The sequence below is a fragment of the Psychrobacter sp. CX5 genome (genome assembly GCF_057621535.2).
The window spans coordinates 2,191,516-2,422,201 of sequence record NZ_CM177735.1 but is presented as its reverse complement, the minus strand read 5'-3'; the positions used below and the strand labels follow the sequence as shown (position 1 = coordinate 2,422,201).

Here is a 230,686-nt window from a genome sequence, read left to right as displayed (position 1 = left end):
CAGATAATATCAAATCTAACCATTAAGCTATCGAGAAATTCAAAGACTTCTTATAGTAGGTTCAATGAGTCAGACAAAGATACGTTATTTTATATAAGATACGTTATTTTATATAAGATACGTTATTTTATATAAGATACGTTATTTTATATAAGATACGTTATTTTATAGAAAAGCTATCCATAAAAGTTAAGGCAACCGAGATCAAGTATGCCACTAGCAGACTTAACGAGGTGAACGCCGTGGCTTTTTCGTCTAACTATGACCATACAAAACTACTAAACTAATAAAAGGACAATCAGATGCAATATAAAGCACCCATTCGTGACATGCAGTTTGTATTACATGAGCTTTTGGACAGTACCACCCATTATAAAAGCTTAACGGAGTACCAAGAAGTCGAGAGCGATATCATTGACAGCTACATTGAAGCAGCGGCAAGCTTTGCTGAAAATGAACTGGCCCCTTTGAACCGCACTGGTGATGAAGAAGGCTGTCACTTTGATAATGGTGTTGTGACCACTCCACAAGGGTTTAAAGAAGCTTACAAACAATACTGCGAGCTTGGCTTTCCAGCACTAGCAGCGGATGAAGAGTTTGGCGGACAAGCGATGCCATTTTCACTCAGTACCGTGGTAAATGAGATCGTTGGTACTGCTAACTGGTCATTTTCAATGTACCCAGGCTTGTCTCATGGCGCTATTGCCACCCTTGAACATCATGGCACTGATGAACAAAAAGCGACTTATTTAGAAAAAATGGTGACTGGTGAATGGTCTGGTACCATGTGTTTAACAGAAGCACATGCAGGGTCTGACCTAGGTATCATTCGGACTAAAGCTGAGCCAAATGAGGATGGCTCATATAGCATTACTGGTCAGAAAATCTTCATCTCAGCGGGTGAACACGATATGACAGATAACATTATCCATATCGTATTGGCTCGCCTACCAGGAGCCCCTGCAGGTACTAAAGGTATCTCATTATTTATCGTACCGAAATTTAATATCAATGAAGATGGCAGCTTAGGCGACCGTAACACCGTCACTTGTGGATCTATCGAACACAAAATGGGTATCAAAGCGTCAGCCACGTGTGTCATGAACTTCGATGGGGCTAAAGGATTCTTAATTGGGCCTGAAAACCGTGGTCTTAACTGTATGTTCACCTTTATGAATGTTGCTCGTATCGGTACTGCGGTACAAGGTGTAACGGCGGCAGAGCTTGCCTTCCAAGGCTCTCTTGAATATGCCAAAGAGCGTTTGGCAATGCGGTCATTATCCGGTGCTAAAGCGCCAGATAAAGTGGCTGACCCTATCATCGTTCATCCCGCCGTACGCAATATGCTATTAACCGAAAAAGCGTTTGCTGAAGGTGGCCGTGCACTCGTGTACTACCTCTCAATGTTTGCCGATACCGTCTCAAAAGGCTCTGGTGAAGAACAAAAATATGCAGACCAAATGCTGTCATTGTTGACACCTATCGCAAAAGCCTTCTTAACAGAAACGGGTTATGAAGCGGCTAATCTAGGTGTACAAGTTTATGGTGGACATGGTTTCATTCGTGAATGGGGTATGGAACAAAACGTTCGTGACACGCGTATTGCCTGCTTATACGAAGGTACGACTGAAATTCAAGCTTTAGACTTATTAGGTCGTAAAGTATTAGGTTCACAAGGTAAAATGCTTGCTAACTTTACTAAGGTAATTCACAAATTCTGCGAAGAACATGCTGATGATGACGCTATGGGCGAGTTTGTACGTCCTCTAGCGAAATTAAATAAAGAATGGGCTGATTTAACGGCTCGTATCGGTATGCAAGCCACGCAAAACCCTGACTCAGTGGGCGCCGCTGCTGTCGATTATTTATATTTTAGTGGGTATGTGACCTTGGCTTATTTATGGGCACGTATGGCAGCGGTTTCTAAGCAAGCATTGGCAGGTGATAATACTGAAACAGAATTCTACGATGCCAAAATCAAAACAGCTCAATTCTACTTCAGTAAATTATTACCGCGTACTCGTACCTACTTAGCCCGTATTGATTCAGGTGCTGAGCCATATATGAGTATGACTGTCGAGCAGTTTGCTTTTTAATGACCCCGCTAATCGTTACCCCTGTCTAGCTAGCTTTATAAGTGCTACTATTATCAGTAGCACTTATATTTTAAAAAAGTTTATCTTAACCTTAACGACTAATTTAACCATCCTTTTGAAATAAAGTTATTCAAAATAAAGTTATTCAAAATAAAGTCATTTAGAATAAACAACCAAACACCCTCTTTTATAACTTAAGGACTAATTATGGCAGTTTATAATCCACCTTTAGACGAAATGCGCTTCATGCTAAATGACGTATTTGATGTAGAGAAGTTTTGGCAAGCCAATGAAAATCTTGCCCATGTTGATATGGATACTGTCAACATGGTATTAGAAGAGATGGCTAAGCTTTCTAAAAATGTCCTACTTCCGCTTAACCGCTCGGGAGATGAAGAAGGCGCTACCTATCAAGGTGACGGTGTTGTGACAACGCCTGCCGGCTTTAAAGACGCCTTTAAGCAGTATGCTGAAGCAGGCTGGATTGGTTTAGGCGGTGATCCAGAATACGGTGGTCAGGGTTTTCCTAAAATGGTCACTATGTTGACTGAAGAAATGGTCTTTACCACCAACCAAGCCTTTGCGTTATACCCTAACCTTAGCGTGGGTGCTTCTCTGTGTCTGTTGGCGTCAGCGTCAGAGGAGCAAAAGCAGACTTATCTTGAAAAAATCTATACTGGTCAGTGGGCAGGTACCATGTGTCTCACTGAACCCCATGCAGGAACTGATTTAGGTATCATTAAAACCAAAGCAGTGCCTAATGAGGATGGTAGCTACGCTATCTCTGGTACCAAAATATTCATTACGGGTGGTGAGCATGATCTGACTGAAAATATCATCCACTTGGTACTTGCTAAAACCCCTAATGCGCCAGAAGGCTCTAAAGGCATTTCATTATTTATCGTGCCTAAATTTATCGTCAATGATGATGGCAGCATCGGTGAACGCAATACCTTAGCAGCCGGCTCAATAGAACACAAAATGGGTATCAAAGGCTCAGCCACCTGTGTAATGAACTTTGATAACGCTAAAGGCTGGATGGTTGGTGAAGAAAACACAGGTCTGGCCTCTATGTTTGTGATGATGAACTACGAGCGAGTCACCATGGGCTTACAAGGCCTAGGGGGAACTGAACTGGCGTATCAAAATGCTGCTGCGTATGCCATAGATCGTGCGCAAGGTCGTAGTGATACACAGATCCAAAGTCCAGAACAACCAGCTGATAAAATCATCCATCATGCCGATGTACGCCGTATGCTGCTGAATGCACGCGCTAATGCTGAAGCGTCTCGTTGCTTTGCAATGTACGTAGCCAAGCAACTGGATGAGTCAAAATTCAGTGTAGACGCTGAAAATGCCAAAGCAGCGGCTGCTCGTGTTGCGTTATTAACTCCGATTGCTAAAGCGTTCTTAACCGATAAAGCGTTAGAGGCGACTATTGACAGTCAGCAAGTATTTGGAGGCCATGGTTATATCCGTGAATGGGGAATGGAGCAGATCGTTCGTGATACTCGTATAGCCCAAATCTATGAAGGTGCAAACGGTATTCAGGCGCTTGATTTGTTAGGTCGTAAGATCGCACGTAATCAAGGCAAATATTTAGAGAACTTCCTAGCTGAAATCCGTGACTTCGTGGCTAACATGAAAGCGGAGCATAAGATCAAACAAGCCACATTAGATGCTGCTAGCACCATTGAAGAGCTAACGACCACTGTATTGACTAATATTTCTACTCGTAAGAGTGAAATCAATGGCTGTGCAGTAGATTATCTACATGCAATGGGCTATCTGTGCTACTCATTCATGTTTGCTATGATGGTAGAAGCAGCTCATGATAAAGAAGGTGAGTTTTATGCTAATAAGCTAAAACTAGCGGATTACTTCGTAGGCCGTATCTTGCCACGTATTAAAGCCCATGCTGAAATGGTCAAAACAGGTAGTGACCCTATCATGGAGTTTGATATCAGTTATTTTGAGCAAACTATTAGTTAATAATTTATGACGGATATTGTAATTGACCTATCCACTTTAGGCTCGCTTAAGCACACTGAACCTACAATTCGTAGCGTTTGATTTGGAGTAGAGACTTGCCTTTCACGATAGGTGAATGTCTAGATTGGTTATTACCTTATTTAACATTATAATTAAAATTGTGTTAAAGATATGCCAGACAATATTGTCTGGCATTTTTTATTACTTCATTTTATCAATTTAATTATTGGTCTATAGTCAAAGAACTCTAAAATGGTCACAAGGCAACCGAGTGCAAGTACTACTGGAGTAGACTTAACGAGGTTAAAACCGTAACCTTTTAGTAGTTCGCTCACTATACTTTTTGCATGATTTATTAGAGGCTGTTGCAGAAATATTTTTTTATTCCGTAAACTTAAAAAAAATTTATATTTTAGTAAAACTTAGGATATATTTGCAATTTTTAAAAAATTAGACACAATATAAATACGGTCATATACCTTTATCTTATTAGGGTAAAAGGGTTTAAAATTATGACTACATCATCTTATAAATAAATGTTGTAAGTTATCATTAAAGTTATTGTATTTAGAACCAGTTTCAGATAAATTCTCAATATTCAAACTCTGAAGGGCTATAACGTGGCAGATTTACGAGATATTTTGGGCAAAATAAATGCACTTAGCGAAAGCCCTGAACCTTATTTACTAAAAAGACTGATTGATACCTTACGTGTATCAGAGACAGAGTATAAAAAAAATCCAGACTTTACTAATGAGCAAATACGGTCTTTAAATGCAATACTAAGAAATCATCCTGAATACGCCAATGGCTTGGCCGTGTTCGTTTTAAATTTGCTTAATCAATTTCACCGTATGTCGTTGTATACGGACACCGGCATATTCTCAGACCAAACCTTTTCAAGCAGCTTAATGCGCTTAATTGGTCATAGATTTGTGCCCCTTTTACCCGAAGAAGACTCTATTGTAGAGCTAGTCAACTATTTGTTTGACGGCAAACACGATGAATACTGGCTAGCTAGTATCGACAAAAGCTTATGGGATGAGTTGGTAGACTTAATTAAGGTCGATCCTGCTCACTCAAACTTAGTAGCTACGGCAAAAAATAATATTTTAAATGCGATGGTTATTTTATCTTATCGCATTAGCGGTATTGGTCTGCATCCTGACTTAATGAGAGGATATCCGCAGATGCTGGATTACTCAGCTGCCTTTGTCGCTCAAAATCAGGAGGCCGTTTTATTTGCCAATAATTACCGCGAGGCACATCAGTTAGATGATCATAAAGACATCACCCCTAGCCAAGATATAAATCTTGGTCCCCTATTGGTGATGTTAGAGCAGTGTGACAATATCGTAAATACGGTACGCAAACGCATTTATAAAACAGGTATTTCAATTCGTCTTACCAATATGTTATTGCGTTTAGAACAAAGTATAAAACGCATGCGTATCTTGAGTGAGCTGCTCGCTGACAATCATAAAAATCGTGACAAAGCATTAATCGAGTTAACCCAAGCGATTATTATCAGTGTTAAAAGACGCTATAGTATTGGTTATCTTATCAATAACAACACCAAGCTTTTGTCGCGTAAAGTGACAGAGAACTCTGGTAGGGTTGGTGAACATTATATTAGTACTGATAAGTCCGGCTATTTAAAAATGTTAAAAATGGCTGCCATAGGTGGATTCGTTATTGCCTTTATGGCAACTACAAAAATTTTGTTTTCTGACTTCGACCTAGCTCCAATGAGTCGAGCCTTTGTAAACAGCATGATATACGGTTTAGGCTTCGTATTTATTCATATTATCCATGGTACCGTTGCCACTAAGCAGCCCGCCATGACTGCTGCAGCTATTGCATCCACAATATCCGATATTTCAGGAAAGAAATCTCATCAATTAACAAAGTTATCTGAACTCATTGTTGATATTATTAGAACTCAATTTATTGCCATCATTGGTAACGTTTTTATTGCGATGCCATTGGCTTTTATTATCTCTATTATATGGATGAATTATAGTGGTACACCTATGATTACCACTGATAAAGCAGATCATCTGTTACATGACCTTGATCCATTCCATTCACTTGCGCTCTTCCATGCGGCTATTGCAGGTGTCTACCTATTCCTATCAGGTTTAATAACGGGTTATTATGATAACTTAGCCCTTTTTAATAAAATTGGCGAACGTATCGCGCGTCACAAGTATTTGTTAAAGATTTTTCCAGCCTATTGGCTAGAACGTTTTGGCGCATTTATTGATAAAAACCTAGGCGCAATAATGGGTAATTTCTTATTTGGTGTTTTCCTAGGCAGTACCGCAACTATTGGCTATATATTTGGTTTACCATTGGACATTCGCCATATTGCCTTCGCGTCTGCAAATTTTGCCCATGGTATTTTTAATATGTCCGCGGATGATTTTAGCGTTACTATCGTATTGATATCTCTTCTTGGGGTAGCTTCGATTGGTGTTATTAACTTATTGGTCAGTTTCTTCCTTGCCATGTTTGTTGCGTTACGATCTAAAGGTGTTAAATTCCCAGAATGGAAAACGATTGCTAAGCTGTTGTTTACCCATTTAATGACACAACCTAAAGACTTCTTCCTCCCCCGTTCTAAACCTATGAAATACGCTAAGATTGATAGTCAAGGGTACTTGATTTATGAAGATATCAATAAAGTGCCTAAAAACAAATTTTTCCCAAAGTACTTTGCAGTTCGTCGTTTAAATACGCTAACTGTTATTCCTGAAGGTGTCACTGTTGCTGCTAATAAAGAAGACGGATCGTCTAAACATTTAGATCGTCGAAGTTTAACAGGCTCTCAAATTGTTATTTATAGCAAAAAAACAGGACAAAACAACTTGGTTATATTGAGTGAACTACAGTTTAAACCACTACGCGTTATTAAACCTTCTAATGAAGCTGATACTGAAACTGGTAAACCCGATAAGGTTGAAGCTTCTGAAAATAATGCTAAGACTGATAGCCAAAACAAAACTAAAAATGCAAAAACGCCGTTACCTAAGCCTGAAAAGCCGCCTAAATTACCTGAGTAGGTTTATTTAGACTTATTGATACCTACTCTAAAAAAATAACTTATGAATCAAGGTGGCTTGGTGTTGAGGAATAATACCTAATAAATTTATCCTTTATAATCTTTATACCTTTTAATCATTCTGCAAAAAAACCAGCCAATAAAATATTGGCTGGTTTTATTATGCTGGTTTTGTTATGGGAGAATGATACTTTATCAAAAACCTTTATAAGGTATAGATATTTATAAATTCTAGTTGTTAGTACAATGATCTGATGAGGTAAATATCTCACCATCTGATAGTCGGTAGGCGACCATACAGTTACCCCACACGCATCCACCGTCCAGCGCTCTGGCATAAGGCAAATCAATTTCTGCCTTTAGTGCTGCCCAGTGACCAAATAGTATTTTGCGTTTTCTAGGGACGTGCCACTCAAACCAAGGTAGAAAGCCATCTGGCATCTCATCCGACAAACTTGATTTAAAGTTAAACTCAAGACTACCATCTTCTTTACACAGTCGCATACGGGTAAAATAATTGGTAATGGCTCGAATACGTGTAAAGCCATGCAAGTCATCTGACCATGTATCCGCCTCGCCATTGTAAAGCTTCGGCAACACTCTATCTAATTGATGCAGACTACTGCGTAGCTGAACTTCGACTTCCTGAGCATAGCCTTGCGCTTGTTTGATGCTCCAATGTGGTGGAATACCGGCATGAACCATCACTGTATCGTCACTTGGGTAAACCATTAAAGGCTGTCGACGGAGCCAATTTAATAACTCATCGCAGTCTTCTGCCTCAAAGATTGACTCAGTATTGTCTTTCTTCTTAAGCGGGGCAAAGCCTCGCCAAACGGCGATTAAATTTATATCATGATTACCAAGTACGGTCTCTGCAGCGCCTTGCTCACATAAAGATTTGACATGACGCAATGTGGATAATGAGTCTTCACCTCGCGCGACAATATCTCCGACAAACCATAGTTTGTCTTGCTTAGGATCAAAATCAATTATCTTTAATAAATCCTGATATGCAGCATAACATCCTTGCAAGTCTCCGATCACATATTCGGCTCGGTAATTCATATAGTTACTCAATCAGTTATCCAAATTTTATTTAATTTATTGTTGTTGATTGGCAATGACTAAATTACTTAAATCCACGAACTCTTTTACTGATAAGGTTTCCGGTCGTGCATTGCCATCTATACCAATAGTTGCCAAGTCGTCATCTGTCAATGTCGGCATCAATGTTGACTGCTTAAAAATAGCTCGTAGGGTCTTACGACGATGGTTAAACGTTTCGCGGACGACTAAGGCAAACAGTTTTTCATCTTCCGCTTTAACGGGCTTTACTTGATGAGGGCGTAAGCGAAATACGGCACTCGTCACCTTCGGTGGAGGGTTAAACGCACCTCTGGGCACGGTTAACAGGTATTCAGTGTCACAGAAATACTGCATGATAACAGACAAACGTCCGTATATTTTACTGCCGACATCAGCGGTGATGCGCTGTACCACTTCTTTTTGCAACATAAAATGCATATCTTCAATGATATCAGCATATTCCAGCAAGGTGAACAGTAAGGGCGTCGAAATATTGTAGGGTAAATTACCGACAATACGCAATTTTTTTCCATGACTACCTGCTTCATTGCCAGCATGGGCAGTACTAACCACCTTTTCAGATTCTGCGTCTTCAGATTCTGGGTGGTTGTATAAAGTCGCATAATCAAACTGCATCGCGTTGGCATTGACAATGGTAAAGTTCGGATGGCTGTTAGCACCGATACGAATGCGTAAGCTACTCGCTAAGTCTCGATCCAGCTCAATCACGGTCATGGCGTCCACTTGTTTGAGCATTGGCTCTGTCAAGGCGCCCATACCCGGACCAATCTCGACCAAATTGTCATCTCGATTGAGTCCGATTGAATCCACAATTTGGCTAATGATACTCTCATCGTGCAAAAAGTTTTGTCCGAACCTTTTTCTTGGCTGATGTTTCGCTCGTTTTATGGCGTCATTTAAGGGGTGCTTGCTAGAGTTTGATTGTGTCATAAGTGGATATATATCGCTGAGTGAAAAAGTTTATAATAATAGCAAATCTATAAAATAACCTATCCTTGTTAAACTCGGTCAGGCTCACTGAACCTACTATTTGTAGCGTTTGTATTCGCCTTCCTTGATAGGTTAATTTCTAGATTTGGTATAACAAATTAGTTTATCATAATTAGGGGTTAGACTTAGCCTTTAAGTCTTCTGTTTATTTGAGCCGCCATATAGATCTATTTTTAGAGAACTTCTCTACTTTTAGAGCAAAGAGCTACTTTTAGAGTGAAGAGCTACTTTTAGAGTGAAGAGCGACTTATAGAAGCCACCATTTCATCTGCCATTGTTAACGCTTGCCACAGACTGCTACTACTTGCTTTAGCACTTGTGAGGTTGTTATCTGTATTATTGATGATGGATTGTCCAGCAAGATCTAAAGCAGTACCATGATCTACTGAGGTTCTAATATAAGGTAGTCCCAAAGTTAGATTGACTGTATCCCCAAACCCATGCGACTTAAGAACCGGTAACCCCTGATCATGAAACATGGCAATGACGACATCGCAGTCTTGCAAATGTCGGGGCGTAAATAAAGTATCCGCTGGCATGGCAGATGAGATATTAACGCCCTGATCTTTGAATGTTTTTAAAACCGGATTGATAATATCAATCTCCTCATGCCCCAAATGCCCACCTTCACCCGCGTGCGGGTTTAACCCGCAAACCAGTATACGCGGATTATCCAAACCAAATTTGGCCTGCATATCATCTAATACGATTTGTACTGTTTGACGCACATTGTCTGAGGTAATGGCATCAGCGACCTCTCTTAGCGGTAAATGGGTAGTCACCAGTGCCACTTTCATTGCCGTATTGGCTAGCATCATTACTACTTTGTCACAGCCACTTTGTTGCATAAAAAATTCAGTATGGCCGGTAAACATGGTGCCGTCTGCTAAGGTCAATCCTGCCTCTATCAGTACTGACTTTTGTAGCGGTCCGGTAATGATCGCCGAAGCGCAACCAGCGTAAGCCAGTTTATGCGCCAACTCCAACTGAGTAATGACCATACCCGCATTCTCAACATTCAGCTCGCCTGCCACTACTGGACTTGGACAGTCTACCTGTATGAGGTAAAACTGTGGACTTTTTGGAAAAGGGTCACTATCCACTATTTGTTTGTTGAATTGACTATTTGATTGACTGTTTAATTGTTTATTTAAGCTGCAATCATTTAGCGACTGCCCTTCGAGAGTCATTAACTCATCGGCTGTCGCGATACGATGCCAAAGATCAGCATGATGCTCATGGAAGTCTGAACCATATAGGCTATTTGCCCGTTGTATGAGAGCCTCTTCATTCGCTAACACTACCACCGGTCGATTGAGTGTCGTCAGCGAGCCCTGTATAGCCAGTTGTAATATAATATCCATACCTATTCCAGCCGGCTCACCGGTAGTGACTAAAAAGGGCGCATTTGAAGACGCATTTAAGGGCAAGTTCAAAGAGGACTTTAAAGATTTCTCACCCTTATTATTCATTAAGATTTGCGGGTTTGGTGTCTGCTGCATCACTAAACTTATCCTTTTAAAGTTAATAATTTTTATTTTTTAGTCCACGATGTCATCTGTGCAATATGATAAACTTCTTAATACTATAATCTCAATGACGTTATAACGAATATCCGACAACTACCCTAGTTTCTTACTCAATCTCGAAATCAACCTATCGAGAAAGACAAGCACCAACAAACACAAACTAAAGTCATTAAATAGTAGGTCAAATGCGTCTGACAAAGAAAGGTTGTTTTGTAGAAATAGATTGCTTTGTAGAAAAGGTATTAATCCAATCGTTTTGACATCATTCTCTATAGGCTAATTGTCTATAGGTTATTTGGCCTATAAGCTTTAAAAACTATAAGCTATTTGAAAAATATAATCGCCACCTTATAAACGTGCCACCTTATATAGATCGGCCACTCACCTTAAATATTTTGACATCCGATAAAGATACTAAAATTATGGCAGAAAGTAAGAAAAAAACTGAAAAAAATACCAATAATGATGCCGGCTTAACCGACTTATTAAGTCAGCAACCGCCGCATAATATTGATATTGAAAAAGCCTTAATTGCCTCTTTAATGAGTATTGAGGAGTCGTATGAAAAAGTCTCAGATATCGTCTCTAAAGACGACTTCTATGCAGGTCGCCACCAACATATATTTGCCGCTATCTCACACCTTGCCACGGTCGGTGAACCCTATGATACCGTTATGGTACATGATTGGCTAAGTGCTCAAAAGCTACTTAAACAGGCAGGCGGTGAAAGTTATTTGGCTGATATTTTAACTCAAAGTCCAGGTACTTTATTTAATTTAACCGCATATGCACAGCGAGTGCGTGAGCTGTCCACACTTCGCCAATTAATTACTACCGGTAATGAGATGCTAGCCCTCGCTTATGATCCCAGAGAGCGAGGTATCAGTGATATCTTGGATACTGTCGAGTCAAAAATATTTGCCATTAATGAACAGCATAACAAACGAGCTGCGCAGCGTGGGCCAGTCGAGGTCAATGACGTCTTAGCCAATGTGATCGAACAAATCGATGAGCTTAAAAACAATCCCGATGGCATGATCGGTCTACAAACGCCCTTTACAGAGCTCAATAATAAGACACAGGGACTACAATCAGGTGATCTTATTATTGTCGCTGCTCGTCCCTCAATGGGTAAGACTACCTTTGCTATGAATTTAGCAGAAGGGGTACTATTTCATGAAAATCTGCCTGTGGTAGTATTTTCAATGGAAATGCCAGCCGAATCTATCGTAATGCGTTTGCTGTCATCATGGGGTCAAATCAACCAAACCAGTTTAAGATCGGGTCAAATGAACGAAGATGAATGGGCACGTATGATGAATGCGGTCACCCATTTGCAAGAAAAGCACTTATACATTGATGACAGTACGGCCCTACCCCCCTCTGAGTTACGCTCACGCTGTCGCCGTATTGCCAAAAATCATGATGGTCAGCTGGGTATGGTCGTCGTCGATTATCTACAACTGATGAAAGTACCTAGCTTAAGTGGCAACCGCGTTGAAGAAATTTCAGAGATTTCCCGTAGTTTAAAAGCCTTAGCCCGTGAATTAAACTGCCCAGTGGTGGCACTCTCTCAGCTGAACCGAAGTCTAGAAAATCGACCGAATAAACGCCCTATTATGTCTGACTTACGTGAATCAGGCGCTATTGAACAAGATGCGGATTTGATCACCTTTATCTATCGTGATGAGGTTTATAATGAAAACTCAGATCTTAAAGGTGTGGCGGAAATTATTATAGGTAAACAACGTAATGGGCCTATTGGTACAGTACGACTTGCCTTTGAAGGTCAGTATACCCGTTTTATTAACTTAACTCCTGATCACTTTATGGCGGATGCCAGCTTTGAGAATGACGAATAGCCTGTTAAAGACCTGTATTTAAATAAAAAAACATAGAAACCTATTTTTATATACAGTCTGACCTTTAAATATGACTATCATAGTCAGTAACACATACTAAGCTACTTAATTCGTCCTTAAGTGGCTTATTTTTATTATAGGGCTTCATTATAGGGTTTTAAGATAGCCTTTTATTATACGGTTCGCGGTTTAAGGTGTTATACCACATTCAGCATTATCGTGCTTTATTACATAAGCCTCTATATCGAATCTTAAGGCCACGACTTTTGTTATTAAAATATAAAACCCTGTTCTCAACTTATTAAAACTCATTGTAGGCTGGTGCTTTTAGCCCAGTAAATCAAAACCTTTAATCAAAAATGCTGGGCTAAAGCCACAGCCTACGTTAAGAGTTGAGAATGGGATATAAAGTAAGTCATTAAGTTAATAAGAGTGAAATACCATTATGTTCCAATTTTTAAACGATTATAGCGAAACGTCTCATCCTGATATCATTGCCGCACTACAAGACTCTCACTTAAAACAGCATAAAGGCTATGGCTTTGATGACTATTCGGAGAAAGTTCGCCGCGACATTCAGACGCAACTTGGCGATGACGATATAGCGATACACTTTGGCATTACAGGTACTCAAGCCAATTTGGTGTGTATCGATGCCTTACTGTCCCCCATTGATGGGATTGTCGCTTGTGATACTGGGCATATCGCGGTAAATGAAGCAGGAGCGATCGAAGCCACGGGGCACAAAGTCATCGTTGCGCCTTCTCAAGATGGCAAACTCACCGTTGAGGCATTAGATAAAGTCAGAATACGCCATACATTTGCGCCCCATGTGGTGAGAGCCAAAGCCGTCTATATCTCAAACGCCACTGAGCTGGGGACAGTGTATAGCTATGATGAGTTAAAAAGTCTATCTGACTATTGCCGTAAGCATGATATGTATTTATTTATGGATGGAGCACGTTTGGGTGCTGCCATTGCCAGCAGCCAGAGTAACGCTGACAACCCTAATACTAACAATGCTATGACCCTAGCGGACTTTGCCGAGCTGACAGATATATTTTGGTTGGGCGGTACAAAAATGGGGGCTATGTTTGGTGAGGTGCTTATTATCCCCAATAAGAAAATTGCGACTGATTTTAATATCTATTTGAAGCGTCATGGCGGACTAATGGCAAAAGGTTATTTGTTAGCACTACAATTTGATGTACTTTTGAAAGATAATAAATATCTAGAGCTATGTCATCATGCCAATACTATGGCAAAGAAACTAGCTAGCGGTCTACAGGACTGCGGCTTTGAGCTATTTGTGCCTACCGAAAGCAATCAAGTGTTCGCGGTACTGCCACAGTCAGTGATAGAGACCTTGAAGTCAGAGTTTGAATTTTATGAATGGGAACCGCTTGAAAACGATCGTAGTATTGTTCGACTGGTGACTTCTTGGGCGACCCCAGAGACTCAAGTGGATCGCTTTATAGAACTTGCTAAACAAAATTGACCTAATGCGACACCTTTACTTAATACCTAACTGTCTTTTATTGATTAGAATGAGATGACCTTTAATGAATTATGCTGGGCTAAGGTCACAGCCTACGTGAAGCGCATAGAATGATGAATGATGAATGATGAATAATTAATGACGAATGACAAATGAGCTAAAATTCATTAATCTAACCCCCTAAAAACCCAACTAGGACCACTACTATGACTCAGCCTCAAGAGCTTGTTATATATCGTGTTGAAAATAATGTCGCCACCATTACCTTGAATGATCCAAAAAGCCTTAACGCCTTTAGCACTCAAATGAAAAATAGTGTACTAAAAGCATTAGAAGATGCTGAAGACAACGACGAGGTGCGCGTTATTATATTGCAAGGCGCAGGCGGCAACTTCTCAAGTGGTGGCGATATCAAAGAAATGCTGTCAGATGGAGTCACCAAAGAAGCAGTCTCTAATAAACTAAAAAGCATGGTAGAGGGTGCGGGTGAAGTCAGTCTTATGCTGCGAAAAATTCACAAGCCTATCATCGCCAAGCTCGAAGGCGCGGTTGCTGGTGCGGGTATGAACTTAGCCTTAACCTGCGACTTTCGCATTGCCGCTGACAACGCTAAGTTTGTACAGGCATTTGTGCACATTGGCTTAGTGCCTGATGCTGGCGGCGTTTATCTATTAAATACCTTGATTGGTCCGGCTAAGACCACGGAGCTGATTATGCTGGGTGATAAAATTAGCGCACAGGATATGGCGAACTTACATCTAGTAAATAAAGTGGTTCCTAGCGAGGAATTAGAAGAAGCTGTCATGACCCTTGCCAATCGCCTTGCCTCCCTACCTTCTGAAGCGTTAGCAACCATGAAAAATATGCTCAATGTGCATGCATATACCGGCCTTAATGAAGCCCTTGATATGGAAGTCCATCAGCAAGCGCGCATGGCTAAAACAGATGACTTTATTGAAGGGGTTACCGCCTTTATTGAAAAGCGTAAGCCCATTTATAATAAATAGTGGCAATTAAATGAATTGACTATTAAATGAATGGGTTGTGAAATATATTACCCCGTTCTCAACTTATTAAAACTCATTGTAGGCTGGTGCTTTTAGCCCAGCAAATCAAAACCTTTAATCAAAAATGCTAGGTCAAAGCCACAGCCTACGTTAAGCGTTGAGAATGGAATATATATTGATTGTGAAAAAAACTGACATGATGACATCATTCAATAGTCGTAAGAATGCGATGTCAGCCGCTAGCCTTGACTGTAGCGGTATCCTTCTAAGCTTGGTGGCGTTACAGAGGTTAGGTTTGGGGAGGCGACGCGAAGCAAGCGACTACCCAAACCCTAGCCCCTGTGCCGTCAAGCTTGGAAGATACAAGCGTAAGGCGAGAATAGCTCTATAATAATAAAACTATAGCTAAACCTGAATTGTAGGTGTAATGGACAAAATTCAGGCTGACACCCCCTTTAAAGCTATATACTATAAGTATTTGCAAGGATTGAAAGCCATGAATCAAAAAACTGCCCTTTTTGTGGTGAAAAACACACTAAAAAGAATGGTTATAAATCAGGGAAACAGCAGTACAAATGCCTTGTCTGTAATCGGCAGTTTTTAGGTGGCAAAAGGCTCAATAATACAACTTTGTGGCAAGAATATACTCAAGGTAAACAGACTTATAAACAACTTGCTCATAAGTATGGCTGTAGCATAAAGACCATACAAAGGCGACTAGATACTATTGAAATAAAGTCACTTAATAAGCTACCTTCTCGTGCCAACATAGTGATGGACACTACTTACTTTGGTAGAACGTTTGGCTTAATGGTATTTATGGACTATACAAGCAAAGCTGTATTGCATCACCGCATTATTCATTATGAGACCAACGCGCTGTATAAGCTAGGAATAGAGGATATAAAATCACAAGGTATTGATATAACAAGTATTACTTGCGATGGAAGACGAGGTCTTAACGCTTTATTTAAAGATATACCCATGCAAATGTGCCAGTTTCATCAGCTACAGATCATCACTCGATACTTAACTCGCCGACCTCAAAATATCGCTAGTATTGCACTCAGACAACTCGCTTTAAACATAAAGGATTATGATAAGACAACGTTCATTCAAGACTTGGATTGCTGGTATTTGACTCATGAGGGCTACTTAAATGAGCGTAGTATCAATACAGATACTGGTAAGACTTGGTACACCCATAAGCGTCTTAGAAGTGCCTATAGAAGCTTGCGAGTAAATAGTGAATGGTTATTCACTTATAGAGAATTAGATGACTTAAACATTCCAAATACGACCAATTCTCTAGAAGGTTTGTTTAGTGAGTTAAAACGCCAATTAAGCAGTCATAATGGACTTAATAAACAACGTAAGCTTAAGTTTATTAACAACTTTTTAATGACATACTCTGCGGGTTAGCCTGAATTTTGTCCATTAGAGACTAACCGCTCGTTTTTAGCCTGAATTTTGTCCATTACACCGAATTGTAAAAGACATCTAGAAATCCGTGGGTTACGCTTCGCTACACCGCACGATACCGCTCAAAAAAAGCCCCGCATCATTCGATACGGGGCTTTTTGCAGAATAAAACTAGTCGGCTACAAGGTCAAATTATGACAGTTGTGCCACGTTAATTTTGTCCGCTTCATCAGAGTAGGTTTCCATTCTATCGAAATTCATGTAGCGATATACTTCATCGCCCATGCTGTTTAGCATGCCAGCGTATTGCTGATATTCTTCGTTAGTAGGCAGTTTACCAAGTACAGCAGCCACCGCAGCAAGCTCTGCTGACGCAAGGTAAACGTTTGCACCTTGACCGAGACGGTTCGGGAAGTTACGGGTAGAGGTCGATACCGCAGTTGACTTAGGTGCGATACGCGCCTGGTTACCCATACAGAGTGAACAGCCTGGCATCTCAGTACGTGCGCCCGCTTGTGCGTAGACGTTGTAATAGCCTTCTTCCATCAATTGGCGTGCATCCATCTTAGTCGGTGGTGCAATCCATAGACGGGTTTTTAGACTACCTGATGGTACTTCTTGAAGCAACTTACCAGCGGCACGGAAGTGACCAATGTTCGTCATACATGAGCCGATGAATACTTCGTCAATCTTGTCGCCTGCTACGTCAGATAAGGTTTTGGCATCATCTGGATCGTTTGGACAGCACAGTACAGGCTCTTTGATTTGACTCATATCAATAGTCATATCAATGGCATATTCAGCATCAGCGTCAGCACGCATTAAGCTTGGGTTTTTGAGCCACTCTTGCATGGCTTCGATACGACGGCTCAGGGTACGGGCATCGCCATAGCCTTCAGCGATCATCCACTTAAGTAGTGTAATATTTGAGTTTAGATACTCAGTGACTGATTCTTCAGATAAGGTGATGGTACAGCCTGCGGCACTACGCTCAGCTGAGGCATCTGATAGCTCAAACGCTTGCTCAACGGTTAAGTCTTCTAAGCCTTCAATCTCAAGAATACGACCGTTGAATTCGTTAATCTTACCTTTCTTATCAACGGTTAAGTAGCCTTCTTTGATTGCTTGTAATGGAATAGCATGAACGAGGTCACGAAGTGTGATACCTGGCTGACGCTCACCAACGAAACGAACACGTACTGATTCAGGCATATCTAGTGGCATGACACCAGTCGCGGCAGCGAAAGCCACCAAACCAGAGCCTGCTGGGAATGAGATACCCATTGGGAAACGTGTATGCGAGTCACCACCAGTACCAACGGTATCAGGAAGAAGCATACGGTTTAGCCATGAATGGATAATACCATCACCTGGACGTAAGCTGACACCACCACGGTTCATGATAAAGTCAGGAAGCGTGTGCTGAGTTTCAACGTCAACAGGCTTTGGATAAGCGGCCGTGTGACAGAAAGACTGCATGACTAAATCAGCTTGGAATCCAAGGCAAGCTAAGTCTTTAAGCTCATCACGGGTCATAGGACCAGTGGTATCTTGTGAGCCGACAGTGGTCATCTTAGGCTCGCAGTACATACCTGGGCGAACGCCTTCCATACCACAAGCTTTACCGACCATTTTCTGAGCTAAAGTAAAGCCTTTATCAGAGCCGGCTGGTTGTTCTGGTTTTGCAAATACGTCTGAATGCTCAAGACCTAAGTAGTCACGAGCACGGTTAGTTAACGCACGACCAACGATCAATGGAATACGACCACCGGCACGAACTTCGTCTAGCAGGGTGTTTGAGTTAAGCTTGAAGGTTGATAAGACTTCGTCAGAATCATGCTTAGTGATTTTACCTTCATAGGGATAAACATCAAAGATATCGCCCATGTTGATGTTATCAACTTGCACATTTTCAATTGGCAAGGCGCCTGAGTCTTCCATAGTGTTATAGAAGATAGGGGCAATTTTGCCGCCTAGTACTAGGCCGCCAGCTCTTTTGTTTGGTACGTTAGGGATATCATCGCCCATTAACCAAAGTACAGAGTTAGTGGCTGACTTACGGCTTGAACCCGTACCAACCACATCACCGACATACGCTAATGGATAGCCTTTTTCTTTTAGCTCATCAATGAGCGTCATTGGACCACGGACACCCTCTTCGTCGGCTTGAATGCCGTCACGAGAGTTTTTGTGCATGGCTAATGAATGCAGTGGGATATCAGGACGGCTCCATGCGTCTTGTGCAGGTGACAAGTCGTCTGTGTTGGTCTCGCCCGTTACTTTGAAGGCAGTATACGTGGTCTTTTGTGGGACTTCTGGACGGTTTAAGAACCATTCCGCATCCGCCCAAGACTGGATAATTTCTTTTGCTTTCTCGTTACCCGCTTCAGCTTTGTCCGTCACGTCGTTAAACGCATCGAATACCAAAAGAGTTTTCTTCAAAGCAGTGGCTGCATTTTCAGCGACTTCTTCATCGTCTAATGCTTCAACAAGAGGCAGTACGTTATAGCCACCTTGCATGGTACCTAGAATATCAACTGCTTTCTTTTTATCAATCAAAGGAGACGTTGCTTCACCCTTTACGATAGCCGCTAAGAAGGCAGCTTTAACATAGGCTGCTTGGTCAACACCTGCTGGAACACGGTTGATCAACAAGTCCAATAAGAACTCTTCTTCACCCGCTGGTGGGTTTTTTAACAGCTCAACAAGATCAGCAGTCTGATGCTCAGACAGTGGTAAAGGTACTGTACCTAACTGGGCACGTTCTTCGACATGTTTACGATATGCGTCTAACACAATAAGCGTCCTCTTTGATTATTATTTGCAAGTTGGGGGGCTGCCACATAGTTTGACAAAGCTGACAAGCATTGGCGTTTAAGTATTGTCAAATATTGGCAAAAACCAGTTTTATATAATACGCACCGGTTTCATAAAATATGCCATTCACGCTCGCTGGCAATATTTGCAGCGGCTTTATTTGTAGCGACTTTGCCAAATGCTCTTTTAAAAGCGTCTATTGTCTAAAATGGTGGTGGCTTCCGTTACCTTGCAGGTGGGTTTAACTATCGCCACTAATATAGCCTAAAATGGCAAAAAAGTTAATCACCAAACTAAAATGACTGGGTCATTAAAAGCCATATTCATCATTTATTTTAAAAATGAGGTTTGAAATGAATAACTTTGTGATAGTTTTAATGGGTTGATTAGGATTTACGCAAGCATACTTGATATCACTATTAAAAAGTCGTTTTAGTCAATCTAGATTGAATGTAGTCAAAGTTTAGTAATGCGTAAGTTCAATCTCAATTTGTTAATCCTGCTTTTTACGTATTCAAGCTTTAAACGTTTCCTTTTTCTAGAATTGCTTCTGTCTATAATGGCTTCTGCCTATAATAGCCTCTTTCTTTGATATCTTCTCTAAAGCCAATATACTACGTCGTTAATGCAGCAAATCGCTCAAACCAAAATGCTCAATACAATACAAACCAGTCTATTTAAGGAAACCGTACTATGTCAGACAACAACTATGAAAATGGTCTAAAAGTCAGAACGGAGGTTATGGGAGACGCCCATGTCAAACGCTCGCTCAATGCTGCCACTCCGTTTACCCAGCCTTTACAGGACTGGATTATCGAACATGCTTGGGGCAGCACGTGGCAAGATGAGCACATCCTACCGCGTAAATATCGCTCATTAATCACCCTTGCCTTTTTGATCGCGCAAAAAAGTCCCAACGAATTGCAAGGTCATGTTAGAGGTGCAATTAACAATGGGGCGACAGTAGAAGAGATTCGAGAAGTCCTGATGCACAGCCTACCTTATTGTGGTGCTCCAGCGACGCAAGAAGCATTTCGTGCCGCCATTGCCGCTTTGACGGATATGGGAATTGATCTGGATAAAGAATAAGACGCATAATGAATCATATAAAATAAGGCTAATATGTAATTAGTCGCTCTAAAAAGGCATACAGAAACGCCAATCTCAACTTAAAGTATAAGTTGTAGCTTTTGCAATGTTTAGCTCCCTTCCTTTTTCAAAGGAAGGGTTGGGGATGGATTTTCAGTAAAAATCCCCCTTTGAAAAAGGAGGACTTGCCACCCCTTATAGTATCTTTCAATAGATTGCATAATAAAGGTAAAATTTATGAAGGATAAAGGTTAAAGAAAATAATAGTTTGATTAATTTAGTCAGACACTTGACAAACACTAGATACACTCAGAGTCATTCAACACAGTTGATACGTTGAAGTATCCGATTTAAACCTCATATCTGATATAATAACCCATCATTCCTAATATTTACTCCTATTATTAATTCGACTAAGAAAGCCCTTACGAGCGACGGTTAGATACATGACAGCCCCTCGCAAGGGTTGGGACAGAAGCTGATTATGACGACAACCGTAGAAACTTTCGTACCACAGGCCAAACCTAAGCCCAAAAAAGCAGTGCAAGGTGAGAAACTTCGTGGCTATGACAAAGTGGCACGCATCCCAATTAAGGTCATACCAACCGTTGAAGCGCCGAAAAAGCCTGACTGGATTCGGGTTAAAATGTCCTCGCCTGCAGAAGTTGACCGTATCAAAAAGACCCTTCGCAAACAAAAGCTATACACCGTTTGCGAAGAGGCGGCCTGCCCTAACCTACCTCAGTGCTTTGGCGATGGTACGGCAACCTTTATGATTATGGGCGATATCTGTACCCGTCGTTGCCCATTTTGTGATGTGGCACACGGTCGTCCTAATGAGCTAGATAAAGACGAGCCACGCCATACCGCCGAAACCATCTTAGGCTTAGGTCTTAAGTATGCGGTTATCACCTCGGTTGACCGAGATGACTTAAAAGATGGCGGCGCTCAGCATTTCGTCGATGTGATTAACGAATCAAAAGCGTTAAGTCCAAACTGTCTCATTGAAATCCTCGTCCCCGACTTCCGTGGACGTATGGAGGTCGCACTCGACTTATTGACCGAAACGCCGCCAGATGTATTCAACCACAACATCGAAACGGTGCCCCGTCTGTATAAGGCATTCCGCCCAGGATCTGACTATCAGCACTCACTAGATTTGCTAAAACAATACAAAGCCCGTCGCCCAGATATTGCGACCAAATGCGGCTTTATGGTGGGACTGGGTGAAACCGAAGAAGAGGTTTACACCTTACTAGATGACCTAAAAGCTCACGATGTTGACATGATTACCATTGGCCAATATTTACAGCCTAGTAAAAACCACGCCCCTGTCGACCGCTATGTGCATCCTGATGAATTCCAACGCTACATGGACTACGGCAAAAAGATTGGCTTCTTTAGTATTTGGGCCGGTCCTATGGTTCGCTCAAGCTATTTTGCCGACCGTCAGTTCTATGGCGAGGACTGCCCTGCCCCAATACGCAGCAAAAAAGCATTAGAGGCAGAAGGTAAACTTGGCTGCTAGCGCTAAAATGAAGTTTTAACTATTAACTAGCATATATGTGGAGCTGATCCAGCTTTACGCTACTATCTACTTGAGTGAGCAAGGCAGGTGGCTAACGTATGTACTGTCTCCTGCTTCGCGAGTCAGTACATCCTAAGCCCCTGCAACTTGCTCACCCAAGCAGTATATCCGCTTCAATCTGGGCTAAACCGCTTTTAGCTCAACGTTCATAGTCAAATTTGCACGATTTGCTGATAAGCACTAATTAAAGTTAAAGAGGTCTAATACTTAAGTATTAGATCTCTTTGTCTTTAACCGCAACTTTAATCACAACAACGACAATTTATAATTTTTAGCGTTGTACTCACCTTCCTCAATAAGCCTCGATAGGTTGCTTTTTAGCATTAATATTAAAACAAACCGAGCGTTAAATCGTCGTCACCATCACCGGCTTTTGCTTGTCCTTATTGGCCATACTATTCATCACAAAAATACCGACCACAATTACCCCGCCGATAATATCCGTCATTAATTCAGGATAAATGAGCAGTATAGCGCCAACGGCCAGTATCAGTCGGGTAATGGAATTCATTGGGCCTTTAAAGTAGCCTTCAACAGCGGCACTCAGACCTATAACACCTGTTACCGAAGTAAAGACCACGGTCACGATCTCAATGATTGGCGGTAAAGGAAACTCTTTAGCAGTAACCGCCAGACCAGCAGGGTCAATCATTAACATCGTCGGATTATAAATAAACATAAATGGCACGATAAATCCTGCCAATGCCAGTCTTAACGACTGAAAGCCTGTCTTCATCGGATCGCCACCGGCAATACCAGCCCCTGCAAAAGCTGCCAAACATACAGGCGGGGTAATATTCGCAAAGATACCAAAGTAAAAGACAAACATATGCGCCGCTAAAATAGGAATATCAAACCCTGCTAAAGCGGGGGCCGCCATCGTAGCCGTGATAATATAGGCAGGAATAGAAGGCAGTCCCATACCCAGTACCATTGACGCAAGCATCGTCAAAATAAGGGTTAGAAATAACGAACCCGCCCCTAGAGTCACAATAGATGACGTCATCACAGAGCCAAAGCTGGTTAAACTAACCACGCCTATTATTATCCCAACAACCGCACAAGCCGCCATCACCGCTAATGATTGACGTGTACCATCCTCCAACGCGCCTAGGACATCCTTAAAGCTCATACGGGTCTCAGCTCTCAGCATACTCATTACTACCGTAAAACCGATCGTATAGGCTGCCGCAAAGCCTACTGGAACAGACTTACCCAATAAGAAGACTAGAAATACAATGGGCAATAGCATGTGACCTCGCGCTTTCATCACATCTTTTATGCGAGGTAAGCTCTCTTTGGCAATGCCTTTTAAGTCGCGACGACCCGCTCTAAAATGGACCTGTGCAATAACTCCTAAGTAATACAATACCGCAGGCAGTAAGGCGGCTAAAGCGATAGTGCTATATTTAACCCCTGTTGTTTCTGCCATAATAAAGGCGCTAGCTCCCATAATCGGAGGTAACACCTGCCCGCCCACTGAAGCACTCGCCTCGACTGCCCCCGCAAAGTTTTTGTGATAGCCAACTTTTTTCATCAAAGGAATAGTAAAAGCACCAGTACCCACTACATTCGCCACAGCAGCCCCATTGATACTGCCCATAAAACCACTAGAAATCACCGCTACTTTGGCCGGACCGCCTTGTTTATGTCCTGCTATTGCCAGTGCCAAATCGTTAAATAACTGCCCCATTCCCGATCGAGATAAAAAGGCACCAAATAAGATAAATAGGAAGATAAAGGTGACAGACGCGCCAATAGCCGTTGAGTATAGACCTTCTGTTTTCAAGTATAGTTGACCGAAAATGTCCCCTATATCGTAAGCCCGGGTCAATAATCGATCAGGCATAAAGTCCAAATGGCTAAAGAAGGGGTATGCCAAGAATACCAGCGCGAATAACGGTAAAATAAACCCAGTAATACGGCGTGTACCCTCTAAGACACATAGCACCGTAATGATTGCAAAGATAATATCTAACGAGTTGGGTATGCCGCCGCGTATCGTCACAATGTCTTGATACTCTGCCATCAAATAAACGACTCCAGATAAGGACAACAGAAACAACACCCAGTCGTACCAAGCAATTCTCACTCTAGAAGATTTCTTAGTGGCAGGATAAATCACAAAAATCAGAGCAAAGCCAACGCCAACGTGGATAGCACGCTGCAATAAGGCTGGCATGGGGTTAAAAGTGATAAATAAATGAAACAATGCGTAGGCTATCGCAATAGCACTAATTATCCATCCCGCTTTGTGATGGTTTAATTTTCGGGTGATCGATTCACGATCAAACTTCTCAAGTATCTCTTGCTGTTTCTCAGCTGAAGGCGCATCTGACTCTATAATTTGAGAATGAGTATCTGATTGAGAGAGCTTAGTGTCCAACGTTTCAGATGATATCTTTTGATCGGCGTTGGGCATATTCATTGCATGACTCCTGTCGTAGTAGCGTCCATAAACTTTGCGTGCCAGCAAAGATATAAATATTGGTATAGTCGCTTACCCATTGATGAATGGGTAAGGTTTTATGTTCGATAATTATTTCAGCATTGATATTGCGTGAAATCATCCAATTCAAATAAGGCAGTTGTATATTGACTTTATAATGAACGTAGTCTGGGTAAAGCTCATTTTTTTCACCTATCGTGCCAGTTGAAGGCGTGCCAGCCCCAAAAGTTTGCAAGTAGGTATCCGTCAAAAGTAACTGATCGTTTTTTACTTGATATGATTCAATCCATGATTGCTTTTCAACGGAGTGCATCCACTTTAAGTCAAAATGGTCGCGTATGACACACTGTGCTTGATCAAATTGCACCGTTACCACAGTATACGGTGTATAAAATAAGGCTTTCACACCTAACACTATTGCTATAACAATAGCTGCAATTATAATGCCAAAAAAAAGACCAGATAAGCGAGACTGCTTACCCAGATCTTTTATCTTTACCAAACAGTGACTATATCTCACTATTGACTATTTTTTACTATTTAGCAGCGGCTTGCTCATCATAGTATTTTTTCGCACCTGGATGAATCGGCGCAACCATACCAGATTGTGCTGTCTCTAAACTAATATCAGCGGCTGCTTGGTGAGCAGTTTTTAGTTTATCTAAGCTCTCAAAAAATGTTTTGGTTAACTTGTAAACGTCATCTTCTGATAAGTCTGAGCTTACCACAAAGGCATTCATAATAGCGGCGGTAGGTATGGCCTCTTCATTACCGTAAGTACCTGCTGGTATTTCCTTAGCCGTAAAGTAAGTTTCATTTTTAGCAATTTCTGCCACTTTAGCAGGGTCAATACTGACTAATTGAAGGTCAAAACCTTGCTCCAGCTCCATCAGTGAAGAGTTCGGTAATCCGCTCGTTAAAAATGCAGCATCTAATTTACCAGACTTTAAGGCATCAGCAGCTTCTGCATATCCTAAATAATCTACTTTAACGTCTTCATAAGTCATTCCAAAACCTTGAAGTAGATTACGGGCGTTGACCTCGACTCCAGAGTTTTGCGCACCAACAGCAATACGCTTCCCTTTTAAGTCTTCGAAATTTTTGATGCCTGATTTCTTAGAGGTCACAATCTGCACATAGTTGGGGTAAAGCGCAGCGATTTGCTGAACTTTAGTGATTGGCGCGGAAAAGTTATTACGACCTAATACAGCATCATTAACCACATCGCTCATTGCAAATGCCATTTCAACTTTGCCCTGATCGATTAGGTTCATGTTTTCAACAGAAGCACCAGTAGTTTGGGTTTTTGAGTTCACACCATAAGTTGAGTTATAGGCTTCCGTTAATGACGTCCCGATAATATTGTAGGGACCTGAAGCGCCCCCTGTTGCTAGCGTCGCAAATTTAGTTTCAAGCTTATCACTTGAGGCAGCGGCTGTTGTATCGCCACCTTCAGTTGATGCTGTATCGTTTTTATCTGTGCAGGCTGTCATACCTAGGCATGACAGTAGAATGATTGATGCTAGAAGTGATTTTTTGGTAGTGCCAGTTTTAGTAAATGAAGAAGTGAATGACATAGCTATATCCTTATAAGTTTGATAATAATTCCATTTAAATGGATCCATGAATGATTATATCGTAACTGTGCAAAGGCACAATTTAATGAATGAAAGATCTTAAATGCATTCTTTAAGTATTCAATTGAAAGACTTAACATGTATTATAGTCACATTTATAACATAAAACTTAACATCCTGATACAACTTAAACCGCTAGTAACTAAATATTTCTCATTTTTACAATGTTATGACTCTCTATTAATATTGAATTTCACTGAATTTATGACTGAATTAGACTATGCGTTAACGATAGGTATTATTTTTCAAAATCACGCTAGTATTCTATATAATGGAGATAATACTAAGAGTGCTAAATGGACTTAAAAATAAATAAATTGGACTCTTAAAATATCATTTTATATCTAAGATTCTAATTCATAATCTTATTCTAAAGGACGCATCATGGCTAAGACTTTGCTTTCATCTGACCACATTCATACGTTACATCATACCTTGTATGAGCCTGAACAAGAGGCTAAAGCAACCTTGCTCATTTTACATGGCATGTGTGAACACAGAGGTCGGTATGATAAATTTGCACAATTTCTTGCTGATCGAGGTATCGCGGTATTAACCTATGATCAATTAGGTCATGGTCATAGTATTCGAAATGCGGATGAACTTGGCTATTTTGCACCGTCACATCCAGTTCAGACTGTTCTGAAAGACGTGATCATCATGGCAAATAGTTTAAAGCGACAGTACCCAGATCTGCCGCATTTTATTATGGGTCATTCGATGGGTTCATTTATAGTCCGTAATGTATTACAGGTACACAGTAGTGAGTTTGCAGGCGCTATTCTCATGGGCACTAGTGACTATAATCCGTTACTTAAAGTCGTTTTACCCCTGTCTAAAGTGCTCAATAAAGTTCAACCTAAGCGTCCTAACCCTGCCTTCTCAAAGGTAATGAACAGGCTTTTAAATAGTCAACTAAAAAGCAAATCCATCAATTCTGAATATGCATGGTTATGTTCCAATCCAGAGGCAGTGGCTGACTATGAAAAAGATCCGCTTTGTGGCTTTGACTTTACCAATAATGGCTTCTGGACTTTATTTAGCTTAATGGATACCGGGCTCTCAAAAGACTGGGCTGATACCATAGACCACGACTTCCCTATGTTATTCATTAGTGGTGAAAACGACCCTGTTGGAGATATGGGCAAAGGCATACGTAAGCTGAATAAGCGACTAAATAAACAGGGTTTTCATCATGTCGAGCAGCAGCTTTACCCCTTAATGCGCCATGAGCCACTACATGAAGTTGACAATCAACAAGTCTATCAAGATATTGTAAACTGGATTGAAAATCGACTTAAATAGCCACTTTTGATTTATAAGACTGACTTTAATAGGATTAACGTTAATAGTGTCATTTATAATAGTGTCATTTAGTGGTTTTTCAATCTTGTTATTGGTTATTGGGCGAGTTAGATTCTAAATTGAAAATTTTAATTATTAAAAACTAACACGTTAATTTGCTAAATAAGTAGAAATTAGCGACAATATGTACCGCGAAAGCCTGACACTATCTTGCGTTTATATTCACTTTCATTAACTTATTTCGGGTAAAAATATGTCATTAGAACAAATTATTGAACAAGCTTTTGAGAAACGTGCGGAATACAGCCCAACCACCATGCCCCAAGATGTTAAAGACGCTGTCAACAGTGTCCTAGACCAGTTGGATAATGGCACTTTACGTGTGGCTGAAAAGAAGGATGGAGAATGGGTTGTCAATCAGTGGGCTAAAAAAGCAGTCTTGTTATCGTTCCGTTTAAATGACAATTACCCTATGCAAACTGGTGATCACCTGCAGTTTTATGACAAAGTCCCGACTAAGTTTGCCGATTGGACTGAACAACAGTTTGCAGAAGCTGGTGTTCGCGTTGTACCGCCCGCAGTAGCCCGTCGTGGCTCTTTTATTGCTAAAGGCGTTGTATTAATGCCAAGCTATACCAATATCGGTGCCTATGTTGACGAAGGTGCGATGGTTGACACTTGGGCAACAGTTGGCTCCTGTGCTCAAATCGGTAAAAACGTGCATCTATCAGGTGGTGTTGGTATTGGCGGTGTTTTAGAGCCATTGCAAGCTAACCCAACTATTATCGAAGACAATTGCTTTATTGGCGCGCGTTCTGAGATCGTCGAAGGCGTTATTGTTGAAGAAGGGTCAGTGATTTCAATGGGAGTTTATATTGGTCAATCTACTAAGATTTATGACCGTGAAACGGGTGAGATCATGTATGGCCGTGTACCAGCTGGTTCAGTCGTTGTTTCTGGTAGTCTGCCATCAAAAGACGGTTCACATAGCTTATATTGTGCAGTAATTGTTAAGAAAGTTGATGCCCAAACCCGTTCTAAAACCAGTATAAATGAGTTATTGCGTCTGGCCTAATCAGGGCTGATTCAACGGTTTAATAAGTCGTAAAGCCGCTTTTATAATTTGGCTTAAGTTAATGAGCTAAATTGAAGGGCTAGACTAATAACATTTAAATAAGGTGCTTAGAAAATCTCTAAGCACCTTATTCGTTATATTTATTTACTCTATTAATCTTTATTCTTAATTAACTCTATTTATTCCTACTATTTAATACCCATTTAAAAATTAACCTATCGAAACAGACGAGTGCAAACACGACAAAGAGTACGTTTAATGAGTCTGACCAAGTCTAAAAAAGATAGGTTGTTTTATAGAAAACGTATCTGAGAAAATGTATCAGTATCGCATCCCTTTAAAGGCATATCCTTATGACTGACAATGAGCCTATGAGTGAAAAAACGGTATTCCCAAACCTACGCAATACAGCCATTCCAGTAACTGATCCAGAGTCAGGTCTGCGTATGACAGAGATATTCTACTCTTTGCAAGGAGAAGCACTAACCTCAGGATTGCCGACGGTGTTCGTCCGCTTAACAGGTTGTCCTCTGCGCTGTGTCTATTGTGATACTACGTATTCCTTCACGGGTGGGGAGAGATTATCCCTTGATGCCATTGTAGAGGATATTGCTCAGTATCCATGTAAGCGGGTATGTATAACCGGTGGTGAGCCTTTAGCTCAGCCTAATTGCATCGCCTTAATACAGCGATTGCTTAACGATGATTATGAAATTTCACTCGAGACGGCTGGCGCATTATCTATCGCTAAAGTGCCAAATGAAGTCAGTACGGTGATGGATATCAAAACGCCCAGTAGTGGTGAGGCCGATAAAAATTTATGGTTCAATTTGAACTATCTGACGCAGCATGATCAACTTAAATTTGTGATTATGAACCGCAGTGACTATGAGTGGGCGAAAGAGAAATTAGCTCAATACGAGCTTGATAAAAAGGTCGGTACGGTCTGGTTCTCACCGATGTTCAATGTTTATGATTCTGCTAGTGATGATGATATTACTGTTGGCGATAGTGATGGCTATAAGAATACTAGTCCTCAAGTCGAGGTTCCGAATTTAGCTCGTGAGTTAGCAGAATGGATCTTAGCAGATGCGTTACCGGTGCGGTTGCAATTACAACTACACAAGATCATTTGGGCTGATGCGAAAGGTAAATGATGCGATAGGTTAATAAGGTAATTTAAAATGCTATTCTTTATCCAGTGACTGATCTGTATTAAATAAAGTCATAATATAATGAATATGCTTATCGACTACCGCTTTAGAAAAGGGGTCAGTGCCTGACAATCGCTTATATTGAGGAGCAAAGGTAAAAATAGAGGTAACCGCCCCAATAAATAAATAACGTATATGCAAGCTGTCCCCTTTGGGTATCAAGCCTAACCTTTGAGCTTGCTTTAATATATCGAGCTCTGTATCCGAGTAAGGACTGATATATTCGTCAGTAAACCAATTTAACAAAGCTAAATCTCCTCGATTTGCTTGAATCATAAACCGATGAAACTCAGGGAACTCGGCGCTAAATTCTACATAATGTTTGAGAAGTTCACGAACCACCTCATATTGATCAACCTCCCCTAACTCCTTAAGTCGTATTTTTGACTGTTCTGTATAGGTATCGAATATGGCTTTGGCAGCAGCCTTCCATAACTCCTCTTTAGAACCAAAATGATGAGTAATTAAAGTATGATTAACCCCTGCCTGACTGGCTATCGATCTCGTTGACACCCCTTCAAAACCTGCAGTAGAAAATTCAGAAATTGCTGCTTTAAGAATCTTACACTTGGTTTGTTTTGAACGTTTTTGTTCGGATCGTTTTTCGACTTTTATGGTCATCTTTTTTCAGTCCTGACTTTCTACCCATACTCAATGTTGGTTGCTAAATCTTGTGTTAATGAATCACAACTTATGATTATAGCAATAACTAACGGTGTAATCTTTACTCTTAACGTGCCTTGTGACTAAAAACTCTTAGGTCACTCTTAGCACAAAAAATCCCAAGCAGGTTGCTTGGGATTTTTAAACTTCTTGGGACTGATTAGGTAACTTATTAAAATTACTATTTTAAGTTACTGATTGCAAGTTACTGTTTATAAATAACAATCATAGGCAAACTTAGTTTTACTGATTAATAATATCGACGCCTTTAGGAGGTGTGAATTTGAACTGGCTACTTGGAATGCTGGTATTCATTTTAACATTGTTAAATTTGATCGACGTTACCTGCCCTAAAGAATCGTTCAACACCATCATCACCGGCTTTCCCCCATTGAAGCTTACTGATAAGCTTTTAAAGTTACCAGCACTACTTTTAGGATATAAGACATAGTAGTTTTTGCTCGCATTCGGTTGAGTAATTTTAAAGTTTTGAGCAATTTTACTTGGATCACCAGATAACAATAAGGCTGGCGTATCCCCTAACTGCTGACTGGCACTTTGTTTAGTAACTTGTTCTAAATCCTTATCATATACCCATAATGCACTACCATCGGTTACTATTAATTGCTCAAATGGAGAGGTAATATTCCAGCGGAAGTTATTTGGACGCTGCAAGCTCATATTTCCTGAGAATGTCCCATTTTTTGCACTTAATCTACTTTGATTACCATTTGCCCCTTTGGTAGTTTGGGTAAAATTAGCAGTCATACTTTTCGTTGCACTAAGTAATGTATTGAGACGTTTAGCAGCGGTTAGATTATCTGCAGCGCTAGCCGCCTGAGCAGCTTGTGATATCGCCATCATCGGCATACCCAATATAAGCGATGCAGACAATGCTGTGCCCATCACTGTTTTTAAGATAGGCGTTACTTTATTATTTGATTTTGAATGATTCGATTTTGTCGGGGTTTGCATAGTATTTTTTAAATTATTTAGCATAATTGGATTTTCCTTAAAGTATGACTTACCTCAAGATAGAGGTAATAGAGTAAAAATAAATTCTTTAAATAGGGTCTGTTAATCATTCAAATGTGGAACTGGCGGAGGCTATTTTTTAGGCAATATGCTGGGAAATTTTTGACGCTTAGTCATTCTAAGTTAGAGAATTTCGCAATATATTGACAAAAAATAGCGCCGCCCCGCAGGGCTGATGCTAAAATTGACCCAAACATTGTTATAAACCTAGCTAAGGTCTAGACATTATCGTCGGTTTACGCCTAGTTTAGAACAATTTTAGCTATCAGCAGTCCTAATATTTGAATATTCAACAGACCCTTAGCGTTTAACTTGCTAACTAGTGTGCCACTTCTTTTATTACGTGACTAGACGATTATTGCAAAAAAAACTTCTGGCTTGTTACACAGTTATACACTCCGCTTTAAAATTCACCTTTTATGTCATAAACGGATTTTTGAGACATTAATCTGTGATAAATAGCCATAAAGTTTGGCTAGTATTATTTTGTAATAAGTTTAAATCAACCTATTTGCAATCATGATAATGTCAAAAAGCCCTGATATTTCTATCAGGGCTTTTAAAACAATCAACGTGTTTTAGGACGGGACATTTAAATAGTTACCTAAATAAAATTACCTAAATAAAGTCACCGAGTTTCATTTTAAAAAACTAAACCTGTTAGTTATTAGGCTTCTTGAACAGAAACATAACGACGGTTAAATTTACCTTTTGTGTCGAACTTAACCACACCATCCGTTAAAGCGAATAAAGTATGATCACGGCCCATACCTACGCCAGTACCAGCGTGAAATTCAGTACCACGTTGACGGACAATGATATTACCAGCCACAACATCTTGACCACCAAATACTTTTACACCAAGCATTTTTGGGTTAGAGTCACGACCGTTACGAGTTGAACCAGCGGCTTTTTTATGTGCCATGAGAAATCTCCTTACTGAGACTAATTTATAAAACTTTATATTAACCAGAATATTACGAATAACTCATCATAAATCACTTATCAAGTGCTGTAAAATAATATCTGTTACTATTATCTATTAAAAATGGTATCCGAATATCTGTAAAGGTGACAACCAGCTATTAAGCATTAATCGCTTTAATTTTAAGTAATGTATACCACTGACGGTGGCCTTGCTCTTTATGATAATGCTTACGACGTTTATGCTTAACGATACGGATTTTTTTACCACGTCCGTGCTCTACCACTTCAGCTTCAACACTTGCGCCTTCAACAACGGGTTGACCGATTTTATAATTATCGCCATCAACAACCATTAAAACATCATCAATTTTAATCGTTTCGCCTTGCTCAGCTTTAAGAAGCTCTACTTTTAGTAGCTCATCAACGCTTACACGGTGTTGTTTACCACCACTTTTAATAACTGCGTACATCTTATGACTCCGTTTAACCCGTGTGCCGTGGTCCTTAAATTTGCAAAGTTAACCCAGTTTTAAAAAGGTTACTTCACATTTTAATGACACTTCAGCTTTTGCCTGATCAACGGTCACGACAGGGAAAGTTACAGAAAAATAGCCATCAAACAATTGAATACTGTTAATAGAGAAAATCACCTCTATTGTAATAGCATTTAACTCATTGTCATTAGCTTTGAATATGAAGACGGAATTCTACGCATTTATTCAATAAATTGCAAGGGATGATTGCAAATTAAGGCTATGTTATTATTCAGCTTACAGTTCATTTAAAAAAGTCAGTTCATATAAAGGTTGACTTAGTTGGCTGCCCTGTTCAATACTCATCATTGGCCTTACAAAACCTTATCTGGTAAATAACCTTTATCTGTTAAATCCAATTAGGTTGCACTCATGAGTTTAATCCTTAAATAAGCATACCTAATTTTATAAAGCTTTATAATCTGCCATAACATACAGCTTTTCAATTATTTTAATTTTAGTTGATAATAATATGACCTCATTAAATACCGATATGTCCTCAAATCGTAGTACCAGTAATAATACTACTAGCACTAATGATATAAATTACAAAGACCATAGCAGTCATAATACCAATAGCTCCTCCCCTACTGCTACACTAACCTATTCCGATATACAACAAATTATTGCCAATGACTTTGAGATTATGGATAAGCAGGTTTTTGGTAGCTTAAACTCAAAAGTTCAGTTGGTCATGAATGTGTCTCAACATGTTATTAACGCTGGCGGCAAACGTATGCGACCTCTCATTACCTTGCTTTGTTCACGCTTATGTGTGGATGAGCAGTCGCAGAATGCGATGCATTTAGCAGCGATTACAGAGATGCTACACACTGCGACATTAGTGCATGATGATGTGATAGACGAGTCAGGTCTACGGCGTGGACGTCCTACTGCTAATGCAACGTGGGACAATCCAACGGCCGTGTTGGTAGGTGACTATCTGATAGCGCGCGCTTTTAACTTATTGGTAGGCTTTCAAAGCTTACCCTTATTGAAGCTGTTCTCTGACGGTACCTGTGATATTGCTGAAGGTGAGGTATTGCAGTTACAACATCAGCACAACCCTGAGGCCACTGAAGATGATTATATGCGTATCATTGATGGCAAAACCTCTCGCTTGTTTATGATGGCAACTTGTGGGGTCGCCATTTTACAAGATCGTCCTGAGTTTATGCAGCCCTTTAGCGACTTTGGTCAACACTTTGGTAATGCCTTTCAAATTATTGACGATGTTCTTGACTACAGTGGTGATAGTGAGGTGATGGGTAAGAATCTTGGGGACGATCTTGCTGAAGGAAAGCCAACTTTACCTACCATTATTGCTCTACAGTTATATAAAGAAAAAGATGAGGCAAAATATAACACTTTAAGAATTGCCGTACAGACAGGCAAAGTAGAGAATCCTGATGAACTCATCAAGCTGGTTCAAGAGTCTGGAGCATTAGAGTATTGTCGTGAACGTGCTTTAGAAGAGACACGTTTGGCTCAACATGCCTTAAAACAATTACCTGAAAATATTTATAGTCAAGGTCTGTGGCAACTAACTGAGCTTGCCAGCTCCCGTTTGGCCTAACCGTTTAGTTTGTAGATAGTTTAGTATTAAAAAAGAGATACAGAAATAAAAAAGAGACACATAAAATGTGTCTCTTTTTATTTAAGCCCTATTTCTATCTAACGACTGTCACCTAACGTTTCTTAAAAAGTATCGAGGCGATGAAAGCATCAATAAGAAAGTTATATTTCTAATTGTTATATTTTACACTTGTAATATATAATAGCTTTAAATTCTTCTATTAAAAGTTCTTCTATCAATATTTAAAAATAGAATATGAAATTATTTTTTAAATATTGAATTTTACAATTATAAAACAAGCAATAACTATTACATTGCTAAAGTACTCATATTTGTATTACCTTTTCGATAAAATTACCTCTCTGTTTCGGACTTATTGAGAGTATCATTAGTAGCGTTTGTAGTCGTCTCCCTGTCCGCACTCGCCTTTATTGATAAGTTAAATTATTGATAGGTTAATTTTAAGATTTGGTATATGGTTAATCTTTCTAATCAGCAATCCGCATCCTACTTATTACGCTGTTAATTAATGCTTGTGATGACCCATAAATAAGGTTTTTTCATGAAACACACTCCTCTTTTTATCGCTGTTAGTTTGGCTGTATCAAGCCTATTTATAGCAGGCTGTGATAACAGAAATAATGACTCGCAACAAGCCTCAGAGCAGCAGAAAATGCCGCCAGCTGTCGTGAATGTTATGCCAGTCACCTTTCAATCTGTGCCTTTAGTGCAAGAGTTTTCAGGGCGTACAGCAGCGTATGAAGTTGCTGATATAAGACCTCAAATTACGGGTGTCATCGAGGAGATCAGATATAAACAAGGCAGTATGGTGCAAAAAGGACAGCCTCTTTACAAAATAAGCCCAGAAAATTACCAGTCTAATGAGTATGCCAACCAAGCAGCGGTTAAACAAGCCATTGCAAATGTTGAGACTGCTAAAGCCAGTTATAACAATGCCGTTGCTAACATTAAATCTCGTGAGGCTGAGTATGAGCAAGCGATAGCGGATCTAAATCGTATCCGTCCTCTATTAGACTTAAATGCCATCTCTGAGCAACAAGTTCAGCAAGCGGATACCCGTGTCAAAACAGCCGCTGCTGCTCTGGCAAGCTCCCAAGCAGCCGCCCAACAGGCTCAAGCTAATATAGGTAGTGCACAAGCTGCAGTCGACACAGCGCGCGCTCAGTTAACCAGTAGTGAGTTAGATATCAGTCGTACCATAGTGAGGGCACCTATTGATGGCATGACAGAACGCTCTAATGTCACCGCTGGCGCACTGGTTAATGCCAATCAAGCCGAGCCTTTGGTGACTATTTCTAAGATAAATCCCATTTATGTTGATATTAGCCAGTCGTCATCAGATCTGCTAAAGCTTAAACAGCAGCAAGCAAAGGGTGAGCTTCAGCCCGGCTCAAGTAAGGTTCAGTTGGTATTAGAAGATGGTAGCACTTACCCTGTTATTGGTCAGTTGTCATTAGCAGAGGCAAAAGTTGACGAATCAACTGGTTCTGTGACGTTACGTGCGATATTCAAAAATGACAACCAAACCCTATTGCCTGGGATGTATGTGCAGGCACGCTTAATACAAGGGGTTGTCAATAACGCCGTCTTGCTGCCACAAAGTGCAATGATTCGTACGCCAAAAGGTGACACTCAAGTATATATTGTCAATGAAGACAATAAAATTGAAACCCGAAATGTTACGGTAAATGGCACTTATCAAGGCAATTGGATCGTCACTGATGGCTTACTGTCAGGCGAGAATGTGGTCATTATCGGTGGCTCTAAAGTTAAGCCTGAACAAGAAGTTGTCAGTAAACCCTATCAACCGACATTGAGTAACGGTGCTAACAATGCCGCAAAAGGTTCTAATGCCGGTCCAGCTCAAGGCCCTATAGCACCTAGATCAGCGATGCCAAAAGGACAAGGTCCTGTTGCACCTCCTAAAGCGTCACAATCAGCTGAAACTCAAAACGCAAACTAACTCAAAAATAGGCAGACTAGGAAATAATCATGTCACGATTTTTTATTAACCGCCCTATTTTTGCTTGGGTGATTGCAATTTTAATCATGCTAGTCGGTGTGATTTCGGTTATTAACTTACCCATCGAGCAATATCCACGTATTGCACCCCCAACTATTAATGTCAGTGCCAACTATCCGGGCGCCAATGCCCAAACCGTTGAAGACACAGTCGTTCAAGTTATTGAACAGCGTATGAAAGGGCTTGACGGACTGATGTATATGTCCTCAACAAGCTCTTCAAATGGCAGTGGTTCGGTAACCTTAACGTTTGAGAATGGTACAGATCCTGATACCGCCCAAGTTCAAGTTCAAAACAAGCTGCAATCGGCGATGAGTTCACTACCTGAGCCCGTTCAGCGGCAAGGGGTTAATGTCAACAAATCTTCCAGTAGTTTTTTGATGGTACAGGCCTTTATTTCTGAAGATGGCAGTATGGATCGGGTAGATATCGCGGACTATGTCGCCTCCAACATTGTTGATCAAATTAGCCGTGTAGAAGGTGTGGGTGAGGTGCGCTTATTTGGGTCTTCTTATGCCATGCGCATTTGGCTCGATCCGGCGCGTCTACGTAGCTATAACCTTGTGCCTAGCGATGTGGTCAATGCCATTCGTGCGCAAAATACTCAGGTATCAGCAGGACAGCTAGGTCAGGCGCCCGCAAACAGTGAAGAACAGGTGATCAGTGCCACGGTTACTGTTCAAAGTTATCTACAAACGCCTGAAGAGTTTAGTAATATCTTACTGAAAACGGACAGTTCTGGTGCTCAGGTTCGAGTTGGCGATGTGGCAAAAGTAGAGCTTGGTAGTGAAAATTATAGTACCAATGCGCTATATAATGGTAAAGAATCAGCCGGTCTTGGTATTTCACTGGCGCCAGGGTCTAACGCTCTTGAGACCAGAACCCTAGTTGGTGAGCGTATGGCGCAACTGGAAGCGAACTTCCCACCTGGATTGACAACGGTCGTCCCTTATGACACGACGCCATTTGTGAAGCTGTCCATTGAGCAGGTTGTGCAAACGCTTATAGAGGCGATCGCGTTAGTATTCGTGGTGATGTTTTTATTCCTACAGAATTGGCGAGCAACCCTTATCCCAACCTTGGCCGTACCCGTTGTCTTGTTAGGTACTTTTGCCGTACTTTATATGGCAGGCTTTAGCATAAACGTTTTGACCATGTTTGCCATGGTTCTCTCCATTGGTCTTTTGGTCGATGATGCCATTGTTGTGGTGGAAAACGTAGAACGTATCTTAGAGGAATATCCAGAGATATCCGTCAAAGATGCCACCATTAAATCTATGGGTGAGATCAGTAAAGTGGTTATTGGTATCGCCTTGATTTTATCCGCTGTATTTGTACCCATGGCATTCTTTGGTGGCTCAACAGGGGTTATTTATCGTCAGTTCTCCATTACCCTAATCACAAGTATGGTACTGTCTGCTATCGTAGCGTTAGTCTTTACCCCTGCGTTGTGTGTGACTTTATTAAAACGTAATAAAAACCATGATAAAACTCATAAAAGAACGGGTTTCTTCGGGTGGTTCAATCGCTCGTTTGAAAAATTAAGTCATTCATACGAAAGCTTTATTGGTAAAAGCATCAACGTTAAATGGTTGTATTTACTAGGTTATCTGGCCATTATTGGTCTAATGTCTGCTATATTTCTGCGAATTCCCGGCTCATTTTTACCTGAAGAAGACCAAGGGATTATGATTACCCTCGTTCAACTTCCTGCAGGTTCAACCTTAGATGACACCCAACAAGTATTGGATAAAGTCCGAGGCTATTATGACAGCGAAGAGCCGGATAATGTCGATGCGGTGTTTACTATTGCAGGATTTAGCTTTGCAGGTCAAGGTCAAAATATGGGACTTGCCTTTATCCGATTATCCGATTGGGAAAACCGTACAGGAGCTGAAAACTCTGCGCAAGCTGTCGCCAAAAGAGCGATGGGCTATTTTTTCAACCAGATTAATGAAGCGCAGGTGTTTGCTATCGTACCCCCAGCAATTACCGAGCTTGGCAATGCCAGTGGTTTTGACATGATGCTACAGGACGTTGGTAATATCGGTCATGAAGGGCTACTTGCCGCACGAAATCAGCTTATTGGTATGGCGGCCCAAAGTGATCAAGTCACTGGGGTTCGCCCGAACGGTCAAGAAGATGCCCCTCAATTAAAAGTAAATATTGATCAAGAACAAGCCGCTGCTTATGGATTATCACTGTCGTCTATAAACAGCGTTATTTCGACAGCGTGGGGCTCAGCTTACGTTAATGATTTCGTAGATAGAGGTCGTATTAAGCGGGTATTTGTACAAGGCGAACCTGATAGTCGTACCAATCCTGAAGATATCAATAAGTGGTATGTGCGTAATGACTCTGGTCAAATGATATCTTTTGATGCATTCTCAAGCAGCGAGTGGGCATATGCCTCCCCTCAATTAAACCGCTATAACAGCTTGCCATCTATGAATATTCAAGGTAATGCAGCTCCAGGTTTAAGTACTGGAGAGGCCATGGCGGCTATGGAGGAAATGGTCAATCAACTTCCAGAAGGTGTTGGACTAGAATGGACAGGTATGTCCCTTGAAGAGCAAAAATCAGGTGCTCAAGCCCCTATACTATATGCCCTTTCAATTTTAGTTGTGTTCTTATGTTTAGCCGCATTATACGAAAGCTGGTCTATACCATTTGCTGTGCTATTAGTGGTACCATTAGGGGTATTAGGTGCTGTTTTATTCACTTGGTTTAGAGACTTTGCAAATGATATATACTTGCAGGTAGGCTTACTCACCGTGGTAGGCTTGTCCGCTAAGAACGCAATCTTAATTATTGAGTTTGCCAAAGATCACCAAGAAGAAGGCTACACCTTACGAGAAGCGGTAATGACAGCCGCAAGGCAGCGGTTGCGTCCTATCATTATGACGTCACTTGCCTTCGGATTTGGTGTTGTTCCTTTATACTTAGCGACAGGGCCAGGCGCTGGTAGTCAAAATGCCATTGGTACTAGTGTCGTTGGCGGCGTATTAACAGCGACCTTTTTAGGTATTTTCTTTATTCCGATGTTCTATGTTTGGGTCCGCTCTATATTCAAAATAAATAATTCTGGCGATGGTGACTCTCATAGTAACCCGAAAAATCTAGACAAAGGGACATCACTACCCGAGCAGAACGGCGCTGTCGTCACCACTACCCCATCGAATTTTGGAGACAATACTCAATGAGGACCTCTTCACTTTTACAGATGACTAAAAATAATCGAAACGCGAGTGCACCTTCTATGAACACGAGTAAACAATGGTCACGTCTGGTCGGATTATCTGCTTTAGCAGTTGCACTTAGTGCTTGTCAAAGTATCCCAACGTCTCAAAGCAACCCAGCAGTAGCTCGTCCCAATATTCCTTTAAATCCTGGTGATGGGTATGAATTATATGGTGATGTTCAAATGCCCTCTTCATTAGCAGGTGTTGGTTGGCAGAGCTTTTATACAGATCCGAAGTTAAAAGCCTTAATACAGTTGGGTCTGAATAATAATAAGGATGTTAAACAAGCGGTATTAGCCATTCAAAAAGCACAAGCTCAGTATCGAATCACTGACAGCAATGATGCGCCCAACGTTGGACTTAATGGCGGTTACTCACGTGGTGCTAACAATGTGCAAGATAGAAACCCTAGTGATAGCTATAATGTAGGATTGGGGCTAGCAAGCTACGAGCTTGACTTTTGGGGTAAGATTGCAAGCTTAAAAGAGCAGGCGTTACAAAGTTATCTTGCGACATCTGCGGCCAAAGATACAGCGCAAGTCAGCTTGATTGCAAATATTGCAAAGAGCTATGTCAACTATAGTTATCAACTAAAGCAACTTGAGCTTGCCGTGGGAACATTACAAACTCGTGAAAAAGCACTTCAAATCACGCAAGCTCGGCTTAACGCTGGCATTGACTCAAAAGCTCCTTCGCTTCAAGCCGCCGCTTCGTTGGAAACCGCTCGTATTGCCGCTTCAAACGCTCAAAGCAATGTCTTAAAAGCGCGAAATGCCCTTAAATACCTTGTAGGTGCGCCAATCACAGAGGATATGTTGCCATCGCCAGCCGTCACTTCCATTACCTCAAGTCAAGTCCTTAGCGCGGGTGTTCCAAGTGAGTTATTACGCTACCGTCCCGATGTGTTGCAAGCTGAACATCAGCTTAAAGCAGCAGGGGCAAATATCGAAGTGGCGCGTGCTGCTTACTATCCTAGTATTAGTTTGACGGGTAACTTAGGCTATCGAAGTAATGACCTATCAGACCTCTTTAAGTCCAGCGCTGCAAGTTGGTCCTTTGGTCCATCCATAAGTTTACCTTTGTTTGACGCTGGGCAACGTGATGCCAACTATCAAGTGGCTCAAATTGAACGTGATCAAGCAGTGGCAAATTATGAAAGTACAGTTGAGTCTGCATTCAGAGAAGTCAATGATGCATTAGTGGATCGGGCAACCTTAGATCAAAGATTGGCTTCTCAATATCGTTTACAAGACTATTATCAGGGCCTACTGGATATCTCTAATGCGCGCTACAAAGCTCAAGTCGATGATTACTTGGCAGTATTAGATGCTGAGCGCTCTTTATTCTCTACGCAACAATCTTTATTAGCTTTAGAACAAGAAAAACTGAATAATCAAATTGAGCTATATCAAGCCTTAGGCGGAGGTGTCAATCTTGATCCTATAGCTCTACCTGAGTCGCAGCATCGTAACCTGGTCAATGTACTTGATAATAAAGCTAATGCTAATGACTCAGCAAGAGCCGTACACGTAAATACTGGCCCAACTATCTTGACGCCAGCACAATCGTATTATCTAGAGAACAGTACCACTGACAGCCGTGATACTAATAACGGTCAGCCCTTAAAGCAAATTGAACCTAGACAGATGGAAGAAGAAGATCGTAACAGTGATGAGTATATCCCAGTAAATAATTCAACTGAGGAGAAATCGTCACCTACTCCGCAAGGTCTTAACCCAACACCAAATAAATATGGCTTATTAGTACCGACACCCCAATAACTCTGTGTCGACTAAAAAATATGGCGCTATTAACTAGCGCCATATTTTTATGAGAGATGATTAGCATCGCTGCGTTTTAAAAGTTATCATACAGTATAGGACATACAAACCATATTATTGTAATACCCTCATCTAATCCGGTAACTCATGTTTAACATGATCTGGACTTAAGCCAAAAGAAAATACAAAAGTTGCCACTAAGCTATTGACGATGATAAAAGCGATATCTAGACTGTCATGACCCATGAGAAACCTACCGATTGAGGCAGATATTACCATCATAATAACAAAAAATATCGCCAAACAGGTCAATACTTTAGGATGCTTTAAGTTATAGGGCTGCTCGGGTTTTGGTCCATTTTCAAGATAGTATATTCTTACCGCCCAGCCAGCGGCATAAGCCAAAGCACCCATCAGTAAGTAATTTAAAAATCCCATTTATTGCTTCCTATTTATGGTTTACCTGACTTATAGAGTTTTAGCAGAGCAGGTTCTAAGGTTTTTCAGTATCAAGCGTATCATTTCTATTCGAGCAGTCTTTTATAGTGTACTGACTTCACAGCTCTGCAGTTTTAATCACTATGTTGCTAAGACTTTCAGAGTTTTGATGTGGGTCTTGACTCGGCTCCCCAATCGGAGTGTCATCACACGCTACTTTATAAATCGTATTTGAGCCTTGCTTAATATAACCAAGATACGGGCTGTCTAATAACGGATTGATATTGGCATAAGCTTGTTTGACATGAGCCAACACGAATAAACGATCAGGGCGACCGACCATCGCGGAGATATTATGGTCATCAATTGAAAAATACTCAGGAACTTGTTCAAGTCCCATAGGCTCTAACGGCTCAGGGTCATCCCACACCCGCTTCGCAGACTTAGGCTCTTTCATTTGCATGACTAATTTATCTTGCTTCAGGCTTACTTTAATTTGTGCAGGTTCATCTTGACTGACTGTATAACAGCCCGAAAATAAGGCAGCGTGTTGTTGTATCACCTCGACCGAGTTAAGATTCCCAGATTTTAGTTCGGCCAGATCTGTTGGCGTCCGGCTAGCATCTTTACAGCTTGTTACGCTAAGACTTGCTCCAGTGAGCATGATGGCTAAGGCGAAGTTTGTTACGTTGAATTTTTTCAATAGTGTTATCCATTCAGTAGTTAGATTAGATGGTGTCGAACCATGTGAGCCTGACACTCAATGTTAATAATCAGACCGTTTATATGAGTGACTTACTTATTTAAGTGACATTTATTTGTAGTATCATTTGTAGTGTCATTCATTTGTAAGTGGCAATCACTCTAGTTTAGCTTAGCGTATTACCAAGCCTCTATTTTAACAAAATTGATTTGCTAAAGGGCGATCTTATTCATTATATATAGAAGTCCGTTACGTATAAGCAATCTAAATTATCATGCTATTATTTGCTATACTAGTACAATTAACGACAGACTATTGCAAAAGCGAGCTTTTATGTCCGTTCTACACCCCAAACCCAATACCACTCTTGCCTTTACAGACGGTGCTTGTAAAGGTAATCCCGGCCCAGGTGGTTGGGGCACCCTTTTGGTCAGCAGTGATGGTCAACATCATGAATTTTTTGGTGGTGAGACCCTAACTACCAATAATAAGATGGAGCTAATGGGTGCTATTATGGCACTTGAGAAAAGCTCAGATGACGACCATTTAGAAATATGGACCGACTCAAGCTATGTTAAAAATGGTATCACCTCATGGATTGATAGCTGGAAAAAGAAAGGCTGGAAAACGTCATCGAATAAGCCCGTTAAAAACCAAGAGTTATGGCAACGATTAGATGACTTACGACAAGGTCGAAATGTGAGTTGGCACTGGGTAAAAGGTCATGCCGGCCATGAAGGAAATGAAAAAGCAGATGAACTTGCCAATAGAGGTATATTGTCCACATCCGAGGGGGGCAAAATTGATGAGCCAACAGCCAACGACACGCCAATAAGTCATGATTTAAGTTTAAAAAAAAACTAAATAATTTATCAGAATCAGACATTGATCTTAATAAAGAACCGTCATCTATTCAATCAGATTCTGACCCTTTAATTGACTCTGACTCACAATCTCAACCCAATATAGCGACTGAACCTCTAGTCTCAAAGCATTCTGAAAATAGAGCTACTATTGAAATTCAGCAAAATTTGCAAAGCATGGATACTATGGAAAATACTGCTAACCACTCCAATGACTGGCTCCTTGATGATCCTTTAGGATTTAATGACTTGTCGCCTGAAGAAGACTCAGAATTAGACAACACTCTACCATCGACTGCCAAACCAACTGTTAATGAGACAACTGAAAGGGGTGTCGCGTCAGGTATAGAGACTGACATTGAATTTGATGGCGATACCAGCCGAGCAAATCCTCATTTTAAGCCTTTATTGCCAGATCCTATTAACAAAGGAGAGTCAGGTCGCCAGCTAATTATGGATACCGAAACGACTGGTCTTGATGCACTCAAGGGAGATCGTATTATCGAGGTAGGTATCATTGAGCTGGTAGATCGTAAGTTCACCGGTGAAAAACTGCATGTTTATATCAATCCTGAAAGAGGCATGGATGAGGAAGCCATTCGAATACATGGTATCTCCGAGGCTTTTTTAGCAGATAAGCCTACCTTCGATAAAGTCGCGCAAAAGCTTTATGACTTCATGCTGGGTGCAGAAGTTATCGCCCACAATGCCCCATTTGATATTAGCTTCTTAAGCATGGAGTTTGATAAAGTTGGTTTAAAAGGCTTTGCTGATCAGATCAAAGTCACCGACTCATTAGTATTAGCAAAGCAGCAGTATCCAGGACAAAAGAACACTTTGGATGCTTTGGTACGTCGTTTGAACGTCGGAAAAATGGACCGTACGTTCCATGGCGCTTTACTCGACTCCGAAATCCTAGCTGAAGTATATTTGGCCATGACCGGTGGTCAGGTAGCCCTCGCTATTGACGAAGACATTCAGACTGAGGGTGCGGGATCACATACTGATTTTAGTCACTTGGCTAGTAAAATCTTGACAGCCCAAGCTTCCTACGAGGATCATTTAAACTGGGTTGCAAAAATAGTTAAAAAATACCCTAATGTAGCTAAAAATCAAGGTATAACTTGCTTTTATCAAACCAATGAAGCGCCTAATTTAATTTTGCAAAAACAGGCTATAAAACTTCATAGTGACGGTGACTTGCCATTTAACACTATCAATTTAGCGCAAGATTTGTTTGTTGCGTCTTAAATTACACAATTTTATTGAGATTATTTATAAATTGATTGATAGTCTCGATTATAATACAGTGAACACTATCTAATTAAAGTACGTTAATAAATTGACGTTTACCTATATCATTTAATTTAATCCTCGGTTCATTATAACTTGGTAACTCCTATGATCTCAGTAGCTCAAAACAGTACTACACCACAGGCGATCAGCGTCACTAACTTTGATTTATCTTCACTGTATTTGCTGCGCCCAGAAATAATGGTTACCTTGGACAATGCTGAAAAACATTTAAGTGAGTTTAATGATGACAATGAGCAAGCCCCGCTACTACTTGACTCAGTCGCTATGCTCAACCAATTGGCAAACGTGTTGACCTTAATTTCTCTATCTGGTGCAAGTGATTTAGCAGAAGTGTTGGCGGTCAGTATGCAGCATCTTTATGATAGCGGTAATAATAGGGATGAAAAACTTATTTTAAGTATTTCACAAGGGGTTATGACGCTGTCACGTTATATTGAGTTTGTATTATTGCAAGAGACTTTAGAGCCCTCCTTACTCCTACCCGTTATTAATCAAATGAAAACAACGCTTGGTCAAAAAGAGTTAGACCAAACTGAACTGGTTGCCCATGATTTTACTTATATTACCCTAGCCAACCCTACTCGCAACTTTCAACCCCTTTCAAGCTTAGATTTAGACAGTAGTTTATTAGCAACTGCGTATAGAGCTGGTCTGGCTGTGGCTCTATCTGCTCCAACCAATCAGGTAAGTGAGTCCGACCTACTCAAGATTAAAGCGATGCATCAAGCCTGTTCGATCATTGCAAAAGAATCTGACGCTTTATTTTGGCATGCCGCTGAAGCAGCCACTAAAGACCTACAGAAGCTATTACCTCTTGATGAAAAACATAAGCGTATATTTATTTTCTTAGATCAGCAATTTCATAACTACTTGCCAGCAGATGACAGTCGCTTCGCTGATTTAGTGAGCTTTGCCTGTTTACAAGACCATGAACTGGCAGCGCAAGTAAAGAAGCAACTGAATGATAATCAACTTGATGACTCTCAGCTAATAGACTTCAAACGTTTTATGTTTGGACCTGATCAAGAAATAGTCACTACCTTGAATGACTTGATCCAATACGAGATTGACGCTATCAAATCCGACGTCAATGGTTTGGTAAATCATACTTCTGATGAAGACCGTACTGAACAGCTATCCTCAAAACTCGATTTTAGCTCTATTTCAAACAAACTTAATGCGCTGTCGTCTACTTTTTCACTACTAGACTTATCACAATCTGCGGAAATACTTAGTAAAAGCGCTGCTATCGTTGCTAATTGGCAGCATCCAAATTCAGAGGATTTAGATCAGCTTTTAGCGCATCTTATGGTCGCCGAAAACGCGGCTATCACCTTAGCAAAATCGCATACTCCAGGCGCTGAAGCTTGGGAGTTGACGAATGATAGTCTCTCAATTTACCAACTTGATACTGCGTATCAACATCTCATGATTGAAATCCGTAATTTAATCAAACAACTTGAACGTAGCGCCAGTGACTATTTAGATAGCTTTGATTTAACGCATGTGGACGAAGATGTGCAAAATGAAGCCTTTATGCACGACGACATCCTAAATAATATCCCTCAAGTATTGAGTCAGATTGCAGGAACCTTAAGGTTTTTAGAGATGACCGATGCTGCCAATATTATCAGACGGTTATCATCGCATCTTAGCGCCAGTCTTAGTTTTGATGAAAACGGTCTACTGCACAAAGACGAAAAAACCCATGTTCAATTTTCCAAAGTAGCTGATATTTTACTCGCTGTTGATCATCAGTTGAGTGCACGACAAAAGCAGCATCCGCTTAGCAAGCATGCGTTGTATGTTGGTAATACCAGCTTATACAATCTTTTAAAAAGCGCCTAAACAACTTTAACCGTTTTTTATCCCTATTTAATAACACGAGAGGTATTTGTGAGCACTTATCGATTAAACGATTTACCCATTTTATTTAATCGCTTACAACTTGATAGCCTTACAAATACTCAACGTGAAAAAATAGTCGCCATAGATGCCACACTTCCTCAAACACAATGCGGCCTTTGTGACCATCCTGATGGCTGTCTGCCCTATGCAGCCGCAATCGTTGTTGACGGTGAGCCCCATAATAAATGTGTCCCTGGAGGACAGCCAGTCAGTGACCATATTGCCGAAATTCTAAATCGTGACCGACTGATAGCACGAGAGTCACAATGGCCTATTGATCCTAATACTCAGCGTCCTACAGAAGTAAGGGCTATTATCCGTGAGGATGACTGCATCGGCTGTACCAAGTGTATTCCAGATTGTCCAGTGGATGCCATCGTGGGAACAGGTAAGCATATGCACACTGTTTTTACAGACTTGTGTACTGGTTGCGAGTTATGCTTGCCTCCCTGCCCAGTAGACTGTATAGATCTGATTGAAATGCCACGTGATCCTTCATTTGAGACGCCGGAACATAGAGCCTATGAACAGGCTCATCTTAGAAAGCGCTATCATACTCACTTAAATCGCGTCGCCCATCAGATGTCTGACAACACCCATGCTAAACCTGTTACCAGTATGGTAGAAACGCTACTGGGCAATGCTTCACATCAAAGTTTAGATATTAATGAAGCTCAAGCGAAAGCCACCATTGCGGTCGCCAAGCTACGGACTAAAATTAAAAAGCTTGAGAAACAGCTCAGCGTTCGTCATCATGAGGCTAAACAGGCTGAACTTGATGAGTTAAAACAACAGCTAGAACAATTATCTGATTAATTCATTTTGAATGACGTCGAGACTCATTAAAACCAGACACTTATCAAAGCCAAACGCGCATTAGAACCAGACCTTACTAAAAACCTATCATTGAAAAAACCCAGCAATTTATTTAAGCCAGACCAAAACCCTATGAGTAAAGTTGTTAAACACAAAACGGCAGAAACCCCACCTTCAAGACGACTGCCAAATAAAAATGTGCCAATATTTTTTGAAAAGCTAGCGGCAGCCATTGATGAGCCGGTGACTGAACTTGAATATAGTAGCAACTTTGAGCTGCTGATTGCCGTAATGTTGTCTGCACAGGCCACTGATGTGAGTGTTAACCTTGCGACCCGTAAGCTATTTTCAGTAGCAAATACACCTGAAGCCATCTATGAGCTTGGCGAAGACGGCCTAAAAGACTATATCAAAACCATTGGATTGTATAACTCAAAAGCAAAAAACGTCATTAAGACGTGTCAGGATTTAATTTATAAACATAACAGTCAAGTACCAGATAATCGCAAAGATTTAGAGGCGCTGACAGGCGTGGGACGTAAAACTGCTAACGTGGTTTTAAATACCGCATTTGGTCAGCCCACGATGGCAGTGGATACTCACATATTTCGTGTAAGTAATCGCACTGGATTGGCCACAGGAAAAACCGTATTAGCGGTAGAAAAGAAACTTATTGAGCGTATTCCTGATAAATATATCGTAGATGCCCATCATTATTTGATCTTACATGGCCGGTATACGTGCCAAGCACGAACCCCAAAATGTGATGCCTGCCCCGTTTATAATGAGTGTATGTTTAAAGACAAACATAAATTTGCAGAGTTATAAGGTCATCACAATGTTTATACCGCTGCTAACAGAATTTTAAATTTTATAACCCGTCACTAATGCCTTTTTTGAGCCATAAAACTACTTAGTATAGTTAACTCAGTTTATTATGCCCTGTATCACTAGAGTTTTAGATGACTTAAGGGTAAAATACTCTCTAATTCCAAGTTTACCTTGCTAGATTTTATCGGTGTTCGGCTATTAAAAAGCTTAGCACGGGTTTTATAAGCTTAATTGAATGTCTAAAAAGCTTAATAAATCAAATCGCAAGTTTCTGAATATAAGCTCCTGAATATAAGTGACTCCCTTGTTATGCATGACTATCAACTATTTACCTCAGAATCAGTCAGTGAAGGCCATCCCGATAAGATGGCAGACCAAATTTCAGATGCCTTACTTGATGCTATTATGCGTGAAGATTTACACGCGCGTGTGGCCTGTGAGACCTTAGTCAAAACAGGGGCAGTCATATTAGCCGGTGAAATCTCAACCACTGCTAATGTGGATATCGAGCGTATCGTCCGTGATACTGTCAATGGTATTGGCTACCATCATTCTGATTTAGGATTTGATGGCGACACCTGTGCTGTCATCAATATGATCGGTAAACAGTCACCTGAGATTGCTCAAGGTGTTGACCGCATGAATCCTGAGGATCAGGGCGCTGGAGACCAAGGGCTCATGTTTGGCTATGCCAGCAATGAAACAGAGGTCTTAATGCCAGCGCCTATTGAGTACGCACATCGATTGATGGAGCGCCAATCAGTATTACGTCGCTCTGGAGATCTGCCATGGCTACGTCCTGATGCGAAAGCTCAGGTGACCTTGCGATATAACGATGGTCTTCCTGCTGCCATAGATGCTGTAGTATTATCGACCCAACATGATCCTAGCATCTCTCAGTCTGAGCTAAAAGAAGCGGTTATGGAGGAGATTATTCAGCAGGTATTACCCGCTAATTTACTGCATAAGGATACCCGTTACCATATTAATCCTACTGGTAAATTTGTGATTGGTGGTCCGGTTGGTGATGCAGGATTGACAGGTCGTAAAATCATTGTGGATACTTATGGCGGTATGGCGCGTCATGGTGGCGGTGCCTTCAGTGGTAAGGATCCTTCTAAAGTCGACCGCAGCGCCGCGTATGCCGGTCGTTATGTCGCTAAAAATATTGTAGCGGCAGGACTGGCTGAACGCTGTGAAGTCCAGATTAGTTATGCCATTGGCGTGGCAGAACCTACCTCAATTTCGGTGAATACCTTTGGTACCTCTAAGGTGAGTCGTGAGGTGATCATTGAGCTAATACGTACCCACTTTGACTTGCGTCCTTATGGTATTACTCATATGCTAAATTTATTACAGCCTATGTACCAGCAGACGGCAACTTATGGTCACTTTGGGCGTCCAGGCAGTGAAACGGCATTTACTTGGGAAAAAACTGATAAAGCAGATATTCTACGGGCGGATGCCAATATTTAAACTTGAGCTTATGCCTGTTGACTAATTAAATGGTTAGCAGGTTGATTCGTTAACTGGGCATTTCTACTCCCCTTTCTAGCCAACATTCGAACCCAAATATTAACCAATTTTTTAAGCTAAATAGTTGAAAACTTATGACGACACCTCCGAATAACGCCGAAAATCAAAGTCCAGAACTGTCAAAAGACATCGAAGCATTTTATAAGCGCGCTGATGCCATTATTGAGCTTGCCAATAGCCAGTTAGGTCCTGAAGCACATTCAGGTCAAGTAGGAGCGTCATTACTTTATGCGGCAGCTCGCTATAGCTCTTCAGTGGCATCCATTGGCTTTGTTAAAGGCAGCGACTTAGCAAAAGAGAAGAATGAAATTATTGAGTTCTATGCCAAACAGTATCGTCAGATGTTAAGTGATAACTTAGATGATTATGCTGAGAACTTCGATAAGTATGTGCAAATCAATAAAGATGAGCAGTCATAACACGGCATAATAAAATATAGGTACAGTAAAAATTTAACTTTATTAAGATTCATCTTTATTAAATAATACCAATAAACACAACCTTAATTATAAAGACCATTAAAAAAGCCCCATAAGTTAGGTTAACTTATGGGGCTTACTTTTATTACTATAATAGACTCAAATAACGTTAGTGATGACCTATAGTCAGCGAACTACTAAACGCTTACAGTGTTAACCTCGTTAAGCCTACTCCATTAGTACTTTCACTCAGTTGCCTCGTAACCATTTTAGACTTCTTTGACTATAATTTATAGCTTGGTGAAGACTAATGTATCGTTTTCATCCACATCAACTTTAATAGTATCACCCGCTACAAATTCGCCTGAGAGCAGCTTCAGTGACAGTGGGTTTTCTATCTGTTGCTGGATAGCACGTTTTAAAGGACGTGCGCCATAGACAGGATCATAACCCACAGCGACTAACATGTTCATTGCATCGGGCGATAACTTGATGTTCATTTCACGCTCTTTTAAGCGATCTCTTAAACGATCAAGCTGAATGTCAGCAATACCTGCCATTTGTGACATACCTAATGGATGGAATACCACTATCTCATCAATACGGTTCACAAACTCTGGACGGAAATGCTGACCTACTGACTCCATCACTGATGCCTTTATTTCTTCATAATCATCACCTGCCATCTCTTGAATCTTATGTGACCCTAAGTTACTGGTCATGATGATAACGGTATTCTTAAAGTCTACCACGCGACCTTGAGAGTCGGTTAAGCGACCATCATCTAGTACTTGCAGCAGAATATTGAACACATCGGGGTGTGCTTTTTCTACTTCATCAAATAAGAGGACGCTATAAGGCTTACGACGAACCGCTTCGGTCAATACCCCGCCTTCTTCATAACCGACGTAACCAGGAGGAGCGCCAACTAAACGACTAACACTATGCTTCTCCATAAATTCACTCATATCGATACGAACCATCGCATCCTCTGAGTCAAACAAGAAGTTAGCCAATGATTTTGTCAGCTCGGTTTTACCCACACCTGTTGGGCCTAAAAATAAGAATGAGCCTGAGGGACGGTTTGGATCCGACAACCCTGCACGGCTTCGACGTACCGCATTGGCAACCGATTGAACCGCTTCGTCTTGACCTATTACCCGTTCATGCAAGGCGTCTTCCATTGCCAGCATTTTCTCACGTTCACCTTGTAGCATTCTATTGACTGGAATACCGGTTGCTGCAGCAACCACCTCAGCGATTTCATTATCTGTCACTTTATTGCGCAGAAGCTTGATACCAATTCCCTCACCTGACTGTTCTTTTTGTTCTGCAAGATCAGATTCAGTGATTCGTTTTTCTAACTGCGGTATGGTCTCATACTGCAGTTTACTCATTGTTTCATAATCACCTTCGCGGCTCGCTTTTTCATAAGCAATACGGGCTTTATCAAGCTCATCTTTAAGCTGCTGACTGCCTTTAACTAAGGCTTTCTCAGCCTGCCAAATTTCATTTAAATCAGCATATTCTTTTTCAAGCTCTTCGATTTGCTCGTCTAGCAAATTACGTTCAGCCACGGCACCTGCATCTTCTTCATTTTTAAGCACTTCACGCTGCATTTTTAGCTGAATTAAGCGGCTGTCAAGTTTGCCTAGTGACTCAGGTTTACTGTCCATCTCCATACGCAGACGGCTAGCCGCTTCATCAATTAAGTCAATCGCTTTATCGGGTAACTTACGATCGGTAATATAACGATGACTCATACGCGCCGCCGCAATAATGGCACTGTCTTGGATGTCTACCCCGTGATGAAGCTCATAGCGCTCTTTAAGACCCCGCAAAATAGCAATGGTATCTTCAACCGTAGGCTCGTCAACCAAAACCTTCTGGAATCGACGCTCAAGTGCCGCATCTTTTTCGATATATTGACGGTACTCATCCAGGGTAGTTGCGCCTACACAATGAAGCTCACCACGTGCCAACGCAGGCTTAAGCATATTACCTGCATCCATAGCACCATCTGTTTTTCCGGCACCTACCATCGTATGCAATTCATCAATGAATAAGATGACATTGCCTTCTTGTTTCGCTAAGTCGTTTAGGACCCCTTTTAGACGCTCTTCAAACTCACCACGGTATTTAGCACCAGCAATTAAAGCACCCAGATCAAGAGATAATACTTCCTTGTTACGTAGTCCCTCAGGCACATCACCGTTAACAATCTTTTGAGCAAGCCCTTCGACGATGGCGGTCTTACCTACCCCTGGCTCACCGATTAAAACAGGGTTGTTCTTAGTACGACGTGATAGTACTTGTATTGTACGACGTATCTCTTCATCACGGCCAATAACGGGATCAAGCTTACCCATTTCAGCACGCTCAGTTAAATTAATGGTATATTTATTAAGCGCATCACGTTGATCTTCTGCATTTTGATCATTGACAGTTTGATTGCCTCGAAGCTGTTCTATAACAGCTTTAAGCTTATCTGCGGTAACCCCTGCTTGCTCGAAGATTTTCTTAGTTTCTCCTTGCTCAGCCAAAGCCAACATGACCCATTCAGTCGCAATATAGTCATCACCCGCTTTTTGCGCCTGACGATCAGCAAGATTAAGTACTTTGACTGAGTCTGGATTCAAACTGACTTCGCCAGTCGGATTAGCAATAGTCGCTTGGTTATCAAGCGCTTTGGCCACCCCATTTTTAAGGGCAGGAATACTGGCTCCTGCTTGTTGGCATACAGATAGGTTAGACTCATCTTCCAACAAGGTTGCCATTAAATGTACTGGACTTATACCCGTATGATCTCGCCCTATTGCTAAGCTCTGAGCTTGTTGCAGAGCAGCTTGTAATTTTTGTGTAAATTTATCGAATCTCATTGATGTATCCTTTAATTATTTTAATTTTATCAGCAAGTTACCCATTATTTTAATCGGTATCACTCGCTGTGTTGTTGGTTTATATATGTAGGCTTGACGATACTATTTCAAGCTAATTTCGACATTTATTAGTAGTGTCAATTTTTTTACATGACTATAGGGTCTGTTGAACATTCAAATATTAACCTTAGGGCGTGTGGAACATTCGCAAATTAGCACTTCTGATAGCTATGCTCGAGTGAGGGCGGGACTCTTTTTTGCCAATATATGGCGGCTTTTAAAAATTTAGGGTTCTAACTTAGAATGACTAGGCGTCAAAAATTTCACTGCAAATTGACTAAAAATTAGTCTCCGCCAATGCTATGGTCGAATGTTCGACACGCCCTAGCTTAAAGTTAATAAGGTCTCACTTTTTTTAATCTCAATAAGATCTATAGTCAAAGAAGTCTAAAATGGTTACAAGGCAACCGAGTGCAAGTTGCGAGTAATACGGTAGTAGGCTTAGCGAGGTTAACGCCTTAACCGTTTAGTAGTTCGCTGACTATAACTCTCAAATTAAGCGCAATAAAAAAGCAAGTCAATGGTGCTTATCACAACATTAACTTGCTTTAGTAATATTTAAAATAGTTGACTCTATGGCATTGAACAATACACCAAATCGTCTTCGACATTGACGACCGCCCCAGCCAAATGGCACTCTTTAACTAGATAAGATCGACTGGCTTGCCAACCTGCATAAAAACTAACCGCACATAGCAATAGTATAAACAGTTTTAACTTTCCATTTTTAAGAAGCTCAGGTTTTGCTGACTGATCGACATTATGACTGTCTGTAGAAACACGACCTTCTGGTTGCCGTCCTTCTTTATCACTGTTTCGAATGCTGTCTTGAGTCCTCTTTTGAGTGTCGTCATGACGTTTAGAACTCAAGCTTTCCCCCTTTTTCAACAGCAGCTTGATAAGCCGGACGTGCTTGACATCTTTTTAACCAATTTAATGTATTAGTATAGCGTACTTGATCTAAGCCTGATTGAGAGTTGGCAGCCTCTATAAAAAACGCCATCTGAATATCCGCCGCACTGAATTCAGATCCTGCAAACCATTTATGTTGACTCAATTGAGACTCCACCAAATCTAAAGCTTTGGTGATATTTTTACTAATCATAGAGGCTTCTACCTGTTTACGAATGCCTTTTGCAACAGGTTTTAGTAAAGCAGGAGAGCGTTCGACGACTTTTGAGAATACCAGGCGCATAACCAGTGGTGGCATAGCAGATGCTTCTGCATAGTGGATCCAAAAATCATAATCACGCCATTGTTCGCTATCTGCATCAACCTTGGGATGAAATTTATAATCCGTATCATATTTTGCCATAAGATAATCAATGATATGACCAGACTCGATCATCGACATTGGCTGAACAGCATCATCGCTCTCTTTGATTTGCAGAATGGGCGCTTTACCCGACGGATGAATGTTCTCTAAGCTTTTAGGTGCTAAATATGATTCAGTACGCTGATACTTGGTCAATTGGTAGTCCAAGCCCAATTCTTCTAAAAGCCAAACAATACGAAAAGATCTTGAGTTTTCTAAATGATGTAAATGCAAGATAGACATGTCAAACCTTATATAAATGAATAAAAAATGCCAGCAAGTTTACTTCTTGCTGGCATTTTAAATGCTAATACTCATTGCGCATAGAGGTCTTTTGTTATCCTTTCTTAAAGCTTTCTATGCAAATAAAGCAGTTAAGCTTCAAAATACTTTAAAAGTCTTAATGGTCAGTATTGTCGTCTTCGACGTCGTTTACGCTTGAGTGGCTTAAATCATGCTCGTCAACCGTGTCAGAGACGCTATCATCAGAACCTATCGCTTGTGAATCAAGCTTTATTTGATCAGTAGGTTCTTGATCCGTGAGCGCTTCAACACGCTCATCATCAGATGACAACGCATCAAGCAAAGCATCTTCTTCCGACGTATCTTCTACACGAGCCATAGCAACCAGCGACTCATCTTCTGCCAGACGAATTAAGGTGACACCCTGTGTATTGCGTCCTGAAGTTGCTACTTGCGCAACGGGAGTACGAACTAAAGTTCCTTTATTTGATATCAAAATAACATCATCTTCAGGCTCAACTTTGGTCGCTCTGACCAATGCCCCATTACGCTCACTGGTTTTAATGGCAATAACACCGCCACCGCCACGGTTTTGAGCATTAAACTCATGGATCGATGTACGCTTTCCATAGCCATTTTCACAAGCGATCAACACTTCTTTTAGATCATCATCAACGACTACTAACGACTTGATAGTGTCATTTTTTGCAATACGCATCCCGCGTACCCCTTTAGCCGTTCGACCCATCACCCGTGCATCATTTTCATCAAAGCGAATGGCTTTACCACTTGAGGCAAACAGCATGACTTGCTGTTGACCAGTGGTAATGCGGGCAGAAATTAACTTATCCCCCTCTTCCAAACCAATAGCAATCAAACCATTTGAACGGATATTGGCAAAGTGTCTAAGCTCAACCCGTTTAACCGTACCCTTCGCCGTTGCGAAAAATACGTATGGCGGTGTGGTATCACTCACCACATCAGCATCTTCATTGGTATCACTCGTATCATCGTCCACTTGTGCCGTAAGTTGCGCAGACTTTAACTGTTTCGGTATCGGTAAAATAGTCGTGACAACTTCATCAGTATCCAAGCCGATAATATTAACCAAAGGTCGACCACGGGCACCACGGCTCGCGATAGGCACTTCAAAACCACGTAGACTAAAGACTCGTCCATTGTCAGTAAAGCAAAGCACTGTCGCATGCGTTGAGGTAACGACAAGATGATCAATGACGTCGTCTTCTTTCATAGCCGTCGCTGATTTACCTCTACCGCCTCTGTTTTGAGCAACATAATCACTAATTGGCTGAGTTTTTGCATAACCAGTACGGGATACAGTTAGTACAACGGTTTGCTCAGGAATAAGATCTTCACGGCTGAAATCAGATCGTGAGTCGACAATATCTGTCCGACGCTCATCACCAAAATCATCGCGAATTTGAATCAGCTCGTTTTTGATAACCATCATTAATTTATCAAAATCACCTAAGATAGATTCTAGTTCTGCGATTTGACACAGCAGATCTTGATATTCTTCAGTGAGTTTTTCTTGTTCCAGACCCGTTAAACGATGCAGTTGCATCTCTAAAATAGCATTAACCTGCTCCAGTGATAAGCGGTAGTTATTGCCGTTGTCAATTAGCCCAAACGGATTTCTTAAATCTTCACCCTCAATAAATTCAGGACGTACTGAGCGCAAATCGCCGCCTTCAAGGGTGCCACGCCCTGCCGCTGTTAGCATTGCCACCACGGTACCTGAGTCCCACGTTTGTACTAATAACTTTTCACGGGCTTCACCACGGTTTGCAGACTCTTTAATAGTCGTAATAATATCGTCAATATTGGCAAGTGCAACCGTCAGACCTTCTAATAAGTGACCCCGTGCTTTGGCTTTATTCAACTCATAAATAGTACGACGCGTCACCACTTCTTGACGGTGACGAATAAAGGCGGCAATAAGTTGACGCAATGTCATCAGCTTAGGCTGACCATTATCGAGCGCCACCATATTGATACTAAAGCTTGACTCAAGCGGCGTTTGTAGGAACAAGTTATTGACAATGACTTCCGCGACTTCACCACGGCGTAAGTCAATGGCAATGCGCATCCCATCTTTATCAGATTCATCCCGTATCTCTGAGATACCTTCGATTTTCTTATCTCGAACCAGCTCTGCTATGCGCTCTATAAGCTTCGCTTTGTTTGACTGGTAAGGTATTTCGGTAAACACAATGCGCTCGCGGTCACGGTTGGCGCCTGTTTCACTCATCGGCTCTATATGATAACGACCTCGAACATGCAAACGACCTTTACCCGTTCGATAAGCATCAACAATACCTGAGCGACCATAAATAATACCCCCAGTCGGGAAGTCGGGACCTGAAATGTAATTGGTCAACTCTTCACTTGATATATTCGAATTTTCTGCATACGCCAAACACGCGTTTAAGACTTCAGTCAGGTTATGGGGCGCCATATTGGTCGCCATACCGACGGCAATACCTGTCGCCCCATTCACTAATAGGTTGGGAATACGAGCAGGCAATACGCTTGGCATACGTTCAGAACCATCGTAGTTGTCTTCCCAATCGACCGTATCTTTATCAAGATCTGCCAACATCTGATGGGTCAGTTTGGTCATACGAACTTCGGTATAACGCATGGCTGCCGCTGGGTCATCATCGATAGAGCCGAAGTTACCCTGACCATCTACCATCGGATAGCGCAAACTAAAATCTTGAGCCATACGAACTATGGCATCATAAACCGCTGTATCACCATGTGGGTGATATTTACCAATCACATCACCAACCACACGCGCAGACTTTTTATAAGGTTTATTATAGTCATTTGACAACTGATGCATGGCATACATGATTCGGCGATGCACAGGTTTCAGCCCGTCTCGTACATCAGGTAGCGCACGTGAGACAATAACGCTCATCGCATAATCTAGATAGGATTGCTTCATCTCTTCAATGATGGCAATAGGACTGACCGAATCACTCATAAATACATCTCCATGTTGGCAATGGCCCTCTTAACGTGTAGAAATTACCTTTAATAGTATTCAATATGAACGCTATCAAATTTGGTGTTAATGACCTGAAAAATAAAGGTTATTTTGTCGCGGTCATTTGCTATTCTAAGATGGCTTACTGCGAACTTACTTTAAGTTGTTATACTGATACCAAATCTAGAAATTAATCTATCGAGGAAAGCGAGTGCAAACACTACAAATAGTAGGTTCAATGAGTCTGACAAAGATAGGTTGTTTTATAGAAAAGGCATAAAAATAATATGCCGCATTTTAGCATAAATAAGCCTTAAGCGGGCTTTTTGTCTGCCAGTAACTATAAACCTGTGTTTAATGTTCACTAGCGCAAATAATTAAAATAAAGTGCCCTGTTATTGCCCTTAATACACACCCATTTATCTCGCTAAAGCATTCTATGGGACTGGCAATTTATGGATAATAATCGCCCGTGATTTAGCATTTATAATAATTTACTGTATTTTGGATTTTGAAATGACCTCTCATGAAGATCGAAACTTTGACCCTATTACTGACCACTTCGCCAAAAAAGTATATGGTGGATTAAAGGGAGATATCCGCTTAGCCGTCTTAAAACAGGATCTTTACCCTATAATTAGTGAGATGGCATCGACGTTAAATCGTCCATTACGCATATTGGATGTGGGTGCAGGCTTAGCACAGATAGCCATAGAGCTAGCCACAAAAGGTCACTTATTAACCATTAATGATATCTCGCAGAATATGCTTGCCGAAGCAAAAATAGACGCCAAAGCGAAGGGAGTACTACAGGACATTAATTGGCTAGTCTGTCCCTACCAACACCTCAATGAGAAACTACAAAATCAGGGGAGTGACGGCTATGACCTAATATTATGTCACGCTCTACTAGAATGGTTGGCTGAACCCCAGCAAATCATGCCTTTTTGTGAGAGATGGCTTGTGCCAAATGGGAAATTATCGCTATGTTTTTATAATCCAGTTAGTTTTGTGTATCGCAACTTAATTATGGGGAACTTCAATCTACTGAATAATCCTGATTATAGAGCAGATAATAAAAAAAGCCTAACTCCTAACAACCCTGTCAGCTTCCATGATGTCGAAGGATGGCTTAAAAATGATGGATTTACGATTGACAAGGTGAGTGGTTTACGCGTCTTTCACGATTATGCACCGCTTAAACGAGGGGGACATAACCACCCTGAGGCAGTCATCGAAATGGAGCTACGCTACTCATCACAAGAGCCTTACAAATGGTTAGGTCGCTATCTGCATATTTTAGCCTCTCGCCCCACCCTCACGACACAATAGCGATATCAATTAAGTAACCGTATTAAACATCGAGATTAAGAAAATAGGCCTAGATACGCTGCCAAGTCGTCACGTCTAAATCATCACCTTGGAATAGCACCACATGCGCCATGAGTGGTCGAAACCCTATCGAAGATCCTATAGGATGATCATGATGACTTGAGATCAGCGACAGTACCTCTTCTCCATTGTCTAGTCGTAGCCGATACAGAAAGTTGGCCCCTCGAAATACACGCTCAACCACTAAAGCTTTTTGCGAACTATGATCATCATGGATAATATCATCTGGACGTATTAATACTTTAATTTTGGTCCCATTCGGGAAGTCATACGCACATACTTCGCCTTGACTAAACGCGTTCTCACCATCAACTTGATGTTGATCTGCATGAATAGGCTCTGGTCTACGCTTGATGTCACCCAAAGCTGTTTTAATAACGCCTTGGTCAATGACGCCATCAATCATTGCCCCTTCACCGATAAACTCCGCCACAAAAGGACTGTTTGGCTCATGATATAGCACATCTGGCATCGCCCATTGTTCAAGCCTGCCTTTATACATCACGCCAATTTTATCTGCAATTGCAAAAGCCTCATGTTGATCATGAGTGACCAAAATTGCGGTCGTATGGGTACGTTTTAAGATGGCACGAACTTTAGCCGCTAAGGACTCTCGAAGCATCATATCTAAATTTGAAAATGGCTCATCTAACAGTAGTAAGTCAGGTTTTGGCGCCAATGCACGAGCTAATGCCACACGCTGCTGTTGACCACCTGACAGTTGGTTAATTTTTTTATCAGCATGACCGGTGAGCTCAACCAGTTCAAGCATTTCTTTTACCCGTGCCACTTTTTCGGACTTAGACCAACGATTGAGACCAAATCCAATATTTTCACTGACGGTTAAATGAGTAAACAAAGCATAGTCCTGAAAGACCATTCCCATGTCGCGTTTGGCAGGTACTACTTGTTTATTAATTTTGCCAGATGTCACCTCGGTCAAGACCTTTCCGTTTAAAAAGATGCTACCTTGCACTGGATGTTCAAGTCCTGCAATTGCCCGCAGTGCCGTTGTTTTGCCGCAGCCACTAAATCCTAACAAGCACCCTATTTCACCTTGTTCAAGTGTCATCGACAAGGATTTAACCACCTCAGTACTGCCAAAACTAACACTGATATTCTCTAATGTAAGGTAGGCCACATTAGGGTTTGAGTGCTTATTGGAAATTTGAGGTGTAGATTCGAATGTTTGTTGGTTTTGATTGGGTTGCATGTCGCTCCACCGTTTAACGCTTAGGCTATTTTATCACTTTCATAAAATAGACGGATTAAAATAATAAACTCTTAAAACCTTGTATTCTTAAGCTCACGTTAGGTAAATTTTAGATAATATGTGACTTATCAAAGGGAATAAGAATTGATTATAGGTTGTTAATACAAGGTATTAGCTTTTGTCCGACTGTCGAATTAATAAAATAACAGGTATTAAACCGACCAGTACAATCGTTAAACTTGGTAATGCGGCGCGTTCATACATACCCTCTGACGTCATTTCGAACACTCGAACGGCTAACGTATCCCAGCCTTGCCGACGGGTCATCAAGGTTATCGGCATCTCCTTGGTCACTTCGACAAATACCATTATCAAAGCAGTAAAGACCCCAGGACTGATCACCGGTAAATAAACCTCTCGCCATCGTTGCCAACGATTGGTCGTTAGTAGTTGAGCTGCCTGCTCTTGACTGGGCGTTAAACGATTCAATTGCCGATCAATAGGCTGAAAACCAACGGTCAAAAATCGAGTGGCTAGCGCGGCCAACATCACGAGCACACTACCACTTAAGACTTGTGAGGTCGTGATTTGGTTAGCGATTAAGGTATTGTCCATCCATGCAATCGGAATAAATACCCCGACGGCCAGCACCGTACCTGGCACGGCATACCCTAGATTCGATAAAGAGACCAATAGTTGATTGCCACGACTGGGAAACTGACGCAACAACCATGCCATCAGTAGGGTTATGAAACCAATAACCACAGCCGTAGAGCTCGCAATTACTAGAGTATTTGTCACAAACTCCCAGTAACGACTGTCTAGATCTATTTTATAATTGTCAATAACCCAAAGGATTAACTGAATCATAGGTAATAAAAAGGCTAACGTAAATATAAACCCGCAAAACAAAAATGCCCATAGATTACTCAGTCCTTTCAAGTCTTCACGTTGACGGTTGCCCTCACTAGGCAGATAACTGCGTTTATTTTGCCAGTAACGCTCTAACAATAAAATAACTAAAACAGTGACTATTAATAACGCCGCCAATTGAGCAGCCGTTGTTAGACTAAAAAATCCAAACCACGCTTTATATATAGCCGTCGTAAAGGTGTCTAAATTAAAGACAGATACTGCCCCAAAGTCTGCTAAGGTCTCCATCCATGTGAGTAGTAAGCCGCCCACTATCCATGGCATCGCTTGTGGTAACGCCACCTTAAAAAAAGCTCGCTGGCGAGTCAGACCCAGCATTTGACCGGCTTCAAGTGCCCGCCTTCCTTGAGATAAGAAAGCTTGACGAGCTAATAGATAAACATATGGATAAAAAACTAAAGATAAAATTAAGCCTGCGCCCCAAACACTTCGAATTTGAGTAAATGATCCGTTTATACCCAGATCACGAAGGCTTGATTGTATGACCCCACTATAATCAAACAGGCCAACACTCACAAAGGCTAAGACATAAGCCGGTATAGCAAATGGCAACATTAGGGCCCAGACAAAAAACGTTTGTCCGGTAAACCGATACATACTCGTCAACCACGCCAAGTAAGTACCAAGACTACCTGCAATAACAGTAACTAAAATAAGAATGAGGGCTGTATTTTTTAATACCGAAGGAAGGACATAATCTAATAAATGTCCCCAAATATCTGCCATAGGCTCAAGCCAAGAGCGCATGACGATAATAATAGGTATTAACATAAATAGCGAAATCAGCACAAAGACTGATTTCGCTACTAAAGAAGATTTAGAGTAATGATATTTCATAATGCCCTATTGCTAAGCGATAGGAAATGGTATAAAAAATGGATCATAAGGCTATGGTAATATTCACTAATTTTTATGAACTGGCACTAAAATTAAGTTATGCGTACTCAAAATTTATTCGTAACCCGCACGATCCATTAACTGTACGGCTTCCGCTTGACGTTGTCCAAATATGCTGACATTGATATCGTCTTGTTTAAAGGAACCCCATGACCGTAGCATTTCAGATTCATCAATACCTTCTTTAACCGGGTACTCTTTATCGCTGCTGGCATATTGACCCTGCGCCGTATCAGAGGACAACCATTCTATAAGTTTGCGTGCGCCCTCTACATTGTCCGAATTTTTAATAATACCTGCACCAGATACATTGACATGTGTTCCTGTAGCGTCAGTACCTTCCCCTTGATTTGCCCAAAAGATTTTAACGGGAAAGTCAGGATTTTCATCTAGAATACGACCATAGTAATAGCTGTTCGCAATCCCTACTTCGCACTGTCCTGAAGCAATGGCTTCAAGCAGTTTGGTATCATTACTAAAGACTGGGGCGGCAAGGTTAGCAACCCATCCTTTTACAATTTCTTCAGTCTTTTCAGGACCATAATGCTCAATCATACTGGCAACCAGAGACTGATTATATACTTTTTTAGACGTACGTAGACATAATTTACCTTTCCATTTAGGATCGGCTAGGTCTGCATAAGTTGACAGATCCGAGGGTTCAACTTTTGCAGGATCATAAAAAATGGTACGCGCACGTAGTGACAATCCAGTCCACAAGTCTTTGGCTGAGCGATACTTTGAAGGCACATTCGTATTAACGACTTCTGAATTCAGCGGCTGAAGTAGACCTTGCTCGCCGGCTTGCCATAAGTTACCAGCATCAACAGTTAACAACATATCAGCAGGTGTGTTGGTGCTTTCAGCTTCTAATCTTGCGATTAACGGACCAGATTTATCGGTGACCAACTCTACTGGTATACCAGTTTCGGCAGTGAACTCATCTAAAAGAGGTTTGATAAGCTGCTCATTACGAGAAGAGTATATGGTTACTGGCTGAGCATTGGAATTTGGCGTTGCTTTAGTAGCTTCAGAGTCAGTCGCTTTAGCATCAGTGGTTTGAGCATCAGTGGCTACAGTGCTATCGGCTTCTGTTGTCTCAGTAGAATTATTACACGCTGTTAGTGCTAATGCGGTCGCTAGGGTTGTACTTAATAAAGTCAGCTTTTTTGTGATTGAATTTCCATTATTAAATAAAATTGTTGAAGCCATATATCCCTCAGTAAGAGTTAAGCGTAAATGGATTAAGTACTAGGTTTTTGAAGGTTACAAAACTATAATACTTAACAGTAATACGCATCTTAATACAAATAATAATAATTATCAATACCAATTAAACACATCCTTAACATTCACATGACCCTATTCATCTCTTTGATTGCTTTGAGATTGTACCGCTTGTCGCGGATTAATAACCTGATCTCTACTTGGTTCTATGACTGTGCGATTAGTAATAATATCTGATAATGGCGTGGCGTCTGCATCAAATATCGACCACTGAGGTCGAATCGCAGAAATATTGACACGGTTATCTTTGATCGTCACTACTGGAAAGGTACTGGTGTTAAATGCCAGTAAGGCTTGTCCTTCATCACTAGCTAACCACTCGATAAATCTTAATGCATTTCCGACATCTTCGCCTGCGTCAAGCAGACCAGCACTTATCACATTCGTAATAGCACCTCTGTTAATCTGATTGGCCCACATCATACGAATTGACGTCCGCGGATGTTGCTTGGCATAATGCCAGTACATATCGCTATCGACAATACCGACATCGCATTGTCCTTGTTCAATTTTAGTAATAATGGCTTCATTGCTGGCTGAAGGACTGCCCATATTTCTTTGCCAGTTTCTTAATACGTCAGGTGTTATTTTACTACCTCGGTAAGCCAGCATTATTTTGGCGATCGCCTGATTTTCAGGTGTATAAATATCTGTCATACACAACCGGCCATACCACTTATCATCCGCTAAACCTGCATAATTGATCAGCTCCGCCTCATTGACCTTATTTTTATTATAAATCAACGTACGTGCATACATGCCCACGCCGAACCAATAACCCTCTATATCTTGATACTGTAGAGGCACTGAAGTTGCTAATATCTCGGAGCCTACAGGCTGGAGTATATGTCTTCTTTTAGCATCATCAAGGGTATAAGCGCTGTGCATTAAAAGCATATCAAGCCCTGTGGGCAACGTTATTTCAGCTTGAGGTGATGCCTCCTCATTGTCATCAATACTAAATAGTTCTGGTTTTATGGGTATCCACTCTACTTTAATGCCCGTTTCATCCTTATAAGCTTGGCTAATGGCATTTAACATTGAAACGTCTAAATCCGTACCCACTTGTACGCTTTCATGAAGCGTTATTGACTCACCTGATACGACTTCTTTGTGTTTAACGTCATCAGAGCACGCGGTTAAACTCAGACACACTAACCATAAAGTAGCGATGATTTTGACCATAAATTTAGAGTTTAAATCGGCATTATCTTGCATTGGTTTAACCTAAATATTTGAGATTAGCTATTGATGATACTAATTAAGAGGTTCCTGCTATATATACCGTCCGCATAATACATTGACGGCAGCTTCAGTACGCAAAATCCTATTGCCAAGATGAACCGCTTGACAGCCAATACTGGATAACAAATCGATTTCATAGTCAATCCATCCCCCTTCGGCGCCGATACAAAGAATGCTTGGTAATCCATGATTGTCTGTAAACTGTGAGAAAGATAGCTGTGCGTAAGGATGAGCAACCACAGCCTTTTGATGTGTAACGAGCAGACTTAGCTCATCTTGCACATAAGGCTTAAAGCGTTTTTTTAGAGTGACTAATGGCGGTACCGTATCAATAGATTGTTGCAAGCCTTCTAGGATAAACTCGTCGATTCGATTTAGCATGGGACTTTGCCAATAGCTCTTATCGCTTCGATAGCTATTGACTAACACAATGTGACGCACCCCAATTGCCGTCATATCTATAATTAAACGACGCAATACTTTGGGTCTAGGCAGAGCTAACACTACCGTTAAATTCAACTTGTCTGGCGCAGGGTGATTTAAGTCTAACTCTGAAAGCTCAATCTTATCCACCTGAACGTCCGAAATACGAGCCGTGCCGACCTTACCATTTATGCTACCAACTTTTAACGTATCACCGACGCCTAATCCCAATACGTTTTGGATATGTTGAATTTGAGAAAGCTTTGATAGCATTACTTTGTCTTGTGTTGCCGCAGACTCATCTAGTAATACTATATTCACGGTAAGTTGCCTTTATCTTCCCTGCTATAAGAGCTGTCACTGTCAAAAGAGCTGTTACTGTCAAAAGAGTTATCAGACTTTTTATTTAGGTTGTTTTCTTTCGCATCGAGCGTTAACGGGTTATTAAACTTAACGCTACTATGAGAATCATTAGCATATGAGCGAACTTTGAAATGATCAAGATCTACTTCTTCTAATTTTGGATCATTTATTGTTTGTGGTCTTAAATGATCTAACAACAAAGCCTCAACCATCTCCATTTGCTTTTGCATCGCACTGCTTTTCTCGGCCACAAGACTTTTGCCTTGCTTACCTGCCTGCTGAGCAATATCAGGGTATCTAAGCCAAAACTCAATCGCCTTAGTAAGACTGTTGGAAGATGAATCTACATCATTGTTTAATCGTTTAATGGCTCTCTTGTCTTTATTAGTCTTATCTTTATTAGTCTTATCTTTATTAGTCTTATCTTTATTAGTCTTATCTTTATTAGTCTTGTTTTTACTTGGTAAGTCTTGAGAGCTCTCAACGACTTTCAGTGCACCGACCTCTTCTAACGCCGTGACAAGCTCCTGACAAGACTGAGTATAGACTCCCATGATAATAGGCTTCGCCAAACTTGCGGCTTCAACGGGATTATGCCCCCCAATATTGACTAAAGACCCACCAACAAAGGTCACGTCTGCCAACTCGTAACAGTCAATCAGCTCGCCCATGGTATCTGCTAAATATACTTGGGTAGCCGGTTCTATTAGCTGTCCGAGACTGCGTCGCTGGTAAGACAACCCAGACTGATCAATCAATTGAGCAACAGCATCGAAGCGTTCAGGATGGCGCGGTACGATAATGAGTAAGGTATCCGTCAGACCGGATATGTCAATCAAGTGCTTGTGGGCCTGTAGCAGTAAACGCTCCTCTCCTTCATGAGTGCTACCCGCCACCCAAACTGGCCGATTTAGCACCTCTGCTTGAGTGCAAAATTTAGTCTTTATTGCGTCTAAGTGTTTGGTGCGCTCGCTTGTTGATGAGTTGCTTATGTTAATGGGACTGGTAGACCACTTTAAAGAGTCAGCACGGCGAATCTTGGGGACATCAGTGCCAAGACGACGAAAACGTATGGCTGAGTCTGCATCTTGAGCGATAATCATCGTAATATTGTGCATCATACTTTTACTGATGGCTTCATATTTGGCATAGCCTTCAAAAGATTTTTGCGATAGCCGAGCATTGACCAATACAGATGGAATATCTTTGCCACTCAGAACGGCTAAGCTATTGGCCCATAATTCAGTTTCAACAAACATGGCTAAATCTGGTTGAACATGGCTTATGAATTTCTCAATAACCTCTTTGTCATCCACCGGCACAAAAGTATGCACCATTTGCTTCGATGAGATGACGTTAGTAAATAACTTTTCGGCACGAGCATACCCTGTTTGCGTGGTATTGGTCAGCCAAATCTTAGCCCCCTGTTCTAGCATGTTGGTAAGCATGGGTGCAATAGTATTGGTCTCACCTAAGGATACGGCATGACACCATATCGTGCTGTCTTTGAAAGGATTGTCTTCTATTAATGAGAGTTTCGCGGCGGGTAGCTCCGGAGAATCAGGATATTCACGGCCAAACCTGACATCTATTTCTTGCTTATAATCTGCGATAGGTAATCCTAACTTTTTGGCTTTTTTATGCCGGCGCCATAATGCCACTCTGTACAAGGGCTTCAATACCTTAATAGCGAGTCTATAATACCAAGGCGGTTTAAAACCATGAGATGGTTTTGGTATATCAGACAGTAATACATAGGTTGATTCAGATGTATTGGTCGTGTTTTTATCTGGCATGGTCAACCTATTTGCACCTTGTTAAAATAGAATACGGAAATAAAAAATATCCTATTCTACCGCATTTCACCTCTTTAAAATAGTTTTGCCATTTATTGAATGATATGAAATAAAGGGGAAGCGTGTTGAATGTCATTGCCAATTAAGAATTTAGGCAGAATTAGAATTTGTTGCAGCTACAGGGTACAACATTTATAGGCCGATATTTTCTAAAGTCCTATGATTAATTAATGTTCAGTAGTTATTGGATAAAACTTAATGATGAATAACACTTAACGGATAATCATTAATGAATAAAGGTGACCACCCTGATAGACATTATAATAACGGGCTAAATAAACGAAAGCCTGAATCAAAGAGCTTTTTATAATTGGGTCGACGATTCCATTGTGTTAAATCTAGCAGCTCACACTGTGACAGATAAGCCGCTTGACACGCACTAATTTGCTCAACTATTGCGGGGGTGTACAACGCCAAGCTAATCTCCATATTGAGATAAAAACTGCGCATGTCCATATTGACCGTACCAAATAAGCAATAATCATCATCAATAACGACCGTTTTAGCATGTAGTAACCCACCTTTAAATAGGGCAATTTTTACTCCCGCTTCCATCAAAATCGTATAGGATGCTTGCGAGGCATGTTGTACCAAAAATGAATCTACTTTTTTCGGCAGTATAATTGTCACATCAATACCGCGTTTTGCCGCAGTAGTAAGTGCTGCCAACAGCGCTTCATCGGGTACAAAATATGGCGTTGTGATTTGGATTCGGCGATTTGCTCGATGAAATACTGTCAATAAGGTATTATAAATAACATGGTCAGTAATGCGCGGTGCAGAGGGGATCAATTGAGCCATCACATTTTCAACTACTGGCATCTGCGCAATAGGGGGCATGTAACGATCTTTTGCCATACAGATTTGATCATCTTCAGCCTCTACCGATACCTTCTTAAAGCCCGGCTTGAAATCGTGCCCATATTCATCACTTAAACTAAAAGAAGAAATTTGTCTGGCAAGATAGCCTGTTGGCTTGTCATTCACATCGTTTAATTTCGGCTTTGGTCGATACAACTTACGAGTATATGTATTAATACTATCATCTATAAGTATGCCTAGCTCCTTTAGATTGCGAGAGCTTTCTGCCCCTATGTCGGTGACATTAACAGCCGCCAAAGCAGTGACCACACTGACTTGCTTATCGCTTTGAATCCGCATAATAAGGTCAATCCACTGACCGACTGCTTTGTCTTGTTTAAAAAACTCAGGATCGACTAAATTAAAACTACCGGTATAGCCTATGTCATCGTCTATGACCACTATTTTACGATGATTCCGCAAGTCTGTACGCTGAAACAGCGTTTTGAATAAGCCGACCGGTAACGATTGATGAATGCTCACCCCAGCCTGTGTCAGCCTCTCGTGCCAATCGTCCGTAAAAAAGCTAAAGCTGCCCACACTATCTGCTAATATCTGACATTCAACCCCTCTGTTAGCGGCCTCCATCAAAGCACGAAACACCTCTTGCACCCGCCCTTTAGGGTAAATAATATAAAACTCCATCAATATCAATGAAGTGGCGTTTGAAATGTCTTCAATAAGCGCATCAAATGTGCTTTGAGCAGAGGTCAATAGCTGCATTCTATGACTATCATATACCCCAAAGCCGGTATCATAAGTCCCAATACGACTAACCCCTTGATAATGCACTGGCAATCTATCGTCAACTTTAGCTAACTGAATCGCCTCCCGCTCTGCAACGCTTCTTAATAGCTTTTGTGCTTCAGAATTACGGGTTTTATAACTTTTACCCAAATAGGGTTCACCGACTAATATATAGGCCACTATACTAAAAAATGGAATGGCAAATAAAAGAACCAACCAAGCGATTGCAATGCCGGTATTACGCTGCGTGGACAAAATACGCACAATCATAAATACCGTCAAGATCACATGAACCGTAACCCCCACCCATGCCCAATCCCCAGCTGACACACTGTCTAACCATGACAACTTACCCTCAAGCGTTTGCATGAAAGGTGAGTCTGAAACACTGGCAACAAGGACAACAGCTAGGGCGGTCATAATCTCATAACGTCATGGCTCAAGGATTTAGGGGTTAAATGATTTAAAGTTTTGGGGTTAAACAACTTAAGGCTTAAAGCTTAAAAGGTGCACGCATCGATTAAAGTATCGATTAAAGTATAGATATTTTAGATGACTGAATAACCAATAACGACAACGCTCAATAAAATAACCCATCGTCACTCTTAGTTTTCTACTAGTCTTCTGTTAATCTTCTGCCGTTAAAAAACCTAACAAGGCTTTTTCACTGGGCTGTTGAAACTTTTGTGTACGGCCACGACGACCTGCTTGATAACGATCACAAAACTCGCCTTCAAGAAAACTCTCGATTATTTTAGGATGAATATAGGAAGCACGGCAGACGCTCGGCGTATTGCCTAGATTTTCTGCCACCGCTTTGACCATATTGACGACCAATTGCTGGCGTTGTTTACTATTTGCTGCACTAGATAACACCTCTTCGCTCGCCTGCTCATATAAGTACTCGGCGGCTAGCACCGACGCCATCCACGTTCTAAAATCTTTAGCGCTATATTCTTCGCCTGTATGCGCTCTTAAATACTCATTGATGTCTTGGCTTTCAACCACTTGTTTATCGCCATTGTGATCAAAATATTTAAAAATTCGGTAGCCGGGTAGCTCTGAGCAGGCCTGTACTATTTCAATTAAACGCTCATCTTGCAGCTCGATATGATGCTCCTTAGCACTTTTTCCGACGAAGTCAAACGCTAAGCCTTCATCTGTTTCACTCACATGCTTACTGCGCAATGTACTTAAACCATAGCTCTTATTTTGCTTAGCATAGCGATCATTACCAATACGAATAAGGGTTATTTCTAACAATTTAACCACAGCTGCCAACACATGATCTCGGCTTAGATGCTTCGAATCAAGGTCTTTTTCGATCTGGGCTCTTAATTTTGGCAGCTTTTTACCAAAGCCGATCATGGCATCAAACTTTGCCACTTCACGGGCTTGATTCCAAAGCTCATGGTATAAATACTGCTTTCGACCTTTCTCATCTCGCCCTGTACACTGCAAATGACCATTGGCATATTGGCATATCCATACCTCAGACCACATGGGCGGAATAGCCAATGAGTCAAAACGCGCCTTTAACTTTTTATCCTTTACCGTATTGCCTAACGCATCTTTATAGCTAAAGCCTTTTCCCCAGCGTTTGCGTGAATAACCAGGCTCGTCATCACTGACATAACGTAGCTTGGCACTTTTAGCAAGTGCCTCATAATCGTGACGAACATCGTCCTGGGTATCTTGATATTTTTGTGCTTGAGAGGGGGTTTGTTTTGAGTTACTCATGACACATCCTAAATGCACTGCTGAGAAATAGTGTGACCTAAAATTATAAGGCAATAAAATGCTATTAAAATACAACGATTACCCTAGATTGCAAGTTCCGATTATAACCATTGCTTGCCCTGATATGCCATAAAATTATGATTATTTACGGTAGCACTAACAACCCCACAATTTAGACCTTTTTATATGTTAATATTAATTTAATACTATTTTTATATATATGGAATTATAAATAATGTCTTTTCTAAAGAATACGTTACCCTTATATGTTGCCTCCGGATTAGGCTGCTTAGTCACTGTCGGCTGTTCTAATACAGCTTCTAACTCAAGCCCTTCAGCCTCAACCACAGTAACGGCAAATACTACCTCTATATCGCAAATACTGGGATCGTCCAATTCAAGTACACTTAATACTCATAACATTGAGCCCATTGAGAAACCTAAAAAACCCACTGAATATTCTCTTAAAAAAGAGACTCATCTCTTATTAGACACCATCAATCGTGCAAATGATGCCGTCATAGAACGCTATATTAAAGACCTTAATCCCTATTATATCTCTTATGATGCGGTACCAGTGATGGGTGTAGAAAGTGCCGTAGCCGCAGATGCTTCTGAAACGGTTAATGACGTGATGGCTACTAACACCGAGTTTTCTCAAACCAATCTTATTGAAAAAGACGTTGATGAGGCTGATTTTGTCAAACAAAATGCCCAATACATTTTTTTGTATGGTAATAAAGGCAATAATACTGAAACCACTGACAAAGATAATGATTTACGCATATATGACAAATCTAAACTTGCTCAGAACGCTATAAGCAAACCCCTCTCCGAAGGTGCGGGCAACGACACTCTCTCAAAGCATCTTGTGAGTAGTATCTCATTTCCCGATCACACCTATTTTGAAGGCTTATTTCTCACTGCAAATAAGCTTTATACCTTAAGTTTACCTGAGTTTGATCAAAGCAATAGCTATCAAAGACACTCTTTTAATGATAACTCATCAAACCCTATTAGGATTAATAGCTATAATATAACCGATATTAAATCCCCTAAGTTGACGGATACTTATGAGCTAGAAGGTGGTTATAAGCAAGCGCGTAAGGTAAAGGACAATTTATTTGTCGTCACCCAAAGCACTATTAATTCAGCAGACTCTATCGAGTGCGATAGTCATCTATCTCAAAAAAACCGTATTAAAAAATGGAAACAGAACCCAGAGGACTCTATCACCCAATGCCAAGCAGAATACAGACTGACCGAAGATGAGTTATTGAAGCGTATGCCAAAAGATGTCAATGGCAAACCCATAGACCCTGATGACTGCTATGTACCGCCTTTCGAGGAAGGTATTAGTCCTTTTTTACAGTCTGAAATTCAACTGACCTTGATTCATAACATCGATCTCAGTGGCAATAATCAGCAAACCACTTGTGTGGTCAGCGATACAAATGGCTTTTATATGAGCGATGAAGCAATGTATTTTGCAAAAGCTGATATTGACCCCTCTTATTTTATTGAAACATTCAATAACGAGTCCATAGAGATAGCGGATACCGCTTCTTCAACCACACCCTCTGCTCCGATACAAAAATCTACTATCCATAAGTTTGGTATTAAAGGGGACCGCCTTACCTACGCCGGATCTGGCCGAGTGGAGGGGGTTATTAACCTTGACGTCCCAAGCTTTAGTATGAATGAGTACAAAGGCATATTGAGGGTTGCCACCACTGCTCAAACCCAAGATGGCCAAAACGACATTATAAATATGCTTCACACACTAAAAGAGTCTGATGACCGCTTAGAGCTGGTCAAACTTGCCACCTTACCCAATCAAGACAATCCTCAATCCATTGGCAAACCTCAGGAACGAATTAAAGGGGTTCGTTTTATGGGAAATCAAGGTTATATCGTAACGTTTAAAAATGCAGATCCTCTTTATAAAATTGACCTGTCTGATGCCTACCACCCAAAAATGGTTGGCGAACTTGAAATGCCTGGCTATTCGGCCTACTTACATAGAGTAAATGACGATTATTTAATGGGTATTGGCTATACTGTCAATGAGCGTGCACAGCCCAATGGCATACAGACCACTTTATTTGATGTTACCGACGTACCCAAAATAGTGGCTCAAGACACTGTACCCATAAAAGATGGTGATTTTCAGCCTGACTTTAAACTATTGGTAGATACTGACAATAAAGCCTTATCAACCGTATTTGATAAAGGCATCTTTAAGGTCACCATCCCCTACATCCAAACCCTTGACGACCTTCTTTATCAGGATGGACAGCCTCATTACAGCACACAAACTAAAGCGTTAGAGTATGAAGTTAATCCAAACACCGCTGAGTTTTTGCACCGATATCGCCGTGATGGACAAAAGATGCAAGCCAATATTTATCAGCAACCTCGCTTTAGAGCATTAATAGATGGCAACGACGTATTTTACACCACCGATGATGGCGAAATTAATGCCTATCAATGGGGCAAACCATAATCCCTAATAAAGTCAGTGAACAATAGCAAAAGACAAAAAAAGCTGTCGTCACCTATATAGTGACGACAGCTTTTATAATCTTTAATGTATCCTAATAAAGGCTATGGAGGGTATTAATACCCCCCTGCTTAATTAGGTCATACGAATCGCGCCATCTAAACGGATCGTATCTGCGTTTAGATACGCATTTTCAATAATATGTGCTGCCAGATTAGCAAACTCAGCAGGCTCACCCAGACGCTTTGGATAAGGCACACTGGCTTCAAGTTCTTTACGAGCAGGCTCTGGAATTTGTGACATCATTGGAGTCGCAAACACACCCGGCGCAATTGTCATCACACGGATGCCATGACGGGTCAGCTCACGGGCTAAGGGTAGCATAAGACCAACAACCCCTGCTTTTGAAGAGCCATAGCTGCCCTGTCCCACCTGACCATCAAAAGCTGCAATAGAAGCTGTATTTATAATAATACCCTGATCTTTATTATTTGGACCCCCTTCTTCTTTAACGCGTTTAGCAATACTAGACGCCACAAGACGCGCCACATTGAAGCTACCGACTAAGTTCACTTGAATGCCCTTATTGAACTTATCAAGATCGGCAGGGTTGTTATCACGATCAAGTAGCTTTTGTACGATGGCGATACCGGCACAGTTAACACTACCTGATAAGCTACCAAACTCTTTTTCAGCAGTGTCTACAGCTTCTTGTACTTGCTCACCGCTGGTCACATCACAACGCACAAAACGTACAGTGTCACCAAGCTCTTTTGCTAATGCTTGACCCGTTTCTTCATTTAAGTCAGCAATGATGACATTTGCGCCACGCTTCACCAATTCCCTCGTCGTCGCTTCACCAAGTCCTGATGCACCACCGGTAACGATAAATGTGTTTGATTCTATTTTCATATAAAAATCCTCTTGTTGATTTGGTTTATCATTTATGCTGCCAATCATTGACCGCTTTGTTTTTTATTATAAACATTATTCGCTTCATTGACGCAATAAAAAACGTTGTATTTTACCACTAGGTGTTTTCGGAAGATGCTTTACAAACTCAATATAACGTGGATACGCATGCGCAGATACTCGTTGATGGACCAAAGCCTTAATCTGCTCTACTAGCTCTTCACTACCGTTGACACCATCCTTCAATACCACAAACGACTTAATAACCTGACCTCTCATCTCATCAGGCACTGCCACCGCAGCTGACTCTGCAACAGCTTCATGTTCCATCACACAGTTTTCAACCTCAGTCGGTCCAATACGGTATCCTGCACTAATAATAATATCATCATCACGTCCAGCAAACCAAAACGTACCATCTTCATGGCGCTCTACCATGTCTCCCGTGAGATAATAATCTTCAACAAACGCTTGTTTTTCATCCCAACTATAACCCTTAAAGTAGAAGGCAGGCGACTGACTAACCACAATAGCCAACTGTCCTTGCACCCCATCTGCCACAGGTTGAAAGTCATTATCGAGCACTATTAGCTGATGACCCGGTAATGGCAACCCCATGGATCCTGTTGGGGTTACGTGTTCTAGAGCATGGTGCATACAACAAGTCATGCCAGTCTCAGTTTGTCCATATTGGTCATAGACTGGACAGCCGAGATTATCATTTATCCAGCCCACTACCTCTGTATTTAACGTCTCGCCAGCAGAATTGGCAACTCGCAGCGACAATCGGTCAGCTACGCCTTCAAACAGACCGCTGGATTTCATCATACGATACGCTGTTGGAGAGGAGGCAAGATTGGTTATCTTGTGACGGGTTAAGAAATCGAGCGTATTTTGGGCATCAAACCCTGATTCATTAAAATAAGTGGTGATCCCCATTAATAAAGGACCGGTAATACCGTAATACAAACCATAAGCCCAACCGGGATCGGCCATATTCCAGAAGTGATCACTGTCTCGTAAATCTATGGCATAGCGCATATATAAATAAAATGCCGATAAGGCGTTAAGCGGCACACTCACCCCTTTTGACTTGCCCACTGTGCCTGAGGTAAACATCTGTAAAAAAGGATCGTCCGCTGACAAAGTCACTGGTTTTACAGATTCTGCATCTATAGGCTCACCTTGCTTAAATGCCTCGCTAAAGTTTGCATCCTCATAGTCATGACCTGCCCCACTTTGCTGTTTGGCGACCAACACCATCTTCGGTAAGTTATCTATGTCATTGAATTTATGACGATTGTCCATATTAGTAAAGACCACTTTGGTATGTGCTTTATCCAGACGATAAGCAATCGACTCGACACCAAAAGCGGTAAATAATGGTTGGTAAATGGCGCCAATTCGCCAAGCCGCTAATACGATAATCAATAGCTCAGGGGTGCGTGGTAGCATGGTGGCGACTCTATCGCCTTTGGTAACGCCATACTCTTTTAGCATAGTAGCGACTTGAGCACTTCGTTGATCCAAATCATTAAAGGTCAGCTTGGTCACCACACGATGGGTATCTTCATGTACTAAGGCTACTTTATCGCCAAGTCCTTGTCGCACATGACGCCCGCAACACGCCATATAGGCATTGAGACGATCTTGTGGATTATCCTGAAAGATATCTTTCAGTAGAGCCTCTCGATCGAAATTTTGATAAAAATCTGCATAGCTTTGATTGACGGCGTCTGTATTGACGGACTCTTTAGAATGGGTAGTATGCTTAGTTGTGTCGGTGTATATGTTTGGCATGAGCGCTATTCCTTTAGCTTGTGCATAGATGAGTGAGAATGTCGTATGTTAATTTAAATGAGGCGTTTATTCCGTTTAACGTCTCTTATTTAGCTTTGCTTATTTTGCTTTACTGTTTAGCCTGTATTTTTTAACCCTTCTATTAATACCCGATTTTACTCACTTATTCAATACAAATTGTATCACTTATGATGGCTATCCTATAAAACCACCTATTCGACTGAATAATCTATTTTTATCAGTCTTGGTGAAACTATTTATATGTTGCGTTTGTTTTATTGCTATAGGACTAGTCTTCCTTGTTTGGTTAATATTTAGATTTGGTATTCAATGAAAACCGTCCCCCTAAAACTAAAAAAGCAGTAATAGAAAAACTATCACTGCTGTTGCTTAGGCTATTTAAATCTAATCGTAGAATCAAGCCTAAAATTGATAGGATGAACTCAATCAGTTTATCTGATAGCTACTTGCCATAAGTACATAGGTAAGCCGTTTCAACGTCTACTTTTACTTGAAACTTTTGATTGGCCTCAATCGTAAAGCTTTGACCAGCATCATAGGTTTTGAAGTCATCGGCACCGGGTAACTTAACCGTTAATGCTCCACACACCACAGTCATGGTTTCAAACTCACTAGTGCCGAATTCATACTCGCCGATTTCCATTACGCCTACTGTGGCAGGTTTTGTCGCCGTTTGAAAGGCGATAGAGGTTACTTTATTGTCAAAATATTGATTAACGCTTGGCATGGATAATATCCTTAGGTTGGTTTGAGAAAGTTTTGAAAGATTAGGAGTTATTTAATTTTATTAAATTTAAAGATAAATTCACATTATCTCAGTAGACATTCTATTATACTGACGACTAAGCGTACTCAAAAGATATAATGTATCTTAAATTTGATAGCTTTTAAAACATCTCCTCTATTGTGTTATTTATGAATAAGATATTTATGAATGAGATATTTATAAACGAGATATTTATGAATGTGATATTTATAAACGAGATATTTATGAATCTGATAATTAGAGTATTGCCCCATTTATATAGCACCTTTTTAGCCTAATTAAACCTTTGGAGAGCTCTGTGTCTGAGTCTAAACCTATTTATACTGTGTTATTTGTCTGTAAAGAAAACTCTGCTCGTAGTTTAATGGCTGAAACCATTCTAAACCATCTCGGTGAAGGGCGTTTTGAGGCCTATAGCGCAGGCACTCATCCTGCTGAAACTGCCAATCCTATCGCATTAGAGATACTTGAAGAAGCTGGATTTTCAACTGAAACGCTTAAACCTAAGCATTACAGCGTATTCTTGGATGACGATGCCCCCTATTTGGATTTTGTGATCACGTTGACCACGGACATTAAAGAAGAAGCGGAAATAAATATTTGGCATGAATTACCTAAGGGCAGCGTGACAGCTCACTGGCATTTTGATGATCCAAGTGAACATCATCTTGATGATCATACTGAACACGAAGAATTAAAACGAGTCGAACTAGAACTGACTCAGCGTCTGACGCTATTTATCATGTTGTCTGATGAGAAGTTACGGGATTTAATAGATAATCCGCCAGCGAGACCATAAGCTTAAATATAATTTCCCCATAAAAATACCGATGCTCATTTTAGCTAAGCATCGGTATTGTTTAAGAGTAACCAAGATCGATTAAGTAACTAAGGGCTATTAACCAAGCTCGATTAACCAAGAGCTATTCAATAGTCACCACGTAAGCGTAAATTGACATAGTTTGAGAATCATTTAAATCTCTGATAACCAATCTATCTTACGTAGCGTCTGCTTCGTCTCTCGGCGTTTCTTTTTGCGTACCGCTTCAACGTTATCTTTTTCATGCACCCCACCTTTTTTTAACAGTGGATTGAACACGAGATGATTACGTGGTTTTACGGCTTGCTTTGCGGCACTTAGATTGATGTCGTTATTGTTGCGATGGTCTGCATTCTCAGTGCCATTACAGCTGCTACGACGCTGATTGACGGCTCTTTCAATCTGTTTGGCCTGCTTAAGGGTTTGTTTTAAGCTCATTGTGTATTCCTAAAATTAGTTCTTATTTTAGGACTTACGTTAACTCTCTATTTTTCAGTATTTATACGCGTACTATGCGTATGATTTTTTAGCGTAAAAGGTAAGTCCTACTAAATTTGTGGCAGAATTAGATAACATTTTTAGTCACCTTCATGTTTAGTCTCCTTCATGTTTAGTCTCCTTCATGTTTAGTCTCCTTCATGTTTAGTCAATATTATGTCTAGTCAGTATTATTCATTACCTATCATGTTGCTTTTATCATAATAGCCGAAGCTTAGGCCGTGGGTTTCGCTTCGCTACACCGCACGCTACAACGCGCATAACAAATTGTACTGCTTATATAGCCTAATTAAGCCTCAAATCTGAGCGTTTGCCGAGGGACGAGGCGCGCGACACTGCGTAAAGAAACAAGGCGCATGAAGAGGCATATTTGGTAGGGCGTCAATATTCCAGATGTTGAGGCCCTGCTTTTGCTCTTTATGCCATACAGTTTACACCTTCATGCTGTTTATCCCTTGATGTACAATACTTGTTTTAGGGTATGTACTACTCCAACTAAGTCTATTTGGTTGTCTATAACCTCGTCGATGTCTTTGTATGCGCCGGGAATTTAGACAATTAAGCTCATGTCTTTACGCCACTCTACCCCTCCACAACTTAAAAATGTTTTACACTCTTCAAATATTCAAAATCTAAATACCCATTGCCCACTTTATTAACTTAGCAATGGTCAGGATAGTAAGCAATCCAGCCAAATATAACCCAACAAACCATGCCCACTGAGATTGTTTCTTAGTGAGCTTTGGTTTGGTTTTATGCGGTTTAGAAGGCTGGTTTCTATTGATCTGACTCATAGGATTAACCTCCTTAAATGGCTTTGCAAACTGATTAGAGCCTATAACGATTTTAAATTAAGCTCTAATATTAGGGTCTGTTGAACATTCAAATGTGGAACTGGCAGAGGCTGTTTTTTAGGCAATATGCAGGGAAATTTTTGACGCTTAGTCATTCTAAGTTAAAAAATTTCGCAATATATTGACAAAAAACTGCCCTGCCCCGCAGGGCTGATGCTAAAATTGCTCCAAACGTTGTTATAAACCTAGCTAAGGTCTAGACATTATCGTCAGTTTACGCCTAGTTTGGAACAATTTTAGCTATCAGCAGTCCTAATATTTGAATATTCAACAGACCCTAGACCGTTAATACATATGCTCGTGCGAGCTTTTACCTTTAAATACATAATAACCATACGCGGTATAACTTAAGATAATAGGCAGCATAATGGCCGCACCAATGAGCATAAATGACAATGACGTATCTGCTGCTGCGGCTTCATGCATGGTCATCGCATAAGGCACGATGTAAGGAAAAACAGCGGAACAAATACCAATGTAACCCATCAAAAATAATAATATGGTTAATAGAAACGGACGATATTCACGCTCACCATGCAAGTCTTTACGCATAAAGAAAAACAAAGCAATGGCAATAAGCGGAATAGGCGCTAGATACAACAAGGTTGGGAAATTAAACCAATGCGAGGTCGCTTCAACATCCAAAAAGTACATAAAGACAGTAACGACTGCCATGGCAGCCATTAGGGCAATCAGCAACCAATACGCTACTTTTCGCGCCCAATCCTGTAGTTTATCTTCAGACTTAATAATCATCCAAGTAGCGCCTAGAAGTGCATAGCCAATAATGACAGCAATACCGCAAACAAAGGCAAATGGGGTTAACCAATCAAATTGACCACCCGCAAACAATCTATCTTTTACTTCTAATCCTTGAACTAAAGCCGCCAGCATAACCCCTTGCATAAAAGCAGCCACCACCGAGCCGATATGGAAGCAGATATCCCAGATATAACGACGCTGCTCCGCTTTAAAGCGAAATTCAAAGGCTACCCCGCGCAATATTAGACCAAATAGCATAAAGGTAACCGGCAAGTATAGTCCGGTCATAATGATGCCATACGCGGCTGGAAACGCGGCAAATAAACCACCGCCGCCCAGCACTAACCATGTCTCATTACCATCCCAAAACGGTGCGATTGAATTCATTATACGGCTGCGGTTTTTATCAGAGCCGGCAAAGGGAAAGAGGATGCCACAGCCTAGATCGAAGCCATCTAACAATACATACACAAAGACAGCCAGAGCAATAAGGCCACCCCAAATGAGTGGCAAATCAAGTACATCACCAAAATTCATCATTAGCGTAATCCTTTTTCAGAATCATCAGAAGGGGTAGATAAATCCTCGGACTCTTTCACATTGGCCTCTGGATTGCTATCACCACTCAACGAGCGACCTTGACCTTCAGTAACAGAGTGCTCAAAGAAGTTGTCATCATCCACCTCTTCAAAAGGCTGTGGCCCTTTAGCAATTAGGCGTAGGATATATATGGTAGCCGACCCAAAAATAAAGGTATACACAACAATAAACCCAACCAAGGTAGTGGCAATTTGCGAACTTATCAAAGGCGATGCGCTATCAGCAGTACGTAGCACCCCATACACGGTGTAAGGTTGGCGTCCTGTTTCGGTCACAAACCAACCCGCCAGCAAGGCAATAAAGCCAAGTGGGGTCATCGCCATCCACGCATAATGAAACAGTTTATTATCAGTATCAAAGTGGCGTTTTTTATAGTAGTTATACGCACTCATGATGCCAACAATAATCATGAGTAAACCGATGCCAACCATGATGCGAAATGCCCAGAACACGATAATCACCACGGGCTGATCCTCACGTGCCCAGTTTTTGAGCCCTTTCACCTCGCCATCAAGCGAATGGGTTAGGATAAGCCCAGACACATAAGGAATGGCTATCTCATAATCATTGCTTTGAGTTTCTTGATTAGGAATCGCAAACAGACGCAGTGCTGCCCCGCGCTCATCCTCCCAAATACCCTCCATCGCTGCCACTTTAGCTGGCTGATGCTCTAAGGTATTTAAACCGTGCTCATCACCGATAAACGCTTGTATTGGTGCTACCACTGCTGCCATGATCATCGCCATACCCAGCATGACTTTGCCGTGTGAGCGATGCTTGGCATGCTTTTTAGATTGCAGATAATAAGCGCCTATACCGCCGACCACAAACGCGGTGGTTAAAAATGCGGCAGTCATCATGTGCGCATAACGGAAGGGAAACGAAGGGTTAAAGATAATCTGCATCCAATTTTCTGGATATAGCAAGCCATTAGCACCGATCGAATAGCCTTGAGGGGTTTGCATAAAGCTGTTCGCTGACAGAATCCAAAAGCCAGATATCCAAGTCCCTATCGCGACAATAGTGGTGGCTGCAACGTGCATTTTTTTACTAACCCGGCCCCAACCAAATAGCATGATGCCTAAAAACGAGGCTTCTAGGAAAAAGGCGGTCAGTACTTCATAAGCCAATAAAGGCCCTAACACATTACCCGTTTTGTCAGAAAATACTGCCCAGTTGGTACCAAACTGGTAAGACATGACAATGCCTGATACTACGCCCATACCAAATACGACGGCAAATATCTTTGACCAATGCTTGTAGACTTCCGCATAAACGGGATTTCCCGTTTTTAACCAACGAAATTCAAGCACCGCAAGCCAACTGGCAAGCCCGATACTAAATGCTGGAAATACAATATGGAAGGACACCACAAACGCAAACTGAATGCGTGCAAGAAGGATGGGGTCTAACTCTGTTAAAAAAGAGAACATGGTTATCACCGTTGTGCAAAATAAGTTGCAAATAAAAGTGAAATAAAATGTGCAATAGAATGGATATCAACCTACTATTGATTCTTTACCCTTATTCAATCGCTCATTCGGTCGGTCATTCAGTCAAGCCGATAGAGGTATGCTGACCGCTAGATAAATGAACTATAAATACAGTTGAAGGGATAGAGGGTTTAATAATAATATGATATGACACTGAGTCATTATTTAATGAAATAGGATATAACAATAGGTGCATTTAAGATATTGGATATCGGTTGTAGACTCGTTACTAAATTGCAAACTCAAACGTTTAAAACTTTATTAGACATAAGCCTGTAAAAATGGTAAGCAAACTGGTGAGTCTACAGCTCATCGTATTAACCGACTTAACCTTCATCGCCTAACTATCCTATGGACTGCTACGCTATGAACTACTAATTTGATGAGCTAAATATCTAAAGCAACGGTCACTTTATAACGGTCACTTTAATCATGGTTAGGTTAAATACGAGGTAAACCCATTTAACAGCATTTGCACTGAAATTGAGATCAGAATCATCCCCATTAAGCGTTCAATAGCTTTTAAACCGCGGTGACCTAATAGTTGGTATAACTTCGTCGATGATAGCAGAATAATGGAGGACACTAACCAAGCCAGTATCAAAGCCATTAACGCTTTGAGTATGCTTTCTGGATTTTTTTCTGTCAATAAAATTAGCGTTGCTAAAATTGAGGGACCTGCAATCAGAGGAATGGCCAAAGGTACAATAAACGGCTCTCCCTCTTCATCTTCCTCATCGCTCATTACCCCGCCCCGATTGGGAAAAATCATTCGGATAGCGATAATCATCATCACCAGACCCCCACCGATAGCGACAGCTTCTGTCGTTAGGTCAAGTGTATGCAGAATACTCCCCCCTGCAAATAAGAACAAGACCATTAAACCAAGTGCAATAAGCAATTCTCTAATAATAATATAGCGACGTCGCTCTTCAGACACTTTGTCCAATACGGACAAGAATATTGGAATATTACCCAAAGGGTCCATAATTAAAAACAAAGTGAGTGCAGTTGCGAATATTTCCATCAGTGATTGCCTTTTTAACTGAACAGCCGCTTTTTCTTAATGAAACGACTGTTAAAGAGTATCGGTTGATTAAATATGAATCATCTATCGTTATCAATAAAAACGGGCTTATTTTAACAACGTCATGCGTATAACGATACCCAATTACCCTGTTTTTTAATTATGCGAAAGACTTATGGTTATCTATATTCCCTTTATTCAGCTTGCAGCTTAGCAAGTAATGTATCAATCTCTACCTTAAATTCTTTATCTTCAATCTTATTAGCACTGGTCTTTGCAAATTTTAAGCTTTCGATTGCCGCCTCCTTTTGACCTAACTCATGTTGCAGCTCAGCCATCGAAAAGGCAATGGAGGCCATATGATCTTTAGAATTTATCGCTTTGGCTTTCTCCATCGCCTTATCATAAATGACGAGTGCCTGCTCTAAATCTTCGGTAAAATCTGCCAGCGTTTCCCACTGTTCTGGATGGTCTTTACCATTACTCTCATTATTGTGGCAGACCGCTTTTAGCTCGTTATACAGGCCATCAAACTCTGCTTGATTGCCTTTACTGTCTGCCTCTAATAGCTTTTCTGCTAGAACATAAATGGATTTATACAGTTTGGTATTTATCATGGGTAAGCCCTAAATCGTCGAGTTGGAAGTAAGTGTTAGAGTTGAGACTTGTTTGTAGAATTATTAGAGAGGATAACTTTATTGAGGATTATAACAACTGTTATTCATAATCAATCTTGCCACGAAGTGCTTTTGTCCTTCCGCGCTGTACCTTACTATCCACCCGTTTACGCTTGGCATTTCGACTCGGTTTGGTGGGTCTTCTGGTGGGGTTCACATGCGTTGCTGACACGATAAACTGCTTTAGGCGCTCCAAGGCGTCAATCTTATTACGCTCTTGAGTACGGTATTGTTGCGCCTTAATAATTAACACGCCCTCTTTGGTAATACGATTGTCTTTGCTGTCTAATAAGCGCTGTTTTAGCTCATCGCTTAAGCTTGAGGCATTGATATCAAAGCGTAGATGAATGGCAGAAGAGACTTTATTGACATTTTGCCCGCCAGCACCTTGCGCGCGGATAGCGGTCAGTTCCACATCGGTGTCATTGAGCGTAATGGTATTATTGGTACTATTGATAGATATCATGGTTTTTTGTATTCATTTTAGTTATTTGAATTCTTTATAAACACTATGCCCAAAAAATAAGAAGAATATATAAAAAACCTAAAAATATTTTCGCTTATCTGCTATCAAGATTTGAGCAAATGCTAAGCACTTAGCTTCTTATCAAGCATCAAACGAATAAACTGCTTAAATTTAGCAGGATTAGAGAGTAAATGATCACTCATCCCTTGAAAGGCATCTTGCGCGTCAAACATAGCATCCATTGCTGCCGTTGGATAGGTGCCTAACATAATCTGATCGGTGGTATTATTTTCAAACTGCTTCACCACTATTTCGTTCTCATTGATCTTATCCCAAATAGTCTGTTGGAAATTTACCATATCATCATCAGTAAACCCTTCTCCTGCAAAGATATCATTGAGCTGGCGAATAATCTCTGACAGATAGTCTTCTTTAGAGTCTTTAGGTGCCGCTGTGCCAAGTCCGCTAGCAGGATCTAACTGATACTCCTCAGCATGCTCTTGTAGTTTTAAGTCTTGCTGTTTTAATTTAGACACACGGTAATGGGTCATCTCAATATTACTCAGGTCTATCTCATCTTCAGGATTAAAATCCTCACGTAGTAGTGGTAATAAATGACGGGCATATAAGCTTAACTTCTCTAAATCACGATCATCATAGTCAACAATCTGCGACATAAACTCATAGAAGCGAGCAAAGCTGCCTAAGTCTTTTTTAAATAGCACCAACTCGTCTTTAGCCTTCCTAGATTCTTTAAGCTCATTCTCAGCGTTGCCAACGAGTACGGCATCATTAGATTTCTTAGCACGCTCAAACAGTTCCTTAGTACGCTGTACGTTCTCACTGGCACGCTGATACTGATGGCGCCAGCGCTCAACGGCTGGCTTACAGATGTTACTGATAGCTGCCTGACTCTTATTCTTGCTATAAAAAGCGTCTGCTAGATTATTCACTTCACTCCATCGAATAATATCACTGGCACGCAGCCTTTCAGCCAAATCAAACACTTTATCAGGGTCGGTCACATCGGCCAGTTCTGCTGTCTCATAATACGGCTGGAAAGCAGCTAAGATATCTTCAGGGTCATTAAAGAAGTCGAGCACAAAGGTACCGGTTTCTTTTTTACCCGGATAAATTCGATTGAGTCGAGAAAGGGTCTGCACGCAGTCCACACCTGCCAGCTTCTTATCAACATACATCGCGCATAGCTTAGGTTGGTCAAAGCCTGTCTGAAACTTATTGGCTACTAGCATCACTTGATAGTCGTCAGAGTCAAAGGCTTTACGCATATCACGACCTTTAAGGTCTGGATTCATATTAGATTCAGTGAAGCTCTCTCCTAACAAACCACTGCTATCAGGATCAGACTCATTAAATTCTACCTCACCTGAGAAAGCCACCATAGCGTTGATGTTTTTGTAGCCTTGCTCTACCACATACTTATCGAACGCAAGCTTATAGCGCACCGCTTCTTTACGAGAGCCAGTAACCACCATAGCTTTGGCTTGACCACCCAGCAGTCCTTTAGTATTTTTATTAAAGTGCTCAATAATTATTTTCACTTTTTGCGAGATATTATAATCATGCAAGCGCACCCAATTATTAAGCTTAATTTTGGCACGCTTCGCATCGACCTCTGTGTCTTTCTCAAGTTTTTGATTGAGCTGATAGGCCACTTTATAACTTGTATAGTTTTTGAGCACATCTAAAATAAAGCCTTCCTCTATCGCTTGGCGCATGGAGTACACATGGTACGCTTCAGGCTTGTTATCGATTGAGGCAGGCAAATCTGGATTGGGCAAGCGTCCAAACAGCTCTAAGGTCTTAGACTTAGGTGTGGCGGTAAACGCATAATAATTTAAATTATCACTACTCAATTTAGCTTCAATCTTGGCATCAATCAGCGCATCTGTGAAATCTTTGCTGGTGCTATCGGTATCACTATTAGTATCTTTAGCTGTATCATCGAAACCAGCAAGTACAGCTTTAAGCTTACCCGCAGTCGTACCCGACTGAGATGAGTGCGCCTCATCAGCGATAATGGCATAGCGCCGTTCTTTTAGTACGCTAGAGTCTTCAATGGCTTTAAGCACATAAGGGAAAGTTTGAATGGTCACGATGATAATGGGCTGAGAGTTCATTAAAGCTTCAGCCAGCTTCTCAGATTTAGACCCCTCACCTTCTTTACGGTTAATACGCCCTACCACCCCATCGGCATGTTCAAACTGATAAATGGTATCTTGTAGCTGATCATCTAGTACCGTTCTATCAGTCACCACAATCACCGAGTCAAACAGCTTAGATCCTGCATCGTTATATAGCGTAGATAGTTGGTGCGCCGTCCACGCAATCGAGTTTGATTTACCTGAGCCGGCACTGTGCTGAATCAGGTAGCGGTTTTGAACCTTTTTATTTAAGTTCGGATTGTCTTTCTTCGCTTGTCTGACTTTATCTTGCAACTGATACTGAGCCACGGCATCATTAACCAACTTAGTCACCACATCCCACTGATGATAACGAGGGAAAATCATGGTTTCTTTTTTGGTTTTGTGACCTAACGCATCCTCAACCTCTTCTATCTGTAGGTGCATAAAGCGACCTAAAATATTAAGTAAATTATCAGGCGTTAATACCTCGTTCCACAAATAATCGGTAGCATAGCGGTCTGGATCATCAGGTATGTCGTTACCTGCACCGCCATCACGAGTCCCTTTGTTAAAGGGTAAGAAAAAAGTATCATCACCTGCAAGCTTAGTGGTCATAAACACATCATATTGACTGACCGCAAAATGAACCAAAGCACCACGCTTAAAGCTAAGTAGTGGCTCAGGCTTACGGCTTACAGGATCAATAGGCAGTCTGTCACGCTTGTATTGTAGTTTAGCGTTTTCAACGGCTTGTTTAAATTCAGATTTAAGTTCCATGGTCACCACGGGCAATCCATTAACAAACAACACCAAATCGATGCGATGCCGTTTGGCAGACTTTCTAGTATTACCTGTCGCCTCATCAGCGTCTTTAGGGCTTAAATGAGCGCTATAGACTACCTCAAGCACGACACGACAGATATTCCCCTTATAGCGAGCCAATACTTCGGGGTTTAGTCCATGCTCCGGCTTAAATTGACAGAGACTAAAACGAGTATTTCGAATCTTCAATCCATGACGCAGCACACCCAAAGTACCGTAAGTACGTGACGCTCGATCGGTTGTTTGTTCATTGACTTTGCCTAACTGTTTGACCAATTGCTTAATAAACTGACTTTCTGGATCTTGCGGAAACAGACGGCAAAACTTATCCCATTCATCCGCTTGCGTCTGCTGTACATAATCAAGCGCATCCCGCTCATACAAGGCAGTCTCACGTTGATAATTGGCGTTTGTCCCTTGCACCCAGCCATTAGCCACCATCTCATTAATGATGTCGTTTTGAAAGGTTGATTCCCGCGTGATATCCGTCATGGTTCGTCCGTTTGGTTGTTTTGTTTATCGCAAATGCGTTAAATCGTATTTTCAAGTGACAGCATATTCATAATTAGCTTAATAAGCGTCTCTTTTTGGCCGGGGTCAGACTCTGCAACAAGTAATGTCAGTGCAGCAAGTCCTGTATCATTAATCACCATATCGCCCTTACTATTAAGTAGGCGATGATTGCGGTGCAAAAAGTCCACAAACATAAACGCACCACTTCGCTTATTGCCATCTGTAAATGGATGATTCTTAACCATAAAATACAATAGATGTGCTGCCTTGCTCTCAATAGAGGGGTATGCAGGCTCGCCAAATACCGTTTGCTCAAGCGTACCCAGCACACTTGCCAGCCCATCACCCCGAGGGTTTGCAAACAGCTCAGTCGCCTCACCCTTATCTATAAGTTGTGCTTTTAACTCATTTAGCATTGCCATTGCCTCATCAGGGCTTGGCAACACACCGCCCTCCTCAACATTTGGCTCATCTAGCAAACCCTCATCATAACGCTGCAACCACAAAAAGGTTTGCGTATAACGGCTGATAATCTCCACCAGCCCTCGCCCCTCATCCGTCTTTAACGCTGGGCTTTGTGCTGTCTTCTTAATCAATGCTAACGCTTGTTGCAACTCATCTGCATTTTTCTCAAAGCGCTGTTTGTCTATGATATAACCTTGCTGTAAGTATTCCTTTAAACGATTGGTCGCCCATATCCTAAACTGCGTACCTTTCTTAGAATTTACCCGATAGCCTACCGAGATAATCGCATCTAAATTATAAAAACGAATCTTACGCCGTACCTGTCGATTGCCTTCTTGACGAACTACCGAGGATTCCTCGGTAGTTGCTTTTTCATCCAGCTCACCTTCTTTATAAATATTTCTCAGATGCAAGCCAATCGTATCGGTATCTTTATCAAAAAGAGTCGCCAACTGTGCTTGAGATAGCCACAACGTCTCTTTCTCTAAGCGAATCTCTATATTCGCTTGCCCATTGTCCAATTCATAAATTTCAATGCTTGCGCCATCCGTGTTGTTATTATTGGTCATCCTTTACACCTTTTTAGAAATTATAAATATTGTTCTGTCGATAGCTGCGATTTCATTGATAGGTATTGATACTTTTAAAAAGCCTTATCCGTAGCTATTCCCGCTTTTCGTTACTATCTTGGCTAGCATGGGGGCAGGCACTACTGGCAATAGCCGTTCCTGTTATCTCGATAACGTCTCTTGCCAAGTGCCTGCAACCCCATGCTTTGCCAAGTATTTCCACTGCAATCGGGGCTAAACCACCCTAATCGGCAAAGCTTACGTGAATATCAAACATAGTGTATAGTTAAACCCGAATCATAATAAGCATTTTGTTGTAGGGTGCGCCCTGCGCACCATTAAAACCAATGTGGGTAATTGGTGCGCGGGGCGCACCCTACACCTGTTATCTTTATTTATCAAAATTAACTTTGTCAACAATCTTAAATTCCAAGGGATATTCGGTTTGATATTGTTCAAAAAGTTCTAGGAGTCTTTTCTTTGAAACGCCTCTTACAATATCACTCTTACTGTGTTCAACTCCTATGCCGAGAAAAATATAAGACTTATCAATAGATTCGAATTTGTGATATTGAGTACCTGTTATGACAGTAGTAAAAAAAGCTCCTCCACTCATTCCCTTAAGGCTTGGCGCATCACTTATCCTACCTTTGTATTTTAGCTCTATATCTTTATTTGGTATTTTACCTTTGATTTCATCATCATTGTCCGGTTTTACCCCCATTGCTGGCATCATAAAATATCTGGCATTCTTCATATACGTGCCACTCGAATCTATATGTGTAAATTTCTCCTTCAAAGATTCGGCACCTTTAGTCCTAGAAATATTTTTCAACTTATTCCAGCTATTAGGAAAACCTATCCAATAAAATCTATCTGTAAAGTAATCTTTAATATTTTCTAGTGGTACTTGGTAATTTAAGTTGAAGTAATTCCTATCGCTATATCTTTTATTAAAATAATCTACAATAATAATATCATCGTCTTCAAAAACCTTATAATTTAAACATTCGCTTATAACTTGAATCTTTTCACCTGTTGGCGACAACCAATATAAATCATCTATACTTTCCTTTTTCGATACAGCATGAGCGGCACAAACCAAATAAAAAAATCTATTGTATTGAATATAAGTACCTGTCGATGAGTAAATGTAATTATTGAGCTCATCCTTCATATAGAGTGGAATAATAAATCTTTGGGCTTGTTTCTCAAACTCATCAGAATTATATATAAATTTTTTTGTCATTTTTAAGTCCTTAATAGTTAGTTTTTGCATTAAAAGCTATAGATTTCGAAAAACACAATAGAGAAAGTTCAGAAATGGTGCGTAAGACGCACCCTACGGAGCAACCCAATCCCTAACATCAATCTTACCCGTGACCGCAGCCGAAATAAGGGCGGTTCGGCGTTCTTGCATCAGTTGTATTGCTTGATTAGCTTTTTCAATCAATAGTTCAAACTTAGCAATATTAGAATTAATAGAATCCACAATCTGTTTTTGTTCACTGATAGGTGGCAAAGCGCAATTAATAGCTAGATAATCTTCTTTTGCTATATTCTGCATACTACTGCTTGCACCTTCAGCTGCTAACGATATTTGAGTTCTAAACCCTTTTATTGTCATAAAATGCGCTAAGAACTCAGGCTCAAGTTCATAAGCATCATCAAATATTGTTTGCCATAGTCGATCAGGAAGGTAGATGTTACTAATATCCTCTTTGACAATAGCACTCGCCCCCACTAAATCAGGCGTATTCATGCGGCTTATAATAATCGCACCTTCACGTACAGGACATTTAACTCGACTTAAATCCTCTAGGATAACGGTTTTATTTTCTTCAACTCTAAAAGTTCTTGTATAAACACAACTGGTTTTTAGAACACCAACTTCGTTAGAGTTAGCGGGTATATCAGCAGCATTTACACTACAGCCTGATTCAAGAGCTTTAATCAAATGCTTTAATTTTAGAATCTCCCAATGCTCAGGAACCTGCCCCAACCATTCAACCCCCGAATCTTTCATCGACACATCAGGATTTAAGCCTTTGGTCACGGCATGACTAATCACCGCTTGACGCTTTTCGCTTAATAGCTCGATTAGGCGTTGCTGTTTTTCGATAAGCGTGTCGATTTTGGTGGTTTCAAAGCCTAGAAAATCAATAACTTTTTTTTGTTCTCTAATTGAAGGTAAAGGAAACTTCTGAGGAGCTATATGTTTATTATTTATTTGAGGAACTGTAGATACATCAGCTATATCATCTAAACGTCTTGTTTTTAATAATAGAGCTACGTATTCAGTGAGAGCTATAGCACTATCTATCTTCCAACCCATTAAATTAGGGTCAATCACTGAGTTTAATTCAATAATATTTACTTTATTAGTGAAAATTGCAGCCCCACGCTTAGGGAAAACAATATAGCCGCTTCTAGTTCTGACTAATTTATCTATTTTTGTGGAAATGAACCATTCAGGGGTTTGTATTTCAAGTCCATTTGAAGATAAGGTTGATACTTTTATGAAGGGTAGTTGTCCACTGTCCAATACTAAGTTTTCTGGTATTGTTTCTGAACCGAATAAATATCCAAGATAACCACCTTTGATAACCTCCCAACCATTCGGTATCTCACCCAACCACTCAACCCCAGAATCCTTATACTCAGGATACGCTTTATAGCGATTGATTTGCTTAACTGAATCATCCTCAACCATATACTTTAAAGCGACTTCACTTACTTGCGACTCAGCCATTACGAATGCACCTCGCTAAGCAATTGCATAATCTCGCTACTCACCTTATCCAAGTCGGCATCAATCTCGCTAAGCGGTCGTGGTGGCTCGTACACATAAAAATGTCGGTTAAACGGAATTTCATAACCAACTATACCAATCTCTTCATCAATGGCATCACGCTTGCCAGCATCAATCCAAGCATCAGGCACATGCGGTTGTACCTCACGCTTAAAGTAGCTTTCAATCAGCGAATTGGTACTCACGCTTGGGTCTAGAGGTATGTTTTCATAATCACGTAGGTCGCTATCCGTCTCATATTCGACGACTTTTAATTTACCCTTACCTTTTAAACCACTATCCGTAATCTCAAACGCTCCATATAATGGATTGGCTTCTTTAACCGTCTTTTTAATTACCCGCTTAGCATCAGGATTTTTCCACGTTACTGCATTTAGAATTTGTTTTTTGTCTTTGGCAGATAGTGTCAAGCCAGTGTCTTTAATGGCTTTTTTGAATAACACATCAAACTCATTAAAGTCATCAAACTGCGCTGTGCCAATTTCTTGTTGCAACGCTTTAGCAGCGTTCATAATGGCCAACTGCTCACGCCACAGCTTAGGATTTAACACCTCTTTAATTTGCTTCTCTTTTAACTCACTAAAGTCAGCCTTAATCATGGCACGAGCTTCAACCTCCATATCACTCGGCGCTTGAGTATCATCATCAACACTATTTGAATCAAAGCTGCCATAATTCTCCTCGTTCCACTGCTTACCGAATTTTTCATATAACGCTGGCATGACCAAATCATAGGTGCGCTCAACATAACGTAGCGATTCAATCGTCTCATCGCTCATTTGTGCTGACAGACGTAGTGGACGCTCAATAGTCACACGGCGATAGCCAAACTCATGGGTCTCAAAGATTTTACTGGCAAAAGTCTTTGGGGTGTCAGCTTTTGGTGTGGCTGACTGACGACCACGGTTTGACTTCACATCGGCTGGCTTGTCTAAAGCGCGGGCATCAACCACCTCAAAGTCGCCAAAGGTGCGGGTAATAACCTTGATATCCTCTTCACTCATCTCATTACGCTTAGAGCCAAGTGACTTACGCATCTTGCTATACAAATTAGTGCCGTCGATAAGCTGTACCTTACCTTTACGCTCAGGGGCTTTGTGATTGGTTAATATCCAAATATAGGTGGCAATACCGGTGTTGTAAAACATATCGGTGGGCAGTGCGACAATGGCTTCTAATAGATCTGATTCCAAAATATAACGACGGATTTCACTCTCACCACTACCTGCCCCACCTGTAAATAAGGGCGACCCATTCAAGATAATACCGATACGACTACCCTGATGACTGTCATCCGAACCAGATGAAGATCGCATCTTACTAATTAAATGCAATAAGAACAGTAGCGAGCCATCTGACACCCGTGGTACACCGGGTCCAAAACGACCGTCATAGCCTTTTTGAGTATGTTCATCTTTAATCTCGCCAGCTATCTTTTTCCAGTCCACACCAAACGGCGGATTAGACAACATATAATCAAACTGTTGACCTGCCAGCTGATCATCAGACAAGGTATTGCCAAGCTTGATGCGGCTAACCTCTTGCCCTTTAATCAACATATCGCCTTTACAAATTGCGTAGGACTCAGGGTTTAACTCCTGCCCAAAGGCACGCATCACCGCATTCGGGTTCAGCTCTAGCACATACTCCATGCCTGACGATAAAAAGCCACCCGTACCTGCGGTGGGGTCATAAATAGTACGAATGATACCTTCTTTGCTTAGTGCGGCATCGTCCTCCATAAATACCAAAGACGTGGTTAGGCGTACAATATCGCGCGGGGTAAAGTGCTCCCCTGCGGTCTCATTCGAGCTTTCTGCAAAGCGGCGGATCAACTCCTCAAACACTAATCCCATCTCATGGTTGGAAACAGCTTCAGGGCTCAAATCGATGTTCATAAACTTCTGCACCACTTTATACAATAAGTTGGCATCGTTTAACTGACCAACAAACTCTTCAAATTTAAAGTGGGCAAATATTTCACGCGCATCTTTTGAGAATGACTGAATATAGTGACTTAAATTGGCTTCAATATCGCTTTGACCCATTTTCGCAAGTGTTAACGGTGAGGTGTTATAAAATGCAAGGCCACCCGTCTTACGCAGTAAATAAATCGCTTCCGCTTCTTCAGTCTTTGGTTTTTTGTCATTAGGTAAGTCAGCCAGACGTTGTACCTCATTAAGGACATCATCCTTTGAATGTTCTAATACGCATTCTAATCGGCGTAGCAGGGTAAATGGTAAGATAATGCGACCATATTGCGATTGCTTAAAATCTCCGCGTAACAAGTCAGCGACTGACCAAATAAAAGCTGCTAGATTGGTAGAGGTGCCAGTAGAAGTTGTAGTGGGCTGAGTATCTGAAGAGGATAGAGTCATAGAAGTCTTATCGTTATATTATTCGTTTAAATAGGATTAAGTTTAAATAGGATTAAGTTTAAATAGGATTAAGTTTAATGGGTTTAAGTTCAATTGCTTTACGTTCAATTGCTTTACGTTCAATAGAGTTAAATAAAATGAAGAATAACCATTAAGTCTTTGATCAATGGCCTTATTTAATAAATGCTTTGGTTAGAGTTTCAGTTTAGAGTTGTCGTCCAATTTTGTCCATAGGTGGCATTTATCGCTTAGCTCAAGTGTAGCAGATACCCAGACGGATCATAAATAAATAGACAAATAAATGACGGGTTAAATGATGACTCACTACTGAACCCCTCAAAACCTATAAAACCGAGCCAACTGACGTTACACAATCGCTCATGAAAAACATCAACTCATTGGATTGAGTTATACTTGAAGCAAAGTTAATAAAAGTGATAAATTATTGATGTTTTTAAATATTTTGAAACGTCAGTTTGATATAGTAGCTTTTATATAGTCGCTATTAATAACCCCTAATGACAATGACTTTTAAACTGGCGTTCACCATTACTTTCTCTATTCTGATACTACCTTAAGGAAACCCTTTATGACTAACTCTATCTCAAAAGTTATGCTACCCCTATTAGCGGCACTAACAGTGTCAAGTATAGCCCTACCTGCTTTTGCTGAATATGAGTGCCATCCTCCAAAAACGAATTATCCAGAAGTTGACTGTACCAATGAAGATAAGTATTTCGTTGCTCATGATAAAGACTATAACCTGCAAGGGTTATTAAACAAGCAAGGAAAGTTAATAGTTAACCTTAAGGGCTATAACAAGGTTGACTATTGGGATATTCATGACGGTGTATTTGCGGTTATGAAGAATGATAAAGTCGGTTATATGAATACTCAAGGTAAATTGGTGGTGCCTACTATTTATGATAACTTAATGGATCCAGATAATGATAAATACAACGAGACTTGGGCAGAACCTGTTGTAAACGGGCGCATATTGGTCGCCAAAAATGGCAAAGTAGGCATTATTGATACCAAGAATAAAATTATATGGCCATTTAACAATAAATATGAAGAAGTAGAGTCCTTTTCTGAAGGGTTGGCACCTGTCATGTCCAAATCTGGCAAATGGGGCTTTATTAACCAAGACGGCCAAGAGGTCATTCCTACTCAATATGAAGGTATAGATGGTAATTTTGCTGGTGCCTATGGATTTTCTCAAGGATTAGCAGGGATGTACAATGGTAAGAAATGGGGGTATATCACCAAGACTGGAAAAGTTGCAATACCTTTTATCTATGATGAAATCCGTCCCTTTAGTGAAGATCTTGCAGGCGTACTTAAAAATGGCAACTGGGGCTTTATTGATGGCGCTAACCGAACCGTCATTCCTTTCAAATATTCTGATAAAAATGTTGAACGCTATAGTGTGAACTATATGGGCGCAAATTACTTTGTATTTATAGACGGCGTTGCAGAAGTCGCCACTATCAATAACAATACACAGTGTATTAATAAATCAGGCAAGACTGTGGCTTGTCGTTATTAAAGTATCCTAGCATGGCTGCGCTGCGTATCACCACACGTCACAACGATTGCTCATTAAAATACAGTTTTACTATATATTGCATAAATGACTAATAGTTTGTTAAATAAGGTCTGAACATTCGTAATAGACCTTAACATTTGATTTTAGGAATGCCATGATTGAGACCGACATAAAATCCCCAGTGTTTAGACCGAAAGTTATCTTCTTTGATATTGACGATACCTTAAGTCGAGACGGTATTATCGCGCCGCATAACCAAGCGACATTAGAACAGCTTGCTGCCACTGATATTAAGCTAGTTATTGCCACTGGTCGCTCAAAGTCCATCATTCCTAAAGATATTTATCAGTTACTGGACGCAGACGTCCTCGATGCTATTGTCTGTACCAATGGTCAATATAGCTTTGATAAAAAAGGCATTATCAGTCACTATCCGCTGAGCCGTGATCAATCCAGCCGAATACATGAGCTATGTATCCAAAAGGATGTAGTTCATAAGTTTGACTCTGACCGTCATCTGGCATGGGCGAATGATAACGCAGCGATACGTGCTTTTATTGCGAATAATCCAAACGCCATCATAGATCCAGACTATTACCAATCTAATGATGTCTATCAATGCTCTGTCTTTTTTAATAGTGAAACTCAAAGGCTAGAAGATGTTGACTTTGCTAAGCGGGGATTAAAGCTGGTCTATTGGCATCATGTTGGCGGAGATATTTTACCTATAGAAGCATCGAAAGCGCGCGGCGTACAAGATATGTGTGATTATCTAAATATTGATATCAAAGATGCCATGGCGATTGGTGATGGTTTTAATGATTTAGAGATGTTTGATGCGGTCGGCTTTGCTGTTGCAATGGGTGATGCTCAGCCCACTCTCAAACTAAAGGCAGATTTTATAACGGGTACTATTGAAGAGTATGGCATTCAAAGCGTGTTAGAACCCTTATTATCAAATTAAAAACAGATAAAACCCATTTTTACTGATGTCGTTTTATCTGTTTCAATCCTAAAAGCTACAGTAATACTACGGTATTATGATCGCTCAGCTAGAGACTATAATCCTGCCTTTAAGCTGGCTTCAATAAACTGATCCAGATCACCATCCAATACCGCGCCAGTATTAAAGGTCTCAACACCTGTGCGTAAGTCTTTGATGCGTGAGTCATCGAGTACATACGATCGAATCTGACTGCCCCAACCAACATCGGACTTATTGTCCTCAACCGCTTGTTGTTTCTCCATTCGCTTTTGCATCTCAAGCTCATACAGCTTAGCACGCAGCATCTTCATTGCAGTGGCTTTGTTGCCATGTTGGCTACGCTCATTCTGACACTGTACGACGATATTGGTCGGCTCATGAGTAATGCGTACCGCAGAATCGGTGGTATTGACATGTTGACCACCGGCACCGCTTGAGCGGTAAGTATCAATACGCAGATCTGCAGGATTGATATCAATGTCGATATCGTCATCAATTTCAGGCGACACAAATACCGCGGCAAACGAGGTATGACGCCCATTATTGCTATCAAAAGGTGACTTACGCACTAAACGATGAACCCCTGTTTCGGTACGCAGCCAGCCAAACGCATAATCGCCTGATACCTTAAAGGATGCCGACTTAATGCCCGCCACACTACCGGCAGAGACTTCGGTGATATCGACCTTAAAGCCATGCGCTTCACACCAGCGCGTATACATCCGCAGTAGCATTTCTGCCCAATCTTGTGCCTCAGTACCACCACTACCCGACTGAATATCGACAAAGCAGTTATTGGCATCCATCTCACCGTTGAACATACGTTTAAATTCTAGATCGTCAACTTGAGCCTGTGCCGCATTTAATTCACTTTGCACATCGGCAAGTAGACTCTCATCATCCGCCTCTACTGCCAGCTCTAGCATGGCGGCTGCATCTTCTAAGGTGGTTTCTAACCCTGTTATGGTATTAATCACGCCGTCTAACTGGCTTTTTTCTTTGCTGATTTTGGTCGCCCGCTCTGGATCATTCCAAAGATCAGGGTTCTCCATTTCAAGGTTCACTTCTTCTAGACGCTCTGACTTACCATCAAAGTCAAAGATACCTCCGCAAATCCTGCGAACGATCGGTTAAGTCTTTGATTTGTTCTTGATATTGATTAATTTCCATTGATATTCCTAAGGTTTATAAAAAGCTGTCAGGGGTTAATAAGTTTGTAAAAGATTATAAAGAGTACTTCATTCACAACTCTTAACGTAGGCTGTGGCTTTAGCCCAGCATTTTTGATTAAAGGTCTTTATTTGCTGGGCTAAAAGCACCAGCCTACCGTGAACTTAATAAGTTGATAACGGGATAACTGAGAAATACATTAAAATAAGTCTAACGCTAATACATTAGAGGTTATGACTAGATATTCTTAATTTCGCTATTTAAAGTGACTAGTTTAAAGTGACCAGTTTAAAGTGACCAGTCTTCAACCGCCCAGCGGTGCGCTAAGGCATGGGCATGAAGTACATCGTCTGGCGTGACTGCGATAGCCACATCCGCCCACTCAAGCAAGGGCAAATCATTTTTTGAGTCGGAATAAGCATACGTTTTATCATAAGTGATGCCTTGCTCTTGCTGTATATCAAGCCACTTTGTTAGATGATAGAGCTTACCGTCTTTGAAGTTTGGCTTGTCCGTTAGCTTACCGGTATAGCGGTTATTTTTGACCTCAAGTGGCGTTGCCAATACATTTGCCTGCTCGATACCGAATCGTTCAGCAATGGCACACACCACAAAGTCATTCGTCGCCGAAATGATAACCACATCATGCCCAGCCTCCAAATGATGACGCAGGGTACTGATCGCTTGGGGGCGCATATGCGGCTTGATCTCAGTTTTGATATAGTCTTCACGTAGCTCACACAGTCTGTCCATCGGTAAGCTACTTAAAAACTGCGCCACAAATTCATTGTATTCTGTCGCATCTAAGGTGCCTTCGATATACTCTTCATAAAAGCGCTGGTTCGCTGTGCGATACTCTGCCTCATCAACCAAACCGTTTTTAACAATATATTCCCCCCAAAGATAATCACTATCGACATCCAATAACGTATGATCTAAGTCAAATAAAGCCAATTCTTTTGATTGCATAAAATACCTTTTAAAAAACACTTTTATAAGTGATTAAAGTTTTAGGGTCTGTTAACCCTTAACCTGAGTGTGAAAGGGGTGCGGTTTAGCCGTGATTGCAGCGGATATACTTGGTGACGCATGAGGCAGAGGCGTGAGCTTTAGACCGTTCTCGCGGTAGCAGGAACGGGATAAAGCCACACGCATCGCCTTGTGCAAGCCAAGATAGTAGCGAAAAGCGCGATAAGCTTCAAACGGTTAGCGTGATATCTTTAAGCTTTAAAATGATTAATACGATATCCCTAATCAGGCAGCGGCATCTCTTCAAGACCTGTCTTAAACTCTTGACACTTATGGGCGTAATGTAAGGCGGACATCTTAAGCATCGCCACTTGCCCATCGCTGAGCGTTTTGACCACTTTTGCCGGCGACCCCATCACCAGTGAGTTATCTGGAATTTCTTTGCCTTCAGTGACCAATGCTTTTGCACCTATAATACAGTTTTTACCGATTTTCGCATTATTGAGTACCACGGAACCGATACCGATTAGGCTGTTTTCACCGACGCTACAGCCATGCAGCATCGCCAAATGACCAATGGTCACATAATCGCCGATAGTCACTTCGAGACCTGCATCGGTATGAATCACCACATTTTCTTGCACATTGCTAAAGTCGCCAATATTAATGCGGGCATTATCGCCTCGAATCACCGCACCAAACCAAACGCTGGCTTTATGACCGAGTGATACATCGCCGATGACTCGGGCACTATCGGCAACCCAACCTTCAAAGGGCGTCGCAAACTGAGGGGCTTTATCCAAATACTTATATATCATGTTGAAAATCCTTTTAATTGCTTTATGTCTTAATAGTTAGTTCTTAATTGCTAAGTCTTAATAGTTTCGTATTAATAGTGAAGAGTCTAATTCGGTCATTTTATTATATTGTATACTATCTTTTTATGAGCATTATCCAATCATTTGTTATAAAGTCAATTTATTGTCCGTTGTACTCGTGCTATTATCTGCTCCATCTATCAAAACAATTTTTTTACTGCCCTTTATATAGTCATTTTTTATAGTTATATTATTAACGTTTAACACATTAATAACTAAACTGCTCTAATTAAAACGGCTGAATCTTCTGGATACCCTATGCGTCATTTTTTATTCGATTTTATTTTTACTATTTTTTGTTTAATCGTCGCAGCGTGGTGGGGCTTCTCACATGGTGGCGTCCCCGGATTGGGTAAGGCGCTTGCCATTACGGTCATCTTAGCGATTATGGAAATATCGTTGTCTTTTGATAATGCGGTGGTCAATGCCTCTATTTTAAAAGGCTGGAATGACTTCTGGAAAAAGATATTTTTAACAATCGGCATTTTGGTAGCCGTCTTCGGTATGCGCTTGGTATTCCCTATCGTTATTGTAGCAGTGACCGCTAATTTAGGCTTCTTCGAGGTCATCCAACTTGCTTTAAATGAGCCCGCCCAATATGCCGAGCATCTCAACGCGCATCATGCTGAGATTTCTGCGTTTGGTGGTATGTTCTTGTTACTGGTCTTCTTAACCTTCCTGTTTGGAGATAAAGACGTTCTTTGGTTTAAATGGTTTGAGGGCAAACTGAGACGGTTTAGCAAAGTGGATGCCATGAGTACCTTTGTGGCCATAGTGGTATTGATGATCTCTTTAAGCTGGGTCGATGACGCCCATCAGTCGGTTATATTAATGGCCGGTATCTGGGGTATTTTGGTGTATTTGGGGGTCAATGTACTCTCAACCATGCTTGAGGGTAGCAACGATACGGATGACGGCGAGGTGCTAACGGATGCGAAAGGCAACATTATTACCAATACTTCGGGCGTGTCCTCAACTATATTGAAGGGCGGTATTGCAGGCTTTATTTATCTTGAAGTATTAGATGCCTCATTTAGTTTTGACGGGGTGATTGGTGCGTTTGCGATTACCAATGATGTGATCATCATCATGTTGGGCTTAGCGATTGGTGCGATGTTTGTGCGCTCTATGACGATTTTCTTGGTAGATAAAGGCACGCTGAATGAATTTGTTTACTTAGAGCATGGCGCCCATTATGCGATTGGGGCACTGGCAATTATCATGCTATTGTCCATGAAGTTTCATGTACCTGAGCTGGTAACTGGGCTTATTGGGGTGGCGTTTATTGGATTGTCATTATTTAATTCGATCCAATATCGCAAACATGAACAGGCCAATGATTAAAAGTCTATCAAAACTTAAGCCGAACCTTTTAAGTTCAAGTCTTGTTGAGCTGACAAGCCTTCATTTAGGAATGAGCCTTCTTTTAGGAACGAGCCATCTTTTAGAAAATAGTTTTTAGGAAATAGTTGATGCGATACACATATTCTTCCGCCCTACTATTATCAGGTGCTATGATGGCGGCCTGCCCTGCTTATGCCGGCAGCTCAGATATCGAAACGGCTGGCGATATCGTGATGGTTGCCATCCCTGCTGTTGCCTATGGGTCGACCTTTTATATGAACGACGAGGAAGGACGCAACCAGTTTTATAAATCTTTTGCGACCAATGCGGTGGCGACCTATGGTCTAAAAGAGCTTGTTGATAAAGAACGCCCTGATCATAGTGATAATGACTCATTTCCGTCAGGTCATACTTCTATTGCCTTTCAGAGTGCCAGCTTCATTCATAAACGCTATGGCTGGGAAGTGAGTATCCCAGCCTATATTGGTGCGACTTTTGTTGGCTATAGCCGAGTAGAGGCAGACAAGCATCATACTTCTGACGTACTGGCTGGTGCAGCGCTAGGCGTAGCTAGTAGTCTTTTTTTTACCAAAAGCTATGACAATGATAACCTACACATCAGCGCCAATCTCGCACCTGAATCATACCAGTTAGCCGTACACTATCAATTTTAGCGCTTAAATTTTAAATTTAGCGTTAAATTCTAATTTTAGAGTATAACTTTTAGTTTTAGCGCTCAGCTTTTAGTTTATGACGTCAGTCTTAAATCTTTTTGATGGCTAGGATTTATTCTTTAAATAACTAATTGAATAATTAATGTAGCCATTTAGGGTCAGTTTTTGTATAATATGCAAAATCTGTACCTAAGCGAGTAGACATGACACAGTTTGCAACACTCACTAATAACGTTACCTTTAGTGATATTGTTGTTTTCTGTTATTGGTCTACTCGCTTTTTTGTGACTAAATTTTGTTAGCCTCACAGTCTTGACACAATTTTTAATAGTCAAGTCGAATCGTTAAATCGAGTAATTTTATCAGCAGTTAATTGCATGAATTCAATAGTGGCACAGAACCCTATACATAACTATATATCGAAGCTAAATAATCACTAGCAGTTTTAGCAAAATCAGGTCATGACAAACACGAATTATAAAGGTGAGAATATGGGCGCACATCAAGACACAGCAAACACAACCTCAACTGACGTTGAAGCCGTTTTAGCGTTAGCAAATGGTAATATTTTTCGTGGCATCTCAATCGGTGCCTCAGGCAATCGAGTTGGAGAAGTCGTCTTTAATACCTCAATGACCGGCTATCAAGAAATACTCACCGATCCTAGTTATGCCAAGCAAATCGTCACCCTCACCTACCCGCATATTGGCAATACAGGGACCAATAACGAAGATGCAGAATCTGGTGATATTTATCAAAAACATCAAATCTGGGCGGAAGGTTTGATTATTCGTGATGCGACCCTGACCACCTCAAACTTTCGAAATAGTGAAAGCTTAACCGATTATCTTATTCGTCAAGAAACCGTTGCCATTGCAGAAATTGATACCCGCAAGCTGACCCGAATCCTACGCGATAAAGGCTCTCAAAATGGCTGTATCCTGACTGCCAGTAATGGTGAATCCTTGACCGATGATGATATCAATAAAGCACTTGAGCTTGCAAAAGGCTTTGCAGGTCTAAAAGGGATGGATCTGGCAAAAGAGTGTTGCAACCAACAAGGCTTTGAATGGACTGAAGGCACTTGGGAGCTTGCAGACCGTGGAGTGCATGGCGTTACTGAAACGCAAACCGGTGGTTATTATAAAAAGCTTGGCGAACATATTGATCATAAGTTCGATGTGGTGGCATATGACTTCGGTACTAAGACCAATATCTTACGTATGTTGGTAGACACGGGTTGTAAAGTTAAGGTCGTGCCTGCCACTACCCCGATTGCCGATGTACTGGCGATGAACCCAGATGGTATTTTTTTATCTAATGGCCCTGGTGACCCAGCAGCATGTGGTTATGCCATCGATGCGGTGCGTCATATTATTGAAGAGACGGATATTCCAACCTTTGGTATTTGCTTAGGTCATCAGTTGGTTGGTCTTGCCAGCGGTGCGCAAACCATGAAAATGAAAACCGGTCACCACGGTGCCAACCACCCTGTGCAGGACTTACAGAGCAAGCACGTAATGATTACCAGTCAGAACCACGGCTTTGCAGTCGATGAGTCGACGCTTCCTGATAACGTCAAACCAACTCATCGCTCTTTGTTTGATGGTACTAATCAGGGGATTGAGCTGACCAATAAGCCCGTATTTAGCTTCCAAGGTCACCCAGAAGCCAGTCCTGGACCTCATGATGCTGCCGAGTTGTTTAAGAAGTTTGCAGACATGATGGCAACGGCTAAGCAAGTTTAATCAAGCATATTTATTTGCTAAAGCTAAAGTTGTACCCATACATACCAGCAGAATTAAATAAGCAGAATTAAATAAGCAGAATTAAATAAATAGAAGAGAGACTTATGCCAAAACGTACCGACATCAAAAGCATCCTAATCATCGGCGCAGGTCCCATCGTCATTGGGCAGGCGTGTGAGTTCGATTACTCAGGCGCTCAAGCGTGTAAAGCATTGCGGGAAGAAGGCTACCGAGTGGTCTTGGTTAACTCCAACCCTGCCACTATCATGACCGATCCTGTGATGGCAGATGCCACATATATAGAGCCCATTACTTGGCAAACCGTCGAACAAATTATCGATAAAGAACGTCCAGACGCCATTTTGCCAACCATGGGTGGTCAAACGGCATTGAACTGCGCCTTAGACCTTGACAAACATGGGGTGTTAGAGAAATACAATGTTGAATTAATCGGGGCTACCAAAGACGCCATTGAGATGGCAGAAGACCGCGACCTATTTGACCAAGCGATGAAACGTATTGGTCTTGAGTGTCCGCGAGCTGAGATTGCCGAGACTATGGATCAAGCTTTTGAGATTCAAGCAAGCTTAGGCTTCCCCTGTATTATCCGTCCCTCGTTTACCATGGGTGGCTCTGGCGGCGGTATCGCCTACAATCGGGATGAGTTTATCGAAATTTGTGAGCGCGGTTTTGACCTATCCCCTACTCACCAGTTATTGATTGATGAATCGCTGATTGGTTGGAAAGAGTATGAAATGGAGGTGGTACGCGACAAAAATGACAACTGTATCATTATTTGTGCCATCGAAAACGTAGATCCGATGGGCGTACATACAGGAGATTCTATCACCGTTGCCCCGGCGCAAACACTTACTGATAAAGAATATCAGATCATGCGTAACGCCTCTTTAGCGGTATTACGTGAGATCGGTGTCGAAACGGGCGGTTCTAACGTTCAGTTTGGGGTCAATCCGCAAACCGGTCGTATGGTTGTGATTGAGATGAACCCTCGGGTATCACGCTCCTCTGCGCTTGCTTCTAAAGCGACTGGTTTCCCAATTGCAAAAATCGCTGCAAAACTTGCAGTAGGCTATACCCTTGATGAGCTTAATAATGATATTACTGGTGGCAAAACGCCAGCAAGCTTTGAGCCATCTATTGATTATGTAGTGACTAAGATACCTCGGTTTAATTTCGAGAAGTTCCCTCAGGCAGAAAATATCTTATCCACTCAGATGAAATCTGTGGGTGAAGTCATGGCTATCGGCCGTAACTTCCAAGAGTCTATGCACAAAGCATTGCGCGGCTTAGAGACTGGTGCTGACGGCTTTGATGAGCAAATCGATTTCGCAGCGTTAAAAGCTGGTAAGATCAGTGAAGATAAAGTCAAAGCTGAGATTAAACAGCGTCTGACGGTACCGACACCTGAGCGTATCTTCTATTTAGCAGACGCTTTCCGTTTGGGTATGAGTGTTGATGACGTCTTTAAATTTACCAATATCGACCCCTGGTTCTTGGTACAGATAGAAGATATCGTCAACACTGAAAAACAAGTAAAACTTTTAGGATTTGGTGGATTGACTGCGAAAAACTTACGTCAGTTTAAACGTAAAGGATTATCAGATCTTCGTTTGGCTAAATTACTTGGCGTATCACAAAAACAGCTGCGTAAAAAACGTTGGGACCTTGACGTTTTCCCTGTGTATAAACGAGTAGATACTTGTGCGGCTGAATTTGCAACCTCTACCGCTTATATGTATTCAACCTATGATGACGAGTGTGAAGCTAATCCTACTGATAACAAAAAAATCATGGTTATCGGCGGTGGTCCAAACCGTATTGGTCAAGGTATTGAGTTTGATTACTGCTGTGTACATGCAGCTCTTGCCATGCGTGAAGATGGATATGAGACCATCATGGTCAACTGTAACCCTGAAACGGTATCGACAGATTATGACACCTCAGATCGCTTATATTTCGAATCTATCACGTTAGAGGATGTACTAGAAATCGTCCGTATCGAAAAGCCAGACGGTGTTATCGTGCAGTTTGGCGGTCAAACACCGCTGAAGCTTGCGCGTAGCTTAGAAGCTGCCGGCGTCAACATCATTGGTACCTCTCCTGACGCTATCGACCGTGCAGAAGACCGTGAGCGCTTCCAGCATATGATTCAACAGCTTAACCTTATCCAGCCACCAAATGCCCTTGCCACAAGTATGGAAGATGGACTGGTGAAAGCTAAAGATGTCGGCTATCCTTTGGTCGTCCGTCCCTCGTATGTACTAGGTGGCCGTGCGATGGAAATCGTCTATAATGAGGATGAGCTTAAGCACTATCTGCGTACCGCTGTCCAAGCGTCGAATGAAGCACCTGTATTGTTAGACCGCTTCTTAGATGACGCTATTGAGGTCGATGTTGACTGTGTTAGCGATGGTAATGAAGTGGTTATCGGCGGTATCATGCAGCACATTGAGCAAGCTGGTGTGCACTCTGGTGACTCAGCCTGCTCACTACCCCCCTATTCACTGTCTCAAGAGATTTGTGATGAAATGCGGGTTCAGACTATTGCTATGGCTAAAGAGCTTGGCGTGGTCGGTCTGATGAACGTACAGTTTGCAGTGAAGGATGGCACGGTTTATATTCTAGAAGTGAACCCTCGTGCAGCGCGTACAGTACCTTTTGTCTCTAAATGTATCGGTACATCATTGGCGCAAGTGGCAGCACGTTGTATGGCAGGCACATCGTTACAAGACCAGAAATTTACCAAAGAAATTAAGCCAGCCTTCTTTGCGGTTAAAGAATCGGTATTCCCCTTTGCTAAGTTCCCAGGAGTTGACCCAATCTTAAGCCCTGAAATGAAATCAACAGGTGAGGTTATGGGCGTCGGTAAGACCTTTGGGGAGGCCTTCTACAAAGGTATTATCGCCACCAATGAGCGTCTGCCCGGATTGCCAAAAGAAGGCGAGACTAAAACGGCCTTTGTCTCTGTGCGCGACAGTGACAAACCAAACTTAGTGCCTATCGCTCAACAGCTTCTTGATTATGGATTTAAGCTGGTCGCGACGGCTGGGACACAACAGTATCTTAGCGAACAAGCTATTGAGTGTACTCGAGTCAACAAAGTGACAGAGGGTCGTCCTCATATTGTTGATGCCTTGAAAAATGGCGAAATTGACCTTATTATTAATACAACTGAAGGCAAACAGGCGCAAGAAGACTCATTTTCCATTCGCCGAAATGCCTTACAAAGTAAAGTATTCTATGTGACGACACTTGGTGCGGCCAATGCGATATGTAAATCATACGCTATTGACTTACCCTTTGAGGTTTATAAACTACAGACCTTACATGCTCAAGCCGAACTTGCTAGATAGGAATATCCTTTCATTTAGAGTAAGCTTAAATACTTAGAGTTGTCTAAAAGAGTTAGTGCTCATAATAGCTATGTGATCTAAAGTATAAGGTATTTTTAATCATTCAAGGTTAGCGTTCATAGGATTTAAAACTCTGAACGCTAACTTATATCATTTGCTTTTTACTTTGATTTTAGATATTGTGAACATTAACTAAGTGTTTAATATGTCGGTCATTCTGATGAAACCGTACTTTTTTAAAGTCTTAAATAGTTTTGATTGGCTTTTATTATTTACATAGCCTCTTTTATATTTCATTAGCCAATTTATTTATATATTTAATCGGCTGAATTTAGTTAAAGTCAAAAGTAAAGCCAATAGTCTATTATATTTTATATTGCTAATCGACGATTTCGGTTAGCAATTTTTATTATAAGCAGGTTTTGTAAGTATTTTATTTGTTTAAGTTTTTATATAGTCATAGGTAACTAAATGAGATACAAGCCAACCGAGCGCAAGTACTACTCTAGTAGGCTTAGAGAGGTTGACGCTGTCGCTCTTTAGTTTGCCTACGACTATAGTGGTTAGTTTTAGTACACTATCTTTAGTACGATAGTCATCACTTTCTATATTCTTTATTTTTAATTCACATAGGACCCAGATGAAGGGTGCTGTGGGATTTTTTTACTTATTAATTTTGTTCATCTATATGTATATGAGGAAGATGATATGCAACGTTACCCTATGACACCTCAAGGTCATGCTGCGTTAGAAGCAGAGCTTAAACAACTTAAAACGGTTGATCGTCCCCGTATTACCGCCTCTATTGCAGAAGCTCGTGAACATGGCGATTTAAAAGAAAACGCTGAATATCATGCTGCTCGTGAGCAACAAGGATTTTGTGAAGCTCGTATTCGTGATATAGAAGCTAAGTTATCCGCCGCCCAAGTTATCGACCCTTCTACACTACCTCGTGAAGGTCGAGTTGTCTTCGGTGTGACTGTGGTGATTGAGAACTTAGATACTGAAGAAGAGAAACGCTATCAGATAGTCGGGGATGATGAAGCGGATTTTAAAAATAACAAAATCTCAGTTAACTCACCTATAGCTCGCGGCTTGATCGGCAAGTCTGAGGGTGATGAAGCCCGTATTCAAACGCCAAGCGGTGTCGTTGAGTTTGAAATTGTCGAAGTCATTTATGATTAATCTTATAAATATCGAAAATTTTGAACTAATTTAAAAATAAGGTATTTTTAACTTTTAATACCTGTTTCAATTACCTAGAGTTCAATATTTTTATAGCCTGAAGCGGTATTTTTAAGTTATTAGTAAAGAGGGGCTGAACTCTAGCGTCACTTGCAATATTAGTGCCATTGATGTTAAGTTACAAAAACACAACACTGACACATTTCTTTGTGACACTTGTTGTGTATCTTTAGCACTCAAGGTTTTACAGTCAGTATTAATAATCTCTGTAATCTTTTATTCAATTAGTTTTAATCTTTAATTTATTTTTCAATTAAAGGTATATTTTAATAGTAAATGCATAATCTTTTGAGTTCTATGACATTAGATAAATGCTTACGAGGCAATTATGAAGAAATTCACATCAGCTTTATGTGCGCTAGCATGCATAGTAGGAGCGAGTAATTTAGCTCTTGCTACTGAAACTAAGCAAACTATCAGCGTTAAAAGCCCAAGCGATATCGACAGTGTACTCAATGAGTTAGCACGCAAACAAAACCAACCGACTTCTTTACTTCAAACATCTTTTGAACCTACTTCACTTGCTACCAATAGTGCTTTGATTAAATCAAACGCTAGCATGGTAACGACAGATGATGAAGATGTGCTTTCACATCTTACTTTAGTGGCTTCAAACTCGGTCAATAATTTCAAACAAAGTGGTCGTGCTTCTTGGTATGGCGGCAAATTTCATGGCAGAAAAACTGCCAGTGGTGAACGTTTTGATATGCATTCCATGACTGCTGCACATCGCTCTTTACCTTTTAATACTTATTTAAAAGTAACCAATAAGTCTAATGGTAAAAGCGTTGTGGTTAAAGTAAATGATCGTGGTCCATTCCATGGTAACCGTGTTCTTGACTTATCTTACGGTGCTGCCAAAAAGATTGGTCTAGTTAGCCGCGGTATTACGAATGTTACGATTGAGAAAGTGGGTTCGCCATAGTTATTATTAATGGTATCTTTGGCAATTAGTCATATAAAGACAACCTACTCTAAATCTACATTAAAATAAAATAATACACCCTTCTCTGTTTTATAAAGAGTATGGATAAAAAAAGATCTGCATTGCAGGTCTTTTTTTTTGTCTTAATGTTAGGCACTTACATTCTAATTTCGTTTTTATAGTCTGCGAACTAAACGACTAAACGGTTACAGTGTTAACCTCGTTAAGCCTACTGTAGTAATACTTGCACTCGGTTGCGTTGAAAGTATTTTAAACTTCTTTGACTGTATATTCATCAATTAGTCGTTTCTTAGTTTTATAAAACGTAACCCCTTAATTTTCACTTAAATGACATTATAAGTAACTATACTTCGGTAACTTATTAATAATAAATAATTTTTTCTTAGCTATCGCATTATTTAAGATTTTATGAGAAACTTATAAAAATGCTGTTGACAGTATATTTTATCAATTAACAAACAAATGTCTTATTTTAATGTAAGATAGGTTTTATTTAACATGATATTAAGCGTATTCTTTGAGATAGACATGGGTCTGTAAATTAAAAGTTATTAAATAGCGCAGTCCGTCACTAACATGTGTTTAGCGAGACAATAAAACTATGAACTCTATTGATAGTAACCACCGATGTTTACCAATGTATCCAAAGGCTAAGAATGCTGATTCGATGACATTGTATTTAGTTACTGGTCATAATATGTGTCAAGGAAAAGGACTTATCGATACTGTGTGCGATGCCATAGAGGGCGGGGTGAGCTTCGTACAATTGCGGGACAAGATATCTGATGATGACACCTTGTATAAGGTAGCCTGTGAGCTCAAAGAAGCCATTGATGGCCGTGTACCATTGATCATGAATGATAAAGTTCATATCGCTAAAAAAGCCAAACTCGATGGCGCACATATCGGTCAGAGTGATCTGAACGTCATTGAAGCACGAGAGATTTTAGGGCCAGAGGCATGGTTAGGCCTGTCCATAAATACAATAGATAAATTGCAGTATGCTCATACTCACTACCTAGATCTGCTAGATTATTTTGGAGTTGGTCCAATTTTTGCTACAAATACCAAGAGTGATCACGCAGCACCTATTGGCATAGAGGGATTACGTCATCTGGTAGAGGTCAGTCAATTACCTACAGTCGCTATCGGGGGTATTAATCTTGATAACGCTCAAGCAGTTTACGGAACAGGATGCAACGGCATTGCGGTGGTGTCAGCGATATGTGCTGCCAATAGTCCTAAAGACGCCTCAAAACGATTAATTTCTGCGCTAACGCCTAACCTTTAATTCATTTATATATTCTATAAACTTCAAACAGTAATAAATAAGTGTAAGAGTTGCCAAACACAATGTCATTGTTATTAATCTTCATAATAAATAAGACGATGATATAAATTATGTTGGTTTTTTTTGGTAAGACTTAAATAAGGAGAAATAAAATGATAACAAATATTCTCACTATAGCCGGCACAGATTGCACAGGCGGCGCAGGTATTCAAGCCGACATAAAAACCATCAGCGCTAATGGCAGTTATGCCCTGAGTATTATTACCTCAGTTGTCGCCCAAAACACCCAAGGTGTTCAGCAAGTTGAAATCATGCCGATTGATTTAATACGCGCACAAATCGATTCCGTGTTCAGTGATGTTAAGATTGATGCAGTCAAAATTGGTATGCTGGGTACAGCGGACGTGATTCAATGTGTCGCAGAAGCTATCGATAAGTACCAACCCAATAAGGTTGTCTTAGATCCAGTGATGGTGGCAAAAAGCGGTGACAGACTTTTAGATAGAGAGGCTATAACAGCGTTACGCGATATCCTAATCCCTAAAGTCGGTCTGATCACACCCAACTTACCGGAAGCAGCTGATTTACTTAGTGAAACCGAAGCCATTACTAGAGAAGATATGATTCACCAAGCTAAACTTTTGGTAGTACCAACCTTTTTAAAAGGAGGACATTTACAGCAGGATGAGTCGCCTGACTTACTGCGCATTGATGACAGTTATCAATGGTTTGAAGGCAAACGTATCAAGACTAAAAATAGCCATGGTACTGGGTGTACACTATCTGCCGCTATTGCCACTTATTGGGGTCAAGGTGATAGTCTTGATAAAGCCTGCTGCAAAGCAAAAGAGTACTTGACCGGTGCCTTAAGCCATGCCGATGATTTGCATGTGGGTAAAGGACATGGTCCTGTGCACCACTTCTATAAATATTACTAAACGGCAACGTTTTTAAATTAGCTTAATCAAATGACATGAGTAATAAAATTTTAACTTTTAACACCACATCTAAATAGTTACTTTTAAATAGCTGCTTTTCAAGACTAAAGCTCAAAAGCTCTGTCAATGGCATCATCTAGACGATCTGCGGTAATAACGTTTATGCCCTTAAATTGTCCCATCAGACTTTTCGGGGCATTGGCTTTAGGTACGATAGCATGTGTAAAACCATGCTTCATCGCCTCTTTCAATCGCTCCTGTCCATTAGGAACTGGTCTAATCTCTCCAGACAATCCTACTTCTCCAAATACAGCCAATGAGGATGGAAGGGGCTTCTCTTTGATACTTGAGGCACACGCTAACAATACAGCCAAATCAGAACCGGTTTCCATCACTTTTACACCCCCAACCACATTGACATACACATCCTGACCACTGGTATGAATGCCCCCATGACGGTGCATGACAGCGAGTAGCATTGCCAATCGCTGCTGATCTAACCCTAACGCCATACGTCTTGGCTGACCGGTAGAGTCATCTACTAAAGCCTGTACCTCAACCAGTAAAGGCCTTGTACCCTCACGACTGACCATAACCACAGAACCTGATATCGGCTTGTCATAACGACTTAAAAATATGGCCGAAGGATTGGCGACTTCTTTTAAGCCTGTATCCGTCATACCAAAAATGCCTAGTTCATTCACTGCTCCAAAGCGGTTTTTAACCGCCCGAATCATGCGAAATCTTGAGTCGGACTGACCTTCAAAGTATAAAACAGTATCTACCATATGCTCCAATACACGAGGTCCTGCCAAAGTGCCCTCTTTAGTCACATGACCCACTAAAAATAAAGCGGTGCCGGTTTGTTTGGCATAACGCGTCAACATCGCAGCCGACTCACGGATTTGGCTTACCCCACCAGGCGCAGAATTAATCGCATCCGTATATATCGTTTGAATAGAGTCAATAATGGCAACAGCGGGCTGTTCTTGAGTCAATGCAGAACATATGGTCTCAACATTAGTCTCAGTCATTACTTTTAGATAATCACTTGATAAGCCCAAACGCTGTGCTCGCATTGCCACTTGTGACAACGACTCTTCTCCCGTAACGTACAATGCACTACCTGATAAAGATTCTGGTTCCGCCATATTTGCGGCAGTTTGCAATAGAATAGTTGACTTGCCTATACCGGGATCACCACCGATCAGTACTACCGAGCCTGCGACCAATCCGCCGCCTAATACCCGATCAAATTCGCTAATACCTGTTGGTAATCGGGTATCAAATGTCACATTCACAGAGCCTAAAGACACTACCCCACTTTGTGATCCTGAATAATTAAGCCGATCTGAGCTACCTCCTCCTCCGCCCTTATTAGCACTCGTACCACCCACCGCAGCGCGAGATGAAGATACGGGTGACTTATTTGATGTCTTATGATGCGGTAAACTGACATTTGGCGCTTCTACTAGGGTATTCCATTCGCCACAATCCGAACATTGTCCAGACCATTTACCAAAGTATGCCCCGCAGTTTTGGCAAACGTAACTGGTTTTAGATTTTGACATAAATGGCGCCCCTGTTTAGACAGTTGATCAATAATACGAACGAATGGATAATTATAGTGCTGCTCTTAGTCGTTAAAGCTTACGGTAGTGGTCAAAGCTTACAGCGTTAATTTCGCTTCGCTCCAGCACAGGTAACATATTCTGCATAAACATTTGACTATAACAGTTGACAATATTTGAGGTGACTGGCTATTAATCTATTAATAGTAAGAGTAGTGTGAAAGTTAGGGGCTTAGGAGTCAATAGTTAGGAAAAATGCAATTGCGGTATCGCAGCGCTTGAAAACAAAAAGAAATAGCTAACCCATTTTAAAGTCGGCTAGCTATTTAGTCGGTATATCACTTAAAAAATACAATAGTAAGAATTGAGGACACACCCTAACACAATGCTTGGAAATCTCTACCTAAATAAACCTCTTGTACCAATTCATTATTCAAAATTTCTTCAGAAGTCCCATGAGCAATGATCGATCCCTCACTGACAATATAAGCATGCTCACAAATTGCTAACGTTTCTCGCACGTTGTGATCAGTTATCAATACCCCTATACCGCGATATTTTAGAGCAATAATCACGTCTTTAATATCACTCACCGAGATAGGGTCTACCCCTGCGAATGGCTCATCGAGCAAAATAAATTTTGGATTAGCCGCCAATGCACGTGCAATCTCACAGCGGCGACGCTCACCACCTGATACACTCATACCCAAAGAGTGTCTCACATGACTTAAGCTAAAGTCAGATATCAACTTTTCAAGCTCTTGTTGTTGAGCCGCTTTATTTAAATCACTACGGGTTTGCAATATCGCTAGGATATTATCCTCAACCGTTAATTTACGGAAAATGGAGGCTTCTTGTGGTAGATATCCAATACCGGCACGCGCGCGTTCATGCATCGCATATTTTGATAAATCTTGGCCGCCAAGTCTTACCACGCCTTTATCCATATTAACCAAACCCACGACCATATAAAAGCTGGTTGTTTTACCGGCGCCATTAGGACCTAACAGCCCTACCACTTGACCTGGTTCAACGCTAAACGACACGTCTTTTACAACCCATCGCTTACCATAGCGTTTGGCGAGATTTCGCATCGTCAAGGCAGTTTCAGAAGCTGAGGGAATATCACCTAAATCTGATACGTGTTCTAAGGATTGAAAACCCTCATCTACCTTAGTATCTAAGTTTATGTCTGAGTCTGGGTTTGCATCTACCTTAACATTAACATCTGAATCAGGGTGTTCATTCTTTGGGTTACTCATGGCCTACCTAATTCCTGTTCTATTACCCGAGGTTGAACTGGGTGGGAAGATTAGCTCAACGCGTTGACTGCCGCCAGCAGTGGCTTCTACATCCCCCACCTTGAGACTATAACGTATCACGTTACCAGAAAAACTAGCGCCATTTTGAGTTAGCTTTGCATTCCCCGTCAACGTCACGATACCATTTTGTGCATTGTAATCAATTTTATTGGCTTGCCCTTTCGCCAACCCTTTTTCTTGAGTGACTATTTGTTGCATAGTGGCAGGACGACCAGTAGCAACTGCCGACTGAATACTACGACCGTTTGATAAGTTAACTGTTATATTGTCAGCAGCTAATTTTAAGGTTCCTTGGGTAATCGTTACATTTCCTGAATATGAGGTTACGCCCGTACGCTCACTATAGGTTGCCCTATCCGCTAACAATCTTATGGGTTGTTGGGCATCAGAAGGAAGAGCCGAGGCAGTTATCGAAACCGTTGATGCCGCAAAGGTCGCCGATAGTACTGCTAAAGCAGTTAACCCTTTCGAATATTTATTTGAACAAATTTGCGCTAGGATTTTAGAGCGTTGATTCACAGTATGTTTCCTAAAATTATGGCGTTAATGTATGGCTGATAATAGAAGCTTAAATAAGCTAATTGGGTTAAAGCTAATTAGGATCAAGCTATTAGGGGTTATAAAATCATTTTCTAGATAAACCGTAAGTTTAAGCAAGTATAGAAATTAACCTATCGAGTGAGGATACTGCAAACGCTACAAAAAGTAGGTTCATTTCAAAAGCCTGACCAAGTCTAATAAGGATAGGATAACTTGTATAAAAGGTATAAGTTCACTCAATATAATCCATTATATGGATATCTGTCAGTCTATTTTGTTAATAAACCTATCGGTTCGCAAACAATACTAGAAATTAAGTATTGATTCAATCAATCACTTAGGCTGTTCTTTATATCAAAAAAGTGGCTCATCTTTACGGGTTGGGGGCATAAAAGTGACCGCTACTTTTGCAAACTCATAGTCGCCAGTTGTTAAATCAGCGTTAAAGCTTTGCGATTCAAAGCTATTATCAGCTTGAGTTACCTCAATGGGTTTTTCGCTATAAACTCTTTTTTGTTCCAAATCACCAATTAATTCAGAAGCCACCAGCTTTAAGGGTGGTTTGACTGTTCGGGCGGTCTGATAACCATCCGTTAATGAAGGGTTCGCCTGACTTGAAAACATCACATTATTGGTCATCACTACTTTAGACTGCTCATGATACATTTTGGCTTCGTCTGCATTAATCACCACATTTTGTGAGGCACTAGGTCGCCAATTTAACGTCATAGAAACTAATTTATCAAGATTGTCATCCGAATAATGCGTTAAATTATCAGCAGTTAGAGAATACTCCGCCACCCCCTCATCATTCGTCTGGACCGCTAAAATATCGGTCGCTTCATATTCAATATTAGAGGTAGATAAATTTATTACAGAGTCAAGATCACCTTCATTACGATAAAACCATACCGCAAAAAGGGCAACAATCAAGGATAAAATAAATAAAAAACGAGTATTCATGACACCTCTTTATGCCCTTAAATAAAACTAGCGTAAATAATACTTAATATTTACTTAAAATTATGTTGCCAATGATAAATATGATTATGACAATGAAAGCGTTCAAATACTACTTTGAATCACCCAATAACGACTATAAAATCATACTAAGCCGACACTATTTATCCAGTATATACTCGCTAAGGTGTTGCTCATACTTACCATGACCCTTTAAGATTAAGTCACACACTTCTCGTACCGCTCCCTCACCGCCTGCTTTGGTTGTTACCATCATCACACGACTTAAGACTTCTTGATGAGCATTAGGAACGGTTGCCGAAAACCCGACTGACTGTAGTGCTTTAATATCAGGTAAGTCATCGCCCATATAAGCACATTCTTCTAGTTGGATAGATAAGTCAGACAATAATTGATTTAGAGCGTCAAGTTTATCATCTCGACCTTGAATAACGTAATCAATTTCCATCTCCTTGGCACGCTTACTCACCATAGGACTTGTACGACCAGTAATAATAGCCGTTTTCACGCCAGCTAATTTTACAGACTTTACCCCTATCCCATCTTTTACATTAAAAGACTTAGTCTCAATGCCATTGTCATCATAAGTAATATGACCATCAGATAAGATACCATCGACATCTAATACCAACAGTTTGACTTTACTTGCCGCTTTCACTAAATCTTGCATATTAAACCTCTAGTTTTTAATAATAATACGTACTTACCAATATGATTCTATTATTGACAGGCATTTCAGAAGCTTTGTGAAACTTCTAAATTTATATAATCTTGTAGACCCTGTGAAGACTCAACTAACCCCAGCTTGAAGTAAGTCATGAATGGTAATCACTCCTTCTAAATGCTGTCTGTCATCGACTATCAGTAACTGATTGATAGATTTCTCATTCATCACACTAAGCGCATCTGATGCACGCAAGTCCTTTGAAACTTGCTTGGGGTTAGGTGTCATAATTTCCGACATAGGGGTATCTAAGTCGATGTGTTTTTCTAAAGCGCGTCTAAGGTCACCATCTGTAAAGATACCAATGACTTTTTGTTGACTGTCCACAACCACTGCCATACCCAGACGACCACTGGTCATTACAAACAGTGCCTGATGTAAACGGGTATCTTTAGAGACAATGGGTAACTCTAAATTTGTTTCCGCTTGATGCATTAAATCACTGACTCGCATTAATAACTTACGGCCTAAAGCGCCAGCAGGATGTGATAATGCAAAATCTTCAGAGGTAAAATGACGAGAGTGAACTAAGGCTACCGCTATGGCATCTCCTAGTGCTAAAGTAGCCGTTGTACTTGATGTAGGTGCTAAACCCAGCGGACACGCCTCTTCGAATGCACCTAAGGTTAAGGCAACATCAGCTGACTTAGGCAACATACCTCGTTTATCACGGCTAATACTAATTAGGGGAATCTTTAGGTGCTTCACAACAGGCAATAATGTCTTAATCTCATCAGATTCACCCGAATTTGATATCGCTAGCAGTACATCTCCTGAAACTAACATACCCAAGTCACCATGCCCAGCTTCACCAGGATGCATAAAGAATGCAGGAGTGCCAGTAGAGGCGAAAGTCGCGGCTATTTTTCGTCCGATATGTCCTGATTTTCCCATACCGGTTACGACCACTCGACCTTGACAGTTTAGGATAAGCTCGCAGGCTTGTACGAACCGCTCATCCAACTGTTCAATTAAGAGCTCTAAAGCCTCTTGTTCGGTACGTATGGCGTCAATTGCATATTGAATATACTGTTCGGGTGGCGATGAAGAAGTAGAAGGTTTCATAGATAGCTAGGTCTGTAGTATATGATTAGGGGCATTACAACGGATAATAGTTTAGCATATTTCGCATCATTCAGATGCATTCAGACATGTCATCATAACTTTTAAATCGTAAAAAAACCTGCATTTCAGCAGGCATAAATATATAAAATTAATCTAAACATTCGTCATATGTATAAGAGATAAAATGAATCCCTAGAAAGACAGAGCTAAATTAACTCTAATTTTTAATCATCGCCAAAGTCATCATTACTATCGTCATTATGATGGGGTTGTGTCGGGGCATCAAACCCACCCTTTTCAAAGCTACGTTCCTCAAAGCCACGTTGTGGACGGTTTGCACCAAATGTTCTATCAGAGTCAAACGATCGATCGCCTTCAAAACCGCGCTCTACACCAAAGCCACGCTCTTGGATAAAACCTCCGCGCTCTTGATTAAACCCTCTATCTGAAAATCCGCTACGGTTAAAACCTGTACGCTTGCTTGCAAACCCACCTGGCTCAAAACCGGGCGCACCGCGCTCAAAACCACCAGATACCGCTGGCGTAGCGCCAAACCCTCCTTGGTATCCAGCGACTGGCTTAGACCCACTTGTAGAGGCACTACTACTGCGTGGATTTCGAGCAGGAACGACGGTTGAAATAGCATGCTTGTACACCATCTGACTGACAGTGTTTTTAAGTAAGACAACGTATTGATCAAATGACTCAATTTGACCTTGTAATTTGATACCATTGACTAAAAAAATAGAGACTGGAATACGGTCTTTTCGCAAAGAATTCAAAAATGGATCTTGTAATGTTTGTCCCTTGGACATGAGGTGTCTCCTTAATTTTAATTTATTATAAGTGGATGACAATAATAATCAGGGTATTACTTATAATTATACTTTTAATGTATTTTCCAATAATAATTTACGTTTACTTACTAATTAACAACATTAAATATATGAAAGTAGATACTCTTTTGCGTCATTAATTGATTTAAATTGTTGAATAGACTTGTTTCTTGTTTCACTCAAAGGAGCATGATATATCTTACGATCCCTCTGTGAATCACTGCTATCAAGCGTATTGCTATCAAGTGAATTGTTATCGAATAAAGCAGGGTCTGAATGAGTTGCCACTAGGTTTCTAAGCCATGTAAACTGCCTTTTTGCAAGTTGCCTTGTCGCATATAATGCCTTATTTTTCATGTCTTGACAAGCAAGGTCAAGGTCGGCCGCCTCCCATTGATGCCCACTATTTTCAACAGCTCGATGAGATAATAGCATCTTATCTGTCATAGGATGAGCCGTTTCGATTAAATAGTCAATTACCTGTCTGTACCCGACACAGCGCATCGATGGCATATCTGGTGATAAAGGATATTTTTTTAATAAAGAGATAACCTCATCTAAGAAGCCTTCCTCCCACATGAGTTGTAACCGTCGTTCAATGCGTTGATGTAGCCATTGCCTATCAGGCATGACAGCTACTCCAAGCCAGTATTGATCTGGATTATCTGATAGCGCCTGTTTAGGAAGTTGTTGCCAATAGCTTAGAGGCTTACCTGTTTGTTTATACACCTCTACTGCACGCGTAATTCTTTGGGTGTCACCTTCAGGTAACCGCTGCGCGATGACAGGGTCGACGTCGGTCAAGTATCTATGTAACGCCTCAATACCCGATTGTTGACGCCAAGACTCGACCTCTTCTCGTACCTCAATGTCTGTGTCTGGCACTGGAGACAACCCTGTAAACAGCGCCATATAATACATCATCGTACCACCAACCAATAACGGTATTTTGCCTCGGTTATGTATCTCCTCAATTAAACGCTCTACATCTGCAACAAAGTTTGCCACACTGTAAGTATCGGTAGGATCTATAATATCGACCAAATGATGTGGATATTGTTCCAGCTCTTCAGAGGTAGGTTTTGCCGTACCAATATTCATGTCACGATAAATCAGCGCTGAATCCACTGAGACAATTTCAAATCGACCAGTATCGTAAAGCTCATAAGCCAAAGACGTTTTACCACTGGCTGTTGGCGCCATCAAGCAAACCACAGCATTATCTGGTAGCTTAGACTGACTTAGAGGCTTTATGCTAAAATTTGGACTCATTGTATTAAACTCTATTGGATAAGCGAATATAGGGACTGGTTAACATCAACTCAATAAGTTGTTTAAAAGACATCTGAGTGAGGGCATAATCACTTAATTGCTGCTTCAAGTTTGACGCCTTATTTGAGAATATCCTATTCTCATCATTAACTTTTTGATCTATTTGTCGTGTTTCTACATTTTCATTTTCACTTTTGTCATCCAAATGACGATGTTCCAGTTGACTCTGTTGAATATGAGATAAGAGTGCCATATTTATCCAATTAATTTTGTCAGTGATATCTGTGCACTGATAATAGTCATTGATGTACATTGATTGATCACTTGAATCACTTTTCATTAAGTCTTCTAACTGTAACTCTTTAGAAAGCAGATCTTCTAGCAAAGTTTGCTCTTCAATCACAAACACATCGCTTTTATACTGTATTAAAACTAAATTAAAGCTAGATTCAGCCTCTATCTCATCTTCTGCATCACTTTCTATCTGAGCCTCTAGCTTATCTTTTGCATCACTTTCTATCTGAGCTTCTAGCTGATCTTCTACCTGAACTTCTAATAGGCGCTTTTGACGCTGTTTGAATAAGTGTTCAGTTAATTCACTATTTTGAATTAACTCACTACTTTGAATAATATAAAGGCATTGTACTTGTGGCCCTGTATGTACTAAATTTGACTCCTCTTGTTTGTTATTCACCCTATTATAATGACGTGTATACGGGTTATTAGGGTGCCTGTTTTCGAAGCTACTGTTTTGAAAACTGCTGTTTTTAAAACTGCTTATCTCAAAGCCGCTCAATTCCGGATTATGAACATTTCTTGATTCTAATTCTAATTCATGCCCCTCACCAGTCGCTAAATAAGGACGGTGGCCTTTTGACTGACCGTCAGGCTCATAAGGGGTATACGATTCATTTACCCCCATATTAACTTTGCCAGCGTTTTCTATACCTTTAGAATCAATGCTGTGTGTTAATGAGCTTTGTTGCAATGTGCTGTGTTTTAACGAGCTTTGCTGAGGGGTTAATGACGACGAGCTTCTAGACTGGCTAGATCTCGTATTGGATTGTTGCGATTGTCTTTTTTGCCACAGTTGTAGAGCATCTCTAACCCCCACTTCTAAATGAGCAGTAATGTTAGCAAGATTCTGAATTTTGATGCACTGTTTTGAAGGATGAACGTTTAAGTTAAGCCAGTCCTTGGGAAGATTAAAGAACAGCACATATCCTAAGCCGCTTATAGTATTAGTATTAGCATTGGTTTCACTAAACATTGTCATTGACGCACTCTCTCGCAAGCTTTGCGAAATACGTCTGTCTTTTACCAATCGCCCATTGATATATATCAGCTTGTAAGCTGGGTTAATCATAGGCACAACACTGGGAATTAAAAAGCCATTAATACCCAGCTGTTGACTCTCATAGTCAACTGCTCCGTGTGATTGCAAGCCTTCAAGACTTATATCAATTGGTTGTAGGTTAGTATCATCTAGTAAGTTAGCTTGCTGATGTGACCCCGGTAATACCGCTTTTAATCGAGCCAGCACAGATTGCATCAGCGCTGACTTTAGGACTTCTGGCTGGCTCGGGTCATGTCCATGACTAATATGCTGGTCTATATCCGTTGGATGAATCGCCGTAAAATTATAACGACGCTTGTCATTATGCCAAAGACAAAAGCTGACATCACTTGCCACTAACGCCAACTGCTTGACCACCATTTCAATATGAGCATATTCAGTAGAAATAGACTTTAAGTTCCCACGCCGCGCAGGAACATTAAAATATAAGTCTTTGACGGTTACTGTCGTCCCTTGAGGATGAACCACCGGTATAAGCTCTGGGGTATCCTCTAATATTCCAGCGACATTCAACTCTCGACCGATACCCTGATGGTCACAGCAACTTTTCAAGGTCATTCTCGACACCGCTGCTGTGGCTGCTAATGCCTCCCCTCGAAAGCCTAACGTCGCTATGCCTTGTAAGTGTGCCACATCTGCTATCTTGCTGGTAGCAAAGCGCGTTACCGCCATTATCATGTCATCCGGATGAATGCCACATCCATTATCAGCCACCTCTATAATACCCATGCCCCCTTGAGTAATGCGAATATCAATAGAGGTTGCCCCCGCATCAATCGCATTTTCAATCAGTTCTTTCACTACTGACGCGGGGCGAGTGACCACTTCACCTGCAGCCAGTTGATTGACCAGTAGCGGCGGCAGTTTTCTAATCCGATTATTGGTTTGAGCAGAGTTTTCGCTGACGGTCATTAGTTACTTATATCTTATTGTTAAGGGAGTTTTATATTTATTAGGATCGCTTAATAGTAGGAGAGAATGATAGGTTGGCATAGTCTATCACCACCTCTCTTACCTCAGCCCCATCCTGTAGCGCCACTGTGATATTAATCGTCATGACTGGATCTGGTAGGTAGTCCTGTGCACGACTTGCCCACTCTATAATAACCAAAGCTTGAGGGTCATCAAGATACTCTTCAAAGCCAATAAAAGACAATTCCTCAGGATCTTGTAAACGGTATAAATCTGCATGATAGACACGTCTAATCAGTGGATTGGTAGACTGCGCTAGCTTATAAGGCTCCACTAACGTATAAGTGGGACTTTTAACCGATCCCTCATGACCCAGTGCTCTGAGCCAGTAACGGGTTAAGGTCGTTTTTCCTGCACCCAAGTCACCTGATAGCCAGACACTCCCGCTTAAAGAGGACGTTGCTAATCGTTTGGCAAGTGCTTGCGTATCAGCCTCAGATTTTAAAATTAGGGTTTCAGTTTGGTTTGCCATATTACTTTGGTCACGCATTTATAAAATTAAATTGAATGAAAAAAAAGCTAAAAAAAGCCCTGCACAAAAAGCATAGAATAAAAGAGCGAGAACAAGATTGATTTGAAAAGAGATCATTTTACTTGTAGAGTTACTTCTGGATTCACAAAGCACTCGCCCGCGATAAGCTTATCGTACATTTTTGGATCATGCCACTCTTGACGTACTTGCTCGCTAAACTCAAACTGCTCTAATTGCAATTTACCCATATGTTCATTGGCAACATCTTCAGCGAAACACTGCGCGTATCCGGTTGCCGTTTCATGAGCAATGACCGAATACACCGATACATCTGCTTCCCCATTGGCCATTTTGGTTTGATTTAAAATACTTTGTGCCCAAAAAAATATAATTCGTGAGAACTGCTCAGCGGATGGAGAGACAGGCAGGCTGATCCAACGTGCACTAAACTTTTTGCACATTGCAATGTAGTCTGGATCATCTTTATTCCAAAAACAAATCGCATGATCAAAGCTGTCAATGATATCTTTTATAGATGATTTCAATAACCCAAAGTCATAGACCATCTGACCATTGTCCAATCTATCGGCTTGCAATATCAGTTCAATTTGATAGCTATGACCATGTATTGAACGCTTACATCTATCTGAACTACAGTTACGCACGATATGTGCGTTTTCGAATTTAAAAAGCTTACGTATACGCATGAATATTCCCACTACGACTAAAAATATTTGAACCAACTCTAGAGATTAACCTATCGAGTCAGGTAAGTCCAAACGCAATAAATCAAACGCTACAATACAATAGATTCAGCGAGCTTGACTAAAAACTGACAATGATAGGTTATTTTATAGAAAAGGCATTACTATCTGCTATAAGCATAGTTTAACACTATAGACAACAAACAAAATGGATAACACAATGCAGTGTTACCCATTTCTAATCAGACTAACAATAAGATCTTATTATTAATATTGAGCATTAATTGAGCGTTAACATAGTTGAGCACAAAATTGTAATCATCAGTCAATTAGGGGTCATATCGCTTATTAAAATTATAAAGGTTATTAAGGTTGTACACCATTTATTATAACGCTTACAGATTTCATAACGCTCATAAAAGCTTAATAATATCTGCCTTAATCGCTTCAGGCTTAGTGGTTGAGGCATACCGATCTATAACGTTGCCGTCACGACTAATTAAGAATTTAGTAAAATTCCACTTAATACCATCGGTTAAAAAGCCGCCTTCTTGCTTCTTAAGCCAAGTATAAATAGGGTGCTCATTTTTACCATTGACGTCTACTTTCTCCATCATAAGAAAGCTAACGCCATAATTTTTTTGACAAAATGCCCCAATCTCTTCGTTGCTACCCGGATCTTGAGCGCCAAATTGATTGCAAGGGAAGCCAATAATCACCAATCCCTGATCTTTATACTGCTCGTGCAATTTCTCAAGCCCTTCAAATTGTGGGGTGAACCCGCACTTACTGGCCGTATTGACTATTAATAAGACCTTATCTTTAAAGGTACTAAACTCAACTGGCTTACCGTTTAAGTCATTGGCACTGAAATCATAAATACTCGTCATAATTCTTCCTTGATAGCGGTTAACTTAAGAATGTATGTATTATCTCGTTAATTAATTCATTAAAAGTTAAGAGATTAAAATGGGGTAATGATGTCTGTAATCTAAAATATTGTCTGTCGTCTAAGTCGATAGCTATTTAATCAAAAGCAAAAAACTACTTGTCATCTAAGTCTATGGCTACTGAATTGATACAATAACGAAGACCCGTCGTCTCTTTAGGTCCATCAGGGAACACATGACCTAAGTGACCGCCACAGTTGCTACAAGTCACTTCTACTCGGCGCATACCATGTGACGTATCTAAATGCTCATCTACCGCCGACTCATCCAATGTGGCATCAAAACTTGGCCAACCACAACCCGAATCAAACTTATTGTTCGAATCAAATAATTTGGCGCCACACCCTTTACAACGATACACCCCTTTTTCACTCATGTCATTATGAATACCGGTAAAGGGACGTTCGGTACCTTTTTGACGCAATACGGCATACTCTTCATCAGTCAGACGATCTCGCCAATCTGCTTCCGTTAGTTGTGCAATTTCTTCTTTGGTGAGCTGTGAATCTTGCATATTTTATCCTTAATGTGTCATTTTTACTCAGTCGTGTTTTGGCTCAAATATCATTACTTCAAAGCCTAAGTCAGTATTTCAAAAACCTAATATGTAGACTTGAATAACCATATGTCATTTGACCTGATATTAATTTATGAAGTGTTTTAATAAGTTATTTAATTATGCGGTTTAATAATAGTTATTCAAAGGATTAACCTAATCTACTTACCAAAAAGATAGCAAAGATTACATAATCTTAACTTATCTCAGTTCAATAAATTCAAGGTACCTTATTAAACATGCGTTATCTAGTAATCGGATTGCATAAAATCGAGTTATTTAATAATCGAGTTATCAAATACAGTTTAAATTTATAGTTAGAATTTAGATTCACAAAAAAAATGAACCAAATCAAAATCAAAATATAAGCACTAGCATAAATGCAAGTTATACTTGCATAAATATAAATTACATATAAAATCAAAATGCAATAATATCTTGCATTAAAGCAAATTCTTTTAGTAAACTATCTGGCATATTAGACATTTATGAAAACCATAATATTTATAATTCATTTATTTCGTTTACGTATTTAAGTCAGAACACCCGCAAAAAAACTAAATTTAATAGTCCATTTCGTTTAAGCAAAGTGAATCTAAATAATGAGTGAGCAATTAGAACATAAATCCCAAGGCGAACGGCTCAATAAATTGCGTAAAGCGAAAGGGCTGACCGCAGAGCAGCTTGCCAATGCCATGACGGAGGCTGGCTCTAAAGTCAGCCGTGGCGCCATTTCCAACTGGGAACGGGGTATTAATGGAATCGTTTCTTCAAAACTGCCGACCTTGGCCAAAATTTTAGGCTGTAGCGAAGGCTACTTATTGCGTGGTGAGAACACGGAGGTTAAATCAGATTATGAGCAATCTGACTTAGTTCAAAAAGATCAAGAACGCGCTCCTAACCCTAATCGTGTGAAAAGTGTAGACCAACCCCATTCAAAACACTCTGACCAGTTGAATCAGTCAAACCAGAACCCTCAAGCAACTAGCCAACACAACACTTCTCCAATTTCATCAAGTATAAGCGACAGTACCATGACACTTCCAACATCCCCACTTAACCGTAATCCTCTTAAAAAATCTGAAAAACTGCAAAATGTTTGTTATGACATCCGTGGCCCATTACTTAAAACTGCGATGCAGATGGAGGCTCAAGGGCAGCGAATCTTAAAGCTAAATGTCGGCAATCCTGCTCCGTTTAATCTTGAAGCACCGCATGAGATCCTACAAGATGTAGCATTGAACTTGCATAAAGCGACGGGCTATTCTGATTCACAAGGTATCTTCTCAGCTCGTAAAGCCATCTTGCAATATTATCAATCAAAAGGCTTGTTATCGGCAGTCGATGTACGTGATGTCTATCTGGGTAACGGGGTATCAGAGTTAATTGTTATGACCATGCAGGCCTTGATGAATGATGGGGATGAAGTTTTAATACCTATGCCCGATTATCCATTGTGGACTGCGGCCGCAAACCTCGCTGGCGGAACGGCAGTCCACTACCGCTGTAATGAAGAGAATAATTGGCAACCTGACATTGAGGATATTCGCTCAAAAATTACTGATAAAACCCGCGGCATCGTTGTGATAAATCCAAACAATCCAACGGGTGCTTTGTATTCTAATGAAGTACTTTTAGAGATTATTAAGCTTGCCCGCGAGCATGATTTAGTATTGATGGCTGATGAGATATATGATCGTATTCTTTATGATGATGTGGTACACACCCCGTTGTGTACGTTGGCTCAAGATGTGCTCATCTTAACTTACAATGGCTTATCCAAGTCACACCGTATTGCAGGCTTTCGCGCAGGTTGGCTCATGTTATCAGGTAACAAGGAGCATGCCAGCGACTTTATTGAAGGCTTGGATATGTTAGCGTCAATGCGTTTATGTGCTAACGTGCCAGCTCAATATGCGATTCAGACAGCAGTCGGTGGCTATCAAAGTATGCAAGAGTTGACCTCTGAATCAGGCCGTCTGTATAAGCAACGCCAATTAGCGGTCGAACGTTTAAATGCCATCCCAGGTGTTTCGTGTACCATGCCACAAGGGGCATTTTATTGCTTCCCAAAAATAGACCTTGATATTTATCCTATTGAAGATGATATGAAGCTAATGATGGACATGCTCATTGAAGAAAAAGTATTGATGGTCCAAGGTACTGGCTTTAATTGGGACAGGCCAGACCACTTTAGAGTAGTATTTTTACCAAATTTATTAGACTTAGAAAATGCCATGGATCGATTAGATCGCTTTTTCGCCAATAAACGCAAACAGTATGGTACTGAAGGAATCGCAGGCTAATTAACGTTGTATAACAACCTAAAATAGATAAACTTAGAGTCTGTATTTATAAGTCACCGTTATCAGGTTTTAGGCTAAGTGGCATGGTACGAATAGCCCATCAATCGCTTAGTCTAACAATTGCTTAGTCTAATAAACGGTTAATAAATCTATACACTTTTTTCTACTCATAGCTACGATCTTAATTGCTGCATTTAACTATTATAATTGCCTTTCAGTTAAATAGTGCAATATCTCATTCTTATTAGGACGAGTCACCAGCCACTGCGCAAACGCTTCTGCTTTATCAAAATCTTCACCTAATTTCTTTTGATATAAGCGTTTAAAGTTATTTTCACGCTCCTCAGCTTTTAAACGATTTTGCCAAGGGTCACTGATAACCTTAGTGAGTTTATTTTGCATTTTAAGATACTTAAGAAGTTGCCACTCTCCTTTGTCTAACCAAATATCATTACAAGTGTGGCAAACATTGATGGTGTTTTCATGTTCATTATCCATCAAATATTTAAGCGTATACCTACCACATCCCTGACAAATCAATGCGCCATCGGTGTTTTCTACTTCCATAAAATTAAACTCTGCAGGAAGTTCGGGCTTTCTTTCTCTTAGATTATTTATATGATTGATGGTTTGCTCTTCTAGCCATTCAGTATATGCAGAAAGATAGACATGCACACCATTACAAGTACGACATTTTAAAGCCTCTAAGCTACCATCGAGTAACGTGGGCTGTAAGGTATCCGTTTTACATTTATAGCAGTTCAATTGCATGAGATTTCCAATTTCCATATCTGTTATGTATAGAATACACGAAATGACGCTTAAGTATAAAAAAACCCACCTCTAAATTTAGAAATGGGTCTTTTGAGTGTTTGAATGTCAACTTACCTAATATCGAAACTTGAAATTAACCTTTCAAGGAAGTACCTACCATCTCTTCAGATAACGTCCTTACTATTCAGGTTTAAAGCTGTCTCGTAGAGTGACGGTACGGTTAAACACCGGCTTATCACTGTTGTGTTCAACTGCATCAGAGACAAAATAACCTTCACGTTCAAACTGGAAACGCGTTCCAGGTTCAGCATTTGCAAGAGACGGTTCAACCACCCCATCTAACTCAATTAACGAATCAGCATTTAAGGCATCATGCACATTGTCCACGGCACCAGGGTTATCGACACTAAACAAATGCTCATACAGACGAACTTTAGCAGGAATACCTTGATCGGCTGATACCCAGTGAATGACGCCTTTTACCTTACGGTCTTCAGGGTTATTACCTAAGGTGGTCTTATCAATGGTTGCTTTTAGCTCAACCACATTACCAGCGTCATCTAACACATGCTCTGTCACCGCAAGCACATAAGTATTGCGTAAGCGAATTTCAGACTTTTCTGGAGATAAGCGTTTGTAGCCTTTTGGCGGCTCAAGCTCGTAATCGCTCTGATCAATATAGATGGTCTGCGTAAACGGTATTTCACGCTCTCCCATATCGATATTAGGATGGTTTGGCTGAGTAAGCCATAACGTTTTATTGGCATCATCCCAGCGCGCATTGACGCTATCTGCCTTTAAGCTTTCCCACTCACTCACTGCCTCTTCGAAGTTAGTAATGGTGACTTTTAGGGGTCTCAATACAGCCATCCCGCGAGCGGTAGTATTCTCTAAAGACTGCCGAATACTAAACTCAAGTAAACGAAAATCGACAACACTGTCCGCCTTGGTGACACCAACACGATCACAGAAGTCGCGAAGACCTTCAGGCGTATAGCCACGACGACGCATACCCGCGATAGTCGGCATACGCGGATCATCCCAACCTGTCACAACACCTTCATCGACCAGTTGCTTCAATTTACGTTTACTGGTCAAGGTATGATCAACATTTAAACGGCTAAACTCATATTGATGCGGCGGCAAGTCAAAGCCGATCTTCTCAATTGCCCAATCATAAAAAGGACGATGATCTTCAAACTCTAAGGTACATAGAGAATGGGTTACCCCCTCTATCGCATCTGATAACGGATGCGCATAGTCATACATCGGATAGATGCACCATTTATCGCCCGTTTGATGATGGGTTTGCTTCATGACGCGGTAAATAACAGGATCACGCATATTCATATTGGGGCTTGCCATATCAATTTTGGCACGTAACACTGCTTCACCTTCTGCATAATGACCGTTTTTCATATCTTCAAAGCGTTGTAGGTTTTCTGCTACGCTTGCATCTCGCTGAGGCGATGGTTTTCCCGGTTCATTAAACGAGCCACGGTTTTCTTTGATTTGCTCAGGCGTCTGTAAGTCAACGTAAGCATCGCCTTGCTCAATTAATTTAATGGCCCACGCATACAACTGGTCAAAATATCCAGACGCATGATGTGGCTCACCGCCCCATTCAAAACCTAACCATGTCACATCATTTTCGATATTATCGAGGTAATCCTGTTTTTCTGCTGTGGGATTGGTATCATCAAAGCGCAAATTACAAACACCGCCAAACTCTTGCGCCACACCAAAGTTTAAACAAATAGACTTCACATGACCTAAATGCAAATAACCGTTTGGTTCGGGCGGGAAACGAGTGACAATCTGTTTATATTTATCTTGAGACAGATCTTCTCGAATAATATGACGAATAAAATCGTTTTTTTGATCGTCAGTATGTGCCGCAGCATCACTAACTGAATTATTGGCTTTATTATTGTTACTGCTCATTCAACTACTTCTCCTATGATAAAACCTGGTTAACCTATTATACTTTTGCCATAATTGCCATAATTTTGACCCATTCTATCAGGTTTACCAAATTCTGTAACAGCTAGACACATGACATCCTAAAAAAAAGAGGTTAGACTGACTAAAATTTTGATTATCCCGATTTGATCCCGATTCGATTGACTCGAATTTAAATCAACTAAGAAACGGGTCATTGGGTCGATAATATCTATAATTAGGTTGATTAATAAATTTTCATACCCATCTAAATGTGCAAGGAATTATTGTGAAATCTAGCCAAACACTTAAAACGATAGGATATGGTAGTTTGATATTGCCATTATTTTTAATGGGTTGTACCAATACTACGTCAACTCAAACGCCTAACACCACTACAAATAAACAAACTAAGGAAACACAAATGAGCGATATGCCAGTAGTTCAACTTAATACCTCAATGGGTGAGATCGTTATTGAGCTTAACAAAGAAAAAGCACCAAAAACGGTCGATAACTTCGTCTCATATGTTAAATCAGGTCAATATGATGGCACTATCTTCCATCGTGTTATTCCTAACTTTATGATTCAAGGTGGCGGGATGGACGCTGAGATGAATGAAAAGCCTACCAAAGCTCCTATCGAAAATGAAGCAGACAACGGTCTTAAAAATGACGAAGGTACGATTGCTATGGCACGTACTCAAGACCCTCATTCAGCGACCAGCCAATTTTTTATTAACACCACAGACAACGCTTTCCTAAACCATTCGGGTAAAAATATGCAAGGTTGGGGCTACACCGTATTTGGTAAAGTAACGAGTGGCATGGATGTGGTTAAGAAAATTGAAAGCGTCCCAACGGGCCGCTTTGGTATGCATGCTGATGTACCAAAAGAGCCTGTTATCATTAATTCTGCCGTCATGGTCGATGAATAATCGCTGTTTCCCGAGATAAACTATTTAAGAGCTGTTTAAGGTAATTAACGGAATAAGTCATAATAATGAATGACCAAGATGTCAGTACGACACTTCAACAGTATACCCACTTGATCACCACTCGCCCGCACGATATCACTCGAGTGGTGATCAGTGACTTACATTTGTCTGCCGACGAGCCTGCTTTAGTGCAGGCTTTTTTGGCTTTACTCGATGACTTAGTGGTACTGCCCAACCTTACCGAGCTATATATATTAGGCGATTGGTTTGATGCTTGGATTGGTGATGATGCCTATTTAACGCTCTCTGACTCTGAAAAACAAAGCCACTGGCTTACCCCGTTGATACATAAATTGACCCAGCTTACGGCTAAAGGTTGCCAAATTTTTGTCATGCATGGCAATCGCGACTTTCTCATTGGACAGCCTTTTTGTGATACGTTTGGTGGTCAATTAATCTCTGAGCCTTATTTGATAAAGACGGGAGGATGTACCTTTCGCCTTGAGCATGGCGATGCCCTTTGTACTGATGATAAAGCTTATCAACGATTCCGTAAGATTATGCGTCAGCCCATTGTTCAATGGTTTATCTTAAAGAAATCTTTAGATAAACGACGGGCATTAGCACAACGTATTCGGCAACAAAGTGCCCGGGGCAAATCGACCAAATCTATGACCATTATGGATGTCAATCAGCAAGCAGTTTACAATGTCTTACAACAGGCTGACTGCTTATTACATGGTCATACACATCGTCCGGCGATTCACCCCGTTCGTTTAAATAGTAACAGTCAGCCAAGGCTGCAAGATGAGACGCTGAAAGCAGAACAAAACGCAGAAGAAAACACTGAGCAAAAAGCTGTTGCCTTAACAAAAGTACGTTACGTCTTGGGGGATTGGCGAGTACTAGATAGGTCAGGCTTGATCGAGCAGGTTGAAGCTGTTATCGGAGTATTTACCTTTAATGAGAATACTTCCACTAGCCACTCAGTTCCTAGAAATCTTTTAGAGAATAATAAGACTGAGAACTTCCAATTGGTAACCTTTAAGTTTCCAGTCTAGAGGCTATTTATGAAACGCCTGGCTTTTTTTAACTCTGAGTTTTTAATTCTTCGGTTTTAATTCTGCGTAAGACTTAATATTTATAAAAAGCATTACTTATAAAAGCATCACTGTTAATCGAGCAGTTTAAAAAAGTGCTGACGATAATGCTTAAGCTCACGAATTGAATCTCGAATATCATCCATGGCTAAGTGACTGCCTGTTTTTTCAACGCCTTTTAGTATATCGGGGCGCCAGCGATAGCATAGCTCTTTAATAGAGGACACATCCAAATTCCGATAATGGAAGAACTTCTCTAATTGCGGCATCTGCCGTGCTAAAAAGCGACGGTCTTGACAAATAGAATTACCACACATTGGCGATTTTCCTTCATCTACCCATTTGCTTAAAAAGGCGATGGTTTCTTTTTCGGCTTCCTCTAGAGTGACACTACTCCGACGTACTCTATCTATTAAGCCAGACTGACCATGCTGTTTGGTATTCCAGTCATCCATCCCATTTAACTTTTGATCAGATACTTTAATCGCAAATACGGGACCTTCTGCCAATACATTTAAATCTTCATCTGTCACTATTGTCGCAATTTCAATAATATCGTCATTCATGGTATCCAATCCGGTCATTTCAAGATCAATCCAGATTAGACCTTTCTTACCTTGATTTTTAATTTTGATTTTATTGGGGTGATCACTCATATTTTTTCCTAAACAACTTGTAATACCGATATATTGATAATACCCTTTTTTTTAAATCAACCTATCTTTATTAAACACGCTTTGCCTATAAATATTAGGTTAAGGCAATTGACGCTCGGTAGATTAACTCTTAAAAACGGTAAATAATTAAATTAAATTCTAAAAACGTTCTTGACGTTATACACATTCAAAAAAAGCGTATAAAGGCTATAAAAATCAAAGCCTATGTTAACAAATTTAAATACATTCACAGCAACTATTACTGACATGGATGTCTTAAACTGTGACTATATTGTACACTCTACTATTTAACTTTATTCTATTAAGTAAACGATATCCTATTAAGCAACGATTGGCTGCTACTATAAACATGAAAAATGAATAAACATGAATGGACCACTTACTACTTTATACCAACCCATTTTTGAACGTAATTTAAACAAAGGTAAACCATTTATATGGCTTTAATAAGACAACGTAAGCTCACTAAACAACAATTAAGACGCATCGACAAACAGCAGGCTGAACAACAAGAATCGCTTGACGGTAGCCTAATGGATGGGGTTGTCATGGCCCATTATGGCAAACAGTTGGAAGTACAAGTGACTTCCCTGCCCGCTATTATACCTGATCCTCCTAGTGTCGCTGAGGGTGAGCCCGAGCCGTTTTGGCAGTCTATCCAATTGGGTGACATTTGGCGTTGTCATGTGCGTACCAACTTACCGATGATTGCGACTGGCGATAAAGTACGCTGGGTGGCAGACCCCAATACTGGATTTGGACGTATAGAATCGGTGCAACCGAGAACCTCTTTAATTTCACGTCCTGATCGCTACCATAAGTTAAAACCAGTCGCTGCCAATGTGGATATTCTGGCAATTGTCTTTGCGCCTTTGCCTGCTGCTGCCCCCACTTTAATAGACCGTTATTTAGTCGTTTGTCACCATGCTGACGTACAGCCATTATTGGTGCTAAACAAAGCCGATTTATTATCGATAGAAAGCTATGCCTTTACCGAACAGTTATTAACCGATTACCAAAAACTTGGCTATGATACTGTGTTAACTTCTGCACCCTGCCCCGAGAATATTTTACAGTCTGATTATAATACCAAACGTACGACAGACGTAGAGCCTGCGCTCGGGTTGAACCATTTACAACGACACATTAAAGATAAGTTGGTCATATTCGCTGGACAATCAGGTGTGGGAAAAAGCACGCTTGTCAACGCGCTACTTCCTAACTCTGACCAAAGTGTTAATATCATTTCCACCAACTCAAAGCTTGGTCAGCATACCACGACGACCAGTCGACTATTGCCCTTTAATCCAGAAAATTTATCACAAGGCGGTATTGTCGATACGCCTGGCATTCGAGAATATGGCATTTGGCATCTAACCCCTGATGACATTGTAGCGGGATTTGTTGAGCTATATCCGCTCGCAGGCGATTGTCAATTTCGTGATTGTAGACATACCCATAACAGCAAAGGCTGTGCATTATGGGCAGCCGTTGCGGAGGGTAAAGTGCTACAGCGTCGTGTCGAAAGTTTGGTTACTTTGCAAGCAGAGGCGGATACGCCAAGTTATTAATGACGATACTGGGTTTAATGACATCGTAACCCCTTATTATCCACTTAATTATCCGCTTAATTAATATAGTCGGTTAATGCATTCCTAACGTTATCACGTTATAATATTCGTCATTAAAATTTTTATTGGAGAAGTGTTTTGTCACTAGATCGTTGGTTTGAATTTATGGGGCACCACCCTTTTTTATTCGGTATTTTGGCTGTCCTTATTGTATTGTTTTTTACGCTAGAAAATAGACGTAGTGGAAAAAAAGTCTCCCCCAATACGCTTGGGACTATGGTGAACTCGCAAAACGCGAAGATTATTGATATTCGTAGCAAAAAGAAATTTGAAACGGGCTACATCCCAGGTAGTCGTAACATACCTTTTACTCAGCTTAAAGACCACTTAACTGAGATTCAAGCCATTGAAGAACCTGTCGTGATTGTCTGTGATATGGGTGTACAAGCAGGCGCTGCTGTACAATTAATCAGTAAACCTAACGTCTATCGTTTAGAAGGTGGTATTGGTGGCTGGCAAGCGGCAGGTATGCCTTTAGTTGGCGCTCCGAAGAAAAAAGGTAAAACCATCGATGGCAAAGCCAAAGCTCGTTAAGACTTTTAGTTAGAAGATTTTATAACGGCTTTTTTTATTCATCGTTTTACAACCTTATCACTTACCTTATCAATTAATAGCTCTTTGAATGAGTACCCTTTCAACTAACAAGCTTTAAATTAGTACCCTTTTAATTAATAACCATAAGGAACCTTTATGACTGCTACAGTTACCGTTTATACCACGCCAATTTGCCCATATTGCTCAAATGCTAAACAACTTTTGAAATCGAAAGATGTCGCTTATGAAGAAATCGGCATGCACGATATCAGCTCTGATGAGCGCATGGCATTAATGAAGAAAACCAATAATTATAGAACGGTGCCACAGATCTTTATTGGTGACACTTTCATTGGTGGGTTTGATGAACTCAATGCGCTAAATCAAAGTGGTAAACTTGACGAAATGCTTAACGCTTAATTTTAAGCCTAAGATTTTATATCTTTGGATGTTTCAATTAAGCATTAGTGCTTATTCAATACAAATTAAGTGAGCATCTAAACTATCATTAACGACAAACAATAATTAAGGACAACGATTATGGCAGAACAACAAGCACAGCCTCAACTTGCTCTAGAACGCATCTACGTAAAAGATATGTCTCTTGAAGTACCTGGTGCTGAAGTATTTACTAAAGAATGGCAACCAGAGCTTGATATCAACTTAGCGACTAATGCTGAAAAGCTTGACGACGATCATTATCAAGTGGTTTTAACGGTTACTGTAAACGCTAAAAACTCAAATGAACCAGCATTTATCGCTGAAGTTCATCAAGCGGGTATTTTCTTAATCAAAGACATTCCAGAAGATCAAATTGGCCAAATTTTAGGTGCTTATTGCCCTAATATCTTGTTCCCTTATGCCCGTGAAGTGATTAGTGACATCGTGACTCGTGGTAGCTTCCCTCAGCTATTATTAGCCCCTGTCAACTTTGATCAGGCTTATGCTCAAAGCCAACAGCAAGCCGCTGATGGTCAAGGAAACGCTTAATCGTTTCAATACTTATAACATAAGATATTTGATAGCTTAAAATTAAAAAACCTCGATTCATAGGAATCGAGGTTTTTTTGACTGTTCACCACTCAAGAATATTTTAACACTCAAGGTTCAAAATCAGCCTTTTAATGACGTTAAGATTTTTTCTTTAACCACATCAATATCTTGAGTCCCATCGAACTGATGATACTTAGGGGCATTAACATCTTCTTGAGCTTTTTGCTGATAAAAATCTACCAATGTAGAAGTCTGTTCATGATAAGTAGAAAGACGCTCTCGAATGGTCTCTTCTTTATCATCTTCACGCTGTATCAAAGGTTCACCCGTTACATCATCCACACCTTCTTGTTTAGGTGGATTGTATTTAAGGTGATACACACGTCCAGACCCTGGATGCTGACGACGGCCTGATAAGCGAGAAACGATTTCGTCGTCTGGCACACTAATTTCAACCACATGATCAATATCAACGCCCGCATCAACGAGCGCTTCAGCTTGAGGAATAGTGCGTGGAAAACCGTCAAATATACAGCCATTAACACAATCTGGCTTAGATATGCGTTCTTTTACCAGATTGATAATCAAATCATCTGATACTAAGCCACCTGCCTTCATGATGCTCTCTGCTTTTTTACCTAACTCAGAGCCTTCTTTAATAGCTGCACGAAGCATATCGCCGGTTGATATCTGTGGTATATCAAACTCTTTAGATATAAATTGCGCTTGGGTGCCTTTACCTGCCCCTGGAGGCCCTAGCAAAATAATACGCATCATAGTTATAATCCTCTTTAATTATGGAGATGAAAATAGTCATCCTTAAAAATATCAAAACTGCTTAAATAACTGCTTTAATAGGTATCACCCAAGACGTTTAATGGGGTTTTATTTAAGGGTCATATAATACTAGCAGTAATTATAAACGTTTCTATAAAAATTCTGTCTTATCATTATTAAGCTCAAATACCTTACATTGTGAGGTAAAAAAGCTCAAGTCATTTTAATGATAAATACCTCTATTACGCAAACCTATGAGTCAAAATAAAGGCTATTTTATTTAAATTATTTAATCAGGGTACCTGTTGGTTTATCTCAATAGCAACGTTTAAGGGACCTGATTTGTTATTGTTGGTGACGGCCTCTTTATAATTTAAAGCAACCTCATTAGAGCTCAAGTCGCCTGCCGTAGCAATCGCGTCCCCTGATTTACTAACCCTTGCTTTAATGACTAATGATGCACCCTCATTCATCGCTTTAGAAAGGGTATGCGTCGGCATCATGGCATCACTATCTGATAGCATGATAGTAATACCTTTAGGGGCGTTTGCAAGCTGAGTCGCTGATATACGTTTCACTGCCAATGGCGCTCCACCCGTTGCTTGTTGAATAGTAACAAATAAAGTGTCACTTGGGGTGATCAGCGGGATTAAGCTACTATTTAAGCTGACGGTGACCGCGACTTCTTTTATGGATTCTGGACTATCACTTATTGGTTGTTTGTTGGCACTCATACTCGCTTCTTGTTGCGCGGCTATATTTTTACTCAGTTCATCCAAGCTATTTAATGCAGCCGTATGATCGCCTTCTCGTGCAGATATTCCTTCACGTAGTTTATTGACCCATGCCTGTGCTTGATCATAATTACCAGAACGCGCCTCTCCCATCGCCATCAACATTTGAGCTCCTTGATGATTAGGATTCGCTTGAAGTACGCTTTGTAGCGCTTGATAGCTTGAGCCATCTAAAAAGCCACCACTGGTAAAAAACTTAGTTTGTGCATAGCTTACCGCGATTTCTTCGTTATCAGGCTCTAAACGATAGGCTCTAGATAACGCCTCAAGTGCTTGATCTTTGGCATCAAACGCCAAAAATATATCAGCCAACCGCATCCACCTCATTGCATCATGAGCATGATGATGTACGTTTGCTTGGATGGCACCCATTAATCCTACAGTGTCCTTAGTCGCCCATTCTGGTGGCGCATCGATTTTACCGGTCAGTAAATCATCAGCAACTTGCGATACCTCATCTTGTGTTTGCCAGAAGTTGACAACAGGACTTCTATCTCCGGATAAAAAATATCCCAAAATAATTAATACCGGCACACAAACTAATATGGTCAAACGTGCCTTCGTACTTCGTGTGAACTGTAACTCTCGTCTCGCTTTATTAAGCGCCGTCGCTTCACCCTCATAATTGCTGTGGCTATTTATATTACCTTTAATAGCATTGTCTTTAATGGCATTGTCTGTACTGTTGCTGACTTTGGCTGAGGAATAATCGCCCGTCAGAGTCTTTTCGTCGATCACTTGGTTTTTATCATCGCTTGCTAAAAGCAGCTGACGTTCTAATTCCGTTTTTTGAGCATTAAACTCAGTCTCACTAATTTGTCCTTTACGATAATCCTCACCAAGCTCATCAAGACGCTGTTTGAATATCTCAACATTAAGCGCAATTAGCTGACTGTTTTGAGCGGATTTATTCACTCGCAGCCATGGCATCAAAACAATGATTGCCAAAATGATTGCTAATAAAATTGCCAGCGCGATAAAAATCACTAACGTTGGCATGATTTGACTCCTTACAGGTTGAGATACACACGGAATAATAAGGTCGGTATGAACAATCTAGCTTCTAATTTAAATCAATAACTTAAATCAATAAATTAAGCCAGTTAATTAAGCCAATAAATTATTTAAGAATTCAGGGCAATATAATGAGCGACAAAAACAGTGACTAGTCGCACACTTTGGGCTTTTAGCTATATTTAATTGACTTAGCTATATTAAATTGACTGAGCTATGTTCATTTATCTGATTTATGTTTATCTAATAAATTTTTGAGTTTTGCCGCTTCTTCACTAGATAAGTTAGCCCCTACTTTATCAAGGTCTTCATTTATGTGATTATTAGTCTTAGGATCGGATGACACTGATTGATGATTATGTCTTATCTTATTTCTAGCGTTGGTCCGCCACAACCATCCCGCAACCAACATAAGCAAAATCAAGGGTGGGAAATACCATAAAATCCAAGTAGAGGGACGTACAGGCGGCTTATAGCTAATAAAGTCTCCATAACGCTCATACATATACTCACGTATTTGGGCATCTGTTTGCCCCGCCTTGACCATTTCATAGGTTTTACGTTTTAAGTCTTGTGCAATCTGAGAATCTGAACCCGCTAAGTTTTGATTTTGGCACTTTGGACAACGAAACTCTTCTATTAAACCTCTATATTGCGCTTCTTGTTGTGGGCTATCAAACTCATAGACCTCTATGGCAGCATTTGCCACAGGCGCCATTGAGGCGATAGAAAAAACCAGAGTTAGTATTCTTATCGTAATTTTAAAGAGTCTCAGCAATCGCTGTGAGCAAGTTAGAGAAGTCAGTCCATCTACATAATGTGCGTTCATTTGCATACCTCAGAAATCCTGTAAGTAGCTTCAGAGCTATTGAGTTTGGATTGTTGTACGCCTGATTGCTCGCTTAATTGAGTCAATAAAGACATACAAGGCTCAATTCTTGCTTGCCAATTTTCAGTATTCACCTCTCCGATAATATGCTGACGAATATTACCGTTAGAATCGACCACAAAGGTTTCAGGTGCACCGGTCAAACCTAAATCAATGGCGAAGCTACCACTAAAGTCTCGGAAACTAAATAAGAAAGGATCCCCACCATCCGCCAAATACTTGGCAGCATCTTCGACGTCATCTTTATAATTAACACCGACAATAGGCACACCTTGATCGTGCAGCGTCATTAAAAAGGGATGTTCAATAACACATGTCGGACACCACGAACCCCAAACGTTAATTAAATAAGGCGTATTTGGTAAATCTGCATTGGTTATATTTTTAGAGGGATCGGACAACAGTGGTAGCTCAAACTTTGGCACTGGCCTATTTAACGATTCATTAATGACCACTTCAGTAGGCTTGCCCAGTCTGGCAAAGAACATAATAATTAGCGCGGCAAACACAATGAGAGGAATTAAGAACCAAACCTTAAACTGTGATCGACGCATAATAGGATCTGACATCTTCTACTTCCTCCATAACCTTTTCGAATCAAAGGACAAGACCTTTCATACCCTTTTAAACTGCTTTAAGTCAAACAGTTAAAATCAAACAGTTAACTTAGCTATTTATAATTCAACCTATTTACCAGTCAATTATAGAGTTTAATGATAACCTAACAGGGCAACTGGCAGTACTTAAATTTAAGCGTATCGAACAAGTTGTTTATGGTTTATTTAATCGATAACGTCGATCAGATATGCTGACTAGTGCGCCCAATGCCATAATAATTGCACCAAGCCATAACCAAGCAATCATAGGCTTAACATAAATACGCACCGCCCACGCACCATTTGGCTCATTGTCATTAATCGGCTCACCTAATGCCACATATAGATCACGCATTAATCGAGTATTGATCCCAGCTTCCGTCATCGGCATACTGCTTACCACGTAATTGCGTTTTTGCGGGTAAAGGGTGGTCACATATTTATCATTTTTCTCGACCCTGATTTCAGCTTGTGTGGCATCATAGTTTTGTCCACGCACCTCATCGAATGTGACCAACGTAAAGTTGTAGTTGTTTATCTGTACTGTCTCGCCCGCTTTCATTGCAACATCTTTTTCAACACTTAATGAACTGGTTACTCCAATACCTAACGCTATAATTAAGATACCAATATGGGCAATATGCATCCCCCAGTAGTTTGGTTTAAGACGACTGACGCCTTGTAGCGTGCTCGGCGCATTACGCGTTTTATCTTTTATATCGTATCCTATCCAGCCCAACACCCAAAGGCACAATAAGCCAGTAATGATAATCTGCACATTTAGGCTATGTGTAATAAAATAAGTAAGAATCCCTGCTAATAGCGCACTGCTTACTACTATCGTTAGCGCAACGCCTAATAAGGGTCTTTTTTCTTGTTTCCATCTTATATTTGAGCCCATGCCCATGACCAAAAGCAGCAACCAAGATAAGGGGACAAACAAAGCGTTAAAATAAGGAGGCCCTACAGAGACTTGCCCTAAATTAAAGGAGTCGGCGATAATTGGGTAAAGTGTGCCCAGTAAAACCACTAACGTTGCCACTAAAATGACGATATTATTGATCACCAATAAAGTTTCGCGGGACTTCAAACCATACTGACTTTCAACCGTTAAGCGCCATCCTCGAATGGCAAACAGCAGTAAGCCTGACCCTATCACAATACCTAAAATAGCCAATATGGCTAAACCGCGAGTAGGATCTGCGGCAAATGAATGAACTGAGGTAATGACGCCAGAACGAACCAAAAAAGTACCGAGTAGGCTCAACGCAAAGGCAAAAATAGCCAGCATAATAGTCCATGCTTTAAACACCCCTCGTTTTTCAGTGACAGCTAACGAGTGAATGAGGGCGGTACAGGCTAGCCAAGGCATTAATGAGGCATTTTCTACTGGGTCCCAAAACCACCATCCGCCCCAGCCTAGCTCGTAATACGCCCACCATGACCCAAGCGCAATACCTAACGTTAAAAATGACCAAGCTGCCAGCGCCCAAGGACGAGACCAACGCGTCCAAACAGCATCTAGTCGACCGGCCCATAACGCTGCCATACAAAAAGCAAAAGGCACAGACATACCGACATACCCCATATAAAGCATAGGGGGGTGGAAGATTAGACCAGGATCTTGCAATAGTGGATTTAAATCAGCCCCATCGACAGCAATATTGGGTAGAGTACGGTCAAACGGTGATGAAGTAAAAATCAGCATCGCCAGCATCATAAACTGGATCGCCGCCATGATAACCAATACTCTGGCGCGCATATTTAGGGGTAGTCCACGACTGAACCATGCTACTGCCGCCGACCAAGCCGCTAAAATAGTCACCCACAGTAGCAATGATCCTTCATGCCCGCCCCATGTGGCAGAAAGCTTATAATACCAAGGCAATAGCGAGTTTGACTGCTGAGTGACATATACCAAGCTAAAATCATTGTAATAAAAGCCTGCCATTAATGACAAAAAAGACACCAGTACAGCAACCAGTTGCGCCCATGCTAAACTAGGCGCCAACCGCTGTAAATGCGTTTGATTTCGCATGATGCCAAATGTCGGCAGTACGACTTGCAATAAAGCCAATATCAATGATGCAACTAATGCAAAATAACCTAGCTCGGTGATTAACATATTCGTTCGCCCTAAAACTACGTCACTATTGTTTGTTTCTTCGTAATGGCGGTTATACAAAGCTATTGATGAATATAAACTGCCATTTACGAATGAAGCCACTCATGACTAGAGTGGCTTCAATGGTATCTATTACTTAAGAGGCATATTTTACCACTTTATCCACTAACTGGGTAAAAAACTAGTATTAAATGCAGCCAACCTGCCAAAAATCCCGTCACGCCTCCTAATATAATCAACGTCGTTTCATCTTCTCTGAACGCGGGACGGAGTAAGTTTTGAAACTCATGCGGAGTTAATGCTTTAATACGCTCACAGAATAGACCATATATTTTACTGGCTCGGCTCTCATTGAGCACAGGATCACGAATCGGAACCATGGTTGCGTCGATGGATTTATCGATAATGGTATTTTTAAGTTGACCAAATTCTCGTCTACCTAGCCCTACTCTTAGGGTTGTACTGACAATTGGCGACTCTAGTAGACCATATAAGTGTCGCTTCATGAGGTTTCGAGTTTCAGCAGCTTTATACCCATACATCATCTCATTCATAATATTTTCAAGCGTGACCAACTCTTTGACCACGATCCCTGCAAACACCTCGGAGACTTCAGGCTGGCGCTTCATAAAGCCGCCCTGCCAATTATAGTGACCAATATGAGGTATAACGGGTACGATAAATGGAAACGATTTTGTACGTTTAAATAGCTTTAAAAACTTGATGGGCACAGGTTCGACGGGATTAAACACCATCCATATGGCTATCCAGTTGGTCAAAAACCCCCATATTGCTGCAAAAAATGGAACCGTCCAATGCTGAGGTACCAACAAATAGATAAACATTTGTAGTATGCCAAATACAAAGCCTATTAAGGCGCTAATATGCCAAATGAAGTTGATTTCTTTTTGACCCACTTTTAAAAACATATTAACCATCAGGCGGCGGTCATTTTCCATCGTACGCACGATCATTTGACGCATATCGACTAAGTCTTCAACATTATGAGTCAGATCGACAACCAGTTCACGCATGATGGTGGGCAACTGCTCGTGACCATACGCATATATTCGTCGCTTTAGAGAATAAGGTAAATTGCTCCACAATGAGGCTGAACGCTCATTCATAATCTCGTCAATGAGTTGCTCTAAATTGACATCGACAGTATTGGTGATGAAGTCCGCCATCTCTTCAGGCTCCATTGCCTGAAAAAATTCATCTAAAGATCCAAGCTTTGACAAGGTTTGATCAACGATTACCCCTGAAATTTTACCTGCCTTTGCAGGCACAATGCCCTGCCAACCTATGCCTTGCCAACCATAAGGCAGGTTTGGAATTTTGATACCCCAAAACTTGATAGGGTAAAATAGCATCTTTAAAGCCATCCACACATGCGCCCATGTCACAAATGCGGTGACAAAAGGGATGGTCAGCATTGCTAAAAATTCTGGATGGGCGCTTAATATTTGCCAAATTGATGAGAACATGTCGGATATATCACTTATACTAAGGCTTGGGTAACCTATTTCCATGTTTGTTACACCATTCTCAACGCCTGCATTAAGGTTAAGGATGATGTGTTTATTGTCATTTTCGTGTGTTGGATTCTAACACACTCAATACAGATTTACTTAAAACCTGTATACACATCTTATAATTAGCTATTTCATCTACATTAAGCTTTTAGTTTGACAAGTAAGGATGCAACAATGCAAAGCTATCAATAATAGTTTGCGGATAATAACGTGATATTATCCGTTATTTCAATAGTCAGGATATCAATAACTAGGATGTCAATAGTTCGCTTCATATATTAAACGCTATTATTTAAGTCTGATGGTTTACTAAGCCAGTTTTTCAATATTCCAATTGGTTCATTAAGCCAATAGGTTCAATGATGACACTACCAGTGTGATATCTATGTCAAGATGTAGCGTTCATTGATGAGAAAATATTTCCTAAAGCCACAGCCAATTTGAAGCTATTTTAACTTGTTATGATATAATTCTTAAATTCGCTTGCTTAATCTTACGAGAGAAACTTTGACTACTTTAACGTTTATCAAGATAATCAAGATTATAAAAGTGTCATTTATGCGTTTATCGATATAACCCCGCCCTTTTTATTTCCTTCAAAGTATACTAATTTAATGAAACAACCCCTGTCGTCAGATATACGCCAAGAAAATCGGGTATTTATAAGCCGTATTTTATTTGCTGCCCTATTTATATTTATTGGGTTAGGTATTCTATTGGCTCGTTATTGGTATTTGCAGGTTTATTCGAATGATAAATATACCACTCAAGCAGAAAACAATAGGGTTAAGCTTATTTCTGATCCGCCGTCACGTGGCTATATTTATGATAGAAATGGTGTTTTATTAGCGGATAATAAGCCTGTATTTACAGCGATGCTGAGTCCTGATGAGGTAAAAGATCCAAAGCGCACTTTAACCTTGTTAGCGCCTATTTTCGACCTGACAGATGAAGATATTAACGATATTCTGGCACGTATAGATAAAAATAAAAACGACCCAGTGACAGTAAAAATCGACGTCAATGAGGAACAAATGGCGCAGTTTAGTGAGCGTCAACCCTTTTTTAGAGGGGTCAGTATTCAAAGCAAATTGACCCGTACCTACCCCTATGACGAGTTATTTGCACATGTCATTGGTTATGTCGGTCGCATTAATGATAAAGAATCTAAACAGATTGATAAAGAGCGATATGCAGGTACTGACCTTATTGGTAAAATTGGCATCGAGAAATATTATGAAGATCTGTTATTAGGTAAGCCCGGCTATCAAGCGGTTGAAACCAATGTGCATGGTGACATACTGCGTAAGCTTGAAAGCATTCCGCCTACGCCGGGCAATGATATTTACCTAAGTTTAGATTATGGCTTACAAAAAGTCGCTCAAGATCAATTAAACGGGCGTCGTGGTGCCATAGTTGCTATTGATCCTCAAAATGGTGATGTTCTCGCCTTTGTGAGTAACCCAAGCTTTGATCCCAATCCTTTTATTTCTGGAATTTCATTTAAGGATTATGCGGCGCTACGTGATGATCCTGATCAGCCGCTTTATAACCGTGCGCTGCAAGGTATGTATCCTCCAGCTTCTACCGTAAAACCCTTTGAAGGACTCGGTGCAATTCATTATGGGTTAATGAGGTGGGAGGATACGATATATGATCCTGGTTATTTCACCCTTCCAGGTGACAGTCACCGCTTTAGGGACTGGAAAAGAGGTGGGCATGGTACTGTTAATCTGACCAAATCAATCGTCATGTCGGTAGATACTTATTATTATAAACTGTCCTATCAAATGGGTATTGAACGCCTTCATGATTGGATGGTTCGTTTTGGTTTTGGTCAAAAGACGGGGATTGACTTACCGAGTGAGAAATCTGGGGTGATGCCGTCTCCAAAATGGAAGATGGATACCTATGGTAAAAAGTGGCTGCCGGGTGAGACCATTTCAGTGAGTATTGGTCAAGGTTATTTCCTAGCGACGCCTTTACAAGTTGCTAATGCCACCGCCATGACCTCAAACCTTGGCAAAAAGCTAACACCGCACATGCTCAAACGAACCGATGGTGCGGCTCAAGTTAACTTAATTGACAAGCCTACTGGTGAAATAGAGTTTAATGGCACATCTGCTGACTGGCTAAGAATGCGCAGTGCGATGGAGCAAACCGTTAAAAGTGGTACGGCGCGCCGCATTTATACGCCTAGATACCGTATGGGCGGAAAAACAGGAACTGCACAGGTAAAATCTATTGCTCAAGGTAAAAGCTATAATAAAAGCTTGCTCGATAAGCGTCATTGGGATCACGCGTGGTTTACCGGTTTTGCCCCGGTTGAAGACCCTCAAATTGCCATCGCTATCTTAGTTGAAAATGGGGGTGGCGGTAGTACTACAGCTGCCCCTATTGGCCGTGCTTTATTTGATTATTGGATGTTACAACGCCCTACCAATCCTATTTTGCCACCGACTGCTGAAGAGCTCGCTGAAATTAAATTAAAAAAAGCAGAAGAAAAAGCACGTTTGGACGCTGAACGTGATGCCCAAATGGAACAAGAAGCTCAACAATCAGAGCAGTCTACTCAAAATGAAGCGCCCAGTGATTAAACCTAGTGATTTAACCTAGTGATTAAACCCAATGATTAAATAAGCTTGTAATGTGGTCCAATAAACTAAGATCCTAATACAAACCAATTTATCAAAGTAGAGCCAAAAGGTAACCCAATGTGCGCCCAACGTCATCGACCTACTAATGCTAAACATGGCGCTAAAAAGACAAAACCCAAAGTAAATAAGAGCCCTAAGACAACCAAGTCTTCAAAAACGTCTCATAAAACATCCAATAAGGTTCGAATCATTGGCGGTCAGTTCAAACGCCAATGGGTTTCCTTTATTGATGCGGAAGGGTTACGTCCGAGTCCAGATAGATTAAGAGAAACCTTATTTAATTGGATACAATTTGAGTTATATGGTGCCAGGGTGTTAGACATCTGTGCTGGAAGTGGGGTATTGGGGTTTGAATCACTGTCTCGTGGTGCGGAGTTTGTAACGTTCATTGAGTTACAACCCAGCCAAGCTAAATTAATCTCTGAAACATCAAGAAATTTAAAGCTGCCCCTCGATCGCTTTGAAATCCATATTGGGGATGCCCTATATATACTGCCGAGCTTAACGTCAAAGTCAGACCGTCACTACAATTTAGTATTTATTGACCCCCCTTATGACCTTAACTTATGGGTACCTTTGATAAATCACCTGATTGAACAGGATTTGATCACGAGTGAGACTCTATATTATATAGAAGACAGACGAGAGCTCTCTCAAACCTTGCAAGGTCTCACTCATAGTTATACGTGCTTAAAGTCCACGAAAGTGGGGCAAATATTTGCGAGCCTTATTCAAGTCAATATTTAAAATAAAGACTAGAGTGAATGAATTGAGCTAAAGAGCTAAGGCATATTTAAACAATTTTAGGTCTGTTTGATTATGCATTTTCAAAGCAGAATTTAAGTGTTACTTTATTCTCACAGTCATACCCTTCATTACAAATATGGAAAATTTTAACAGACCTTAAATTAATTAAGAAATACTTTTGCATCTTTACATTATAAGGTTGCTTTTTTTCTGGCTTATGACTACAATGTGCGTCTGTTTTTTGAGAGCCCCGTTTCCCCTAACACTCTCAACGACAGTGAGGTAAAAGCCTCAATTGTTGGACTTTTATCTCACTCGATAACTTAAGGTTAAATCATGAAAACACAAAGTGCAAAGCCCGCTGAGGTCACTCACGACTGGTATATCGTCGATGCTGAAGGTAAAACTTTAGGACGTCTTGCCACTCAAATCGCTCATCGCCTACGCGGTAAGCATAAGCCTTCTTTTACGCCGCATGTCGATACTGGCGATTATATCGTTGTTATCAATGCAGACAAAATTACGGTGACTGGTAAGAAAGCTAAAGATAAAAAATACTATCGTCATAGTGGCTATCCTGGCGGCATTAAAGAGACTAACTTTACTAAGTTAATTGCTCATAAGCCTGAAGAAGTTCTTTTAAAAGCCGTTAAAGGCATGTTACCTAAAGGCCCTCTTGGTTATGCTACCATCAAGAAGTTGAAGCTATATGCTGGTACTGAGCATCCCCACGCCGCCCAGCAGCCTCAAGAACTAGACATTTAATCGCATAATCAGGAGTAACTTATGGAACGCAATTACGGAACTGGTCGTCGTAAAACGTCAACTGCCCGTGTCTTTTTATCTAAAGGTACTGGTAACATCGTTGTCAACGGCAAAACGCTAGATGAATATTTTGGTCGTGAAACTTCACGTATGGTTGTTCGCCAGCCACTAGAACTACTTGACGCCGCTGAAACTTATGATATCTACTGCACCGTAAAAGGTGGTGGTATCAATGGTCAAGCGGGTGCTATTCGCCACGGTATCACTCGTGCTTTAATTGAGTCTGATGAAACGTTAAAACCTGCCCTTAAAGAAGCCGGTTTCGTAACTCGTGACTCACGTCAAGTTGAGCGTAAGAAATTGGGTCTACGCAAAGCGCGTAAACGTCCACAATTCTCTAAGCGTTAATTTATATTTTAAGCAGAGTAAAAACCGCTTATTTGTATTAAAAACCCTTGTTGACTCAAGGGTTTTTTTATTTTTGCAGATGCGAATTTATTTTATTACTAAAATAGCTTAGAATAGACACAATTAGTAATATTAGGCAAAGCCAATGTAACCCAAACCAAATAATCATAATGTAAGTTGACATGATTCATTGAAGTCATTTGCATTTTTATTAAATTGGGTTTTACATACCAGTATGAAACGGCGTAGGTAACCTATATAGTAAGTAACTTATGCAAGCAAATACCCTGCAAATACATAGATACTTATCTTCATAATAAACCAACCAAGTTTCATGACTTTTATCTGGAGGAAGTTTTTAATGAGCCATGCCGAAGGCGTCAACATAAAACGCCGTAGAGTTCTGATCGCTTCTACTGCTGCCATAGGCGCAGTAGGGGTAGCTTCGGTGGCAACACCATTTGTACGCTCTTGGTACCCAAGTGCAAAAGCTGAAGCTGCAGGTGCTGCCGTCACTCAAGACATTAGTGCCATCGAAGATGGCCAAATGATTGTGGTTAAATACCGTGGTAAACCGATATTTGTGGTCAAACGTACGCAAGAGATGATCGCTAACTTAGAGAAAGTAGCTCCTCAACTAAGCGACCCACAATCAGAAGCATCTGTGCAACCTGAGTATGCTAAGAACCCAACCCGTTCTCGCGAACCTACTGTATTAGTGGTAGAGGGTGTCTGTACCCACTTGGGATGTGCCCCTAACTATCGTCCAGAAGTTGGTGCAGCTGATCTAGGTGGTGATAGTTGGTTTGGGGGATTTTTCTGCCCCTGCCATGGTTCAAAATATGATTTAGCGGGTCGAGTTTACAAAGGCGTTCCTGCACCGCTGAATTTACCGATACCTGAGTACAGCGTCGATGGTCCTATCTTAACTGTTGGGGAGGCTTAATCATGAGTTTTGGTAAAAAGATGATGAGTTGGGTTGATGCCCGCTTCCCAGCTACTGAGACGTATGAATATCATATGTCAAAGTACTACGCGCCAAAAAACTTTAACTTTTGGTATTTCTTTGGTGTTTTATCGATGATTGTGTTGGTCAACCAGCTTGTTACTGGTATCTGGCTAACCATGATGTTTAACCCTAGTGCTGAAGGCGCTTTCGCTTCTGTCGAATACATCATGCGTGATGTGAAAGGCGGCTGGTTAATTCGCTATATGCACTCTACTGGCGCTTCGGCATTCTTTGTGGTGGTTTACCTACATATGTTCCGTGGTATGCTCTATGGCTCATATAAGAAGCCTCGTGAGCTTATTTGGCTTATCGGTATGGGTATCTACCTATGCTTGATGGCTGAAGGCTTTTTTGGTTATCTATTACCATGGGGTAATATGTCATTTTGGGGTGCTCAGGTTATTCTAAACTTGCCTGCTGCTATTCCTGTTATTGGTGACGGTCTTGCCGAATGGGTACGTGGTGACTATCTAATTTCTGGTATCACATTAAACCGTTTCTTTGCGCTACATGTGGTTGCTATTCCATTGGTATTAGTAGGCTTAGTCTTTATTCACTTAGTTGCGCTTCACCATGTGGGTTCAAATAACCCAGATGGAATTGATATTAAGAAGCTTAAGGATAAAAACGGAGTGCCTCTAGATGGCGTACCATTCCACCCCTACTACACTGTACATGATATGGTCGGCATTGTTGTCTTCTTCATTATCTTCTTTGCAGTTGTCTTCTTCTTCCCAGAAGGCGGTGGTTTCTTCTTAGAGAAACCAAACTTTGAAGTCGCTAACTCATTGAAGACCCCACCCCATATTGCACCTGTTTGGTATTACACGCCTTTTTATGCCATTTTACGTGCAGTGCCTGATAAATTAGGTGGTGTCATTGCTATGGGTGGCGCTATTGCGGTATTGTTCTTATTGCCTTGGTTAGATCGTTCACCAGTGAAGTCGATCCGCTATAAGGGGATTTTATCTAAGATTGCATTGGCTATTTTCGTTGTCAGCTTCGTTGTCCTAGGTTATTTAGGGGTTACTCCTTCTACACCAACAGCGGTTATCTTAGGCCGTATCTTTACTGTATTGTACTTCTTATATTTCCTATTGATGCCTATCTATACATCGATTGAGACTTGTAAGCAACCACCTGAACGCGTTACTGGAGGTCACTAATGAGTGCTTTAACTAAATCATTGACCGGATTTGGCTTTGGTGTTGCTATGGCACTTGCAGCCACCACCTCAGCTCAAGCAGCGGGTGGACATGGTTGTGGTACATTTACTAATGCAGAAGGTGTGGAAGAGCATCTAGCCTGTAGTACTGCTCCTATTGACTTCGGTAATAAAGGGTCATTACAACGTGGCGCTACGATGTTTATGAACTACTGTGCCGGCTGTCATACCGCAAAGTATGTGCGTCACTCTCGTATTGCTCAGGACCTAGAGATACCACCTGAATTAGTTGAGAAATACTTATTGGTCACCTCTGATCAAATTGGTGATCATATCGATAATGGTATTGATCCTGAAATTCAGGCTTCATGGTTTGGGGCGCCACCACCTGATTTGTCTTTAGAGACTCGCTTGCGTGGTGATGACTGGGTATATACTTATTTATTAAGCTTCTATGAGGACCCTAGTCGTCCATGGGGTGCCAATAATTTAGTGCTTCAAAATGCGGCTATGCCTCATGTTTTATTAAACTTACAAAATGAGCTAGGTGAAGAAGAGTATCGTAGCCGTGTTGGTGATTTAGTCAACTTTATGGCTTGGATGGCAGATCCTGTGCGTGAAGACCGTCATCGCTATGGATTTTTCGTTATCCTTTTCTTATTAGTATTGTTGATACCCGTCTATTTACTCAATAAAGAGTTCTGGAAAGACGTTAAATAGCAGATGTTAAATAGTCTGATTATTTAACTATAATTCAGGCATATTAATCCTAAAGAAAAAGGACGATAGACAATTCTATCGTCCTTTTTTAATACCTTTTATATTTATTCCTATTCGAGTTATCTTTTTAGAGTTAGTATATTTTTAGGGTAAGTTTATGCCTCTAAAAACCCCCTTCTAAATTTGGCCTTAATTGTTTAAACTAAAGAGGTTATTCTTACCGCTTTTATATCCTGCATTTGACATTCAACTGTTGATTAAACTCTACAGTTTAGTTACGATGCTAGTCTATTTTTAGTACTTTGTAGTCTATGATTGATCCCAATGACATTCCAGATAGCCAACTGGTATTGTATGCCGATGACGGCTATGATAGCCATGTTGTCAGATTTCTATTGGCTGAAAAGCAAGTGAAGTACTATTTGTCTATACTGGATAGCGAACGGCCAGAGGATTTAAGGGAATTAAATCCATATAACACCCTGCCCGTATTGTTACATCGTGACTTTAGCTTATATGAACTCAATGTCATATTTGAATATCTAGAAGATAGATATCATGGACATAAACTGTTACCTGATACTCCTAGGCTAAAGGCTATTCAGCGTCAATTAGCGTGGCGTATTCAACAGGACTGGCTTAAGTTAGGCCGTATCCTTCTCACCCATAAAGACAGTATGAATCCTAGTCAAGCAACATTAGCGCGGCAAAAGCTATCAGATGCCTTGGTCACTTTATCACCAATATTTGGGCAGTCCTCATACTTTATGTCAGATGAGTTTGGGTGGTGCGATGTCTTACTTGGTTCGATGTTATATCGACTAGATGAGATGGGAATAGAATTACCGACACACCTATGTCGTCCTTTAATCGACTACCAAAAGCGGATATTCGAACGAGATAGTTTCATCAACTCAATCTCTTAAATCTACCCAAGGTTGATCTACTCATAGGCGCATTAAAATACATTTAAAATAACCCTGAGGTTAGCATGTCAGAAGACTTACAATTAACACCTACCCGTCCTTATATGATACGAGCATTTTATGAGTGGCTGGAAGACAATGCATTAACACCTTACTTACTCGTTGATGCCACACAAGATAATTTAATTATACCGACTGAGTACGTTCAAAACGGACAAATCGTATTAAATATCGCCAGTAGAGCCACGGGTAATATGAATATCGATAATAACTACATTAATTTTAATGCTCGCTTTAATGGGGTATCTCAAGAATTGTGGATACCGATGCAGGCTGTTTTGGCTATTTTTGCTAAAGAGAACCAAGCCGTTGTAATGCCCTTTGATCCTGCTGAATATGATAACTTCAGCCCAGAGGAAAACGCTTCCTCAAGCACTCCTTCTAAACCTGACTCTAATAACAAACCCAGACCCAAGCCAAAAAACAAAGCAGGCCTTAAGCTATTAAAGTAGGTCATTCTTTATACTAAAACATTTAGGTTATCTTAGTGTCTAGACTATCTGAATGACTAATCTAACTACATGATTGGTAAACTAATTGACTAGCTAACTAATTGACTGGCTAACTTAGCAAAGAGATACAAAACTGGGCATATGATTTAAAAAGGTCTCTACTAAGAGGCCTTAGAATTTGTAAAAATTAAGACCTTTTTTAAGCCTTTTATTATGACTCGATGACGATATGCCCAATTACTTTATTAGCCCTGATATTTTAATTTATCTATTTGATATGATAGGGATTATTGCCTGTGCAATTGCAGGTACCTTATTAGCCCAGCATAAAGGATTTGATATTGCAGGCTGTATTTTAGTCTCTTTAGTCAATGCTATTGGCGGCGGTACCATTCGAGATATTATGTTGGATCGGCATCCTCTATTTTGGATGATAGATTTTAACTACGTCATTGTTATTACGATAACCTCCCTGACTTTACAGATATTTTTTCACTTATATCATAAAATAGATACCGCTGTTAAATTATTTGATGCCATAGGATTGGCCGCCTTTAGTGTTATTGGACTAAAGGTGGCATTGTCACAAGGTGTTGCACCGGCTATTGCCGTATTGATGGCAGTATGTACTGCTATAGTAGGTGGCTTAGTGAGAGATATGATCTGTAATGAAATCCCCTTAGTGTTGCAAAAAGAAATTTATATTACTGCCAGCATCTTGGGGTCTTGTTTTTATTTGCTACTCGATGCTTTAGGCGTTCATACTGGAATGAATGACTTAATTACATTGGCCGTGATTTTCTTCATTCGTATATTGGCGCTCACTTTTGACTGGCACCTTCCCTCTATACGACTTGTGGATTAAGCCCTATCATTTAAGACGTCGTTATTAGTTAAGTTGACTGAGTGGATAACAGGTCTAAATCTTTGATCATTAATTGAATATTCTGATTGCCATTCCACTCATTAATATCAAGCTCAAATAAAATATGGACCTCTTTAGCCCGATAATCCCATTTATCAGCATCATAATTAAACCAAATAGCATCAATGGGATACATCACCTCAGGATACTTTAAAGACAGCTTTAAATGCTTATCTTTTAAGATACGACAATTGAGAACTTCAAAGATTCCATCAAACTGAGGGGGCTCAAACCCATGACCCCAAATATTAGTATTAGTAAGAGTGTCGACAAACTGTAAGCTAAAGTCTTGTGCAAGTAACTCACCGTCGGTTAGTTTCTCCTCTTCAAACAATGAGCCATCTAGGGTTTGCATTAATTCATCAAACGCAGTCGCAAACGCCTCAAAGTCTTTTTTCTTTAAGGTAAGACCGGCAGCCATAGCATGTCCACCAAAGTGAGTGATCAGCTCTGGATGACTTTCTGCAATAGCTTCGATAGCATCGCGTATATGAATCCCTGGTATAGATCTTGCCGACCCTTTTATCGCATCCTCAGGTCCGACTTTGGTCTCATTGGCAGGTGCAAAAACAATGGCAGGCCGATAATGAGTTTCTTTGAGTCTACCTGCGACAATGCCTATTACGCCTTGATGCCAGTCATCTTGATAGACAATTAAACTGCGTCTCTTTTGATTATCAGACACAATATCAGTTGACTCTTGGGGTTGGCGCTCTTTTTTGAGCACATTAAGTCGATCATTGTCCTTTGATGGAGGATGACTCTCGGGCTTATTTAATGCTTGAGTATCATCACTGGCATTGGCAATGTTACCTTGCTTAATAGCGTCTTTTTCACCCTGTAACAAACGTAAAATCTTATCAGCTTGTTCTCGCATTCCCCCTTCTACGTGTCGTCGCTCTTTATTTAATGTATCCAACTGATAGGCCAAACGTTTGGCAGTTTCCATATCATCAGCCAGCAAACATTCAATACCTATTTTCATATTGTCCATGCGACCTGCGGCATTTATTCTGGGCCCTAAAACAAATCCAAAGTCTTGCACACTCATTTTATGATAATCACGACCCGCCATCTCTAAAATAGCCAAAATACCCAGTGAACAGCGACCTGCGCGTATTGCCGCTAAGCCATGACTGACTAAAGTACGATTGTTATGATCCAATACTCCGACATCGGCTATCGTTCCTAATGCGACAAGGTCAATATATCGACTAACCTGCGCACTTGATCGCCCTGCTTCACGGCGAAATTTGGATAATCGACCTAACAAATAAAAGGCCACCCCTACCCCAACTAATGCCTTACTCGCAAAGTTGCAATCAAGCTGATTAGGATTGACAACGGCATCAGCGTTAGGTGTCGGTTTTGTCGTCAAATGATGGTCAGTAATAATGACTGTAATATTGTTGTCTACTGCTTTATTGACGCCTTCGTGACTCGAAATACCATTATCGACAGTCACAATGACGTCTGGTTGATACTCATCTATTCCTAACTGGACAATCTCTGGCGTCAATCCATACCCATATTTAAAGCGGTCTGGTACCACAAAATTAACCTGAGCACCCATTTCAGTTAATACCCGCATCATAAGCGCTGTGCTGGTAGCACCATCACAATCAAAATCACCCACGATTAATATGCGCTGCTGTGTTTCGATAGCGTTATCTAACAACGCTACTGCTTTATCAATATCTCTCAGTCCTTCAGCAGGCAATAGAGAGGACAGAGAATAGTCCAGCTCATGTGTATCTTCTATGCCCCGCGCGAGTAATAATCGAGTCAACGTTGGAGCTTGTTGATATAGAGAAGTAAAACAAGAAGGGAGGTCCGACGGCAAATTGCCTGTAAAACGAGGGGTTAAATTCAACATAATTATGAATAGTTTCTTTTTAAGTTTATTAGGGGTTAAGCTTATTAGAGGCTGTATGGAGTTTATTACTCTAAATCAATTTCTATAGCTCTTAGTTTTTAGCCTTTTAATTTTATTTAGTGTGCCGGTTTACTTGTACATGGAACTCTGGATATGATACTTAAGGTTTAAAGTCATAAACAGTGTTAAAACAAAAAGTCAAATCAATACCTTAAGCACTATACATGACTTTAACATAAGTTTGCGACACGACGATTCTAGATACAAACTGCCACTTGTGTGATAAATTGAATTCTTTAGAATATGTTTTACATTAGGGTTTGAAAATTTTAACTTAACTGCCTATTATACAACTTTTTAGAAGGACACTTTATGAAAACCATTCCTGCTGCTGAAAAACTGCCAGAAACCATTGATCCAGATTTAGATTTAGAACAGATTAAAAAAGAATGCCAACAATTAGTTAAAAAGCGTGCAAAGTACTCGGCGGGTGCCGCTGTGATTCCTGTGCCATTTGTAGATGTGGCTATTGATGCTGGTTTGTTAACCCAGCTATTACCAGAGATTAGTGAGAAGTTCGGTCTTATCTCAAAAAGAGAATCTGCTATTGATTTAAACTCTAAAGAAGTACACTGGAGTGAGATGAAAGACCGTGCGGTAGATTTTGCTGGTCTTATGGCCACTCGTGGGGTGGTTAATAAAACCATTCAAGGCTTTGGTGGCAAAATTTTAGCCAAGCAAGTCACTAAATTTATACCATTAGGCGGACAAATGGTTGCCGCGACGATGGGATATATGATCTTTAAGAAGATTGCCAATGATCATATTAATCAGTGCTACAACTTAGCCAAAGACATTCAACAAAAACAGCATTCTAGCAATGTCTAATTGTTAACCCTTTATTTTGAAAAGATAGCACACGATACCAAAGAGCCCTCAATTTGAGGGCTCTTTAATTTCATAATCATATCTACAAAGCGTTTAGGGCATCAGAACGTATAGAGTGTTCAGGGAGTTTACAGTACATTACTTAGGATCAAATAACTAATCATAGACATCACGGCTGCAGCAGGTAAGGTAATTACCCACGCTAATCCGATAGTCTTCATCAAACTCCAGTTAGTATTTTTATTGACCATGCCAATTCCCAAAACGGCACCAACTAATACATGGGTACTCGATACAGGTAAGCCTAACATTGAGGCTCCCATGACGACAGCTGCTGCCGACAACTCGGCTGAAAATCCTGAAGCAGGATGCATTTGCGCCAAATTAGTACCAACCGTTTGAATCACTTCTTTTCCGATAAACCACAACCCTACAATGAGTGCCACCCCAAAGGTAATCATTACCGCACTAGGCACGGCGGCCTCAGTTGCGATAGTATTGGTACGAATGACGTCCATAATAGCGGCAAAAGGGCCAACCGCGTTGGCGATATCATTGGCGCCATGACTAAAGGCAAACCCTGCTGCGGTAAAGACTTGCATCCAACTAAACAAAATAAAAGTTGCTCGTGTTAAGTTCTCTTTTTGTTTTCCTTTGATACTCTTGGTATAGATAAATGTCGACAACCAAATGAGTGCCCCAACCATAGTCATTAGTAAAAAACCATGCAAGGTTGACAAACTAACATCGACATTGCTAAGTCCTTTAAACACCACCATTGCAGTCATTACCATACCGCCAAAGGCAGCGATAAAGGGAACCCACAGGCGCAACGCTCTTAAACTATCGATTTGACTTCTTTCCTGCTCAATATCAAATAGCTGCTGATAATACTCTGTCTCTAGATCTTCACGCTCGGTATCTTCATCCTTATAAATCTCCTGATCACGAACCATTTTTGAGGTGTATGAGAACTGTAAGGACTCTGCCAAACTATTGACCCATTCTTTATGACGTTTTTTAATCTGTTTTTTTGCGGCTTTCAGCTCCTGGATACGCTGCTCTGCACGTTCGTTATAAGCCAAAATATTTAACTTAATTTGGCTGTAGAGCATATAGGCTAACAACCCTCCCAATAAAGGAGATAATACCCATGACAAAGCAATCTGCCCAATCTGGTCCCATTGCACCGTTGACAATGCCAGCTCCGTACCACCTACTTGAACTCCCATCACTATTGAGCTACCAACCACACCGCCTATAATAGAGTGAGTAGTCGATACCGGTAATCCCTTTTTAGTAGCAAACAACAGCCAGAATGCAGCGGCAATCAGCGCCGATAACATCACGTAGATAAACTGATTGGGCGTAATAGCCAAACCATTTAAGTCAACAATACCTTTTCGAATGGTATCCGTGACTTCCCCGCCAGCGATAACTGCACCTGAGACTTCAAAAATAGCCGCAACGGCTAACGCCTGAGGAATGGTTAACGTTCCCGCTCCGACAGACGTACCAAATGAGTTGGCGACATCATTACCACCAATATTGAAGGCCATAAATATGCCAAATACGGTAGCGACAATAAATAAAGTCGTTTGGTGATGGTTGGTATAATCTAAGCCCCACCAAATAAAATAGGCAGTGATTACTAATAGCAAAAGACCAAACAGCACACTGGCAGTGTTAGAGCCCTGATAGTTTGAGTGATTAGGTGTTGATGAGTTTGGAAGCATGATGGTAGAAGGCTTATCAATAGTGAAAAAACATAATACCCCGAATAGTCGGGGTATTATGGTCTAATGAGCAATCAATATTATAACTTAAAACCATTTTTTTAACAAAATTGTCATACTTTAAAGCACCGTCTAAACTTTGATATATTTTTCAAGTTGAGCAATAGCATGGTCTAATACTGCCAAACGTGCTGTTCGCTTATCATTGGTCGCTACGACATGCCAAGGAGCGTGCTTAGTATTGGTTCTTGCCAGCATATCAGAAGCAGCTTGAACATAGTCGTGCCATTTGTCCCTATTACGCCAGTCATCCTCGGTCAGCTTAAACTGCTTATGCGGGGTATCTTTTCTGTCTTCAAATCTCTCAAGTTGTTCTTGCTTATCAATGGCCAACCAATATTTTAAGATAATTGCGCCCTTAGCCGCTAAGTCACGTTCCATACGGTTAATTTCTTCATATGCTCTCTGCCACGCATCTTCACTAGCAAATCCCTCTATACGCTCCACCAATACTCGTCCATACCAGGTTCTATCAAATATTGCGATGCGGCTTAAGCGCTCTTCTTTTAAATCCGGAGAAAACATCGGTAACCGTTTCCAAAACCGCCATAAATAAGGATGTTGTAGCTCAATTTGATTGGGTGCTGAGATATTATAAATTTGATACTCACGCGGATCTAACGGAGATACCAAACGCTTTATCGCCCCACCTTTACCGGCAGCATCCATCCCTTCAAAGGCGAAAATAACATGATGATGATCACCGGTGTGTTCGCCTTTATCACGGGCTTTAGAGGTGCGTCCACGGAGCAATTCTGCCAAACGAGTTTGTTTTTTTACTAATGCTTTTTGATATTCTGACTTATCTATATCCTGATCATCGATATTGGTTAACTTATCAGGCACATCTGCCCATGAAAAAGCGGCATTTATATGACGGGATACATCCGTTATTAACGGGTGTTTACTATCATTTTGCTGACTGCTCAGCAAAGCTGCCTGCGTCGCATGCAATACCTCATGGCAAAAATGTATATTAGCCTCTTCACTGTAGTCCTGATCCAGATTCGATTTCTTTTTAGATTTTTTATTATTAGGTTCACTACCGTCAATGATCACCCAATCGGAATGTTGACTTAAAATAATTTTGGCTATTTTGTTAAATCGCTGTACCTGCTTTTTATCATGCCAGTCCATATGGTATAACCATCTAGGTTCTTCAAAGTCATTTTTTAGGCGATGCTTTAACGTATCTTCATCTATATGGAACCAGCATTTTAATAACTTGGTATGGTTATTGGCTAAATCTGTTTCAAATTCAGCTAGGATATTTAACTGCTCACGCAGATATACTTCCCATGGTTCGGGAATATCGGATTGCTTAGCCTCTTTATTCCCGTCTTTATTACCGTCTTTCATTAGGGCTAAAGCCCCTCGAATTAAGTCAGCATACCAGTTGCCAAAGTAAGTGGTTATATTGCCATGTCTAGGTAACTTTGGGGCATGAGACTGCCATATTGGCTCATAGTTACTAGGGACAACACCAACTGTAGCCTCTACATTTAATAACCTTGGATCGACCCATTGTCTTAGCTGAGTGACTGCAGCGCCTTTTCCCGACAACTCCATACCATTGACCAATACTAGCAACCCTGTGGCTTGACCCACTTTGCGGGTTTCACGCAACGCGTATTGAGCCTTTACCAACTCTAAACGCAATGCATCTTCGTCCATATGAAACTGACTTAATGGATCGGCTTCAATGCGTATTTCTTTATTGTTATTATTTTCAGACATTTTCATTCCTTTTTTATTTATAATTAGGGTCTTTCATATAGATTCTCTTATATAGATTCTCTTATATAGGGTCTCTTATATAGGGTCTCTTATATAGGGTCTCTTATATAGGGTGTTATAAAGCTCTACCATGACATAAATTTAAGACAACATCTACTAGGTTTCAACATAAATTTAAGTCAATTATAGTAGTAGTAATTATAGTAGAGGTAATCATAATTAAGTTAGGGTCTGTTAAAGATTTGATTTGTCTTTACCAGCGTTTTTAAATTTGGTCTCCTTAGTATCAGTGCTGATAATAAACGACACTCTGCAATTTAGGACTTTATCATTATCCCTACTTGATTATATGCCCCAGAACAAACTACACTCTCTACTGAAACGTCAACCCGAATATTTTTATCATAAATATTTTCTACGTTATATTCATTTTTAAAACTTTGGAGTCTTTAAATGTCTGCATTATCAGAGCTAAGTGTTCATCTTAAAGAATATTGGCAATTACCCCACCATAATAATCCAGAGCTTGCTACTAAATTAACACAAGTGCAGTCTTGGCAAAAAGATCGAATTCGTCATACTCATGCAGAACTGTTCTCTGAACCCAAAAATAAACCAATGGCTGAGTATTTTCTGAATCATCTGTATGGTGGTGATACGCTTAACCAAATCGTCAGCCAACTTGAAAAGATTGTGCCTAAAGCCCGAAAATTAGAAAAATTAGCCCCTACTGCTGCTTTAGAAACGGGTACTATGGGCATTGAAACGGCTATCACCTCAACCAAATTAGATCTAAAATTAGCCGAGTGGTTGCTTAACAATGATTTAGAGGTCAATGAAGCGAATATGCATGCCGCTTATTTAGCGGTGGATGATGAAGCAGCGCGACGTCAACAGATTGAAGATTTAAAGCAAGTTTGCTACCGTAGTGATAAATATCTTAACTCTTTTATTTTACAAAAAGGGTTTAAACTGGCTAAGAAAAAGGCGTATAAGTATAATCTGCAACCTTTATATGATTTCATTGGGTCAGGTTTTGATGCGATGAAACCTCTTAAAAGTGTTGCCAGTTTTATTGATCCATTTTGCAAACGTGAACTTGAAATTATCTCTGACGTTCATTCAGACTAAGAACTGCAAATAACACGGTTAATTCTTTCAAAAATACCCTATACACCCAATACCAGCGACTGTCCTCTTAGCGTTGGTATTGTATTATAATGGTTTATAAAGCATGCTATTAAAAGTGATTAATAAGCACGATTTATCAATATCAACAATAAGCATGCCTTACTTATTTCATGTATTATTATAGTTATAGAGACTTAAGTTTTCGAGACACTAGTTTTCGACTTTAGTTATAGAGATTATCAGTTATCTAAACTATTGCTTATTTACTATCTATTTACTCTTATCTCATTACCCCTTATCCTCTTCTCACTGTCTAATCCATAATTAAAATCAGGACTTATAATGAGCCAACATCATAATCAATCCGATAACCAACCCGATAATCAGGCAGAAAATACTGCCAACCTTCAAAATGATTTGGTTAAAAAAACGATCAATGACCATCAGCAAACCAATGCCAAAGTGCAACAATCACTTCAATCTACTGCTCAATCTGAGCTAAACAACTCTCAGACGAATAGCTCTCATACAAATAGCACATCTACCAATCCTAACGGCCAAAATAATAAGGTGCTAAACGATCAATTCAGCGATATTTCTGACTTGCCAGCAGGCACGCCTCAAGGTCAACAAACCACCCTGCCGTTCACTAACTCAAACACTCAGACCCAAGCCAACTCTAATACAAGTGCAACCCATCAAGCACCTTCTGACAACGGCTATGGTACTGGTCAAAAAGAATTACCCCGCTTTAACCCAAAGGACGATATCAATAACCCCCATACGCCTGACACTGATGGGTTAGAAGAAACCCACTTTGGCTACAAAAAGGTCAAAAAAGCTGAGAAACAAGCCCGTGTCGCTGACGTATTCACCTCAGTCGCTAAAAAATACGATATCATGAATGACCTCATGTCCTTTGGTATCCACCGCTTATGGAAGCGCTATACCATTAGCTTATCGGGTGTGCGCGCCGGACAGCATGTGTTAGACATTGCAGGCGGTACGGGTGATTTGGCCAAAGCCTTTAGTCGTGAAGTTGGACGCACTGGTAAAGTAGTGTTATCAGATATTAACGCTGCTATGCTTGATGTCGGCCGTGAACGTCTGATCAATGCTGGCTGTAATAATGTCGACTTTATATTGGCAAATGCTGAGACCCTTGCGCCATTTGAAGACGAGAGCTTTGATTTATTAACCATTAGCTTCGGACTCCGCAATGTTACTGATAAAGATGCGGCGCTACGGTCTATGTACCGCGTCCTAAAACCAGGTGGTCGTTTGCTGATTTTGGAGTTCTCAAAGCCCCTATTTGAGCCCTTGTCAAAAGCCTATGACCTTTATTCTTTTACTGCCTTACCGCTTATGGGTAAACTGGTCGCCAATGACTCAGAAAGCTATCAGTACTTGGCCGAATCCATTCGTATGCACCCTGATCAACAAACGTTGAAAAACATGATGGAAAATGCAGGGTTTGTGAATTGTGACTATCACAATCTGACAGCAGGTATCGTTGCGGTTCATCGTGGCTTTAAAAAATAGCGGCTTAGAGCTGGCATTTAAAAGCTATATTTAATTCACATTTACAACGTACTATTGGCTAGTTTTGAGCAAAACTTGTCCATAACTTGTCCATAACTTGTCCATAACTTGTCCATAACTTGACAATCACTTGACAATCACTTGACTATAGTCGTAGTCAGATATTTGAGATACAAGGCAACCGAGCGAAAGTACTACAAATGTAGGCTTAGCGAGGTTAATACCGTAGCTCTTTTATATGACTATGATCTTAACGCAAACCGATTCACTTATAACCTACTTACTGGGTAAATGTCATGATTACAGTGTTACTTTTAACCGGTGTTGAAAAGCTTGTCAATTTTGCACTTCTTAGCGATCAAATCACCCAAGCAGGACTTGCCCCTTTGGCAGGAAAAGTACTGCGTCTCTCGATTGCTGTACCCAATTTCAATGTCGATATTCACTTTCATGACGATCATATTAGGCTTGAGCCTGTCAGTACGATACAAAACAGTGTCTTTGAGTCGCCATCGCATCCTGACATAGAGCGTCAACAAGCGTGGCAAGAGTATGCGTCTATCGGCAGCAGCATACCGGACTGCACAATTAAAGTGAATAATATCGCTGAGCTTTTAAATTTATTGCGTGACAGCAGTGGCAACTTGCCTATTGAGGGTGACTATAAGGTGCTTATGCAAGTCAAACAACTGATGTCAGGCTTTAATCCTGATATCGCTAGTCAACTTGAGCCCCTTATTGGGAGCTCAGTGGCGATGCAACTCGGCTTACTTATCAATCACCTTAAAGGCAATGTCGGTAGCACCGCAAAGCATGCATTTAATGATGTTGCTGACTGGGCCAATGATGTTGCGGGGAATGTAGTGCCTGACCCAGAGATGCAGGCTGAGGTCAATGATCTTAAACAACAATTGCTTAAGCTACGTGCCGATGTCGAGCGTGAAGAGGCGCGGTTGGCAATGATCAAAGCCGAACAAGCACGATTACAACAGCAGTCTTAGTAATCAATATGCAGTTACAGGACTGTTTTTTCTAGAACCCATTAATAAATGACATTCATAACAAAGTAGCCATTAAATAGATGACCTATCTATTTAATGGCTTTTTTGATGCCTTAAAGATATGAACATAGCTTAAACGAATATAAACCTCACCTTGAATTAAAATACTCAAGTTCTGTTAGCTGGCTAAAATTTTACAGGGTCTGTTTATTCTTAAATTAGGCGGGGCATGGTATGATATTCGTTATCTTAATGACTTGAGTGAATCCACCACACTATGCTGTTATCTCATCGCAAACGTCTGCTTGAAATTTGGCGCATCGCTGCCCACTATCGTCTAGACACTCACCTGCCTTTAGAAGATGCACCGCAATTGCAATCTGTCGTGCGATTGATCAAATCGCATCCCGCTGCCTGGGGTCAAAAGCATCATCCTAATGGCGTGAAGCTCGCGCTTGAAGAAATGGGCACACTATTTTTAAAGCTGGGTCAATTATTATCAACCCGCCGTGATTTAGTGACACCTGATATCATTAAGCAATTAGTACAGTTGCAAGACCGCGTCAAGCCCTTCGATGTAAGTATCGTTATTGCACAGATTGAAGATCCTAAACAGGGGTTGGGACAAAGCATTAAAGATCTCTTTGCACGCTTCGATACCAAGCCTTTAGCAGCTGCCTCTATTGCCCAAGTTCATACCGCTGCCTTACATGATGGCCGTGAAGTGGTGGTCAAAGTAGTACGACCTGATATCAGAGAGTCTATTGTCGCTGACTTTGAGCTTCTTAGAGATATGGCACAATGGGCATCTGCGCGTATTGAGGCGGCTCGAGCGGTTCGTATTATCGATGTCGTAGAAGATTACCGCCAAATCATGCTCAATGAGCTTGACTTAACCTATGAGGCGGATAACACCACTAAGATGCGAAATAACTTCTTAGGCTCAACCATGATGTATGTGCCAGAAGTATATGCAAACGCTAAGAATGTGATGGTTATGGAGCGCATTCATGGTGTCCCTATCTCACAGACAGATGTTTTCGATGAGTTGGGCTACGACCGAGCAGCGCTTGCTGAAAAAGGCTTGACCATCTTCTTTACTCAAGTATTTCGAGATAACTTTTTTCATGCGGATATGCATCCAGGTAATGTCTTTGTAGAAACCTTGCCAAAAGATGCCCCCGAGCCTTATCGCTACTATCCAAGATACATTGGACTTGATTGCGCCATCATGGGAGAGCTGTCAAAAGACGATCAAATGATCGTTGCCCGTATGTTGTTAGCAGTGATGAACAATAACTTCTCAAACTTAGTGGACATCGTTAGCCGTGCGGGCTGGATACCGCCTAATACCGATAAGCATGCCCTAACCCGAGACATGCGCCGCACTGTGGCACCCATGGTATTAAAGCCTATCAATGAGATAGACTTTGCTGGCGTATTAATGCAGATTTTAGATATCGCACGCCGACATCATATGAGCATTCCGCCTCAGCTGATGCTATTGCTTAAAACCTTAGTGCATGTCGAAGGACTTGGACGTGATCTATACCCTGAGTTAGATATTTGGTCATTGGCCAAACCTATCCTAACGGGCTGGGTCAAAGAGCAGTTAGATCCAGCACGCAATATGCGTGAGCTTAGAGAGCAGCTGCCAGAGCTTATGCTCTCGACTGTACAAATACCAAAACTGTTGGATCAGAGCTTACAAAGCATGGCTTCTCAAGGGGCACGTCAAGATCAACAACTGCGTGAAATACAACAAATCCGTGCTGATATGCTAAACGATAGACGCCGAGACTGGATTGCCTTAGCAGGATTTGTCATTAGTGTTGCGATAGCCACGCAAGTATTTGGTTGGTTAGCGCCTTTATTTTATATTTGTGCCGTTTTATTTGTACTCTGGCGCATACTGGGTTAGCCTGTAATGACCAGTCGTGAACTCCCTTGAGCCAATCCTAATTAATAGCATTAATGTCAAATTAATACCAATAATAGCCTTATCGTCTATAGCAATTGAGTAAGTAATCACTATGCGTAAAGCTTCCATTACCATTGATCGTAACGCCCTAACCCATAACCTCACTCAGGTTAAAAACGCCCTCTCTGGGTCAACCAAAGTATTGGCAATGGTCAAGGCTAATGCGTATGGTCATGGTATTGAGGCATGTATACCGGCTCTTGAACAAGCTGATGGGCTAGGCGTGGCCTGCTTCAGTGAGGCGCTACGTATTCGTCAGTTAGGCTGGGAAAAAACCTTGGTGCTCATTGAAGGTGTATTTAGCGAAAGTGAATGGGTTGAAGCGATTGCGTCGCACTGTCAGAGTGTGATTCACGATCTACAGCAAGTCCAGTGGGCTGTCAATCACATCCCTGAGGGTGATTCTGCAAGTCGTACACTATGGCTAAAAGTCAACACGGGTATGAATCGTCTAGGGTTTGAGCCTGCACAACTGATTAAGGTGGCTCATCGTTTGGTAAACGCTGGATACAAACTGATTTTAACCAGTCATTTCGCCAATGCAGACGTCCCCTCCCATCCGTCAAATGCTGAACAAATTAATATATTTAAAGCGTCCTTAAAGCAACTTCAAGTTAACGTTGATCCCTCCATTCAAGCATCACTGTGTAATTCAGCAGGGTTCATTAACTATCCTGAATATCACTTTGATTGGGTGCGTCCCGGCATTATGCTATATGGCAGCTCACCTTTGGACAATATCACAGCTGAAAGCCTGCACTTAAAACCCGTGATGACGTTTGAGGCTTGTATTATGGCAATACATAATATATCGGCCGGTACCCCTATTGGATATGGTAGCCGCTATGTCGCCGATCGACCTTTGGTAAAAGGGGTTGTTAGTATCGGATATGGGGATGGCTATCCAAGGGTGGTCGATAGTACAGCTTGGGTTAGTGTACACTCTGAGTCAATTAATACATCAAATGCTACAGCCGACTTGAACCAAATAAACCCGTATACTACCTATAAATGTCCTGTCATTGGCAGAGTTGCTATGGATATGATTACTGTCGATCTAACAGATATACCTCATCCAAGAGTGGGGGATAATGTTACCTTATGGGGAGACGCTACTTTAGGTGTGCCTAGTGTCGATGAGGTTGCCCTTTCAGCAAACACTTTAGGATATGAGCTTTTATGCAGAATGACTCAGCGACCTAATAGACATGCTATTTAGTGTCTTATTAAGTGTTTTCGTTTTACCGTCAACTGTCTAAAAACAGTGTAAGTGTTTTCACATCAGTCAAAATTTCGCTATACTGACAGTTTACAGGTTTGCTTTTATTTGCAGTGTATTGCCCTAATCGATTGTTATTCATAATTATTTAAAGAGATTCTCATGAGTGTGCGACATTTTTTAACTCTCCTTGATTTGTCACCAGCCGAGCTTGAAGCTTTAATTAAGCGGGCAAGTGAGCTTAGAAAAATGCAACACGCCGGCGAAGTCTACCAGCCATTTATTGGACGTACGCTAGGAATGATTTTTGAGAAGTCATCCACACGCACGCGCATATCATTTGAAACAGGTATGGGTCAATTCGGTGGACATGCCATTTTCTTATCGCCAAAAGATACACAGCTTGGCCGTGGTGAGCCTATTGAAGACTCCTCTCGCGTGATATCAAGTATGGTTGATATCGTTATGATACGAACCTTTGAACATGAAAAGATTGAGAAATTTGCTGAATACTCCTCTGTCCCTATCATTAATGCATTGACGGATGACTTTCACCCTTGCCAGCTTCTAGCGGATATGCAGACGTATTATGAACATCGGGGCAGTATTAAAGACAAAATCGTCACTTGGGTCGGTGATGGCAATAATATGTGTTCATCATTTATGACCGCTGCTAATCAATTTGGCTTCGAGTTAAGAGTAGCGGCGCCTTATGGGTTTGAGCCCGATCCAGATTTGCTTGAGAGGTTTAAGCACTGCGTCAGTCTAGTAGATGACGTACAAGATGCTGCCAAAGATGCGCATTTAATTGTCACAGATGTATGGGCCAGCATGGGCCAAGAAAGCGAACAAAGCACACGTGCACGCCGTTTTGCGCCCTATCAAGTGTCGCCTTCTATGCTTGATAAAGCTGATCCAGAAGTGTTATTTATGCACTGCTTGCCTGCACATCGTGGTGAGGAGATCTCTCATGATATGTTAGATGACCCTCGTTCAGTTGTTTGGGATGAAGCAGAAAATCGACTGCATGCCCAAAAAGCACTGATGGAGTTCTTACTTAAAGATAAAATCAAACTCAGCTAATGTATGTTTGAGTTCTATAATACTTTTTAAATGCCATAAAAAAGCTGAGTATATGATAACTTCTCAGCTTTTTTATTTTTGAACTTTACACATTCAAAGGGTGACTTTTCAGCTTTTTAATTAAAAGTTCACCCATTAAAATAGTGACTCTTTACTGCCTTACTTAGGCTAAGACGTTTGCAAGCTTAAAAACCACTCTATATTTTTATTAACCTGATCGGGTGCCTCGACCGTTGTGGTATGTCCAGAGCCCTGAATGATAGCAATCTTAGAGCCTTTAATAGCAAAATGTAGCCGCTGCGCCATGGGATATGGTGTTGCTAAGTCTTCATCGCCTACCATTATTAGTGTTGGTATGGAAATCTGACCAATTTTACTTAGAACTTCATCACGCTCAATCACCCCCCGTGTTGCTAAAATGGCCCCTTTCTTATCATTTTGCTTAAGATAGGCAATCCATTCATTAAGCTCTTCACGACGAGTTTTGTCCTTCAACACCGTTTTACCAAACATAATCGGTAATATTTTTTTGGTTAGTCTTTTGAGACCTATCCACTTTATTGCTTTAAGAAGTTTTTTGTATTGAACCAGTTTTTCAGGATCTTCAGCGTCTGCTGAGGTATCAAGCAATATCAGAGAACTTAGCAATTCAGGTGACTTTAGAGCAACACGCTGAGCCACATAGCCCCCCATGGATAATCCAATGAAGTGACATTTGCGAATGTTCAGTGACTTTAATAGGGCGATGGCATCATCGGCTAAGCTGTCCATATCATAGCCGGATTTGGTTATTTCAGACTTGCCCTGCCCTCTAAAATCAAAGGCGATACAGCGATAATCTTTTGAAAAATAAGCCACTTGATGATCGTATAACGGCGTACCCCAAAGTAGTCCGTGTGCAAAAACCATGACCGGTTTACTATTATCCTTGGGCGCGCTGTCTTCATAATATATCTGAGCGTTATTGATATTAATATGTGGCATAGTAATGACTTCCTTGTCGTTTGATAAATGATGATTTAATGATAAATCTTAAGGTTTACTACTCTTAATGCTTAATGGCATTCATTTTACTAACACTACTTATTATAGCCTTTAATAAGGCCATAGAAATAACTAAAATAAGAACTAAAATAAGATTGAAACACTAACGCTGTAATGTCTCTACACCGCTAGATCTTGCTATTAATAACGTATCTGCTTGTTGCGCCGCGAAGATACCATTACACACCACCCCAACGATATTATTCAAGGTCTGCTCCATCTCACTGGCGCTTGCGATGTCTAAGTGATAAGTATCTAAAATCAAGTTACCATAATCGGTGACAAAACCCTCCCGATACACGGGCTCTCCACCAAGCTTCACCAATTCGCGAGCGACGTAAGAGCGTGCTTGAGGAAGCACTTCAATTGGTACAGGAAACTCACGACCCAGCTGTGTCACCCACTTACTTTCATCCACTAAGCATAAAAACTGTTTGGAGGCCGCGGCGACAATCTTTTCACGTGTTAAAGCGCCGCCACCCCCTTTGATAAGCTGCAGATTTGGATTAACCTCATCTGCGCCGTCTATATATAAATCAGGCTCACCGACAAAGTTAAGATCCATAACATCAATACCGAGCGCTTCAAGCTTATCCTGAGTCACTTTTGAGCTGGCAACGGCTCCTTTAAGTCTGACTTGAGGCAACAGCTCAATTAAACAATTGACGGTACTGCCCGTTCCCACACCCAATATCATACCATCATCAATGTAACGTAATGCCGCTTTGGCAACGTGTTGTTTTAGCTGAAGCTGCTGACTCATAAATGCCCTTATTATTCATTAATATGTAACGCTAACTTGGCTTGAATTTGACGTAAACTTTAAGTGCTAATCATAACAAATCTAGCCCGAGTTTTGGTCTATTTTCGAACTAAAAACTAGAATAAATACTAGGCTCTGTTACACACGCCAATGCTTTAAAAGTTATTGTAATAATAAAAGTTATCAATGCAATAACCTATTATCATCAATAATTTAATATCTAAAACTTGCAGTAACAAAAAAAACAGCATACGCTAAACAGCTAACATTATAATCTTTCAACATTTGAATCTTTCAATACTTAATTTCTTAGATACCTGAACAAAACAGTTGAAAAAACCATTCATTAAAACTTTATAGGATAATCTATGCTTTCGAAATGGGTTCGTAATATTCTACAAGCTACCGTATATGATACTGCCATACAGACACCTCTTGACTTTGCACCTAAGTTGTCAGCCCGTTTCAATAGCGATATTCGTTTCAAGCGCGAAGATTTACAACCTGTTTTTTCCTTTAAATTACGTGGGGCTTATAACCGAATTAGTCAGTTGTCTGATGAACAAAAAGCGCGCGGCGTTATTTGTGCGTCAGCGGGTAATCATGCTCAAGGCGTTGCTTTTTCTGCCAGTAAACTTGGTCTAAATAGCATCATCGTCATGCCCACCACAACCCCTGAGATAAAAATACAAGCCGTAAAAGCATTAGGAGGAATTGTCAACTTATATGGTGACAGTTTTGATATTACTAACCAATACGCTATTGAACGCTCTAAAAATGAAGGACTAACTTATATTCCGCCTTATGATGATGAACTGGTCATTGCAGGGCAAGGCACTATAGGGCTTGAAATAAATCAACAATGGCGTGATGTTGATTATGTTTTTGTACCCGTAGGTGGCGGTGGGTTAATAGCGGGTGTTGCCGCCTTTTTAGGAGATGTGGCACCCCACGTTAAGATCATAGCCGTAGAGCCAGAAGGTGCTGCCAGTTTAAAAGCAGCCATAGAGGCTAACGAGCGTGTCAAGTTGCCCCAAGTAAGCTTATTTGTTGATGGAACAGCCGTGGCGCAAATTGGAGAGCTGCCCTTTGAAGTAATGAATCTTTTAAAAAGTGATAACTCAGGAAAGTTAGTAGAACAAGAGGTCGTCACTTGCTCTAACGATGAGGTTTGTGCTGCGGTCAAAGATGTATTTGAAGAAAATCGAAGTATTATCGAACCGTCAGGGGCTTTGGCGCTGGCAGGCTTAAAGAAGTATTTAACCGAAAAAGAGCTGACTCATAAAAACTGTGTCGCCATCGTCTCAGGCGCCAATATGAACTTTGATCGATTGCGCTATATTGCCGAACGTACTGAAATTGGTGAGAAAAAAGAAGCCATCTTTGCGGTTACTATCCCAGAGCGTATCGGTGCATTTTTAGAGTTTTGCCGTGATTTAAAAGGTCGCAATATTACGGAATTTAACTATAGAGCGCGTAGTAAAACATCGCCAGACTCGTTAGAGCCTGCTTCGATATTTGTGGGTATTGCCCTTAAAGAAGGGGATAAAGAGCGACATGTCATCGCCAACTCTTTGGCTGAATCTGGATATAATGCCCATGATTTGACCGATGATGATATTGCTAAGTCGCATATTCGATATCTCATTGGTGGTCATACAGGTCTTGAAAATGAACAATTATTTAAGGTAAGTTTCCCAGAACGTCCTGGCGCATTGCTCAACTTTTTAGAGAAATTAGGGTCAGACTACAACATTACTTTATTCCATTATCGTAATCATGGGGCTGCTGATGGCCGAGTATTGGTTGGTATTCATGCCACTGACTCAAGCTCACGTGCGGTTCAGGACACTCTACAAGACATTGGTTATGAGTGCACCCCTATTACTGACAACATTGGCTATCAATTATTTTTAAAATAACTTATCATCATAGTTATTAACTCAAATATAGAAGAGATTGCCTATGACTTTTCAAAATGGAACAAGATTATCCCTATCTAAATATCTAGCGGCAATAGGGTTGTCAATAGGGTTATTCACAGTTGTAGTCAGTACTGTGACCTCTGCGCATGCCGAGCTAATAGATAATTCTGAAACTCGCATTATGACCGAAGAGCAGGATGAGGAATACTATTTACAAGATTTCGATAATGCTGCGTCATGGAGAGTGATGCCGCACTTTAGGCTTCCTTCACATATTTATTCTAGACTTAAAACTGGCACTTATACCCTGTCTTTAAAACTTTTGGTTAACAAACAAGGCGAGATTGATAGCATTAGTATTGTTAAAAGTAGTGGTGATCAAAGACTAGATCAACTTATGATCCGTCAGATGCGCGTTGCTAAGCTCAATCCCTTTGAAAAAAACGGTAAAGCCATTGCAGGTACAGTGATTGTCCCCATTCAATATGAAATAGAAGGAGCCCCTGAGCTAGAGGGTGAGACAAATGTATCCAATCCCTAGTATTTTAAAGTAGCGCTGGATGATCAAACCCACTCTCATACTTATCAGACATGTCATCATTTATTAAGGTGAGTAACTATGGTAAAAAAATCCGATACGACTTCCCCCTCTAAAGTTCGTTTGGACAAATGGCTATGGGCCGCTCGATTTTTTCGCACTAGAAATCTAGCCAAACAAGCCATTGAAGGTGGGAAGGTTCACTTCGCTGGCAGCCGGGTTAAAACCAGCAAAGAGATTAGTGTCGGTGATGAGTTGACCATTCGTCAAGGCTCTGCAACTGCCATGACTGAGAAAACCATCGTCGTAAAAGATCTATCCACGCAGCGCGGCAATGCCACAATTGCCCAAACCCTCTATGAAGAAACAGAGGAAAGTATTAAGCAGCGTGAATACTTTGCCCAGCAGCGCAAACTTGCCAACCTTGCCCGCCCAGATACCAAACCTAATAAAAAACAACGCCGAGAACTGCAACGTTTTAAATATCAATCAGATTAGGAATGGTATAGGATTCATTCATAAGTCACGATTGAGATCATTTAAACTGATCTGAATATTGAAGAATTTGACGCTATCGTTTCAAGCTTAAGGTTGTTAGAATAAGGAACTCAACTTAAAAAGGGCAATTACCCCTTTTTGACTACCTTTTCTTACTCCTTTATTTATGATGATAGGTTATGTTATGCCGAAGTCAGATTCTATACCTAAATCTGTATTGTTAGTTTGCCTTGGAAATATATGTCGCTCGCCCACCGCTGAAGGTATCATGCGACAGCGCACTGCTATTGCTGGTCTTACGATGAAGATTGACTCTGCGGGTACCGGAGACTGGCACATTGGCAAGCATCCCGATCCTCGTGCTCAAACCCGTGCTAAGCGACATGGTTATAACATTAGTAAACTGACCGCTCGTCAAGTTAGTGAACAAGATTTTTTAGATTTTGATCTTATTTTAGCGATGGACGCTCAAAATTTAAAAGATTTGAACGTCATAAAAGAGTCTGTATCAAAGCAGTCAAATCCAGATGATTTAGCTCAACTTGCCTTAATAAGTGAGATCGATACCCGCTACTTTAAGCAAGACGTCCCAGACCCTTATTATGGGGGTAAAGATGGCTTTGAGGAGGTTATCGAGCGCCTTGAGTCCTCAGTAGATGCTTGGATAGATCACTGGACTGTTTAAAACATCACCTGCTACTTCATGAATACTAAGCATACTTGAGTATCGCGACGTTAAATCCTTCATCGACATATCTAATGGTTTAGCAGTTTAGTGGTTTACTGATACCTCCCCCTATCATTCAATTTATTCAATCGATATAAATGGCCTTTTGACCCCTATGAGTACACCCAATCTAGCCTCTAGTGCCTTACAACCTGATGACCAGACGTTAGGTACTTCCAAGCAAATCCGCTTGAATGATAATGAGCAAGATGAACCTACCGCCTCATTATTCACTTCCTTAACATTTTTAAATGAGGCAAGTTTAATCGAGCAGAATACGATGCAGCTTGAATGCACCGCTGATACCTTAGTTAAGCTACATTCAGAGTCAGAGGTTGCACCGGTAGTGGCGACATTGATGGATAAAGGTGACCCTATTTTTGTACTGTCAGGGGGTAGTAATGTCATACTGCCACACCAGCTACATGCCAGCGTTATTCGGCCAGTCTTCAAAGGGCTAACCGTGTTAAATGAGGACGATGATGGGGTGGATATAGAAGTCATGGGCGGTGAAAACTGGCATAAACTGGTCACCACCACGGTAAATAAAGGCTGGTATGGTCTTGAAAATCTGGCGTTAATTCCAGGACTGGTTGGCGCCTCTCCGGTTCAGAATATTGGGGCGTATGGCGTGCAGCTTGAAGACTGTTTGACCTATGTTAAAGCCTTTCACTTACCGAGCCAACGTTGGCATCATTTTACTAACGCCGAATGTGAGTTTGATTATCGAGACAGTAAATTTAAGCGTGAAGCGGGTCAGTGGTTTATTACAAGAGTCGGATTCAAGCTACATAAAGACCCGACTAAGATTAATGCTAACTATGGGGACGTTGCTAAACTGGCTCAAACTTTGACAGACGATGACGACTCTGCCAATATAACACCAGTTGAAGTCATGCAAGCAATCATAGAGATTCGTCAATCAAAGCTCCCAGACCCTAAACAATTGCCTAACTGTGGAAGTTTCTTTAAAAATCCTATCATAGACACAGAACAATTTTTGAGCCTGCAACAAAAGCACCCTAATATAGTCGGCTATAAAGTAGATGATCAACATACCAAAGTCGCTGCAGGATGGCTAATTGATACAGCAGGACTTAAAGGTAAAGGGGTTGCCCCTATATTGACCCATGCTAAACAGGCCTTAGTGTTAGTCAATCATAGTCCACTGCATAGTACCACCCCTGCTACTCAACAAGACATCTTAGCGACGCAACAGCTTATTCAAAACACTGTCTTTGACACGTTTGCAATTACCTTGGAACGAGAGCCAGTGTGGTTAAATAGCTCAGCCAACTATGTGTTAAGCTAGGTAGACAGATTACAAGACCCATAGACTATTACGAGGTATGGAGGTAAGATCCCTAAAGCGGGTAAGAAAGACTGTTGGGTGCGTTTATATATAACTGACTGTCCGTATTAGGTAGTCTAATCTGAGTTTAATGTGAAAATAATGACGCCGTTTTTAAAAAGCTTTTATAAAGGAGTGATAAAAAGCATTCTCAGAATTTTAATGCTATTACTTCTTATGGTGGTCAGCTTTTTTACCCCTGTGTTTTCATCTGTTGGACTTTGGGTGCTCAACCATCTCCCGATACCAGAAGTTACCCACTATCCTGTCTCCTTTGTGGACAATGTCACTGATAAATCTAAGATAGAAACCCCACAACCCTATTCTAAGCTTGTTCTCAACCTAAGAACGGAGCATAAGCCTACCGCTTATGTCGTTCTAGGTGGTGGACTTACTGAAGCTGACCATACCTATAACTTTAAGCCTTCTTCAACGGACAGCATCTCATCTGATAATACATTGAAGTCGGATCATACCCAGACAGCACTAGACCATAAGCCCAATCCCCAAAGGGAGAGCCAGCATACCGAAAACAGTGACGAGCAAAATATTATTGCTGAACAAGTAAATAATAGTCTGGCGGCTAATAATATTGTTTTGAATAAGTATAGTCTGAATAGAATGATTACTGTAATCAGACATTATAAACGCACGCCTCTTCCTATCGTGCTCACAGGTGTTGAGTCTGCTTGGATGCGAGACTGGTTATACAGCTATGGTATTGACGATGTCATTACTGAAAATGCCAGTATGAATACGTGTGAAAACGCCCGATTTACTGCAAAACGCTTAAACTTATCTGATGTCTATCTGATTACAGACGCTTATCATATGACCCGAACTCGGCGACAATTTGCATTGAATCATATTCATACCACGCCAATACCAGCCCCCTTACCTATGCAAAAAAGTTGGCTAAGTCCAAAAAATAATGCCCAGCACTCACGACGCGCGCTATATGAGATTCTCGCTTATACCCGAGACGTCTTTGCTCCCCAACAAAATTGCCGAAATGCCAAAGAGGTTAGTTTCGATACCTTATTACGCAGTCGCAAGCCAGCGGACAGTTGAAGAGAACTATCACCAACGACATCAGGGCAACAACCTACCAAAAAGAGTATAATATAACGTTTAATGACACTCCCTTAAATATCCTTAAAGGATTAGGAAGGTCATGCTAGCCAATTCTATTGAAAGAGGAGCCTGGTTATGACCAGTATGTATTTACTGATTCCGCTAAGTTTAATGCTATTTGTCATTGGTATTTGGGCCGTTCGCTATGCGGTAAAATCTAATCAGTTTGAGGATTTAGACAATGAATCACAACGGGTAATATTGGATGATCGTCAAGAACGCCGTCACGCTTTAAAGCAACCCTCTGTTGAGTCTACAGACCGATTAGAATCAGAAATAAATCGTAATGAAGATAACTGATAACTGCATATTAAAATGTATTAAAACCGATGAATATTTTTTCATACTCTATTATGCTAATTACCCAATACTTATTGGATGGTATATTTGACTTTATTTGGTGAATATTAATGATAATAACTCCGCTTCTTCTTGCAGCATTAGCAATGGGTTTTTTTGGTTCACCGCATTGTCTGGGTATGTGTGGTGGTTTAGTAACTGCTTTTGGTCTCTCCATGCAAGAGGTAAGCCCCGCTAAGAAGCGGTTGCTAATAGCGACTTATCATTTTGGGCGTTTAGTAAGCTATTCCTTATTAGGTGTGATAGCAGCATTGATTGGCACGACAGTGCTTGCACCTTTGATGACGGGTAACCATCTTCCTAGAATTCTTTTAGGGGCGGTTTTGGTCTTTATCGGTCTTAATATGATCGGGCTTCCCTTTTTAAATAAACTTGAAAAAGTGGGAATGGGTGTTTGGCGACGACTGGCGCCTTTGCGAAAAAAAGTATTTCCAATCACTACTTTTCCGCGTGCACTTGCGGCAGGACTGTTATGGGGATTTTTACCTTGTGGGTTGGTGTACGGCGCTTTATTAATGGCAGCCGTTGGCAATCATGTCGTCACTGGTGCCTTACTCATGTTCGTTTTTGGCTTGGGCACTGTGCCAATGCTGGTTGCCACACACGAAACAGTAGGCTGGTTGCATAAACAAATTGGACGTTTTAAATTGCGCCAATTAAATGGAATTATTATGATGATATCGGGTCTTGCCGTTATCTTTGTTCCACTTGCGATGACTCATTTAGGGGGTCATGCTGGGCACACCACTCATCAAGCTCACAGTGAAAATACCTCAGCACCTGCTCACTCACCTGATATGAATAATATGCCTGACGCACACAACAAGCATGACGCGCACAGCAGGCATGATATGGATAGCAGACATCATATGAATGGAGAGGCATTAACAGACATGGAGCACAATGAGTATCAACCTATGTCTCATGAGACTCATTAACCTGTACTTGTAACCTAAAACCTGAAATAACCCCAAACCTGACATAAAATGTTATACCAAATCTAGAAATTAACCTATCGAGGAAGACGAGTGCAAACGCTACAAATAGTAGGTTCAGCGAGACTGACAAAGGTAGGTTATTTTATAGAGAAGGTATTAATCAAACTGCTCAAGTTTTAATTTAGTATTTAAATGTGCTTCTAAGGCTGGCAAGTTAAAGGCATCATCTTCGCTCACAAAGCTGATGCTGATACCTGTTTGACCGGCCCGCCCTGTACGTCCTATTCGGTGGACATAATCATCAGGCTGATCTGGTAGCGTATAGTTCACCACATGACTGATATCGTCCACATGAATGCCCCGCCCCGCCACATCTGTCGCTACCAAAACTTTCGCGTTACCATTTTTAAACTTATCTAGATAGAGTTCGCGCTTTGATTGATCGACATCACCAGATAGCATGACCACGTTGTGCTCGGCACCTAACCGGTTGTATAGCCGCTTAACTTGATCTTTTCGATTGGCAAAGACAATCACTTTTTTGGTCTCTGCTGCGTCTAAGATACGGTTAAGCGCATTAAACTTATCTTTCTCCGTCAATAAATAGAAATGCTGCTCAACCAAATCACTGGTTTTGTGTTCCGGTTCAATTTCTACAAATACGGGATTAAGTAACCATTTATACGCTAAATTCATCACATCTTGATTAAATGTGGCCGAGAATAACAAGCTTTGTCTGTCGGTATTTGGCGGCATATAACGCACAATTCGTTTTATATCAGGGATAAACCCCATATCCAGCATCCGATCTGCCTCATCTAGCACAAAGGCTTCTATACGATCTAAAAATACATGACCCTTGTGTATCAAATCTATAAGGCGTCCTGGGGTCGCAATCAAAATATCGGTGAATGCCAACTCCAAAGCAGAGGTTTGTTGGTCATAATCAACCCCGCCCATGATGCAGACGCTATGCAAATCAGTATGCTTGGTTAGGGCAATAGCATCATCAAATATCTGGTTTGCAAGCTCACGTGTTGGCGCTAATATCAAAGCTCTTGGCTCTCCTAGATAGCGTGCCTCATCAGCGGCAAAGGGTCTGTTTAATAGGGCTTCTATGATAGTGATTAAAAAGGTAGCTGTCTTACCCGTACCAGTTTGTGCCTGACCAATAGCATCTTGTCCCGCCAACGTATTGGGTAATATCTTGGCTTGAATAGGCGTCAACTCAGTAAAGCCCAAATCATTGACAGATAATAAGGTACTTTTGCTAAGTGGCAAATCACTAAATGTAATAAAGTTATCCATAAAACGTCCTATTTCTATCTTAATGAGTGCAAAAGTCTGTATCTATATCTATATCTGTATCTTTATTTGTAAAATGATAACCATTTTAGACTAGTTAGACTTTAAAAAGGGTTATTTTAAAATATTGAACCTAAATGACCTAAATGACCTAAATAAATTGAACCTAAATAAATTCTACCTTAATGAATCGGACCTAAACCAATTAAACCGTTTATAAACGACAAAAACCAATATGCTAAATCTAAACCAGCACATTTGTTATGCTGACAGATTTAACATATTGGTTTTACAGATACACCTAACGGGCCTTTGCCGTCACTTTTATATCAACCTTAAAGCCTTTGAGTAAAAAGCTTAACGCGAAGAACAAAAGCTCCCTATAACCTAGTCTTGTCTAAACTGGTCATACGTATAAAGATGTATAATAATTTAATACTATACAACTAAAGCCGTCATAAAAACGTTATAACGTTCGTTAAAACGATAACTTTGTAAACTTTTTTAGTGTAAGCTTATTCGTTAAATTTATTCGTCTACTTTAGTAACTTCTTCAGCTTGTAAGCCTTTTTCACCTTCAGTAACAATAAATTCAACTTTTTGGCCATCCTGTAACGAGCGATAGCCGTCACCTTGAATAGCACGGAAGTGAACAAAGATATCTTCGCCACTTTCACGTTGAATAAAACCAAAGCCTTTTGCATCATTAAACCACTTAACAGTACCTTGCTCACGAGCTGACATAATTTACTTCCTAAAAAACTAAATTTACGAAACTTCAAGTTGACCCATCAAAGCATCCAAGCTAAAGGCTGTAATGCGAATACTGGGTATAATAGAGTGGCAAAAGACCACTAAACAACAAAACAGAGGTAGAGTGCTATAATTAAAATATAAATTCTAAGATAAAAGCCTCTTAGTTACACTACAGACATGTTTGTTATCTAAAACTAATCATAGCATGACTAATAATTAACACAAAGTGTTTTAACACAACTTTCATACTAGAGAGCTAAATTGTGTGATCAATTATTATCATTTTTAACCTTATGCCACTATCTACTGATAATTAAACACTATAAATATCGAGTTTAGCAGTATAATATTATCGACCATTCTACTGTTTATATTTATCAAAAAACTATTTCTATTCTTAAAAAAACTATATTAATCGAGTTCATTATGACAGACATAACCGAACAGTCTATTGCTAAAGGCTTTATCCCTAAACCCCTTGACACACAATCTTCTTCCAAAACACCCAAAGACTCGATAAATGGTTTGCACCGTCGATTATTATTAGTCAATGGTCCTAACTTAAATTTATTAGGGGTTCGTGAACCAGAACTGTATGGTTCAACCACATTACACGACATAGAAAGACGTTTGCTATCCATAGCTCAGGCTAAAGGTATTGAGCTGGTTTGCGTACAATCCAATCATGAAGGCGAGCTCATTGATGCTATTCAACATCATGGTCTACTGGGGGATAGTGAAGACTTAATAGATGCCGTGATTATAAACCCTGCAGCCTTTACCCATACCTCTGTTGCTCTGCGCGATGCCCTCCTCGGTATTAAAAAACCCTTCATCGAAGTACATCTATCCAATATACATAATCGAGAGGATTTTAGAGCTCATTCTTATTTTAGTGATAAAGCGGTCGGTGTCATTTGTGGTTTGGGGCATCTTGGTTATGATATGGCTTTAAGTTATTTTCTTGAACATTATAGTGAGTAAACTGAGCTGTTTTTACTCTTTAAGACATTCCCTTTAAAGCTAAGGCATTATTTATTATGGCATCATCCGGCAAACGTTTTATGAAACTGGCGAGCATGACAGCAAGTATTGCTGGTAAGGCGGCTAAAAACTCATTTAAGAACTTATCGAGTGATGAAACTAAACGTGCAGAAGCCCGTTCACAAATGCTGCAAGATGTTGGAATTCAGATAGCAGACACCCTAGGTGAAATGAAAGGGGCGGTAATGAAAGTTGGACAAATTGCGTCTCAATACAAAGAGGTTTTTCCACCAGAGGTCGCCGCAGCCTTAGAAAAGCTACAAAACGATGCCCCAGCCATGCCTTATTCCGTCATTAAATCCCAAGTCGAACGTGAGCTTGGCAAACCTATTGACGACGCTTTTGACCACTTTGAACAACACCCTTTTGCAGCAGCCTCTATCGGTCAAGTCCATAAAGCCATACTACCCAGTGGACAACATGTCGTCGTAAAAGTGCAATATCCTGATGTGGATAAAAATTGCGACAGCGACTTAAAACAGGTACGGTTAGCACTAAAGATGACGGGTGTATTAAGCATGAGCCGTGAGCTACAGGATCAGATATTTAACGAGATCCGTGATAGCTTAAAAGATGAGCTAAACTATATTAAAGAAGCACAGAATCTAGCTATATTTGGCGCATTCCATGCCGATGATGACGGTTTAATTATTCCTAAAGTCATCAAGAGCCATTCTACACGTCGAATTTTGACCTTAACAGAAGAGCTAGGCGAGCCATTAAGCGTCGCCTCTACTTGGGACAATGAGATTAAACAGAAGATTGCTACTCGATTGTTTAAATTTAGTGCCGGTCAGATATTTGAGCTATACCGTATGCACTGTGACCCCCATCCCGGCAACTTTGCGTTTCGGCAAGATGGCAGTGTTATCGCCTATGATTTTGGTGGCATTCGTACTTATAGTAATGCTGAAGTAGAACTGTTTAGACGGTTTGCTAGGCACGCTTTAAAAGGGGATGTGACCGCATTAGAGCAAGATCTTATCGCTTTAGATATAAGACGCACAGATGATGTATTGATACCCGGTTCATTCTATCAAGAGTGGTTGCAAATTGGACTCAAACCCTTATCGATTGAACCTTATCATAGCGGATCGTTTAATTTTGCAGACAGTCAGGTTCATTATGAGGCTATCGCTCAAGCCAAACAAGGATTAAAGTATTTTAAGCAATTCCAACCTTCTGCGACAACTATGATGTTAGACCGTACCATTTCTGGACAGTATTGGAATCTAGTCAACCTCGGTGTTGATATCGATCTTAGTCCCTTGGTGAAGCACTATATTGATTTCTAACATTATTTATTGATACCACAGACTGGACACTGCTTATCTTGCCGATAGCGTATTTTTTGCTGAGTCATATTACGACCGTTCCAAATGAGTAATTGCCCAGCTAATGGGTTATGACTCAGCCCTAAATACTGAAGCGCCGCATTGGCTTGTAAGTTACCCATCACTGTCGTGGTACTGGCCAAAACGCCAGAATTAGTGCAGTTTTGAGTGTCATTAGAGGATTCTGAACCTATAGAATGTGAACCTTGACTATCTGAAATAGTAGTGCCGAATAAGCAGTTATAACATCCACTTTGCTGAGCAGGCTCATATAAGGCAAGTTGGCCTGTCATACCGATGGCGGAAGCTGATAGCAGTGGCAGGCGGTGACGCACACTCATTTTATTGAACAGCTCACGAGTCGCAAAGTTGTCCGTACAATCTAACAGTAAAAAAGGGCCTGACTGTTTTGAGTGTTCAATAAGTAATAATTCCTCAGCGTTCGTATAATCTAAGCGCTTTGCACTAAAACTTACCTCAACAAACGGATTGATTTTTTTTAAAGCGGAATACGCCGTTTCTGCCTTGTTTTGACCGACATCCTTATCTGTGAATAAGGTTTGACGCTGTAAGTTGCTCGCTTCAATCACATCATTATCGATAATATGGATAGCACCAACACCTGCACGTGCTAAAGTTTCTGAAACCGGACATCCTAATCCACCCGCCCCTAAAATCACTACCTTGCTTGACTTTAAGCGTAGCTGCGCATCAATATCCCAATTTTCAAGCAATATTTGGCGTGAGTAACGTAGCAACTCTTCGTCAGTTAAATTCATTTAGAAACACCTATTCTCATTCAAAAACCTCTCTACTCTCACCCAATAAACAAATCAAGGTTATCCACCCCTTAAAGTTTCAGTCTATCGTTAATTTAATTGTTATGACATACCCTTAGCAAACTCATCAATTTAGTTAGTCGTGATATATCGGTTTATGTTTATTAATTTAGAATCCACCTTTTAATTATTTCTTTAAAATTTTGGTACGTATAATGAGTTACGTACCCATTAGTAATTAAAAAAACCTTAACAATGTTGACATTGTATTACTTTTAAGGGTTAAATAGTAATACAAACAGTGATAAATAATATTTAAATCAATAATTTATGTGGATATATTATTTTTAAAATGTCATTTTATATCAAATCGATGGTTCTACCATAGCCTATTGTTATACATTAAGAATCATAGACTACGACATAGACTAAATAGTGATACACAAACTAAAGGTAGACTGATTAAAATTTATAGTATTTACCTTGTTTCAACTTATTAAAATTCATCGTAGGCGGTGCTTTTTAGTCCAGCAAATCAAAACCTTTAATCAAAATCCTGGGCTAATGATGCAGCCTTGCTAAAAGTTAAGAATTAAGAGTTAAGAATTAAGAGTTAAGAGTGAGGTAGTATTTATATTTTTTTCAAAATAGCTACGTATGAGAGATAACAAGATTTATTAGCAGTAATAAAATATAGGATCGTAGCTATTAACAAATATGATAGTTAACACTCTAGGATAATAATGGTCAATATCTCAAATTTAATAATTGGCAAATGGTCTGATGAAAGAATGACATAGTTTATTTTTATAAAAGCTTTTTATATTTTAATTCAATAGGGAAACTTATGCGCCTTACCGACTATAGCGATTATGCTCTAAGAACACTGATGTATTTAGCTCTTGATTCTAATCGTAATACATTAGCGACTATTAGTGAGATTTCAAATATATATAAAATCTCGAGAAGTCATCTGACCAAAGTTATTCATAAATTAGCGCAAATAGGTTACATAGAAAGTATGCGGGGTAAGAATGGCGGAATACGACTGGCTAAAGATCCTAAACTGATAAAATTAGGAGAAGTTATGCGTCAGACCGAACCTGACTTTAATATTGCCTCTTGCTTCACCGACTCCAATATAACACACCATACAAACAATAAAGACGATAGAGATAAGAATAACTCAGCAAATAACCTACCTGACTTTCAGGATATTCAGCAGGATAGTCAGCAGGATAGTCAGGATACTAAAAAGGCTAAAATTGAATGCGTAATAACACCTGTATGCAAACTCAAGCATGTTTACTTTGAAGCAAAACAGGCCTTTTTACAGGTTATGGACACCTATACCTTAGAAGATATCATCGAAAATAAAGAAGATATATGGGATGTTCTCAATCTTAAGTTAAATCATTAAATGTACATTTAAATTTTAAAGATCTTAAGAGGGCTGTAATGTAGCCTTCTTGATACTACAACACAAGCCCTCTATCACCTCAAATAATCACTAATAAAAAGTGGATTAAGCATTAGTCTTTAATCACCATAAGCCGCAACTCACTCATATCCTCAATTGCATACTTAACCCCTTCACGCCCAAAACCTGAGTCTTTTACACCGCCATAAGGCATATTATCGACACGGAAAGTTGGAATGTCATTGATAATGACGCCGCCTGCTTCGATACAATCCCAAGCTTGCATGGCTTTATTAATATTAGAAGTATAAACCCCGACTTGTAAGCCAAATCGACTATCGTTAGCAAGCTCAACACCTTTATCAAAACTGTCATAGGCTTCCAATATCATAACGGGACCAAAGGCCTCATCTTTATAAAGCTGACAATCATGGCTGACGTTCTCTAATATAGTAGCATCCATCACCAAGCCCTCACTACCTCCTCCGCAGAGCAATGTAGCACCGTGATCGACCGCCTTGTTAATCCAATCTTGTAATCGCTCAAGCTCCCCTTTATCTATCATCGGTCCAATAAGCACCTCTCCCTGACTAGGATCTCCAGTTTTAACCTGCTTCGCCAATTCAACCAGCTTATCTTTGACCTCTTCATAAATATCACGGTGAATCAGTACCCGCTGTACGCTGATACAGACTTGCCCTGCCTGAGTAAAACCGCCTGTAATAATACGGGGCAGCGCCGTATCTAGATCAGCATCAGGCTCCAGTAATACAGCCGCATTGCCACCAAGCTCTAAGACCACTTTCTTCTTACCAGCACGTGCTTTCATATCCCAACCTACTTTATCAGAGCCCGTAAATGATAAAAGCTTGATTCGCTCGTCTGTCACTAAAACATCTGCAATTTTCGATGACATGGGCAATATTGAAAATGCGCCTTCGGGTAACTCTGTCTGAGCCAATACTTCTGCAATCAATAACGCACTTATTGGTGTAAAACTTGCAGGCTTTAAAATGAACGGACACCCTGCTGCAATCGCTGGCGCAATCTTATGAGCAACTAAGTTTAACGGAAAGTTAAAGGGTGAAATAAAACCACACAAACCTATCGGGACTCGTTTGCTAAAACCTCGATAGCCGGCACTGGCTTCGGTCACATCAAGGGGAATAACCTCTCCTTCTGCTAACGTAGTGACGGCATCCGCAGCAAGCTGAAAGGTACTGATTAGTCGTTTGACTTCCGCTTCAGCAGCGCTTTTTGGCTTACCACCTTCAGCAACCAAAGCTTCCGTAAATTCATCAAAGCGCTGTTTAAACTTAGCAACGCAGTCTTGCAAAATTCGCTGCTTTTGATAAGGCTTCAAAGCTTGCATTACAGGGATGGCCTTAATACCTGCTTGTATCGCTTGCTCAAGTAGCTCGCTATCTGCACGCGCCACTTCTGCAACTGTTCCTTGGCTGAATTTATTGATGACTTCCAATTCATCTGCACCTTCATGTGCTTGATTGGCTAAATAGAGTGGATAAAAATGTTGCATAGGTCACCTTTTTTTAATTTTATTGAATTGAATTATTTATTTAATCATTAAAAGTCTTTTAGCGTGTAAATCATCATATAAGGTGTTCGGTTTTGCTTCTTGATGATCATTGCACATTTTAGACTTTAATGTTTTTTGAGATATTCACTGTTTTTAAAGATATATGACTGATAGGATAATCAAAGTCTCAGGTATCTAGTATTAATTTTTGTTGTTCACTGTTATACCGTCATAAAAGAATAATTTTACTGATGTTGAATAAACCCCTTATTTGTAGCATATGCACCCACCTTTTAACATTAGTTGTTTAAACCTTAGGCTCTAAAATTTTCTATGACAATTTTATAATATCAAAGCCAGTCTCCTATCTAAAGAACTTCTAGACGTTCAAAGTATTTAAGTTTAAATTTAGTTAATAATTCTATAAAGTGTAACAGGTAGGTGTGCATAAATTTTAACGTCATTAAAAGTGATGATAAGCAGTAATGCACTTTAGAGTTCTTGATAAGGTTTGGCATAAAAAAACGCCCTCGCAATGAACTGAACCCCATAAGTTGTGTCCAACTTATGGGGTTCAGTTCATTGCGAGGGCGTTTTTTCAAAGGCTAATATATTGTTAATGTTTACATAATAATATTTACAATATCCGTATCAATATAAATTGTTCTCTCACCAGCACCACTTGTATTAATATATTGATTATACTGGTTACCTTCATAGGTTACCTGACCTACTTCATTCCAAGTACCTGTTCCGCCTAGATTAACAGTATCGGTCGATCCACCAGCAATGTGAAGACCGTCTGTACCTTCTAATTCGTCCGTAGAACTATTATAAGCTGCACGAGTGCCAGTAAAGAATGCATTGCCATTATTTAATAAATCAACGATTTCAATGCCTTCGAGTTCGTTGGCATAAACCGAACTTCCCTGACCTTTTAAAGATAATGTATCAATGCCTGCGCCACCGTTAAGATTATTTGTTCCAGTTGCATCAACTTCAATACCATTACCATTAACTACTATATTATCGTCACCTGCACCCATGTTGATACGACCGCCTTCAACGGTTCCAGCAATATTGAGGGTATCGGCACCATCTCCTAGGTTAACTTGACCACCAGTCAAACTTGCCAAATTAAGTGTATCATCCCCTGAACCAATATTAATGGTACCAGAACTAATCACTCCTAAGTCTAAGTCCGCATTTTGTCCTGATTCAGATAAGACATTTAAGGTAACACCATTATTGATATCTTTAGCGTCACCGGCAATATTGGTTAAGGTGTCGTTATGACCGATATATATAGTTCCTGCGGTTCCACTAAATTTATCAATCTTGATATTATCTACAAAACCGTCGTCTATCATACCATTAACAATATAGTCACTATCATAGGTTGCGACATCGCTATAAATAGTACCTTGTCTCAAGTCATTTAATTCTAAAATATCGGCACCATCACCAAGTATCACTCTACTATTATAACGAACTGCTCCGTAAATATTAACAACGTCATCTCCAGCTCTTGTATAAAGCGTAGCATATTGGATATTTTCAAGCACATTGACTAAATCATTATCAGCACCTGTATCGACGATAGTCGTATCCGCATTTGCAGATATAATTCGTTCAATTTCTATTGTATCCTCCCCCTCTCCTAAATAGAGGCGGGTATTGAGTGCCATATTACCAGTACTGGTAAAATAATCATTACCATTACCAGTGAATATAGCCGTAGCATAGGTTGCGCCTGAAGATGTAATACCATTGGTAGTAATGATAATCTTATCCGCACCATTGTCTGCGAACCTTACAACATCAGAGCTCTGTCCATCAGCTACTATCGAACCATCTGGTGCTAGATTTAATCTATTGCCATTTCCAACAAATGACTCACCCCCTACTGGTTCATCTCTTCTATCTAGTGTTCCTATAGCTGCGCCATCACCATTATCAAAGTAATAAAGTTCAACAGCACCTTCAGGGTCAGAGTTACCTGCAGCATCTACAAAATCAATGAATACATTACTATCTTGATCATCTGTCGTTGAATAATCACCATCAGATTCCTGATCTAGTCCTTCGAAATTATCCACACTTAACGACCATACACCATCAGAATCGACATTTGCAATGACATCAATATCGGGATTATAAATGCCGTCTTTATCTTTATCAATGAAGACCGTTCCATCTAACTCTGCAAACCCTTTTAATACACCACTCGCTATATCACTAGAAATTGTATCGATTTTGAGTTTAATGCTCTCCGCTTCGGTATCAAGCGTGATATTAACTGCTTTCTCGCTTGTTGGTGTACCATCAGAGGTAACTTGAGCTTTATAGACATAGTTGGTACCTTCAGTATCTGGAAGTGCAGATTCAGTATAAGTCGCACTGGTTGCCCCCTCTGTACTATTGGTATACACAGTTGTCTCTTGAGTCAAATTACCATCTATATCTTCGACATATCTTAAAATCTCTAGAGTTTGACCAGCATATAATCCAGTATCTAAAGTTACGTCGATAGTTGGGGTAACGTCATTGGTTAATCCGTTAGTGGTTACGGATGGTGCATCTAAAGCAGGTCCTTCATAAGATACGACACCTGTGTATGGTGCTTGATCTGTGACTCCATAAGCATTACTACCATCAAAAGGTATACCATTTATTAACGCACTATCTTCGTCATAATCATCAGTGACTTGGATACTGACTACATCGGCAGTTTGAACAACATCAATTTCAGTCGTTGCACTACTTGTATAGTTATTAGAGTCAACAATTGTAACCTCTACTGTACGAGTGATTTCATCATTTTGCACATTATTAGTATTTGCAAAAGTGACAGCTTGAATAGCTTGTTCATAATTAGCCAATGAACTATCACCAGTTAAGGTTACAGTGTCTCCATTTGCGCTAACTTGAGCGGTAATACCAGCTGGTAAGTTGTCAGCTTGTAAAACATCACCAGTTTGAGCATTGGTTAAATTGATGGTTGCACTGACTACGTTTACACCTTCTGGACCCGTAAGTTCTATATCGGTATCGGCAACACTTACCGCACCAAAATTATCGATGTAAGTGGTCTTGAAACCATTATCAGTGGCTGTACTGCTATCATCAGCATCTAAATCAATAACCACTTTAAGCTGAATGGTTGTTGTATCAATATCTGGCGTAGCAGCATTACCGGCAATATCTGAAACCGTAGCTTTAATTTGGAAGTCGCCATTGGCTACCCAAGTTTCATTGGCAGGGACATCAACCGACCAAGAACCATTACTAACCGTAGCTGAATACTGAACAGGGTTACTATTACTATCAAGTACAGGATTACCACTGCTATCAAGAATAGATACGGTCACATTTTGGTTGTCTTCAGCGTCTGTTGTACCTGAGATAGTAAATCCATTTTCTACTTCATTCGCAGTAATTGTAGAGTAGATATCATCCCCTGCTGCTTCATTACCATCCGGTTGAGCGTCACCTGCAATTGAGTCTATATCGATTACTGGCGCGGTGGTGTCCATCTCAGCAGTATTAGACGCTGTCACCTCGTTACCATTGTTGTCTGTCGCCGTCACATCTGCGGTGATGGTGCCATCAACCAGTCCTGAGGTGTCAATTGCACCGGTATTATAGTTGCCATCAGCGTCTACTGTGGCCGTACCGGTCGCCGTATTACCCAGCGCATCCGTTAAGGTCACGCTCACTTGTTGATTTGGCGCCACATCCGTGGTGTTACCTGCAACAGTGACCGTATCAGCGGCATCATCTGCGGTGACCGTGGCGGTGATCGCCGCTTCAGTGGCATCCATGGTGGTGGTTTCAGTAACCGACACACTCTCACCATTGTTGTCTGTCGCCGTCACATCTGCGGTGATGGTGCCATCAACCAGTCCTGAGGTGTCAATTGCACCGGTATTATAGTTGCCATCAGCGTCTACTGTGGCCGTACCGGTCGCCGTATTACCCAGCGCATCCGTTAAGGTCACGCTCACTTGTTGATTTGGCGCCACATCCGTGGTGTTACCTGCAACAGTGACCGTATCAGCGGCATCATCTGCGGTGACCGTGGCGGTGATCGCCGCTTCAGTGGCATCCATGGTGGTGGTTTCAGTAACCGACACACTCTCACCATTGTTGTCTGTCGCCGTCACATCTGCGGTGATGGTGCCATCAACCAGTCCTGAGGTGTCAATTGCACCGGTATTATAGTTGCCATCAGCGTCTACTGTGGCCGTACCGGTCGCCGTATTACCCAGCGCATCCGTTAAGGTCACGCTCACTTGTTGATTTGGCGCCACATCCGTGGTGTTACCTGCAACAGTGACCGTATCAGCGGCATCATCTGCGGTGACCGTGGCGGTGATCGCCGCTTCAGTGGCATCCATGGTGGTGGTTTCAGTAACCGACACACTCTCACCATTGTTGTCTGTCGCCGTCACATCTGCGGTGATGGTGCCATCAACCAGTCCTGAGGTGTCAATTGCACCGGTATTATAGTTGCCATCAGCGTCTACTGTGGCCGTACCGGTCGCCGTATTACCCAGCGCATCCGTTAAGGTCACGCTCACTTGTTGATTTGGCGCCACATCCGTGGTGTTACCTGCAACAGTGACCGTATCAGCGGCATCATCTGCGGTGACCGTGGCGGTGATCGCCGCTTCAGTGGCATCCATGGTGGTGGTTTCAGTAACCGACACACTCTCACCATTGTTGTCTGTCGCCGTCACATCTGCGGTGATGGTGCCATCAACCAGTCCTGAGGTGTCAATTGCACCGGTATTATAGTTGCCATCAGCGTCTACTGTGGCCGTACCGGTCGCCGTATTACCCAGCGCATCCGTTAAGGTCACGCTCACTTGTTGATTTGGCGCCACATCCGTGGTGTTACCTGCAACAGTGACCGTATCAGCGGCATCATCTGCGGTGACCGTGGCGGTGATCGCCGCTTCAGTGGCATCCATGGTGGTGGTTTCAGTAACCGACACACTCTCACCATTGTTGTCTGTCGCCGTCACATCTGCGGTGATGGTGCCATCAACCAGTCCTGAGGTGTCAATTGCACCGGTATTATAGTTGCCATCAGCGTCTACTGTGGCCGTACCGGTCGCCGTATTACCCAGCGCATCCGTTAAGGTCACGCTCACTTGTTGATTTGGCGCCACATCCGTGGTGTTACCTGCAACAGTGACCGTATCAGCGGCATCATCTGCGGTGACCGTGGCGGTGATCGCCGCTTCAGTGGCATCCATGGTGGTGGTTTCAGTAACCGACACACTCTCACCATTGTTGTCTGTCGCCGTCACATCTGCGGTGATGGTGCCATCAACCAGTCCTGAGGTGTCAATTGCACCGGTATTATAGTTGCCATCAGCGTCTACTGTGGCCGTACCGGTCGCCGTATTACCCAGCGCATCCGTTAAGGTCACGCTCACTTGTTGATTTGGCGCCACATCCGTGGTGTTACCTGCAACAGTGACCGTATCAGCGGCATCATCTGCGGTGACCGTGGCGGTGATCGCCGCTTCAGTGGCATCCATGGTGGTGGTTTCAGTAACCGACACACTCTCACCATTGTTGTCTGTCGCCGTCACATCTGCGGTGATGGTGCCATCAACCAGTCCTGAGGTGTCAATTGCACCGGTATTATAGTTGCCATCAGCGTCTACTGTGGCCGTACCGGTCGCCGTATTACCCAGCGCATCCGTTAAGGTCACGCTCACTTGTTGATTTGGCGCCACATCCGTGGTGTTACCTGCAACAGTGACCGTATCAGCGGCATCATCTGCGGTGACCGTGGCGGTGATCGCCGCTTCAGTGGCATCCATGGTGGTGGTTTCAGTAACCGACACACTCTCACCATTGTTGTCTGTCGCCGTCACATCTGCGGTGATGGTGCCATCAACCAGTCCTGAGGTGTCAATTGCACCGGTATTATAGTTGCCATCAGCGTCTACTGTGGCCGTACCGGTCGCCGTATTACCCAGCGCATCCGTTAAGGTCACGCTCACTTGTTGATTTGGCGCCACATCCGTGGTGTTACCTGCAACAGTGACCGTATCAGCGGCATCATCTGCGGTGACCGTGGCGGTGATCGCCGCTTCAGTGGCATCCATGGTGGTGGTTTCAGTAACCGACACACTCTCACCATTGTTGTCTGTCGCCGTCACATCTGCGGTGATGGTGCCATCAACCAGTCCTGAGGTGTCAATTGCACCGGTATTATAGTTGCCATCAGCGTCTACTGTGGCCGTACCGGTCGCCGTATTACCCAGCGCATCCGTTAAGGTCACGCTCACTTGTTGATTTGGCGCCACATCCGTGGTGTTACCTGCAACAGTGACCGTATCAGCGGCATCATCTGCGGTGACCGTGGCGGTGATCGCCGCTTCAGTGGCATCCATGGTGGTGGTTTCAGTAACCGACACACTCTCACCATTGTTGTCTGTCGCCGTCACATCTGCGGTGATGGTGCCATCAACCAGTCCTGAGGTGTCAATTGCACCGGTATTATAGTTGCCATCAGCGTCTACTGTGGCCGTACCGGTCGCCGTATTACCCAGCGCATCCGTTAAGGTCACGCTCACTTGTTGATTTGGCGCCACATCCGTGGTGTTACCTGCAACAGTGACCGTATCAGCGGCATCATCTGCGGTGACCGTGGCGGTGATCGCCGCTTCAGTGGCATCCATGGTGGTGGTTTCAGTAACCGACACACTCTCACCATTGTTGTCTGTCGCCGTCACATCTGCGGTGATGGTGCCATCAACCAGTCCTGAGGTGTCAATTGCACCGGTATTATAGTTGCCATCAGCGTCTACTGTGGCCGTACCGGTCGCCGTATTACCCAGCGCATCCGTTAAGGTCACGCTCACTTGTTGATTTGGCGCCACATCCGTGGTGTTACCTGCAACAGTGACCGTATCAGCGGCATCATCTGCGGTGACCGTGGCGGTGATCGCCGCTTCAGTGGCATCCATGGTGGTGGTTTCAGTAACCGACACACTCTCACCATTGTTGTCTGTCGCCGTCACATCTGCGGTGATGGTGCCATCAACCAGTCCTGAGGTGTCAATTGCACCGGTATTATAGTTGCCATCAGCGTCTACTGTGGCCGTACCGGTCGCCGTATTACCCAGCGCATCCGTTAAGGTCACGCTCACTTGTTGATTTGGCGCCACATCCGTGGTGTTACCTGCAACAGTGACCGTATCAGCGGCATCATCTGCGGTGACCGTGGCGGTGATCGCCGCTTCAGTGGCATCCATGGTGGTGGTTTCAGTAACCGACACACTCTCACCATTGTTGTCTGTCGCCGTCACATCTGCGGTGATGGTGCCATCAACCAGTCCTGAGGTGTCAATTGCACCGGTATTATAGTTGCCATCAGCGTCTACTGTGGCCGTACCGGTCGCCGTATTACCCAGCGCATCCGTTAAGGTCACGCTCACTTGTTGATTTGGCGCCACATCCGTGGTGTTACCTGCAACAGTGACCGTATCAGCGGCATCATCTGCGGTGACCGTGGCGGTGATCGCCGCTTCAGTGGCATCCATGGTGGTGGTTTCAGTAACCGACACACTCTCACCATTGTTGTCTGTCGCCGTCACATCTGCGGTGATGGTGCCATCAACCAGTCCTGAGGTGTCAATTGCACCGGTATTATAGTTGCCATCAGCGTCTACTGTGGCCGTACCGGTCGCCGTATTACCCAGCGCATCCGTTAAGGTCACGCTCACTTGTTGATTTGGCGCCACATCCGTGGTGTTACCTGCAACAGTGACCGTATCAGCGGCATCATCTGCGGTGACCGTGGCGGTGATCGCCGCTTCAGTGGCATCCATGGTGGTGGTTTCAGTAACCGACACACTCTCACCATTGTTGTCTGTCGCCGTCACATCTGCGGTGATGGTGCCATCAACCAGTCCTGAGGTGTCAATTGCACCGGTATTATAGTTGCCATCAGCGTCTACTGTGGCCGTACCGGTCGCCGTATTACCCAGCGCATCCGTTAAGGTCACGCTCACTTGTTGATTTGGCGCCACATCCGTGGTGTTACCTGCAACAGTGACCGTATCAGCGGCATCATCTGCGGTGACCGTGGCGGTGATCGCCGCTTCAGTGGCATCCATGGTGGTGGTTTCAGTAACCGACACACTCTCACCATTGTTGTCTGTCGCCGTCACATCTGCGGTGATGGTGCCATCAACCAGTCCTGAGGTGTCAATTGCACCGGTATTATAGTTGCCATCAGCGTCTACTGTGGCCGTACCGGTCGCCGTATTACCCAGCGCATCCGTTAAGGTCACGCTCACTTGTTGATTTGGCGCCACATCCGTGGTGTTACCTGCAACAGTGACCGTATCAGCGGCATCATCTGCGGTGACCGTGGCGGTGATCGCCGCTTCAGTGGCATCCATGGTGGTGGTTTCAGTAACCGACACACTCTCACCATTGTTGTCTGTCGCCGTCACATCTGCGGTGATGGTGCCATCAACCAGTCCTGAGGTGTCAATTGCACCGGTATTATAGTTGCCATCAGCGTCTACTGTGGCCGTACCGGTCGCCGTATTACCCAGCGCATCCGTTAAGGTCACGCTCACTTGTTGATTTGGCGCCACATCCGTGGTGTTACCTGCAACAGTGACCGTATCAGCGGCATCATCTGCGGTGACCGTGGCGGTGATCGCCGCTTCAGTGGCATCCATGGTGGTGGTTTCAGTAACCGACACACTCTCACCATTGTTGTCTGTCGCCGTCACATCTGCGGTGATGGTGCCATCAACCAGTCCTGAGGTGTCAATTGCACCGGTATTATAGTTGCCATCAGCGTCTACTGTGGCCGTACCGGTCGCCGTATTACCCAGCGCATCCGTTAAGGTCACGCTCACTTGTTGATTTGGCGCCACATCCGTGGTGTTACCTGCAACAGTGACCGTATCAGCGGCATCATCTGCGGTGACCGTGGCGGTGATCGCCGCTTCAGTGGCATCCATGGTGGTGGTTTCAGTAACCGACACACTCTCACCATTGTTGTCTGTCGCCGTCACATCTGCGGTGATGGTGCCATCAACCAGTCCTGAGGTGTCAATTGCACCGGTATTATAGTTGCCATCAGCGTCTACTGTGGCCGTACCGGTCGCCGTATTACCCAGCGCATCCGTTAAGGTCACGCTCACTTGTTGATTTGGCGCCACATCCGTGGTGTTACCTGCAACAGTGACCGTATCAGCGGCATCATCTGCGGTGACCGTGGCGGTGATCGCCGCTTCAGTGGCATCCATGGTGGTGGTTTCAGTAACCGACACACTCTCACCATTGTTGTCTGTCGCCGTCACATCTGCGGTGATGGTGCCATCAACCAGTCCTGAGGTGTCAATTGCACCGGTATTATAGTTGCCATCAGCGTCTACTGTGGCCGTACCGGTCGCCGTATTACCCAGCGCATCCGTTAAGGTCACGCTCACTTGTTGATTTGGCGCCACATCCGTGGTGTTACCTGCAACAGTGACCGTATCAGCGGCATCATCTGCGGTGACCGTGGCGGTGATCGCCGCTTCAGTGGCATCCATGGTGGTGGTTTCAGTAACCGACACACTCTCACCATTGTTGTCTGTCGCCGTCACATCTGCGGTGATGGTGCCATCAACCAGTCCTGAGGTGTCAATTGCACCGGTATTATAGTTGCCATCAGCGTCTACTGTGGCCGTACCGGTCGCCGTATTACCCAGCGCATCCGTTAAGGTCACGCTCACTTGTTGATTTGGCGCCACATCCGTGGTGTTACCTGCAACAGTGACCGTATCAGCGGCATCATCTGCGGTGACCGTGGCGGTGATCGCCGCTTCAGTGGCATCCATGGTGGTGGTTTCAGTAACCGACACACTCTCACCATTGTTGTCTGTCGCCGTCACATCTGCGGTGATGGTGCCATCAACCAGTCCTGAGGTGTCAATTGCACCGGTATTATAGTTGCCATCAGCGTCTACTGTGGCCGTACCGGTCGCCGTATTACCCAGCGCATCCGTTAAGGTCACGCTCACTTGTTGATTTGGCGCCACATCCGTGGTGTTACCTGCAACAGTGACCGTATCAGCGGCATCATCTGCGGTGACCGTGGCGGTGATCGCCGCTTCAGTGGCATCCATGGTGGTGGTTTCAGTAACCGACACACTCTCACCATTGTTGTCTGTCGCCGTCACATCTGCGGTGATGGTGCCATCAACCAGTCCTGAGGTGTCAATTGCACCGGTATTATAGTTGCCATCAGCGTCTACTGTGGCCGTACCGGTCGCCGTATTACCCAGCGCATCCGTTAAGGTCACGCTCACTTGTTGATTTGGCGCCACATCCGTGGTGTTACCTGCAACAGTGACCGTATCAGCGGCATCATCTGCGGTGACCGTGGCGGTGATCGCCGCTTCAGTGGCATCCATGGTGGTGGTTTCAGTAACCGACACACTCTCACCATTGTTGTCTGTCGCCGTCACATCTGCGGTGATGGTGCCATCAACCAGTCCTGAGGTGTCAATTGCACCGGTATTATAGTTGCCATCAGCGTCTACTGTGGCCGTACCGGTCGCCGTATTACCCAGCGCATCCGTTAAGGTCACGCTCACTTGTTGATTTGGCGCCACATCCGTGGTGTTACCTGCAACAGTGACCGTATCAGCGGCATCATCTGCGGTGACCGTGGCGGTGATCGCCGCTTCAGTGGCATCCATGGTGGTGGTTTCAGTAACCGACACACTCTCACCATTGTTGTCTGTCGCCGTCACATCTGCGGTGATGGTGCCATCAACCAGTCCTGAGGTGTCAATTGCACCGGTATTATAGTTGCCATCAGCGTCTACTGTGGCCGTACCGGTCGCCGTATTACCCAGCGCATCCGTTAAGGTCACGCTCACTTGTTGATTTGGCGCCACATCCGTGGTGTTACCTGCAACAGTGACCGTATCAGCGGCATCATCTGCGGTGACCGTGGCGGTGATCGCCGCTTCAGTGGCATCCATGGTGGTGGTTTCAGTAACCGACACACTCTCACCATTGTTGTCTGTCGCCGTCACATCTGCGGTGATGGTGCCATCAACCAGTCCTGAGGTGTCAATTGCACCGGTATTATAGTTGCCATCAGCGTCTACTGTGGCCGTACCGGTCGCCGTATTACCCAGCGCATCCGTTAAGGTCACGCTCACTTGTTGATTTGGCGCCACATCCGTGGTGTTACCTGCAACAGTGACCGTATCAGCGGCATCATCTGCGGTGACCGTGGCGGTGATCGCCGCTTCAGTGGCATCCATGGTGGTGGTTTCAGTAACCGACACACTCTCACCATTGTTGTCTGTCGCCGTCACATCTGCGGTGATGGTGCCATCAACCAGTCCTGAGGTGTCAATTGCACCGGTATTATAGTTGCCATCAGCGTCTACTGTGGCCGTACCGGTCGCCGTATTACCCAGCGCATCCGTTAAGGTCACGCTCACTTGTTGATTTGGCGCCACATCCGTGGTGTTACCTGCAACAGTGACCGTATCAGCGGCATCATCTGCGGTGACCGTGGCGGTGATCGCCGCTTCAGTGGCATCCATGGTGGTGGTTTCAGTAACCGACACACTCTCACCATTGTTGTCTGTCGCCGTCACATCTGCGGTGATGGTGCCATCAACCAGTCCTGAGGTGTCAATTGCACCGGTATTATAGTTGCCATCAGCGTCTACTGTGGCCGTACCGGTCGCCGTATTACCCAGCGCATCCGTTAAGGTCACGCTCACTTGTTGATTTGGCGCCACATCCGTGGTGTTACCTGCAACAGTGACCGTATCAGCGGCATCATCTGCGGTGACCGTGGCGGTGATCGCCGCTTCAGTGGCATCCATGGTGGTGGTTTCAGTAACCGACACACTCTCACCATTGTTGTCTGTCGCCGTCACATCTGCGGTGATGGTGCCATCAACCAGTCCTGAGGTGTCAATTGCACCGGTATTATAGTTGCCATCAGCGTCTACTGTGGCCGTACCGGTCGCCGTATTACCCAGCGCATCCGTTAAGGTCACGCTCACTTGTTGATTTGGCGCCACATCCGTGGTGTTACCTGCAACAGTGACCGTATCAGCGGCATCATCTGCGGTGACCGTGGCGGTGATCGCCGCTTCAGTGGCATCCATGGTGGTGGTTTCAGTAACCGACACACTCTCACCATTGTTGTCTGTCGCCGTCACATCTGCGGTGATGGTGCCATCAACCAGTCCTGAGGTGTCAATTGCACCGGTATTATAGTTGCCATCAGCGTCTACTGTGGCCGTACCGGTCGCCGTATTACCCAGCGCATCCGTTAAGGTCACGCTCACTTGTTGATTTGGCGCCACATCCGTGGTGTTACCTGCAACAGTGACCGTATCAGCGGCATCATCTGCGGTGACCGTGGCGGTGATCGCCGCTTCAGTGGCATCCATGGTGGTGGTTTCAGTAACCGACACACTCTCACCATTGTTGTCTGTCGCCGTCACATCTGCGGTGATGGTGCCATCAACCAGTCCTGAGGTGTCAATTGCACCGGTATTATAGTTGCCATCAGCGTCTACTGTGGCCGTACCGGTCGCCGTATTACCCAGCGCATCCGTTAAGGTCACGCTCACTTGTTGATTTGGCGCCACATCCGTGGTGTTACCTGCAACAGTGACCGTATCAGCGGCATCATCTGCGGTGACCGTGGCGGTGATCGCCGCTTCAGTGGCATCCATGGTGGTGGTTTCAGTAACCGACACACTCTCACCATTGTTGTCTGTCGCCGTCACATCTGCGGTGATGGTGCCATCAACCAGTCCTGAGGTGTCAATTGCACCGGTATTATAGTTGCCATCAGCGTCTACTGTGGCCGTACCGGTCGCCGTATTACCCAGCGCATCCGTTAAGGTCACGCTCACTTGTTGATTTGGCGCCACATCCGTGGTGTTACCTGCAACAGTGACCGTATCAGCGGCATCATCTGCGGTGACCGTGGCGGTGATCGCCGCTTCAGTGGCATCCATGGTGGTGGTTTCAGTAACCGACACACTCTCACCATTGTTGTCTGTCGCCGTCACATCTGCGGTGATGGTGCCATCAACCAGTCCTGAGGTGTCAATTGCACCGGTATTATAGTTGCCATCAGCGTCTACTGTGGCCGTACCGGTCGCCGTATTACCCAGCGCATCCGTTAAGGTCACGCTCACTTGTTGATTTGGCGCCACATCCGTGGTGTTACCTGCAACAGTGACCGTATCAGCGGCATCATCTGCGGTGACCGTGGCGGTGATCGCCGCTTCAGTGGCATCCATGGTGGTGGTTTCAGTAACCGACACACTCTCACCATTGTTGTCTGTCGCCGTCACATCTGCGGTGATGGTGCCATCAACCAGTCCTGAGGTGTCAATTGCACCGGTATTATAGTTGCCATCAGCGTCTACTGTGGCCGTACCGGTCGCCGTATTACCCAGCGCATCCGTTAAGGTCACGCTCACTTGTTGATTTGGCGCCACATCCGTGGTGTTACCTGCAACAGTGACCGTATCAGCGGCATCATCTGCGGTGACCGTGGCGGTGATCGCCGCTTCAGTGGCATCCATGGTGGTGGTTTCAGTAACCGACACACTCTCACCATTGTTGTCTGTCGCCGTCACATCTGCGGTGATGGTGCCATCAACCAGTCCTGAGGTGTCAATTGCACCGGTATTATAGTTGCCATCAGCGTCTACTGTGGCCGTACCGGTCGCCGTATTACCCAGCGCATCCGTTAAGGTCACGCTCACTTGTTGATTTGGCGCCACATCCGTGGTGTTACCTGCAACAGTGACCGTATCAGCGGCATCATCTGCGGTGACCGTGGCGGTGATCGCCGCTTCAGTGGCATCCATGGTGGTGGTTTCAGTAACCGACACACTCTCACCATTGTTGTCTGTCGCCGTCACATCTGCGGTGATGGTGCCATCAACCAGTCCTGAGGTGTCAATTGCACCGGTATTATAGTTGCCATCAGCGTCTACTGTGGCCGTACCGGTCGCCGTATTACCCAGCGCATCCGTTAAGGTCACGCTCACTTGTTGATTTGGCGCCACATCCGTGGTGTTACCTGCAACAGTGACCGTATCAGCGGCATCATCTGCGGTGACCGTGGCGGTGATCGCCGCTTCAGTGGCATCCATGGTGGTGGTTTCAGTAACCGACACACTCTCACCATTGTTGTCTGTCGCCGTCACATCTGCGGTGATGGTGCCATCAACCAGTCCTGAGGTGTCAATTGCACCGGTATTATAGTTGCCATCAGCGTCTACTGTGGCCGTACCGGTCGCCGTATTACCCAGCGCATCCGTTAAGGTCACGCTCACTTGTTGATTTGGCGCCACATCCGTGGTGTTACCTGCAACAGTGACCGTATCAGCGGCATCATCTGCGGTGACCGTGGCGGTGATCGCCGCTTCAGTGGCATCCATGGTGGTGGTTTCAGTAACCGACACACTCTCACCATTGTTGTCTGTCGCCGTCACATCTGCGGTGATGGTGCCATCAACCAGTCCTGAGGTGTCAATTGCACCGGTATTATAGTTGCCATCAGCGTCTACTGTGGCCGTACCGGTCGCCGTATTACCCAGCGCATCCGTTAAGGTCACGCTCACTTGTTGATTTGGCGCCACATCCGTGGTGTTACCTGCAACAGTGACCGTATCAGCGGCATCATCTGCGGTGACCGTGGCGGTGATCGCCGCTTCAGTGGCATCCATGGTGGTGGTTTCAGTAACCGACACACTCTCACCATTGTTGTCTGTCGCCGTCACATCTGCGGTGATGGTGCCATCAACCAGTCCTGAGGTGTCAATTGCACCGGTATTATAGTTGCCATCAGCGTCTACTGTGGCCGTACCGGTCGCCGTATTACCCAGCGCATCCGTTAAGGTCACGCTCACTTGTTGATTTGGCGCCACATCCGTGGTGTTACCTGCAACAGTGACCGTATCAGCGGCATCATCTGCGGTGACCGTGGCGGTGATCGCCGCTTCAGTGGCATCCATGGTGGTGGTTTCAGTAACCGACACACTCTCACCATTGTTGTCTGTCGCCGTCACATCTGCGGTGATGGTGCCATCAACCAGTCCTGAGGTGTCAATTGCACCGGTATTATAGTTGCCATCAGCGTCTACTGTGGCCGTACCGGTCGCCGTATTACCCAGCGCATCCGTTAAGGTCACGCTCACTTGTTGATTTGGCGCCACATCCGTGGTGTTACCTGCAACAGTGACCGTATCAGCGGCATCATCTGCGGTGACCGTGGCGGTGATCGCCGCTTCAGTGGCATCCATGGTGGTGGTTTCAGTAACCGACACACTCTCACCATTGTTGTCTGTCGCCGTCACATCTGCGGTGATGGTGCCATCAACCAGTCCTGAGGTGTCAATTGCACCGGTATTATAGTTGCCATCAGCGTCTACTGTGGCCGTACCGGTCGCCGTATTACCCAGCGCATCCGTTAAGGTCACGCTCACTTGTTGATTTGGCGCCACATCCGTGGTGTTACCTGCAACAGTGACCGTATCAGCGGCATCATCTGCGGTGACCGTGGCGGTGATCGCCGCTTCAGTGGCATCCATGGTGGTGGTTTCAGTAACCGACACACTCTCACCATTGTTGTCTGTCGCCGTCACATCTGCGGTGATGGTGCCATCAACCAGTCCTGAGGTGTCAATTGCACCGGTATTATAGTTGCCATCAGCGTCTACTGTGGCCGTACCGGTCGCCGTATTACCCAGCGCATCCGTTAAGGTCACGCTCACTTGTTGATTTGGCGCCACATCCGTGGTGTTACCTGCAACAGTGACCGTATCAGCGGCATCATCTGCGGTGACCGTGGCGGTGATCGCCGCTTCAGTGGCATCCATGGTGGTGGTTTCAGTAACCGACACACTCTCACCATTGTTGTCTGTCGCCGTCACATCTGCGGTGATGGTGCCATCAACCAGTCCTGAGGTGTCAATTGCACCGGTATTATAGTTGCCATCAGCGTCTACTGTGGCCGTACCGGTCGCCGTATTACCCAGCGCATCCGTTAAGGTCACGCTCACTTGTTGATTTGGCGCCACATCCGTGGTGTTACCTGCAACAGTGACCGTATCAGCGGCATCATCTGCGGTGACCGTGGCGGTGATCGCCGCTTCAGTGGCATCCATGGTGGTGGTTTCAGTAACCGACACACTCTCACCATTGTTGTCTGTCGCCGTCACATCTGCGGTGATGGTGCCATCAACCAGTCCTGAGGTGTCAATTGCACCGGTATTATAGTTGCCATCAGCGTCTACTGTGGCCGTACCGGTCGCCGTATTACCCAGCGCATCCGTTAAGGTCACGCTCACTTGTTGATTTGGCGCCACATCCGTGGTGTTACCTGCAACAGTGACCGTATCAGCGGCATCATCTGCGGTGACCGTGGCGGTGATCGCCGCTTCAGTGGCATCCATGGTGGTGGTTTCAGTAACCGACACACTCTCACCATTGTTGTCTGTCGCCGTCACATCTGCGGTGATGGTGCCATCAACCAGTCCTGAGGTGTCAATTGCACCGGTATTATAGTTGCCATCAGCGTCTACTGTGGCCGTACCGGTCGCCGTATTACCCAGCGCATCCGTTAAGGTCACGCTCACTTGTTGATTTGGCGCCACATCCGTGGTGTTACCTGCAACAGTGACCGTATCAGCGGCATCATCTGCGGTGACCGTGGCGGTGATCGCCGCTTCAGTGGCATCCATGGTGGTGGTTTCAGTAACCGACACACTCTCACCATTGTTGTCTGTCGCCGTCACATCTGCGGTGATGGTGCCATCAACCAGTCCTGAGGTGTCAATTGCACCGGTATTATAGTTGCCATCAGCGTCTACTGTGGCCGTACCGGTCGCCGTATTACCCAGCGCATCCGTTAAGGTCACGCTCACTTGTTGATTTGGCGCCACATCCGTGGTGTTACCTGCAACAGTGACCGTATCAGCGGCATCATCTGCGGTGACCGTGGCGGTGATCGCACCATTAACTGCATCAACGCTACCCACATTTTCAGTAACTTTGGGTGATTCATTTCCCGCAGAATCTTTGATTGATGCGTTAACTTTAAGCGCTTCACCTTCTGCTGGCGCATCAACTTTAACGCTCACCTCACCATTGTCTATATCTTGCTGAGTAACGCTCTGCTCTTTACCATTGACCACAACGATATCGCCAAGTTTGGTGTCATCTGGTAGACCAACGACCACATCAACTTGACCGTTTTCATCAATCTCATCGCTTGTAATGAACTCATCATCGTTACCAACAGTTATGTAAGTTGGTGCGTCTGGCGCTGTGCTGTCAGGTGCAGTCGCTTCGGTTGCAGGTGAGGTGTTGCCATCAGCGTCTGTGGCATCAGCAGTCACCGTTTCACCATTGGTGAGTGGTTGATCTAATTCAGCGGTATAGTCGCCGTTGTCATCAGCGGTTGTGGTCGCAATCTCGTTACCATCGGCATCTTTGATGCTTACTGTAGAACCTGGCTCAGCTTGCCCAGTAACGGTGGTGCCGTCTTCTGATACGGCAGCGGTTGGTGCGTCTGGCGCTGTGCTGTCAGGTGCAGTCGCTTCGGTTGCAGGTGAGGTATTGCCATCAGCGTCTGTGGCATCAGCAGTCACCGTTTCACCATTGGTGAGTGGTTGATCTAATTCAGCGGTATAGTCGCCGTTGTCATCAGCAGTTGTGGTCGCAATCTCGTTACCATCGGCATCTTTGATGCTTACTGTAGAACCTGGCTCAGCTTGCCCAGTAACGGTGGTGCCGTCTTCTGATACGGCAGCGGTTGGTGCGTCTGGCGCTGTGCTGTCAGGTGCAGTCGCTTCGGTTGCAGGTGAGGTGTTGCCATCAGCGTCTGTGGCATCAGCAGTCACCGTTTCACCATTGGTGAGTGGTTGATCTAATTCAGCGGTATAGTCGCCGTTGTCATCAGCAGTTGTGGTCGCAATCTCGTTACCATCGGCATCTTTGATGCTTACTGTAGAACCTGGCTCAGCTTGCCCAGTAACGGTGGTGCCGTCTTCTGATACGGCAGCAGATGGTGAAGCAGGTGCATCACCATCAGGTGCAGTCGCTTCGGTTGCAGGTGAGGTGTTGCCATCAGCGTCTGTGGCATCAGCAGTCACCGTTTCACCATTGGTGAGTGGTTGATCTAATTCAGCGGTATAGTCGCCGTTGTCATCAGCGGTTGTGGTCGCAATCTCGTTACCATCGGCATCTTTGATGCTTACTGTAGAACCTGGCTCAGCTTGCCCAGTAACGGTGGTGCCGTCTTCTGATACGGCAGCGGTTGGTGCGTCTGGCGCTGTGCTGTCAGGTGCAGTCGCTTCGGTTGCAGGTGAGGTATTGCCATCAGCGTCTGTGGCATCAGCAGTCACCGTTTCACCATTGGTGAGTGGTTGATCTAATTCAGCGGTATAGTCGCCGTTGTCATCAGCAGTTGTGGTCGCAATCTCGTTACCATCGGCATCTTTGATGCTTACTGTAGAACCTGGCTCAGCTTGCCCAGTAACGGTGGTGCCGTCTTCTGATACGGCAGCGGTTGGTGCGTCTGGCGCTGTGCTGTCAGGTGCAGTCGCTTCGGTTGCAGGTGAGGTGTTGCCATCCGCGTCTGTGGCATCAGCAGTCACCGTTTCACCATTGGTGAGTGGTTGATCTAATTCAGCGGTATAGTCGCCGTTGTCATCAGCAGTTGTGGTCGCAATCTCGTTACCATCGGCATCTTTGATGCTGACTGTAGAACCTGGCTCAGCTTGCCCAGTAACGGTGGTGCCGTCTTCTGATACGGCAGCGGTTGGTGCGTCTGGCGCTGTGCTGTCAGGTGCAGTCGCTTCGGTTGCAGGTGAGGTGTTGCCATCAGCGTCTGTGGCATCAGCAGTCACCGTTTCACCATTGGTGAGTGGTTGATCTAATTCAGCGGTATAGTCGCCGTTGTCATCAGCAGTTGTGGTCGCAATCTCGTTACCATCGGCATCTTTGATGCTGACTGTAGAACCTGGCTCAGCTTGCCCAGTAACGGTGGTGCCGTCTTCTGATACGGCAGCGGTTGGTGCGTCTGGCGCTGTGCTGTCAGGTGCAGTCGCTTCGGTTGCAGGTGAGGTGTTGCCATCAGCGTCTGTGGCATCAGCAGTCACCGTTTCACCATTGGTGAGTGGTTGATCTAATTCAGCGGTATAGTCGCCGTTGTCATCAGCGGTTGTGGTCGCAATCTCGTTACCATCGGCATCTTTGATGCTTACTGTAGAACCTGGCTCAGCTTGCCCAGTAACGGTGGTGCCGTCTTCTGATACGGCAGCGGTTGGTGCGTCTGGCGCTGTGCTGTCAGGTGCAGTCGCTTCGGTTGCAGGTGAGGTATTGCCATCAGCGTCTGTGGCATCAGCAGTCACCGTTTCACCATTGGTGAGTGGTTGATCTAATTCAGCGGTATAGTCGCCGTTGTCATCAGCAGTTGTGGTCGCAATCTCGTTACCATCGGCATCTTTGATGCTTACTGTAGAACCTGGCTCAGCTTGCCCAGTAACGGTGGTGCCGTCTTCTGATACGGCAGCGGTTGGTGCGTCTGGCGCTGTGCTGTCAGGTGCAGTCGCTTCGGTTGCAGGTGAGGTGTTGCCATCCGCGTCTGTGGCATCAGCAGTCACCGTTTCACCATTGGTGAGTGGTTGATCTAATTCAGCGGTATAGTCGCCGTTGTCATCAGCAGTTGTGGTCGCAATCTCGTTACCATCGGCATCTTTGATGCTGACTGTAGAACCTGGCTCAGCTTGCCCAGTAACGGTGGTGCCGTCTTCTGATACGGCAGCGGTTGGTGCGTCTGGCGCTGTGCTGTCAGGTGCAGTCGCTTCGGTTGCAGGTGAGGTGTTGCCATCAGCGTCTGTGGCATCAGCAGTCACCGTTTCACCATTGGTGAGTGGTTGATCTAATTCAGCGGTATAGTCGCCGTTGTCATCAGCAGTTGTGGTCGCAATCTCGTTACCATCGGCATCTTTGATGCTGACTGTAGAACCTGGCTCAGCTTGCCCAGTAACGGTGGTGCCGTCTTCTGATACGGCAGCGGTTGGTGCGTCTGGCGCTGTGCTGTCAGGTGCAGTCGCTTCGGTTGCAGGTGAGGTGTTGCCATCAGCGTCTGTGGCATCAGCAGTCACCGTTTCACCATTGGTGAGTGGTTGATCTAATTCAGCGGTATAGTCGCCGTTGTCATCAGCAGTTGTGGTCGCAATCTCGTTACCATCGGCATCTTTGATGCTGACTGTAGAACCTGGCTCAGCTTGCCCAGTAACGGTGGTGCCGTCTTCTGATACGGCAGCGGTTGGTGCGTCTGGCGCTGTGCTGTCAGGTGCAGTCGCTTCGGTTGCAGGTGAGGTGTTGCCATCAGCGTCTGTGGCATCAGCAGTCACCGTTTCACCATTGGTGAGTGGTTGATCTAATTCAGCGGTATAGTCGCCGTTGTCATCAGCGGTTGTGGTCGCAATCTCGTTACCATCGGCATCTTTGATGCTTACTGTAGAACCTGGCTCAGCTTGCCCAGTAACGGTGGTGCCGTCTTCTGATACGGCAGCAGATGGTGAAGCAGGTGCATCACCATCAGGTGCAGTCGCTTCGGTTGCAGGTGAGGTGTTGCCATCAGCGTCTGTGGCATCAGCAGTCACCGTTTCACCATTGGTGAGTGGTTGATCTAATTCAGCGGTATAGTCGCCGTTGTCATCAGCAGTTGTGGTCGCAATCTCGTTACCATCGGCATCTTTGATGCTTACTGTAGAACCTGGCTCAGCTTGCCCAGTAACGGTGGTGCCGTCTTCTGATACGGCAGCGGTTGGTGCGTCTGGCGCTGTGCTGTCAGGTGCAGTCGCTTCGGTTGCAGGTGAGGTGTTGCCATCCGCGTCTGTGGCATCAGCAGTCACCGTTTCACCATTGGTGAGTGGTTGATCTAATTCAGCGGTATAGTCGCCGTTGTCATCAGCAGTTGTGGTCGCAATCTCGTTACCATCGGCATCTTTGATGCTTACTGTAGAACCTGGCTCAGCTTGCCCAGTAACGGTGGTGCCGTCTTCTGATACGGCAGCGGTTGGTGCGTCTGGCGCTGTGCTGTCAGGTGCAGTCGCTTCGGTTGCAGGTGAGGTGTTGCCATCAGCGTCTGTGGCATCAGCAGTCACCGTTTCACCATTGGTGAGTGGTTGATCTAATTCAGCGGTATAGTCGCCGTTGTCATCAGCAGTTGTGGTCGCAATCTCGTTACCATCGGCATCTTTGATGCTGACTGTAGAACCTGGCTCAGCTTGCCCAGTAACGGTGGTGCCGTCTTCTGATACGGCAGCGGTTGGTGCGTCTGGCGCTGTGCTGTCAGGTGCAGTCGCTTCGGTTGCAGGTGAGGTGTTGCCATCAGCGTCTGTGGCATCAGCAGTCACCGTTTCACCATTGGTGAGTGGTTGATCTAATTCAGCGGTATAGTCGCCGTTGTCATCAGCGGTTGTGGTCGCAATCTCGTTACCATCGGCATCTTTGATGCTTACTGTAGAACCTGGCTCAGCTTGCCCAGTAACGGTGGTGCCGTCTTCTGATACGGCAGCGGTTGGTGCGTCTGGCGCTGTGCTGTCAGGTGCAGTCGCTTCGGTTGCAGGTGAGGTATTGCCATCAGCGTCTGTGGCATCAGCAGTCACCGTTTCACCATTGGTGAGTGGTTGATCTAATTCAGCGGTATAGTCGCCGTTGTCATCAGCAGTTGTGGTCGCAATCTCGTTACCATCGGCATCTTTGATGCTTACTGTAGAACCTGGCTCAGCTTGCCCAGTAACGGTGGTGCCGTCTTCTGATACGGCAGCGGTTGGTGCGTCTGGCGCTGTGCTGTCAGGTGCAGTCGCTTCGGTTGCAGGTGAGGTGTTGCCATCAGCGTCTGTGGCATCAGCAGTCACCGTTTCACCATTGGTGAGTGGTTGATCTAATTCAGCGGTATAGTCGCCGTTGTCATCAGCAGTTGTGGTCGCAATCTCGTTACCATCGGCATCTTTGATGCTTACTGTAGAACCTGGCTCAGCTTGCCCAGTAACGGTGGTGCCGTCTTCTGATACGGCAGCAGATGGTGAAGCAGGTGCATCACCATCAGGTGCAGTCGCTTCGGTTGCAGGTGAGGTGTTGCCATCAGCGTCTGTGGCATCAGCAGTCACCGTTTCACCATTGGTGAGTGGTTGATCTAATTCAGCGGTATAGTCGCCGTTGTCATCAGCGGTTGTGGTCGCAATCTCGTTGCCATCGGCATCTTTGATGCTTACTGTAGAACCTGGCTCAGCTTGTCCAGTAACGGTGGTGCCGTCTTCTGATACGGCAGCGGTTGGTGCGTCTGGCGCTGTGCTGTCAGGTGCAGTCGCTTCGGTTGCAGGTGAGGTGTTGCCATCAGCGTCTGTGGCATCAGCAGTCACCGTTTCACCATTGGTGAGTGGTTGATCTAATTCAGCGGTATAGTCGCCGTTGTCATCAGCAGTTGTGGTCGCAATCTCGTTACCATCGGCATCTTTGATGCTTACTGTAGAACCTGGCTCAGCTTGCCCAGTAACGGTGGTGCCGTCTTCTGATACGGCAGCGGTTGGTGCGTCTGGCGCTGTGCTGTCAGGTGCAGTCGCTTCGGTTGCAGGTGAGGTGTTGCCATCAGCGTCTGTGGCATCAGCAGTCACCGTTTCACCATTGGTGAGTGGTTGATCTAATTCAGCGGTATAGTCGCCGTTGTCATCAGCAGTTGTGGTCGCAATCTCGTTACCATCGGCATCTTTGATGCTGACTGTAGAACCTGGCTCAGCTTGCCCAGTAACGGTGGTGCCGTCTTCTGATACGGCAGCGGTTGGTGCGTCTGGCGCTGTGCTGTCAGGTGCAGTCGCTTCGGTTGCAGGTGAGGTATTGCCATCAGCGTCTGTGGCATCAGCAGTCACCGTTTCACCATTGGTGAGTGGTTGATCTAATTCAGCGGTATAGTCGCCGTTGTCATCAGCGGTTGTGGTCGCAATCTCGTTACCATCGGCATCTTTGATGCTTACTGTAGAACCTGGCTCAGCTTGCCCAGTAACGGTGGTGCCGTCTTCTGATACGGCAGCGGTTGGTGCGTCTGGCGCTGTGCTGTCAGGTGCAGTCGCTTCGGTTGCAGGTGAGGTGTTGCCATCAGCGTCTGTGGCATCAGCAGTCACCGTTTCACCATTGGTGAGTGGTTGATCTAATTCAGCGGTATAGTCGCCGTTGTCATCAGCGGTTGTGGTCGCAATCTCGTTACCATCGGCATCTTTGATGCTGACTGTAGAACCTGGCTCAGCTTGCCCAGTAACGGTGGTGCCGTCTTCTGATACGGCAGCGGTTGGTGCGTCTGGCGCTGTGCTGTCAGGTGCAGTCGCTTCGGTTGCAGGTGAGGTGTTGCCATCAGCGTCTGTGGCATCAGCAGTCACCGTTTCACCATTGGTGAGTGGTTGATCTAATTCAGCGGTATAGTCGCCGTTGTCATCAGCAGTTGTGGTCGCAATCTCGTTACCATCGGCATCTTTGATGCTTACTGTAGAACCTGGCTCAGCTTGCCCAGTAACGGTGGTGCCGTCTTCTGATACGGCAGCGGTTGGTGCGTCTGGCGCTGTGCTGTCAGGTGCAGTCGCTTCGGTTGCAGGTGAGGTGTTGCCATCAGCGTCTGTGGCATCAGCAGTCACCGTTTCACCATTGGTGAGTGGTTGATCTAATTCAGCGGTATAGTCGCCGTTGTCATCAGCAGTTGTGGTCGCAATCTCGTTACCATCGGCATCTTTGATGCTTACTGTAGAACCTGGCTCAGCTTGCCCAGTAACGGTGGTGCCGTCTTCTGATACGGCAGCAGATGGTGAAGCAGGTGCATCACCATCAGGTGCAGTCGCTTCGGTTGCAGGTGAGGTGTTGCCATCAGCGTCTGTGGCATCGGCAGTCACCGTTTCACCATTGGTGAGTGGTTGATCTAATTCAGCGGTATAGTCGCCGTTGTCATCAGCAGTTGTGGTCGCAATCTCGTTACCATCGGCATCTTTGATGCTGACTGTAGAACCTGGCTCAGCTTGTCCAGTAACGGTGGTGCCGTCTTCTGATACGGCAGCGGTTGGTGCGTCTGGCGCTGTGCTGTCAGGTGCAGTCGCTTCGGTTGCAGGTGAGGTGTTGCCATCAGCGTCTGTGGCATCAGCAGTCACCGTTTCACCATTGGTGAGTGGTTGATCTAATTCAGCGGTATAGTCGCCGTTGTCATCAGCAGTTGTGGTCGCAATCTCGTTACCATCGGCATCTTTGATGCTGACTGTAGAACCTGGCTCAGCTTGCCCAGTAACGGTGGTGCCGTCTTCTGATACGGCAGCAGATGGTGAAGCAGGTGCATCACCATCAGGTGCAGTCGCTTCGGTTGCAGGTGAGGTGTTGCCATCAGCGTCTGTGGCATCGGCAGTCACCGTTTCACCATTGGTGAGTGGTTGATCTAATTCAGCGGTATAGTCGCCGTTGTCATCAGCAGTTGTGGTCGCAATCTCGTTACCATCGGCATCTTTGATGCTGACTGTAGAACCTGGCTCAGCTTGCCCAGTAACGGTGGTGCCGTCTTCTGATACGGCAGCGGTTGGTGCGTCTGGCGCTGTGCTGTCAGGTGCAGTCGCTTCGGTTGCAGGTGAGGTGTTGCCATCAGCGTCTGTGGCATCAGCAGTCACCGTTTCACCATTGGTGAGTGGTTGATCTAATTCAGCGGTATAGTCGCCGTTGTCATCAGCAGTTGTGGTCGCAATCTCGTTACCATCGGCATCTTTGATGCTTACTGTAGAACCTGGCTCAGCTTGCCCAGTAACGGTGGTGCCGTCTTCTGATACGGCAGCGGTTGGTGCGTCTGGCGCTGTGCTGTCAGGTGCAGTCGCTTCGGTTGCAGGTGAGGTGTTGCCATCCGCGTCTGTGGCATCGGCAGTCACCGTTTCACCATTGGTGAGTGGTTGATCTAATTCAGCGGTATAGTCGCCGTTGTCATCAGCAGTTGTGGTCGCAATCTCGTTACCATCGGCATCTTTGATGCTTACTGTAGAACCTGGCTCAGCTTGCCCAGTAACGGTGGTGCCGTCTTCTGATACGGCAGCGGTTGGTGCGTCTGGCGCTGTGCTGTCAGGTGCAGTCGCTTCGGTTGCAGGTGAGGTGTTGCCATCAGCGTCTGTGGCATCAGCAGTCACCGTTTCACCATTGGTGAGTGGTTGATCTAATTCAGCGGTATAGTCGCCGTTGTCATCAGCAGTTGTGGTCGCAATCTCGTTACCATCGGCATCTTTGATGCTGACTGTAGAACCTGGCTCAGCTTGCCCAGTAACGGTGGTGCCGTCTTCTGATACGGCAGCGGTTGGTGCGTCTGGCGCTGTGCTGTCAGGTGCAGTCGCTTCGGTTGCAGGTGAGGTGTTGCCATCAGCGTCTGTGGCATCAGCAGTCACCGTTTCACCATTGGTGAGTGGTTGATCTAATTCAGCGGTATAGTCGCCGTTGTCATCAGCAGTTGTGGTCGCAATCTCGTTACCATCGGCATCTTTGATGCTTACTGTAGAACCTGGCTCAGCTTGCCCAGTAACGGTGGTGCCGTCTTCTGATACGGCAGCAGATGGTGAAGCAGGTGCATCACCATCAGGTGCAGTCGCTTCGGTTGCAGGTGAGGTGTTGCCATCAGCGTCTGTGGCATCAGCAGTCACCGTTTCACCATTGGTGAGTGGTTGATCTAATTCAGCGGTATAGTCGCCGTTGTCATCAGCGGTTGTGGTCGCAATCTCGTTGCCATCGGCATCTTTGATGCTTACTGTAGAACCTGGCTCAGCTTGTCCAGTAACGGTGGTGCCGTCTTCTGATACGGCAGCGGTTGGTGCGTCTGGCGCTGTGCTGTCAGGTGCAGTCGCTTCGGTTGCAGGTGAGGTGTTGCCATCAGCGTCTGTGGCATCAGCAGTCACCGTTTCACCATTGGTGAGTGGTTGATCTAATTCAGCGGTATAGTCGCCGTTGTCATCAGCAGTTGTGGTCGCAATCTCGTTACCATCGGCATCTTTGATGCTTACTGTAGAACCTGGCTCAGCTTGCCCAGTAACGGTGGTGCCGTCTTCTGATACGGCAGCGGTTGGTGCGTCTGGCGCTGTGCTGTCAGGTGCAGTCGCTTCGGTTGCAGGTGAGGTGTTGCCATCAGCGTCTGTGGCATCAGCAGTCACCGTTTCACCATTGGTGAGTGGTTGATCTAATTCAGCGGTATAGTCGCCGTTGTCATCAGCAGTTGTGGTCGCAATCTCGTTACCATCGGCATCTTTGATGCTTACTGTAGAACCTGGCTCAGCTTGCCCAGTAACGGTGGTGCCGTCTTCTGATACGGCAGCGGTTGGTGCGTCTGGCGCTGTGCTGTCCACTGGCGTCTCGCTACCTGAGGTGGCTTCGCCAGTCGATTCGTTACCCGCCTCATCACTGTTGGTTGCGGTGACAGGTGTCTCATCTTTGACAGCGTCTGCTGGTATGCTGGTTTCCCCTGTGGCTGGGTCAACACTCACGCCTTCTGGCAGTGTGGTGCTATCCGCTGGTGCCCAATTGCCAGTTTCTGGATCTTTAACAAGTTCAACCGTTTGTGGGTTACCTGCTTCGTCGGTGTACGTTACTGCGGCGCTAGTGGCATCATCCGCTGGGGTGACTGTCACTGAACCGTCGTCATTGGCGTCAACGATTGGGGTGGCTGGTGGAGTGGTGTCTACGTCATCTCCTGCGTTAACACTACCGCTCGATTCATTACCCGCGTCATCACTGTTGGTCGCGTTAACTGGCGTACCATCTTTGACAGCGTCTGCAGGTAGGCTGGTTTCCCCTGTGGCTGGGTCAACGCTTACCCCTTCTGGTAAGGTGCTGCCATCCGCTGGTGCCCACTCTCCGGTTTCTGGATCTTTGACAAGTTCAACGGTTTGTGGGTTACCCGCTTCGTCGGTGTAAGAGATTGTGGCGCTAGTGGCATCATCCGCTGGGGTGACTGTCACTGAGCCATCGTCATTGGCAATCACGTCTGGCGCAGCTGGTGGAGTGGTGTCCTTAGCAGGAGGCGTATTATCATTATCATTGTCATCACTACTACCTGCCAAAGCTGCACCCACGATACCTAATCCTGCAAGACCCACTAACCAAGGCAGTGCATTAAATCCTTCGGTTCCTGAGGCCCCTACCCACCAGGGAGCTACCTGCTCTTCCCCACCTAGTGCTTGACCTTCAAGGTCACCTACTTGTAATTCAGTAACATAGTCAGCTATCTCACCTGAATCAGGAATGTAATAGTAATATTCACCATTTTCGGCTATACCAATTAATGCGCTATCCGAATCATTATAAAAACCTTCAATGATTAAGTCGCTCTCTTGGCCCTCATCTTCAAAAGATACATGTAAGTCTTTGCCCACACGCTTTGTCACGATATGAGTCGGTGCACGATCTATAGACTGATCGAATAATTCATAGTTTACATTTTGAACCGCTTTAATGACGGTAGGCTTACCATCTTTAGTAACAACGGTATGCTCGGCAACAGTTTGGGTAGCGTTATTTACTTTTACAATAATAGTTTTCATAATTTCGTCTTTACTCATTAATTTAAGAAGGTTGTTGTCTGGATTAGGGTGTGTTTGATTAGTGTTTGGTTATAAAGTTAGTCGTAATTAGTTACTTTGATGATGGATAATGGCAACAACTCTGCGGTTATTCTGTCTTCCTTGTTCTGTGTCATTGGTGTCGATTGGTTGACTTTCTCCATAACCTCGAGTATCGATTCGGTCAGCGGCGATACCATATCTATTTACTAACTCATTTTTAACAGCATCAACACGTCTTTGAGATAATTGTTGGTTATAGCTGTCATCACCTAAGCTATCGGTGTGACCTTCAAGCTCTGTTTGAACGTCAGGATATTTTTGCATAAAGTCAGCAACCGCTTGAAGTTTCGGTTGATAGCCATCTCTAATACGGGCACTATCGAAATCGAAGAGCACATCTAGCTTAATAGGTTTATCAACTACAATTGGCTCTGCAGGTTCTGGAGTGACTTCTGGTTGAGGCTGCGGGCGTATATCTGGACAGTTGTCAGCAATAACGCGGTTGATTTGATGGGTTTGTTCTGGCGAGTTTTTAATAATGTTGGCAGCAGTACTTTCATCCATTTCAGTTAATGTTGCCATATTCGTGTTTTGATTAACATCGACTTGAAAATAATAGGTGTGCTTGGGTTCAAACGAGGTACGAAAAATAGGATTATTTAAATAGTTGGTTTTGGTGTTGGTAATCTCTGTACTTAAGATTTGTTCACCATTACAAACGATGACATGCGAAAATTGACCCGGTTGCAAACTTGTATGAAAACGCTTGTTAATACCTATATTGACACTATCTTGGTAATCTTTATCAATATTAGAATCAGTCGATTGATCAAATTGGGTGACGGGTCTATAAAAGATGATTTGACTTTGATTGTCTTGCAGTTGGTTAACACTTGGTATTTGAAATGGTTCACCTGTCTTATCCCAATGAACCTGATTAACGGACCGAGTACCAGAATCAACTTCATTTTGACTTTCTACTGATGATGCATTTTCTGGAGAATCTTGAGGAGATGGGTTTTGTGAAAAAGTTTGACAACCATTTAAAGAAGCGAGGGCTATAAAAGCCGGTAAGGCAAGTCGTTTAAAAGTCATTATTATTGTCTCTTTTATTATTTGAGGTTATTTAATTAGAAGTAGCAAATTTATGATAATAGTAAACCCATATCCATGGATTGCTATAGCTATAGAGGTTTAGTTGATAAATGCTTTTTAACTTAAAAACATTGTTTAATTTAAATAATCAGATTAGTGAAATAAACTAAAGTTGGGTTTTTTCCATACTTACTATAATACTTATTTTAAATGTAATTTCAATCATTTAATCCTACTGAACAGGATAATTAAATAAATTAGTCTCATAATTACAGCAGGTTAATAATAAGACACTTAAGCTTACAACTAGCAATAAATCAGCAACTATAAACTATAATTTTTACAGATTTTTCCCCCAAATATTTTCCTACTAAGATTAAATAAAATAGCTTTCTACCTTAGGGCCTGTATAAAATAACTTTCCACAGAATTACTCGCTTCCAAAAAAAACCCAAACTATGAGTGTTTGGGTTTGAATTAAGATTAAATTTTAAGTCGAAAGTCTCGACCTAATTTTCATGACGTAAGTTTCTGTTACTCAAGCTCCTCTATAAGCTGTTGCATCTGTTTAATCTCACGCTTTTGAGTTTCAATAATACCATCTGCTAACTCTTGTACTCTAGGGTCTTCGATATCTGCTCGGTTACTGGTCAATATAGCAATTGAATGATGCGGAATCATCGCCTTCATCCAATCCACCTGATTGACAGTCGCTTGCGAACGCACTCCCCAAAGTCCTATTGCAAATAGCACGATACTAATGCCATAGATAGCCAAATTTAATTTGGTCTTTTTGTACATATTCCCCATAAACGCCAGCATGATGATTGCCATTGCAGCACCCATATACAGTGCCATGTAGGCTCTAGTTTCACTAAAGTAAACATGATCCCATTCATAGGTATTAAAGTACATCATGATATACATCACGATTGTCGAGGTAAGTATCATCAGTGTGAATTTTAGATAAGGGTTCATGCCTTGGTGATGAGCATTGTGATGAGCTGATGTCTGCATAAAGGACTCCTTTAACTTGTTTGATTTTTTATATAGATAAGAACTAAAAAGACCCAAGCAAATATACGAGCTTAGGTCTCATTATAAACAACTTAAAGACTAAAAAAATTAGTTCTGTTGCTTAGGGGTATCGATACTCCTAAGGACTGCAAACAACCTATTGTTGTTCAATTTATAGACCTGATAAGGTGTCAATTGATTATCATACTCCATTTCTTAACGGCCCAGATGACTCCCTATCAAAAAGTACAGTGTATTCGATACATAGTTTGTAGCCATTCTCGCTTTGCACTTGTATCTGACTGATCAATGGCGTGCGAGCTATATTGACTGACAGTGTTCCAACATTCGAGCGACCACTGCCAGCCAAAGCTCACTACGCCATTGTCTGCGTCAGTATACCGCTGCAATCGAGGCTAAACCGCTTGTTAGGACCACACGAGGTGCGTTTACAAAAGTTTATTAGATAGGATAATTTAGTTTAACACTTCTTCGTCATCTCGGAGATAGTAATAAGCTATTTGGCTAGGATTGTTTTTAGAATATACAGATGCTGGGCTGAAAGCCCTGTTTAAACTTGCTGAAAACTTAAACCCAAAATCAAACCCTAACCTAAAACAATTTTTAATAAAACACACAGGCATAAAAAAAACCCTAAGTAACTTAATACTTAGGGTTAAAACTTTTGTACTTACTTAAAAGGTAACTTAAGTTTTAAAATATGGCGCAGCGGACGGGACTCGAACCCGCGACCCCCGGCGTGACAGGCCGGTATTCTAACCAACTGAACTACCGCTGCTAAGGTCGTCTAGCTTATTTATCCACTTGGTGTTGAAACCATCGCTATATAGTGGTGGGTGATGACAGGCTCGAACTGCCGACATTCTGCGTGTAAGGCAGACGCTCTACCAACTGAGCTAATCACCCTTAGGTCTTGCTCTGTGGGTGTGTATTATATAGATTTTCATTGGTGTGTCAAACCTTTTTTTCAAATAAATGAGATATTTGTTCAATTTATTCATTTAGATGATATCTATAGCTTACTCCCCCTACTTGTTACCTAAAACTAAGTCAGTTGCCAAAGATGTGACAACTGATTAAATACCGTATCCAATAACATTACATAGACCTACCTAGCGAAGGGCACTAATACTATTAGCGCTCTCCTAGGCCCTCAGATAGAGTCTTAGTAATTGGTTTGGTCAAGTAGGATAACACGGTACGCTCCATCGCTTTGATATCGACACTGGCTGTCATACCAGGCTTAATGATAATTTCTTCTCCACGATCAGCAAACTCTGCCTCACCAATCTTAATTAACACCCGATAATAAGGCTCTTCCCCTTTTGGCGTTGTCTCAATTAAGGTATCAGGACTGATATAAGTGACTGTACCATGCATAGCGCCAAATATAGAGAAGTCATAAGCATCTAATTTTACAGAAGCGGCTTGTCCTTCTTTAACATAAGCAATATCAGCAGGGCTGACCTTGGCTTCTACAATCAGATCACTGCTGGTAGGTAGTAACTCCATAATGACTTCACCAGGCTTAACAACCCCTCCAATGGTGGTAATATTAATGCTATTAACTTTACCATCTTGAGGCGATAATAAGCGCTTCTCATCCAAGACTTGAGTGCGGTCGCGAAGCTGTTCAAGCTCACTATCAAGCTCTTCTTGAGCCTTGGTCATTTCAGCTTGCGCTTCCTCAAAATACTTATTACGCTTGTTGTTTATTTGGGCCTCAATATCAGCGACTTGACGGCGTAATTTAATAACATCGGCCTGACTGACATCACCATATGCTAATAAAGGCTCATTCATACTAAGCTCTTTATTCGCCAAAACTAGCATATCTTCAAGAGAGGACACCTCTTCTTGAATGGCTTGGCGGCGACGGTTATAAAGCTGTGTTTGGTTTTCCACATACTCTGGATATTTTAAGACATTCTTTGGGAATACAAGAGGTCTATCAAAGATTTCAGCATTAAGACGGGCTAATTTTGCTTGTAATGCCGCTGTTTTTGTCGCTGAGTTATCATAAGCAGCTTTCGCTCTTTCTTCTTCTAAGATAACTAAAAGCTGACCCTTCTTAACATCATCCCCTTCAGAGACAAGTATATCTGTTAATACACCACCTTCTGAAGCTTGAATTTGTTGAGTGCGATCACTCGCGATAACAGTTGCTTTCGCTCGAGTTACTTGGTCAATTTTTGCGAATGAAGCCCACACCAATAGTATGATAATACCTGCAACGGCAATCCAGATAGTGAGGCGAGCACGGCCAACTTTTGGCTGTGTGGGAATATATTTATAATCAGACATGCCTACTTCTCTTCAGATTTTGGGTTAATAATAATCGTTTTGGGCTTAGCTTTTGCTTTGGGAGCTTTTTTATCCTCTGCACTGACAATCTCAACATTAGTGACTGCTTCAACATTGCCTTTATTTGCCGTGGTATTGTTAGGCTTAACATCTTCCCTCTCCTGATTGACAACCGGTCTATCGGTCACAGTGTTCTCAGAAGTCGGTTTTATGGTAATTTTTGTCTTAGGAGATGAGCTCTCCGTAGACTTAGCCGTTATATTAGTCTGACTCCCGCTTTTCGTTTGTGGGGTGCCTCTACTGTCAGTAGTGCTAGGCTGAGAGCTATTCGGGTTACTATCACTCGGTTGATTAGGTTGATTAGGATGACTAGGCTCATTTGGCGTATTAGGTTTAGCGTCAATAGCAGGTCTTTGTTCAGACTGCTGAGTGAGTTTATTGGTACTGCCTTGTCGTTTAGCCTGCTCATTTTGCATAAGCTGTTTTAGTACTTCTTCTTTCGCACCATCCATAATAATCTGGTGCTTGTCCATAATAATAATACGATCTACCAAATCAAGTAGTGCCGTTTTATGAGTGGACACTACCAGTGTTTGACCATGCTGTAACTCTTGTTTAAGCACTTGCAAACAGCGTTGTTCTTGTCGATTATCCATCGATGCAGTAGGCTCATCAATCAACATGACTGATGGTTTTGTCAATAATAAGCGGGTAAATGCAACCAATTGCTTTTGCCCCCCTGACAGTCCACGTCCCCCTTCACTAATGGGTAAGTCAAGACCGCTTGAATGGTTCGCTACTAGATTTATTAAGCCTGTTTTTTGCATTGCCTCATGTAAGACATCATCTTTAGGTGCCGGCATACCAATCAATAAATTTTCACGCAATGTGCCTTGGAATAATCGATGGTCTTGTTGCAAATAGCCTACTTGATCACTTAGCGCTTCACGGCTAATTTGTTGAATATCTAACCCATCCAACAAAAGTCTACCTGAAGTGGGCGCATATAAACCTGATAACAATTTGAGTAATGTCGATTTACCAGAACCAATAGGACCTAAGATAGCAATACGCTCACCTGGTTTGATTACTAACTTTTTAACGGTTACCGCAGGACGATCATTGCCCACATAATTGAATACGAGATTATCACACTGGTAATGACCTCTAATCTTCGTAGGTGATAAGGGGTAGTTTACGCCATGATTATCTTGCTCTAACGCAAAAATGGCTTCAATCATGCTTTTAGCTGCTTTAGCATGAGAGAACTGAACCAATAAGTTAGGTATTGACATTACTGGTGCAAGGACGCGTCCACCAAGGATAGAACAGGCAATCAATCCACCCATGGTCATATCACCGCTCATCACCACAAATGCCCCAGTGATAACAATACCCACATAACTGACTTGTTGTAGCATTTGAGTAAAGTAGCTTAGATAGTCATTCGCATGCTTCATATTAAGATCGTTCTTAATAGTAATGTTCATGACATCTAGCCAACGCGATAAAAACTTCCAACTACCAGCGCCTGCTTTGATGGTTTCAATGCCTTCTACAGATTCAACTAATAAACCTGTCTTATAGTAAGAAGCAGAGGCACCTTCAGCCGCAATCGCATCAATACGTTTACGGGCAAACAGCCCCATAGACAATGCAATGATTGAGGCAATAATAGGTACTAATGCAATAATTGGTGCACCGATATAAGCAATTAAAGACAAAAAGATAATGGTCATGGGTAAATCGACCAACGCAAACAACGTACCCGCCGTAAAGAAGCTACGAACTTGCTCATAGCCTCTTAATTGGGCTGCCATCGACCCTACTGAGCCAGGCATTTGATCAATACGCACTCTTAGCAAGCGTTGAAAGACTTCGCGAGATAAATGCTGATCGAGACCAACCACCACTTTATCCATAATTTTCGATCGCGCAAATTTCATAAATGCTTCGAATAGTATGAATAATGCCACACCACTGGCGAGAATGATGAGGGTGCTTACACCACGAGTGGGAATAACACGATCATAAACTTGCAATGAAAATAGCGATACTGCTAATGCTAAGAAGTTAATCAAGAATGAGGCGACGACCGCTTCAAATACCACACCTTTATAGCTGAACAGCTCTTTTTTTAGAATATCTGTAAAGCTTGAATTACGCTTTTTGATATGATCTTCAGTTAAGCGTAAACGCAAAATAATTTTTAGTTCATCTAATGGTACATAGCTAGTCTGTGAGTCCTGACGGAAACTCCACGTTCCTTGAGGTGTTTGACCGTCAATAACCCCCCACCCATGTCGTATATGATAGGCCAGTAAGGGTAAAAACGCGGCATCTGGTTGCTCTAATATTTCAGGTGTTTCTGAGACGCCCAAACCAACAAGGACACTGATTACTCCACCAAGTGTATCGATACCACGGCCTTGCTCGATAGCTTTTTGATTGTCATGTTTTCTGACCACATCTTGCAAACGTATCGTATCAATAGGGTATCCCTGTTGACTTAAAATATGTCTTAAAGCATCCGCTAACGAGCGTGCGGTGTTTAATTCTTCGGTGCTTGTCATCAAGTCACCCTGCGACCCTACAGTATCTATAGTTGAGTTACCAGATGGGTTTTGATTTTTGCTCATATTTCCCGCTTATTTAAAATAATTTCTTATCCATTGGATAATAGTATTTTGAATGTTATTTAAAAGATTATTCCTTCAAAACTAATGGTGCTTTTACTTTAAAAAAAATATTTTTTTTAAAGTAAACATTAAATTGGCATGCTTTGTCTTTAATTAAAATAATCTTTTATAGATCTAACTATATAGTATCTAACTAAGTATTCATGTCCTGAAGGTAAGGTATTAATCTTTAGGTTTTGAATCATTAACCAGTACCTTATCAACAGAATTGCGCGATAGAGGTATTTGAGTCATAAAATTCTTTAAATTAACGTTATCTTCTGAAGGATTTGATGATGTCGTTTCAAGGGATGAGTCTGTTGTATCAAGGATATTTTTATTAGTGTAAATTTGAACAGTGTCTGCTTGATTATTATCCATTTGAACAGTATCCATTTGAACAGTATCCATTTGAACAGTATCCATTTGAACAGTATCCATTTGAACAGTATCCATTTGAATAGTATCAGGTTCTAAACTTTTATTTACTAGGTTTTCTTCAGTAGTTGGGTTTGCGTTAACAACAACCACATCAGTTTCTGATACATCCGTATTGACTGTATTGACAATGGGTCGTCCATTTTCATCAAGCATAACGAACTCGCCATTATCAAGCTTTTGTTCGATAGAAGAAGGAAGTGATATATGGATATATTCATCTTCCGAACTTTCATCAGCCTCGTTATACAAGCTATTAGGGACTAAATTAGGGTTCGAATTTGTCCCATTTTTTTGACCATATCCAAACTGACGGCTATTAACAGAGTTCTGCTGGTTATTTACCCATTCTTTCACAGGATCAAGCGCATTAAACATTTTGACGGGCTGACGGTTTTGTGCAAACGTTTGCCAAGGCATTAAACTAAAGTCGACTTGCAGCTTATAGAATGAGCCAAGGATTTCAGAGCGTGTTTGCACCAAACGTATTTGATAATCACTTAATTCGCGTACTGCATTGAGTACTTCAAGCCAAGACTTACGACCCGCTTTAAACTGACGTTGATAGGAGTCTAAGACAATTTGCGCCCCTGCCACAGCGGATACCAAGGATACTTCACGACTTTTTGCACTGGCAAACTGTTGATATTGAACTTGGATATTCTCCATGACACTACGCTGTGCGGCTTCTTTATTTTGAATTAAACTGTTAACACGGGCTTCAGATGCTCGGGTCAGTGCAAGGTTTGAAAAACCGGCTCCAGGCTGGTAGTTTAATCCAACGTAAAATCTACCATCAACTTCTTTGGTATCATGATCATACGTATGTGTATATTCTGCAAAGACAGTGGGATATTGTGACGCACTTTGCGCTTTCACTTCTTGCTTTGCAGACTCAATTTGGAATAGCTCTTTTACAACAGAAGGATTATAAAAACTGGCATTATCAAAAGCCATCCTCTCAAAGCCAATCGATGCTCTTTTGGCTTGTTCCACAAGGACACTTAACTGGGGTATATTATGCTCGCTGCCACGAGGCAGGGGTCGTCCGGTAATTTGTTGAAGACGTGCTTCTGCAATGTATTGCTGCTCTTGAGCAGCTTCAAAAGCATTGGTTTCTTGAAGGATACGGTTAGCAACTAGCTCAAGGTCAATACGAGCTGATACACCTTGTTTCACTCGGCGATTCATCATCGCTTCAAATTTTGCTAACTGTTGCAGATTATCAAGATAGACCCGTTGCTGAGCTACCGCATTAACATAAGTCTGCCATGCCTCAATAGTGGTTTTAGCCACCTCATTTTGTTGCGCATATATATTTTCGACCGCCGCTTTATCATCAAAAATAGCTTGGTTTACATTAGCGGTAAGTCGCCCACCCGTCCATAGCGGCTGACGAATACCAATCTCAGATACGATATTATTACTACTGTTGTAACTGGTTGAGGCACTTGGGGTAGGAAGTAAATTCAACTTTGCAGCCCTGATTCCCTCTGTCGTTGCCTGTTGTTCTGCTCTTGCTGATCCTACTAAAGGATGAGTTTCAATAGCTCTTGAAATCAGTTCATTAATTTCTGAATCAGTGGTGACTGAAGCAGCGTAGCTGGGTAGGCTTCCCCCTGTTATCAACAGGATGGCCATTAGCAGTTTGTTTTTATATTTATATGGGCTAAACATCATAATGTGTTAACTTATTAGTCTAAGAGTGAATCGATGCCAATGGCACTATTGTAGCAAAAATGAGTATTGAAAAACGCAACGCCTAAATAGTTTAGGTTGCAATACTACTACATTTTATTTGAATTTACTTTCAAAAAATACTTAATTCTTGTTTTATATCATAAAATAATTTAAATAGTTAGTTAAATTTTTGCTTAACTAATGTTCCATAAAAGTATTAATTATCACTTAATTCTAAAAATTTTAAGTCTTTCATTATTTTAAAGACTGTATATGACGGTAAGTTTATGACTACCCTATAAGCTGGAATCGCACGTTTAAGCTTGATAAACTTTAAGAGTAATGAAGAAAGTCATGCTTTTTCATAACAGCTAATCAAACTAAACTAAAACATATCATACTATGTATAAAAACTTAAACCGATACCAACACTTCACCTATCGTATGAAATGATCCACATACTAAGATTAAATCATCTACCTCTGTGGCATCAATGACGGCATTTTTTGCCTTAGCAAGTGACGGATAACTGAGTATCTGAGCCTGCGGATGCTGGTTTAATACCTTCGTTAGCTGCTCAATACTAGCGGCTCTAGGATGGTCTATTTCAGCGATATGCCAGGTTTGGATCGGCAACTTAGCCTCAACTAATAAGTCTACCACCTCGCCAATATCCTTATCTGCTAACATCGAAAATACAATATGCAACTTACCCTTCGGATAGTTAGCCTGATGAGTCTGCCAAAATGGGATAAACTGACTTAATAAAAAGCGCATCCCCTGCTCATTGTGCGCCACATCAAATAGCCAATGTCGACCTGAAATATCTCGGGCATCAAAACGTCCTGCCAGCGTGACTTTTTGCAATGCTTTTTGAAGGTGAACAGCGGAGATATTAAGATTGCTGGCTAGCAAGGCTGCCACTGCATTGGCACTATTGACTAATGATAGCTTAGGTTTTGGCAACTGCAAAGTGACACGGGCACTACTAAACTGCCAAACGGCATTTGACGACTGCTCTTTTTGAATAGCAGGTTCAGTCGTTAATGGCTCAGTGAAATCATAATCCTTGCCTATTTGATAGCACGTACAATTTAGTGCATTTACTCTTTCACGTACGGAAGCTGGCATGTCGGTCTCGCCGTATACTAGAGGAATACCCTGACGCAATATACCCGCCTTCTCAAAGCCAATCTTTTCTCGAGTATCGCCAAGCCAATCAATATGATCAATACCCACATTGGTAATCACCGCCAAATCGGGTTCTATGATATTAACCACATCCAAACGACCCCCAAGTCCGACTTCTAACACCCAGACATCACAATCTGCCTGAGCAAAAATCAACATGGCAGCCAGTGTTGTCATCTCAAAAAAAGACAGCGTCAGTTCGCATTTTAGGCGAGCCTGCTCTACCTCTACAAAGGCATCAATAAGCGTTTGATCACCCACGGGTTGTCCGTTAATGCGCACTCTTTCATTAAAATCAATCAGATGCGGGGACTGGTATAGTGCCGTTTTATAGCCCGCTTGTTGACAAGCAGCACTGATCACAGCAGTGGTAGAGCCTTTGCCATTAGTGCCTGCCACCGTAAAGACATAGGCATCATCTTTTGCAGACTCAATCAAACCTAGATGTTCAGCCACTGGAATAACCCGTGACAGTCCCATATCGATAGCAGTGACATGTATCTGCTGCATATAATAAATCCAGTCCGATAACGAACTGGATTGAGTGGGGGTATCAAGACTAGAGGGGGTATTAGAGACAGTCACAGTCATTTAATCTCGCTACTAAAACTATACTTAAAATTAAGACACTGAGCATTTACACGCGCATCAGCTTCGCTAATAATCGATACACCGTATCATTAAGCTGATGACGATGCACAACCTGATCAATCACACCGTGCTCAAGCAAATACTCAGCACGCTGGAACGGTTCTTCTAAGGTCTCACGTACCGTTTGTTCGATGACACGCTTACCTGCAAAGCCAATCATCGCTTTAGGCTCGGCCAAATGGATATCACCTAGCATTGCCAGTGATGCCGTCACACCACCATAGACAGGATTGGTCAATACCACAATATAGGGAATGCCGGCAAGACGCAGACGCTCAATAGCAGCACCAGTCCGAGCCATCTGCATTAAGGATAACAATCCTTCTTGCATCCGAGCTCCACCAGAGGCGGCAAAACAAATGAGAGGGCTCTTATTGGCTAGCGCCGTTTCAGCCGCTTGCACAAAGCGATCACCCACGACTGAACCCATCGAGCCACCCATGAAACGAAAGTCAAAGGCACATGCCACCACATCCAAGCCATGCAATTTGCCTTTAAATACGATTAGCGCCTCAGATTCACCTGTTTTTTCCTGCATTTGATCCATGCGCTGGGTATAAGGCTTACTATCAACAAACGACAAGGGATCTCCAGTCGTAAACTCTTGACCCAACTCCGCATCCACCTGATCTAAAAATCCAGTCAGCCGATCACGGGCGGTCATCGCCAAATGGTAATCACATTGTGGACAAACATACGAGTTAAAAATTAATGCCGTATTGGTGGTCATCGAATGACACTGGGGACACTGTGTTGATGGCTCCGTTTCAACTGCGGTTAGTTGTGGAAGGCTATGACGCTTAACGCGTGGCACTGGTCGAGACAGCCATGTGCTACTGTGTTGATCAAGCTTAGCAATGGCAGCTTCCGTTTTAGACTCACATACTGACATTGACTCCGACTCAGTATCATTTGGCTTATTTTTTGGGGTACTGTTTACTTTGGTCATAGACTTGTCTATTTATAAAGGATTTTAATGCACAATAACTATAAAACAGATTAGCCTTTATAAGGCATCCAATGCCTGACGTAATTCATCCATTTTATCCATAATGTTTGCTTGAGCACGGGTGATCTCCTCAGCACTTGACTGATTATCAAGGCCAGCAAAGTGTTTTACCAGCTCACTCCCAACGATAACTCCATCAGCATACTGACCGATAGCCGCTGCTGATTTGCCATCACGAATACCAAAGCCCACACATACTGGTATGTCTGTTTCTTGTTTAATGGCTTGCACCTGCTCACTGACGGCTGCCGTATCCAAACTTGCCGCACCAGTGACACCCTTTAATGATACGTAATAAATGTAGCCACCACAATAGGTCATTACTTGTTGACGACGCTCTGGCAACGTGGTTGGTGACAATAGGAAAATCTTATTCATATTGTGCTCAGCCAATTGCTCTACAAAGTTACCAGACTCAGCAGGCGGCAAGTCGACAACTAACACCCCATCTACGCCCGCATCTTCGCACAAACGAATAAATTCATCATAACCAATGATCTCAATCGGGTTTAGATAACCCATTAAGATAATCGGTGTCGTGGTATCTTGCTCACGAAACTGCTTTACCATGCCGATGGCTTGATGGGTACTGGTACCACCAGCTAAAGCACGCTCGCCGGCTAAAGCAACCGTTGGGCCATCCGCCATAGGATCAGAGAAGGGTAAACCCACCTCGATCATATCTGCGCCATGCTTAACCAAATCATGCAGTAAGTCAACGGTCACATTAGGGCTTGGATCACCTGCCATCACATACGGAATTAAAGCCTTTTTATTTTGTTCTTTTATCGTTTTAAAAGTGTTTTCAATACGGGTCATAGAGGTCTCTTAATTCGTCATCATTTATTTATTAAGTATCAGGATTCTAAGTTTTTAAATCTAAGCTTCTAAATCTAAGTTTCTAAATAAGCTTTTAAAAGTAACCACTCAAGATTTGAATTATTAGAACTCACGCAGATTTAAAACACTATGTAAGTTCTAGGTTTCCCATTAAGTTATTTCATTCACTCTTAAACAGTTAACCTTGAGTTAGGCACTAAGCTTTCTTTAAAGCTCAATGCCTTCCGCCTTCATCACCGAATGCAAATCTTTATCACCACGTCCCGACATATTAACAATAATAGTCTGCTCAGGGGTCATGGTTTTCGCAAGTTGCAATCCATAATATACCGCATGAGCCGATTCTAACGCAGGAATTATGCCTTCTTTACGCGTTACTTCATGGAAGCCTTCAAGCGCCTGTTTATCGGTACAACCAACATACTCGACCCGCTTAATATCTTTTAAGAAGCTATGTTCAGGACCCACACCTGGATAGTCTAGACCTGCTGAGATAGAATGCGTCTCAAGGATTTGCCCTTCATCATCCGCCATTAGATAAGTACGGTTACCATGAAGCACCCCTACTCGGCCTTTGGCCAATGGCGCAGAGTGACGATCGGTATCTAAGCCATCACCTGTGGCTTCAACACCGTATATTTTTACATCTTTGTCATTCAGAAAATCATAAAACAGACCAATTGCATTCGAGCCACCACCGACACACGCTACTAGAGCATCAGGCAGTTTACCTGTTTTTTCTAAATGCTGAATACGCGCCTCTTTGCCTATAATCGCTTGAAAATCTCGTACCAACAGTGGATAAGGATGCGGACCGGCGCAAGTACCGATAATATAGTACGTGGTGTCAACGTTAGTGACCCAATCCCGCATCGCCTCATTCATTGCATCTTTTAAGGTACGTGAGCCTGACTCCACTGCCACTACTTTCGCCCCTAGCAGACGCATACGATACACGTTCATCTTCTGGCGCTCTACATCATCGGCGCCCATATACACAATACATTCAAGGCCCAAACGTGCGGCAATAGTCGCCGTCGCCACGCCATGTTGACCGGCACCTGTCTCTGCGATAATACGCTTCTTACCTGACATTTTAGCCAGCAATGCCTGCCCAATGGTGTTGTTAACTTTATGCGCGCCCGTATGATTTAAGTCTTCACGTTTAAAATAAATCTGCGCCCCGCCAATCTCATCACTGAGTCGTTTGGCATGATACAACGGCGTCGGACGACCCACATAGTTGACCAAATCATTGTGATATTCTTCCCAAAACTTGGGATCCTGCTTCACTTGATAGTATAGCGTCTCCAGCTCTTCTAACGCCGCCATCAACGTTTCAGAAACAAATCGCCCACCATGAATCCCAAAATGGCCACTGGCATCAGGATATTGTCTAAAGTCTTCACTGTCGTCTATTTCATCGTTATGTAGTACAGTATTAAAATCATTCATAATTTATCACTCTATTTTAAAATGTTGTTTTATTCGATTTAGGTCATTATAAGGGGTTATCTAGCAAAGAAAAATTTAGGTTTAGTAAACGTTTTGATGTCTGGTTATTTAATCACTATCTTATCTAATTAGCACTGTATTTGATAACTTAATAAGCAATTTATAAGTAAGATTTTCAGTAAGATTTATCAAGCATGCACTGTCATCTGTATGGATAGGGTTATTAAAGTCTTAAAATCAAGTAGCTATTCTCGCCATCCGCTTGTATCGACTGGTTCGGGCGAGACGATGACTAAAGCCAGATGCGTTCCTGTTATCTCGATACCGCCTCTGACTAAGACATCGTCACTCGCCCTACCCAGTAGTATACCGCTACTGTCAAGGCTAGCGGTTCATATCATGACTCTATTTTAAATCTATCGTGGTTTGAGTGTTATTATTTTAAAAGTCTAGCACTATTTTTAAAGCTTTATGATTAGTCTAAGCAATAGACTTTGTCACCCTGATATCATAATAAAGCTCATACATTTAAAGTTCATATTCAAAGCTGTCAATCTGCAAAATTTACCCTTCCGTGGGTTCCATGTCATTGCACCCACGCTACAAAATGTGCAAAATTCAAAACTGTATTTTGATGAGCAATCGTTGTAGCGTGTGGTGAAGCGGAGCGTAACCCACGGATTTTTAGATACCTCTTATCATTCAGGTCTAGCTATATGAGCTACTTTACAGCCTTTATAAATGCCCGCATCTTGCCCGCATCCTTAATCCCTTTTGACAATTCAATGCCACCACTGACATCCACCGCTTGAATAGGTAAATCAATCGTATCGCCGACATTATCTGGGGTTAATCCACCGGCCAATATAATAGGCACTTCTGAATCCTTTGGAATAAGTGACCAATCAAAGCGCTCGCCAGTACCACCGTAGGCGTCTTTATGATAAGCATCTAGCAATATACTACTGGCACCGGCCTGAGCATAGTCGTTGATTTGTTGTTGAATGCTATTTAAATCTTGGGTGTCTTTATTGATACGTAGTGCTTTAACCCAGCGTTTATTGACGGTATCAGCAAGCTGCTGGCACTCCTCTGCAGTCTCATCACCGTGAAACTGAATCACATCAAACGGCACAGTAGCCGCCAATTCAACAAGCTCCTCCTCCCCCATATTGACAACCAAAGCGACGACGCTGACAAACGCAGGGACATGCTTAATGAGTTCTTTGGCATGCTCAGGGGTAATGGCCCGTGGACTCGGCGGATAAAATACAAAGCCTAACGCATCTGCGCCAAGCATAACCGCATTTTTTATATCCTCGAGGCGGGTAAATCCACAAAATTTGACCTGCATAATTTTATAAAATCCTTAAAACAACATTTTTACTAAAGTCAGTTAGCTAAATACTGCTTATCCTAGCATATATTGAATCATTATTAGCATTACTCGCTGAAGGTTAATTTATGACGTCTTATGTGCCTACTATTGAACCAATTATTAAACCAAAAAAATATTTGATGTGGTTTCGCCGTGACCTACGTATTCATGATAATACTGCTTTAACTATGTTATTTGATGACGTTAATCAAATCTCAAGCAATGACATCAATGAATCAGTACCGCAAATTTTAGCCGCATTTACGATCACACCTAAGCAATGGCTTGAACATGATATGTCATTGGTGCAAATGGACTTTATTTTTAGAACCTTAAAGCAACTCGCCAAAACTTTGTTTAACAAGCTAGGCATACCCTTACAACTTATAAACTCAGATAGTTTTACACATAGCGTTAATGCTATTGAAGAGCTTTGTATTGCGCAGTCTATCACCCATGTCTTTGCTAATATCGAATATGAAAGTAATGAACAGGCAAGAGACAGCCTATTAGACAAGCTGCTTAATAAACATAACATAAAATTTAGCCGCTACCCTGACCAATGTATCTTGCCGCCGAACACGATTAAGACTGGTAATGATACTATGTACAAAGTCTTCACCCCTTTTTATAAAAAGTGGCAGTCTATTTTAGAGACAAGTCCTGTTCAGGTATATCCTGTACCCGAACCTATTTGTAAGACAACCAAATCTTTAGCCGATGACCCTTTACAGACGCTATTACACACCATTGATAACCACCATGAGCAAACCATTGAGCTATTTAAGCTATATTATGGAATAAAACCATCTACTGTTGACGCTTTACTTAAAAATACTTATGAAGATTATCCGGCAGGCGAAAGCCAAGCACAAAAGCGATTAAATGAGTTCATCAAAGAAGATATTGGCAATTACAATACGGCTCGAGATAAGCCTGCAATAATGGCAACCAGCCAAATGTCAGCATATTTAACCGTCGGTAGCATTAGCGCACGAGTGTGTTATCAACAGGCGAATAAATTGCTCAATGCGTTCAACCAAGCAGATTCAAAGGGAGAATCAGAAACTTCCCAGACCGATATCGAACGCTGGATTAGTGAGCTGGCTTGGCGTGATTTCTATCGTCATGTCATCAGCTATCGCCCCGACATCGTAAAAGGTAGCGCTTATAAAATAGTTACAGATAAAAAAGTTGAGTGGTCTTATGATAGTGATAACTTCAAAAAATGGTGTGAGGGCAGAACGGGTGTACCCATAGTAGATGCCGCAATGCGATGCCTTAATGCGACTGGCTTTATGCACAATAGACTACGCATGGTGACAGCGATGTTTTTGACCAAAGATTTGTTAATTGATTGGCGACTGGGTGAAAGCTACTTTATGCAACGTTTAATTGACGGTGATTTTGCGTCAAATAATGGGGGTTGGCAATGGAGTGCCTCTACAGGGGTTGATGCGTCGCCTTATTTTCGAATTATGAATCCGTTTAGTCAAGCTAAGACGCATGATGAAAAAGCTATTTTTATCAAAACTTGGCTTCCAGAGCTCAGAGACATGCCACCCACAATACTGCATGATGAATCCAAACTTAGACAAGCCTTAAGCAGTAAAGGCAAGTTTGCCAATGTCGACTACCCTCAACCTATCGTAGAACATAAGCAAGCCCGCCTTTATGCGCTTGAACAGTTCAAAAAATGAACCGTTTAAAAAATAAGCATTTAGAGGGTGAAGGATGAGGTTATAGTCACCATATCAAGCTTAGTTCTTAATTGGCTTAATCGGTTGGCTGGCAAGCCCCTGCCCCCTGAGTGGTTACCGTGACTTTGGCACCAGTCATCGCAAAAAGGTTTTCCATTTGCGTTTTGGCATTGGTTTCCGCTTGTTGCATCACTCCATCAGCACAGGCACGCTTAAGCACTTCTCGCTTGGCACTGGCTTGTGCTTGCGCTAAGATTTTTGGCTCTGCTTTTACCATGCCAAAGAAGCCGCCTGCTTCCCAGTCATATACTTCAACATCATCAAGATATACGGTAAAAATTTCAGCAGGCGGTAAGGTAATCATCAGATCTGGCATTAGAGTAATCGGTGTATTGTCATTACCCGATATAGCCGCTTCATTTTTTGCCGCTTCAATCTGCTCTTCAGTCGGCTCCGAAACCTGTACCATCTCAGGACTTAGCTCGCTTAAATCAACGCCCGCTACGACTCGACCCCGTGCGATAAACAAGCCTTTTTGCTCATCCTGCCATAGCCGTTGCCATGTACCCTGTTGTTCACTGGTAATCACCGTATCGACATTATAGGCGACAGTCTCTAGCCGATTCAGCTGTTGAATTTTGGAAATAACCCCCTCACGACTGACGGTTTGAATCTGTGGCGTTTTATCTTGAATAAACTGCCGCCAAAGCATGACACTCACGATAATGAGAGTGATTAACAAAACAAGTTTTAACCATATACCGTTACTTTGAGCCTTATTTTGAGTCGTATTATTCATAGTTTGTCTTCATTGAAGTGGTCATTGTTTGTTAGGTTTGGAAACGCAGCACTGTATTGAGTTCTTAAGCCTTAAACTTGCTTAGCTTACAACGTTAAAGCTTAAACACGTCAATCTTAATTAAGCGTGCTTGTTTTATCACATTTTTACGGTTGACTGACTATTATAATATAGTCAATAAGCTCATATTTGTCTGCTATTTTAAGTTACAGATTTGAGGAGTCATTTTAGAGGCTTATTTTAAGTATCGCTGACGCCTAAACTTATCTATCTTAGGTTATTTTGAACTAAATTCACAAAGTGGTAAAAAAAGGATTGCGTCATCACGCGAGTTTACCTAACATAGGCAAGTTATAGCGACTAATTTTGAGTGACACCGTAAGATGAATTTTTTAATGGGTTAACGGTCATCAA

General features: G+C 42.1%; 157 protein-coding genes, 2 tRNA genes and 3 pseudogenes. 73 read left to right on the top strand and 89 right to left on the bottom strand.

Annotation, left to right across the window (positions count from 1 at the left end; genetic code table 11):
- Window positions 1-302 precede the first annotated feature (302 nt).
- From AC21OG_RS09335 to AC21OG_RS09325, 3 genes are all read left to right on the top strand, one after another.
- Complete coding sequence (locus AC21OG_RS09335; RefSeq protein ID WP_487378046.1) at window positions 303-2,096, top strand: acyl-CoA dehydrogenase C-terminal domain-containing protein; 1,794 nt, start codon at window positions 303-305, stop codon at window positions 2,094-2,096.
- 207 nt (window positions 2,097-2,303) lie between these two features.
- Window positions 2,304-4,088, top strand: coding sequence for an acyl-CoA dehydrogenase C-terminal domain-containing protein (locus tag AC21OG_RS09330; protein ID WP_486546682.1), 1,785 nt, complete (start codon window positions 2,304-2,306; stop codon window positions 4,086-4,088).
- Window positions 4,089-4,708: 620 nt separating this feature from the next.
- Window positions 4,709-7,153, top strand: a complete 2,445-nt coding sequence (locus tag AC21OG_RS09325; RefSeq protein WP_486546683.1) for a site-specific recombinase — start codon at window positions 4,709-4,711, stop codon at window positions 7,151-7,153.
- A gap of 230 nt (window positions 7,154-7,383) precedes the next feature.
- Here the strand turns inward: AC21OG_RS09325 and AC21OG_RS09320 are convergent, their stop codons facing one another.
- The 3 genes from AC21OG_RS09320 to pdxA form a co-directional block, all read right to left on the bottom strand.
- Window positions 7,384-8,220 (bottom strand): symmetrical bis(5'-nucleosyl)-tetraphosphatase, encoded by an 837-nt coding sequence (locus AC21OG_RS09320; RefSeq protein ID WP_487378045.1) that lies wholly within the window; start codon window positions 8,218-8,220, stop codon window positions 7,384-7,386.
- A 36-nt stretch (window positions 8,221-8,256) separates the two neighbouring features.
- Window positions 8,257-9,192, bottom strand: coding sequence for a 16S rRNA (adenine(1518)-N(6)/adenine(1519)-N(6))-dimethyltransferase RsmA (gene rsmA, locus AC21OG_RS09315; RefSeq protein WP_487378044.1), 936 nt, complete (start codon window positions 9,190-9,192; stop codon window positions 8,257-8,259).
- A 290-nt stretch (window positions 9,193-9,482) separates the two neighbouring features.
- Entirely contained in the window at window positions 9,483-10,724 is a 1,242-nt protein-coding gene (gene pdxA, locus AC21OG_RS09310) for a 4-hydroxythreonine-4-phosphate dehydrogenase PdxA (RefSeq protein WP_487378124.1), read from the bottom strand.
- 479 nt (window positions 10,725-11,203) lie between these two features.
- Between pdxA and dnaB the strand changes: the two genes are divergently transcribed.
- From dnaB to AC21OG_RS09290, 4 genes are all read left to right on the top strand, one after another.
- Window positions 11,204-12,643, top strand: a complete 1,440-nt coding sequence (dnaB, locus tag AC21OG_RS09305; protein WP_487378043.1) for a replicative DNA helicase — start codon at window positions 11,204-11,206, stop codon at window positions 12,641-12,643.
- A 445-nt stretch (window positions 12,644-13,088) separates the two neighbouring features.
- Entirely contained in the window at window positions 13,089-14,141 is a 1,053-nt protein-coding gene (locus AC21OG_RS09300; protein ID WP_487378042.1) for a threonine aldolase family protein, read from the top strand.
- A 206-nt stretch (window positions 14,142-14,347) separates the two neighbouring features.
- A complete protein-coding gene (locus tag AC21OG_RS09295; RefSeq protein WP_486546687.1) occupies window positions 14,348-15,148 on the top strand; it encodes an enoyl-CoA hydratase/isomerase family protein in 801 nt (266 codons plus the stop codon).
- Window positions 15,149-15,634: 486 nt separating this feature from the next.
- Entirely contained in the window at window positions 15,635-16,570 is a 936-nt protein-coding gene (locus AC21OG_RS09290) for an IS256 family transposase, variant Zn-binding type (RefSeq protein ID WP_487377836.1), read from the top strand.
- Between the two features lie 192 nt (window positions 16,571-16,762).
- Here the strand turns inward: AC21OG_RS09290 and acnB are convergent, their stop codons facing one another.
- Window positions 16,763-19,366: a bifunctional aconitate hydratase 2/2-methylisocitrate dehydratase gene (acnB, locus tag AC21OG_RS09285; RefSeq protein ID WP_487377838.1), complete on the bottom strand. Its 2,604-nt coding sequence runs from the start codon at window positions 19,364-19,366 to the stop codon at window positions 16,763-16,765.
- A 714-nt stretch (window positions 19,367-20,080) separates the two neighbouring features.
- Between acnB and AC21OG_RS09280 the strand changes: the two genes are divergently transcribed.
- Both AC21OG_RS09280 and lipA read left to right on the top strand, forming a co-directional pair.
- The gene (locus AC21OG_RS09280) at window positions 20,081-20,476 is read left to right on the top strand and encodes a carboxymuconolactone decarboxylase family protein (protein WP_487377839.1); all 396 of its coding nucleotides are present in this window, start codon (window positions 20,081-20,083) and stop codon (window positions 20,474-20,476) included.
- A gap of 484 nt (window positions 20,477-20,960) precedes the next feature.
- Complete coding sequence (gene lipA / locus AC21OG_RS09275; protein ID WP_487377840.1) at window positions 20,961-22,004, top strand: lipoyl synthase; 1,044 nt, start codon at window positions 20,961-20,963, stop codon at window positions 22,002-22,004.
- Window positions 22,005-22,410: 406 nt separating this feature from the next.
- Here lipA and AC21OG_RS09270 read toward each other — a convergent pair whose 3' ends face one another.
- The 3 genes from AC21OG_RS09270 to AC21OG_RS09260 form a co-directional block, all read right to left on the bottom strand.
- Window positions 22,411-24,486, bottom strand: a complete 2,076-nt coding sequence (locus tag AC21OG_RS09270; RefSeq protein WP_487377936.1) for a TRAP transporter permease — start codon at window positions 24,484-24,486, stop codon at window positions 22,411-22,413.
- Window positions 24,455-24,919: a DUF1850 domain-containing protein gene (locus AC21OG_RS09265; protein WP_487377841.1), complete on the bottom strand. Its 465-nt coding sequence runs from the start codon at window positions 24,917-24,919 to the stop codon at window positions 24,455-24,457. The genes AC21OG_RS09270 and AC21OG_RS09265 overlap by 32 nt, the downstream gene beginning before the upstream one ends.
- 130 nt (window positions 24,920-25,049) lie before the next feature.
- Complete coding sequence (locus AC21OG_RS09260) at window positions 25,050-26,006, bottom strand: TAXI family TRAP transporter solute-binding subunit (protein WP_491185083.1); 957 nt, start codon at window positions 26,004-26,006, stop codon at window positions 25,050-25,052.
- A 528-nt stretch (window positions 26,007-26,534) separates the two neighbouring features.
- On the opposite strand from AC21OG_RS09260, the gene AC21OG_RS09255 reads away from it, so the two are divergent.
- The 3 genes from AC21OG_RS09255 to AC21OG_RS09245 all read left to right on the top strand — a co-directional run bounded on the left by AC21OG_RS09255 (window position 26,535) and on the right by AC21OG_RS09245 (window position 29,687).
- Window positions 26,535-27,455, top strand: coding sequence for an alpha/beta fold hydrolase (locus AC21OG_RS09255; RefSeq protein ID WP_487377843.1), 921 nt, complete (start codon window positions 26,535-26,537; stop codon window positions 27,453-27,455).
- A 253-nt stretch (window positions 27,456-27,708) separates the two neighbouring features.
- Window positions 27,709-28,530, top strand: coding sequence for a 2,3,4,5-tetrahydropyridine-2,6-dicarboxylate N-succinyltransferase (dapD, locus tag AC21OG_RS09250; protein WP_487377844.1), 822 nt, complete (start codon window positions 27,709-27,711; stop codon window positions 28,528-28,530).
- Window positions 28,531-28,883: 353 nt separating this feature from the next.
- On the top strand, window positions 28,884-29,687 hold the full coding sequence (locus tag AC21OG_RS09245; protein ID WP_487377845.1) for a radical SAM protein: 804 nt from the start codon (window positions 28,884-28,886) through the stop codon (window positions 29,685-29,687).
- A gap of 30 nt (window positions 29,688-29,717) precedes the next feature.
- Here the strand turns inward: AC21OG_RS09245 and AC21OG_RS09240 are convergent, their stop codons facing one another.
- From AC21OG_RS09240 to rplU, 4 genes are all read right to left on the bottom strand, one after another.
- Window positions 29,718-30,365, bottom strand: coding sequence for a TetR/AcrR family transcriptional regulator (locus AC21OG_RS09240; protein ID WP_486546699.1), 648 nt, complete (start codon window positions 30,363-30,365; stop codon window positions 29,718-29,720).
- 285 nt (window positions 30,366-30,650) lie between these two features.
- Window positions 30,651-31,313, bottom strand: coding sequence for an outer membrane lipoprotein periplasmic chaperone LolA (lolA, locus tag AC21OG_RS09235; RefSeq protein ID WP_486546825.1), 663 nt, complete (start codon window positions 31,311-31,313; stop codon window positions 30,651-30,653).
- 796 nt (window positions 31,314-32,109) lie between these two features.
- On the bottom strand, window positions 32,110-32,367 hold the full coding sequence (gene rpmA / locus AC21OG_RS09230) for a 50S ribosomal protein L27 (RefSeq protein WP_486540789.1): 258 nt from the start codon (window positions 32,365-32,367) through the stop codon (window positions 32,110-32,112).
- Window positions 32,368-32,527: 160 nt separating this feature from the next.
- Window positions 32,528-32,839: a 50S ribosomal protein L21 gene (rplU, locus tag AC21OG_RS09225; RefSeq protein ID WP_486546700.1), complete on the bottom strand. Its 312-nt coding sequence runs from the start codon at window positions 32,837-32,839 to the stop codon at window positions 32,528-32,530.
- A 709-nt stretch (window positions 32,840-33,548) separates the two neighbouring features.
- Between rplU and AC21OG_RS09220 the strand changes: the two genes are divergently transcribed.
- The 4 genes from AC21OG_RS09220 (at window position 33,549) to AC21OG_RS09205 (ending at window position 41,545) form a co-directional block, all read left to right on the top strand.
- Entirely contained in the window at window positions 33,549-34,478 is a 930-nt protein-coding gene (locus AC21OG_RS09220; RefSeq protein ID WP_486546826.1) for a polyprenyl synthetase family protein, read from the top strand.
- Between the two features lie 562 nt (window positions 34,479-35,040).
- The gene (locus AC21OG_RS09215) at window positions 35,041-36,462 is read left to right on the top strand and encodes an efflux RND transporter periplasmic adaptor subunit (RefSeq protein WP_487377846.1); all 1,422 of its coding nucleotides are present in this window, start codon (window positions 35,041-35,043) and stop codon (window positions 36,460-36,462) included.
- 29 nt (window positions 36,463-36,491) lie between these two features.
- Window positions 36,492-39,725 carry an efflux RND transporter permease subunit gene (locus AC21OG_RS09210; RefSeq protein WP_487377847.1) on the top strand — a complete coding sequence of 1,078 codons (3,234 nt, stop codon included), beginning with the start codon at window positions 36,492-36,494 and terminating at the stop codon, window positions 39,723-39,725.
- 56 nt (window positions 39,726-39,781) lie between these two features.
- Window positions 39,782-41,545 (top strand): efflux transporter outer membrane subunit, encoded by a 1,764-nt coding sequence (locus tag AC21OG_RS09205; RefSeq protein ID WP_487377848.1) that lies wholly within the window; start codon window positions 39,782-39,784, stop codon window positions 41,543-41,545.
- A gap of 132 nt (window positions 41,546-41,677) precedes the next feature.
- Here AC21OG_RS09205 and AC21OG_RS09200 read toward each other — a convergent pair whose 3' ends face one another.
- Together AC21OG_RS09200 and AC21OG_RS09195 are read right to left on the bottom strand one after the other, a co-directional pair.
- The gene (locus tag AC21OG_RS09200; protein WP_487377849.1) at window positions 41,678-41,983 is read right to left on the bottom strand and encodes a hypothetical protein; all 306 of its coding nucleotides are present in this window, start codon (window positions 41,981-41,983) and stop codon (window positions 41,678-41,680) included.
- Window positions 41,984-42,101: 118 nt separating this feature from the next.
- Complete coding sequence (locus AC21OG_RS09195) at window positions 42,102-42,686, bottom strand: hypothetical protein (RefSeq protein WP_487377850.1); 585 nt, start codon at window positions 42,684-42,686, stop codon at window positions 42,102-42,104.
- Between the two features lie 333 nt (window positions 42,687-43,019).
- Between AC21OG_RS09195 and dnaQ the strand changes: the two are divergent.
- From dnaQ to AC21OG_RS09165, 6 genes and pseudogenes are all read left to right on the top strand, one after another.
- A pseudogene (gene dnaQ, locus AC21OG_RS09190) lies at window positions 43,020-44,800 on the top strand (DNA polymerase III subunit epsilon).
- A gap of 150 nt (window positions 44,801-44,950) precedes the next feature.
- The gene (locus AC21OG_RS09185; RefSeq protein WP_487377851.1) at window positions 44,951-46,714 is read left to right on the top strand and encodes a hypothetical protein; all 1,764 of its coding nucleotides are present in this window, start codon (window positions 44,951-44,953) and stop codon (window positions 46,712-46,714) included.
- 48 nt (window positions 46,715-46,762) lie between these two features.
- Window positions 46,763-47,590 (top strand): RnfABCDGE type electron transport complex subunit B, encoded by an 828-nt coding sequence (locus AC21OG_RS09180; RefSeq protein ID WP_487377852.1) that lies wholly within the window; start codon window positions 46,763-46,765, stop codon window positions 47,588-47,590.
- Window positions 47,591-47,722: 132 nt separating this feature from the next.
- Complete coding sequence (gene nth / locus AC21OG_RS09175) at window positions 47,723-48,418, top strand: endonuclease III (RefSeq protein WP_487377853.1); 696 nt, start codon at window positions 47,723-47,725, stop codon at window positions 48,416-48,418.
- Window positions 48,419-48,730: 312 nt separating this feature from the next.
- Window positions 48,731-49,897: a methionine adenosyltransferase gene (gene metK / locus AC21OG_RS09170; RefSeq protein WP_486546710.1), complete on the top strand. Its 1,167-nt coding sequence runs from the start codon at window positions 48,731-48,733 to the stop codon at window positions 49,895-49,897.
- Between the two features lie 134 nt (window positions 49,898-50,031).
- Window positions 50,032-50,376, top strand: a complete 345-nt coding sequence (locus AC21OG_RS09165) for a DUF3144 domain-containing protein (protein ID WP_486546711.1) — start codon at window positions 50,032-50,034, stop codon at window positions 50,374-50,376.
- Window positions 50,377-50,666: 290 nt separating this feature from the next.
- Here the strand turns inward: AC21OG_RS09165 and clpB are convergent, their stop codons facing one another.
- From clpB to gyrA, 4 genes are all read right to left on the bottom strand, one after another.
- Window positions 50,667-53,255: an ATP-dependent chaperone ClpB gene (clpB, locus tag AC21OG_RS09160; protein WP_487377854.1), complete on the bottom strand. Its 2,589-nt coding sequence runs from the start codon at window positions 53,253-53,255 to the stop codon at window positions 50,667-50,669.
- A gap of 633 nt (window positions 53,256-53,888) precedes the next feature.
- A complete protein-coding gene (locus AC21OG_RS09155) occupies window positions 53,889-54,185 on the bottom strand; it encodes a hypothetical protein (protein ID WP_487377855.1) in 297 nt (98 codons plus the stop codon).
- Window positions 54,175-54,873: a glutathione S-transferase gene (locus tag AC21OG_RS09150; RefSeq protein WP_487377856.1), complete on the bottom strand. Its 699-nt coding sequence runs from the start codon at window positions 54,871-54,873 to the stop codon at window positions 54,175-54,177. Before AC21OG_RS09150 ends, AC21OG_RS09155 begins: the two co-directional genes overlap by 11 nt.
- Before the next feature lie 157 nt (window positions 54,874-55,030).
- Window positions 55,031-57,886, bottom strand: coding sequence for a DNA gyrase subunit A (gene gyrA / locus AC21OG_RS09145; RefSeq protein WP_487377857.1), 2,856 nt, complete (start codon window positions 57,884-57,886; stop codon window positions 55,031-55,033).
- 519 nt (window positions 57,887-58,405) lie between these two features.
- Here gyrA and AC21OG_RS09140 point away from each other — a divergent pair.
- On the top strand, window positions 58,406-59,221 hold the full coding sequence (locus AC21OG_RS09140; protein WP_487377858.1) for a methyltransferase domain-containing protein: 816 nt from the start codon (window positions 58,406-58,408) through the stop codon (window positions 59,219-59,221).
- Between the two features lie 49 nt (window positions 59,222-59,270).
- Here AC21OG_RS09140 and AC21OG_RS09135 read toward each other — a convergent pair whose 3' ends face one another.
- From AC21OG_RS09135 to AC21OG_RS09100, 8 genes are all read right to left on the bottom strand, one after another.
- Window positions 59,271-60,494: an ABC transporter ATP-binding protein gene (locus AC21OG_RS09135; protein ID WP_487377859.1), complete on the bottom strand. Its 1,224-nt coding sequence runs from the start codon at window positions 60,492-60,494 to the stop codon at window positions 59,271-59,273.
- A 171-nt stretch (window positions 60,495-60,665) separates the two neighbouring features.
- On the bottom strand, window positions 60,666-62,264 hold the full coding sequence (locus AC21OG_RS09130) for an ABC transporter permease (RefSeq protein ID WP_486546718.1): 1,599 nt from the start codon (window positions 62,262-62,264) through the stop codon (window positions 60,666-60,668).
- A gap of 114 nt (window positions 62,265-62,378) precedes the next feature.
- Complete coding sequence (locus tag AC21OG_RS09125) at window positions 62,379-63,536, bottom strand: extracellular solute-binding protein (RefSeq protein WP_487377860.1); 1,158 nt, start codon at window positions 63,534-63,536, stop codon at window positions 62,379-62,381.
- Between the two features lie 150 nt (window positions 63,537-63,686).
- Window positions 63,687-64,829 carry an extracellular solute-binding protein gene (locus AC21OG_RS09120; protein WP_487377861.1) on the bottom strand — a complete coding sequence of 381 codons (1,143 nt, stop codon included), beginning with the start codon at window positions 64,827-64,829 and terminating at the stop codon, window positions 63,687-63,689.
- Between the two features lie 57 nt (window positions 64,830-64,886).
- Window positions 64,887-65,600, bottom strand: a complete 714-nt coding sequence (locus AC21OG_RS09115; RefSeq protein WP_487377862.1) for a 16S rRNA (uracil(1498)-N(3))-methyltransferase — start codon at window positions 65,598-65,600, stop codon at window positions 64,887-64,889.
- Complete coding sequence (locus AC21OG_RS09110) at window positions 65,597-67,438, bottom strand: 3-deoxy-D-manno-octulosonic acid transferase (protein ID WP_487377863.1); 1,842 nt, start codon at window positions 67,436-67,438, stop codon at window positions 65,597-65,599. Before AC21OG_RS09110 ends, AC21OG_RS09115 begins: the two co-directional genes overlap by 4 nt.
- A 318-nt stretch (window positions 67,439-67,756) precedes the next feature.
- Window positions 67,757-69,526: a cardiolipin synthase gene (locus AC21OG_RS09105; protein WP_487377864.1), complete on the bottom strand. Its 1,770-nt coding sequence runs from the start codon at window positions 69,524-69,526 to the stop codon at window positions 67,757-67,759.
- Between the two features lie 207 nt (window positions 69,527-69,733).
- Window positions 69,734-70,846, bottom strand: coding sequence for a DNA topoisomerase IB (locus AC21OG_RS09100; protein ID WP_487377865.1), 1,113 nt, complete (start codon window positions 70,844-70,846; stop codon window positions 69,734-69,736).
- Between the two features lie 235 nt (window positions 70,847-71,081).
- Between AC21OG_RS09100 and AC21OG_RS09095 the strand changes: the two genes are divergently transcribed.
- Window positions 71,082-73,352 carry a beta-propeller domain-containing protein gene (locus AC21OG_RS09095; RefSeq protein WP_487377866.1) on the top strand — a complete coding sequence of 757 codons (2,271 nt, stop codon included), beginning with the start codon at window positions 71,082-71,084 and terminating at the stop codon, window positions 73,350-73,352.
- Window positions 73,353-73,484: 132 nt separating this feature from the next.
- Here AC21OG_RS09095 and AC21OG_RS09090 read toward each other — a convergent pair whose 3' ends face one another.
- From AC21OG_RS09090 to ppnP, 3 genes are all read right to left on the bottom strand, one after another.
- A complete protein-coding gene (locus AC21OG_RS09090; protein WP_487377867.1) occupies window positions 73,485-74,261 on the bottom strand; it encodes an SDR family NAD(P)-dependent oxidoreductase in 777 nt (258 codons plus the stop codon).
- An 84-nt stretch (window positions 74,262-74,345) separates the two neighbouring features.
- Entirely contained in the window at window positions 74,346-76,061 is a 1,716-nt protein-coding gene (locus AC21OG_RS09085) for an AMP-binding protein (RefSeq protein ID WP_487377868.1), read from the bottom strand.
- A gap of 463 nt (window positions 76,062-76,524) precedes the next feature.
- On the bottom strand, window positions 76,525-76,809 hold the full coding sequence (gene ppnP, locus AC21OG_RS09080; protein WP_487377869.1) for a pyrimidine/purine nucleoside phosphorylase: 285 nt from the start codon (window positions 76,807-76,809) through the stop codon (window positions 76,525-76,527).
- Between the two features lie 337 nt (window positions 76,810-77,146).
- Between ppnP and AC21OG_RS09075 the strand changes: the two genes are divergently transcribed.
- A complete protein-coding gene (locus tag AC21OG_RS09075; RefSeq protein WP_487377870.1) occupies window positions 77,147-77,647 on the top strand; it encodes an arsenate reductase ArsC in 501 nt (166 codons plus the stop codon).
- Window positions 77,648-77,821: 174 nt separating this feature from the next.
- Here AC21OG_RS09075 and AC21OG_RS09070 read toward each other — a convergent pair whose 3' ends face one another.
- The 13 genes and pseudogenes from AC21OG_RS09070 to AC21OG_RS09010 all read right to left on the bottom strand — a co-directional run bounded on the left by AC21OG_RS09070 (window position 77,822) and on the right by AC21OG_RS09010 (window position 93,751).
- Window positions 77,822-78,106, bottom strand: coding sequence for a hypothetical protein (locus tag AC21OG_RS09070; RefSeq protein ID WP_487377871.1), 285 nt, complete (start codon window positions 78,104-78,106; stop codon window positions 77,822-77,824).
- 508 nt (window positions 78,107-78,614) lie between these two features.
- Window positions 78,615-78,755, bottom strand: a pseudogene (locus AC21OG_RS09065) (RtcB family protein); the annotation flags it as partial.
- Between the two features lie 43 nt (window positions 78,756-78,798).
- Window positions 78,799-78,960, bottom strand: coding sequence for a hypothetical protein (locus AC21OG_RS09060; protein WP_487377872.1), 162 nt, complete (start codon window positions 78,958-78,960; stop codon window positions 78,799-78,801).
- A 345-nt stretch (window positions 78,961-79,305) separates the two neighbouring features.
- Window positions 79,306-80,322, bottom strand: a complete 1,017-nt coding sequence (gene cydB, locus AC21OG_RS09055) for a cytochrome d ubiquinol oxidase subunit II (RefSeq protein WP_487377873.1) — start codon at window positions 80,320-80,322, stop codon at window positions 79,306-79,308.
- Complete coding sequence (locus AC21OG_RS09050) at window positions 80,322-81,815, bottom strand: cytochrome ubiquinol oxidase subunit I (protein ID WP_487377874.1); 1,494 nt, start codon at window positions 81,813-81,815, stop codon at window positions 80,322-80,324. Before AC21OG_RS09050 ends, cydB begins: the two co-directional genes overlap by 1 nt.
- A 496-nt stretch (window positions 81,816-82,311) precedes the next feature.
- Window positions 82,312-82,902: a YhgN family NAAT transporter gene (locus AC21OG_RS09045; protein ID WP_487377875.1), complete on the bottom strand. Its 591-nt coding sequence runs from the start codon at window positions 82,900-82,902 to the stop codon at window positions 82,312-82,314.
- Window positions 82,903-83,096: 194 nt separating this feature from the next.
- Window positions 83,097-83,519, bottom strand: a complete 423-nt coding sequence (locus tag AC21OG_RS09040) for a tetratricopeptide repeat protein (protein WP_487377876.1) — start codon at window positions 83,517-83,519, stop codon at window positions 83,097-83,099.
- A gap of 100 nt (window positions 83,520-83,619) precedes the next feature.
- Complete coding sequence (gene arfB / locus AC21OG_RS09035; protein WP_487377877.1) at window positions 83,620-84,045, bottom strand: alternative ribosome rescue aminoacyl-tRNA hydrolase ArfB; 426 nt, start codon at window positions 84,043-84,045, stop codon at window positions 83,620-83,622.
- A gap of 122 nt (window positions 84,046-84,167) precedes the next feature.
- Window positions 84,168-87,506: a type I restriction endonuclease subunit R gene (locus AC21OG_RS09030; RefSeq protein WP_487377878.1), complete on the bottom strand. Its 3,339-nt coding sequence runs from the start codon at window positions 87,504-87,506 to the stop codon at window positions 84,168-84,170.
- A gap of 38 nt (window positions 87,507-87,544) precedes the next feature.
- The gene (locus tag AC21OG_RS09025) at window positions 87,545-88,561 is read right to left on the bottom strand and encodes a virulence RhuM family protein/type II toxin-antitoxin system death-on-curing family toxin (RefSeq protein WP_487377879.1); all 1,017 of its coding nucleotides are present in this window, start codon (window positions 88,559-88,561) and stop codon (window positions 87,545-87,547) included.
- A gap of 391 nt (window positions 88,562-88,952) precedes the next feature.
- Window positions 88,953-89,810 carry a hypothetical protein gene (locus AC21OG_RS09020; protein ID WP_487377880.1) on the bottom strand — a complete coding sequence of 286 codons (858 nt, stop codon included), beginning with the start codon at window positions 89,808-89,810 and terminating at the stop codon, window positions 88,953-88,955.
- 93 nt (window positions 89,811-89,903) lie between these two features.
- The gene (locus AC21OG_RS09015) at window positions 89,904-91,313 is read right to left on the bottom strand and encodes a restriction endonuclease subunit S (protein ID WP_487377881.1); all 1,410 of its coding nucleotides are present in this window, start codon (window positions 91,311-91,313) and stop codon (window positions 89,904-89,906) included.
- Window positions 91,313-93,751 (bottom strand): type I restriction-modification system subunit M, encoded by a 2,439-nt coding sequence (locus AC21OG_RS09010; protein ID WP_487377882.1) that lies wholly within the window; start codon window positions 93,749-93,751, stop codon window positions 91,313-91,315. Before AC21OG_RS09010 ends, AC21OG_RS09015 begins: the two co-directional genes overlap by 1 nt.
- Before the next feature lie 589 nt (window positions 93,752-94,340).
- On the opposite strand from AC21OG_RS09010, the gene AC21OG_RS09005 reads away from it, so the two are divergent.
- Together AC21OG_RS09005 and AC21OG_RS09000 are read left to right on the top strand one after the other, a co-directional pair.
- A complete protein-coding gene (locus AC21OG_RS09005) occupies window positions 94,341-95,300 on the top strand; it encodes a WG repeat-containing protein (protein ID WP_487377883.1) in 960 nt (319 codons plus the stop codon).
- Between the two features lie 154 nt (window positions 95,301-95,454).
- Window positions 95,455-96,264 carry a Cof-type HAD-IIB family hydrolase gene (locus tag AC21OG_RS09000; RefSeq protein ID WP_487377884.1) on the top strand — a complete coding sequence of 270 codons (810 nt, stop codon included), beginning with the start codon at window positions 95,455-95,457 and terminating at the stop codon, window positions 96,262-96,264.
- Window positions 96,265-96,359: 95 nt separating this feature from the next.
- Here AC21OG_RS09000 and prfB read toward each other — a convergent pair.
- From prfB to AC21OG_RS08985, 3 genes are all read right to left on the bottom strand, one after another.
- Window positions 96,360-97,455 (bottom strand): peptide chain release factor 2 gene (gene prfB / locus AC21OG_RS08995; protein ID WP_487377885.1). Its coding sequence is split into 2 segments (ribosomal slippage): window positions 96,360-97,382 and window positions 97,384-97,455, totalling 1,095 coding nucleotides; the frame shifts between segments, so codons are not numbered across the junction.
- A gap of 288 nt (window positions 97,456-97,743) precedes the next feature.
- Window positions 97,744-98,424, bottom strand: a complete 681-nt coding sequence (locus AC21OG_RS08990; protein ID WP_487377886.1) for an HAD family hydrolase — start codon at window positions 98,422-98,424, stop codon at window positions 97,744-97,746.
- Between the two features lie 281 nt (window positions 98,425-98,705).
- On the bottom strand, window positions 98,706-99,242 hold the full coding sequence (locus tag AC21OG_RS08985; RefSeq protein ID WP_487377887.1) for a gamma carbonic anhydrase family protein: 537 nt from the start codon (window positions 99,240-99,242) through the stop codon (window positions 98,706-98,708).
- Between the two features lie 318 nt (window positions 99,243-99,560).
- Between AC21OG_RS08985 and AC21OG_RS08980 the strand changes: the two genes are divergently transcribed.
- The 8 genes from AC21OG_RS08980 (at window position 99,561) to thiD (ending at window position 110,862) form a co-directional block, all read left to right on the top strand.
- The gene (locus AC21OG_RS08980; RefSeq protein WP_487377888.1) at window positions 99,561-100,646 is read left to right on the top strand and encodes a DUF475 domain-containing protein; all 1,086 of its coding nucleotides are present in this window, start codon (window positions 99,561-99,563) and stop codon (window positions 100,644-100,646) included.
- A 128-nt stretch (window positions 100,647-100,774) separates the two neighbouring features.
- Window positions 100,775-101,320: a phosphatase PAP2 family protein gene (locus AC21OG_RS08975; RefSeq protein WP_487377889.1), complete on the top strand. Its 546-nt coding sequence runs from the start codon at window positions 100,775-100,777 to the stop codon at window positions 101,318-101,320.
- Between the two features lie 491 nt (window positions 101,321-101,811).
- On the top strand, window positions 101,812-103,068 hold the full coding sequence (gene carA / locus AC21OG_RS08970; protein WP_487377937.1) for a glutamine-hydrolyzing carbamoyl-phosphate synthase small subunit: 1,257 nt from the start codon (window positions 101,812-101,814) through the stop codon (window positions 103,066-103,068).
- Between the two features lie 104 nt (window positions 103,069-103,172).
- Window positions 103,173-106,442: a carbamoyl-phosphate synthase large subunit gene (gene carB / locus AC21OG_RS08965; protein ID WP_487377890.1), complete on the top strand. Its 3,270-nt coding sequence runs from the start codon at window positions 103,173-103,175 to the stop codon at window positions 106,440-106,442.
- Between the two features lie 708 nt (window positions 106,443-107,150).
- Window positions 107,151-107,627: a transcription elongation factor GreA gene (gene greA / locus AC21OG_RS08960; protein ID WP_486546752.1), complete on the top strand. Its 477-nt coding sequence runs from the start codon at window positions 107,151-107,153 to the stop codon at window positions 107,625-107,627.
- A gap of 388 nt (window positions 107,628-108,015) precedes the next feature.
- Window positions 108,016-108,612 carry a septal ring lytic transglycosylase RlpA family protein gene (locus tag AC21OG_RS08955; RefSeq protein ID WP_487377891.1) on the top strand — a complete coding sequence of 199 codons (597 nt, stop codon included), beginning with the start codon at window positions 108,016-108,018 and terminating at the stop codon, window positions 108,610-108,612.
- A 622-nt stretch (window positions 108,613-109,234) separates the two neighbouring features.
- Window positions 109,235-109,924, top strand: coding sequence for a thiamine phosphate synthase (gene thiE, locus AC21OG_RS08950; protein ID WP_487377892.1), 690 nt, complete (start codon window positions 109,235-109,237; stop codon window positions 109,922-109,924).
- A 152-nt stretch (window positions 109,925-110,076) separates the two neighbouring features.
- Window positions 110,077-110,862 (top strand): bifunctional hydroxymethylpyrimidine kinase/phosphomethylpyrimidine kinase, encoded by a 786-nt coding sequence (gene thiD / locus AC21OG_RS08945; RefSeq protein ID WP_486546755.1) that lies wholly within the window; start codon window positions 110,077-110,079, stop codon window positions 110,860-110,862.
- Between the two features lie 104 nt (window positions 110,863-110,966).
- On the opposite strand, the gene radA is transcribed toward thiD, so the two are convergent.
- The 13 genes from radA to msrB all read right to left on the bottom strand — a co-directional run bounded on the left by radA (window position 110,967) and on the right by msrB (window position 124,142).
- Window positions 110,967-112,433, bottom strand: a complete 1,467-nt coding sequence (gene radA / locus AC21OG_RS08940; RefSeq protein ID WP_486546756.1) for a DNA repair protein RadA — start codon at window positions 112,431-112,433, stop codon at window positions 110,967-110,969.
- Between the two features lie 377 nt (window positions 112,434-112,810).
- Window positions 112,811-113,527: an LPS export ABC transporter ATP-binding protein gene (lptB, locus tag AC21OG_RS08935; protein WP_487377938.1), complete on the bottom strand. Its 717-nt coding sequence runs from the start codon at window positions 113,525-113,527 to the stop codon at window positions 112,811-112,813.
- 171 nt (window positions 113,528-113,698) lie between these two features.
- Window positions 113,699-114,166 carry a lipopolysaccharide transport periplasmic protein LptA gene (lptA, locus tag AC21OG_RS08930; RefSeq protein ID WP_486546829.1) on the bottom strand — a complete coding sequence of 156 codons (468 nt, stop codon included), beginning with the start codon at window positions 114,164-114,166 and terminating at the stop codon, window positions 113,699-113,701.
- A 483-nt stretch (window positions 114,167-114,649) separates the two neighbouring features.
- Entirely contained in the window at window positions 114,650-115,258 is a 609-nt protein-coding gene (lptC, locus tag AC21OG_RS08925) for an LPS export ABC transporter periplasmic protein LptC (RefSeq protein ID WP_487377893.1), read from the bottom strand.
- A 157-nt stretch (window positions 115,259-115,415) separates the two neighbouring features.
- Window positions 115,416-115,946, bottom strand: coding sequence for a KdsC family phosphatase (locus AC21OG_RS08920; protein ID WP_487377894.1), 531 nt, complete (start codon window positions 115,944-115,946; stop codon window positions 115,416-115,418).
- A 120-nt stretch (window positions 115,947-116,066) separates the two neighbouring features.
- On the bottom strand, window positions 116,067-117,065 hold the full coding sequence (locus tag AC21OG_RS08915; protein ID WP_487377895.1) for a KpsF/GutQ family sugar-phosphate isomerase: 999 nt from the start codon (window positions 117,063-117,065) through the stop codon (window positions 116,067-116,069).
- A 224-nt stretch (window positions 117,066-117,289) separates the two neighbouring features.
- On the bottom strand, window positions 117,290-117,880 hold the full coding sequence (gene hfq, locus AC21OG_RS08910) for an RNA chaperone Hfq (RefSeq protein ID WP_486546760.1): 591 nt from the start codon (window positions 117,878-117,880) through the stop codon (window positions 117,290-117,292).
- 123 nt (window positions 117,881-118,003) lie between these two features.
- Complete coding sequence (miaA, locus tag AC21OG_RS08905) at window positions 118,004-119,173, bottom strand: tRNA (adenosine(37)-N6)-dimethylallyltransferase MiaA (protein ID WP_487377896.1); 1,170 nt, start codon at window positions 119,171-119,173, stop codon at window positions 118,004-118,006.
- A 4-nt stretch (window positions 119,174-119,177) separates the two neighbouring features.
- Window positions 119,178-121,442 carry a DNA mismatch repair endonuclease MutL gene (gene mutL, locus AC21OG_RS08900; RefSeq protein WP_487377897.1) on the bottom strand — a complete coding sequence of 755 codons (2,265 nt, stop codon included), beginning with the start codon at window positions 121,440-121,442 and terminating at the stop codon, window positions 119,178-119,180.
- Window positions 121,443-121,482: 40 nt separating this feature from the next.
- A complete protein-coding gene (gene tsaE / locus AC21OG_RS08895; protein ID WP_487377898.1) occupies window positions 121,483-121,974 on the bottom strand; it encodes a tRNA (adenosine(37)-N6)-threonylcarbamoyltransferase complex ATPase subunit type 1 TsaE in 492 nt (163 codons plus the stop codon).
- A gap of 113 nt (window positions 121,975-122,087) precedes the next feature.
- Window positions 122,088-122,681: a 6-pyruvoyl trahydropterin synthase family protein gene (locus tag AC21OG_RS08890; protein ID WP_487377899.1), complete on the bottom strand. Its 594-nt coding sequence runs from the start codon at window positions 122,679-122,681 to the stop codon at window positions 122,088-122,090.
- 410 nt (window positions 122,682-123,091) lie between these two features.
- Window positions 123,092-123,568 (bottom strand): glutathione peroxidase, encoded by a 477-nt coding sequence (locus tag AC21OG_RS08885; protein WP_487377900.1) that lies wholly within the window; start codon window positions 123,566-123,568, stop codon window positions 123,092-123,094.
- Between the two features lie 154 nt (window positions 123,569-123,722).
- Window positions 123,723-124,142, bottom strand: coding sequence for a peptide-methionine (R)-S-oxide reductase MsrB (msrB, locus tag AC21OG_RS08880; protein WP_487377901.1), 420 nt, complete (start codon window positions 124,140-124,142; stop codon window positions 123,723-123,725).
- Window positions 124,143-124,786: 644 nt separating this feature from the next.
- On the opposite strand from msrB, the pseudogene AC21OG_RS08875 reads away from it, so the two are divergent.
- Both AC21OG_RS08875 and AC21OG_RS08870 read left to right on the top strand, forming a co-directional pair.
- A pseudogene (locus AC21OG_RS08875) lies at window positions 124,787-124,960 on the top strand (helix-turn-helix domain-containing protein); the annotation flags it as partial.
- 258 nt (window positions 124,961-125,218) lie between these two features.
- Window positions 125,219-126,490 carry an aminotransferase class I/II-fold pyridoxal phosphate-dependent enzyme gene (locus tag AC21OG_RS08870; protein WP_487377939.1) on the top strand — a complete coding sequence of 424 codons (1,272 nt, stop codon included), beginning with the start codon at window positions 125,219-125,221 and terminating at the stop codon, window positions 126,488-126,490.
- A gap of 201 nt (window positions 126,491-126,691) precedes the next feature.
- Here the strand turns inward: AC21OG_RS08870 and AC21OG_RS08865 are convergent, their stop codons facing one another.
- Together AC21OG_RS08865 and AC21OG_RS08860 are read right to left on the bottom strand one after the other, a co-directional pair.
- Window positions 126,692-127,261, bottom strand: coding sequence for a TFIIB-type zinc ribbon-containing protein (locus AC21OG_RS08865; protein ID WP_487377902.1), 570 nt, complete (start codon window positions 127,259-127,261; stop codon window positions 126,692-126,694).
- Between the two features lie 183 nt (window positions 127,262-127,444).
- Window positions 127,445-129,208: a glutamine--tRNA ligase/YqeY domain fusion protein gene (locus tag AC21OG_RS08860; protein WP_487377903.1), complete on the bottom strand. Its 1,764-nt coding sequence runs from the start codon at window positions 129,206-129,208 to the stop codon at window positions 127,445-127,447.
- Between the two features lie 421 nt (window positions 129,209-129,629).
- Here AC21OG_RS08860 and AC21OG_RS08855 point away from each other — a divergent pair, with 421 nt between their 5' ends.
- Both AC21OG_RS08855 and AC21OG_RS08850 read left to right on the top strand, forming a co-directional pair.
- Window positions 129,630-130,142, top strand: coding sequence for a peptidylprolyl isomerase (locus AC21OG_RS08855; protein ID WP_486546831.1), 513 nt, complete (start codon window positions 129,630-129,632; stop codon window positions 130,140-130,142).
- 65 nt (window positions 130,143-130,207) lie between these two features.
- On the top strand, window positions 130,208-131,203 hold the full coding sequence (locus tag AC21OG_RS08850; RefSeq protein ID WP_487377904.1) for a UDP-2,3-diacylglucosamine diphosphatase: 996 nt from the start codon (window positions 130,208-130,210) through the stop codon (window positions 131,201-131,203).
- 113 nt (window positions 131,204-131,316) lie between these two features.
- Here AC21OG_RS08850 and orn read toward each other — a convergent pair whose 3' ends face one another.
- Window positions 131,317-131,898, bottom strand: coding sequence for an oligoribonuclease (orn, locus tag AC21OG_RS08845; RefSeq protein WP_487377905.1), 582 nt, complete (start codon window positions 131,896-131,898; stop codon window positions 131,317-131,319).
- Between the two features lie 458 nt (window positions 131,899-132,356).
- Between orn and rsgA the strand changes: the two genes are divergently transcribed.
- From rsgA to secB, 4 genes are all read left to right on the top strand, one after another.
- Entirely contained in the window at window positions 132,357-133,490 is a 1,134-nt protein-coding gene (rsgA, locus tag AC21OG_RS08840; protein WP_487377906.1) for a ribosome small subunit-dependent GTPase A, read from the top strand.
- A 165-nt stretch (window positions 133,491-133,655) separates the two neighbouring features.
- A complete protein-coding gene (locus tag AC21OG_RS08835; RefSeq protein WP_487377940.1) occupies window positions 133,656-134,084 on the top strand; it encodes a rhodanese-like domain-containing protein in 429 nt (142 codons plus the stop codon).
- A 156-nt stretch (window positions 134,085-134,240) separates the two neighbouring features.
- Complete coding sequence (gene grxC / locus AC21OG_RS08830; RefSeq protein WP_486546772.1) at window positions 134,241-134,504, top strand: glutaredoxin 3; 264 nt, start codon at window positions 134,241-134,243, stop codon at window positions 134,502-134,504.
- 120 nt (window positions 134,505-134,624) lie between these two features.
- Window positions 134,625-135,074 (top strand): protein-export chaperone SecB, encoded by a 450-nt coding sequence (gene secB / locus AC21OG_RS08825; protein WP_486546773.1) that lies wholly within the window; start codon window positions 134,625-134,627, stop codon window positions 135,072-135,074.
- 123 nt (window positions 135,075-135,197) lie between these two features.
- On the opposite strand, the gene adk is transcribed toward secB, so the two are convergent.
- From adk to AC21OG_RS08795, 6 genes are all read right to left on the bottom strand, one after another.
- Window positions 135,198-135,851 (bottom strand): adenylate kinase, encoded by a 654-nt coding sequence (gene adk / locus AC21OG_RS08820; protein WP_487377941.1) that lies wholly within the window; start codon window positions 135,849-135,851, stop codon window positions 135,198-135,200.
- 296 nt (window positions 135,852-136,147) lie between these two features.
- The gene (gene ccmI / locus AC21OG_RS08815; protein WP_487377907.1) at window positions 136,148-137,647 is read right to left on the bottom strand and encodes a c-type cytochrome biogenesis protein CcmI; all 1,500 of its coding nucleotides are present in this window, start codon (window positions 137,645-137,647) and stop codon (window positions 136,148-136,150) included.
- Between the two features lie 235 nt (window positions 137,648-137,882).
- A complete protein-coding gene (locus tag AC21OG_RS08810) occupies window positions 137,883-138,380 on the bottom strand; it encodes a cytochrome c-type biogenesis protein (protein WP_487377942.1) in 498 nt (165 codons plus the stop codon).
- A 107-nt stretch (window positions 138,381-138,487) separates the two neighbouring features.
- Window positions 138,488-139,120, bottom strand: coding sequence for a DsbE family thiol:disulfide interchange protein (locus tag AC21OG_RS08805; protein WP_487377908.1), 633 nt, complete (start codon window positions 139,118-139,120; stop codon window positions 138,488-138,490).
- A 202-nt stretch (window positions 139,121-139,322) separates the two neighbouring features.
- Window positions 139,323-141,272: a heme lyase CcmF/NrfE family subunit gene (locus AC21OG_RS08800; protein ID WP_487377909.1), complete on the bottom strand. Its 1,950-nt coding sequence runs from the start codon at window positions 141,270-141,272 to the stop codon at window positions 139,323-139,325.
- Window positions 141,273-141,430: 158 nt separating this feature from the next.
- Window positions 141,431-142,759: a DUF445 domain-containing protein gene (locus AC21OG_RS08795; RefSeq protein ID WP_486546777.1), complete on the bottom strand. Its 1,329-nt coding sequence runs from the start codon at window positions 142,757-142,759 to the stop codon at window positions 141,431-141,433.
- Window positions 142,760-143,421: 662 nt separating this feature from the next.
- On the opposite strand from AC21OG_RS08795, the gene mrdA reads away from it, so the two are divergent.
- The 10 genes from mrdA to AC21OG_RS08745 all read left to right on the top strand — a co-directional run bounded on the left by mrdA (window position 143,422) and on the right by AC21OG_RS08745 (window position 152,581).
- A complete protein-coding gene (gene mrdA / locus AC21OG_RS08790; protein WP_487377910.1) occupies window positions 143,422-145,404 on the top strand; it encodes a penicillin-binding protein 2 in 1,983 nt (660 codons plus the stop codon).
- Between the two features lie 117 nt (window positions 145,405-145,521).
- Window positions 145,522-146,211: a 16S rRNA (guanine(966)-N(2))-methyltransferase RsmD gene (gene rsmD / locus AC21OG_RS08785; protein ID WP_487377911.1), complete on the top strand. Its 690-nt coding sequence runs from the start codon at window positions 145,522-145,524 to the stop codon at window positions 146,209-146,211.
- Between the two features lie 336 nt (window positions 146,212-146,547).
- Window positions 146,548-146,976, top strand: a complete 429-nt coding sequence (gene rplM, locus AC21OG_RS08780; protein ID WP_486546780.1) for a 50S ribosomal protein L13 — start codon at window positions 146,548-146,550, stop codon at window positions 146,974-146,976.
- Window positions 146,977-146,997: 21 nt separating this feature from the next.
- Window positions 146,998-147,384 carry a 30S ribosomal protein S9 gene (gene rpsI, locus AC21OG_RS08775; RefSeq protein ID WP_486546781.1) on the top strand — a complete coding sequence of 129 codons (387 nt, stop codon included), beginning with the start codon at window positions 146,998-147,000 and terminating at the stop codon, window positions 147,382-147,384.
- Window positions 147,385-147,745: 361 nt separating this feature from the next.
- Window positions 147,746-148,330: a ubiquinol-cytochrome c reductase iron-sulfur subunit gene (gene petA / locus AC21OG_RS08770; RefSeq protein ID WP_486546782.1), complete on the top strand. Its 585-nt coding sequence runs from the start codon at window positions 147,746-147,748 to the stop codon at window positions 148,328-148,330.
- A 23-nt stretch (window positions 148,331-148,353) separates the two neighbouring features.
- Window positions 148,354-149,559, top strand: coding sequence for a cytochrome b (locus AC21OG_RS08765; RefSeq protein WP_486546835.1), 1,206 nt, complete (start codon window positions 148,354-148,356; stop codon window positions 149,557-149,559).
- Window positions 149,559-150,278, top strand: a complete 720-nt coding sequence (locus tag AC21OG_RS08760) for a cytochrome c1 (protein ID WP_486546783.1) — start codon at window positions 149,559-149,561, stop codon at window positions 150,276-150,278. The genes AC21OG_RS08765 and AC21OG_RS08760 overlap by 1 nt, the downstream gene beginning before the upstream one ends.
- Window positions 150,279-150,589: 311 nt before the next feature.
- Entirely contained in the window at window positions 150,590-151,204 is a 615-nt protein-coding gene (locus tag AC21OG_RS08755) for a glutathione S-transferase N-terminal domain-containing protein (RefSeq protein WP_487377912.1), read from the top strand.
- 65 nt (window positions 151,205-151,269) lie between these two features.
- Window positions 151,270-151,716 (top strand): ClpXP protease specificity-enhancing factor, encoded by a 447-nt coding sequence (locus AC21OG_RS08750; protein WP_487377913.1) that lies wholly within the window; start codon window positions 151,270-151,272, stop codon window positions 151,714-151,716.
- Window positions 151,717-151,945: 229 nt separating this feature from the next.
- Window positions 151,946-152,581, top strand: coding sequence for a trimeric intracellular cation channel family protein (locus AC21OG_RS08745; protein ID WP_487377914.1), 636 nt, complete (start codon window positions 151,946-151,948; stop codon window positions 152,579-152,581).
- Between the two features lie 28 nt (window positions 152,582-152,609).
- On the opposite strand, the gene AC21OG_RS08740 is transcribed toward AC21OG_RS08745, so the two are convergent.
- Window positions 152,610-154,517 carry a single-stranded-DNA-specific exonuclease RecJ gene (locus tag AC21OG_RS08740; protein ID WP_487377915.1) on the bottom strand — a complete coding sequence of 636 codons (1,908 nt, stop codon included), beginning with the start codon at window positions 154,515-154,517 and terminating at the stop codon, window positions 152,610-152,612.
- Window positions 154,518-154,889: 372 nt separating this feature from the next.
- Here AC21OG_RS08740 and AC21OG_RS08735 point away from each other — a divergent pair, with 372 nt between their 5' ends.
- Window positions 154,890-155,405, top strand: coding sequence for a hypothetical protein (locus tag AC21OG_RS08735; protein ID WP_486546788.1), 516 nt, complete (start codon window positions 154,890-154,892; stop codon window positions 155,403-155,405).
- A 128-nt stretch (window positions 155,406-155,533) separates the two neighbouring features.
- On the opposite strand, the gene AC21OG_RS08730 is transcribed toward AC21OG_RS08735, so the two are convergent.
- Both AC21OG_RS08730 and AC21OG_RS08725 read right to left on the bottom strand, forming a co-directional pair.
- Entirely contained in the window at window positions 155,534-157,141 is a 1,608-nt protein-coding gene (locus AC21OG_RS08730) for an inorganic phosphate transporter (protein ID WP_487377916.1), read from the bottom strand.
- A 132-nt stretch (window positions 157,142-157,273) separates the two neighbouring features.
- Complete coding sequence (locus AC21OG_RS08725) at window positions 157,274-158,938, bottom strand: ATPase (protein WP_487377917.1); 1,665 nt, start codon at window positions 158,936-158,938, stop codon at window positions 157,274-157,276.
- A gap of 453 nt (window positions 158,939-159,391) precedes the next feature.
- Between AC21OG_RS08725 and AC21OG_RS08720 the strand changes: the two genes are divergently transcribed.
- The 6 genes from AC21OG_RS08720 to argF all read left to right on the top strand — a co-directional run bounded on the left by AC21OG_RS08720 (window position 159,392) and on the right by argF (window position 166,895).
- Window positions 159,392-160,069 (top strand): DUF8198 family protein, encoded by a 678-nt coding sequence (locus AC21OG_RS08720; RefSeq protein ID WP_486546791.1) that lies wholly within the window; start codon window positions 159,392-159,394, stop codon window positions 160,067-160,069.
- 342 nt (window positions 160,070-160,411) lie between these two features.
- Window positions 160,412-161,611 (top strand): bifunctional demethylmenaquinone methyltransferase/2-methoxy-6-polyprenyl-1,4-benzoquinol methylase UbiE, encoded by a 1,200-nt coding sequence (ubiE, locus tag AC21OG_RS08715; protein WP_487377918.1) that lies wholly within the window; start codon window positions 160,412-160,414, stop codon window positions 161,609-161,611.
- Between the two features lie 296 nt (window positions 161,612-161,907).
- The gene (locus tag AC21OG_RS08710; RefSeq protein ID WP_487377919.1) at window positions 161,908-162,612 is read left to right on the top strand and encodes a ubiquinone biosynthesis accessory factor UbiJ; all 705 of its coding nucleotides are present in this window, start codon (window positions 161,908-161,910) and stop codon (window positions 162,610-162,612) included.
- 277 nt (window positions 162,613-162,889) lie between these two features.
- The gene (locus AC21OG_RS08705; RefSeq protein WP_487377920.1) at window positions 162,890-164,533 is read left to right on the top strand and encodes an ABC1 kinase family protein; all 1,644 of its coding nucleotides are present in this window, start codon (window positions 162,890-162,892) and stop codon (window positions 164,531-164,533) included.
- 112 nt (window positions 164,534-164,645) lie between these two features.
- A complete protein-coding gene (gene alr, locus AC21OG_RS08700; RefSeq protein ID WP_487377921.1) occupies window positions 164,646-165,812 on the top strand; it encodes an alanine racemase in 1,167 nt (388 codons plus the stop codon).
- Window positions 165,813-165,974: 162 nt separating this feature from the next.
- Window positions 165,975-166,895: an ornithine carbamoyltransferase gene (gene argF / locus AC21OG_RS08695; protein ID WP_487377922.1), complete on the top strand. Its 921-nt coding sequence runs from the start codon at window positions 165,975-165,977 to the stop codon at window positions 166,893-166,895.
- A gap of 168 nt (window positions 166,896-167,063) precedes the next feature.
- Here argF and AC21OG_RS08690 read toward each other — a convergent pair whose 3' ends face one another.
- Both AC21OG_RS08690 and rpiA read right to left on the bottom strand, forming a co-directional pair.
- Window positions 167,064-167,879, bottom strand: coding sequence for an alpha/beta fold hydrolase (locus AC21OG_RS08690; RefSeq protein WP_487377923.1), 816 nt, complete (start codon window positions 167,877-167,879; stop codon window positions 167,064-167,066).
- 163 nt (window positions 167,880-168,042) lie between these two features.
- On the bottom strand, window positions 168,043-168,702 hold the full coding sequence (rpiA, locus tag AC21OG_RS08685; RefSeq protein WP_486546798.1) for a ribose-5-phosphate isomerase RpiA: 660 nt from the start codon (window positions 168,700-168,702) through the stop codon (window positions 168,043-168,045).
- Between the two features lie 368 nt (window positions 168,703-169,070).
- Here rpiA and ilvA point away from each other — a divergent pair, with 368 nt between their 5' ends.
- The 8 genes from ilvA (at window position 169,071) to AC21OG_RS08645 (ending at window position 176,173) form a co-directional block, all read left to right on the top strand.
- Window positions 169,071-170,624 (top strand): threonine ammonia-lyase, biosynthetic, encoded by a 1,554-nt coding sequence (gene ilvA / locus AC21OG_RS08680; protein ID WP_487377924.1) that lies wholly within the window; start codon window positions 169,071-169,073, stop codon window positions 170,622-170,624.
- Window positions 170,625-170,667: 43 nt separating this feature from the next.
- On the top strand, window positions 170,668-171,168 hold the full coding sequence (locus AC21OG_RS08675) for an energy transducer TonB (RefSeq protein ID WP_486546800.1): 501 nt from the start codon (window positions 170,668-170,670) through the stop codon (window positions 171,166-171,168).
- Window positions 171,169-171,246: 78 nt separating this feature from the next.
- Window positions 171,247-171,663, top strand: coding sequence for an RNA-binding S4 domain-containing protein (locus AC21OG_RS08670; RefSeq protein WP_486546801.1), 417 nt, complete (start codon window positions 171,247-171,249; stop codon window positions 171,661-171,663).
- Between the two features lie 184 nt (window positions 171,664-171,847).
- The gene (locus tag AC21OG_RS08665; protein WP_487377925.1) at window positions 171,848-172,348 is read left to right on the top strand and encodes a low molecular weight protein-tyrosine-phosphatase; all 501 of its coding nucleotides are present in this window, start codon (window positions 171,848-171,850) and stop codon (window positions 172,346-172,348) included.
- Window positions 172,349-172,670: 322 nt separating this feature from the next.
- Window positions 172,671-173,702, top strand: coding sequence for a UDP-N-acetylmuramate dehydrogenase (gene murB, locus AC21OG_RS08660; protein ID WP_491185082.1), 1,032 nt, complete (start codon window positions 172,671-172,673; stop codon window positions 173,700-173,702).
- Between the two features lie 201 nt (window positions 173,703-173,903).
- Entirely contained in the window at window positions 173,904-174,812 is a 909-nt protein-coding gene (locus tag AC21OG_RS08655) for a YdcF family protein (RefSeq protein ID WP_487377927.1), read from the top strand.
- A gap of 138 nt (window positions 174,813-174,950) precedes the next feature.
- Window positions 174,951-175,175 carry a cbb3-type cytochrome oxidase assembly protein CcoS gene (gene ccoS, locus AC21OG_RS08650; RefSeq protein ID WP_487377928.1) on the top strand — a complete coding sequence of 75 codons (225 nt, stop codon included), beginning with the start codon at window positions 174,951-174,953 and terminating at the stop codon, window positions 175,173-175,175.
- Between the two features lie 113 nt (window positions 175,176-175,288).
- Window positions 175,289-176,173, top strand: a complete 885-nt coding sequence (locus tag AC21OG_RS08645; protein WP_487377943.1) for a sulfite exporter TauE/SafE family protein — start codon at window positions 175,289-175,291, stop codon at window positions 176,171-176,173.
- A gap of 156 nt (window positions 176,174-176,329) precedes the next feature.
- Here the strand turns inward: AC21OG_RS08645 and AC21OG_RS08640 are convergent, their stop codons facing one another.
- Both AC21OG_RS08640 and AC21OG_RS08635 read right to left on the bottom strand, forming a co-directional pair.
- Window positions 176,330-177,481, bottom strand: a complete 1,152-nt coding sequence (locus AC21OG_RS08640) for a DEAD/DEAH box helicase (RefSeq protein ID WP_487377929.1) — start codon at window positions 177,479-177,481, stop codon at window positions 176,330-176,332.
- Window positions 177,482-178,006: 525 nt separating this feature from the next.
- Entirely contained in the window at window positions 178,007-178,222 is a 216-nt protein-coding gene (locus AC21OG_RS08635; protein ID WP_486546808.1) for a cold-shock protein, read from the bottom strand.
- A 438-nt stretch (window positions 178,223-178,660) separates the two neighbouring features.
- On the opposite strand from AC21OG_RS08635, the gene aroQ reads away from it, so the two are divergent.
- Window positions 178,661-179,218, top strand: a complete 558-nt coding sequence (gene aroQ / locus AC21OG_RS08630) for a type II 3-dehydroquinate dehydratase (protein ID WP_487377930.1) — start codon at window positions 178,661-178,663, stop codon at window positions 179,216-179,218.
- A gap of 56 nt (window positions 179,219-179,274) precedes the next feature.
- Window positions 179,275-180,573 carry an ABC1 kinase family protein gene (locus AC21OG_RS08625; RefSeq protein WP_487377931.1) on the top strand — a complete coding sequence of 433 codons (1,299 nt, stop codon included), beginning with the start codon at window positions 179,275-179,277 and terminating at the stop codon, window positions 180,571-180,573.
- Window positions 180,574-180,575: 2 nt separating this feature from the next.
- Here AC21OG_RS08625 and AC21OG_RS08620 read toward each other — a convergent pair whose 3' ends face one another.
- The gene (locus AC21OG_RS08620) at window positions 180,576-181,391 is read right to left on the bottom strand and encodes a HesA/MoeB/ThiF family protein (protein ID WP_487377932.1); all 816 of its coding nucleotides are present in this window, start codon (window positions 181,389-181,391) and stop codon (window positions 180,576-180,578) included.
- Window positions 181,392-182,238: 847 nt separating this feature from the next.
- Between AC21OG_RS08620 and AC21OG_RS08615 the strand changes: the two genes are divergently transcribed.
- On the top strand, window positions 182,239-182,811 hold the full coding sequence (locus AC21OG_RS08615; RefSeq protein ID WP_487377933.1) for an Rrf2 family transcriptional regulator: 573 nt from the start codon (window positions 182,239-182,241) through the stop codon (window positions 182,809-182,811).
- Between the two features lie 112 nt (window positions 182,812-182,923).
- Here the strand turns inward: AC21OG_RS08615 and AC21OG_RS08610 are convergent, their stop codons facing one another.
- The 13 genes from AC21OG_RS08610 to trpB all read right to left on the bottom strand — a co-directional run bounded on the left by AC21OG_RS08610 (window position 182,924) and on the right by trpB (window position 226,395).
- On the bottom strand, window positions 182,924-184,348 hold the full coding sequence (locus tag AC21OG_RS08610) for an aldehyde dehydrogenase family protein (RefSeq protein WP_487377934.1): 1,425 nt from the start codon (window positions 184,346-184,348) through the stop codon (window positions 182,924-182,926).
- A 623-nt stretch (window positions 184,349-184,971) separates the two neighbouring features.
- Window positions 184,972-211,995 carry an Ig-like domain-containing protein gene (locus tag AC21OG_RS08605; protein WP_491185034.1) on the bottom strand — a complete coding sequence of 9,008 codons (27,024 nt, stop codon included), beginning with the start codon at window positions 211,993-211,995 and terminating at the stop codon, window positions 184,972-184,974.
- 87 nt (window positions 211,996-212,082) lie between these two features.
- Window positions 212,083-213,111: an OmpA family protein gene (locus AC21OG_RS08600; protein ID WP_487377622.1), complete on the bottom strand. Its 1,029-nt coding sequence runs from the start codon at window positions 213,109-213,111 to the stop codon at window positions 212,083-212,085.
- A 534-nt stretch (window positions 213,112-213,645) separates the two neighbouring features.
- The gene (locus AC21OG_RS08595) at window positions 213,646-214,128 is read right to left on the bottom strand and encodes a DUF305 domain-containing protein (protein ID WP_487377623.1); all 483 of its coding nucleotides are present in this window, start codon (window positions 214,126-214,128) and stop codon (window positions 213,646-213,648) included.
- Between the two features lie 722 nt (window positions 214,129-214,850).
- Window positions 214,851-214,927, bottom strand: a tRNA-Asp gene (locus AC21OG_RS08590).
- 52 nt (window positions 214,928-214,979) lie between these two features.
- Window positions 214,980-215,055 (bottom strand) — tRNA-Val (locus tag AC21OG_RS08585).
- 228 nt (window positions 215,056-215,283) lie between these two features.
- On the bottom strand, window positions 215,284-216,453 hold the full coding sequence (locus tag AC21OG_RS08580) for a beta-barrel domain-containing protein (protein WP_486547385.1): 1,170 nt from the start codon (window positions 216,451-216,453) through the stop codon (window positions 215,284-215,286).
- A 2-nt stretch (window positions 216,454-216,455) separates the two neighbouring features.
- Complete coding sequence (locus AC21OG_RS08575; RefSeq protein ID WP_487377624.1) at window positions 216,456-219,092, bottom strand: type I secretion system permease/ATPase; 2,637 nt, start codon at window positions 219,090-219,092, stop codon at window positions 216,456-216,458.
- Window positions 219,093-219,314: 222 nt separating this feature from the next.
- Window positions 219,315-221,249, bottom strand: a complete 1,935-nt coding sequence (locus AC21OG_RS08570) for a TolC family protein (RefSeq protein WP_491185033.1) — start codon at window positions 221,247-221,249, stop codon at window positions 219,315-219,317.
- 414 nt (window positions 221,250-221,663) lie between these two features.
- The gene (locus AC21OG_RS08565) at window positions 221,664-223,031 is read right to left on the bottom strand and encodes a bifunctional folylpolyglutamate synthase/dihydrofolate synthase (protein ID WP_486547388.1); all 1,368 of its coding nucleotides are present in this window, start codon (window positions 223,029-223,031) and stop codon (window positions 221,664-221,666) included.
- A gap of 46 nt (window positions 223,032-223,077) precedes the next feature.
- The gene (accD, locus tag AC21OG_RS08560; RefSeq protein ID WP_486547513.1) at window positions 223,078-223,983 is read right to left on the bottom strand and encodes an acetyl-CoA carboxylase, carboxyltransferase subunit beta; all 906 of its coding nucleotides are present in this window, start codon (window positions 223,981-223,983) and stop codon (window positions 223,078-223,080) included.
- A 114-nt stretch (window positions 223,984-224,097) separates the two neighbouring features.
- Window positions 224,098-224,919, bottom strand: a complete 822-nt coding sequence (gene trpA / locus AC21OG_RS08555; RefSeq protein WP_487377626.1) for a tryptophan synthase subunit alpha — start codon at window positions 224,917-224,919, stop codon at window positions 224,098-224,100.
- 228 nt (window positions 224,920-225,147) lie between these two features.
- Window positions 225,148-226,395 carry a tryptophan synthase subunit beta gene (gene trpB, locus AC21OG_RS08550; protein WP_487377627.1) on the bottom strand — a complete coding sequence of 416 codons (1,248 nt, stop codon included), beginning with the start codon at window positions 226,393-226,395 and terminating at the stop codon, window positions 225,148-225,150.
- A 210-nt stretch (window positions 226,396-226,605) separates the two neighbouring features.
- Between trpB and AC21OG_RS08545 the strand changes: the two genes are divergently transcribed.
- On the top strand, window positions 226,606-226,809 hold the full coding sequence (locus AC21OG_RS08545; protein WP_487377628.1) for a hypothetical protein: 204 nt from the start codon (window positions 226,606-226,608) through the stop codon (window positions 226,807-226,809).
- 307 nt (window positions 226,810-227,116) lie between these two features.
- Here AC21OG_RS08545 and AC21OG_RS08540 read toward each other — a convergent pair whose 3' ends face one another.
- Window positions 227,117-227,749 (bottom strand): phosphoribosylanthranilate isomerase, encoded by a 633-nt coding sequence (locus tag AC21OG_RS08540; RefSeq protein ID WP_487377629.1) that lies wholly within the window; start codon window positions 227,747-227,749, stop codon window positions 227,117-227,119.
- A 110-nt stretch (window positions 227,750-227,859) separates the two neighbouring features.
- Here AC21OG_RS08540 and AC21OG_RS08535 point away from each other — a divergent pair, with 110 nt between their 5' ends.
- Window positions 227,860-229,473: a cryptochrome/photolyase family protein gene (locus tag AC21OG_RS08535; RefSeq protein WP_487377630.1), complete on the top strand. Its 1,614-nt coding sequence runs from the start codon at window positions 227,860-227,862 to the stop codon at window positions 229,471-229,473.
- A gap of 76 nt (window positions 229,474-229,549) precedes the next feature.
- Here AC21OG_RS08535 and AC21OG_RS08530 read toward each other — a convergent pair whose 3' ends face one another.
- Window positions 229,550-230,272 carry a DUF4230 domain-containing protein gene (locus tag AC21OG_RS08530; RefSeq protein WP_487377631.1) on the bottom strand — a complete coding sequence of 241 codons (723 nt, stop codon included), beginning with the start codon at window positions 230,270-230,272 and terminating at the stop codon, window positions 229,550-229,552.
- Window positions 230,273-230,686 lie beyond the last annotated feature (414 nt).

Coding starts and splice junctions, on each gene's coding strand:
- AC21OG_RS08600 (WP_487377622.1), bottom strand. CDS start 213,111: ATGACTTTTAAACGACTTGCCTTACCGGCTTTTATAGCCCTCGCTTCT.
- AC21OG_RS08735 (WP_486546788.1), top strand. CDS start 154,890: ATGAAAACCATTCCTGCTGCTGAAAAACTGCCAGAAACCATTGATCCA.
- ubiE (WP_487377918.1), top strand. CDS start 160,412: ATGAGCCAACATCATAATCAATCCGATAACCAACCCGATAATCAGGCA.
- nth (WP_487377853.1), top strand. CDS start 47,723: ATGAGTAAAGTTGTTAAACACAAAACGGCAGAAACCCCACCTTCAAGA.
- secB (WP_486546773.1), top strand. CDS start 134,625: ATGGCAGAACAACAAGCACAGCCTCAACTTGCTCTAGAACGCATCTAC.
- AC21OG_RS09030 (WP_487377878.1), bottom strand. CDS start 87,506: ATGACGGATATCACGCGGGAATCAACCTTTCAAAACGACATCATTAAT.
- AC21OG_RS09245 (WP_487377845.1), top strand. CDS start 28,884: ATGACTGACAATGAGCCTATGAGTGAAAAAACGGTATTCCCAAACCTA.
- AC21OG_RS09150 (WP_487377856.1), bottom strand. CDS start 54,873: ATGTCTATCTTGCATTTACATCATTTAGAAAACTCAAGATCTTTTCGT.
- aroQ (WP_487377930.1), top strand. CDS start 178,661: ATGACAGACATAACCGAACAGTCTATTGCTAAAGGCTTTATCCCTAAA.
- AC21OG_RS08740 (WP_487377915.1), bottom strand. CDS start 154,517: ATGTTGAATTTAACCCCTCGTTTTACAGGCAATTTGCCGTCGGACCTC.
- AC21OG_RS08580 (WP_486547385.1), bottom strand. CDS start 216,453: ATGTCTGATTATAAATATATTCCCACACAGCCAAAAGTTGGCCGTGCT.
- AC21OG_RS09025 (WP_487377879.1), bottom strand. CDS start 88,561: ATGACCAATAATAACAACACGGATGGCGCAAGCATTGAAATTTATGAA.
- AC21OG_RS08595 (WP_487377623.1), bottom strand. CDS start 214,128: ATGCAGACATCAGCTCATCACAATGCTCATCACCAAGGCATGAACCCT.
- arfB (WP_487377877.1), bottom strand. CDS start 84,045: ATGATATCTATCAATAGTACCAATAATACCATTACGCTCAATGACACC.
- AC21OG_RS08810 (WP_487377942.1), bottom strand. CDS start 138,380: ATGGCGCCTGTGGCAAATGCTGCCATAGAGGTCTATGAGTTTGATAGC.
- AC21OG_RS09070 (WP_487377871.1), bottom strand. CDS start 78,106: ATGAGCTTAAAACAAACCCTTAAGCAGGCCAAACAGATTGAAAGAGCC.
- AC21OG_RS08670 (WP_486546801.1), top strand. CDS start 171,247: ATGGTAAAAAAATCCGATACGACTTCCCCCTCTAAAGTTCGTTTGGAC.
- AC21OG_RS08860 (WP_487377903.1), bottom strand. CDS start 129,208: ATGAGCAGTAACAATAATAAAGCCAATAATTCAGTTAGTGATGCTGCG.
- AC21OG_RS08625 (WP_487377931.1), top strand. CDS start 179,275: ATGGCATCATCCGGCAAACGTTTTATGAAACTGGCGAGCATGACAGCA.
- ccoS (WP_487377928.1), top strand. CDS start 174,951: ATGACCAGTATGTATTTACTGATTCCGCTAAGTTTAATGCTATTTGTC.
- AC21OG_RS08745 (WP_487377914.1), top strand. CDS start 151,946: ATGCCCAATTACTTTATTAGCCCTGATATTTTAATTTATCTATTTGAT.
- AC21OG_RS09045 (WP_487377875.1), bottom strand. CDS start 82,902: ATGGAAATATTCGCAACTGCACTCACTTTGTTTTTAATTATGGACCCT.
- AC21OG_RS08730 (WP_487377916.1), bottom strand. CDS start 157,141: ATGCTTCCAAACTCATCAACACCTAATCACTCAAACTATCAGGGCTCT.
- ppnP (WP_487377869.1), bottom strand. CDS start 76,809: ATGCCAAGCGTTAATCAATATTTTGACAATAAAGTAACCTCTATCGCC.
- AC21OG_RS08975 (WP_487377889.1), top strand. CDS start 100,775: ATGCGATACACATATTCTTCCGCCCTACTATTATCAGGTGCTATGATG.
- AC21OG_RS09090 (WP_487377867.1), bottom strand. CDS start 74,261: ATGAAAATAGAATCAAACACATTTATCGTTACCGGTGGTGCATCAGGA.
- msrB (WP_487377901.1), bottom strand. CDS start 124,142: ATGCAAGATTCACAGCTCACCAAAGAAGAAATTGCACAACTAACGGAA.
- AC21OG_RS09205 (WP_487377848.1), top strand. CDS start 39,782: ATGAACACGAGTAAACAATGGTCACGTCTGGTCGGATTATCTGCTTTA.
- AC21OG_RS09020 (WP_487377880.1), bottom strand. CDS start 89,810: ATGACAAAAAAATTTATATATAATTCTGATGAGTTTGAGAAACAAGCC.
- AC21OG_RS09185 (WP_487377851.1), top strand. CDS start 44,951: ATGATCTCAGTAGCTCAAAACAGTACTACACCACAGGCGATCAGCGTC.
- AC21OG_RS08725 (WP_487377917.1), bottom strand. CDS start 158,938: ATGTCTGAAAATAATAACAATAAAGAAATACGCATTGAAGCCGATCCA.
- AC21OG_RS09295 (WP_486546687.1), top strand. CDS start 14,348: ATGACTCAGCCTCAAGAGCTTGTTATATATCGTGTTGAAAATAATGTC.
- AC21OG_RS08835 (WP_487377940.1), top strand. CDS start 133,656: ATGGGGCACCACCCTTTTTTATTCGGTATTTTGGCTGTCCTTATTGTA.
- AC21OG_RS09255 (WP_487377843.1), top strand. CDS start 26,535: ATGGCTAAGACTTTGCTTTCATCTGACCACATTCATACGTTACATCAT.
- AC21OG_RS08865 (WP_487377902.1), bottom strand. CDS start 127,261: ATGCAATTGAACTGCTATAAATGTAAAACGGATACCTTACAGCCCACG.
- AC21OG_RS08955 (WP_487377891.1), top strand. CDS start 108,016: ATGAAGAAATTCACATCAGCTTTATGTGCGCTAGCATGCATAGTAGGA.
- rsmD (WP_487377911.1), top strand. CDS start 145,522: ATGTGCGCCCAACGTCATCGACCTACTAATGCTAAACATGGCGCTAAA.
- AC21OG_RS09165 (WP_486546711.1), top strand. CDS start 50,032: ATGACGACACCTCCGAATAACGCCGAAAATCAAAGTCCAGAACTGTCA.
- rsgA (WP_487377906.1), top strand. CDS start 132,357: ATGGCTTTAATAAGACAACGTAAGCTCACTAAACAACAATTAAGACGC.
- AC21OG_RS09060 (WP_487377872.1), bottom strand. CDS start 78,960: ATGAGTCAGATCAATAGAAACCAGCCTTCTAAACCGCATAAAACCAAA.
- AC21OG_RS08640 (WP_487377929.1), bottom strand. CDS start 177,481: ATGGATAACTTTATTACATTTAGTGATTTGCCACTTAGCAAAAGTACC.
- AC21OG_RS08750 (WP_487377913.1), top strand. CDS start 151,270: ATGTCAGAAGACTTACAATTAACACCTACCCGTCCTTATATGATACGA.
- rplU (WP_486546700.1), bottom strand. CDS start 32,839: ATGTACGCAGTTATTAAAAGTGGTGGTAAACAACACCGTGTAAGCGTT.
- AC21OG_RS08615 (WP_487377933.1), top strand. CDS start 182,239: ATGCGCCTTACCGACTATAGCGATTATGCTCTAAGAACACTGATGTAT.
- AC21OG_RS08805 (WP_487377908.1), bottom strand. CDS start 139,120: ATGTCAGATCCTATTATGCGTCGATCACAGTTTAAGGTTTGGTTCTTA.
- accD (WP_486547513.1), bottom strand. CDS start 223,983: ATGTCAGTATGTGAGTCTAAAACGGAAGCTGCCATTGCTAAGCTTGAT.
- AC21OG_RS08915 (WP_487377895.1), bottom strand. CDS start 117,065: ATGAAACCTTCTACTTCTTCATCGCCACCCGAACAGTATATTCAATAT.
- AC21OG_RS08990 (WP_487377886.1), bottom strand. CDS start 98,424: ATGCAATCAAAAGAATTGGCTTTATTTGACTTAGATCATACGTTATTG.
- thiD (WP_486546755.1), top strand. CDS start 110,077: ATGATAACAAATATTCTCACTATAGCCGGCACAGATTGCACAGGCGGC.
- AC21OG_RS09260 (WP_491185083.1), bottom strand. CDS start 26,006: ATGACAGCCTGCACAGATAAAAACGATACAGCATCAACTGAAGGTGGC.
- AC21OG_RS09200 (WP_487377849.1), bottom strand. CDS start 41,983: ATGGGATTTTTAAATTACTTACTGATGGGTGCTTTGGCTTATGCCGCT.
- AC21OG_RS09095 (WP_487377866.1), top strand. CDS start 71,082: ATGTCTTTTCTAAAGAATACGTTACCCTTATATGTTGCCTCCGGATTA.
- AC21OG_RS09130 (WP_486546718.1), bottom strand. CDS start 62,264: ATGAAATATCATTACTCTAAATCTTCTTTAGTAGCGAAATCAGTCTTT.
- trpB (WP_487377627.1), bottom strand. CDS start 226,395: ATGAATGATTTTAATACTGTACTACATAACGATGAAATAGACGACAGT.
- AC21OG_RS08610 (WP_487377934.1), bottom strand. CDS start 184,348: ATGCAACATTTTTATCCACTCTATTTAGCCAATCAAGCACATGAAGGT.
- AC21OG_RS08985 (WP_487377887.1), bottom strand. CDS start 99,242: ATGATATATAAGTATTTGGATAAAGCCCCTCAGTTTGCGACGCCCTTT.
- AC21OG_RS09105 (WP_487377864.1), bottom strand. CDS start 69,526: ATGACCGCCCTAGCTGTTGTCCTTGTTGCCAGTGTTTCAGACTCACCT.
- pdxA (WP_487378124.1), bottom strand. CDS start 10,724: ATGAATAATAAGGGTGAGAAATCTTTAAAGTCCTCTTTGAACTTGCCC.
- murB (WP_491185082.1), top strand. CDS start 172,671: ATGCAGCTTGAATGCACCGCTGATACCTTAGTTAAGCTACATTCAGAG.
- AC21OG_RS08675 (WP_486546800.1), top strand. CDS start 170,668: ATGACTTTTCAAAATGGAACAAGATTATCCCTATCTAAATATCTAGCG.
- clpB (WP_487377854.1), bottom strand. CDS start 53,255: ATGAGATTCGATAAATTTACACAAAAATTACAAGCTGCTCTGCAACAA.
- carB (WP_487377890.1), top strand. CDS start 103,173: ATGCCAAAACGTACCGACATCAAAAGCATCCTAATCATCGGCGCAGGT.
- AC21OG_RS09010 (WP_487377882.1), bottom strand. CDS start 93,751: ATGACTCTATCCTCTTCAGATACTCAGCCCACTACAACTTCTACTGGC.
- AC21OG_RS09240 (WP_486546699.1), bottom strand. CDS start 30,365: ATGACCATAAAAGTCGAAAAACGATCCGAACAAAAACGTTCAAAACAA.
- ccmI (WP_487377907.1), bottom strand. CDS start 137,647: ATGCCAACGTTAGTGATTTTTATCGCGCTGGCAATTTTATTAGCAATC.
- AC21OG_RS09015 (WP_487377881.1), bottom strand. CDS start 91,313: ATGGCTGAGTCGCAAGTAAGTGAAGTCGCTTTAAAGTATATGGTTGAG.
- alr (WP_487377921.1), top strand. CDS start 164,646: ATGCGTAAAGCTTCCATTACCATTGATCGTAACGCCCTAACCCATAAC.
- gyrA (WP_487377857.1), bottom strand. CDS start 57,886: ATGAGTGATTCGGTCAGTCCTATTGCCATCATTGAAGAGATGAAGCAA.
- AC21OG_RS08765 (WP_486546835.1), top strand. CDS start 148,354: ATGAGTTGGGTTGATGCCCGCTTCCCAGCTACTGAGACGTATGAATAT.
- argF (WP_487377922.1), top strand. CDS start 165,975: ATGAGTGTGCGACATTTTTTAACTCTCCTTGATTTGTCACCAGCCGAG.
- lptC (WP_487377893.1), bottom strand. CDS start 115,258: ATGAATACTCGTTTTTTATTTATTTTATCCTTGATTGTTGCCCTTTTT.
- AC21OG_RS08605 (WP_491185034.1), bottom strand. CDS start 211,995: ATGAAAACTATTATTGTAAAAGTAAATAACGCTACCCAAACTGTTGCC.
- AC21OG_RS09270 (WP_487377936.1), bottom strand. CDS start 24,486: ATGCCCAACGCCGATCAAAAGATATCATCTGAAACGTTGGACACTAAG.
- AC21OG_RS08575 (WP_487377624.1), bottom strand. CDS start 219,092: ATGAGCAAAAATCAAAACCCATCTGGTAACTCAACTATAGATACTGTA.
- AC21OG_RS08710 (WP_487377919.1), top strand. CDS start 161,908: ATGATTACAGTGTTACTTTTAACCGGTGTTGAAAAGCTTGTCAATTTT.
- AC21OG_RS08570 (WP_491185033.1), bottom strand. CDS start 221,249: ATGATGTTTAGCCCATATAAATATAAAAACAAACTGCTAATGGCCATC.
- cydB (WP_487377873.1), bottom strand. CDS start 80,322: ATGATGAATTTTGGTGATGTACTTGATTTGCCACTCATTTGGGGTGGC.
- AC21OG_RS08870 (WP_487377939.1), top strand. CDS start 125,219: ATGACACTTCCAACATCCCCACTTAACCGTAATCCTCTTAAAAAATCT.
- AC21OG_RS09135 (WP_487377859.1), bottom strand. CDS start 60,494: ATGCAACCCAATCAAAACCAACAAACATTCGAATCTACACCTCAAATT.
- AC21OG_RS09220 (WP_486546826.1), top strand. CDS start 33,549: ATGGATAAGCAGGTTTTTGGTAGCTTAAACTCAAAAGTTCAGTTGGTC.
- lolA (WP_486546825.1), bottom strand. CDS start 31,313: ATGGGCACAGCATTGTCTGCATCGCTTATATTGGGTATGCCGATGATG.
- AC21OG_RS09335 (WP_487378046.1), top strand. CDS start 303: ATGCAATATAAAGCACCCATTCGTGACATGCAGTTTGTATTACATGAG.
- AC21OG_RS09050 (WP_487377874.1), bottom strand. CDS start 81,815: ATGTTCTCTTTTTTAACAGAGTTAGACCCCATCCTTCTTGCACGCATT.
- AC21OG_RS08530 (WP_487377631.1), bottom strand. CDS start 230,272: ATGAATAATACGACTCAAAATAAGGCTCAAAGTAACGGTATATGGTTA.
- AC21OG_RS08980 (WP_487377888.1), top strand. CDS start 99,561: ATGCGTCATTTTTTATTCGATTTTATTTTTACTATTTTTTGTTTAATC.
- AC21OG_RS09330 (WP_486546682.1), top strand. CDS start 2,304: ATGGCAGTTTATAATCCACCTTTAGACGAAATGCGCTTCATGCTAAAT.
- AC21OG_RS08665 (WP_487377925.1), top strand. CDS start 171,848: ATGCCGAAGTCAGATTCTATACCTAAATCTGTATTGTTAGTTTGCCTT.
- ilvA (WP_487377924.1), top strand. CDS start 169,071: ATGCTTTCGAAATGGGTTCGTAATATTCTACAAGCTACCGTATATGAT.
- tsaE (WP_487377898.1), bottom strand. CDS start 121,974: ATGGCAAACCAAACTGAAACCCTAATTTTAAAATCTGAGGCTGATACG.
- AC21OG_RS09125 (WP_487377860.1), bottom strand. CDS start 63,536: ATGGCTTCAACAATTTTATTTAATAATGGAAATTCAATCACAAAAAAG.
- mutL (WP_487377897.1), bottom strand. CDS start 121,442: ATGACCGTCAGCGAAAACTCTGCTCAAACCAATAATCGGATTAGAAAA.
- rpiA (WP_486546798.1), bottom strand. CDS start 168,702: ATGAGTCAGCAGCTTCAGCTAAAACAACACGTTGCCAAAGCGGCATTA.
- radA (WP_486546756.1), bottom strand. CDS start 112,433: ATGTCAAAATCTAAAACCAGTTACGTTTGCCAAAACTGCGGGGCATAC.
- AC21OG_RS09320 (WP_487378045.1), bottom strand. CDS start 8,220: ATGAATTACCGAGCCGAATATGTGATCGGAGACTTGCAAGGATGTTAT.
- dapD (WP_487377844.1), top strand. CDS start 27,709: ATGTCATTAGAACAAATTATTGAACAAGCTTTTGAGAAACGTGCGGAA.
- AC21OG_RS08545 (WP_487377628.1), top strand. CDS start 226,606: ATGGATAGGGTTATTAAAGTCTTAAAATCAAGTAGCTATTCTCGCCAT.
- dnaB (WP_487378043.1), top strand. CDS start 11,204: ATGGCAGAAAGTAAGAAAAAAACTGAAAAAAATACCAATAATGATGCC.
- trpA (WP_487377626.1), bottom strand. CDS start 224,919: ATGACCCGTATTGAAAACACTTTTAAAACGATAAAAGAACAAAATAAA.
- AC21OG_RS09280 (WP_487377839.1), top strand. CDS start 20,081: ATGTCAGACAACAACTATGAAAATGGTCTAAAAGTCAGAACGGAGGTT.
- AC21OG_RS09040 (WP_487377876.1), bottom strand. CDS start 83,519: ATGATAAATACCAAACTGTATAAATCCATTTATGTTCTAGCAGAAAAG.
- AC21OG_RS08565 (WP_486547388.1), bottom strand. CDS start 223,031: ATGACTGTGACTGTCTCTAATACCCCCTCTAGTCTTGATACCCCCACT.
- AC21OG_RS08855 (WP_486546831.1), top strand. CDS start 129,630: ATGAGCGATATGCCAGTAGTTCAACTTAATACCTCAATGGGTGAGATC.
- AC21OG_RS09100 (WP_487377865.1), bottom strand. CDS start 70,846: ATGAGTAACTCAAAACAAACCCCCTCTCAAGCACAAAAATATCAAGAT.
- AC21OG_RS08920 (WP_487377894.1), bottom strand. CDS start 115,946: ATGCAAGATTTAGTGAAAGCGGCAAGTAAAGTCAAACTGTTGGTATTA.
- adk (WP_487377941.1), bottom strand. CDS start 135,851: ATGCGTATTATTTTGCTAGGGCCTCCAGGGGCAGGTAAAGGCACCCAA.
- rplM (WP_486546780.1), top strand. CDS start 146,548: ATGAAAACACAAAGTGCAAAGCCCGCTGAGGTCACTCACGACTGGTAT.
- AC21OG_RS08760 (WP_486546783.1), top strand. CDS start 149,559: ATGAGTGCTTTAACTAAATCATTGACCGGATTTGGCTTTGGTGTTGCT.
- AC21OG_RS08800 (WP_487377909.1), bottom strand. CDS start 141,272: ATGTTAATCACCGAGCTAGGTTATTTTGCATTAGTTGCATCATTGATA.
- lptB (WP_487377938.1), bottom strand. CDS start 113,527: ATGCGAAATCTCGCCAAACGCTATGGTAAGCGATGGGTTGTAAAAGAC.
- AC21OG_RS08890 (WP_487377899.1), bottom strand. CDS start 122,681: ATGCGTATACGTAAGCTTTTTAAATTCGAAAACGCACATATCGTGCGT.
- AC21OG_RS08705 (WP_487377920.1), top strand. CDS start 162,890: ATGCTGTTATCTCATCGCAAACGTCTGCTTGAAATTTGGCGCATCGCT.
- AC21OG_RS08850 (WP_487377904.1), top strand. CDS start 130,208: ATGAATGACCAAGATGTCAGTACGACACTTCAACAGTATACCCACTTG.
- AC21OG_RS08720 (WP_486546791.1), top strand. CDS start 159,392: ATGTCTGCATTATCAGAGCTAAGTGTTCATCTTAAAGAATATTGGCAA.
- metK (WP_486546710.1), top strand. CDS start 48,731: ATGCATGACTATCAACTATTTACCTCAGAATCAGTCAGTGAAGGCCAT.
- grxC (WP_486546772.1), top strand. CDS start 134,241: ATGACTGCTACAGTTACCGTTTATACCACGCCAATTTGCCCATATTGC.
- miaA (WP_487377896.1), bottom strand. CDS start 119,173: ATGAGTCCAAATTTTAGCATAAAGCCTCTAAGTCAGTCTAAGCTACCA.
- AC21OG_RS08690 (WP_487377923.1), bottom strand. CDS start 167,879: ATGCCACATATTAATATCAATAACGCTCAGATATATTATGAAGACAGC.
- AC21OG_RS08635 (WP_486546808.1), bottom strand. CDS start 178,222: ATGTCAGCTCGTGAGCAAGGTACTGTTAAGTGGTTTAATGATGCAAAA.
- thiE (WP_487377892.1), top strand. CDS start 109,235: ATGAACTCTATTGATAGTAACCACCGATGTTTACCAATGTATCCAAAG.
- AC21OG_RS09000 (WP_487377884.1), top strand. CDS start 95,455: ATGATTGAGACCGACATAAAATCCCCAGTGTTTAGACCGAAAGTTATC.
- carA (WP_487377937.1), top strand. CDS start 101,812: ATGGGCGCACATCAAGACACAGCAAACACAACCTCAACTGACGTTGAA.
- rpsI (WP_486546781.1), top strand. CDS start 146,998: ATGGAACGCAATTACGGAACTGGTCGTCGTAAAACGTCAACTGCCCGT.
- AC21OG_RS08540 (WP_487377629.1), bottom strand. CDS start 227,749: ATGCAGGTCAAATTTTGTGGATTTACCCGCCTCGAGGATATAAAAAAT.
- AC21OG_RS09120 (WP_487377861.1), bottom strand. CDS start 64,829: ATGCAAGATAATGCCGATTTAAACTCTAAATTTATGGTCAAAATCATC.
- AC21OG_RS09210 (WP_487377847.1), top strand. CDS start 36,492: ATGTCACGATTTTTTATTAACCGCCCTATTTTTGCTTGGGTGATTGCA.
- greA (WP_486546752.1), top strand. CDS start 107,151: ATGCAACGTTACCCTATGACACCTCAAGGTCATGCTGCGTTAGAAGCA.
- AC21OG_RS09005 (WP_487377883.1), top strand. CDS start 94,341: ATGACTAACTCTATCTCAAAAGTTATGCTACCCCTATTAGCGGCACTA.
- mrdA (WP_487377910.1), top strand. CDS start 143,422: ATGAAACAACCCCTGTCGTCAGATATACGCCAAGAAAATCGGGTATTT.
- petA (WP_486546782.1), top strand. CDS start 147,746: ATGAGCCATGCCGAAGGCGTCAACATAAAACGCCGTAGAGTTCTGATC.
- orn (WP_487377905.1), bottom strand. CDS start 131,898: ATGAGTGATCACCCCAATAAAATCAAAATTAAAAATCAAGGTAAGAAA.
- AC21OG_RS08655 (WP_487377927.1), top strand. CDS start 173,904: ATGCTATTACTTCTTATGGTGGTCAGCTTTTTTACCCCTGTGTTTTCA.
- rpmA (WP_486540789.1), bottom strand. CDS start 32,367: ATGGCACATAAAAAAGCCGCTGGTTCAACTCGTAACGGTCGTGACTCT.
- AC21OG_RS08535 (WP_487377630.1), top strand. CDS start 227,860: ATGACGTCTTATGTGCCTACTATTGAACCAATTATTAAACCAAAAAAA.
- lipA (WP_487377840.1), top strand. CDS start 20,961: ATGACGACAACCGTAGAAACTTTCGTACCACAGGCCAAACCTAAGCCC.
- AC21OG_RS08755 (WP_487377912.1), top strand. CDS start 150,590: ATGATTGATCCCAATGACATTCCAGATAGCCAACTGGTATTGTATGCC.
- AC21OG_RS09215 (WP_487377846.1), top strand. CDS start 35,041: ATGAAACACACTCCTCTTTTTATCGCTGTTAGTTTGGCTGTATCAAGC.
- AC21OG_RS09085 (WP_487377868.1), bottom strand. CDS start 76,061: ATGCCAAACATATACACCGACACAACTAAGCATACTACCCATTCTAAA.
- rsmA (WP_487378044.1), bottom strand. CDS start 9,192: ATGACACAATCAAACTCTAGCAAGCACCCCTTAAATGACGCCATAAAA.
- AC21OG_RS09300 (WP_487378042.1), top strand. CDS start 13,089: ATGTTCCAATTTTTAAACGATTATAGCGAAACGTCTCATCCTGATATC.
- AC21OG_RS08885 (WP_487377900.1), bottom strand. CDS start 123,568: ATGACGAGTATTTATGATTTCAGTGCCAATGACTTAAACGGTAAGCCA.
- AC21OG_RS09140 (WP_487377858.1), top strand. CDS start 58,406: ATGACCTCTCATGAAGATCGAAACTTTGACCCTATTACTGACCACTTC.
- AC21OG_RS08795 (WP_486546777.1), bottom strand. CDS start 142,759: ATGTTCTCATCAATTTGGCAAATATTAAGCGCCCATCCAGAATTTTTA.
- AC21OG_RS09110 (WP_487377863.1), bottom strand. CDS start 67,438: ATGCCAGATAAAAACACGACCAATACATCTGAATCAACCTATGTATTA.
- hfq (WP_486546760.1), bottom strand. CDS start 117,880: ATGTCCAAGGGACAAACATTACAAGATCCATTTTTGAATTCTTTGCGA.
- AC21OG_RS08620 (WP_487377932.1), bottom strand. CDS start 181,391: ATGAATTTAACTGACGAAGAGTTGCTACGTTACTCACGCCAAATATTG.